The organism is Bariatricus sp. HCP28S3_D3, assembly GCF_052065755.1.
In the GTDB taxonomy this organism is placed as follows: Bacteria; Bacillota; Clostridia; order Lachnospirales; family Lachnospiraceae; genus Allocoprococcus.
Genome location: NZ_JBQHTK010000003.1, coordinates 1 through 221,808, shown reverse-complemented (window position 1 = coordinate 221,808; position 221,808 = coordinate 1). Strand labels below are relative to the sequence as shown.

Genomic DNA, 221,808 nt, shown 5'->3' with positions numbered 1-221,808 from the left:
AGAGTAATCAAACAATTCTTTGATGATGCATGCTCCGATGATTACGTTAACAGGAGTGTTTGGCCGTGAAGCTTTATCACTATATAAAACAGCAAAAGGTTTTTCATCAATTTTAGGGAACACTTCTTCTGCGAAAACCTTTGCCCAGGAATTTTCTAACGCTTTTTGCTCACGTGCAGTGAGGTTTAAAAAACTATCGAACAGAGATAACTGTTCTACATCATTTGTTTTAAAAGACATATGCAAACCACCTTTATTTGATAAGATGATTATACCATATGTTTTTCATCAATAGTAGTTATTTAATTAGTTGGAAATACCTTTTGACCCCAGCATCGTGGCAGAAGAAACGTCCCCACGGATTTTTGGACAAAATGTGTGGATAATTATGCAAGCGTAGCTAATGTATAAGGTCTATAATGAGTATGCCTACTGAAATCGGTGGGAATTTATGATGATAGGAAGATGGGGGTCTTCCTGGAGCAGGAGGTATGGAAATGGTAAGAGAGAACTTATGGAAGATTTATGATGAGAAGCATCTGGAGGAGCTGGAGAGGGTGAATAAGCAGTACCGGGAATGTCTGGATGCGGGAAAGACGGAGAGAGAATGTGTCAGAGAGACAATTCGTCTTGCAAAGGAAGCCGGATACCGGGACATGAAGGAACTCCGGAAAAATAAAGAATCGGTAAAAGCCGGTGATAAAGTTTATATGGATTATATGGGACGGGCAATCATCCTCTTCCAGGCAGGAACGCAGCCGATTGAGAATGGTATGAATATTCTGGGGGCTCATATTGATTCGCCGAGAATTGATATCAAGCAGAATCCGCTTTATGAGGAGCAGGAGGTTGCTTACCTGGATACCCATTATTATGGCGGTGTGAAGAAGTATCAGTGGGTTGCGATGCCGCTTGCAATCCATGGAGTTGTGATCCGCAAGGACGGAACGAAGACGGATATTGTGATTGGCGAAAAGGATGACGAACCGGGATTTATAATTACAGATCTTCTGCCACATCTCGGGCGCAAGCAGATGGAGCAGAATGCAGATAAATTTATTGACGGTGAAAAAATGGATCTGGTCATCGGAAACCGCCCGTTAAAAGGTGAAGAGAAGGATGCGGTAAAAGCAGAAATGCTCCGGCTTTTCCATGATTATTATGGAATCGAAGAGGAAGATTTTCTGTCGGCTGAGCTGGAAATCGTTCCGGCTGGGAAAGCGAAAGAGTGCGGACTGGATCGCAGCATGATCATGGCCTATGGACAGGACGACCGCGTGTGTGCATTTACATCCTTGATGGCAATGCTCGCAGAGAAAGAAGTTGAAAGAACTTCCTGCTGCATTCTGATCGATAAGGAGGAAATCGGAAGCGTCGGCGCAAGCGGGGCGACTTCCAGATTCTTTGAAAATACAGTCGCCGAACTGATTGCACTGATGGGAGAATACAATGAATTGACGTTGAGACGTGCACTTGCCAACTCGAAGATGCTTTCTTCTGATGTAAGTGCTGCTTACGATCCGATGTTTGAAGAAGCTTACGAGAAGAAGAATTGTGCTTATTTCGCACACGGGCCGGTATTCAACAAATACACAGGAAGCGGCGGAAAGAGCGGATCGAATGATTCAAATCCGGAATATATCGCACAGCTTCGAAGAGTCATGGAGGAAAATAACGTCAATTTCCAGACCTCTGAGATGGGAAGAGTTGATGTCGGTGGAGGCGGAACGATTGCGTATCTGATGGCGGTCTATGGAATGGAAGTGATTGACAGTGGTGTTGCTGTTATGTGTATGCATGCACCGTGGGAGCTGACCAGCAAGGCAGACATTTATGAAGCTGTGAGATGCTATGAGGCATTTTTAAAGGCGGACTTTAAATAGAATAATGAACTGCATTCCAAGCCGAAGGAAAATTTAATAAGGCTTTACACTGTTTCAAAAAATCCCTATAATATAGATATAGCAATAGCGGATAGAACTGAAGTGGGATCAGACAGCACGGGGAGCGATGTCGCAGATTAAGGAGAAGAAGTATCCGGAGACAGTTCAGAATTATACAGGTGATATTCTGCTTGTGGGAATCAATTATAATACAAAAGACAAGAAGCATGAATGCGTGATCGAGAGAGATCAGATCATCGGATGAAACATAAGAGCCCGGAGGGAGTAATCCTTCCGGGCTCGATTTTATTCTTCCGATTTCCGCAGTGCCTCTGTAATCCCTTTCACAGAATTAGAATACTGCAGTGGTGACATTCCGGTTTCTTTCTTGAACTGTTTGGAAAAATACGGCAGAGAACTGTAGGAAAGATAATAGGCAATCTCGGTCAGGTTCATATTGCCGTCGCGGATAATGTCTTTTGCACGGTCGATTTTCATCTTATTAAAATGTTCGATCACACCACATCCCAGCTTTTCGTGGAACAACGCCTGAAGGGCGGAGCGGCTGACGGAGAAGGAACTGCATATCTGGGGAACGGACAGGGACTCGCATATATGGAATTCCAGATATTGTATGACATGCTGAAACAGGATATTCTTACTGGAATCCTTTTCGTCGGAATTTTCGAGGCTTTCTGCGGCAACCGTATCCAGCTGGAAATGCTTTGTAGGTCTCAACCGTTCTGACGATGCTCCCAGAGCGTGTATACTTTGATGGTTTCGGTGAACAGTGATCAAAAAGAGCTCCAGATAAAGCAGAATCAGCTGCTGCGAAGCAAAAGGGGTTTTCTCGCGCAAAAGAACCTGTTCGACTGAAGGAATGTGAATCGGTGTGGAAAATGTGTCTTTGGCTTCCGTGATGATCTGTGAGATCAGATAACGTTCACTTTTATCCAGTGTACAGCTCATATTTTCAAAATATTTCATGCCTTCTGAATGGCTGGTAAAGGAAATGGCCACCAGATTCGGCGCATTTTTCCCTATGGATTTGATCGCGTGAAATTCATTCGGCTTGTGGAAAATCACATCTCCTGTATTCAGTGTCAGCCATCGGTCATCGGAGCGCACCGATACCGTCCCCTTATCTACATATAAAAACTCCCAAAAGTCATGTGCCTCTCCGCGAAATACGAAATCTTTCATATATTCAAAATAATGAAGCGTGATGATAGAATCAATGACGATTTCACGGTGCAGATTTGTCTTGATATAAGTCATTTTTACCATCTCCTGAGCTTTAAAATCCATTTCTTTGGTCAATATTATACCAGATTAAGGACAATAAGACAATAAGGATAGACAATCACGTAAGCAGAGTTGTGCAAAATAAATTATAATAAATTCATAGAAATGATGAATATAGGCATAATTGCCAAAGGAAAGGAACAATATGACAAGCGTAAATGTAAACAATCTGGAGATTCAAGTGAATGAGAGCGGACATGTCACATTTACCAGAGATGGTGTGACATGGAAATTCAGAGAAGGTTTTCAGCCCAGACTGGAATGCGAAGAGGGAATTCTGAATTTTGAAGACGCGCTTTCAATCAGCCGCGATGTCATTACATCCGGAGTTGGGGAAGGAATCCGGAGCCATTATGAGGGATTTAAAGTTGGGAATCAGACTGTGCCTTATTCCTTCGATACGATTGTATGGGTTGAAGCGGCAAGCAGTGATGTGTTCTTCGAATGGGTTCCGCTTAACGAGGAAGGACTTACGGTTCGGAAGATCTATTGGCCTGGTGAGATGGAGTTTGATGAAAAGAACGAGAAGTGGTATACGCTTCTGAATCATCAGCAGGGGCTCCTGATACCGAATACCTGGGAGACTGAGATGGCTCCTATCCCATTTGACGGATTTTTCGGGACAGCGGGCGGATATATGCCATGGTACGGGCAGGTCAAAGACCGCGCAGGATATATTGCGATTTGTGTAACACCGTGGAATGCAGGATATTATGCGGAACATCCGACAGGTGGACCGTATACACATGTGGGTACATGGCATGAGCCGAGTCTCGGGAAAATGGAGTATCGCCGAATCATGAGATACAGCTTCCTGAATGACTGTGACTACAACGATCTCTGCAAGGTGTACAGAACCTATGTGAAAGAACAGGGACGGCTTAAGACGCTGGCTGAAAAGGCGGCAAAGAATCCGTCGGTAGATGATTTGATTGGATGTGCATTTGTACATAAAGGAATCAAGACGGCTGTCCAGGAAAATTCCGATTTCTTCGATCCGGCAGATCCGGAGAAGAATAATCGTGTTGTCACGTTCGCGGAGCGTGAGAAGGAGATGCGCGAGCTTCATGAGCTGGGTGTGGAGAAGCTTTACCTGCATCTTGACGGATGGGCTCAGCCGGGGTATGATAATCAGCATCCGGATTACACGCCGGCATGCGCGGAAGCAGGTGGCTGGGAAGGAATGAAATCCCTAGCCGACACAATGCAGGAACTGGGATACATGTTTGGGATTCATGACCAGTACAGGGATTATTATCTGACCGCACCGAGCTATGACGAGCATTATGCGTGCGTGCTTGCAGACGGCACGGTACCGGGACATAAGAGATGGGCGGGCGGACCGCAGACATTTCTTTGCGGAACACAGGCACCTTACTATGTGAAACGGAATTTCAGCAGCCTGGAAGAGCATGACATTCATCTGGACTGTGCATATCTGGATGTATTTACCTGTAATGAAGGGGATGAATGTGCAAACCCATATCACAGAATGACACGGAAAGACTGCTATGATTACAGAAACCGATGCTTTGAATACCTGCTCTCCAAGAACATTCTTCCGAGTTCGGAAGAGGTGAGCGACTGGAGTGTACCGAGCCTGGTGTTCTGCCATTACGCACCGTATGATTTCATGATGCGTGCTCCGGGGACACCGAAGGAAGGGATTCCGGTTCCGCTATATAATCTGGTCTATCATGACTGTGTGATTGAACCGTGGATGATGGACAGAGTAAGTGAAAAGGAAGATTATATGCTGTATGCGCTTCTCAACGGCGGGGCGCCGTATCTGATCCGTGAAGGAGCATATCCGAATACAGACGGTTCTTTTGAGTCGGATGTGAAAGGAACGATTGAAGAAGATATTAGAAGATGTAAAGTAGTAAGTGATCTGCACGAGAAAGTGGCCAAGTGTGAAATGGTTCGTCATGAACTGGTAAACGGGGATGCTAATGTTCAGAAAACCACATTTGCCGATGGCACAACAGTCACGGTTGACTTTGAAAAACAGACTTATGAGATTGCATAGTAGAAATATGTAATTACACATAAAGGAGAGAATGATAATGGGAAGATGTATCACGGTTGCGATTGCGGGACTTGGCAGCAGGGGAAGAGATACATATGCCAAAGCTGCAAAGATTTTCCCGGAAAAGATGAAAATAGTCGCAATTGCCGATGTGGATCCGGAAAAGGTCAGACTTACAGCCGAAGAGTATGACATACCGGAGGAAAAATGTTTTTCCAGCGCAGAGGAAATGCTGAAACAAGAGAAACTTGCGGATGTTATGTTTATTGCAACGCAGGACAGACAGCATGTAGGACATGCAATACCGGCCCTCAGAAAAGGATACCATTTACTTCTTGAGAAGCCGATTTCGCCGGAGCTTGATGAGTGCAGAGAACTGGTGAGAGTAGCACGGGAATGTGACCGGAAAGTTGTGGTGTGCCATGTACTTCGTTACACACCGATCTACAGAAAAGTAAAGGAACTTCTGGATGCCGGAAAAATCGGGGCTGTGGTATCCATTATGGCTGTAGAAAATGTAGGATGGTACCACATGGCACACAGCTTTGTGAGAGGAAACTGGTCAAATTCCAATGAAACGAGTCCGATGATCCTGCAAAAGTGTTGCCACGATATGGATTTATATCTGTGGTTGGCAGGAAAGAAATGTGATTCGTTGAGTTCGTTCGGAAGCACCTATCTTTTCAAAAAGGAAAAGGCACCGGAAGGTTGTGCGATGCGGTGTATGGACGGATGCAAAGCGAAAGAAACATGTCCGTTCGATGCAGAGGCGATCTATCTGGATAATAAGGCCGCCGGATATCGCAAGGGAAACAGAAACTGGCCGCTAGATGTGCTGGTCCCGGATGGAGTGACAGAAGAGAAGCTGTACGATGCAATCCGGGAAGGACGTTACGGCAGATGTGTATATCATTGTGACAACGATGTAGTTGACCATCAGGTCGTGAACCTGAACATGACAGACGGAACGACGATGAGCTTTACGATGTGCGGCTTTACAGCAGAAATTGCCAGATACGCCAAATTCATGGGCACCGAAGGTGAGATGATCGTGAATATGGCAGGAAAAATAGAAGATAATGAAATTGTAATCCGCAGATTTAACGCAGATGTCACAGAAGAAAGAATTGATGTGGCAAGTCTTTCGGATGATTTCTCAGGACATGGCGGCGGAGATGTGAAGATGATCGAAGAATTCCTGGATGTACTTAGCGGAGAAAAGGAAGAAAGCCCGTATGTGACATCTCTGGAACAGTCGATGGAAAGTCATTATTGTGCGCTTGCAGCGGAAGAATCACGGTTGCATGGCGGAAGAGTGGTGGAACTGGATACGTTCCGTAATTAAGATATGCGGCTTCTCGGGGGAATGAGAAGCATCATATAAATCACTGTCTTCTGAACGGCCAGGTTCAGTAAGATAAAATCCAATAACCTAGAAGAAAAGGAGTGTGTAAATTATGAAAAAGAATTTCAAAAAACTGGCAGCAGCAGGACTGGTAGCAGTTATGAGCGTATCTCTTTTAGCAGGATGCGGCGGCAGCAAAGAAGAAGGCGGATCAGCAAGCTCCGGCGGAAAGACAGAATTGACATTCGGTATCTGGGACGAGAATCAGAGACCGGCTATGGAAGCTATGGTAGAAGCTTATGAGAAAGAACATGAAGATGTAACGATCGAGATCCAGCTTACACCATACAAAGGTGGAGAATACTGGACAAAACTGGAAGCAGCCGCAACCGGCGGAAAAGCTCCGGATGTATTCTGGCTCAACGTACTGCATCTTGACTCTTATGTAGAAGGCGGAATCCTTGCAGATCTGACAGATGCAGTTGCAGCTTCTGATATCAACGACAGCTTCCCAGAAGCTCTGGTAAATAACTACGTTCGTGATGGTGTAAACTACGCAGTACCGAAAGATTTCGATACCAATGCTTTATGGTATAACAAAGAAATCTTTGACAAAGCAAATGTGGAATATCCGACAGACGATATGACTTATGAAGATCTGCTTGCTAAGGCAGAAGAATTACAGGCAGCAGGACTGGATGACGGTGTATATCCATTCGCATGCCCAGTTGACTTCCAGACATGGTACTATCAGACCGTATACGCTAACGGCGGATACATTTTAAATGAAGACAAGACAGAAACAGGATACACAGATCCGAAGACAATGGAAGGTATCCAGTGCTGGATCGACTTCATCGACAAAGGACTTTCTCCGAGTGCAGCATCTCTTGCAGAAACTTCTGCTGATGCAATGTTCGAAGGAAATCAGCTTGCTATGAACTTTGCAGGTTCTTACATGGTTCCGGAATATGCAAGCAACGATGCAATCGCTGACAAGATCGACTGTGTAGAAATCCCGACCTTCAACGGTGTAGAAGACAACTGTATCAACGGTCTTGGATATGCAGTATATGAAGGCAGCAAGAATAAAGATGCAGCTATCGAATTCGCAATCTGGCTTGGAAGCTCTGAAGCTCAGAAGATCCAGGGCGAGACAGGTGTAGTTATTTCTGCAAGATCTGATGCTCAGGAATACTTTGCAAAAGCGAATGAAGCTTACAACCTTGCAGCATATACCAATCATTCAGAAGAAGCTTATCCGCTTCCGGTTTGCTCTGTAGCAGCAGAACTTTATGATATGGAAGCAAACTACCTGAAACAGGCTTACAGCGGAGAACTTACTCTGGCAGATGCTTGTGCCCAGCTTAAGGAAGAAGCAGACGCTCTCCTTGCAAAATAGTAGATGAAGTAGGTGAGAATATGACTGGTGGTAAAGTGAAAACGACCGTGCCGAAGAAAAAAGCAACGAGCCGCCAGAAAAAAGACTGGTTTGCGGCCTATGTATTTATTGCGCCGGTTACCATTGGACTTCTGGTGTTCTATATCTGGCCCTTTATTCAGAACGTGTGGTTCAGTTTTAATGATGTAAATAAATTTAATGTATCAACATTTGTCGGACTTCAGAATTATATTGAGATGTTCCAGGATAAAGAGGTGTGGAGAACCTTCGGTAATACGCTGAAATATGTAATCATCACTGTACCGGTTGGATTATTCCTGTCAATCTGCATTGCAGCACTTATGAATTCCAAAATTAAAGGAACGTCCATTTACAGAACATTGTATTTCCTTCCATCCGTAACAATGGCAGCGGCAGTTTCCATGGTATGGAAATGGATCTACAATGAAAAAATGGGTATTCTTAACAGCGCGATTCGTGCCCTTGGAGGAGAAGGGCACGGATGGCTGACAGACCCGAAGACAGCACTATATTGCATCATGATAGTTGGTCTGTGGATGACTGTCGGATATAATATGATTATTCTTCTGGCAGGTATGCAGGGAATTTCAAAATCTTATTATGAAGCGGCGGCAATTGACGGAGCTGGTCCTTTCGCTCAGTTCTTCAAGATTACGATTCCGATGCTGTCACCAACGATTTTCTTCGTTATGATTACTTCTATCATCAGTGGATTCCAGGTATTCGATGTAATCTACATGATGGTAGGAAAGACAAATCCGGCGTACGAATCTACCCAGACAGTAGTAATGCTGTTCTATCGGAAGGCATTCGACTACGGATATAAAGGATATGCAGCAGCTATTTCAATCTTTATCTTCGCGATCATCATGCTGATTACAGTATTCCAGCTGATTGGTCAGAAGAAATGGGTTAATTACGACTAGGAAGGAGAAAAAAGATGAAAAACAAAGCAAATGTAAGACATTTTTTCGTGCATCTGATTCTTCTTGCCGGAGTTGGAATTATGGTGTTCCCGTTCATCTGGATGGTGCTTACATCATTTAAGAGCGTTGGCGAAGCAATGCAGATTCCGCCGACGATCTTCCCGAAGCAGTTTTTGACTGATGCATATGCGCAGATCGTTTCGGCACTCCCGTTTGCAAGGGTGTACCTGAACACAATCATTTCAACGGTAGTCACAACTGTGGTACAGGTATCCTTCTGTTCCATGGCGGCATATGGATTTGCCAGAATCGACTTCCCGTTCAAAAACATTATTTTTGTCATTATTTTATCAGTACTTATGGTTCCGGGACAGATTTTCCTGATTCCTCAGTATCTGATCATCCAGAAGATGGGTCTTCTGGACACGATTCCGGCTCTGTTCATTCCGAACCTTTTCAGTGCGTTCGGTACATTCCTCCTGAGACAGTTCTTCATGTCTCTGCCGAAGGAACTGGAAGAGGCAGCGCTGCTTGACGGATGCAACCGTTTCCAGATTTTTGGAAAGATCATGCTTCCGCTCATAAAACCGGGTATTGTATCACTGGTAATCTTTACAGCGAAGTTTGCATGGAATGACTTTATGTGGCCGTTGATCGTAAATACATCACCGAAGATGATGACACTTGGTCCTGCCCTTTCTACATTGCAGGGACAGTACACAACCAAGTATCCGATGCAGATGGCCGGAGCAGTTATGGCGGTTATCCCGATCATCGTACTGTTCTTCATTTTCCAGAAGCAGTTCATCGAAGGTGTTGCGCAGTCCGGAATTAAAGGTTAAATAAAACAGTTCCAAAATAGAGGCGGTTTCCTTCAGGGGAAATCGCCTTTTTATCTTGAAAGAAGATATGACTCCCACCTCTATAGGTGGTGAGTTGCGACAAATATGTCTTGGTGGGAGTCCAATCTCCTTCCAAGATAAAGCCTCCGGCGGATTGCAGAGGTGCGCAGATGTATTGTGTCATGCAAAGCATGACGCGCACCTCGCAGCAAGTACGCCGAGGCGTACTTGAAAACAGGAGGAAAAACACAGATGGGAGAATTGGAGAATAATAAAAAAGTGGCGGAGATTCCCGAAGACGGAGAATTATACAACAGCACCGATCCAGCTCTGTACGAAAAACAATGGAAAATGAATGACCTGATGTATGAGTTCAATCATACCAGGCCTTCTGACCGCAAAAGATTAAAAGAAATACTAAAAGAGCTTTTGGGCTCTATCGGAGAAGATTGCGTAATCGAGCCGCCTCTGCGTGTAAACTGGGGCTGCAATTGTTATCTGGGGAGAAATGTTTATGCTAATTTTAACCTGACCATTGTAGATGACGCGGATGTGATCATTGGAGATGATGTGATGATCGGACCGAATGTCACCATCGCTACGGCGGAACATCCGCTTGACGCCGATCTTCGCCGACAGGGTATGCAGTATAACAGAGCAGTCCGCATTGGAAATGGAGTCTGGCTTGGCGCCGGTGTGATCGTATTGCCGGGAGTAACGATCGGAGACAATACAACCATTGGTGCAGGAAGTGTTGTGACGAAAGATATTCCGGCAAATGCTGTGGCATACGGGGTACCCTGCAGGGTACAGAAAATGCTGTAGGCCAGGTTGGAAAAGCGCGGTAATTTAATAATGAAAAGGAAAAGTCCATGCTGCGTTTTGCGCGACAAGGACTTTTTTATGGCTATGATCATGAATGCGTTCGATTCTATTATTCCATTATTCCATCATCAATCCATCCGGATTCTCGGGAGCGGGAGGAGTCTCCGGCTCATATTTTCTGAAGATCCGGTCGAAAATAATGCAGGCTGTAAAAGCAATCACGGAAAATCCGCAGACTCCGCTGAGTACGATCACAAGGGCAAATGTATTTGCGGAATACAGGCAGAGAAACAATACAATCCCGTGAAGCAGGAAAAGCAGAATGCTGTATGGAAGATGGCCGACCGTCATCAGTACGGCATTTTTGACTGCCTGTTTTGTCGTACATACAAAATGCGAGATGATCGGGAATACATAAATAAATATGCAGGCAAGAATCCCGCATACGATCCAGAGAGCAACGCGGACGATCGCAAAAAACACAGTATCCTGAGAATTAATAATGTAGAAATCCATTCCGAGGATCACAACAGCCGCAAGAAAGAGCAGCCACACAATCGTACTCTGTTTGAAATTCTGTCGGAATGCTTTCCAGTAGTTCTGCCATATATAAGGATCTTCTCCGCGGAGCATCTTCAGGCACACGTAGTAGAGGGCGCTGATCGAAGCACCGATTGTGATGACGGGAATGCAGCTCAAAATGAAAATGAGATTCAGCACGACCAAATCGAACATTTTTGACAGAAACTGCATCACCGGATTGTCGATGTTAAATAATCTGTTCATTGGGAATACCTCTTTTCTTACGTAAAATATCCTAAATACAGTATACTGAAAAGGCAGGGGAAAAGCAATGAAAAGCAGGAACATCAAATATGAAAAGTCTATGAAATAAACAAGAATGAGATGCATTTCATAGGAAATATGTTATACTTTCAAAAAGGGGATTACACGTTCCTTCGAAGGCATAGAAAGACGAAAAAAGAAACAGGAGAAATACCAATGGAGCATAAGTATGAATCGGATCTGACGAAAAAAGAGAAACGACAGATGGAAATTGAGAAGCTGAAATCCATGAACTTTCCGGAAAAACTGGATTACATATGGACATATTACAAATTATGGTTTGCCGTTGCACTTGGGGTTGTCGCCCTCATTTATCTGGGATTTACGATGTATCAGGGAATGCAGAGAAATGAGCTTGTAAGTGTGGCGATACTTGGTGCCAATATGGATGCGGATCAGATCGAAACGCTCCGTGATGATGTGAAAGACTGGATGGGGGCTGAGGGAAAAAACGATGTTGTTACGATCAATGCGAACCTCAGTGCGGACAACGAAGAGTCGAATTCGAAAATCGCGCTTACGACACTCATTGGAGCACAGTCGGTCGATGTGCTGATCTGTACGCAGGAAATCTATGAGGATTATGCAGAACAGGATGGATTTATATCCGGCAGTCTGATTTTTGCAAATACCGGATTTATAAAAGAAACGTTTGGTCTGAATTATGACGAGGTATATGTGGCCATCCTAGTAAATGCACCGCACAGCGACGGAGCAGAGAGGTTTGTGGAATATCTCACCGAAAATGCGGATCAGGAACCGACAGAAACAGAAAACTGAGTAAAAAGTAGAGAATTATAAAGTAATGGAGAGAAATATTCCAACATCAGGAAAAACGCTTGACGAATTTTACCAAAACCTTTACAATATTAGTGCGGAAAACCGCATGATTGGGGTTATAAGATAAGGGGAGCGACGGCTTTATTCAGTTTGTAAAGTCGTGCTTTTCATGTTTTATATACATCTATTTTTTCAATCAAATACGAGGAGGAAAAGTAAAATGGCAACAAAATGGGTTTACATGTTTACAGAAGGTAACGCTACCATGAGAAACCTGCTTGGTGGAAAAGGTGCCAACCTTGCTGAAATGACCGCTTTAGGACTTCCGGTACCTCAGGGCTTCACAATCACAACAGAAGCTTGTACACAGTACTATGAAGACGGAAGACAGATCAATGATGAAATCATGGCACAGATCATGGAAGCTATCACAAAGATGGAAGAAGTCACAGGAAAGAAATTCGGTGACAAAGAGAATCCTCTTCTTGTTTCAGTTCGTTCTGGTGCAAGAGCATCTATGCCAGGTATGATGGATACAATCCTGAACCTTGGTCTGAACGAAGAAGTTGTCGCTGTACTTGCTGAAAAGTCCGGCAATGCTCGTTGGGCTTGGGACTGCTACAGAAGATTTATCCAGATGTATTCAGATGTAGTTATGGAAGTAGGTAAGAAATACTTCGAAGAACTGATCGACAAGATGAAAGCTGAAAGAGGCGTTAAACAGGACGTTGAACTTACAGCAGACGATCTGAAAGAACTTGCTAATCAGTTCAAAGCTGAATATAAAGAAAAAATCGGTGCTGATTTCCCGTCTGATCCGAAGGAACAGTTAATGGGAGCAATCAAAGCCGTATTCCGTTCTTGGGACAACCCGAGAGCTAACGTATATCGTCGTGATAACGATATCCCGTATTCATGGGGAACTGCTGTTAACGTACAGATGATGGCATTCGGTAACATGGGTGATGACTGTGGTACAGGTGTTGCATTTACACGTGACCCGGCTACAGGAAATAACGGACTGTTCGGAGAATTCCTTACAAATGCTCAGGGTGAAGACGTTGTTGCCGGTGTTCGTACACCAATGCACATTTCTGAAATGGAAGAGAAATTCCCGGAAGCATTCAAACAGTTCAAAGAAGTATGCAAGACGCTGGAAACACACTACAGAGATATGCAGGATATGGAGTTTACTGTTGAACATGGTAAACTGTACATGCTTCAGACACGTAACGGTAAGAGAACCGCTCAGGCTGCTCTGAAGATCGCATGTGATCTTGTTGATGAAGGAATGAGAACAGAAGAAGAGGCAGTTGCAATGATCGATCCTCGTAACCTGGATACACTGCTTCATCCGCAGTTTGATGCTGCAGCACTTAAGGCTGCTACACCAATGGCAAAAGCACTTGGAGCTTCTCCTGGAGCTGCCTGCGGTAAGATCGTATTTACAGCTGATGACGCTGTTGAATGGGCTGCAAGAGGAGAAAAAGTTGTTCTTGTACGTCTTGAAACTTCACCGGAAGATATTACAGGTATGAAATCTGCTCAGGGTATCCTGACAGTTCGTGGTGGTATGACATCTCACGCTGCCGTAGTAGCTCGTGGTATGGGAACCTGCTGTGTATCCGGATGCGGCGATATCACAATGGATGAAGAAAACAAGAAATTCACATTAGGCGGAAAAGAATTCCATGAAGGAGATCCGATCTCTCTTGATGGATCTACAGGTAACATCTATGATGGAATCATCCCGACTGTTGATGCTACGATTGCAGGCGAATTCGGAAGAATCATGGGATGGGCTGACAAATACAGAACAATGAAAGTTCGTACAAATGCTGATACACCGGCAGATGCTAAGAAAGCTCGTGAACTTGGAGCAGAAGGTATCGGACTTTGCCGTACAGAGCATATGTTCTTCGAAGGAAACAGAATTGATGCATTCCGTGAAATGATCTGTGCTGAGACTGTAGAAGAAAGAGAAGTTGCACTTGAGAAAATCCTTCCGGAACAGCAGGGAGACTTCGAAGCACTTTACGAAGCACTGGAAGGAAATCCGGTTACTATCCGTTTCCTTGATCCGCCGCTTCATGAATTCGTTCCGACAGAAGAAGAAGATATCAAGAAACTTGCTGATGCTCAGGGTAAGACTGTAGAGCAGATCAAAGCTATTATCGATTCTCTGCATGAATTCAACCCAATGATGGGACATCGTGGATGCCGTCTTGCTGTAACTTATCCGGAAATCGCTAAGATGCAGACAAAGGCTGTTATCCGTGCAGCTATCAATGTTAAAAAAGCTCATCCGGATTGGGCAGTTAAACCGGAAATCATGATTCCGCTGGTTGGCGAGATCAAAGAGTTAAAATACGTTAAGAAATTCGTTGTTGAGACTGCAGACGCAGAAATCGCTGCTGCAGGCATCGACCTTGAATACGAAGTAGGTACTATGATCGAGATCCCAAGAGCTGCTCTTACAGCTGATGAGATCGCTAAAGAAGCTGACTTCTTCTGCTTCGGTACAAACGACTTGACACAGATGACATTCGGCTTCTCACGTGATGACGCTGGTAAGTTCCTGAACGCATACTATGATGCTAAGATCTTCGAGAATGATCCGTTTGCTAAACTTGATCAGAATGGCGTTGGTAAGTTAATGGAAATGGCTATTAACTTAGGAAAACCGGTTAATCCGAAGCTTCACATCGGTATCTGTGGAGAGCACGGTGGAGATCCGTCTTCTGTAGAATTCTGCAACAAGATCGGTCTTGACTATGTATCTTGCTCACCATTCCGTGTACCGATCGCACGTCTGGCTGCAGCACAGGCTGCTATCGCTCAGAAGTAATGCACCGCTGGTGACAGGTATAAAGAAATTAATTAGTTAATAAAAAAACTCCCATTTCACTTATCGTGTGATGGGAGTTTTTTTGTCATGCATACGTCAAAAAAGTCCAGGGGATCTTTTTAAGTGGTGCGCCGGGCGAGGAGTGGATTTATTATTAGAATAGATTTATTAGTATGGGATGGATTTTACAGCGCGGAACGGCTATAATATGAAAGAATAGGTATGTAACTGTAGAAATAAAGGAACAAAACGGCTCGAGATACAGAAATCTTGATTGTAGCCGTGGAATATAGGCAAATCAAACGGCTCAGAATACAAAAATTTGATTACAGCCGTAAATTTAAATGAATCAAACGGTTACAAATAACAAAAGGTGTATTGCAGCCGTAATTGATAATTAAAATTCACGGTTATATTCTGGAAAAGTTATTTTTCAGCCGTAATGGTGGAGAGGGTAAAATTACACTATATCACATTCAAGAATTTGATAAAGAGAGGAAGGTTTATGAATAAGGAAAAAGTCTGTGGTGTAAACTATGTCTTTCACGCAAGTGGAAATGCTGGTGGGATGACACCACTATTGGATAGAGAAGAGAAACCGGTTATTTCTTCGATAATCAATAGATAAATATAAGTCGGGAGGGTTCCTCGTATGAAGAAAAAGAAGATAGTTATTGTTACAATAATAGTCATAGGTGTACTGGTTTTATCCTTTTTTATTGGAGCGGGATTTAGAAGGAGAACAGATGTGGTATTAACTGAATATTCCGTATCAGAAGATGGAAAAAAGTTGAATTTCAATGTCGGGGTTATGTCGTCTATGGGATATATAAGAGGTTTTAAGGATGGTGGTGGTGGGGTAAAACCACATTACCTTACTTTTTTTTCAACTTTTGGAGGACTTAATAGTTCATTTGGTGCAAAAAGCGAATTTGAATTAGACTTGGATGAAAATGATGCAGAAATCTATTTTTGTCGTGCAGATGGTGGATATGAACTTGTGTTACAAAAGAATGTTGATACAGGTGAATGGACGAAACCTGCTTCCGCTCAAACAGAACCATCTGTAATCAAGACTTATGAGGTGACGAACTCAGAATTCGTTGAAGAATATTTTGAAAATGATAAGCTGGTTACTATGGTCAGGTATTATGAAATGAGTGACGAGACTTGGAAAACAGACGATTATACATACCAATATAGATTGGAAATTACAGGTAGAATGAATAATTCAACTAAAGACAGCACATTTGTCTTCTTGAGTAATATAAAAGATATTACATTTGAACAAGCTTGGAAGGCAAGCGGATTTAGCAGTAATATGGATGACTATTTCGATGAAGAAGATGCAAAATTTGTGGCTATGAAATAGATCTATCAGATGAGGGATGACTCCCGCCTATGTAGGCGAAAATGTGAAAGTGTTGCTCCTTGTAAATGATGAACGATATCAATGGAGAACCATCCCGCGTATACAGAAAACGTTTTTAAGTGCATTTCCTTCACCTACAAAGAAGCATATTAGAATGAAATCAGCATTTCGTTACAAACATATTTATCTGCACATTTATTGCTATCAAGAGAATTTAATTGATATTTTCTGTCATTTAGTATATACTATGTATATACTAAGCATAAGGAGGTATCTATATGCAAGCACAGGTAAAAGAATGGGGAAATAGTCAAGGAATTAGATTGCCAAAAGAAGTGTTGAGAAGTGCAGGAGTCACATTGAATGAGTTTTTGGATGTCACGGTATCAAATGGTGTAATCACTTTGGTGAAACCATTTCGTCATAAAACTTTGGAAGAGAGAGCCGCTGAGTTTGATGGAAAGCTAATGCTTGATGGCGAATATGATTGGGGTGAACCTGCCGGAAGAGAGGTATGGTAATGGAATTTTTACATCAAGGAGATATTCTCAAGATTGAAAAAATAAAACATCCCGTATTGGTGGTTAGTAAGGGTTTTTTTAATACTAGTGGTGAAATAATTGGATGTCCAATTATTAAAAATTCTACTCCGGGTCCTCTTCATATATGGATGGATACAGAAGAAAATGAAGGCTATATACAATGTGAAAAACTTGCGTTGTTAGATATGTCGCTTCGTGGTTACAAGAAAGTAGATAGATTGCCAATTTCAGAAATGATTAACGTATCTGATGCTATTCAGGGAATTTTTGAATACATTTGATGATGAGAAATCTAGTATGAGAAAGATTTGAATTGACCAGGGGATTGTGATAGGTGGTAGGTGCAGAGCAAATAAGATAAAATATCACGGAGGTACTTATGGCGGAAACAAAAAGCAGGCGTAGATGATACGGTCTGCAAATTGATTAAAGAGTGCTATCAGTTTGAGCAACCGAAAAAGGTCAACCTTGTCAAAAGTGAGGAGATTACAACTATAAGAGAAATAATAAGCAGAATTGATGGAGAAGGTATTCTGGTTTTATGTGAAAGATAAAGGAGAAAAATGCTAGTTAAGTTTTATGATAAGATTGATGATGATTTGTTGAAATTTGCTGTTATAATTTCCAAATCAAATAGTAAATGGGTGTTTTGTAAACATAGAGATAGAGATACTTATGAAGTACCAGGTGGTCATAGAGAAGCTGGAGAGTTAATTGAAGATACAGCCAGGAGAGAGCTGAAAGAAGAAACTGGGGCACTTGAGTTTTCAATAACCCCCATTTGCGTATATTCTGTTACAGGGAAAAATAGAGTAAATGATACAGGCGAAGAAACATATGGAATGCTGTATTTTGCAGATATAACAGAGTTTGAAGAAGAATTGCACAGTGAAATGGAAAAGGTGGTCTTGCTGGATGAATTACCAGATGAATGGACTTATCCGTTGATTCAGCCGTTACTGATTGCGGAGTATGAGAGAAGAAAGTAAATTCGAATTTATTTGGTTTTGCCGGATAGAGGTGACTTTTTATGAATTGATCGGAGATTTTCTTCTTCAGATGAAGCAGAAATAGGTGGTTGAAAGGAATTTGTTTTAAGTGTCCTTCTATCCACCTTAAACCCAACAGGCGGCTATCGCTCAGAAGTTGTACACTGTTGGTGATAGGAATAAGAAATTAAATAGTTAAAAAAGGAACTTCCATTGCACTTATTTTGCGTGGGAGTTTTTGACATACATATGGAGTTTGGCATATGCGCTTTTCCGATTGTATGAAATAATCGAAAAATATTTATTTGACTCAGTTCTTGCGTATTTGACAATGATATACTATTATAGAAAAGTAATATATTTACATAAGTAAGGAGAGAGTAAAGTGAATAACGTAGAAAACAAAGGAGCGGAGTATGATTTTTATGGGAAACTTCCTCTTAAAAAAGCAATTCCGTTGGGTCTTCAACATGTTTTGGCAATGTTTGTAGGTAACCTTACGCCGCTGCTTATTATTACGGGAGCATGTGGGCTGGTAGGTGCTGAATTTGCGGATCTTCAGGTAGAACTGCTGCAGAATGCAATGATCGTGGCTGGTATTGTCACGCTGGTTCAGCTTTATGCAATCGGACCAATCGGAGGGAAGGTGCCGATCATCATGGGTACCAGTTCCGGATTCATAGGAGTATTTAATAGTGTGGTAGGTGTCATGGGAGGCGGTGTAGCTACGTATGGTGCCATCATGGGAGCCTCTGTTCTGGGCGGTTTGTTTGAAAGTGTGCTTGGATTTTTGATCAAACCTTTGAGAAAATTCTTCCCGGCAGTCGTGACCGGAACGGTAGTACTTTCCATCGGATTGTCATTGATCGGAGTGGGTGTCAATTCATTTGGAGGAGGAAATAATGCGAACGACTTTGGTTCTGTAGAGAATCTGCTTCTGGGATTCCTTGTGCTGGTGGTGATTATTATCCTTAAACATGGAACGACCGGAATGACCAGCGCGTCCTCCATTTTAATTGGAATTATCGTAGGTTACATAGCAGCGGCCATCATGGGAGCTGTACTTCCGCACACCGCTGTCAATGCTGAGGGTGTGGAGTATACGAAGGCATGGGTGTTGAATTGGGATAAAGTAGCGCAGGCAGAATGGATCGCACTGCCGTCTTTGCTCCCGGTAAAGTTGAGATTTGATCTTCGTGCGATTATTCCTGTCCTGATCATGTTCGTTGTGACGGCCGTGGAGACGGTCGGCGATATTTCCGGTGTTATGGAAGGCGGAATGGGAAGAGAGGCGACAGACAGTGAGCTTTCCGGAGGTGTGGTATGTGACGGAGTCGGCTCCAGTTTCGCAGCGCTTTTTGGAGTGCTTCCGAATACTTCTTTCAGCCAGAATGTCGGTCTGGTAACGATGACGAAGATCGTAAACCGCGGTGCTCTTGCAATCGGTGCGTTATTTTTGATTCTTTGCGGACTGTTCCCGAAACTGGCAGCGCTGATCTCCATTATGCCGCAGAGTGTCCTGGGAGGTGCAGCTGTTATGATGTTCTCATCCATTGTCATTAGTGGTATTCAGCTTATAACAAAAGAGACGTTGACGATGCGGAATATTACTATCGTATCGGTTGCATTGGGATTGGGATATGGAATTGGTGTGAACAGCGGCATTTTATCGCAGCTGCCGCAGGCACTTCAGCTTGTGTTCGGCGGATCCGGAATTGTACCGGCTGCGATTATTGCGATTGTTTTGAATATTGCACTTCCAAAAGAAAAGGAAGTATAAAACAGAAGATGTGGCCTTTGGTAAAAGGACGTGAATACAGCATCCGCAGGTGCCTACCTCCGGATGCTGTATCCGCGTCCGCCCACATAATTTACCCCATTAATCACCGTAAAAGCATAGGGGTCTACCGTATAAATCATTTTCTTAACAGAACTGACTTTATTATAAGGCAGAATAGTCAGTATGACTTTTGCTTTCTCTTTTTGATATCCGCTTTCAGCATTTAATAATGTAACTCCGGTATCAAATGTCTTCAGCAGATGTTCACGGATCGTCTCGCGTTCTTTTGAGAAAATCAACAGCTGTACTTTGGATTCACCCTGTGTGATGATTTTGTTTACCATGATGCTGCTGCACAGAATGACGACAATTCCGTAAACCGTTGAAAGAAGCGGTTTGGATACGGATTGATACAAAATGATCACGAAATCACAGACGTACATGACTGAAGATACCGGAATCTGGAATTTTTTGTTGAGGACGACTCCTAAAATATCAAAACCGCCGCTGGAACCATTTGCACGGAGAATCAGACCGGAGCCGATACCTAAGAGACAGCCTGCGAGCAGACTGCTCAGGAAAGGGTCGGCGGACAGCGCGTCGAATATTGTGATTCTGCCGAATAGTTCAAGAAGAGTCGGGAACAGAAAGGTCATGATCAGAGTCTTGAAAATGAACTCTTTTCCGGCAAAGATCCATCCCAGTGCAAAAAGAATCAGGTTGATGGCGAGTACGATCCAGGATAAAGGCAGGTTCATAAAACCAGACAGTATGACGGAAAGACCGGTCACACCGCCTGCCACAAAGCCCTGTGGAAGGACGAAAAGGCCAAATGCGGCAGCGGTCAGGGTCCCGCCGAAAATGATCATAATATAAGAAATAAATTTATTTTTCATATTTTTTACCTCCGGGCACTATTATAAAAGTAATGTGTCCGGAAAACTGTAGCGTATGCTACAAATAAGCTCCGTTTTTGAGGATTTGATATAAACCGTTCCGATCGGTGATCATAATTTTACCATAGTGGCTTTTCAGAAGGCCCTGATCGGCAAAAGCGGAAAGAACCCTTGATACGGTTACCCGGTTCAGACCCAGAGTTTCTGCGATTTCGGCGTGTGTATAAGGAAGGACATTGTCCAGAATTCCTTTGTCCCGGTTGGGGGAAGCCGTCTCTTCCAACAGAAAACTTGCAATGCGTTTTCGGCTGTCGTAGTTGGTGAGGCGGTATATCTGTCTTGAAAGATGATTACACGTCTCGCTTAAATGCTGGAAAAGGAGAACCATCAATTCGGGCGTTTCGCGCAGCAGTGGGATCAGGTCGGAGACCAGACAAGTGGCAAGGCGTACCTCGGTAACTGCGGCAACACTGGTTGGGCGAACATGATCACTCAGAAAAGAGGATTCGCCGAATATACGGCCTTTTTCCAGAATCTCCAGAGTCGTTTCACGCCCGGAAGAAGAAAGGGTATATACGCGGACTCTGCCTGATAGAATCAGGTATAAATAGTCGGCGGAATCATTTTGAAGATAGATAAATTCGCCTTTTTGATAGGTCTTCTGTGAGCCGATCGTACAAAAGATATCAAAGTATTTCTCGAGTATTTTAATCATAAGCGTTTCCTTTCCGGTATCAATATAATAGAATAATATGTATTTATTATAACAGATGGCTGATAAGAAGTGTCCGGGAAAATAAAAGATATTTGGATGGTGACAAAGAACGCGTGAAAAGTGTGTGGAAGAAACATGTGAAAAAAAGATGATGAATGTTGACGTAATTGAAAAATATGGTGTATAATAATCGCATCAATTGATTGCCAAACCTGCTGAAAGGCAGGGACGGAAAGCTAAGCGTCTAAGCAAGAAATGATGTATGATAGGCTGGCTGCAACGAAATGGGTTGCAGCCGGCTTTTTGTTTTGAAAGAAGACAAGACTCCCACTACTACAGGTGGTGAGTTGCGTTTCAGGACAGGCTGAACAGGAGGATGCAATTGAATCGAGTATTTCGTGAAGAGAAGAAATTTCTTATTAATGTTGAAGAATTCATTAAAAAGAGCCACCAGTTGGAACAGGTGCTTATACAGGATGAACACAATGGAACAAATGGTTATATGATTCGTTCTCTATATTTTGACACAGTCTATGACGACGATTATTTTGAAAAGCAGGCGGGGTGGAATGTAGAAGGAAGATTCGGCTGCGGTGTTACGATCCGGACAGCAATTATGCAATGCTGGAGATGAAGCAGAAGCAGGGAAGCAGTCAGCTGAAACGGTCACTCAGAATGACAAGAGAAGATGCCATGAGAATGATACAGGGTTATTATTATTCCAGAGTCTTTCCGAAAGAATTTACAATGGAATATTATCAGAAATACATGGCTGATCTGGAGTAATTTCCAGATCGCCCATTTTATTGGTGGTCATGCGGAAGAAAATGTATTATACTAGATAGAAATGGGGCGGAAATCAGAAAAATGTTTTTCGGAATCATTTTAGAATTGTGATAATGAAAGAGAGAAGTTCATGGAAAAGAAACAATTTACCGGACATATCATGGCAGCAATTTCAGTCGTTATCTGGGGAACGACTTTTATCTCAAGCAAGATATTGCTTGAAGATTTTTCACCGATCGAATTGCTGCTTTTAAGATTTGTGATCGGATATATCATTTTGTGGATCATGAGTCCACGGAAAATGGAAGTGACGAATAGAAAGCATGAGCTGTATTTTGCAGGTGCCGGACTTACGGGAATCTGTCTGTATTATCTGTTTGAAAATGTAGCGCTTCTCTATACGCAGGCGTCAAATGTGGGAGTCATCACTTCAATCTCACCATTTTTTATCGGCATCAGTGCGCACCTGTTTTTGAAAGATGAGAAATTGAAGAAAAGCTTTTTTGTCGGATTTATTTTCGCAATCGTAGGAATTGCGATGATTAGTTTCAGTGGACAGGATGGTGTCCGGCTTAATTTTGCAGGGGACATGCTGAGTGTGGTGGCTGCGATGATGTGGGGACTTTATGCGATTCTGGCCAGAAAGGCGGGAGACTTCGGGTATCCGGTGATCCCTGCCACCAGAAGGATGTTCTTTTACGGCATCCTGATGATGCTTCCGCTGGCATTTGTTTTCGGATTTGATGTCAAGGCGGTGCAATTTGGAACTCCCGGAAATCTGCTGAATTTATTATATCTGAGTGTGGGCGCATGTGCAGTCTGCTTTGTGACATGGAACCGGGCAGTGGAAATTCTGGGAGCGATTAAGACCAGTGTTTATATTTATCTGATTCCGGTCATCACGATCATTACATCGATTGTTGTCCTGCATGAGAAGATCACATGGATGTCAGCAGCAGGAACGGTGCTCACAATGACTGGGGTGATCATATCGGAACGTATGGGAAATGCAGGTTAGCGAAGGAGGAGAAAATATGTTGAGTGAAGAGATGAGGGAGTTTATTCAGGATCATGAAGAAGAAGCACTTGAACTTCTGAAAGAACTGGCGCAGATTCCGGCATCTTCGAATCAGGAGGAGAAGCGTGCAAAGTTCTGCCGTGACTGGCTGGAAAGGCAGGGGGCACAAGGGGTGTATATGGATGAAGCGTTCAATGTGATATACCCGGTCGATATCCATCAAGCGGAAGAAATCGATGTGTATATGGCACACCTGGATGTGGTGTTTCCTGATACGGAAGCGCTTCCGTTAACAGAATGTGACGGGAAAATCTATTGTCCGGGAATCGGAGATGATACAGCCTGTGTGGTTTGTATTTTGATGGCGGCAAAATATATTGCAGGTAAGATCAGAAACGGTGAATGGGAAAAGGAACAGAAAGGATTCGGAGAGCAACAGAAGAAGAACGGAGCGGCGGGCATGCTGCTGGTATGCAATTCTGGAGAAGAGGGACTTGGAAATCTGAAAGGAGTTAAAGCAATCTGCCGGGGTTACGGAGAACGAATCCGGAATTTCTGTACATTTGACAGTGAACTTGACAAAATTGTAAACCGCGCGGTCGGCTCAAAACGGTACCGAATCCGGATAGCCACAGAAGGCGGACATTCTTTCGGAGATTTCGGAAAAGATAACGCAATCGAGAAAATGGCCGGAATCATCGAGAAGCTCTATCGCGTTCAAGTGCCGGAAGGCGGGAAGACAACCTATAATGTGGGATTGATCTCCGGGGGAACCGGGGTGAATGTGATTGCCCAGAATGCGGAGATACTGTATGAATTCCGTTCCGATACCAGTGAACATTTGCAGATGATGGAACAGCATTTTGAGAAGACGATACGGGAAGAGAAAGATAAAGGGCTGGATATAGAATATGAGGTGATCGGACTTCGCCCGTGTGGCAAAGGTGTGGATGCGGCCAGGCAGGAAAGGCTGACGGAAAAAGCAATGAAGGCAGTAAAAAACGTGATCGGAAAGAATCCGGAGCAGAACTGCGGTTCTACCGACTGTAATATTCCGCTTTCAATGGGAATCCCTTCGGTCTGTGTGGGATGTTACTATGGACATGGTGCACATACAAGAGAGGAATATATAGAGAAGGATTCGCTTATTTTGGGAATACAGGTGGCATTCGAAATGATCTTTGGAGAATAAAATAATCAATTATAAAAGCGGGGCATACCGGTCAGATATGCTCCGCTTTGTGTTCCCTTATTAAAGAGTATCTTCACGTTTGATATATCCCGGATGATCAGCCGGAGCAATGATTTCTTTTGCATGAATCACTTGTGCTCTCCGGTCAACAACCAAATTCTCAAGATGTACGTTTTCTGCGATTACAACACCTGGGAATACCACACAATTCTTTACAACAGCACCAGGTTTCACGACGCATCCACGTCCGAGAATTGAATTCTCGATCGTACCTTCGATCAGGCAGCCGTTGGAAACAACAGAGGATTTCACGCTTGCTGTTTCAAGATACTTCGTCGGGCAGGAGTCATTGGTACGTGTGTAGATCGGCCAGTCCTCATCAAAAAGGCTCATTGCTGATTTGTAGTCGATCAACGACATGTTAGCATCATAGTAGCTCTTGAAATCTGTGATGGAAGCAAAATAACCGCGATGAGAAATTCCGCGCACATCCAGTTCTTCACATTCTGCACTGACGATGTCAGCCAGTGTGTACATAGAAGAAAGTTTGTGAGCTTTCTGTACGAGCTCGATAAACAAATCTTTCTTCATAATATATGTATCCATGAAAATATTTCTGTTCTTAGCATTACCGTGATTTTTCTCGATAGAAAGAACACCTTTCTGACGGTTCAGGTTCAAAGTATTGCAGTTCAGGAATGCTTCTTTTGCATTATCAACTGAATGGTACAGAACTGTGATATCCGCACCGGAATCTATATGATTCTGAAGCAGAGTATCATAGTTTGCAGTGTATACCATGTAGTTCGGTGCGATGACTACATATGGATGATGCATTCTCTGAATGCATTCCAGGTTCTCCATAAACATGGCGATGTCCGTGTTATAGATACTGTGCTCAGCACCATCATCGGAAAACAGGATCTGCAGATTGCCGCGTTTTGAGTTGATATTGTATTGGCGTCCACTTCCGAGATGTTCGACAAGAGAACGAGGTTTTCTTCTGATATATACCTGGATGCGGTCAATGTCACTGTTACTCATATTAGAAATTGCAAAGTCTATTACTCGATATCTTCCGAGGAAAGAGAACGAACCGATTGGACGATAGTCCTGAAGTCCCTCTACCCAGATATCTCTGCCGGAAGAAGTGACGATTCCAAATGCGTTATACATATTATTCTACCCCCTTTACACGTTTTGCTACCAGTTCGATATGTTCGCTGTCAGCAGAACCGACAACAGCCTGTTTGCCGATCTTAATGCCGTCGGCAACCAGAGCGCGGGTAACAACGGCTCCGTCTTCCACTTCAACACCCGGCATCAGTACACTGTCGATAATCTTGGCGCCTTCACCAACTTTAACTCCGGTGAAAAGAACGGAGTTCGTGATTTCGCCGTTGATGGTACAGCCCTGTGTGATGAAAGCCTTGTTGATCTTAGCTTCAGCGCCTATGTAATGAGGAAGAGTTGTAACGTCTTCGGTATAAATCTTCCAGGTCGGATCGCTTAAATCAAGCTCGTTTCCATTTAAAAGATCCATATTTGCTTCCCAAAGGGAATCGATGGTTCCTACATCTTTCCAGTATCCCTGGAATTTATAAGCAACCAGTTTTCTTCCGTCATTCAGCATGGTCGGAATGATATCCTTACCAAAGTCGTGATTAGACTCCGTATTCTTCATATCTGCCAACAGCATTTTGCGAAGCAGCTTCCAGTTGAAAATGTAGATACCCATGGAAGCAAGATTGCTCTTCGGCTGTGGCGGTTTCTCTTCGAATTCTACGATCGTGCCTTCTTCGTCTGTATTCATGATGCCGAAACGGCTTGCTTCTTTCATCGGTACTTCGATAACGGCAATCGTAGCATCAGCATTACATGCTCTGTGATGGGCAAGCATCTTGGCGTAATTCATTTTGTAAATATGGTCTCCGGAAAGTACAAGAAGATATTCTGGAGAATAAGAATCGATGAAATCAATGTTCTGGGAAATGGCATCAGCAGTTCCACGGTAAACATCCAGATTGGAATCCGCTTTCTCACGTGGTGGAAGTACAAAAACACCGCTATCTTTTGCGTCAAGTCCCCATCTGCCGCCTGCAGCTACGTAGCTGTTCAGCAGAACGGATTCGTACTGTGTCAGAACACCGACAACATCGATTCCGCTGTTTGCACAGTTACTGAGGGGAAAATCAACGATACGGTACTTCCCACCATATGAGACGGCCGGTTTTGCCACTTTATTGGTCAGGTCATGAAGACGGGAACCACGTCCACCAGCCAAAATCATTGCTAACATATTATTTTGCTTCATAAGTGAACCCTCTCTTTCGCTTGATGCAATATATTATACAATTTTTTTGCTCATATTTCCATATTTTTGTGCAAAAAAATCATATTTCTTTGGAAAAAGCTGGCAAATTATAAATAATTACCAGAAATCATCGCTAATCACGCTTTGTTTAGTTTTGCGGCTTTGCAGAAAAGAACATATCCGATGATAAACATCACGGAAATGATTGCAACACCGGCATTTGCTACATTGGTAATCTGGGCAACCAGTCCGACCAGTGTGGTTCCCATGAAAGAGGCTCCTTTTCCGCAGATATCGTATATACCAAAGTATTCTCCGGATTTCTCCGCAGGGATGATCTTGGCGAAGTAAGAGCGGGAGAGTGCCTGAATCGCGCCTTGGAACATACCGACAAGAACAGCGAGCAGCCAGAACTCCCATTGCTTATCAAGCTGGATGGCGAAGAGTGCAATTCCGGTGTAAGCTGCGATGCAGATTTTGATCAGAAAATCGGTATCAAACTTCTTGGAGAGCACGGAAAAAATCAGGGCACATGGAAAAGCAACAAGCTGAGTGACCAAAAGGGCAAGTAACAATCCCTGTGAATCCAGGCCCAGTGCACTTCCGTAAGCGGTAGCCATTTCGATGATCGTATACACACCATCTATGAAAAAGAAAAATGAAAGCAGATACAAAAAAATGTTTTTATGTTTCTTTATATCCCTCAGAGTGACTGCAAGGCGTTTAAAACTGTTTTTGATCGGATGATCGGGCAGTTCCACATAATTTGTCTGATGATAATTTTTCAGCAATGGAATCGTGACAACAAGCCACCAGAGTGCATTAAGAAAAAAGGCAAGCATCATGGCAGTGGTCATGGAAATCCCGATTTTATCGTACATCAGAACAAAAACCAGAGATATAACAAATGGAATGCAGCTTCCGATGTATCCCCATGCATAGCCGTGTGATGAAACGGAGTCCATTTTCTCTTCTGTTGTGATATCGACCAGCATGGAATCATAGAAAATCAGGCTGGCATTGTATCCCACTTTTGCAATTACGAAGACAGCCAGAAACAGGACCCATGATTTAGGAAAAGAGAGTGCTGCGCAGCCAAGTACCCCGACCATCATGGAGATTGTAAACAAGGGCTTTTTGAAATTGCGGGTGTCTGCCAATGTGCCGAGAATTGGACCAATGATGGCTACCATGACTGTTGCGACAGAAGCAGCATATCCCCAATAGGCAAGATAATCCACTTCGGATATTCCTGCATTACCGGCCAGGAAGTTGAAATAGATCGGAATGATCGTGGATACCAGCATAATAAATGCAGAATTTCCTACATCGTACAGAATCCAGCATTTTTCCAGTTTTGTAAGTTTTGTATTATTCATTCAGATGCCTCCTTCTATTCAAATGTGCGTTCAAAACGCGAATGGAGTTCTGTGCCGGTACAAAGACTTTCGTCAAAGCTGTAAAGCATGGTTACAGCGATGTCAACAGCACCTTTGAACCGCAGGTAAAGACCCTCGTTGCTGACTGTGCATTTGGGGTTGTCTTTCCGCTGATGCATCAGCCCCTTCCAATAATCATATTTTCCGGTTAAATGCATTGCTCCGTTCAGAATGGCCTGTTTGACGATACATGGAGCCGTAAAGATTCTTTTTACCAGTTTTAGGTCTTTCAATGCCTCCCGGATAATGACCGGATTCATATTACGGTAGAAAGGATAAATTGTTTTTGCGGTTACGCTGTCTGTCGGGACAAGGTCAGCAAGTGGATAGGAAAGAGCATTCTTTCCGTCTTTGCGAAGAAGCATTTTTTCAAATTCTTCTTCAATTTCCAAATGTTCGACATCAAGAGCTTCCATCATTTCAGATACATAAGGATGACATTCACTGTCAAGAATGTAGTGGCAGATGAAACCCAGGAGATAGGCGTATTCCCGGCTGTCACGTCCTTTTTCTTTTACGACAGTCAGCGCATGTGTGAAGAAGGATGCTGCTGATACTTCGTGAAGGTGGTAACCATATTTGGATACACGATTACTTTTCCATGGCCGGTAAAAAAAGAAAATATCCGGTCCCTGGAGACCAATCTGAAATTGTACATAGTATTTGGAAATGATTTCGTTTAATTCTCCGTCTGTTTTTTGGGCTACTTTTTCCCCAAAACGGTTGTGTGCATAAAATGCAGGCATGTGTGTTTCCTCCCATCTGACTAAATCCTATTTTAACTATATAAGGTTAGCATAAAAATGTAAACGAAAAATTTGTTTGAAGTTAAAAGAAAATGAAGCTTCGCCGCTAATACTTGACATCTGTATGGAAAACCCGCAAAATGAATATTAGAAAACTGGAAGGAGATAATATGGATATCAATAAAGCAGCAAAGAAAATATTAAAAGCATTGTCTTTTGAAGAAATAGATGTGGAGAAATCCAGACAGCTGGCAGATTTGAAACGGCTGGATCCTATGAAGATCTTCTATCGGACGGTAGATACACGTATTTACAATGGGGATCATCTGGTGCCGGTCCGGTTGTTTTTCCCGGATGAGAAGACATTTCAGGAAGAGCAGGTGCCAAATGGAATGCGGGTGATGCTGTTCCTGCATGGCGGCGGGTGGTCCACCGAACATGTAGATAATTATGAGAGGATATGTGCCCGCCTTGCGAATGCCACAGGGCATATCGTGGCGGCGATTGAATACCGGCTTGCTCCGGAGCACAAGTTCCCGACCGGGCTTGAGGACTGCTATGCGGTGGCGAAGGCAATGTATGAAAAAGAGTTTCTTTTGAATGTGAATTCAGAGGATATTACACTGATAGGAGACAGCGCAGGAGGAAATCTGGCTGCAGCACTTTCACTAATGGCAAGAGACAGAGGAGAATTTCTCCCCAGAAGGCAGATTCTAATCTACCCAGCAACGAATAATGATTATTCGGAAAATTCATCATTTGATTCTGTTAGGGAAAATGGGACAGATTATCTTCTGACAGCAGGAAAACTAAGAGATTACCTTGATTTTTACGCGGGGAAAGAAGAGGATCGGATGAATCCCTATTTTGCACCGATTCTGGAAGAGAATCTGCAAAATCAGCCGGATACGCTGGTCATAACCGCGGAATATGATCCATTAAGAGATGAGGGAGAGGCATATGGAAGAAAACTGGAAGCGGCAGGAAACAGGGTAGAAATCTACCGGATCAAGAACGCACTTCACGGTTTTTTTGCCCTGGGAATCAAAAGCAATCACGTACAGGAAAGTTTTGATATTATAAATAATTTTTTGAGGAGGGAATAGCCGTCATGCAGTCGAGGGGTGCGTATTGGCGGAAACTGGACAACGCGGCAAAACTTTTTTCGGCAGCAAGTACGAAAAGGGATACCCGTGTATTCCGCTTTTATTGTGAATTAAGAGAGGAAATTGAGGAAGCAAAGCTTCAGCAGGCGCTGGACAGGACGCTGGTTAAATATCCGATGTTCTTGTCGGTGATGAGAAAAGGCTTGTTCTGGCATTATCTTGAACAGAGTAATCTGCGCCCGGTCGTTCGGAAAGAAACCCGGGAACCTTGCAGAAATCTGTACATCCGGGACAAGAAAGAGCTTTTGTTTGAAGTGACATATTATAAGAAGAGGATTAATTTTGAGGTCTTTCATGCACTGACAGATGGGACGGGAGCCAGTGAATTTATTCGGGAGCTGGTGAAGAATTATTTGTTCCTAGTACATGAAGGGGACGGGCTGGCGGATCTTGAATTAAACGAGAAGACGGTTACTGTTTCGGACCAGGAAGACGACGGATTTGCGAAGTACTATTCTCGTGATAATAAGGGCAGAAAAAAGAACCGGAGAAAAGCATATCAGATTAGAAGAAACAGTGATCTCGGAAGCCTTCAGGTGACGGAAGCAGAAGTGAAAGTGGCGGATCTTGCGAAAAAGGCGAAGGAATATGGTGTGTCGATGACGGTGTACTTAACAGCGGTTCTGATGTGCGCGATTCACGGGAAAATGTCCAGGCGTCAGGAGGAAAAACCGGTGGCGCTTATGGTGCCTGTCAATCTGCGGAAATTTTTCCCGACAGATTCCATGCTGAATTTTTTTAGCTGGCTGGAGGTGGAACACCGTTTCGGTCAGGGAAAAGATAGTCTGAACGAAGTGATCCGTGAGGTGAAGCAATATTTTGACGAGGGCCTCACAAAAGAGAAAATGAGGGAACGGATGAGTGAATATTTTGCACTTGAAGTGCATCCGATCCTGCGGCTCGCACCGCTTGGATTAAAGAATTTCTGCATCGGTTTTGGATCACGCAGTTCGGCAAAGGAGATAACGGCGATTTTTTCCAATATGGGAATCATTCGTATGCCGGAAGACTATGCGAAGTATATTGAGCGTTTCGGTGTATTTACCAGCACACCGAAAGTGGAACTATGTATGTGTTCATTTGAAGAGAATGTTTATTTGGGATTTACGTCAAGATTTGACAGTTCGGTGATCAAGAAGAACTTTTTTTGCATTCTTGAACAAGAGGGAATCAAGGTGACACTGCTTGAGACTGAATATCCGGAAGAGGCGACTGCTGATTCGATTGGAATGAAAGTATTTCGGATATTTACCTTCTTATGTATTGCGGCAGCGGTCATCGCACTGGGGAGTGATTATTGTGTGGATGGACATTTCGGATTATCACTGAAAATATGCGGGGGTGCATTCAGTATGTGGCTTGCACTTGCGGTTGCATTCTTTAAACGATACAATCTTTTGAAAAATGCTATGTGGCAGCTGGCTGTGGTGACGACCGTCTGTACAGTGTGGGATCTGCTGACAGGATGGCACGGATGGTCGGTGGATTTTGTTTTTCCGGTTGTCAGTATTGTGATTATCATTTCCATGATGATCATTTCCAAAATATACTACCGCCATCCAAAACAGTATATGATCTACTTTGTGATGGCGGCAGGGTATGGACTGTTTTTCCCGCTGGTTTTTATCCTGACAGGGCTGGTTAACGTGACGGCACCGTCGGTCATCAGTATTGCATTTTCATTCCTGACACTCACCGCGCTGATCCTTTTTAAAGGGCGCGAGTTCCGCGAGGAAATGGAAAAGACATTTCATGTATAGAATGATTGAAAACGAAATAGCTATGGTCTGGCGAGCAGGTAATCGATTGCACGAAGAAGGTCTTTTTTCTGGTCGGGAAGCATTCCGTAAATGGTATACTGGTCCAGAACGGTCGTGTCTTCGAACAGACAGTCCTTCACGTGCAGATTTTCAAGCATCAGGCGCTCTTCCAAAAGGATTTCTTCCGGAGTCATCATCTGGAAAAATCCTTTTTGTGCTTCTTTGCAGAGCTTTGTGTCTTCCCAGAGCTTCAGCTTCAGACACCATATGTTTTTTGGATGGAGCTGATTCAGAAGTCGGGCTGTTTCTAGTGCATGGAGATGGGAATACTCACGTCCGCCAAGTCCGGGGATAATGGTGACAAAGTAATCGATGCCTGTTTGCTCCAGACGATGCAGAGCATCCAGAATCTGTGCGGATGTCACGCCCTTGCACCGTTCTGCCAGAATCGGGTCGCTTCCGCTCTCCACTCCGATATGAAGAGCGGCAACGCCTCTGGATTTCAGCAGTCGCAATTCTTCATCTGTTTTCCGGAGTATGTCATCAGCACGGGAATACATGGCGATTCTATGTACATTGGGCATATATTTTGCGACAAGATCAATGATCTGACATAAGAATTCAGTGGAGAGGCAGAATGCGTTTTCACCGAGCAGAAACAGCCTTGTATTTTCTGGTTGAAGCATTCCGAGGATCTGCAGATTGTGTTCAATGCGGGAAAGCGGATGAATGCAGAATTCATCCCGGGCAAAATCACAGAAAGTACATTTGTGCCAGCTGCATCCAAGGGCAACTTCCAGAGCGGCACTTCCTTCCTCTTGGGGTGGAATATAAATGGTTTCATGTGTATAAATGGATTGATAAAGTTCTTCTCGCGTCATGTCTGTTTTCCTTTCATAAAAAATGTTTCTATTGCGGATACAATATGGTTTCGTATATTCTGTCTATAGTGTACCACAAAACAGAAAGAAGAAGAATCTTCATTTTTAGGCAGATATTCTTGTGTGAAAGTGAAGAGGTGTGCTATACTTGTGCAGAGTAAGAAAAACAGGGGAAACCTGCTGGGAGTGTATGGAATGGCAAAAAATAAAAAGAAAAAAAGCAATAAGCCGACAACGATACGATATTTTGATTATAGCCTTCTTGCTGTGATGGTATTCCTGATCTGCTTCGGACTTGTGATGCTCTATAGTACCAGTGCGTATGAGGCACAGAGCAAGTTTAATGATGGAATGTATTATTTAAAAAGACAGGGAATCATCAGTATGGGAGGCCTTGTAATTATGCTGTTTGTTACCCGGATCGATTACCATCGATATGCGAAATACTCGGCAGCACTTTATGGATTTGCGATGCTTCTGATGGCGCTGGTAAAGTATTCGCCACTGGGATATGAGGTGTATGGAGCAAGAAGATGGCTGCAGATCCCGGGAACGGGACAGACCATGCAGCCTGCCGAGGTGACGAAGATTGCAGTCATTTTGTTTATACCTTATTTAATATGTAAGATGGGAAGCAAGGTTCATAAGCTGAAAGGAAGCCTTATGGTACTGGCGTGGGGAGCAGTAGCCGCTTTTGGTGTGTTCTATCTGACGGATAACCTGAGTTCGGCAATCATTGTAATGGGAATTGCCTGCTTCATATTATTTGTTGTACATAAGAAAATGAGACCGTTCGTTATCATTGGCGGATGTGGAGTCGGAGCATTTGTGGCAATCGCGGCTGTCCTTGGTAAAGTGCTGGAGAACAGTGATAATTTTCGGCTGCGCCGCATTATCGCATGGCTGAATCCGGAAAAATATGCATCGTCACTTTCGTTCCAGACTCTGCAGGGAATGTACGCGATTGGTTCCGGAGGCTTTTTTGGAAAAGGATTAGGCAATAGTGCACAGAAAATGATTATACCTGAAGTGCAAAATGACTTCATCCTTACGGTTATTTGTGAGGAACTAGGGGTATTCGGTGCTATTATGGTATTTGTATTGTTTGGACTGCTTTTGTATAGACTTCTGTTTATTGCACAAAATGCCCCGGATCTTTATGGAGCTCTGATCGTAACCGGAATTTTTTCTCATATTGCAATTCAGGTTATTCTGAATGTGGCAGTTGTGGTGAATCTGATTCCTAATACGGGAATTACACTGCCGTTTATCAGTTATGGTGGTACGTCTGTACTATTTCTTATGATTGAAATGGGAATTGCATTGGGAGTATCACGTAAGATAAAAATTGAGGAGTAAAAAAGTCTTTTTTTTCATTAGAGAGTGTGTTATCATATACAAAGTGGTAATGAAAACTACATATTGCGGAAGCTGAAGACGGATTCGGGAGGAATGATATATGAGTTATAAAATAATCGTAGACAGCTGTGGAGAGTTAACAGAAGAGATGAGAGCGTCAGGAATATTTGAGACGGCATCACTTGCGATGGATGTGGACGATTATCATATTATAGATGATGAGACATTTGATCAGGCGGATTTCTTGAAAAAAGTAGCGGAGAGTCCGAACTGTCCAAAGTCATGCTGCCCTTCACCGGAACGGTATATGGAGGGATACCGGTGTGATGCGGATCGGGTATATGTTGTGACTTTGTCTGCGGAGTTAAGTGGCTCTTATAACAGTGCTGTGCTAGGGGCCAATCTCTATCATGAGGAATATGGGGATAAGGATATTTATGTATTTAACTCCCGTTCTGCATCAATCGGTGAGACATTGATCGCATGTAAGATCATAGAATGTGAAGAAAATGAACTGATGTTTCCGGAAGTGATCGAAAAAGTGGAAGAGTATATTGAAGGACAGAATACATTTTTCCTTCTTGAGTCACTGGAAACGCTTCGGAAAAATGGGAGACTTACGGGACTTAAGGCGATCGCGGCAAACGTGCTGAATATCAAGCCAGTGATGGGATCTACTCCGAAAGGAGAGATATGCCAGCTGGGACAGGCCCGTGGAATGAAGAAAGCACTTCAGAAACTGGTGGATTGTGTGGAGGAAGGCTCTGTAAATGTTGAAAATAAAGTTCTGGCAATCTCGCACTGTAATTGCCCGGAACGTGCAGAAGTTTTGAGACAAATGCTGGATGAAAGACTTCATCCGCAGCAGATTCTTGTTCTGGATACGAGAGGAATCAGCAGTATGTATGCGAATGACGGAGGAGTGATCGTCGCGGTATAGTTGTATAGAATAGAGGGAATGACTTTGACATTAGCTGAGAAATTAAAAAGTGCAAGAGAAAATGCGGGATATTCTCAGAGCCAAGTCGCTGAAAGACTCAATATATCACGGCAAGCGGTCTCCAGATGGGAAAATGGAAGAGCGTATCCGGATATTGATAATTTGGTAGTGCTCAGTGAGATATATAAGGTTTCTATCGATGAATTGTTAAAGGATAAGAGTGCTGATGAGCAAGAAGAAGTAAACACTGAGATAGAAGTTGAGCCGGAAGAAAGGAATAACAGACTTGCAGTATTGATGGTTGCAATTTCCGGCACTTTGTTTCCGGGTGGAGGATTAGTGATCATGTTGGCAGTTTTACTTTATTGTGGAATCAAAAGGATAGAACTGCCAAAGGTTTATAAAGTTATTATAGCAGTATGTTTCGTAATAAATCTTATAAATGTTGGAGTGTTGATAAAGTCTTTTGGATCTGTTTTTGCAGAGTGGCTATAACAAATAGGTACTAAATTGTTGGAAAAGGTGAACTCTAGTGGTGCATTTAGTAGTGTAAACGAATAATTTCTCCCTGGAAATTACTCATTACTTTGTTGCGATTTTATTTGTGCTATTATAAGTGTATAATATTTGCGCAAATAAACAGCCAGAATAGTGAGAAATTTGGAGACAGTGGACCATATATTTATACCTTAGGAGGATTTATGAAACCGAATAGCATTAGTAATAATAAAAAGTTAACATTGCTAGAATTTTTGTGCTTGATTATATTAACTTTATACGTCCTGGAACAATATGTCTTACCGGATCTATTACAGATTAATCCGGATTTTTATGTGATTTTTAATTGGTGGTTGTGGTTAGTGGATAAGACTGTAGGGAATGTTTGCAGATACTTAGCTGTTATTTTTTCTTTCCAGCTATTAAGAACAATCATTCCGGAAAAGCATATGACAAAAGATGAAAATCCAAAAGTCTAATGCTTGAATCTGTTAAAGAAATATGCTAATATTGTAGCATCTAATTTTAAAAGGAGCTACAGTAAGATGAGTCAGGAAAAAGTAGATTGTTATAAAAAAGAAAAAGCAAATAGAAAACAGATTATGAGGAAACAGAAGATTATGCACATCGTGCGCAGTGCCATCGTGGGAGTGATCGCAGTGGCGCTGGTTGGATGGCTTGGTTATTCTGCGTACGGCTTGTATGAGCAGAATCAGCCGAGAGATATGGCAGAAGTGGATTACACTGCTGTAGATGGGTATCTTCAGTCCCTCAATTTATCCGAATAATGAAAATAAAAAGTGTATAGTAAAGAGTCTGCCGGAGAGCAGGCTCTTTTTTAGTTCCGGGGATATGCCGGAAGTGTCAGCGCTCATTTTATTTGCTCCATTTCAATGAGTGAATTAATATAAAAACAGAAAAAAGTGGGAAAATTTCCCACAATGATATGAAAACGAAAAAATCCCCCACGATTCCCCACCACTTGATGCTAAATGGAGGGTGAAGAGGAATCGGAAGGGGATTTTTCTGCTTTTTGTGCAATTTGGGGAGAAAAAAGGAAAAATTACAGAAAAGTCTGGGAGAGCATAAAAAAATGAAAAAGGGGGTTGAAAAGGGAGATAAAGTGGTTTACAATGGTTTCAAGTGGTAGAAAGTGGTGAATAGTGGAGCGAAGTGGTGTAAAAGTGGCAGACCACTTTGAAAGAAGGTGATCCTTGATGTTGACTGGAGAGTTTAATCACAGTATTGACGCGAAAGGCAGGCTCATCATTCCGTCAAAATTGCGAGAAAGTCTGGGAGAACATTTCGTAATTACCAAGGGAATGGATGGCTGCTTATTTCTCTATCCGGAAAACGAATGGGAAGCCTTTGAAGACAAGCTAAGAACCTTACCACTCACGAACAAAAAGGCCAGAGACTTTAAACGTTTCTTTCTCGGAAGCGCCGTGGAAGGAGAACTTGATAAACAAGGGAGAGTTTTGATTTCTTCTTCGCTTCGTGCATATGCCAGTCTGGACAAAGAAGTTGTGCTTGCCGGTGTGCTGGACAAGGTGGAGATCTGGAGCAAGGATGCGTGGGAAGCTCGTACTGCTGATGTTGAGGAAAATATCGAAGATATTGCAAGTGACATGGAAGATTTGGGACTGAGCATTTAACCGGATCACAAAAGCGAAACGGATTGCAATGATTCGTTTCAATAGGAGGACACTATGGCATTTGAACACAAATCAGTATTACTGGAGGAGACAATCGAGGGCCTTGCCATCAAGCCGGACGGTATTTACGTCGATGGGACGCTTGGTGGAGGCGGACATGCTTATGAAGTATGTCGGCGTTTAAGTAACAAGGGGAGTTTTATAGGAATAGACCAGGACGCTGCTGCAATCGAGGCGGCAAGCGAACGATTACTCAGTTTCGGGGAGAGAGTTACAATAATCCGGAGCAATTATTGTGATATGAAACTGAGGCTCCATGAAATCGGCATTGACAAAGTAGATGGGATCGTACTTGATCTGGGCGTGTCATCTTATCAGCTGGATACGGCAGACCGAGGATTCTCCTATCGGGCAGATGCACCTTTGGATATGAGAATGGACACCAGACAGAGTGTAACGGCAAAGGACATCGTCAATGGCTACAGTGAGATGGACCTTTTTCGCATTATACGTGACTACGGAGAAGATAAGTTCGCGAAAAATATCGCGAAACATATCGTGGCCGAACGTGAGAAAGGTCCAATCGAAACGACTGGACAGCTTGCCGAGATCATCAAACAGTCTATACCGATGAAGGTTCAGAAGACATCAGGACATCCGGCAAAGAGAACATTCCAGGCAATTCGGATTGAATGCAACAGGGAACTGGAGGTGCTTCGGGATTCGCTGGATGATATGATTGATATATTGAATCCGGGCGGAAGGATCTGTATCATTACGTTCCATTCGCTGGAAGACAGAATTGTAAAAGGTATTTTTAAGAAAAATGAAAATCCCTGTACTTGTCCAAGTACATTTCCGGTGTGCGTGTGTGGTAAAGTATCCAAGGGACGTGTTGTTACGAAGAAGCCGGTTCTTCCGAGTGAAGAAGAGATGGAAGAAAACAGCCGCTCAAAAAGCGCAAAGCTTCGTATTTTTGAAAGAAGATAGAATACAAGGGATATATTTAATTTGAAAGGGTGGTGCCTTATGGCAGCAAGGCGGAATAATTATGTAGAGACAGCAAGACGCCCACAGGCACATAGTGGAATGTACATATATGGAAATACGGTTCGGCAAAATGAGGTGATGCCGCGAAGACGGGAACGAGTGGTTGAAGAGCCACGCCGTAAGAAGAGAGTCAGCCGTCAGGTGAGACAGAACCGGAAGAAAGCACTGCATATGAGTCCGGCATACGTAGCATTTCTTGCTTTTGCAGCAGTAATCGCACTGGTGGCATGCGTATGGTATCTTCAGATGCGTACAGAGCTTACGAATCGATCTGAACATATTTCAGAACTGCAGCAGGAGCTTGCCGATATACGGGAGGAAAATACGACAAGATACAATTCCATCACAGATTCTGTGAATTTGGAAGAAGTTAGAGAGAAAGCAATCAATGAACTGGGAATGGTCTATGCAAATTCTGATCAGGTTGTTACCTATCAGAATCCGGTAAGTGATTATATGAAGCAGTATCAGGATATCCCGAAAAGCGGAGTGCTGGCTCAGTCTGAACAGATGAAAAAATAGAACAGAAATGCAAGGTGAATCAAATGTCAAAAAGAAAGAAAAGAAAAGTTCCTGCTTTGAGGCAAAAATTCACGAAAGGGATGCAGAAAAAGCTGGTAATACTCTTTATGTTGATATTACTGGCTTTTGTTATTCTCATCGGAAGAATTACTTACATCAATGCCTCGGAAGGAGAAAATTATACGAAGATCGTACTGGATCAACAGCAGTACACAAGCAGAACGATCCCGTTTAAACGTGGTGATATCGTGGACAGCAACGGCACAAAGTTTGCGACCAGTGAACGTGTGTATAATGTGATTCTGGATGCCAAAGTACTTTTGAGTAATGAAAAAAAAGCAGAGACATATAAGCAGGCGACGACGGAAGCTCTTCAGACGTATTTCGGAATTGAAGCGGAAACGGTTCTCAATATTCTGGAGGAAGACCCGACCAGTCGCTATACTATTCTGAAAAAGGGAATAGACTATGATACTGCAAAAGCTTATGAAAAAGCTGTGGAAGGGAATACGGATATTCAGGGTATCTGGCTGGAGGAAGACTACGTCAGAAAATATCCTTATGATACGCTTGCATGCGATGTAATCGGATTCAGTGTAGATGGAAATGTGGGAGCTGCCGGCCTTGAGGCATATTATAACAGTACGCTGAATGGAACGGATGGACGAAAATACGGGTATCAAAACACGGAGGCGTCCACAACGCAGACGGTGAAAGAACCGGTCAATGGCAGTACGATCGTAACAACGCTGGATGCAAATCTTCAGTCAATCGTAGAGAAACATCTGTCTGCATTTTATGAAGAGCATAGAAATGAAGCAACACAGGGAGGCGGATTTAAAAACGGGGCGGTAATTATGATGAACCCGAATACAGGTGAGATTCTTGCCATGTCTTCGCTGCCGATTTTTGATCTGAACAATCCAAGAGATTTGTCAAATTATTATTCAGAAGAGCAGATTGCGGCAATGTCCAGTGAAGAGAAGCTGGATATTCTGAATGGACTCTGGAGAAATTTCTGTGTGTCCGATACTTATGAACCGGGGTCTACGATCAAACCATTTACCGTGGCAACAGGTCTGGAAATCGGAAAGCTGACCGGGGATGAGACCTATTACTGCGGAGGCTACCTTCATGTGGGTGATCATGATATCAAATGTATTTCTTATGATGAAGGAGGACATGGGTATCAGAATCTGACACAGGTTATGGAGAATTCCTGCAATGTGGCTTTGATGGAAATCGGCCTTGATATCGGAACAGAAGAATTCAGCAAATATCAACACATATTTGGATTTGGTGAGTATAGTGGGATTGATCTCCCGGGAGATGCGGCGACTTCGGCACTTTTGTATCAGCCCGACAATATGGGAAGCACAGATCTTGCAACGAACTCCTTCGGGCAGAACTTCAATGTGACTATGGTGCAGTTGATCTCAGGTTTCTGTTCCCTGATAAATGGGGGGAATTATTATGAACCGCATGTGGTTAAGGCGATTCGTGATGAAAATGGGAATGTCACAGAAACGATTGAACCGGTTCTGGAGAAAAGAACGATATCGAAGAAGACGTCTGAGATGTTGAAAAGCTATATGCACAGTGTTGTTGAAAACGGCAGTGGAAAATATGCGAAAGTGGAAGGCTATGATGTGGGAGGAAAAACAGGTACCGCAGAGAAACTCCCTCGTGGTGAGAATAAGAACGTAGATTCCTTTATCGGTTATGCGCCACAGGATAACCCGGAAATCGTCGTTTATGTTGTGATCGATGAACCGAATGTGCCGAATCAGGCAAGATGCAGTAATCAGATTTCACAGCTTGCCGCGGATATTATGAAGGAAGCGTTTCCATATCTGAATATTACAAAGGCTTCAGCTGAATAAATGAAGGGTATAACCCCGGGCAAAGAATAATATGTTATAGAAATGGAAGATAACATATTTGAAGGTCCGGGGTTTTTATGCGCAACAAAACATATAATAAAAAGAAAATGCTTGTCGTATTTCTGGCAGCGGCGGTGATGATACTGGGGCTGCTGGGAAGGCTTGTCTATCTGATGATCTTCGATGCAGAGTATTATCAGGAAAAGGCAAAAGCGCTGCATGAGCGTGAACGGGAAATTAAGGCTGCAAGAGGAGAAATTGTGGATAGAAACGGAGTTGTACTCGCTACGAACAGAACGGTGTGCACGATTTCGGTTATTCACAGCCAGATCAAGGAACCAGAGAGAGTCATTGAAGTACTTTCAAAAGAACTGGGGATTTCGTCCGGTGAAATACGTAAAAAAGCAGAGAAGATTTCCTCAAGAGAAAAGATAAAGACGAATGTTGATAAAGAGACAGGGGACAGAATCCGGGAATATGATCTTGACGGAGTGAAAATAGATGAAGATTTTAAACGGTATTATCCATATGACAGTCTCGCATCGAAAGTGATTGGGTTCACCGGAGGGGATAATCAGGGAATCATAGGACTGGAAGTGAAATATGAAAAATGGCTGAAAGGGACGAACGGGACGATTCTTACAACGACGGATGCAAGGGGAATCGAACTGGAAGGAATTGCGGAGGACCGGATAGAACCGGTAGCCGGAGAGACACTTCAAATCAGTCTGGATTATAATATTCAGATGTATGCACAGCAGGCTGCGTTGAAAGTCATGGAGGAGAAAGAGGCCGATGCAGTAGTTATCCTTGTGATGAATCCCCAAAATGGTGAAATCTATGCCTGCGTTAATATTCCGGAATTTAATCTGAATGATCCATTTACTTTGAATATGGAAGAGGATACTTCGGAACTGGATGATGAAGTCAAACAGGAACGCTTGAATCAGATGTGGAGAAATCGATGCATCAATGATACATATGAACCGGGATCCGTATTTAAAGTGTTCACGGCTTCTGCGGCATTGGAGGAGGGAGTGGTAAGCCTTACGGATCAGTTCTATTGTCCGGGATATAAAATTGTGGAAGACAGAAAGATCCGCTGCGCAAGAACGACCGGCCATGGTGCGGAAACGTTTGTGCAGGGAGTGCAGAACTCCTGTAATCCGGTTTTTATTGAAGTTGGATTGCGGCTGGGAGTAGATAATTTTTACAAGTATTTTGAAAAATTCGGTCTGTTGGAAAAAACAGGAGTGGATCTTCCGGGGGAGGCTGATACGATTATGCACAAGAAAGAAAATGTCGGTCAGGTGGAACTGGCTACGATGTCCTTTGGACAGTCTTTTCAGGTAACACCGATCCAGATGGCTGCGACGATCAGTTCCCTTATCAATGGCGGGGAAAGGATCACCCCGCATTTTGGAATGGCAACTTATCGGGCGGATGGGGAGAAGACGGAGACATTTGATTATGGGGAAGGCAAAAGAATTCTGTCGCAGGAGGTTTCTGAGACAATGCAGGCTGTACTGGAAACGGTTGTGTCAGAAGGTGGAGGAAAGAATGCCTATATTGAAGGGTATCGAATCGGCGGGAAAACGGCAACCAGTCAGACGCTGCCAAGGAGCGCGAGAAAATATATTGCTTCTTTTGTTGGCTTCGCGCCGGCAGATGATCCGGAAGTGCTGGCGATGGCAGTAATCTACAATCCACAGGGTGTCTATTATGGAGGGACGATCACTGCCCCGGTTGTGAGGGACATTTTCGATAATGTACTTCCATATCTGGGAATAGAAAAACAGTCATAGGAAAATGAGAAGGACGAAAGGTAAAAGGTCGGAAGTGTCCACTTTACAAATGGAAACAGATACATTATACTAAATGCGTAGAAAAAAACGAAAGAAATAAGAGGTGCGTTATGGATTATAAGATGGTAATTCCAGTGCTGATAGCATTTGGACTGAGTGTATTGACCGGACCTATTGTGATACCGATTCTCAGAAGGCTGAAGATGGGGCAGACAGAGCGTGAGGAAGGAGTGAAGTCTCATCTTAAGAAAGCAGGAACTCCGACAATGGGAGGCGTGATCATCCTGTTCGCGATTACGATGACATCCCTGATCTATGTCAGGGAATATCCAAAAGTGATCCCGGTCCTTTTTGTGACACTGGGGTTTGGAATGATTGGATTCCTGGATGATTATCTGAAGGTTGTACTAAAGCGTTCCGATGGCCTCATGCCGATGCAGAAAATGGCACTCCAGATTGTGGTGACTGCGATTTTTGCATTTTACATTGTTAAGGTTGCAAAGGTCCCGCTTACGATGCTGGTTCCTTTTACCGGCGGGAAATACTACTGGGATATCGGATGGCTTGCAATTCCGGTTCTGTTTTTTGCTGTTATCGGTACGGTGAACGGAGTGAATTTTACGGATGGTCTGGATGGCCTTGCATCTAGTGTGACGGTGCTTGTGGCTACATTTTTCACAGTCGTCGCGATGGGAAATAAGAGTGGAATCGAGCCGATTACCTGTGCGGTTGTCGGAGCGCTTCTTGGATTTCTACTGTTCAATGTATATCCGGCAAGTGTTTTCATGGGAGACACCGGTTCGCTGGCGCTGGGAGGTTTTGTGGCTTCGGCAGCCTATATGCTTCAGATGCCGCTGTTTATCATAATTGTCGGACTTATTTATCTGATCGAGGTGCTTTCTGTTATGATACAGGTTGCATATTTTAAGAAAACGGGTGGGAAGAGATTTTTTAAGATGGCTCCGATCCATCATCATTTTGAACTTTGCGGATGGAGTGAAACGAGAGTTGTCGCAGTATTTTCAATTGTTACGGCTATTTTATGCCTGATTGCCCTTCTGGCGCTTTAAGCGAAGAAGAAGAAAGGTAGGAGGAAGAAAGATGGATTTACAAGGGAAGAAAGTGCTTGTTTTTGGTGCAGGCATCAGTGGTACCGGCTCTTGCAGGCTGCTGGCAGATAAAGGGGCAGAAGTGATTCTTTATGATGGAAATGAGAAACTGGATGCGGCTGCTGTTGCAAATCAGACCGGTGCAAGGGTAATTCTCGGAACATTTCCCGAGGAGGAACTTGCGAGGCTTGATCTGGTGGTAATGAGTCCGGGAGTTCCGACGGATCTTCCAATCGTACTTCGGATGAAAGAAGAAGGAATTCCTGTCTGGGGAGAGATCGAACTCGCGTATGTGTGTGGAAAAGGTGAGATTCTCGGAATTACGGGAACCAATGGAAAGACGACGACGACCTCCCTCCTTGGCGAGATTATGAAGAATGCGTTTGAAAGTGTGTTTGTTGTCGGGAATATTGGCAATCCTTATACGACGGTTGCGAACGAAACGAGGGAGGATTCAGTGATCGTCGCGGAGCTGTCCAGTTTCCAGCTGGAGAGTATCCTTACATTCAGGCCGAAAGTCAGTGCGGTTCTGAACATCACGCCGGATCATCTGAACAGACACCACACGATGGAAGCTTATATTCAGGCGAAACAGGATATAGCGAAGAATCAGACCTCCGAGGATACCTGTATACTGAATTATGAAGATGAAGTTACACGTGGTATGGCGGATAAGATCGATGCTTCGGTTCTATTTTTCAGTAGTGCGCATAAATTGGAACAGGGGATTTATCTGGATGATGGTGCGATCATTTACAAACCGGATAAAGATAAGGAAGGTATTTTGATCTGCCGTACGGAGGAACTGCAGATTCTGGGCGTACACAATTATGAGAATGTAATGGCAGCTGTTGCAATGGCGGCTGTCTATGGAGTGGATCTGGATGTGATCCGCGATACAGTAAAGTCATTTAAAGGAGTAGAACACCGGATCGAGTTTGTGGCTGAGAAAGGCGGAGTTGTCTATTATAATGATTCAAAAGGAACCAATCCGGATGCGGCAATCAAGGGAATTCAGGCAATGAACCGGCCTACGGTCCTGATTGGAGGAGGTTACGATAAACAGTCTGACTTTCATGAATGGATCCGCAGCTTTGACGGAAAAGTACGTTATCTGGTTTTGATCGGCGCAACGAAGGAGCAGATACAGAGGGAAGCGGCAGAATGCGGATTTCATGACTGCATTCTGAGAGATACTTTTGAGGAGGCAATGGACACTTGTGTGGAACTTGCTAATCCCGGAGATGCAGTTCTGCTTTCTCCGGCATGTGCGAGCTGGGGAATGTTTCCGAATTATGAAGTACGCGGAGATGAATTTAAGAAATATGTGCTTGCATTATAAAAAGTGAGGAAGTGAGCCGGATTGGCGGAGAAAGAGAAAAAGAAGCGAATGGATTATACGCTTCTTGTCATAGTGTTTCTGCTGGTCGCAGTAGGCCTGGTGATTCTATACAGTACCAGCGCATACAATGGTGACGTGAAATTTCACGATTCTTTCTACTATCTGAAGAAGCAGGTGTTTGCAACGATCCTGGGGCTTGTTATGATGTTCTGGGTTGCCGGGATCGATTATCATGTATGGCAGCAGTTTGCAGCAGTCTGCTATCTGGCAGCGGTTGGGCTGTCAATTGCGGTTATGCTATTCGGAAAAGAGTATAACGGATCCAAAAGATGGTTATCTTTGGGTCCGTTTTCTTTTCAGCCTTCTGAATTTGCGAAAGTTGCGCTTATTATTTTCTTGTCATGGATCGTGACGAAACATGCAAAGACGATTGCGAAAACAGGGACTATGTTCAGAATTGTTCTCTGGATGCTCCCAATCGTGGGACTGGTCGGTACCAGTAATCTGAGTACGGCAATCATCATTCTGGGGATCGGCGTCGTACTGGTATTTGTTGCCAGCCCTCGATATGCACAGTTTGTCGGCATGGGGGTGTTGGGGTGCGCATTTATGGGAATCTTTCTGGCTCTCGAAAGCTACCGTCTGGAACGTCTTGCAATCTGGAGAAATCCTGAAAATTATAAGAAGGGATATCAGACCCTGCAGGGGCTTTATGCCATTGGATCGGGCGGACTTTTCGGAACCGGTCTTGGAAATAGTGTCCAGAAGCTCGGGTTTGTGCCCGAAGCGCAAAATGACATGATTTTTTCTATTATATGTGAAGAACTCGGACTGGTGGGGGCGGCTTTTATCGTCTTTTTGTTCCTGATTCTGATCTGGAGATTTTTTTTGATCGCAACGCACAGCCGAGATCTTTTTGGCGCACTGATCGCATCGGGAGCGATGGCGCATATGATGATACAAGTGATTCTGAATATTGCGGTCGTTACAAATACAATACCGAATACAGGGATTACTCTTCCGTTCATCAGTTACGGAGGGACGTCCGTTGTTTTCCTTTTGATTGAAATGGGGCTTGTGCTTAGTGTGTCAAGTCTGGTAGAATGAACCTTAGGGAGGAAAATGCTGCCTGAAAAGGACAGCTGATAAATAATAAGGAGGCATTTGGATGAGTGAAGAACAGAATCACAAAAAACGACGAATCAAGAAGCGGACGATTTATGCAATCATTCTGCTGGTTATGCTGATCTGCTTTGTTATGATTGGATTTCTCCTTTTATTTCAGGTTCGAAAAATAGAAGTGGAGGGGAATCAAATTCTATCTAAGCAGGAAATTGCAGACTGGCTGCAGCAGGATGAATTTTCAACGAATTCCGTATATTTGCTCTGCAAATATCATTTTACAGATTATGAGATGCTGCCTGCGTTGGAAGAGGCCAAGGTGGGGCTTGCCAATCCATGGACGATTCGAGTTCAAGTGACGGAAAAGAAAATTGTAGGTTATATTATAGTCGGAGATGATTTCGTATATTTTGATAAGGATGGCGTGGTGCTGGCGCGAACAAAAGAATGGTGGGATGATGTGCCGTGTATCGAAGGTCTTACCGTGAGTGAAGCAGAGCTTTTCGAGGAACTTCCGGTCGGGAAGGACAACAAGAAGGTTTTTGAGCATTTGCTGGATATGAGTAACACGCTGAAGAAATATGACCTGAAGCCGGATCGGATTTTGTGCAGAGGCTCGGATTTGTATTTGTATTTTGGAAATAAATGTGCGATCATCGGTGATGAGAATCTGGCAGACAGGATTGCACAGATTCCGCCGATCCTGGAGAAACTCGGGGATCAGAAAGGGACGCTTCATCTGGAGAGATATGACGAGGATCACACGACAATCAGCTTTGAAAAAGATGTCCTACCGGAAGAAAGTGAGTAAAAAATTAGAAAAATATACAAAATTCTATTGATATTTTGGAAAAAAAACTATATTATAGTTGATATATAGCTAATCGTATATTGGACATATTGGGTGTATAATATAATAAGGAGACAAAGGAGGAGAAACTCTTGTTAGAAATTAAGACAAACGAATCAGAAGCAGCAGCAAAAATAATCGTAATTGGTGTTGGCGGCGGTGGAAATAATGCTGTGAACCGTATGATCGACGAACAGATTGCAGGTGTTGAATTTATTGCAATCAATACAGATAAGCAGGCACTTCAGCTCTGTAAGGCACCGACTCTGATGCAGATTGGAGACAAGCTTACCAAAGGACTTGGCGCGGGAGCAAAACCGGAGATCGGTGAGAAGGCAGCAGAAGAAAGTGCGGAAGAGATTTCAGCAGCACTGAAGGGTGCAGATATGGTATTTGTAACCTGTGGTATGGGAGGCGGAACCGGAACCGGTGCAACGCCTGTTGTAGCACGTATTGCGAAAGAGCAGGGAGCGCTTACTGTAGGTGTTGTTACGAAACCATTCCGTTTCGAATCAAAAACAAGAATGAACAATGCGCTTGCAGGAATTGAAAAATTAAAAGAGAATGTTGATACATTGATTGTTATCCCGAATGATAAACTTCTTGAGATCGTTGATAGACGAACAACAATGCCGGAAGCACTGAAGAAAGCAGATGAAGTCCTTCAGCAGGGTATTCAGGGTATTACCGACTTGATCAACGTACCGTCACTTATCAACCTTGACTTTGCGGATGTTCAGACTGTCATGACAGACAAAGGAATTGCACATATCGGTATCGGTCAGGGCAAAGGCGATGACAAGGCATTGGAAGCTGTTAAACAGGCTGTTGCCAGCCCGTTGCTTGAGACGACAATTGCAGGGGCTTCTCATGTAATTATCAATATTTCCGGAGACATCACTCTTATGGATGCAAGTGATGCGGCTGAATATGTACAGGATCTCGCAGGAGAAGAAGCGAATATTATCTTTGGTGCTATGTACGATGATTCTAAGTCAGATGAAGCAACGATTACCGTAATTGCGACCGGACTTCACAGTGTGGGAGGAACTGCATCCAAATTGCAGTCCAGACTGGAACATAAATCCAGTATGCTTTCAGGCGCAGGTTCTATGGGAGGAACAACGCAGGCGATGCCGAAGAACGACTATGGTATGGAGAGACCGCTTTACAATACAAGAAATTACCAGCAAGGTACCGGTAACGGAACGATGCCTCAGTTTCAGACACCGAGAAAGCCGGCAAGCAATGTAAAAGAGCAGTCTATTAAGATTCCGGATTTCTTTAAGAAATAATTTTATATTTTTGTCGAAAGACGCAACATATTTTATGTTGCGTCTTTTTTTATGCTCATTTATACGACAGCCTTTTTTGTGAAAATTTGACAAAAGTCATTCCGAATTCCTGTGTTTAGTGGTGTCGAGTGAAAATAAGAACGCTCCTCACTGTTTGACAAAATCTGAGGGGACGATTGTCTATAATAAGGTTTGCTTGAGTACCAAATCGATTTGATTCAAAAGAAAGAGGGAAAAACGTGCAGTATGAAATATATTTAGATGTATTTTTTCTGGTCAATTTTTCGATGGATTATCTGATTCTCCTGGCGGTAAAAAGAGCATTGAAATGTACTGCCACACATGGATATGTGCTGTTGGGAGCATTTGCGGGAGCGTTTTCAGTCAGTGTTTTAATGTGTATTCCGATGTATCCGGCGGTCAAGATTCTGATTATGCATTTATTAGTGAATTCCTGTATGTTGATCGTTTCGCTGAGACCTGCATGCGTTTCGGAGTTTATCAGGGAATGGATCCTGCTTTACATTGTCAGTTTTCTGATGGGAGGAATTATGACATGGATCAGGCCGTACATGGGTGAATTCTTTCGGGAGGGAGTACTTTGCTTTTCGATTACAGTGTGCAGCTATTATCTGCTGTGCAGAGTGATGGATTTTCTTGAGATGATGTGGAAATTCCAGGAAAGCAGATGCAAAGTGACATTATATTTCCGGGAAAGGGTTTGTACATTCCGGGCAGTAATCGATAGTGGAAATAGTCTTTGTGATACGCTGAGCTGTAAGCCAGTACATATAATTGATAAAAAAGCAATGAAAGAATTGACGGAACAGGAAAAAATACAATATATCAGATACATTCCTTATTGCACGATCCAGGAAAATGAAAGTGTATTGCCAGTATTTACCATCGATAAAATGTGCATTCATGGAAAGCGCGAGAAAATCATAGAATATCCGCTGTTCGGAATTTCGGCACAGGAACGGTTTAATGATGGAAATTATGATGTGATATTGCATCCCGAGGATTGTTAGGAGGAGTAAAATTGATGATAAAAGTTGCAGTTCCAAACCAGTTTAAATTAAAAATGGTACCCACATTCCGGACATTTTTGTTTCCGGAGACAAAAGATGTACACTATATCGGCGGCTCGGATATTCTTCCGGCTCCGTTGGAAGCAGAGGAAGAAGCGAAGGCGATTGAAGCGCTGGGAACAGAGACGGAAGAAAAGGCGAGGAAGCTGCTGATCGAGCATAATCTGCGTCTGGTCGTCTACATTGCCAAGAAATTCGACAATACAGGAGTCGGTGTCGAGGATCTGATCTCGATCGGAACGATCGGACTTATTAAGGCAATCAACACGTTTAATCCGGATAAAAAGATCAAGCTGGCAACTTATGCCTCACGTTGCATAGAAAATGAGATTCTCATGTACCTGCGCAGAAATAATAAGACCAGGATGGAGGTTTCCATCGATGAGCCGCTGAATGTGGATTGGGATGGAAATGAGCTGCTGCTTTCCGATATTCTCGGAACAGAAGAAGATACGATCTACCGTGATATGGAAAATGAAGCGGAGAAAAAAGTGTTGTTTCGGGCCGTCAGCCGCCTTTCCAGCAGAGAGAGAACCATCGTGCAGATGAGGTTTGGTCTGGGAATGCCGGGAGGTGAGGAAAAAACGCAGAAGGAAGTGGCTGATATGCTTGGGATTTCTCAATCTTATATTTCGCGTCTGGAAAAGAAAATTATGCAGAGGCTGCGCAGAGAAATGGTGCGCTATGAATAAAAAAACAGAGATGATTAAACATCATCTCTGTCCCATTTATCTGCCAGATTTTGAATCTGAGTTTCAAATTTTGCAAGGTCTTTATTGGCGAGACCTTCGTTCTTAAGCACAACATTCATGAGACGTTTCGCTGCGGCAACCACTCGCTCGAATGCAGCAGATGCACGCTGCCTTGCAGGTTTTTCGACTGCCTTTTTGGGGATCTTGATTCCGGGGCTTAAGATGGTATCGGTTGCAAGATCTACAGCGCCTCCGGAATAAGGTGCAAATGCAGGTATGTGGAACCGGTCGGTAATAGTATGAGCAAAAGAATCCGTTACTGCATCTTCACCATGAACCACAAAAACGTGTGAAGGTTTTTTGGAGAATCCATCTAACCAGTTAAGGAGTCCGTTCATATCAGCATGACCGCTGATTCCCTGGAGAATTTCGATATGAGCATTTACTTCGATGTTCTCGCCGAACAGCTTCACGCAGTCGGCTCCTTCTACAAGCTTTCGCCCCAGAGTGCCTTCTGCCTGATATCCTACAAAAAGGACAGTGCATTCTCTTCGCCATAGATTATGCTTCAGATGGTGGCGAATACGACCTGCTTCACACATACCGGAAGCAGAGAGAATCACCTTTGGCTTATCATCAAAGTTGATTAATTTGGATTCCTCACTTGTAATGGTCGTTTTCAGCCCGGGGAAAAGGAGCGGGTTTATACCCTGATTGATGAGGGCCATAGCTTCCTCGTCGAAGCAGGAATGAGTATTCTTCTGGAATACAGTCGTGGCATCGATCGCAAGTGGGCTGTCTACATAGACCTCAAAGTTGCTGTATTCTGGAAGAAGATTTTTCTCCTTGATCTCCCGGAAGAAATACAGGAGCTCCTGAGTTCTTCCTACGGCAAATGAAGGAATCACGACATTGCCGCCACGTTCGAAGGTTTCACGGAGAATCCGTGTGAGTTCGCCAATGTAATCCGGCTTCTCGGCAGCGTGGATCCGATCACCATATGTAGACTCAATGACCAGATAATCTGCATCGCTGACGTTCTGGGGATCACGGATGAGAGGCTGGTCGATATTGCCGACATCGCCCGAAAAAACGATTTTCTTTTCTACGCCATTTTCATGGATCCATATCTCTATGCAGGCGGAACCCAGTAGATGACCTATGTCTGTAAAGCGGACATCGATTCCCTCACACAGCTGAATTCTCTGATTGTAATCTACAGGAGCAAGTAGCATGATCGTATTCTGGGCATCCTGCATATCGTAGAGTGGTTCGTACATAGGGCCGCCTGAACGGCGTGCTTTTCTGTTTCTCCACTCAGCTTCGGCAACCTGGATGTGTGCACTGTCACGGAGCATAATGCTGCACAGATCTGCGGAAGCAAATGTAGAGACAATGTCGCCCTTAAATCCATTTTTTACAAGGAGAGGAAGCTTTCCTGAATGATCGATATGCGCATGAGTCAGCAACACATAATCAATCGTGGAAGGTGAAACAGGAATGTCCTGGTTCTCATAAAGGTCAGGTCCCTGTTCCAGACCACAGTCGATCAGAATATGCTTACCACAGGCTTCAAGATAATGACAGCTTCCAGTGACTTCGTGGGCGGCACCGATAAATGTTAGCTTCATAAGCTCAACCTCATTTCGTTAGAATTATTATCTTAATTATACTATAAATTCAGAAAAAATAATAGTTATTATGTCAAGGACTAATATTTTTTATATTTTGTTTATAATTGTATAAATAAAATATGTTTTGAGAAAAATTCTACTAGCTGGAAAGAGTTAGGAGGATACTTGAAATGGCATTGAATAAGGTTGAAATCTGTGGAGTAAATACAGCAAAGCTTCCGCTTCTGAATGATGAGGAAAAAGATGCCTTGTTTGCAAGAATTAAGGAAGGTGACGAGACAGCAAAAGAAGAGTATATCAAGGGAAATCTCCGCCTCGTCCTCAGTGTGATCAAACGTTTCGGAAGCACGAACGAGAATCCGGACGATCTGTTCCAGATCGGTTGTATCGGGCTAATAAAGGCAATCAATAATTTTAATCCGGAATTGGAGGTGAAATTCTCAACATATGCAGTCCCAATGATCATTGGCGAGATCCGACGCTATATGAGGGATAATAATTCAATACGGGTCAGCAGATCCTTGCGTGATACCGCTTATAAAGCGATCTATGCGAAAGAAAATTACATGAAAAGAAATATGAAAGAACCTACAGTTCAGGAAATAGCGGATGAAATTGGAATATCAAAGGAAGAAATCGTCTATGCACTGGACGCGATCCAGGCGCCGGTAAGTTTGAATGAGCCGGTCTATAATGACAGTGGAGACGCGCTCTATGTAATGGATCAGATCAGTGACAAAAAGAACAGGGAGGAAAAATGGGTGGAGGATCTTTCCCTGCAGGCGGCAATGGAACATTTGGACGAGAGAGAAAGGTATATCATTCAGCTTCGTTTTTTTGAGGGAAAAACCCAGATGGAAGTGGCACGGGAAATCCGAATCTCTCAAGCGCAGGTCAGCCGTCTGGAAAAGAATGCACTGCGTCTGATGCGTCAATATTTGAAAACAGAATAGAAAATCGAATTTTATATTGAAATTTGACAGGGTTCATACTATTATAGTCATAGAAAAGGAGAGCAGCAATGTATAAGGCATGTATTTTTGATTTAGATGGAACCCTGACAGATACTTTGGATTCCCTGTGGTATTCGGTAAATGAGACTTTGAAGCAATTGGGAGTGAAGATGATTTCACGTGAGCAGTGTCGCGGCTTTGTGGGAGACGGTGCCAGATGTCTGGTGGAACGTGCCCTTCGGGCAACCGGAGATGTGGAACTTGAAAGGATCGAAGATGCAATGCAGATATTCGGCAGAGTGTTCAGTGAAAAGTGTACGTATCATGTTGCCCCGTATGAAGGGATTCTTTCTCTTCTTGAGGAACTGAAGAGCCGTGGGCTTGCGATTGCAGTATTTACGAACAAACCGCATCAGCAGGCTGTGGACGTAGTTGAAAGTATATTCGGCAGAGGGATGTTTGACGAGATACGCGGACAGCGTGACGGATTTCCGAAGAAGCCGGATCCGGCGGGACTTTTTGAAATTACAAAAGACCTTGGAATCAAGAAAGATGAAGTAATCTATGTGGGGGATTCAGAAGTGGACGTTCAGACCGGGAAGAACGCGCAGGTTTTTACGGTCGGTGTGAACTGGGGATTCCGATCAAAAGAGATATTGGAGAGGTCAGGGGTTGATGTGACCATAGACCACGCTGATGAGCTGCTTAGATTCCTGTAATACAAAGCGCAGAATATAAGCGCGATCGAGATAAAGGGAGGGTTATCGAAATGTATGAGTATGATGAGGAGTGCCTGAGAACGTTTTTGAAGATGCAGTCACAATTATTCGATGAACCGGTGGCTGATACACTGGAAGAAGCAGAGGCATTTCTGGAGGACTGTATGGCAGTGATTGTTGACTCTGTCAGAGAAGTAAGAGAATATTTTGAGGAAAGCGGAGCCGATGTGGAAGGCATGAGCGATGAAGAGCTGGAAGATGCTTCTGAGGTATTTGAACTTCCGAACGGACAGTATCTGATTGTAGAAGGATAGTCAGAAAATAGATGTTCTTGTTATTTTCAGGTGAAAAGCCGATAAAGCCGTAGTCATGAAACTACGGCTTTTTTGAGCGCTTCGTCGATGGCATTCAGGAGGAGCTGTGAGGTGTAAGGAGTGTCGGACGGCAGTTCAATGTTTTCAAGTGATTGTGTGTCACAGATCTGTTGGGCAATCTCTTCGATTGCCGGTTGAAGAAGAGGATACATGGCAGCAACAGATTCATCCAGATTGCTGATTCGTATGGACTGAATCCGGGTCTCATCCACAGCAACTTCTACATTCAAATCGGTATTGTTCAGATGAACAGAAGAGGTATAGACACCGGGATTATATGTTTTACGGACATCGCTATGCTTGCCATTCCCAGAAGAAAACATAAAGAAAAGCAGGCATAGGATCAAAATGCCGAAAACAGCAAATACTGCTGTATAAATAATTTCTTTCATGTGCAAGACGATGATTTTGGTTTTGGAACTCATGAAAACCCCCCAAATACATTTCTTTTTGAATATCCAGTTGCATGCTGTTTAACACAATATATGAATGAATGCAGGAAAATATGCATTCTATGGCGTGACAAAAAAGAAAGTGTCTGGTATCATAAAGCAAGAAAAATGCAGAGGTGATTAAAATGTTGGTTATAGTTGGACTTGGAAACCCGGATGATAAATATCAGGGAACACGACACAATGTTGGATTTGATGTGATAGATCTGCTTGCGGAAAAATATAATATAGCTGTAGATACAAAAAAACACAGAGCGTACATTGGAAAGGGAATCATTGGCGGGCAGAAAGTGATCCTGGCAAAACCACAGACCTATATGAATCTGAGTGGGGAAAGCGTAAGAAGCCTGGTCGAGTATTACAAAGTGGATCCGGAAACGGAACTGCTGATTATTTTTGATGATATCAGCCTGGATGTGGGACAGCTCCGAATCCGTAAGAAAGGAAGTGCGGGTGGGCATAATGGAATAAAGAACATTATAGCAAATCTGGGGACTTCTGTTTTCCAGCGGATTAAAGTCGGAGTCGGAGAAAAACCGAAAGGATACGATCTGGCAGATTATGTGCTCGGCCGTTTTTCAAAAGAAGATCGGGAATTGATAAAAGAAGGCTTTGAGTGTGCTGCGGAAGCGGTGGCTATGATCACAGCTGGAGAAATCGATCAGGCTATGAACAAGTATAACAGGAAACGTAAGGATAATGAATAAAATGATCCTTGCTTAGAAAGAATAAGGAGCAATTGGAAATGAAAGCATTTACAGCCCCGCTGAGAGAATTGGCAGAGTTTGAGGAAATATACAAAGAGAAACGGAAAAAACCGGGAATGCTGCTGCTATCAGGATGTGTGACTTCACAAAAAACTCATATGATTTATGCGCTTAGCGATGGCTGCCCTTGCACACTCATCGTTCTTTCTAATGAAGAAAAGGCAAAACAGATGTACGAGGAATACCGTTTCCTTGATGAGAATGTCTGTTATTATCCGGCAAAAGACCTGTTATTTTATCAGGCGGACATCCACGGGAAACTTCTGATCAAACAGCGTATGGAAGTCGTTCAGAGACTGATCGAATCGAATGAAGCGGGCAGTGAAGAAAAATCAGCCAGTATCATAACGACTTTTGATGCCTTGATGGATTTTCTGATGCCGATTGAAGAGATTGAAGCGTGTATTCTCACTGTAGAAAATGGAAGAGAATATAGGTTTGAAGAGCTTACCAGAAAAATTGCACAGCTGGGCTATGAGAGGGAAGTTCAGGTAGAAGGACCCGGACAGTTTGCAGTACGGGGAGGAATTCTGGATATCTATCCGTTGACGGAAGAACTGCCGATACGTATTGAATTCTGGGGAGATGAAGTGGATTCAATCCGGACTTTTGATGTGGACAGCCAGCGTTCAGTAGAGAATCTGGAACGGATTGTGATCTACCCATCTGAAGAATTGAAAAGTGACAATAATTCCGTTTCTTTCATAGATTATTTTAATGTTAAAAATACGAATTTGTTTCTTGATGAACCGGTTCGCCTAATCGAGGTGGGAACGAGAATTGAAGAAGAAGTTGTGAATGCACGAAAGATGCGCGCTCTGGCGGACAATGAGGACAGGGAAGGTACGCCGGAACCATTGTTTTATACGACAGAAGAAGTGGTTAAGAAATTAAATCATTTTTGCTCTGTCGGAATGTGTGCACTGGAGAATAAATGTAAGCCGTTTTTAGTAAAAGAACAATTCCATTTACAGACCCAGAGTGTGAATCCTTATAATAACAGTTTCGAGATGCTGACCCATGATTTAAAGCGGCTGAAGAGGAATGGATATCGAGTCATTCTGCTTTCCGGTTCGAGAACAAGGGCAAAACGTCTGGCGGAAGATCTGAGAGATTATGACCTCAGCAGTTATTATAATGAGGATCCCATGAGAGAAGTGCTTCCGGGAGAAATCATGGTATGCTATGGGCATGCCGCGGTCGGTTACGAATATTCGATGATTAAATTTGTGGTAATTTCTGAAACGGATATTTTTGGGAAAACAAAAAAGAAAAAGAAACGAAAAAGTTATGATGGACAGAAAATACAGAATTTTTCTGACCTAAAACCGGGGGATTATGTGGTTCATGAAAACCATGGACTTGGAATTTACCGGGGGATTGAGAAAATTGAAGTAGATAAAGTTACGAAAGATTATATGAAGATTTCTTATGCTGATGGAGGAAATCTTTATATTCTTGCTACACAGCTTGACCTGATTCAGAAATATGCAAGTGCGGACGCAAAGAAGCCGAAGCTGAATCGTCTTGGCGGACAGGAATGGAAGAAGACAAAGACAAGAGTAAAAGGGGCTGTACAGCAGATTGCAAAGGACCTTGTGGAACTGTATGCTGCACGTCAGGAGAAGGAAGGATTTGTCTACGAGAAGGACACGGTGTGGCAGAAAGAATTTGAGGAAATGTTCCCGTTTGAGGAGACAGAAGACCAGCTTATGGCTATTGAGGCCACGAAACGCGACATGGAAAGCCCGAAGATCATGGATCGCCTGATTTGCGGAGATGTCGGATTCGGGAAAACGGAGATCGCGATCCGGGCAGCTTTTAAGGCTGTGCAGGACGGAAAGCAGGTTGTTTACCTTGTCCCGACAACGATTCTGGCACAGCAGCATTATAATACTTTTGTGCAGAGAATGAAGGAATTCCCTGTTCGCGTAGATCTTCTCTGTCGTTTCCGTACACCGGCGGAACAGAAAAAAACTCTGACGGATCTGACGAAAGGCCAGGTCGATATCCTGATCGGAACACATCGTGTGCTGAGTAAGGATGTTCAGTTTAAGGATCTGGGGCTTCTGATTATTGATGAAGAACAGCGTTTTGGAGTACAGCACAAAGAAAAAATCAAAAAATTGAAAGAAAATGTGGATGTTCTGACACTGACTGCTACCCCGATTCCGCGAACACTTCATATGAGCCTGATCGGGATTCGTGATATGAGTGTTCTGGAAGAGGCCCCTATGGACCGGATGCCGATCCAGACCTATGTGATGGAATACAATGACGAGATGGTGCGGGAAGCCATCCAGAGAGAATTATCCAGACAGGGACAGGTGTATTATGTATATAATCGGGTCAAAGACATCGCCGATATGACAGCCAGAATCCAGGCATTGGTGCCGGAAGCAAATGTTGCGTTTGCACATGGACAGATGCGGGAACATCAGCTGGAACACATTATGTACGATTTCATTAATGGAGAGATTGACGTATTGATTTCTACAACCATCATTGAAACGGGACTGGATATTTCGAATGTAAATACCATCATTATCCACGATGCCGACCGGATGGGATTGTCCCAGCTTTATCAGCTTCGAGGGCGTGTTGGACGCTCGAATCGGATGGCATATGCTTTCCTTTTGTATAAACGGGATAAGCTTCTGAAAGAAGTGGCAGAAAAAAGGCTTGCAGCCATCCGGGAATTCACAGACCTGGGTTCCGGAGTGAAGATTGCCATGAGGGATCTGGAAATCCGAGGTGCCGGAAATCTCCTGGGTGAGGAGCAGCACGGGCACATGGAGGCAGTTGGATACGATCTCTACTGCAAAATGCTGAATGAGGCGGTTCGTCAGCAAAAAGGAGAAATTCCGGAAGATACGTATACAACGACGATCGATCTGAACATCGATGCATTTATTCCGCCGACTTATATCCCGAATGAATATCAGAAGCTGGATATTTATAAGCGAATCGCAGCCATCGAGACGGAGGAAGAACGGGAAGATATGCTGGAAGAACTGATTGACCGGTTCGGGGAACCGCCGAAAAAAGTACAGCAGCTTTTGACTATCGCACAGATCAAAGCTTTTGCGCACAGCTCTTATATTATTGCAATCGAGCAAAAAGGGGAAGATTATCAATTTACCATGTACGAGAAGGCAAAAGTATCGGCCCAGAAGATTCCGGTGCTTTTGGATAAGTATAAAGGTGCTCTCACTTTCAAAGTCGATGTAAATCCGTATTTCATATATAGGAAGCTTCGGAAGACAAAGAAGGAGAAAGATGAACAGGTTCTCGAAAATGTAAAACAGATTATTGCAGATATTCATGAATTGATTGAAGAATAAAGCGTTTTCATATAGCCGGATGTCAAATAACGGATGTCAAATTTTTGTGAAAAGGATTGCCAGCTAAGGAAAAACACGGTATACTATATAAATATGCACGACGATTCTGCCCGGGAGAACGGCAGGATACGGTTAAGGAGGAAATAGTTCAGATGAAGAAGAGAGTATTGACGCTTGTACTTGCATCTGCCCTGGTGGCAGCTACAGTAGCAGGCTGCGGTAAATTAGATGGAAGTGAAGTAGTTGCAGAGGTTGGAGATGCGAAGATCACGGCAGATGTGGCGAATTTCTATGCGAGATATCAGCAGGCACAATATGAGACGTATTATGCAAGCTTTTTAGGAGAGGATATGTGGTCTGGTGAGGCAGAAGAGGGTAAGACCTATGAAGAAAGTGTGAAGGAAGGCGTTCTGGAGTCACTTGAAACTATGTATACACTGGATGCACATAAGGATGACTATGGTGTTTCCTTGACGGATGAGGAGAATGAGGCTATAGAGAAAGCGGCGAAGAGCTTTACTGAATCGAACAATCTTGAAGATAAGGATATGGTTTCCGGAGATGAAGAAACTGTGAAGAAATTCCTGGAGCTTGTTACCATTCAGGAAAAAATGCATGAAGCAATGACTGCCGATGTGGATACCGAAGTGTCCGATGAAGAGGCTGCACAGAAGAGTATGCAGTATGTATATTTCTCATTTACCAAGACAGATGACGATGGAAATTCGACCCAGCTTTCAGAAGATGAAAAGGCAGAACTGAAAGAAACGGTTGAGGCATTCCGGGAGGGAGCGGTGAACGCGGAGGATTTTGCAGCTTATGCAGAGGAGGCCGGATATACAGCATCGACTCTGACTTTTGATACATCAACTACATCACCGTCTCAACTGCTTGTGGTTGCGGCAGATTCACTGAAGGAAGGCGAGGTTACTCCTGTGGTCGAAGATACCAGCGGATATTTTGTTGCAAAGCTGACCAGTCTCCTCGACCGGGACGCAACGGATGCAAAAAAAGAATCCATCGTTTCCGAACGGAAAGAAGAGCAGTTTGATAAGCTCTGCGAAGAATGGAAAGAAGCAGACGGTGTGAAGGTTCACAAAAATGTATGGGACAAGATCAGTTTTGTAAAACGGGGCGTGACAATTAAAGATACAGATGAATAGAATGTGGAATTATAGCAGTTCAGCCGTAAGGCTGAACTGTTGTGTTTTGGTCTGGCATTTTTTGTTTTGAATGGTGGCAAGCTTTCTGAATTTACGGGGGATTGTGTAAATTCCTTTTTACAATCTTGCAATTACCTTTTCAAAATCCATAATAAACTACTGTTCTTACGGATTATTCATCAATTCCACTCTAAGAGTTTGGAAAAATTTATGATATAATATATAATTTTGTAAAAATATAAATACATATTAAAAATGTATTGACAAATTGGGCGCAACGAGTTATTATATAGACATAAAAGATAGATGAGGTAATAAAAACAGATAAAAAGGTTTCGGACGCTATCTTTTTAAATTAAAGAATGGAGGTACAGACCACCGAAAACATAATTTCAAAAACGGGAATCTAAGAAAGGAAGGTACAGACCACCAGAAAGGTAAATAATAATGACAGATGAAGTGAATTAAAGAGGAGTATCAAAAAACGAAGGTTGATACTCCTCTTTAATATGTTTAAATTGTAATGAGGGTTAATATTGAGTTTGTGTTAAAACAGTGAAATAGTTGCGATTATGTCTGCTTGTGTGATATAATAATCCGGTGGGAGAACGTAAATAATGATATAGGAGGACTTGTTTTATGTTTAATGAACCAATGATAAATGAGATCATTACCCAGATGAATGCAGTCGTACAGAATGGGATAGAGATACCCTTTCCAGCTCTGGTTATTTCGGCAGTTATCGGATTGATTGTATGTCTGTTCGGACTGAAGCTGGTCAGATTTGTGAACGCGATTTGCGGACTGGCTGTTGGAGCTGTACTTGGAATTCTGGTGGCATATCTGATCCAGACCGATCTGAAGATCGGTCTCGCCATTGTTGCGGCGGCAGCACTGATTCTGACGATCATGTCAGCAGTGTTCAAGAAGTTTGGAGCATTTCTGCTTTGCCTGAGCGTGGCTCTGGAGGTTGTAGGTATGTTCCAGATGCAGAATTTTACAATGCTGGCTGTCACAGGAGTTGCCGGAATTATTATTGCAGTCCTGACAATGATCTGGTTTGAACCACTTGTTATCATTGTGACATCACTGAGCGGGGGAATGGGGCTTGGAAATGCAGTTGCGCAGATGGTCGGAATTAAGAATCCTTACATTACACTGGGAATCTGTGCGGCCGGTATCGCCATCGGACTTATCGTACAATTTATGATGAAGTCCCGGGAAATCGGAAGAAGAGAAGCGCGGCATTCCAGACAGGTGAAAGAAGAGATTTCGATTGAATCGGAGATTGATCGTGCACGTTCCATTCTGGATCTCGATGATGAGGAGGAAGACGAAGACGAGTACGAGGAATAAAATTTTAAAGAAAGTCTGGTGATGTGCTCATGAAGATCGATATGCATTGTCATGTACGGGAAGGGTCGATTGACAGTAAAGTCAGTTTGGAGAAGTATATTTTAAAGCTGAAGGAAAAGGGAATTGATGGTATGCTGGTGACCGATCATGATACGTATAATGGTTACCGGTACTGGAAGAACACTTTCAAAGGGAAAAAGTATAATGATTTCGTTGTGTTAAAAGGAATTGAATATGATACGCTGGAAGCGGGGCATATTCTGATCATCATGCCTCAAGGCGTTAAGATGCGGCTTCTGGAAATGCGCGGACTTCCGCTTTCCCTACTCATTGATTTTGTGCATCATCACGGTGGAATCTGCGGTCCGGCACATCCTTGTGGAGAAAAGTATTTAAGCTTTACCAATACAAAGAAATGGCAGACGTCGCCGGAACTTCTGGAGAAATTTGACTTTGTTGAAACATTTAACGCGTGTGAACCGCCCGAATCCAATGCCGGCGCGAAACTGCTGGCGGAAAAATACAACAAACCCGGAACGGGGGGAAGCGATGCGCACAAGCTGGATTGTGTGGGAATGGCATATACGGAGTTTCCACATTCAATCAAGACGGAGCTGGATCTGATTATGCAGATCCGGAACCGGGAACCGATCAAGGCGGTTGGTGACTTTTACACAAAGACCACGAAGGACAAGATCGGTAAAGCGAATAAGCTTTTGGTGTATTCATTCTGGTTCTACAACCGTGGAGGAGCACTTCTAAAGATGCACAAACGCAAGAATAAGATTCAGGATGAGCAGCCGATCGATCCGATTGATCCGATTGAGATCCCATATCTGAAACGAATTAAAAGAGACCATTAATTGAATAATAAAAGTCCGTATCACCGGCATCGTTTCTGATAGAAAATCAATGCTGATGATACGGACTTTTATGTATAAATGAAAATCTGATTCGGAACTGCAGGTCATCTAGCGTTTGCGCAGAGAATTCAGTTTCTCGCGCAGATCGTCTAAGGATTCACTGTATTTTTTGTTTTCCATTTTCGGGAACGCTTTTAGAAGACGTTTCTGAATACCGGTAAAGTCCTCACCAAGTTCACTGTAATGCTTACGCAAGGATGCAATACGTTCTTTCAATTCGTCTGAAACCGTATCCAATGTTTCGGAAATCTCTTCGCGGCGCTCTGTGAGATTGCCCAGAATCTCTTCCTGCTTTAAAGCAAAAGAATCTTTGAATTCCATCTGTTTTGCTGCAAGGGAATCTTTGAATTCCTCCTGTTTTGCAGTAAAAGAATCTTTGAGTTCTTCCTGCTTCTCCGTAACAGAATCCTTGATCGCATCCTGGGTTTCCATCGCTGCGATCGTATTTTTGTAAATATTTTCTCCAATTTTGTCTGATATTTCATGAAGCTCATCAGCAATCTCCTGCATAGCCGCAAGACGTTTGTTCATCTTCAAGATGCCGGAAGCAGTCACATAAAGGTCTGCAAACATGCCGATCCCCAGTATGATCAGAATGATCACTCCGACGATAACAGGAATATAGAGCAACAGTTTGTGAATAACCGGATGGATGAAATCCACGATCAAAACACAGGCAACGCCCCATATAAGAGAAAACAAGAGGCATACATAGCCATTGAGATTAAGCGGCACATTCGAATAATCCCACCATTTGTTATGAAAGACCCTCTCCAGAATGAACCCGGTCAGCCATTCGAGTGCGGTTACGAGAATCGTACTGGTTATGTAGAGAATGATGAGATTGGATCTGTAAGGACTAAGAAAATGGACGACCAGTGTGACTCCGATACCGTAGACCGGACAAATTGGGCCATTCAGAAATCCGCGGTTTACAAATCGATGCTCTTTCCAGGCGGCAAAAGCGACTTCCGTACACCAGCCAAGAAAGCCATAGACGAAAAAGTACAAAGCGATAAAATATAATTCCGTCATTTCAGTTTGCTCCTAACTATTTAATTTGTATGAATTACTATTATAACGCAATTATGGGGGAGATGTAAAGGAGGATTCTGTAAAGAAAAGGCTAAAATGTATTAATAGGATGATGTGAGGTGATAGGAAGATTCGGACTTTAAGAAAAAAATAAGAAGTCTAATAATTGACTTTTGGGTACCCGTATCTTATGATATGGGTACTCGTCTTATGTATCTCTTTTTCGTGCCGGATGGGCAGGAAGGAGAATACAAATATGTTTATCAAATCAAGAAGATGGCAGTATGCCATCACAGCGGTACTTACCGCTCTTTGTCTGACCGGAAGCAGTCAGAAGATCTGCGAAGTCAAAGCGACAGGAAATTCAACAGATACAATTGTAAAGCTGGATGAAAAGCTCGGAGTGGCTCCGGGAGCAGTTCTTACGGAGCTCCAGGCACACGAGAACGACGGTTATTACCTTGGCACACCCTATACCGGTTCCCCGTTAACACCGGGAAACTGTATGCGGCCGAACGGAGCAAATGGTGGAAATGGCGGTATGAACTGTACCGGTTTTGTGGCGTATGTTCTGGAAAAATGCGGAGCGGATCTTTCGGGGATCGCGAACCGTGGATACCGGGGCGGCAAGGTGAATGCAAGCAACTGGTATCACTGGATCACGGAAAATGCCGTGGAGTATTATCATTATGATACCGTTGAAGAGCTGCTGGCGGGCGGAAAGGCCCAGAAAGGGGATGTGATCTATTTTGAACCGCGCTCCTGGGAATCGGAGGATGCGGACTGTCATATCGGATTTTTTTGGGGAAATAACGGGAAAGATAATAAGTTCTGGCATTCTTCGACGCATCCCCAGCGAGGGAATCAGATTTCGGTGCTGGAGCCCAAATGCGAATCTACCGTATATTTATTTAAGATTTCACATACAGGCGGTCTGGAAGTGAAGAAATCCTCTTCGGATGCCGGATTGGTGGAAGGGAATTCCTGCTATTCACTTGCCGGGGCAGAATTTACGCTATTTTATCAAGGAACAGAAAATGTGGCGGCGGTGATCACGACTGATGAAAGGGGCTACGGGAAGGCCGATGCTCTGCAGGAAGGGAGCTATGATATCAGAGAAACGAAAGCTCCGCAGGGGTATACCTGTAACCCGGAGTCGCAAACGATCACCGTAAAAGCAGGTGAGACAGTCTATTATACCTGTGAAGATGCTCCTTTTTACAATCCGATCGAATGGCTGCTGGAAAAGAAGGACAAAGAGAGCGGAAGCGGAAAACCACAAGGAAGCGGAAGCCTGGAAGACGCAGAATTTACAGTGCAGTATTATGATATGATATCGCAGGAAGATCCTGCAAAAGAGGGACATTCGCCGCTTCGGACATGGGTATTCAGGACGGACGCACAGGGTAAAGTGAAGATGACCGGAGCATATCAGGTCGGAGGTGATGCGCTTTATCTGGTAAATGGAGCAGGCGTTCTGCCTGTCGGTACAGTTACGATCCGAGAGACGAAGGCTCCGGAGGGTTACCGGAAGACAGATGTGGTTTTTGCTCAGGCGATTCAGCCGGAAGAAGAAAGTGCATCGGAGGCTGCATTGCATGTCTATCAGGAAACCATTGTTCCGGAGGAGATCGTGCGGGGAGATCTGGAGCTGATCAAGGTGGCTGACAGCACAATGGAACGCCTCTCTGGAATTCCTTTCCGGATCACATCTAAGACCACGCAAGAAGCACATGTCATCATTACCGACAAAAACGGTTATGCGTCTACGGCGTCAAAATGGAACCGTCATACGGTAAATACGAACCGGGGAGAGTCTGCAGAGGATGGAATCTGGTTTGGCGAAGGAAAATCCGATGATAAGAAAGGCGCGCTCCCATATGACACGTATTGCATCGAAGAACTGGAGTGTGAGAATAACAGTGACAGGATTTTACTGCCGCCTTTTGAGGTGGAGATCACGAGAGATGCTCATACCGTGAATCTGGGAACGCTTACGAATGATAAAAGACCGGTTCCGGAGATCGCGACAACGGCACTTGACGAAGAAACCCGCACTCATGAGGCTAAACCGAGGGAGGAAATGGTGCTGATTGATACGGTGTCATGGAAGAACCTCACTCCCGGGAAGGAATATACACTGAAAGGTATTCTGATGGACGCCGAAAGTGGGGAAGAACTGAAAATCGGAGAAGAGCTGGTTACGGCTGAAGCGACATTTGCGCCGGAGAAAGAAGAAGGAAGCGAAGAAATGCGCTTTGTATTTAATGCGTCCGGATTGGGAGGGAAAACGACGGTCGTGTTTGAGTATTTATATTGCGAGGGAAAATTGGTTGCTGACCATACCAATCTGGGAGATGAAGGACAGTCTGTTCATTTTGAGGAAGAGCCGGAAATTCCGGAGGAACCGGAAAAACCCGAAATACCGCAAAAACCAGAAGATATGCAGCCGGGAAAGCCGCAGCTCCCAGTGAAAACAACATCGGTTGCGACCGGTGATTCGGCAAACTTGATAGTTCTTATCCTTTGTGCGCTTCTTTCTTGCGCTGTAGTGTTGAAATGTGTTAGAATATCACGGAGAAAGTAAGTAATTTCATCTTGAAATAAAGATGAGACTCCCACCTCCATAGGTGGCGAGTTGCGGTAAGCTAGTCTTGGTGGGAGTCAAATCTTCTTCCAAGATTAAGCCTCCGGCGGATTGCAGAGGTGCGCAGATGTATTGTGTCATGCAAAGCATGACGCGCACCTCGCAGCAAGTACGCCGAGGCGTACTTGAAGAATCAACTTAATAAATGATCAAAGGAGGAATATAATCATGGGAATGACGATGACGCAGAAGATTCTTGCGGACCATGCAGGACTGGATTTGGTTGTGGCGGGACAGCTCATTGAAGCAAAGCTGGATGTCGTGATGGCGAATGATATCACAGGCCCTATGGCGCTGCCGATTTTCAGGCAGATGGCAGATAAAGTATTTGACAAAGACAAGGTGGTTCTGGTACCGGATCACTTTACACCGAATAAGGATATCAAGTCAGCAGAGAACTCCAAAGCGATTCAGGATTTCGCAAAGGAGCAGGGACTGAAATGGTATCTGGTACAGGGGAAATGTGGTGTGGAACATGCGATTCTTCCGGAATATGGTATCGTTGCTGCCGGTGAGTGTATTATCGGAGCAGATTCACACACCTGTACATACGGAGCACTCGGAGCATTTTCAACGGGTGTGGGAACTACAGATATTTCAACCGGTATGGCGACCGGAGAACTCTGGTTCAAAGTTCCGTCAGCGATTAAGTTTGAGCTGACCGGCAAACCGGGACCGTATGTGACCGGTAAAGATGTGATCCTTCATATCATCGGCAGAATCGGGGTGGACGGAGCACTTTATAAATCCATGGAATTCATGGGTGACGGCCTGAAGTACCTGACAATGGATGACCGTTTTACGATGGCAAATATGGCGATTGAGGCCGGCGCAAAGAACGGAATCTTTATGGTTGATGAACAGACAGAAGCTTATTTGAAAGAGCATACAGATAAAGAATACAAGATTTATGCACCGGATGAGGATGCCGAATATGATGAAGTTGTTGAGGTGGATCTTTCTGAAGTTCGTCCGACGGTTGCGTTCCCGCATCTTCCGGGCAATGCGAAGACCATCGATGAGATCGAAGCGATGGAACCGATCGTGATCAACCAGGTAGTGATTGGATCCTGCACTAACGGAAGAATTTCCGATATGAGAAAAGCTGCTGCGATCCTGAAAGGACATACTGTTCATCCGGATGTGCGCGTGATGGTAGTTCCGGCTACACAGGCGGTTTATAAGCAGTGTATCAAGGAAGGACTGATCGACATCTTTATTGATGCTGGTTGCGCTGTGAACACACCGAGCTGCGGTCCTTGTATGGGAGGCCATATGGGAGTTATGGCTGCAGGGGAAAAATGTGTTTCAACTACGAACAGAAACTTTGTCGGACGTATGGGACATGTGGATTCTCTGATTTATCTGGCATCACCGGAAGTGGCAGCGGCAAGTGCGATTGCTGGTTATATTGCAAATCCGGAGAAAGTAGGTGACAAATAATGAATGCAAAAGGACATGTATTTAAATATGGTGATAATGTAGATACGGATGTAATCATTCCGGCGAGATATCTGAATTCTTATGACGCGAAAGAGCTTGCGACGCATGCGATGGTAGATATTGATCCGACTTTTGTGGAGAGAGTACAGCCGGGCGATCTGATCGTGGCAAATAAGAATTTTGGATGTGGCTCTTCGAGAGAGCATGCACCGCTTTGCCTGAAGACGGCAGGGGTAAGCTGTGTGATCGCAGAGACCTTTGCGAGGATTTTCTACCGCAATGCGATCAATATCGGGCTTCCGATCATTGAGTGCCCGGAAGCGGCAAGAAACATTGAGGCAGGCGATGAAGTGGAAGTGGATTTTGACTCCGGCAAGATCTATAACCGTACGAAAGGAACCGAGTTCCAGGGACAGCCGTTCCCGGAATTTATGCAGAAGCTGATCGCGGCAGGCGGACTTGTGAATTATACAAATGCAAAAAAGAATCAGTAATTGAAAAAGGTCCCGATGGACCTTTTTCTTACTTTATATGACGTAATCATTGCCATAGAGGGTCGTCTGTTGATCCAGAATATCCTGCAGCGTTACGCTGTCCAGATATTCGTTGACCGTTTTGTAAAGTCCCTGCCACATCGGAAGGGTGAGACATTCGCCGCAGCGCGGGCACATATTCGGTTCCTGTTCGAGACAGGAGATCGGTGCCAGGCTGCCTTCGGTGACGCGAAGAATGTCTCCCACAGTGATGGAAGAAGGTTCTTTCGCCAGCTCATATCCCCCCTGATAACCGCGGCCGGTGAGCAGAAATCCGGCACGGTTCAGCATGGGAACGATCTGTTCCAGATATTTTTTGGAGATATCCTGACGTTTGGCAATATCTTTTAATGCAACAAATCCGCAGTTCCGGTGCTGTGCCAGATCAAGGAGAAGCCGGAGTGCATAGCGTCCTTTGGTTGAGATTTTCATAGTGTTCACCTCGTCTTTATTTCTGATGTCGTGCTCCAGATAACCCGTTCTATACGGGAAAAATCATGGGAATCATGGCATCCTATATATTAACATAATACCACGTATTTACTAGGTATTCAAATGAAAAAAGCATATTGCAACTGTATTTACAAGAATAAGGAGAACGTATATAATAGTTATATGTGTTTAATTGGGTTCGGCAGGACAGAGCGTCAGATGGCGAAGTCTGTCAGAATACGGTGGAAGGTGGATCAGAATGAAAAAAGGGAGAAACGGAAATGTAGTGGATTTCGGCGCAACACTTCAGGAGTGGCCGAAAAGAATATGGGAATGGGACGAGGTGCGGGAGTGCTATCTGCCGCACCTTTCCAAGTGGAAAGAACAAGGAATGCCACTGGAGGCGATGGTATGGGTACCGGCCAAGGGATATGAGCGGGGAGCCTTTGAATATCTGGCGGCAAGATTTGACGGACAGATTATGCTTCTTTTTCCGCAGAAAGACGGAGAGGTAAAGGAGATATGTATTCCATGCAGGGATATCCTGGCTGTGCGGGAACTGCGGTATGTGTTGGACTGCAGATATCTGATCTATTATGAAATGGACGGTAAGATTGAATGCGTGGCGATGCCGTACAATGAGGCGACCCAGTATTTATTTACCCCGTTCTTAAACTGTGCATTGCAGTTGGATGAGAATTTTAATGCGGCAAGCCGGATCCGTTTGAATCCGCGGCCGGAGCATTTGCTCCATGAGGCGCATGAGCTTTACAGTTTCAGTGAGGCTGCATACAGGCTGGGAGACAAGATCGTTCATTATGAATGGGGCAGGAATTTCCAGATTACAAAGAATTTCATATTTAAAACGAAGAAAGAGTGTTCATGGATCCTCTGTGAGATGGAGGAGGGCTGGTGCATGATCGAATGCGGTGCCAACTATCATGAGACCACCTATTTATATAAGAAATATGGCAAAGTCCTGCTGGAAGAAGAAAAAAAGCTCTGGAAGATGGAGGTTGAGGAAAATGGACAGCCTTATCTGGTGCGTGATCTGAAGTATGAGACACGGAATGTGGGCAAAGAAAAATAAGGTGCAATTGTAACCTGAAAGAGAGAGACAGACGACATGAGAATTGCATTCAGAAGAAAAGAAGACGGAGCGGAGCTGGTTCGTGTGTGGAGCGAATCGGAGGTTGTCAAAGTTCCGGAAAATGTTGGAAAATATAGAATAAATTCCATTGCATCCTATGCATTTTCCAATCACAAACAGGTGGAAGATGAAGATGTGGAGTTCTTTGAAGAGGACAGCAGAGCGGAAGAATTCCAGATGCAGGATCTGCCGCTCAGATGCGGAGCCAATCTTCTGGAGATCCATCTTCCACCTACGGTGAAGGTGATCGGTAATTATGCATTTTACGGCTGCATGAATATGAAAGTCTTTCACGGAACAGACGAGATCGTGAGGATGGGAAGCGGTGTGTTCACCGGATGCCGTCTGTCGAATGTTCAAATTGATTTTTATGAGGGAGAGCGGTCCTGTCTGAAGGAAATTCTGACAGAGATCCGCTATGAGATCGTGGCGACTCTGGTTTATGGAAAAGGAAAAGAAGAACGGTTCACGAAGATCATTTTTCCGGAACATTACATGGACGCTGTGGAGAATACGCCTGCAAGGATCGTGGAGACTCATTATTACGGCTCGGGTGGAGAATACAGGGAATGTTTCTACCGCCGGGAGCTGGATTACCTGAAATACGACAGAATGTTCGCACTTTCCGGTGTGCGGGATGATGAGGCGGTTACGGTCCAGGTCGCACTTGCAAGACTGATGTATCCGGTGAAACTTGAGGATGCCGCACGCAGGCGGTATGAAACTTATATCCGGGAACATCTGACGAATCTGATAAAGGATTGTCTGAAAAAACTTGACGATCATGAGAATTATGCGCTCGGTTCACCGGTGGAGATCGTGGAATTTATCTGTCGGATGGAGTATTTTGAAAGGGATGTGCTGGAGCGGGCGATTGATCTGGCATCCCGGACCGGACAGACGGAAGTCTTAAGTATCCTGATGGATGAGAGACACCGGAGATTTCCGGTAAGAAAGAAGAAATTCGTTCTATAGAATGCAGAAGGAAAGAAGCGGAAGAATATGGAACTCAATTTGGAAGAGAATACGAAGCAGGAAGACCAGCTGGAGCAGATCGGCCGCCGGATCCTGGCGCTTTCAAGAAATGAACTGTATCTGCAGATGCGATTCCTGGATGTGGCATTGTCTTCCCTGGCGTATGTACAGGATTTTTCGGTATCGCTTGTTGCCACAGACGGGTGGAATCTGTATTTTCATCCGGGAGAGCTCGGAGGACTCTACCGGAAAAACAGGCTGGATGTAAACCGGGCTTATCTGCATGCCGTGATGCACTGCATTTTCCGTCATATGATTACGCGGAAGGGCAGGGAGAAGCTGTGGTGGAATCTGGCTTGTGACATCGTGACGGAATCCATCATTGACGGGTGGAACACACGGAATATCCGGCGTGCCAAGTCATGGCTCAGGCAGGAAACCTACCGGAAGATGCAAGGTGAGATGAAGGTGCTGACGGCGGAGAAGGTTTACGGAAGTCTGATGCGATGGGAGCTTTCAGAGAGAGAGATGCTTCGTCTTCAGGCGGAATTTACCGTTGATGATCATAAATACTGGGCTGAGGATGAGGAGAAGAACAGAAATAGTGAGCTGAATCAGAGATGGAAAGATATCAGTGAACAGATGCAGACGGAGATGGAAACATTTTCGCAGGAGACTGCCGGTGGAACGGGCCATTTTCTGGAACAGATCCGGGTGGAGAACAAGGAGCGGTATGATTACCGGAAATTTCTCAGAAAATTTGCCGTGCTGAAGGAAGAGATGACCATTGATGAGGATTCCTTTGATTATGGATTTTACAGCTATGGGCTGCGATTGTACGGAAATATGCCGCTGATTGAGCCGCAGGAGTGGAAAGAAGTCAGTAAGATCGAGGATTTTGTGATCGTGATCGATACGTCCATGTCCTGTTCCGGAGAACTGGTGAAAAAATTTCTGGAGGAGACGTATGGAATCTTAAGTGAGAACGACAGCTTCTTCCGGAAAGTCAATATCCATATTCTCCAGTGTGATGAGCAGGTGCAGACGGATCAGAAGATCACGAATAAAGAGGAACTGCGGGAGTACATGGAGCATCTGGACCTGGTCGGAGAAGGCGGTACGGATTTCAGGCCGGCATTTGAGTATATCAACCGTATGATAGAAAATCATCAGTTTGCTAGGCTGAAGGGTGTGATTTATTTTACAGACGGGCAGGGTATCTTTCCGAAACAGATGCCGCCCTATGAGACTGCATTTGTGTTTATGGAAAGGGAAGGCCCTGAGGTGGAGGTTCCGCCGTGGGCGATGAAGCTTACGATTGAGGAGGACGAATTGGAAAACTATGGACATTAAGCGAGCAAAACAGGAAATCAAGGACGCGATCGAAGCGTATTTAGTAAAGGATGAATGTGGAAAATACATGATCCCCGCTATTCATCAGCGGCCGATCCTTCTGATGGGGCCTCCGGGAATCGGAAAGACACAGATCATGGAGCAGGTGGCAAGAGAGTGCGGGATCGGCCTGGTGGCGTATACGATCACCCATCATACCCGCCAGAGCGCAGTGGGGCTGCCGTTTATTCAGAAAAAACAGTACGGAGGGAAAGAATATTCGGTGACGGAGTATACGATGAGCGAGATCATCGCGTCGGTGTATGACAAAATGGAAGTTACCGGACACAAAGAGGGAATTCTTTTCATTGATGAGATCAACTGTGTCTCTGAGACCCTAGCGCCAACGATGCTGCAGTTCCTGCAGTGCAAGACATTCGGAAATCAGAAAGTCCCGGAGGGATGGATCATCGTTGCGGCGGGCAACCCGCCTGAGTATAATAAATCGGTACGTGAATTTGATGTGGTGACCCTGGACCGTATCAAGAAAATCGATGTGGAAGAGAATTTTGACGTCTGGAAAGAATACGCCTATCAGGTGGGCGTTCATCCGGCGGTCATCGCCTATCTGGATGCAAGGCGGGAGAATTTCTACCGGATGGAGACGACGGTGGACGGAAGAATGTTCGCGACCGCCAGAGGGTGGGAGGATCTCTCCCGGCTGATCCAGGTGTATGAAAGACTGGGAAAAAGGGTGGACCGGGAAGTTGTGCATCAATATATCCAGCACTGGAAGATTGCAAAAGATTTCGCAAATTATCTGGAACTCTACGCGAAATACCGGAAGGATTACGGAATTGAAAAGATTCTGGAAGGCACCTATGGAGAGGATACGCTGGAGAAGCTGAAAGTTGCCGCGTTTGATGAGAAGCTGAGTGTGGTGAACCTTCTTTCCGGAAGATTGGCGGGCGCTTTTAAAGACACCTATGAAATGGATCGCTATGTATCTGCCCTGTATGAATGGCTGAAGAAATATCGTGCTTTGATCCGTGAAGTGGAGAAAGAAGGAATGTCAGAAGAACTCTATGCAAGCGGAGGAATCATCAAGACGATCTATTTTCGGGCGAAAAAGGAATTCGAAGATCAGAAAAAGGCTGAGAAGCTTGACCGGGACGGGGAGCGGTGCATGGCAAAAGTGGTAGATACACTGGAAGGCTACTGGAATTATGCCAAAGAAGAGCATCTGGCCGGCAATGAAGCGTTTGAACAGATCCGGGAGCTTTTTGCAGATGAGACCGAAAAGCGGGAGGAAATGGTCGACCATACGATGGAAATGCTGGAGCATGCGTTTGAATTCCTGGAAAAAGCATTCGGAGAGAGTCAGGAGATGGTCGTATTCGTGACGGAGCTGAATACTAATTACTACAGCATCTGGTTCCTGAAAGAGAATGACTGCGGATTGTATTATAAATACAATAAGGGACTGCTGTTCGATGAACGGCACCAGGAGATTCTGAAGCAGATGGACGAGGCGGAAGAGAGTATGGAACGAGGGATCCGGTAAGCGGAAAATCCGAGAGGATGGAATTGCCGGATCCTGTAAATGAGAAGACTGGAAGAATGGAACGTGATGCGGATTCCGGCATATAATGAAAAGGAAGGCAGATACAAGGGGCAGTTCCAAATTGCTGTGCAGAAATGAAACGAAAATCCTGAAACAGGAGAGATGGCTGCCGGACATAAGAACCGGTCGTTGGACGTTGAAATATGAGGAACGCTTTCGAAAAGGACCGGGACTTAATTATCCGGGAGAAGTGACGGCAGAAGCCGGAACAGAAGCCATGATCCTTGAGGTGCGCTGCCTGAGCGTTTCGGTCTGGGGAAGGGCACAGGATGGCTGGCTGTGCCTGTATATGAGCGGCACCTGGTATGTGGAATAAAATTGTGGGAATAGAATCATGGACATAGAAAAAAGGCGGTTCAGAAGAGGATTTGCGAAAACTCTTTCTGAACCGCCTTTTGGGATATTCTTAATAACTGCTATTTCTGGTTGTTCTTAGCTTCAGCCAGTTTCATCGCACGAACTTTCAGCGGAAGGCCGAACAAGGTAATGAAGCCGTCTGCATCGTGGTGGTCATAAAGATCACCGGTTGTAAAGCTTGCCAGAGATTCGCTGTAAAGTGAATACAGAGAAGTTGTACCTGCTTTGATGATGTTGCCTTTGTAAAGCTTGAATTTCACTTCACCTGTCACATATTCCTGAGTAGAGGTTACGAATGCCTGAATCGCTTCACGAAGCGGAGTGAACCATTTCCCTTCATATACAACTTGAGCAAGCTTGTTACCCATATCTTTCTTCACTTCCATGGTCGCACGATCAAGCACCAGTTCTTCCAGCTGTGCGTGTGCTTCCATCAGAATGGTTCCACCCGGAGTCTCATATACGCCACGGGACTTCATACCTACAACACGGTTTTCAACGATATCAACGATACCGATACCATGTTTGCCGCCAAGTGCGTTGAGCTTGCGGATGATGTCGGCTACCTTCATTTCTTCGCCGTTGATGCTTACCGGAACACCTTTTTCGAATTTCATAGTGACATACTCACCTTCGTCCGGGGCCTTTTCCGGTGTAACGCCGAGAACCAGAAGATGATCGTAGTTCGGTTCATTGGCCGGATTCTCCAGTTCAAGACCTTCGTGACTTAAGTGCCATAAGTTACGGTCACGGCTGTAGCTGTGGCTTGCGTCAAACGGAAGATCAATGCCGTGTGCTCTGCAGTACGCGATCTCATCTTCACGGGACTGCATGGTCCATACATCGGTCATACGCCATGGAGCGATGATCTTCAGATCCGGAGCGAGTGCCTTGATTCCAAGCTCGAAACGGATCTGGTCGTTTCCTTTACCGGTAGCACCGTGGCAGATTGCGGAAGCGTTCTCTTTTCTCGCAATCTCAACCAGTTTTGCGGCAATTCCCGGACGAGCCATAGCGGTTCCGAGTAAATATTTATTTTCATAAACGGCACCTGCCTGTACACATGGCATGATGTAGTTTTCGCAGAAATCATCGGTGATATCTTCAATATATAATTTGGAAGCTCCGGCAAGTTTTGCCCTTTCATCCAGTCCGTCCAGTTCTTCGCCCTGTCCGCAGTTGATGCAGCAGCAGATTACTTCGTAATCAAAGGTCTCTTTTAACCATGGGATAAGTGTGGTTGTATCAAGACCACCTGAATATGCTAAAACAACTTTCTCTTTCATTCTATATTCCTCCTGATAATAAGTTCGTCGATCAAGTACAAAACACACTATACACTATGTTTTATATTTATGCAAGAAAAAAATGCAAAATCTTGAAAAAATGTGTGTTTTTATGCATGAAAATGTATAAAAACAAGTTTATATGCATTTTTGAAATCAGAGAACCGCATGTGAAAGACCTGTGTGAAAATGAAAATGATAGAAAATATGAGGCAATTTTAAAAAAAGCTTGACATTTTCCGCGTGAACGATAGAATAGAATGAAAAGAAGCAGTGTATTGCAAACGAGTAATGGAGGAGTAAGGATCATGGATTATATGCATAAAATGAATTACAATTATACTCTCATCATTACCTTCCGACCGTGTCAGCCGTATCCCTTAGGGGGATACGTATATTAATTGAACATGGACGGGATGGCGTTGTTGTTGTGCTTCTCAATCAGAGAGATTCCCTTAGAGGGATGAGTTTGACTTATTTTGCCGTAAGGAAAAAGAGTGTCAGGAGAAAAGGTATAACTATATGCGTTTTCCCCTGATTTTTTTGTACTTTTTTTATTATTTTTACATGAGTTATTATGGCAGGATTAGGAGAACGAAATGGAACTGAGACAGGAATTAAAAGATAAAAAGAGAATTGTGATTAAAGTTGGGACTTCTACAGTGACATACGAGAAGACGGGACAGATCAATCTGGAAAAGCTGGAGAAGTTTGTCAGGATTCTGATCAATATGAGAAACCGCGGGAAGGAAGTGATCGTTGTTTCATCCGGAGCAGTCGGGATTGGAAGGAACGTTCTGGGGATTACGGAAAAACCGCAGGGAGATGTCAAGCAGGCCTGTGCAGCTGTCGGGCAGGGAAGACTGATGATGATATATGAAAAGCTTTTCGCGGAATACAGTCAGTTGACGGCCCAGGTGCTGCTTACAAAGGAATCTGTATATAATGTGACCTGCAGAAATCATGCAAAACAGACATTTGAAAGATTGCTTGCTATGAATGTGATTCCGATTGTCAATGCAAATGATGCGATTTCGGTGGATGAAGACAGTTACGGGAATTTCGGGGATAATGATACGATGTCGGCAGATGTGGCGGCGCTGGTGAATGCGGATCTTCTGATTATGATGTCTGATATCGAGGGACTTTATACGGATGATCCAAGGAAGAACCCGAACGCCAGATTCGTGCATACGGTGAACAAAATTGATGCCGCACTGGAAAAGATGGGGAAAGGTGCCGGAAGTGATCTTGGTACCGGAGGAATGGCGACAAAAATCGAAGCGGCGAAGATTGCAACGGAAGCCGGGGCGGATATGGTAATCGCTAACGGTGACAATATTTACGCTATCAATGATGTGATGGCAGGAAAGAAAGTAGGTACTCTTTTTTTATCAAAGGATAGAAGATATGACGGAGAGAACGAGCTGGCACCGGAGCGGGAAGGATATAGAAGACAGATGAAGCGCAGGAGGAAGATGTGATATGGAATATATGGAACAGTTGGGAAAAAGGGCGCAGGAAGCGAAGAAAGTGGTTCAGTTTCTTGGGACAAATGAGAGAAATAAAGGACTTCTGGCGGCGGCAGATGAGCTGGAAGGCAAAGCGGCATTTATAATAGAAGAAAATAAGAAAGATATTCTGGATGCCAGAAGCAGGAATCTTCCGGAACCGCTGATCGACCGGCTGATGCTGAATGAGGAGCGGATACGGCAAATGGCGGAAGGACTCAGGCAGATTGCGGCACTTCCGGATCATTTGGGGGAAATGATTTCTATGTCAGTCAGGCCAAACGGACTTCAGATCGGGAAAAGACGTGTACCGATCGGCGTTGTGGGAATTATTTACGAGGCCAGACCGAATGTGACCGCAGATGCTTTCGGGCTTTGCCTGAAGACGGGAAATGTTGTGATTTTACGTGGAGGAAGTGATGCGTACAGGTCAAGCAGCGCCATTGCGTCCTGTTTAAGAGGAGGGCTTCATGACGCGGGGATTCCGGAAGATGCCCTTCTTCTGGTAGAAGATACAAGCAGAGAAACGGTGCGTGAGATGATGCGTCTGAATCAGTATCTGGATGTTCTTATTCCAAGAGGCGGCGCGGGACTCATCGCTTCGGTGGTGGAAAACAGTACGGTACCGGTCATCGAGACCGGAACAGGAAACTGCCATATTTACGTGGATGAATATGCAGATATACAAATGGCAGCGGATATCATCGTGAATGCCAAAACGCAGAGACTTGGAGTGTGCAATGCCTGCGAGTCGCTGGTTATCCATGAAAAGATTGCCGGGGAAGCAGTGCCGGTCATTTGCAGAAGATTGTGGGAAAAGGGAGTGGAGATCCGCGGGGATAAAAGGGTCTGTGCTCTTGAAAAGCAGGTGAAGACAGCATCCGAAGATGACTGGGGACGGGAGTATCTGGATTCCGTTATTTCGGTGAAAATGGTAAATTCGATTGAAGAAGCCGTAGAACATATTAATCGGTATAATACCGGACATTCCGAATCGATCATTACCCGCAGCTATGAGCATGCTTTGTATTTCCAGGAAAGAGTCGATGCAGCGGCTGTCTATGTCAATGCGTCTACCAGATTTACGGATGGAAATGAATTTGGTTTTGGAGCGGAAATCGGAATCAGTACGCAGAAGCTGCATGCCAGAGGGCCGATGGGGCTGGAAGCACTGACAACAACAAAATACGTGATTTTCGGGAACGGTCAGGTGCGCTGTTAGATGATCCAAAGATTTATGATAAAAGTACTTGCATAATATGCACAAATTATGTATAATTATGCAAGTACTATTTTCTTGGCTTAAAATTAAGAGAGGATAAGAAGCGCATTTTGGAAGATACTCTATGGATTTTTATTAGAGAATACTTTACTTTGAAAAACAAATGGTTTATAGTGGTTATGACTTATGCCCGGAAAGGCCGGGGATTTCAAGGTGCCGCAAGGGCATGATGAAAGGAAGGATAACATGATTAGAGCAGGAATTATCGGTTCGACCGGATATGCCGGAGGAGAACTGGTCAGAATTTTGACAGGACATAAAGATGTGGAGATCAAGTGGTTTGGCTCCAGAAGCTATATTGATAAAAAGTATGCATCCATTTACCAGAACATGTTCCAGATCGTCGATGCGGTCTGCATGGATGATAATATGGAAGAACTGGCAGAGCAGGTGGATGTAATCTTTACCGCAACACCGCAGGGACTTTGTGCATCTCTGGTAAATGAAGATATCTTATCCAAGGTAAAGATTATTGACCTGAGCGCGGACTTCCGTATTAAAGATGTGAAGGTATACGAAAAATGGTACGGAATCGAGCATAAGAGTCCTCAGTTTATTGAAGAAGCGGTATATGGATTGTGCGAGATCAATCGTGAGGATATTAAGAAGGCGAGACTGGTGGCAAATCCGGGATGTTATACGACCTGTTCGATCCTGACGGCATATCCGCTTGCCAAAGAAGGGCTGATCGATATGGATACACTGATCATCGACGCGAAATCCGGAACTTCCGGAGCGGGAAGAGGGGCAAAGGTTCCGAATCTCTTCTGTGAAGTCAATGAGAACATGAAGGCCTATGGCGTTGCGTCCCATCGACATACGCCTGAGATCGAAGAGCAGCTTGGATATGCATATAATAAGGAAGTTGTTCTGAATTTTACGCCGCATCTCGTACCGATGAACCGCGGAATTCTGGCGACGGAATACGCAAAGCTTACAAGAGAAGTTTCCTATGAAGAAGTGAAGGCCATCTATGATAAATATTACGGCAGTGAGAAATTTATCCGTGTCCTTGATAAGGATGTGTGCCCGGAGACCAAATGGGTGGAGGGAAGCAACTACGTGGACATCGGATTTAAGATCGATCCGAGAACGAACCGGATCATCATGATGGGAGCCATTGATAATCTGGTGAAAGGAGCAGCGGGACAGGCAGTACAGAATATGAATCTTGTGTTCGGACTTCCGGAAGATGAGGGATTGAATCTGGTACCGATGTTCCCGTAAAGGAGTTACATATGACAATTCGAGAGATGACGATAGAAGATTATGACCAGGTCTACGCATTGTGGATGAAGATCAAAGGATTCGGGATCCGGAGCATTGATGATTCCCGTGAAGGAATCGAGCGTTTCCTGCGAAGAAATCCTACGACCAGTGTGGTTGCCGAGAAGGACGGGAAAATCGTAGGCGGAATCCTGTGCGGTCACGACGGACGGCGCGGATGTTTCTATCATGTCTGCGTGGATCCGGAGTACCGAAGGCATGGCATCGGCAAAAGCATGGTAATCTTTGCCATGGAAGCGCTGAAAAAAGAACAGATCAATAAAGTTTCCCTGATCGCATTTACGAAGAACGATATCGGAAATGCATTCTGGAATACGATCGGGTGGACGAAGAGAGAAGATCTGAATTATTATGATTTTACTTTGAATGAAAAGAATATTACGGCATTTATTGAAGATAAGTAGTGTGGAGGAATAAATTATGAAGATAATTACCGGCGGAGTTACCGCAGCAAAAGGATTTGAGGCAGCAGCAACAGCAGCAAAGATCAAATATCAGGATCGTACCGATATGGCGATGATCTACAGTCAGGTTCCATGTGTATGCGCAGGAACATTTACCACGAATGTGGTGAAGGCAGCTTGCGTGAAATGGGATCAGCAGATTGTGGCAGGTGGGCAGAAGGCACAGGCCGTGATCGTAAATTCTGGAATCGCCAATGCATGTACCGGCGCAGAAGGATTCGGATATTGCAAGGAGACCGCAGATGCGGCTGCAGAAGCACTGGGAATCAGTGCGGATGGTGTTCTGATCGGTTCGACCGGTGTGATCGGAAAACAGCTTCCGATCGACCGCATCAAAGCAGGCGTGAAAGCGCTGGCACAAAAGAAAAATACGTCTCTGGAAAATGGCACAGAGGCTGCCAAAGCGATCATGACCACCGACACCTGCGAGAAACAGATTGCAGTGGAAATTGAAGTGGGCGGCAAGACGGTCACGATCGGCGGTATGGCAAAGGGCTCCGGCATGATCCATCCGAATATGTGCACCATGCTCAGCTTTATCACGACCGATGCCGTGATCACGAAGGAAGCACTGCAGAAAGCGCTCAGTGACGATGTAAATGATACTTATAATATGATTTCCGTTGACGGGGATACTTCCACCAATGATACGGTGGTTCTTCTGGCAAACGGATTGGCTGAAAATGAAGAAATCACGGTGGATTCTCCGGACTATCCGGTATTTTACGAGGCGCTTCACACGATCAATGAATACCTTGCAAAGAAAATGGCCGGAGACGGAGAAGGCGCAACCGCATTGTTTGAAGTTCAGGTAGTAGGCGCTGACACGAAGGAAACTGCAAAAATACTTGCAAAATCCATTGTCTGCTCCAATCTGACGAAGACCGCAATCGCCGGACACGACGCGAACTGGGGACGTATTCTGTGTGCAATGGGATATTCGGGAGCACAGTTCGATCCGGAAAAAGTGGATCTGTTCTTTGAAAGCCAGGCGGGAAGAATTCAGATCATTGAAGACGGAACCGCAGTGGATTACAGTGAGGAGAAAGCAACCGAGATCCTCTCCCAGCCGGAAGTGAAGGCAATTGCCGATATTAAGATGGGAAATGAAAGTGCGACTGCCTGGGGATGCGATCTGACTTATGATTACATCAAAATCAACGCAGATTACAGAAGCTAAAGACGGAACAGTTCAAACGGAGGAATGAGTCATGAACCAGAATATGCAGAAATATCTGGACAAGGCAGAGGTGCTGATCGAGGCGCTGCCATATATCCAGCGTTTTAACCGTAAAATTATTGTTGTAAAATATGGTGGCAGTGCCATGATTGATGAAGAATTGCAGCAGAACGTGATCAAAGACGTTACTCTGCTGAAACTGACCGGATTCAAACCGATCATTGTCCACGGCGGAGGAAAAGAGATCAGCCGCTGGGTCGGAAAGGTCGGCATGGAACCGAAATTTATCAACGGACTCCGCGTGACGGATGAAGATACCATGGAAGTTGCGGAGATGGTCCTGAATAAAGTGAATAAGAATCTGGTGCGAATGGTAGAGGAACTGGGCGTTCGTGCAATCGGAATCAGCGGAAAAGACGGGGCGCTTCTGAAGGTGGAGAAGAAATATTCCAACGGTGAAGATATCGGGTTTGTAGGTGATATCAAATCCGTCAATGCAGACATTCTCTTTGATCTTCTGGAGAAGGATTTTCTTCCGATCGTCTGCCCGATCGGACTGGATGATGACTATAATACATACAACATCAATGCAGATGATGCGGCCTATGCGATCGCGAAGGCGGTTCATGCGGAAAAGCTGGCATTCCTCTCTGATATCGACGGAGTTTACCGGGATTTCGAGGATAAGACATCGCTCGTTTCGCATCTGACTGTAGACGAGGCGCGGGAACTGATCGAGAGCGGCGGCATCACGGGCGGTATGATCCCAAAGCTTCAGAACTGCATCGGTGCTATTGAAAATGGAGTTTCCAGGGTGCATATTCTGGACGGAAGGATTCCGCACTGTCTGCTTCTTGAGATTTTTACCAAGAAAGGTATCGGAACGGCAATCTTAAAAGACAACGATCCGGATTAATTCAACGATCCGGTGGGAAGGAAAGAAGGAGAATATATGGAGAATCAATATATACAGGATACAGAACAGGGACTTTTGAAGACCTATAATCGTTTCCCGGTCGTTCTGGATCATGGAGAAGGTATGTACCTCTATGACACAGACGGAAAGAAATATCTGGATTTTGCTGCAGGAATCGCAGTCTGTGGTCTGGGATACGGAAATCAGGAATTCGGGAACGCAATCAAATCACAGGTTGATAAACTGCTCCACACATCCAATCTTTATTATAATACTACATGCGGAGAGGCTGCCAGGGAACTGAAGAGAGTATCCCAGATGGATCGAGTCTTCTTCACCAACAGCGGAACAGAGGCTGTGGAAGGAGCACTGAAAGCGGCGCGGAAATATGCTTATGAGAAAAAAAGCGGACGTTATGAATTTATCGCAATGGAAGATGCATTCCACGGAAGAAGTATCGGGGCGGTTTCCGTAACCGGACACAAAGAATACCGGGAACCATTTGAACCGATGCTGCCGGGCGTTTCTTTTGCGACATTCAATGATCTGGACAGTGTGAAAGCACTGGTAAGTGAAAAGACATGTGCGATCATCATGGAGACGATCCAGGGAGAGGGCGGTATCAATCCGGCCACACCGGAATTCCTGAACGGGGTTCGTAAAATCTGTGATGAAAATGATATTCTGCTGATCCTGGATGAAATCCAGTGCGGAATGGGACGGAGTGGTTCGTATTTCGCATGGCAGCAGATAGGTGTGAAGCCGGATATCATGACGATGGCGAAAGCAATCGGAAATGGAATTCCGGTGGGAGCATTTGCCATGACGGAAAAAGTGGCACAGCATTCGCTGAAGCCTGGGGATCACGGGACAACATACGGCGGCAATCCGCTGGCATGTATGGCGGTCAAGACGGTCATTGATATATTTGAAAAGGAAGATCTGATTGGACACGTCAATGAAATCGCGCCGTATCTGACTGAGAAGCTGGAAGAAGTTGTATCGGAATTCGACTGTGCGGTCAAAGTAAAAGGAAAAGGTCTGATTCAGGGACTTCAGATTACGAAACCGACCGGGGAAGTGACGAAAAAAGCGCTGGAGGAAGGGCTCCTCATCATTTCGGCCGGACAGAATGTACTCCGTGTGATTCCGCCTCTGATCGTGGAGAAGGAACACATTGATGAGATGATCGAAAAACTGAAAAAAGCATTGGCTTAAGACGCATAATAACCCGGTCATCGGGCATACTCTTAGAAGAAAAAACTGGGAGGAAGAACGATGACCGGGTTTCTGATTGCCCTGATTTCCGGGGCGCTTATGAGTGTACAGGGAGTATTTAACACACAGGTGACAAAGACTACGGGGATGTGGGTCAGCAATGCATGGGTGCAGCTGAGCGCCTTTGCACTGTGTTTTGTGATGTGGCTGATCATGGGAAGGGACAGCGTTGCTTCGATTGCGAAGGTGGAGCCGAAATATGTACTGCTGGGAGGTGTGATCGGTGCCGGGATCACCTGGACGGTCATTAAGAGTATGGAACAGCTCGGGCCTGCAAAGGCGGCACTTTTGATCGTAGTTTCACAGCTTATTGTGGCGTATCTGATCGAGCTTCTGGGGCTGTTCGGAGTGGAAAAATCACCTTTGGACTGGAAAAAGGTGGGCGGAATGGCGCTGGCACTGATCGGGGTTGCGATTTTTCAACTGGCAGGAAAATGATAAAATGGAAATAGCGGTTGAGTTTTTCATGGAAATTCGTTACAATAATCTTGTCTTAGCTGCAGATACATTCTTCCCTCAGACCTGGAGGGAAGAAATGTATGGCGAGGGGTCGCGGCTCTGCATGGAAATGGAGAGAGAATGAGGCAGAAAAGACAAAGAGTGTATCGAAGATTTGCAATTATGATTCTATACTTCTGCTGTATATTTGCGGGATGCAGCAGGGAAGAAGCGTTTGCCGAAGTCGAGATTACAAAACAGGAAGCAGACGAGAAAGTCCCGGAAGAAAGCGAAGAGACGAAAGAGACGGAACAAGAACCGATCTGGGTCTATGTCTGTGGACAGGTAGTGTGTCCCGGAGTCTATGAACTGAAGAATGGTGACCGCGTGTATCAGGCCATAGATGCGGCGGGCGGTTTTACAGAAGCGGCGAGCCGGGAGTTCTGGAATCAGGCCGAGATTCTGTCGGACGGGCAGAAGATCTATGTACCGACGAAGGAAGAAACGGAACAATCCGGTTCTGCCACAGAAAAAGGGACAATGGATGCCGGGAAAAGCGAAGATGGAAGAGTGAATCTCAACACGGCATCGAAGCAGGAACTCACATCTCTGAGCGGGATTGGTGAATCGCGGGCAGAGGCCATCATCCGTTATCGCGAAGAAAACGGTGGATTTCAAAGCATAGAAGAGATCAAAAAAATAGAGGGAATAAAAGAAGGCATTTTTGAGAAGATCAAAAATGATATTACAGTAAATTAAGGGAGCAGCAGTATGGGCAGAAAAGTGTTGGTAGTGGATGACGAAAAATTAATCGTGAAAGGAATTCGTTACAGTCTGGAGCAGGATGATATGGAAGTGGATGCCGCCTACGACGGTGAAGAGGCGCTGGAGATGGCAAGAAGGAAAGCGTATGATATCATTTTGCTGGATGTCATGCTTCCCAAGTGTGACGGATTTGAAGTGTGCAGGCAGATCCGGGAGTTCTCGGATGTTCCGATCGTGATGCTCACTGCAAAAGGAGAGGATATGGACAAGATCCTCGGGCTGGAATACGGAGCTGACGATTACATAACGAAACCATTCAATATACTTGAGGTCAAGGCAAGGATCAAGGCAATCATGCGCCGTACGGGGAAAAGAGAAGGAAGCACGGTGGCATCGAAGATGATCGTGAAAGGGGATCTCAGGATCGATTGCGAGAGCCGGAGAGTATTTTCCGGAGAGAAGGAACTGAACCTGACTGCAAAAGAATTCGATCTTCTGGAACTTCTTGCGATGAATCCGAATAAGGTGTACAGCAGAGAGAATCTTTTGAATATTGTCTGGGGATATGAATACCCGGGAGATGCACGTACGGTGGATGTCCATATCCGGAGACTGCGCGAGAAGATTGAAGTGAATCCGAGTGACCCGAAATATGTCTATACGAAGTGGGGAGTTGGTTATTATTTCAGGGGTTAAATTAAAATTTGTACCAAAGTTTTTAAAAAGTCTGCGAGTGCGCATTGTACTGCTTATGGGCGTATGTACGATTCTGACGTGCCTGTTCTTAAAGAGCGCGATTCTGGAAAGATATGAACAGAGACTGGTATCTGTGCGCACTTCAGAGATTCAGAATCAGTGTACGATTCTGGGCAATCAGTTAATCAATTCTAATTATCTGGAACATACAGATTCCGAGGTTATCAATGCTGAGCTTACGCAGCTGTCCAATATTGTCAGCGGACGGGTCATGGTCATCAATGATGAATTCCGTATCGTAAAAGATACATATAATCTGGATGAAGGGAAGACGATCATATCTACGGATGTGGTGCGCTGTCTTCGCGGAGAGCAGAGCAACAATTATGATGAAAAGAACCGCTATATCGAGGTGGCGACGCCGATCGTGAGTTCCGGGGACAGGCGTGTTCCCGGCATGATGCTGGTCAGTGTGTCCACCGATTCGATCCGGGATGAACTGGCGGCTTTGGAGAGCAAGGCGTATCTTGCATCTCTGACGATCTTCCTGATCGTCCTTCTTGCCGCAGGATTATCGGCTTCTTTTCTGGTGCGTCCGCTTACAAGGATGTCAAAGACGATCGAGGAAATGGCATCCGGATACGGAGATAATTACCTTCATGAAGATGCATACAATGAGACGGAGAAGATCTCACTGGCATTTAACAGGCTGTGGGACCGCTATAAGCTGCTGGATGCTTCCAGGGAAGAATTTGTGGCCAATGTCTCTCACGAACTGAAGACACCGCTGACATCCATGAAGGTTCTGTCAGATTCACTTCTTGCACAGCCGGATGTGCCGGTGGAGCTGTATCAGGAGTTTATGGGAGACCTCTCAGAAGAGATTGAGCGGGAAAATAAAATCATCAATGATCTTTTGGAACTGGTTAAGATGGACAAAAAAGGCGCCGGCCTGAACGTGCAGAGCCAGAATATCAACGAGCTGGTGGAGCGGATTCTGAAAAGGCTGCGTCCTCTGGCGGCACGCCAGAATGTGGAACTGGTGTATGAGAGCTTTCGCTCTGTTACGGCAGAGGTGGATGAAGTGAAATTTTCGCTTGCGCTTTCCAATCTGGTTGAAAATGCAATCAAGTATAACAGGGAGAACGGCTGGGTTCATGTTGAGCTGAATGCGGATCACAAGTATTTCTATCTGAAAGTTGCGGATTCCGGAATCGGAATTCCGAAAGAGGATACCGAGCATATATTCGAACGGTTTTACCGGGTGGACAAGTCGCATTCCAGAGAAATCGGAGGGACCGGACTGGGCCTTTCTATAGCCCGCAACGCGGTGATCATGCACAGAGGAGCGATTAAGGTGCACAGCGAGCCGGGAGAGGGGACGACATTTACGGTCAGGATCCCGCTCACCTACATTGCCCAGTAGAGAGGCAGTGGGAAACAGAAAGAAGTGGATGGAAATGAGAAGAAGGAAGAAAATCATTTTGTATGTCGCCCTTGTCCTGGGTATTCTGGCATCGGCCGGGTGCAAAAGGAAGGATGAGGCGGATTCTCCGTATAAGCTGTACCGGATCAACCAGGATGGCACCGGTCTTGTGGAGACGGCGTACCAGGGAGAGACGGAAGATAGTGATAAAGCGGTGAACGAGATGATCGAAGATCTGAAGGCGGCAGATGACTCGATTGAAGAGCAGCCGGCGATCCCGAATGATGTTGATCTGGAGCGCTATGTCCTTGAAGACGAGAAGCTGCTGCTTTATTTTAACGAAGCGTATGCGGACATGGATCCGGTTCAGGAAGTGCTCTGTCGGGCGGCACTGGTACGTTCCCTTACGCAGATTGACGAGGTGGATCAGGTTGCGTTCTATGTGGATGAGAAACCGCTTGCGAACCGCTCGGGAGAAGAATACGGATTCCTCCAGGCCGAAGATTTTGTACAGAATACAGGATCGGCGATCAATTCTTTTCAGGACACGGTATTGACCCTGTACTTTGCAAACAGTGACGGCTCTGCGCTGGTGAAAGAAGAGATGGATGTCCGTTACAATTCGAATCAGGCGAAGGAAAGAGTCATTGTGGAGAAGCTGATCAAAGGTCCCACAGGCAATGATCTGCAGGCCACGATCCCGAAAGGGACAAAGCTCCTTGGCACTTCGATCAAAGACGGGATCTGTTATCTGAATTTTAATGAAGGTCTGAAGAATACGACGCCGGGCGTGCAGCCGGAGACGGTGATCTACTCGATCGTAAATTCCGTGACGGAGTGTAGTTCGGTAAGTCGTGTTCAGATTGCGATTAACGGTGACAGCAATGTCATGTTCCAGGAAAGTATCAAACTGAGTGAGCCTCTTAGCAGAAATCTGGATATTGTGGAGGAAAAATAACAGTTTGAGACATAGAAAAATATGCTGTGCGGCATGTGTGGCAGCAGGAGTGATCGCTCTTATGTTTTATCTGGGCGGGAGCCGGATTTTTCCGGTTCTGGGAGAATCGGAGTTTGAAAGGCTGTATTCAGACGGAGATAAGGTAAGGCTTTGCGGTCAGATTTATCGGAAAACAAAAAAAGAAGACATCTGGATTCTGTACCTTAAAGGGATCAGAATGCAGGAACAAGGCGAATCAGAAATTGAGGCAGAAGATAATCTGCTGGTCTATTTATCAAATGGGCAGGAGGAACGGGTTCCGGAATACGGGCAGTATATCCGGGTGTCTGGAACCATTTCTTTCTTTCAGAATGCCCCGAATCCGGGGAATTTTAACCAAAGATTTTATTATCGAAAACAGGGAATAACAGGAGCGCTGAAACAGGCAAGGCTTGAAGAAATCCGGGCATTTACGGGAAAAGCGGGATGGAAATACCGTCTTCTTGAATGGATGAGTGATATTCGGGAGAAAACGGCAGAGCAGATTCTTGCGTATCTCGGCGAAGAAAAGGGCGGAGTCTTGTGCTCCATGATGCTCGGAGACCGTGCGTATATGGATGAGGAGGTAAGGGAAAACTATCAGAAAAGCGGAATCGGGCATCTGCTGGCGATCTCGGGTCTTCATGTGTCTTTTGTCGGGATGGGAATATACGAAATCCTGAGACATGCCTCTTTTACAAGGACTTTTGCGGCGGGAGGAAGCTGTGCGGTTCTGATCCTGTACGCGGTGCTGACAGGAGGGAGTATATCGGCAGTCCGAGCTGCCGTGATGTTTCTGATCCGTATGGGGGCAGAGGTGACGGGAAGGGAATACGACGGACTGACGGCGGCGGGAACGGCCATGCTGCTGATGTTGTCGTTCAATCCTCTGCAGCTCTTTGACGCGGGATTCTTGTTGTCCTTCGGCGCCGTGCTCGGTGTCTACCTGATTCTGCCCTTCTGGCAGACAGAAGGGGAGGCGAAATGGAAACGCACCATAAAAATGTCGCTGTCGGTTCAGCTGGCAGTGCTTCCAATCATGCTGTATTATTATTATGAAATCAGTCCTTATTCCATATTCTGGAATTTGCTTGCGGTTCCGCTTGCGGGAATCGTGCTCGCATGCGGCTTCGCAGGGATCCTGACTGGAACGGTAGTTTCTGGGGGACTGTGGCCGGCACGCATCTCCTATGGAATAAGCGGTCTGATTCTTGGAATTTATGAAGAAGGAAGCAGGATCATGCTGGAGATCCCGGGTGCGAGATGGGTCGCAGGAAGACCGGGGACAGTGCAGATTCTGGCATACTATATGGTACTGGCCGTCATGTTGGCATGTTTTAGATTCGGGAAGAAGAAAGCCGCTTATACAGGAATTTTGGCAGCGGTTTTGCTCATGGGGTTCCCTCACGGCAGGGCGGGAGAGCTGGAAATCTATATGATGAATGTTGGACAGGGGGATGCATTTTTCCTCAGAGGACCGAAAGGTGGTACATACCTCATCGACGGAGGGAGCAGCACAGTGAGTGATGTGGGGAAATACCGGATCGAACCGTTTCTGAAATCCGAAGGTGTCGGGAAGCTGGATTATGTGTGGGTCTCCCACGGGGATATCGATCATCTTGGAGGAATTGAGGAAATGCTGAAACGACAGAAATACGGGATCCGAATCGAACGGATCGTACTTCCCGGGGAACGCTTCTGGGATGAAAAACTGTATGAATTTGCACAGACTGCCACAGAATACGGGGCAAAGGTCTACACGGTCGAAGCGGGGCAGATTCTTCGGGAAGGAGAAATGGAGCTTTTCTGTATCTGGCCGGGAGACGAGAAGGAGAAAGAAGAGATGCCGGAGCCGGGCAATGAAGCCTCCATGGTCCTTGCCCTTCGCTATCGCAGATTTGATATGCTATTTACCGGTGATCTGGAAAATGACGCAGAAGATACGGTGTCGGCAAGGATTGGGGAACTTCAGGAGCAAAAAAAGCTTTCGGACAGATTCGAAGTGCTGAAAGTCGGGCATCACGGATCGAGAAATGCGACATCGGAAAGACTTCTTGAAATAACAAGGCCGGATGCTGCCTGGGTGTCGGCCGGAGAGAAGAACCGCTATGGGCATCCGCACGAAGAAGTGCTGGAAAGACTTGCAAATTGGGGCGTCAGCTTATATAATACGAAAGACGGACATGCAGTGAAATTATGTACAGACGGGGAGAAATATAGTATACTGAGACCATGAAGAGTTTGAATGAAGATTTAAAAACCGGACAATTTAAACAGATCTATCTCCTATACGGGGAGGAGGCTTATCTGAAAAAACAGTACAGGGATCGTTTTGTAAAAGCGATGGTCTCCGAAGGAGATACCATGAATTATGCGTATTATGAAGGGAAAAACACGAATCCCCGGGAGGTGATCGACCTTGCCGAAACGATGCCGTTTTTTGCCGAGCGAAGACTGATCGTGATGGAAAATACCGGGTTCTTCAAGAGCTCGGTGCCGGAACTGGCAGAGTATCTGAAAGAGATTCCTCAGACTTCGTTTCTGATCTTTGTCGAGGAGGAGATCGATAAGAGAAGCAAGCTGTACAAGGCAGTAAAGGACAGAGGAAGGATCGTAGAATTGAAACGCCAGGATGAGAAGACTCTGGTGCGCTGGATTCTCGGTATGGTAAAAAAAGAGAATCAGAATATGACGGAATCTGCCGCCAGATATTTCCTGGACAAGGTGGGCAATGACATGGAGAACATCCAGAAAGAGCTGGAAAAGTTGTTCTGCTATTGCTTGAATCATACGGAGATCACGGTGGCGGACATAGACGCGATCTGTACGACCCAGATTACAAACCACATCTTCGACATGGTGGATGCGGTGGCGAACAAGGAACAGAAGAAAGCGCTGGATTATTACTATGATCTGCTGACGCTGAAAGAACCGCCGATGCGGATCCTGTATCTGCTGACCAGACAGTTCCGCATTCTGATGGAAATCAAGGAAATGGAAAATCAGGGAGTTCCATCCAAAGAGATGGCATCCAAAGCCGGGATCATGCCGTTCCTGGTGGGAAAATACCGGGCACAGGCACAGGCGTTTTCCGCAAAAGAGCTTCGGCAGATCGTCGAGGCGGGCGTGCAGACCGAGGAGAATGTCAAGACAGGAAGAATGGGAGATGTCCTGTCGGTCGAGCTCTTTCTGGTACAGTACAGCCGGAAAAAACCAAAGGTATCATAATATACAGACAGGATATGAGAAAGATAGGATAAGGAGACGAAAAAAGGGCTATGCATATGGATCAAAAGAAAATTCGGAATTTTTGTATAATTGCGCATATCGACCACGGGAAATCTACATTGGCAGACCGGATCATCGAGATGACCGGCCTTCTTACCAGCCGGGAAATGCAGGCACAGGTACTGGACAACATGGACCTGGAGCGGGAGAGAGGGATCACGATCAAGTCCCAGGCAGTCCGCACCGTCTACAAGGCAAAAGACGGGGAGGAATACATTTTCAATCTGATCGATACTCCGGGACATGTGGATTTTAATTATGAAGTTTCCCGTAGTCTCGCCGCGTGTGACGGTGCGATATTGGTTGTGGATGCCGCTCAGGGGGTTGAGGCACAGACGCTTGCAAATGTATATCTCGCACTGGATCATGATCTGGATGTCATGCCTGTTATCAATAAGGTGGATCTTCCGAGTGCAGAACCGGAACGTGTGATTGAAGAGATTGAGGACGTGATCGGGATTGAAGCACAGGATGCACCGAGAATCTCTGCAAAGACCGGTCTGAATGTGGAAGAAGTGCTGGAACAGATCGTGGAGAAGATCCCGGCACCGGAGGGAGATCCGGACGCCCCGCTTCAGGCACTGATCTTTGATTCACTCTACGATCCGTATAAAGGGGTCATCGTATTCTGCCGGATCAAGGAAGGCTGCATTGCAAAGGGAACACCAATCAAAATGATGGCGACCGGGGCAACGGCGGATGTCGTGGAAGTGGGATATTTCGGAGCGGGTCAGTTTATTCCTTGTGAAGAATTGTCAGCCGGGATGGTAGGATATTTTACAGCCAGTCTGAAAAACGTGAAGGATACGCGTGTCGGTGACACGGTGACGAATGCACAGAGCCCCTGCGATCAGCCGCTGCCGGGTTACAAGAAGGTCAATCCGATGGTGTACTGCGGAGTGTATCCTGCGGACAGCTCCAAATATCCGGATTTGAGGGATGCGCTAGAGAAACTGCAGTTAAATGATGCGGCGCTTCAGTTTGAGCCGGAGACTTCACTGGCGCTTGGATTCGGTTTCCGCTGCGGTTTTCTGGGACTTCTCCATCTGGAGATCATTCAGGAACGTCTGGAACGGGAATACAATCTGGACCTGGTTACGACGGCGCCCGGAGTTATCTACAAAGTACACAAGACAAACGGAGAGGTGATCGAGCTTACCAACCCGTCTAATCTGCCGGACCCTGCGGAGATTGAATATATGGAAGAACCTGTCGTCAAAGCGGAGATCATGGTAACATCGGAATTCATCGGCGCGATCATGGATCTGTGCCAGGAAAGACGGGGCGTGTACCAGGGAATGGAATATATCGAAGAGACAAGAGCGGTGCTTCACTATCACCTGCCTTTGAATGAAATCATCTATGATTTCTTCGATGCACTGAAATCCCGTTCACGCGGATACGCTTCTTTTGATTATGAACTTCTCGGGTATGAGAGGTCCGAGCTGGTCAAGCTGGATATTCTCATTAATAAAGAAGAAGTCGATGCACTTTCCTTCATTGTATTTGCAGGAAGCGCTTATGACCGGGGAAGAAAGATGTGTGAAAAGCTGAAGGAAGAGATCCCGAGACAGCTCTTCGAGATCCCGATCCAGGCAGCGATCGGAAGCAAGATCATTGCGCGTGAGACGGTCAAAGCTCTGCGTAAAGATGTTCTTGCGAAGTGTTACGGCGGTGATATCACACGTAAGAAGAAACTTCTGGAGAAGCAGAAAGAAGGAAAGAAACGTATGCGTCAGGTGGGAAATGTAGAAATTCCGCAGAAAGCATTTATGAGTGTTCTGAAATTGGATGATAAGAAATAATATGGAAAGAAAACAAATATCAGGTGGGGCGGGCAAGCCTTTGGAACTGTACATTCATATTCCGTTCTGCCTGAAGAAATGTGCCTACTGTGATTTCCTATCAGCGCCCGCAGGCGAGAAAGAGCGGGAAGAATATGTACAGATTCTGTGTGAGGAAATCAGGACAAATGCAGGAAAAGTGGAAGAGTATCAGGTCTCTTCCATTTTCTTTGGAGGAGGGACTCCCTCTCTTCTTACCGGAGACCAGTTCCGGATGATTCTTGATACGGTTCGGGATCAATATCACATTTCTGCGGATGCGGAGATTTCTATGGAGATGAATCCCGGTACGGTTACGGATGAAAAACTGAAAGCGTATAAAGATGCCGGTGTGAACCGGCTGAGCATCGGACTACAGTCTGTCCATGATGAAGAACTGCGGATGCTTGGAAGGATACACACTTATGAAGAATTCCTTGAGGCCTATAGGAGTGCGAGGATGTGCGGATTTGACAATATCAATATTGATCTGATTTCGGCGATCCCGGGTCAGACGGCGGAGAGCTGGACCGAAACACTGAGAACAGTCGCGGCTCTGGAGCCGGAGCACATTTCTGCATACAGTCTGATCATCGAACCCGGAACTTTATTCTATGACAGGTACGGGGAAGATGCAGGACGGGAAGAAAGGGCGGAGTCGGGATGTGAGAAAAGAAAGGGTGCAAATCTGCCGTGGCCTGCGCTTCCTACGGAGGAGGAAGAACGGGAGATGTATCATCAGACAGAGCAGATCCTCGTCGGTGCGGGATATCAGCGGTATGAGATTTCCAATTATGCAAAGCCCGGATACCGATGCAGGCACAACTGCGGGTATTGGAGAAGAGTGCCGTATCTGGGGTTCGGCGTGGGTGCCGCCACATTTTTTGAAGGGGCAAGATACAGTAATCCGGAAAAGATGACGGAATACAGGGATAATTTTGAAGAAAAATTTTCCGGAGAAAAACTCAGCCTGGAAGATGAGATGGAGGAATTCATGTTTCTCGGACTGCGCATGACGGAAGGCATATCGAAAACAGAATTTGAGGAAGCCTTTGGAACCGGGATCGAAGCGGTCTACGGAAAACCGATCCGGAAACTGAAAGGTATGCATCTTATAGAAGAACATGAGGACCGTATCGCGCTTACAGAACAGGGAATCGATGTGAGCAATACGGTATTTGTGGAGTTTATGTTTTGAGAAAAGGACTGTCATATGGCAGTCCTTTTGCGATAAAAAAGTGTAACTATGAAATATTTATAAAGTGGGTTGACAAAGCGTGTTGGGAGTGATACATTAATAAGCGAAGATGATGTTAGCACTCGAATATACCGAGTGCTAATAAAACAAAGGAGGGTGCAGATGGAGTCTATACAGGAACTTAGTGAGCGGAAAACGAAAATCCTTCATGCCATCATTAAGAATTATTTAGACATCGGAGAGCCGGTGGGATCGAGAACGATTTCCAAGTATACGGATCTGAACTTAAGCTCTGCAACGATCCGGAATGAAATGGCGGATCTGGAAGAACTGGGTTATATCATGCAGCCTCACACATCGGCGGGAAGGATTCCATCTGATAAAGGATATCGATGGTATGTAGATATGCTGATGAGCCAGAAAGAGCAGGAGGTCACAGAACTCAAGGAACAGATGCTGGAGAAGTCAGATAAGATGGATCAGCTCCTAAGGCAGGTCGCGAAAGTACTGGCAACGAACACCAATTACGCGACGATGATTTCCTCTCCGGTATATAACAGGAATAAGCTGAAGTTCATCCAGCTTTCACAGGTAGATGAGAACCAGTTGGTCGTCGTCATTGTGATGGATGGAAATATCGTAAAGAACCAGATTATTACACTGGAAGAGCCATTGGATAACGAAGCATTGCTGAAACTGAATATGCTGTTAAATACGGCACTGATCGGACTGTCGGTGGAAGAGATCAATCTCGGAATGATCGCCAGACTGAAGGAACAGGCAGGGATTCACAGTGAAGTGGTCAGTAATGTGCTGGATGCAGTGGCGAATGTGATACAGCTTGATGATGACATGGAGATTTACACCAGCGGCGCAACGAATATTTTTAAATATCCGGAGCTTAGCGATAAGCAGAGCGCTCAGGAGATTATCAGTGCTTTCGAAGAAAAGCAGCAGCTGGCAGCGCTGGTATCAAAGACGATGGCCAGCAGCGAGAATAAAGACATTCAGGTCTATATCGGAAATGAATCCAATGTGGAGAAGATGAAGGACTGCAGTGTTGTCACAGCGACCTATGAGCTTGGTGAGGGTATGCAGGGGACCATTGGAATCATTGGACCGAAGCGGATGGATTACGAACATGTAATGAAGACGTTAAAGACTCTGATGGCGGAACTGGATGAGATTTTCCACAGGGATGGTTAGAACATCCGGACTATGAAAGGAGAAAGGTGGCAGAACCGTTGGATAATCAGATGAGTAATGAAGAAATGGTAAAAGAAGCAGTGGAAGAGGCAAAGAAAGCCGCCATGGAAGCGGAAGCAGAAGAAGCTGCTGAAAAAGAAAATGATAAGGAAGAGGATTCCGAAGAAAGTCGGGAAGGTGAGAACAAAGAGGCCGGCGAAGCAGATGCGAAGGAAGAAGAAAAAACAGAAGAAACTGCGGAGCCGAAAAAATCAAAGCTTTTTGAAAAAAAGAATAAAAAAGACAAGAAGGATGAGCAGATTGCAGATCTGACAGATAAGCTTACCAGACAGATGGCAGAATTCGATAATTACAGAAAGCGGACTGAGAAAGAAAAATCAGCCATGTATGAGATCGGTGCAAAAGATATCGTGGAAAAGATTCTTCCGGTCGTTGATAATTTTGAACGCGGCCTGCAGTCTGTAGCTGAGGAAAACAAAGAAGATCCGTTTGTGCAGGGAATGGATAAGATCTACAAGCAGCTTATGACAACACTGGAAGGCATCGGTGTGAAACCGATTGAGGCGGTCGGACAGGAATTTAACCCGGATTTTCATAATGCAGTGATGCATATTGAAGATGAAGAGGCCGGAGAGAATGTCGTGGTCGAGGAATTCCAGAAAGGATATATGTATCGTGAAAGTGTTGTGAGACACAGCATGGTAAAGGTTGCTAATTAAAATAGCAGAATGAATGAAATAGTTTGTATATTTACACATGAAGATGCAGATATACTCTATATAAACAAAGTAAGTAAACAAATTTTTTAAAATATTAGGAGGTCTTCATAATGGGCAAAATCATTGGTATTGATTTAGGTACAACAAACAGTTGTGTAGCGGTTATGGAAGGTGGTCAGCCGGTTGTAATCGCAAATACAGAAGGTGCAAGAACAACACCGTCTATCGTAGCATTTACAAAAACAGGAGAACGTCTGGTAGGTGAACCTGCAAAACGTCAGGCAGTTACAAACGCAGAAAAGACAATTTCTTCTATCAAGAGAGAAATGGGAACAGACCATAAAGTTGACATTGACGGAAAGAAATATTCTCCGCAGGAAATTTCAGCTATGATTCTTCAGAAACTGAAAGCAGATGCAGAAGCATACCTTGGAGAAAAGGTTACAGAAGCAGTTATCACTGTTCCGGCATATTTCAACGATGCACAGCGTCAGGCTACCAAGGATGCCGGTAAGATCGCCGGTCTTGATGTAAAACGTATCATCAACGAGCCTACAGCGGCAGCACTTGCTTATGGTCTGGACAATGAAAAAGAACAGAAGATCATGGTTTATGACCTTGGCGGTGGTACATTCGATGTATCCGTTATTGAGATCGGTGACGGCGTTATCGAAGTATTATCTACAGCAGGTAACAACAGACTTGGCGGAGATGACTTCGATCAGAAGATCACAGACTATATGCTTGCAGATTTCAAGGCAAAAGAAGGTGTAGATCTTTCTACAGATAAGATGGCTCTTCAGAGATTGAAAGAAGCAGCTGAAAAAGCAAAGAAAGAGCTCTCGTCTGCAACAACAACTAATATTAACCTTCCGTTCATCACTGCAACAGCAGAAGGACCGAAGCATTTCGATATGAACCTGACAAGAGCTAAATTCGATGAATTAACTCATGAACTGGTTGAAAAGACAGCAGAACCGGTAAGACGTGCACTGTCTGATGCAGGTATCACAGCGTCTGACCTTGGCCAGGTACTTCTGGTAGGTGGATCTACCCGTATCCCGGCTGTACAGGAAGAAGTAAAACGTCTCACAGGCAAAGAACCGAGCAAATCTCTGAATCCGGATGAGTGTGTAGCCCTTGGTGCATCCGTTCAGGGCGGTAAACTGGCTGGAGATGCCGGCGCAGGCGACATCCTTCTTCTGGATGTAACTCCGCTGTCACTGTCCATCGAGACAATGGGTGGTGTTGCTACAAGATTGATCGAGAGAAATACAACAATCCCGACCAAGAAGAGCCAGATTTTCTCTACTGCTGCAGATAACCAGACAGCAGTTGATATCAACGTTGTTCAGGGTGAAAGACAGTTCGCAAGAGACAACAAGTCCCTCGGACAGTTCAGACTGGACGGAATTCCGCCGGCACCGCGTGGAATCCCGCAGATCGAAGTTACATTTGATATCGATGCAAACGGTATTGTAAATGTATCAGCAAAAGATCTGGGAACAGGAAAAGAACAGCATATTACGATCACAGCAGGTTCTAATATGTCCGATGCAGATATCGATCGTGCAGTAAAAGAAGCTGCTGAGTTCGAAGCACAGGATAAGAAGCGTAAAGAAGCAATTGACACCAAGAATGACGCAGACGCAATGGTATTCCAGACCGAGAAAGCAATGAAAGAAGTTGGTGACAAGATCGATGCTGCTGACAGAAGCGCAGTAGAAGCTGATGTTCAGACTCTGAAAGATTTGCTTGCAAAAGCAGGCGATGAAATGACAGATGCTCAGGTCGCTGAGATCAAGGCTGCAAAAGAAAAACTGATGGAAAGTGCACAGAAGCTGTTCACAAAGGTTTATGAGCAGGCTGGTGCTGCAGCCGGCGCAGCAGGAGCACAGGGTGGACCGGCTCCGGAAGCAGGACCGGCACCGGAAGGATACAACGGAGATGACGTTGTAGACGGAGATTATAGAGAAGTTTAAGTTCTTGTTTAACAAAATTATTTTCTGCAAGGCGGGTAAATCCGTCTTGCAGATTTGTTGCTATGCATACGAAAAAGTAGAAGTGATGAGGTAGGGTTATGGCAGAATCAAAAAGAGATTACTATGAAGTCCTTGGTGTCTCCAAAGATGCGGATGAGGCGACATTGAAGAAAGCATATCGGGCTTTGGCCAAGAAATACCATCCGGATATGAATCCGGGGGATGCCGAGGCCGAAAAAAAGTTTAAAGAAGCCTCTGAAGCATATGCAGTACTGAGTGATCCCGAAAAACGTCGTCAATATGACCAGTTTGGACATGCCGCCTTTGAAGGAGGTGCCGGCGGAGCCGGGGGATTCGGAGGATTCGATTTTAACAGCGCAGATTTCGGCGATATTTTCGGCGATATATTTGGTGATTTATTTGGCGGAGGCAGAAGAGGAGGCCGTGCCAATACCGGTCCTATGAAAGGGGCAAATATTCGAAAAGGTGTTAGAATTACATTTGAAGAGGCTGTGTTTGGCTGTGAGAAGGAACTGGAGGTTGTGTTGAAAGATCCGTGCAGTAAATGTAACGGTACCGGGGCAAAACCGGGAACAAGTCCGGAAACCTGCAGCCGATGCGGTGGAAAAGGACAGGTAGTCTATACATCCCAGTCGTTCTTCGGAACAGTACAGAATGTACAGACTTGTCCGGAGTGTCAGGGAACAGGTAAGGTTATTCGCGAAAAATGTCCGGATTGTGGCGGAACAGGATATACGTCCAGTCGAAAGAAGATTAAGGTTTCTATTCCGGCAGGTATTGATAATGGACAGAGCGTACGGATTCGCGAAAAGGGAGAACCTGGGGTGAATGGAGGTCCGAGAGGAGATCTTTTGGTCGAGGTTACTGTTTCACGGCATCCGATTTTCCAGAGACAGGATGTACATCTGTTTTCAACAGCACCGATTACATTTGCACAGGCAGCGCTCGGTGGTGACGTAAGAATTAAGACGATTGATGGCGATGTGCTTTATAATATAAAACCGGGAACAAAGACCGATACGAAAGTGCGTCTGAAAGGAAAAGGTGTTCCTTCACTCAGAAATCCGCAGGTACGTGGAGATCATTATGTCACGCTTGTGATTCAGACACCGGAAAAATTAAGTGCAGAGGCCAAAGAGGCACTTCGCAAATTTGATGAATTGACAGGGAATTCTTTGAATCAGGAAGAAGAACCCGAAGGAAAAACAAAGAATAAGAAAAAAGGCTTCATGGATAAGGTGAAGGAAAAGTTAGAAGAATTGGAAGAATAAAAAATATGCGTTTCGTGTGAACATCCCACATGAAACGCATATTTTTATTCTTCTTCTTCCAATTCGCTGCCGGCGATGCCACCAATTACTGAAGTAACACAGGCGGTAACGATAGCTGCGATGATTGCAACTGCGATAATGCCAACCAATAATACCATAATGTTACCTTCCTTTCTTTGCAATATAAATATTATAGCACAATTTGCATAATTAATACAGTAAAATTGAGAAAAATTTCTACATTAAAAAAGGCTGAAAGTCAAATATATCTTGGGAATCAATGTGACTTTTTGAAATTTCTGTGGTATAATATCGCGGTAAGCAAATTCCGAGGAAAATTTTTTCGGTTTTTGTACTTTGTTATGTGGCAACATGCAGTAACTTAGAATCGAGGAGGATATTTAAATATGGCAAGAGTAAGCAAACGTTCTAAAGCAGTAATTGATAAGAATGTAAAAGCAGCAGAAGCAAAAGCCCCGGTTAATGCAGCAGAAGTAAAAGAAGCTGTAGAAGTTAAGACAGAAGAAGTAAAAGAAGCTGCAGCAGCTATGGCAGAAGAAGCGGTAAAAATGGCAGAAGAGAAGGTAGAAGACGTGAAAGAAGCTGTAGAGAAGACTGTGAAAGATGTAAAGAAAGCAGCAGCTAAGACAAGAAAAGAGGCAACTAAGAAAGAAATCAAGACAGAAATTGTTTTGCAGTATGGTGAAAAAGAAGTAAATACGAAAGATATGGTTGCGGCAGTTAAGAAAGAATGGACAAAGGCAAAACACAAAGTATCAGACATCAAGTCCATGGAACTCTATATCAAACCGGAAGATTACGCTGTATATTATGTAATCAACGGTGAAACAACCGGTAAGATCTGGCTGTAGAATTATATAGTAGTTAGTGAATGTATATTGCCATTGTTCGTTTTCCGGAAAGAAGAGAAGCAATTCTTTTCTCCGGAAAAATCGAACAGAATCATTTCTTTTTTCTAATAGAAGTATGAACTGGAATCGGTCCTGATTTTCCCATGATTGTATAAAACAACAGAATATAGGTAAGATCTGCGACGATCTTAGAACGGAGGAGAATAATGCAGAATTTTACACAATATACACCTACTGAAATTGTGTTTGGAAGCAAGACGCATCTTCAGGCGGGAATAGAAGTGAAAAAATGGAACGGACACAGAGTGCTGATCGTTTATGGAGGAGGAAGTGTCGTGAAAAGCGGTCTTCTGGAAACGATTGAAAATGCTCTGCGAGAAGAGAAAATTACATATGAAGAATTTGGCGGAGTGAAACCGAATCCGAGACTCGCATATGCGGAACGGGGAGTTCAGAAGGCGTTGGAGTTCGGGGCGGATTTTATCCTGGCCGTTGGTGGAGGCAGTTCGATCGACACGGCGAAAGCAATTGCACATGGGGCAGCGAATCCGGGAACAAAGCTATGGGATATCTGGACGCAGAAAGTGCCACTTACCCGGTCTCTTCCGATGGGATGTGTACTTACGATTGCGGCAGCCGGCAGTGAGATGAGCTCATCTTCTGTTCTGACAAATGAAGAGACCGGGGAAAAAAGTGGAATTACCACGGTATTTAACCGCCCCAAATTTGCGATTATGAATCCGGAACTGACATTTACTCTGCCACCATATCAGATTGCATGTGGAGTTGTGGATATTATGATGCATACGTTGGAACGATACTTCATTCCTAATCAGAAAAACCAGATGACAGATGAAATCGCAGAAGGGCTTCTCAGGGTCATGATCGAAAATGGAATAAAAGGATTTAAGAATCCAGAGGATTATGATGCGATGAGTGAGATTATGTGGTGCGGAAGTCTGTCGCATAATGATCTGACGGGGCTTGGCAGAGAAAAAGATTTCTGTGTGCATAAATTCGGACATGCTCTCGGAGCGAAATATGATCTGGCACATGGGGCGACTTTGTCTGCAATGTGGGGATCCTGGGCAGAGTATGTATATCGATATGATGTGGATCGTTTCTGCCATTACGGTCAGAAAGTGTGGGGAATTCAGGGAAAAGATGCTGTGGAGACAGCGCGGGAGGCAATCCGGAAAACGGTGGATTACTTCCGCAGCCTGGAAATGCCGGTGAATTTGAAAGAGCTTGAAATCGGGACACTCAGTGATGATACTTTGATGGAACTGGCAATGAACGCAACCAAAGGCGGAACGGTAAAATTATCGAAAATAAAGGAGTTAGATGTAAACGATGTTTATCAAATCTTTCAGTCGGCAAACGGAAGATAAGATGGATATTAACTGGAAAAATTTCTATAAACAGGTATGTCTGCTTATCATTCCGATGGCGCTGCAGAACCTGATCAATGTCGGGGTTCAGGCAGCCGATGTATTTATGCTGGGACGGGTTGGGGAGAAGGTCCTTTCCGGAGCATCGCTTGCCGGACAGATTCAGTTCATCATGACGCTGATCCTGTTCGGAACTACGTCAGGAGCTACGGTGCTGACTGCGCAGTATTGGGGGAAAAAGGATACCCGGACGATTGAAAAAATCCTGGGGATGGGCATGCTGATCGGTATTGGCGGAGCATTGGCTTTCGCTTTGGCAGCCGAACTGATCCCTGAGACACTACTCCGGATCTATACAAATGACCCGGAAGTCATTGCGGAAGGCGTGAAATATCTGAGGATTGTTGCGCTTTCTTATGTAATCATGGCGGCAACTCAGGTCTATCTGTATATTATGCGCAGCATTGAGAGGGTCGTAATCGCGACGGTCGTATACGGTGCTTCACTTATAGTGAATATTATAGTCAACGCAGTGTTGATCTTCGGGCTTATGGGATTCCCAAAGATGGGAATTGAAGGAGCGGCGATCGGAACTTTGATTTCAAGAATCCTTGGACTTATGATTGTAATATGGTATGCAAAATTCAGAAATAAAGTGGTCCGTTTTCATTTGAGCGACATGTGGAACATTGATAAAGTGCTGTTGAAAGACTTTTTGTTCTACGCGACTCCGGTTATTTTGAACGAGCTGGTATGGGGAATGGGGAGCTCTGCCAATACGGCGGTGATCGGACATCTCGGCAGTGCAGCAGTCGCGGCAAATTCTGTTGTGCAGGTGGTAAGAGAACTTTCCACAGTGGTTGTTTTCGGTGTCTCGAATGCGACGGCAATCTATCTGGGGAAAACGATCGGAGAGCGACAGTATGAGCTCGCGAAAGCATATGGCAGAAGATTTGCGGTTCTGAGTGTCATCACTGGATTCATTGCCGCGGGGATCATATTGGTTTCGGCTCCGGCAGTGAGCAGATTTATGACACTTTCTCCGGAAGCAAAGAGTTACCTGATGTTTATGTTTTTTGTTATGTCTTATTTCGCGCTGTGTCAGGCTATTAATACAACACTTGTGGTGGGGGTGTTCCGCTCGGGGGGAGACACCAGATTCGGACTTCGTCTGGATGCAACTACGATGTGGTGCTGTTCCATCCTGCTCGGAGCGATCGCAGCGTTCGTTTTTCGGGCCAGTGTTCCGGTGGTTTATGTATTACTGATGAGTGACGAAGTGATCAAGGTGCCGATCACTGTCAAGCGTTTCCTGGGGTATAAATGGATCAAAAATGTAACGAGGGAGCAGGAAGAACTGGCAATGGATTAGTTACAGATTATTTGGAAAAAGGATTGGATTTTCCCGAAAGCTATGGTATTCTAGTACTATGGTTCCGGGGGCTTGACGAGAGCTCAAAAACTATAGTATAAAACGGCATTTTCATAGAAAATACCAGGAAAAGGAGAGACGAGATTATGAAACCAGTAGCAACTGAGAAAGCACCAAAAGCATTAGGACCTTATTCACAGGGATATGTACACAATGGCATCCTTTATTCTGCAGGTCAGATCGCTATCAATCCGGAGACAAATACGGTCGAGGCTGTTACCATTGAAGAGCAGACAGAACAGGTTTGTAAGAATCTTGGAGAGGTATTAAGAGCAGCAGGAAGTTCATTTGACAAAGTTTTAAAGACGACTTGTTTCTTAAGTGATATGGGAGACTTCGCTGCCTTTAATGAAGTATATGGCAAATACTTTACATCAAAACCGGCAAGAAGCTGTGTTGCAGTAAAGACGCTTCCGAAGAACCTTCTCTGCGAAGTTGAAGTCATTGCTGTGGTAGAAGAATAATATATATTTTGGAGGTTGAGAATTATGGCAGAAGAGCAGAACAGCGGATGTTCACCGGAGGCGTGTTCTTCCTGTGCGCACGCAGGCTCGTGTAAAAGCAAGAAAGAAGATATGAAAGCACCGGCTAATCCGTATTCACAGGTGAAAAAAGTAATCGGCGTGGTGAGCGGAAAAGGCGGAGTCGGTAAATCTATGGTGACTGCATCTCTTGCACGGCTTGCCATCAGCCAGGGATACACGGTCGGAATCCTGGATGCCGATATCACAGGACCGTCTATACCGAAAATGTATGGAGTGCACGAAAGTGCAGTCGGAAATGAAGAAGGTATGTTCCCATGTATTGCTAAAGACGGAACTAAGATTATGTCCGTCAACCTGCTCCTTGAGAGAGAGTCTGATCCTGTGATCTGGCGAGGACCGATCATTGCGGGGGTTGTAACTCAGTTCTGGACAGATGTAATGTGGGGAGATCTGGATTTCCTTTTTGTCGATATGCCGCCGGGAACCGGTGATGTACCGCTGACCGTTTTCCAGTCTTTGCCTGTCGATGGAGTTGTGATCGTCACATCACCGCAGGATCTGGTACAGATGATTGTGGAGAAAGCATACAATATGGCAAAACAGATGAATATTCCGGTTCTTGGAATTGTAGAAAACTACAGTTATCTGGAATGCCCGGAATGCGGAAAGCGGATTTCCGTCTTCGGAGAGAGCCACATTGATGAGATCGCGGAAAATCTTGGAACAGAAGTGCTTGGAAAAATGCCGATTGATCCTCAGCTGGCTGAAATCGTAGAACAGGAGAAGTTCTATGAGGCTGAAAATAAATATCTGACAAATATTATTGAAAGATTCCAGTAGGAGTCCGGCAATGATAAAAATGGGGCGTTTCACAGTAATGTGGAGCGTCTTTTTTTTAGTTGCTTCGCATATGAGAAAAATATGGTTCAGATATTGATAAATCGACTTGAATATGTTACTATATAAAAGAACAAATGTTCGGAACGTAAGTTTGCAAATGCTCAAAGATCGAAGAACGGAGAATAAGGAGGAATGAAAAGTGCGGATCCAGACGGAGATGAACCTGTATGAGAAGCTGAATATACTGTCGGATGCAGCAAAGTATGATGTGGCGTGTACTTCCAGCGGTGTGGACAGGAAAGGAGACGGAACCGGTATGGGGAATTGTGAGAAAGCAGGAATCTGCCACAGTTTTTCGGCAGACGGACGGTGTATTTCACTGCTTAAGATCCTTTTCACCAACGAGTGCATTTTTGATTGCAAATACTGTGTGAACCGTTCATCCAATGATGTGATCCGTACTTCCTTTACTCCCGATGAAGTTTGTAAGCTGACGATGGAGTTTTATCGACGTAATTATATAGAGGGATTGTTTTTGAGCTCCGGTATTTTAAAGAGTCCGGATTATACAATGGAATTGATCTATGCGACGCTGTATAAGCTGAGAAAAGAGTGTAATTTTCAGGGCTATATCCATGTGAAAGCCATTCCGGGGGCGAGTCAGGAACTGATTCAGAAGGTGGGATATCTTACAGACAGAATGAGTGTGAACCTGGAACTCCCAACGCAAGAAAGTCTTCGCCTTCTTGCACCGCACAAGAGTCGGAAGAATATCCTGACTCCCATGAGGCTGGTGCAGGAAAAGCGAAAAGAAAATAGGCAGGAATTGACAGTATACCGGCATGCTCCGCAGTTTGTGCCGGCAGGGCAGAGTACGCAGATGATTATCGGAGCAACTCCAGAAACTGACTTTCAGATTATGCAGGTGACGGAGGCACTTTATCAGAAGTTTGAACTGAAGAGAGTGTTTTATTCGGCGTTTGTTCCCGTGAACGAAGATAAAGCGCTTCCGGTCAAAACAGATAGTGGCCCGCCGCTTCTGAGAGAACACAGGTTATATCAGGCGGACTGGCTGCTGCGTTACTATCAGTTTCATGTGGATGAATTGTTGGATGAAGAGAATCCGAATTTTAATGTATTGATGGATCCTAAATGTGACTGGGCAGTCCGCCATCTGGAGGAGTTCCCGATTGAGGTGAACAGGGCGGACTACCACATGCTGCTTCGAGTTCCGGGGATTGGATACCGGTCGGCGTCCCGGATCGTAAAGGCAAGAAGGCTTGGGACGGTTGATTTTGCGGATCTTAAGAAAATGGGAGTCGTGCTGAAAAGAGCACTGTATTTTATTACGTGCAGTGGCAAGATGATGTATCCGGTGCGTATGGATCAGGATTATATAACAAGGAATATTCTGGACGGTAAAGAACGGTTGCCGGATTCTGTGATTGGGATGAATTACAGGCAGCTGTCGTTATTTGATGATGTGAGATTCTCAGGAGATTCGTTTGCTGTGGAAGGAAGTGGGAAATGTGCAGAAAATCTATGTCTGTCATGATGATATCACCGGGATTTTTTCGGCGGTGTATGATGCCTGGAAGGAGAGAAGAGAAACTGGGGATGCAGGAATTGCTTTTAAAGGCAGTGTTGAACAAAAGCTGTTTTGTGAATACACGGAGTGTGAGGAAAGGGAAGAAAAGGTGATCGCGGTTGAGAAGATGATCAAGAACCACCTTGGGATGGATGCATATTGGAAACTGTATCATGCGGCTCTTTCGTCTGATCCAGCCAAAGGAGATGCGATACTGGGGACGATGTTTGCGGCCAGAAGGCTGAAGGATAGTACCAGGATCATGGAAAATCTAACCAGTCCTTCCGTAGAGAAAGTATTTGCGCTTAGCAGAAAGGTTTCCAATGAAGCACATTATTTCAAAGAATTTCTGCGTTTTAAGGAATTGGAAAGCGGAATACTATTTGCCAGAATCGATCCGAAAAGTCAGATACTTGCGTGTATCGCACCGCATTTTGCAGATCGGCTGCCACTTGAAAACTGGTTAATCTTTGACGGTACACATGAGGTTTTTGCGGTACATGAGGCAAGAAAGAGCTGGTTCCTGATCTCTGGAATCGAGGCGGATATGGAGATACTGGAACGTTTGTCCGAATCGGAGATGGAAATCCAGAAGTTATGGAAAGGGTTTTTTGAGAGTATCTCGATCAATGAGCGCGAGAGTTATGTGCGCCAGAGACAGCATCTGCCGATCTGGTACAGAAAAAATATCGTGGAGTTCCAGAATTAATGGAGTGAAAATATCACGTAATGCTTTTTCTCGATTCTGTTTCGTGTTAAGATATAGAAAGAATGTAAGAATCGGGAGATAATGAGATGGAACAGGAAATGCCGGTGATCAGAATATCGGTCCGGAATCTGGTAGAATTCATTTTACGGGAAGGCGATATTGACAATCGAACAGGAGGAATTCTGGATGCCGAAGCCATGCAGATGGGTGGAAAGATCCATAGAAAGATTCAGCGAAGCATGGGTGCGGGATATCACGCGGAGGTGTCGATGAAAAAGGAGATCCCATGTGACGGTTTCTGCTTGAAAGTGGAGGGACGCGCAGACGGGATTCTGGAAGAGGCGGACGTAGTGACAATTGATGAGATTAAAGGAGTACTCTGTGAGCTGGATGAAATCAAAGAGCCGGTGGGAGTACATCTTGCTCAGGCGAAATGCTATGCCTGGATGTATGCAGAGCAGAGAGACCTTTCTTTTATCGGTGTGCAGATGACGTACTGCCAGATGGATACAGAGGAGATCAAGAGATTCTGTTATACCTATGACTGCAAAGAATTGAAACTGTGGTTTGATGAACTGATCATGAAATATGAAAAATGGGCGAAATTCCAAGTGGAATGGCGCAGAAAGCGGAACGCATCTGCAAAAGGAGTCCAGTTTCCTTTTTCGTACCGGAAAGGACAGAAAGAGCTGGCGGCATCCGTTTATCGTACGATCCTGAGAAAGAAAAAACTGTTTATTCAGGCACCGACCGGTGTCGGAAAGACGTTATCGGCAGTGTTTCCGGCTGTGAAAGCAGTCGGGGAGGAGCTGGGGGAAAAGATCTTTTATCTGACGGCGAAGACGATCACAAGAACGGTTGCCGAGCAGGCGTTTCAAATCCTGAAAGAGCAGGGACTGAAAATGAAGGTGATCACGCTGACGGCGAAGGAGAAGATCTGTTTTTGCGATGAGACGGAATGCAATCCGGAATACTGTCCGTACGCAAAAGGACATTTTGACCGTGTAAATGACGCGGTGTACGAACTGCTTACTTCCACGGACGAGATGAGCAGAGCAGCGCTGGAAGAACAGGCGAAAAAGCACTGTGTGTGTCCGTTTGAGATGGGACTCGATGTATCCACATGGGCAGATGCTGTGATCTGTGATTATAATTATGTATTTGATCCAAATGCACATTTGAAGCGGTTTTTCTCCGAAGGAGTATCGGGGGAGTATATTTTTCTGATTGATGAAGCGCATAATCTTGTCGAGCGCGGAAGACAGATGTACAGTGCAGAGATCTACAAAGAAGATTTTCTGAATGTGAAAAAACTGGTGAAGACGCTTGATTATAAACTTGCGAAAAGGTTGGATGAGTGTAATAAGCTTCTACTGGCAATGAAGAAGGAATGTGAAGATTATCGGGTGGTGAGCAGTGCTTCCCATATTTACCTGAAATTAATGAATCTCATGCCGAGGATTGAAACGTTCCTGGAGAACTGTCAGGACAGGAACGTGGCGGATGTTGTCCGGGATTTTTATTTTTCGATTCGTTCCTTCATCAGTATTTATGAGGCATTGGATGAAAATTATGTGATCTATTCGCAAATGCAGAAGGATCAGAGATTTATGTTGAAGCTTTTCTGTGTCAATCCGGCGGCAAATCTCCAGAAATATCTGGATATGGGGAATAGTACGATCTTTTTTTCGGCAACGCTTTTGCCAATACAGTATTATAAAAAGCTGCTGAGCACGGACAAGGATAATTATGCGGTCTATGCGGAATCTACATTTGACCAGAGCAGACGTTTGATACTAAACGGAACGGATGTCAGTACACGATATAAGAAGCGAACGGAAGATATGTATAAGCGATATGCGGAATATATCTGGCGGACTGTTCGCGCGAAGCAGGGAAACTATATGGCGTTTTGTCCATCCTATCAATTTATGGAAGCTGTATATGATGCTTTTGAGAAAATGCGGTGCGAGATGGGAGATGGTCAGACGGAGTGTATTCTGCAATCTCACTATATGAACGAAGAAGCAAGAGAGATTTTTCTGGAAACATTTGAGGAAGTGCGCGAAGGAAGTCTGGTCGGTTTTTGCGTGATGGGAGGAATCTTTTCGGAAGGCATTGATCTTGCGGAAGAAAAACTGATCGGTGCCTTTATTATTGGTACCGGCCTTCCCCAGGTGTGCAGTGAACGAGCGATTCTCAAGGATTATTTTGACAAAGACGGCGGACAGGGATTTGACTATGCATATCTGTACCCGGGAATGAATAAGGTGCTGCAGGCAGCAGGAAGAGTAATCCGGACGGAAGAGGACAGAGGTGTGATTCTCCTTTTGGATGAACGGTTTCGGGAGCGCCGGTGCCGGGAGATATTTCCAAGAGAATGGGAGGATTGTGGAGCCTGCGTTTTAGAAGATGTGGAGGAGAAAGTGAAGGCATTCTGGGATAGCCAGAATGCCTAAAAGTCAGATCGTATCAGGATTTTGGGAGATGACAGGTTCGTCAAAATAATTAAGAAAAGCCTGAGCCGCTCTTGAGATGGGAACATGTTCGTTATAGGCGGCAATAAGCTGTCTTTTTGGAAGTTTTTCGGTAGTCTCAACGATGAAGAGATCGTCGGACTTTAACGGAAAACAATAATCCGGGATAAAGGCGATCCCCAGACCGATGCTTGCAAGATCAATCAACAGGTCGTTGCTGCTGAGTTCAATCTCCGGGACGAGATCGAGCTGATGCTTCTGAAACAGAGAGTGAAGGAATTCGCTTGTCGTGCTTTTTTTGTCCAGCATGATGATTGGGTAATCCAGAAGCTGCTTTAAGGATAAGGGATGTCCTTTCAATTCGCGAAATGCGTGATTGGCGATAAATACATCCTGAAATTCTTTTATTTTTTTTATGGAGACCAGATTGCCGAGGTATGCGTTTGGATAGTTTGCTACGATCAAATCCACTTGACCTGTCTCCAAAAGTTCGGTACATTTAATAGATGTAGCATTGGTCACTTTTATGTGGGCATTTGGAAAAGCTCTGTGAAAGCGTTCCAGATAGGGAACCAGAAAGTATCGGCAGATGGTGTCACTTGCACCGATTCGGATCTGTCCGCCGGTGGTGGCGGATTCCAGAATCTGAGCCTCGCCGCGCTTGATCAGGTGGATCGCCGGTTCAATGTGGCGAAGAAGAATCTCGCCTTCCGGGGTGAGCTGTACTTTTTTCGTACTTCTTATAAAAAGAGTCTGATCCAGCTTCTTCTCCAGGGCTTTGATGGACTGGCTGACGGCAGATTGAGAGATATAGAGCTGCTTGGATGCTTCTGAGAAGCTCAGAGTATCGGCCACATAATAAAACACTTTATATAATTCGTAATTAATATCCATTATTAGTCCTCCTTATAAAACTCATTTGTATTATAAGAGATGTGGAAGAAAAAAACAAGAGAGATCGAAAGGAAAGATGGAATCATGAAGAAAGCGACAGGAAGAAAAGACAACGGGAAAATTATAGGTGAAACATGGCTTCATAAATTTCTGGGTGGTGTAATTGCTCTGAGCTTGATTTTTATATTTTTGATTAGCAGTTTTGAAATCGGTATTTACAGTGATTTTGATTTTTATGAAAAAGAATACAGTAAATACGGAGTTGAGGAGCAGCTGGATATGGAAATGGAGGACATCATGGAAGTCACAGAATATATGATGTCTTATCTAAGAGGAAAGGAAGAGGTCTTAAGTATCGAGACAATGGTAGAAGGGGAACGACAGGATTTTTTTAATGAACAGGATAGACTGCATATGGAAGATGTGCAGGGACTGTTTCTGGGTGGACTATCCCTGAGGAGAGCAACGTTTATTATTCTTATTGCAGGAGTTATTGCATTGTTTGCGCTCAAAGGAAATTGGAAAAAAATCATACCGTATATGTATGAGCGGATACTCGCGGTTTTTGCAGTTGTTATTGTGGCTCTGGGCGTTCTGATCTCGCAAAACTTTACGAAATGCTTCGTGATTTTTCATGAATTGTTTTTTGACAATGATCTGTGGATGTTCGATCCGGAATATGACTATATGATACGAATGCTCCCGGAAGGATTCTTCTTTGACATGGTTATCCGGATTGCTGTTATCTTTATTGTTATGCTTTTGGGATCTCTTATTGTTTGTGTGATAAGTAAACGATTGGACAGAAAAGAAGAGAATGTTAATTAGAAAAACTTATAAAACAGTTTAGATATATTGACTATACTTATAAAAATGAATGTGATAGAATAAGATTATGCAGTAACTTATGCTGCCTCACGCAGTTTAAAATATGATTAACTAATGGAGGAAATTATGAACAGTGTAAAACGAGTGTATGTGGAGAAAAAACCTGAATTTGCCGTTCAGGCGAAGGAACTTGGACATGAAGTGAAGAGTTACCTCGGAATCAAATCGGTTACAAATGTAAGGGTGTTGATTCGTTATGATGTGGAGAATCTCTCGGATGCCACATTTGACAGAGCATGTAATGGCGTTTTTGCAGAACCACCGGTAGATGTTCTTTATCATGAAGATTTTCCACATGGAGAGAATGACCGTATTTTTTCTGTGGAATTCCTTCCGGGACAGTTCGACCAGAGAGCGGATTCGGCAGTCCAGTGTGTGCAGTTTATTAAGGAAGATGAGCTTCCGGTTATCAAAACTGCTACAACTTATGTGATTGAAGGTGAGATCAGTGATGCTGAATTTGATGCAATCAAAGCTCATTGTATCAACCCTGTTGATTCAAGAGAAACGAGTCTTGATAAGCCGGAAACACTGGTGACCAAGTTCGATGAGCCGGCAGATGTTAAGATTTTCGAGGGATTCAAGGATATGCCGGAAGAGGAACTGAAGGCATTATATGATTCTCTGGGGCTTGCAATGACTTTTAAAGATTTTCTGCATATTCAGAATTATTTCCGGGGAGAAGAGAAGAGAGATCCTTCTATGACAGAAATCCGTGTCCTTGACACATACTGGTCTGATCACTGTCGCCATACGACGTTCTCTACGGAACTTACAGATGTAAGCTTTGGGGAGGGGGATTATCGTGCTCCGATCGAAGATACTTATAAAGAATACTTACAGACACACAGTGAGATCTTTAAAGGGCGTGAAGACAAATTTGTCTGCCTGATGGATCTTGCTCTGATGGCGATGAGAAAACTCAAAAGGGAAGGAAAACTGGAAGATCAGGAAGAGTCTGATGAGATCAATGCCTGCAGTATCGTTGTGCCGGTTGAAGTAGATGGTGTTGAAGAAGAATGGCTTGTGAACTTCAAGAATGAAACCCATAACCATCCGACAGAGATTGAACCGTTTGGTGGAGCGGCTACCTGCCTTGGAGGAGCGATCCGCGACCCACTGTCAGGACGTACTTATGTATATCAGGCTATGCGTGTGACAGGAGCGGCAGATCCAACCGTTTCAGTAAAAGAGACGATCAAAGGAAAGCTTCCGCAGAAGAAACTTGTCCGCAGTGCCGCACATGGATATAGTTCTTATGGTAATCAGATCGGTCTTGCAACCGGCCTTGTAAAAGAAATCTATCATCCGGATTACGTGGCAAAACGTATGGAAATCGGAGCAGTTATGGCTGCGGCTCCGAGACGTGCTGTTATTCGTGAGACTTCCGATCCGGGAGATATCATTATCCTGCTTGGCGGACGCACCGGCCGTGACGGCTGCGGCGGAGCAACCGGATCTTCCAAAGTTCATACAGAAGAATCGATTGAGACCTGTGGCGCTGAGGTTCAGAAGGGTAACCCGCCGACAGAGCGTAAGATTCAGAGACTGTTCCGCAGAGAAGAAGTCAGCAGACTGATCAAGAAATGTAACGACTTCGGAGCAGGCGGTGTTTCTGTAGCAATCGGAGAACTTGCAGACGGACTTCGTGTTGATCTGGATAAAGTACCGAAGAAATATGCCGGTCTGGACGGAACAGAAATTGCGATATCAGAATCGCAGGAACGTATGGCTGTGGTTGTTGATCCGAAGGATGCCGAGCAGTTCCTTGCATATGCAAAGGAAGAGAATCTGGAAGCGACAAAAGTTGCTGTTGTAACGGAAGAGCCGCGACTGGTATTGTCCTGGAGAGGAAAGGAAATTGTAAATATTTCCCGTGCATTCCTTGATACAAATGGTGCACATCAGGAGACAACTGTAAAAGTTGACATTCCTAACAGAGCAGACAGCCCGCTTGTACAGCAGGTAGAAGTAAATGATGTAAAAGAAAAATGGCTTGATACACTGAAGGACCTGAATGTATGCTCACAGAAAGGACTTGTTGAGATGTTCGACGGTTCGATTGGAGCAGGTTCTGTCTTCATGCCACATGGTGGAAAATATCAGATGACAGAGACGCAGAGCATGGTTGCGAAGCTTCCGGTTCTGAAAGGAAAATGCGATACCGTAACCATGATGAGTTATGGATTTGATCCGTACCTGTCAAGCTGGAGCCCATACCATGGAGCTGTATATGCAGTGACGGAATCCATTGCAAAGATTGTTGCATGCGGAGGAGATTACAGGAAGATTCGCTTTACATTCCAGGAGTATTTCCGCCGTATGACCGAAGATCCGTCCAGATGGAGTCAGCCGTTTGCAGCGCTTCTCGGAGCATATAAAGCGCAGCTTGGATTCGGTCTTCCGTCCATCGGAGGTAAAGACAGTATGTCCGGTACGTTCGAACACATTGATGTACCGCCAACACTGGTTTCCTTTGCGGTAGATGTTGCAAAAGAACAGGATATCATCTCTCCTGAATTGAAAAAAGCAGGTAACAAGCTTGTATGGCTTCGTATTGAAAAGGATGAATATGAGCTTCCGGCATATGATAAGGTGATGGAGCAGTATGGTAAGTTCACGGAAGATATTCACAATGGAAGAATCGTTTCAGCATATGCGCTTGACCGTCACGGTGTGATCGCCGCTGTCAGCAAGATGGCATTTGGTAACGGAATGGGCGTTAAGATCGAGCATAACATGGATGCCAGAGAATTATTTGCTCCTGCATTTGGAGATATTATTGCGGAAGTTCCGGCGGACAAGGTTGGAGAACTTGGCATTACTTACACCGTGATTGGTGAAGTGACCGATGATGCGGCATTCTCTTATGCAGATGTCAGAATTACACTTGCAGAGGCAGAAGGCGCATGGACTGAGACTCTGGAGAAAGTATTCCGTACTGTATCCGATGAGGCATCCGAGGAGAAGGTAGAATCACCGCTTTATGATACAAAGGATATCTATATCTGCAAAAACAAGATCGCTCAGCCGCATGTATTTATTCCGGTATTCCCGGGCACAAACTGTGAATACGACAGTGCGAAGGCGTTTGAACGTGCAGGTGCGACTGTAACGACAAGAGTATTTAAGAACATGGATGCGGCGGACATTCTTGATTCCGTTGCCGAATTTGAAAAAGAGATTGCGAAAGCCCAGATCATTATGTTCCCGGGCGGATTCTCAGCAGGTGATGAACCGGATGGCTCAGCGAAATTCTTTGCAACTGCATTCCAGAATGCAAAATTAAAAGAAGCTGTTGAGAAGCTGCTGAATGAGCGTGACGGACTTGTACTCGGAATCTGTAACGGTTTCCAGACACTTGTCAAACTGGGATTGGTTCCTTATGGTGAGATCGTAGGCCAGACAGCAGATTCACCGACACTGACATACAATACCATCGGACGTCATATTTCCAAGATGGTATATACCAAAGTTGTGACGAACAAATCTCCATGGCTGCAGGGTGCTGAACTTGGCGGCGTATATACCAATCCGGCTTCTCATGGTGAAGGACGTTTCGTAGCAAGCAAGGAGTGGCTTGACAAGCTGTTCGCAAACGGACAGGTTGCGACCCAGTATTGCGATCTTGATGGCAATGTTTCTATGGATGAAGAGTGGAATGTCAATGGTTCATATTGTGCGATCGAAGGTATTACAAGCCCGGATGGACGAGTACTTGGCAAGATGGCACATTCAGAGCGTCGCGGCGACAGTGTAGCTGTCAATATTTACGGCGAGCAGGATATGAAGATTTTTGAATCCGGAGTGAAGTATTTTAAATAAGTCACAAGTCTGTTTGATGTAATATAAATAAAATGAGAACCGTTTTCATACAATACATATGATATGGCAAATTGCTAAGAATATGGATGTGTGAAAATGGTTCTTTTTTGTAAAAATACAGAATGGTAGCAATGCACGTGCAGGAAATACAAAGAATACTTGCAGGAAAAATAATATAAATCAATAATATAATCAGAAATATTATATAAAGTGAAACAGAATGCGCTCTGATATTCAAATACAGGCAAAAAATAGCAAAAAAAACTTGACATTGTATAGAGGATGTTTTAAAGTGGAAAAAGGTTATTCAGTGGTTTTCATAATGAAATTGATTTGGTAAATATGAAAAGCATTTGAAAAAATGAACAGGAGGTATTGAGTAGTATGTCATATGTTGATGAGGTAATTGAATCAGTAGTTAAAAAGAATCCGGCAGAACCGGAATTTCATCAGGCAGTCAAAGAGGTTTTGGAATCTCTTCGTGTTGTAGTAGAGGCGGATGAAGAAAAATTCAGAAAAGATGCGCTTCTGGAAAGATTAGTAGAACCGGAGAGACAGATTAAGTTCCGTGTACCGTGGGTAGACGATAAGGGACAGGTTCATGTTAACACAGGATACCGTGTACAGTTCAACAGCGCAATCGGACCATATAAAGGAGGGCTTCGTCTCCATCCGTCCGTAAACCTCGGTATTATCAAGTTCCTTGGATTCGAGCAGATCTTTAAGAATTCTCTTACCGGTCTTCCGATCGGTGGAGGTAAAGGTGGTTCTGACTTTGATCCGAAGGGAAAATCAGACAGAGAAGTAATGGCATTCTGTCAGAGCTTTATGACAGAGCTTTGCAAATATATCGGTGCAGACACGGATGTGCCGGCTGGAGATATCGGTACAGGAGCAAGAGAAATCGGCTACATGTTCGGACAGTATAAGAGAATCCGCGGACTCTACGAAGGTGTTCTTACAGGTAAAGGATTAAGCTACGGCGGATCTCTTGCACGTACAGAAGCAACCGGATACGGACTTCTGTATCTGACAGAAGAGATGCTGAAACTCAACGGAATTGAGCTTGCAGGCAAGACAGTGGCAGTATCCGGATCTGGAAATGTTGCTATTTATGCTACACAGAAAGCTCAGCAGCTCGGAGCAAAGGTTGTTACCGTAAGTGATTCTACAGGATGGGTATACGATCCGGAAGGAATCGATGTGGCAGCACTGAAAGAGATCAAAGAAGTAAATCGTGCAAGATTGACAGAGTACAAGAAGTATCGTCCGAACTCAGAATACCATGAAGGACGCGGTGTATGGTCTGTAAAAGTAGATATTGCACTTCCGTGTGCAACACAGAATGAACTTCTTCTTGATGATGCGAAACAGCTTGTCGCAAACGGATGTATTGCAGTAGCAGAAGGAGCAAATATGCCGACAACCATCGAAGCAACACAATATCTTCAGGAGAACGGCGTATTATTTGCACCTGGTAAAGCAGCGAATGCAGGCGGTGTTGCAACATCTGCTCTGGAAATGTCTCAGAATAGCGAACGTCTGAGCTGGACATTCGAAGAAGTTGATGCGAAACTGAAAAACATCATGGTAAATATCTGCCATAACATGGCTGATGCAGCAGAACGTTACGGAGCAAAAGGCAATTATGTAGTGGGTGCAAACATTGCAGGATTTGAAAAAGTTGTAGATGCTATGACTGCTCAGGGAATTGTGTAATAGAAATATACTGTAATAGATAGAACAATAATCAATAGATAAGCCGGGATGATCGCAGAAATGAGATGATCCCGGCTTTTTATTTCGTAACTGAAATAACACGTTGTTTTGAACAAGAAAAAAGTCTGGAAAACCAGACTTTTTAGTAGCGGGAACTGGATTTGAACCAGCGACACCACGGGTATGAACCGTGTGCTCTAGCCAACTGAGCTATCCCGCCATATTCACTTTTCAGTGAAGTGGGACCAATAGGGCTCGAACCTATGACCCTCTGCTTGTAAGGCAGATGCTCTCCCAGCTGAGCTATGATCCCATTTCTGTAAGTTGCTTTCCCGCAACCGACTTCTATAGTATATCTCGAAGATCTCAAAATGTCAACACTTTTTTTGAAAAAAATTATTTTTTTTGAGAATGCCATTTGACGTGTTTGGGATAGGAATAAAGAGGCATGGATTACAGAAGCCGTAATCGAAAAAACATGGAAATTTCAATTCAAGTATGGTAGAATGAATAACAGTTCAGTTACATGAGGATACTGTAATTGTTGTGATGATGTAGAATACGGAGGAAGAAAAAATGCAAGGAAAAACGAGAAGGACGTTGATGATTCTTGTAGGTGCATACCTGATATATAATGGTGTCAAACTGATTATGGATGTTATGCAGGGCAACCCGAACTACAAGACAGTTTTGATCATTTTCGGAGTCATCTTTATTGTATTTGGTGCTGCTACAGTGATTTTGAATATCCGTGAACTTCTGAAGGATATGAAAGCAGAAAAGGAAGCATCCGGTGACGCGGTAAACGGAGACGATGATGAGAGCGTTGACGAGGTCACAGTTGAGGCAGAAGGAACCGGGAATCCGGCGCGTACTGACAATACGGAACGTGTGTGGAAAGCTCCGACCGTTGCTGATGAAAAGAATGAATCTGCAAATTCAGGCGATGGAAAGGACAGCGATGATGGTGAAGTGATGATGGACGAAGACGCAGAGCCTCTGGATGAGGATCCCGATTTTTCTGAAATGGATGAGGAAGGATGGGGAACTGCTTCCGGAGAAGAAACAGATGAAGAGGCAGAAGAAGAGCCGTAAAAAGAAGAATCAGGTACATATCGGGAAGGAGAAGACGGGATATGCGGGTTGGAATGGGATATGATGTACACAGACTAACGGAAGGAAGAGATTTGATTCTCGGAGGAGTGAAGATTCCTTATGAGAAGGGGCTTTTGGGACATTCCGATGCAGATGTTCTTCTGCATGCGATTATGGATGCTCTTCTGGGAGCTGCGGCTCTCGGCGATATAGGGAAGCACTTCCCGGATACGGATGAAAAATACAGTGGTATTTCCAGCATGAAGCTGCTTAAACATGTGGCAGGCCTTTTGGAGGAAAATCTGTATATTGTAGAAAATATTGATGCCACTATCATTGCGCAGAAACCGAAGATGCGTCCGCATATTGCGCAGATGGAGGAAAATATAGCGAGTGCTTTGGGGATTGAGAGAGACAGAGTGAACGTGAAAGCGACAACAGAAGAAGGGCTTGGATTTACCGGAAGCGGAGAAGGAATTTCCGCTCAGGCAATTTGCGCTCTTGAGAAGATTACGAATTTCAGCAGTACGGATGTGATGCAGACTGAGGGGAGAAGCTGCGCCGGCTGCCGGGGATGTATGAGGTCAGAAGAATGATACTAAGAAAACTAAAGGCAAACGAGCATGTGCTTACGAGACCACTCTGGGAACGGGTGTTTGACGAAGATACGACAGAATTTTTAGATTATTATTATACTTCCAAAACGGAAGACAATGAAATCTACGTAATCGAGAAGGATGGAGAGATTCATTCCATGCTGCATTTAAATCCTTATGTGCTTCAAATTGGTAAAAAGGAAGAAGGCAGCCGATATATTGTGGGAGTTGCTACCGACAGAATGTATCGCGGGCAGGGGCAGATGACAGAATTGCTCCGAAAAGCGGTGAGGGATATGTATACGAAGAAACTGCCGTTTACATTTTTGATGCCGGCAGATGAAAAGATTTATTATCCGCATGATTTTCGCTTTGTGTATGCGGCGGAGCAGTGGGAAGCTTTCATGGCAAATGGGGAAGTACCGTCGCTGGATGCAATTCTTCACAGCGGCAATGGAAAACGGATACTGCTCAGACCTGCGCTTGCGTCTGATTGTAAGAAAATAGCGGCTTTTGCGGAACATATTCTGGAAGAAAAATACCAGATTTATGTCAAAAGAGACTGGCTGTATTATGAAACTTTGCTCAGGGAGCAGAAAAGTCAGAAAGGCGGAATCCTCCTTGCGGAGACAGATGATGAAATCAAAGGGATTCTGGTATTTGATGAAGAAAAGGGTTTTTCGGTACGGGAACCGCTGGTAGAACCGGGATATGAGGATATTTTTGAAAAAGGCGGTCTGATCCTTAAGAAACAGGAAAAGAAAAAACCAATGATTATGGCCAGGATCCTGCATGTAGAATCTCTGATGTCGTGCATGGCCTGCGATGAGGATACGGAGTTCCAGTTCATTCTTGTGGATCCGGTTATCCGGGAGAATAATAAGATATTCAGCATTAAGGGAAACAAAGAGCATCTGGTGGTTCGAACGAAACCCATTGCAAAAGGAAAGAGTGACGGCATCCAGATGATTAGTGTGGATGCGCTGACAACGATTTTATTCGGCTATAAGAGTCTGGAAAAAGTGGAGGAAGAGGAGCAGGAGAAATTCTCTGCGGAATTCAAGGAGAGTATTTCCAAGCTACAGCCTTTGAATCGGATTCTTTTGAATGAAATCGTATAATGTGATAATTTTTGCTTTGCGGTTGACAAATTAATCAATTTCGCATAGTATATAGAAGAATAGACAAATAGTTTGAAAGACGAAGAACGAAAAGAGTAACTTTCCGGAATCTGACAGAGAGGGTTTGTCAGCGGCTGTAAGCAGACCCGAGAAGAAGGATTGTGAAGTGCATTCGGGAGTCGATTCGGTGAAAGGATTAACGTGGCATTCAAAGTGTTTAATCATATAGCCGGATACGGAGTGCATCCGTTATATGCATTGAGGAGAAAGGTCGAAAAGCCTTTTAATAGAGTGGAACCGCGGAAAACTTCGTCTCTTATCGGGACGGAGTTTTTTTGTTGCCATGCATGCGCCAACAAGGTCCGGTGGACCATTTGCGAGTTTTATTGCGTTTTCACTGAAAGAAAGGAGTAATAATATGGGTATCGTTTCTTTTGTGAAGGAAGAAATAGAAGTGATCCGAGAACGTGATCCGGCAATTAAGTCTACGATGGAAGTATTTCTGTATCCCAGTTTTAAAGTAATGTTACATTATAGAGTGGCACATAAGTTATATTTAAAGAAGCACTATTTTCTTGCGAGGTGGATTTCGCAGAGAGCAGTCCGAAAAACGGGGATCGAGATCCATCCGGGAGCTACCATCGGGAAGGGCCTTTTTATTGACCACGGAAGTGGTGTGATCATTGGTGAGACGGCGATACTTGGAAATAATGTGACGTTGTATCAGGGAGTGACCCTTGGAGGAACCGGAAAAGAAAAGGGAAAACGGCATCCGACGCTGGAAGATAATGTTATGGTGAGCGCCGGAGCAAAAGTAATCGGATCATTTACCGTAGGAAAGAATTCCAAGATCGGCGCCGGTTCTGTCGTAATCGAGGAAGTGCCGCCGAACTGTACGGTTGTCGGTGTCCCGGGACGAATTGTGCGCATGGGAAATCAGAAGATTCCGAGAACAGATATGGATCAGATTCATCTTCCGGATCCGGTCAAAGCGGATATTCAGAAACTGCAGGAAGAAAATATGTGGATGATGAAGAAAATGGAAGAACTGGAAAAAAGAATTGAATTATATGAAATGATGGAATAAGATGACAGATCAGAAAGGGAAGACACATGAAAGTATTTAACACACTGACAAGAAGAAAAGAAGAATTTGTACCTCTGGAGCCGGGGAAAGTGAAAATGTATGTCTGCGGTCCGACCGTGTATAATTTTATTCATATCGGAAATGCAAGACCGATGATCGTATTTGACACCGTAAGAAGATATTTTGAATATAAGGGATACGATGTCAATTACGTTTCCAATTTTACGGATGTGGATGACAAGATCATTAAGAAAGCAATTGAAGAAGGCGTTTCTGCGCAGGAAATTTCTCAGAGATACATCGCAGAATGTAAGAAGGATATGGAAGGGATGAATGTGAAGCCGGCAACCAAACATCCGCTTGCAACCGAGGAAATCTGCGGTATGGTGGAAATGATCGCGGATCTGATCGAGAAAGGTTATGCCTATGAGAAAAACGGAACCGTTTATTTCCGCACCAGACGGTTCAAAGACTATGGAAAATTATCCCATAAGAATCTGGATGATCTCCGCTCGGGCGGACGTTCCCTGCTGGTGACCGGTGAGGATGAGAAAGAAGATCCGCTTGATTTCGTACTCTGGAAGCCGAAAAAAGAAGGCGAACCCGCGTGGGAGTCTCCGTGGTGTGAAGGACGTCCGGGATGGCATATTGAATGCTCTGTGATGTCTAAGAAATATCTCGGTGAGCAGATCGACATTCATGCGGGCGGTGAGGATCTGGTATTCCCACACCATGAGAATGAGATCGCTCAGAGTGAAGCGGCTAACGGAAAAGAATTTGCCAGATACTGGATGCACAATGCATTTTTAAATATTGATAACCGTAAAATGTCCAAATCTCTCGGAAATTTCCGTACCGTCCGTGAGATCAGCGAGCAGTATGATCTGCAGGTGCTCCGCTTCTTTATGTTGAGCGCTCATTACAGAAGCCCGTTGAATTTCAGTGCTGATTTAATGGAGGCGTCCGCAAATGGTCTGGAAAGAATTGTGAATGCGGTGGATAATCTGAAACATCTGATGGGAGCTGCCCAGACGGAAGCGATGAACGAAGCGGAAAATGCGACGTTTGCCCAGACGGAAGAGTTCGTAAAGGAATTCGAAGCTGCCATGGATGATGACTTTAATACGGCAGATGCAATCGCTGCGATCTTTGATCTGGTGAAATTTGCAAATACTACGGCTTCAGCGGAAAGTTCAAAAGAATATCTGAAGAAGCTGTTTGATCTGATCGTGAAGCTTGGAGATGTGCTCGGATTGATCCTTGACAAGGAAGAAGAGCTTCTGGATGCAGACATTGAGAAACTGATTGAAGAACGCCAGGCAGCAAGAAAGGCAAAGGATTTCGCAAGAGCTGACGCAATCCGTGACGAACTTCTGGCGAAAGGAATTATACTGAAGGATACCAGAGAAGGAGTACAATGGAAAAAAGCATAGGATTTGACTGGAAATCCTGTATGTGCGACGTTTTGAAACTGAATGAGGTGGATATCGCAGGATATTCACCTCTTACTTTAGCATATATAGGAGATAGTGTATACGATTTGATTATCAAGACTATGGTGGTCAGCGAAGGCAATAAACAGGTGAAAAAGCTGCACCAGGAAACCAGCAGTATGGTACAGGCTTCGGCGCAGTCGGAGATGATGCGTGTGATTCAGGAGCATTTGACTGAGGAGGAACATGCTGTATACAAGCGGGGGAGAAATGCGAAAACGGTATCCCCTGCAAAGAATCAGACCCTAACGGATTATCGGCGCGCGACCGGTTTTGAGGCGTTGATGGGATGGCTGTATCTGAAAAACGAATGGCCGAGAATGCTGGAACTGATTAAAATCGGACTGGAACATTTGAATAAAAAAGAAGAAAAAATGCAGGAGACAGGTTCTGCAGTCAGGGAGAATGAGTGATGATAGAAGAAAATGGAGTAAAAAGCCAGTTGATCGAGGGGAGAAATGCGGTTATGGAAGCATTTCGTTCCGGAAAACCGATTGACAAAGTGTATGTTCTGGACGGATGTCAGGACGGCCCGATCCGCAGTATTGTGCGTGAAGCGAAGAAGCATGACACGATTCTCAATTTTGTGACAAAAGAACGTCTTGCTCAGATTTCCGAGACAGGGAAACATCAGGGTGTCATTGCGATGGCGGCTGCGTACGAATATGCTCAGGTGGAAGATATGTTGGAACTTGCAAAAGAAAAAGGCGAGGATCCATTTCTGATCCTGCTGGATAATATTGAGGATCCGCACAATCTTGGGGCGATTATCCGAACCGCAAATCTGGCGGGGGCACACGGTGTGATCATTCCGAAGCGGCGTGCGGCAGGACTCACTGCGACAGTGGCAAAGACTTCGGCCGGTGCGCTGAACTATACGCCGGTAGCTAAGGTCACCAATCTGGTGAAAACGATGGAAGAACTGAAGGAAAAAGGACTCTGGTTCGTCTGCGCCGACATGGGCGGGGATATCATGTATCATGTGAATCTGAAAGGGCCGATCGGGCTTGTGATCGGAAACGAAGGAGAAGGAGTGAGCAGGCTGGTTCGCGAGACCTGCGATATGACAGCTTCCATTCCGATGAAGGGGGATATTGATTCTCTGAATGCTTCGGTGGCGGCGGGTGTGCTTGCTTATGAGATTGTACGTCAAAGGCTGGGTTAATTAAATGGAATATGAAAAAATGACGGACGAGCAGCTGATCAGCCGCCTGCGAGGCGGCGAAAAGCCGATCATGGATTTTCTGATGGAGAAATATAAGGGATTGGTGCGTCAGAAGGCAAAAGCAATGTATCTCTGGGGAGGGGAAAATGACGATCTGATCCAGGAAGGGATGATCGGTCTTTTCAAAGCAGTAGAGGATTATGAGCCGGATGCGGGTGCATCTTTTTATAGCTTTGCTGAACTTTGCATTTCCAGGCAGATGTACACCGCCATCAAAGCGTCCCAGAGAAAAAAGCACTTACCCTTAAATTCCTACGTCTCACTCTATACATCGGGAAAACGGGAAGATGGAAAAGAAGCGCTTCCGCTGGCAGAGACGATCGAGGCGGGGGCAGAAAGCAATCCGGAAGAATTGCTTCTGAACACAGAGTATGCCAATGCATTTGAGGAAGAACTGAAGGATCAGCTCAGCAAGCTGGAAAACCGGGTTTTGTATCTGCATCTGATGGGAATGGATTATTTGAAAATCGCAGAAGTAATGGATAAGAGTCCAAAAGCCATTGACAATGCCCTGCAGAGAATCAAAGGAAAGGCAAGGCATATTCTGGAAGAAAAGAGAAAATAAAAACCTCAGGAAATCTTCCTGAGGTTTTTTAAAAGCTGCCTAGCGGAATCGAACCGCCGACCTCCGCCTTACCAAGGCGACGCTCTACCGACTGAGCCAAGGCAGCAGACGCATATCAGCGACTTAATTAATATAACACACCTTCGTGAAATTTGTCAATATGACTTTTGATTTTTTTGAAAAAGTATTATGTTGCGAATTTCTTAGAATGAAGAATCCTGGATTGCGCATCCGCCATCAGGTATGATATTCTATAAGAAGTGAAAATACGTGGGATGCCATGTGTGGCAGCTTACAGGAGGAGAATAGGGGAGAAACATATGGGAAAGGATTCAAAAGATACATTTGCGGTCGATACGCGTAACAGGAGTCTGAAACAATGGGGAGAAGGTCTGTTTGCTTTATTTGTGGGTCTAACAATCGCCCATTTGGGCGTCAGCCTTTTTCTCGTGTCGGAACTTGGCTCGGATGCGTTTACGGTGATGATTCAGGGAATTGCAAGAACTCTCGGGCTTAGCATTGGCACGGTTCATGTGATTGCATTGATCCTGCTGATGATTGTGATGGTTTTGACGACGAAGGGATATGTCAAGCCGGGGACGGTCGTCTGTGCATTCTGCGGAGGATGGATCATAGATCTGTTCCTGTGGATGATCGGGGATAAAATATCTTCCGGATCGCCGATGTGGATCCGGATCCTTGTTATGTTGGCAGGATGTGTGATATTGAGCTTTGGTATGTCCATCGTCATTGAGAGCAACAGCGGTACAGGGCCGAACGATCTGATTGCCATCATATTAACGGATAAACTGAATCAGAAATGGAATGTACAGTTTCAGTATGTGAGGATTACCTGTGATACTTGTTTTGCAGTGATTGGATTCCTGCTTGGCGGGCGCCTTGGAATCGGAACGATCGCAGCGGCTTTTCTGGTAGGGCCGGCTGCACAGTTTTTTTTGCCGAGGAGCCGCAAATTAATCAAAACATGTTTTCCGGATCTGTAAAAGAAAACCTGCCAATGCGTTTGGAAATGCAATGGCAGGTTTTCTTCTTGAAACTATTTACAAGTATAAGCTTTCAGAAGCAGAAGTGTATTTTTGACTCCGTCCAGATGAGAACGTTCATAATTATGTGATGCATAAACACCCGGTCCGATCAGACCGTGCAGAATGTCGTAACCGCTTCTTAAAGTAGCTTCTACGTCCGAACCGTAATGCGGATATACATCGATGGCATAGTCGAGTCCGTTTGCTTTCGCAGTGTCGATCAGGGCGCTTGTCACCTCATAATTGTAAGGACCGCCGGAGTCTTTTGCGCAGATGGAAACCATGCGCTCTGTGCAGCCCAGGTCGGCACCAACACATCCCATATCAACCGAAATCATTTCTTCGGTATCTTCCGGCACACTGCTTCCGCCGTGACCGACTTCTTCGTAAACGGTGAAGACGAGAGAAACCTTGCGATTCAGGGAAAGGTGTTCGTCTTTGACCCATTTTGCAAGGGCTAGCAAGATGGCAGCGGAGAGCTTGTCATCAAGGAAGCGACTCTTGATATATCCGCTTTCAGTCACTACAGTACGAGGATCCATGGCAATGATATCGCCGACCTGAATGCCGAGAGCGGCTACGTCTTCTTTCGTATTTACATTCTCATCCAGAAGAATCTCCATGTTTTTCTCTTCATGATCCGGCTTATCGTCTGCTACATGGACGGAGGGCTCGGTATTGAGAACAACACCGGTATAAACCTTTCCGTCGCGTGTGTGGATGGTGCAGTTTTCACCGTCGGCAGTTGACCACTGATGTCCGCCGAGTGTGGTGGGACGCAGACGTCCGTTGTCTTTGATGGAACGAACCATAGCGCCAAGGGTATCGACATGAGCGGCAAGAAGAAGCGGATTTCCCTCTCCACCCAGTGTCACCAGTACATTTCCTTTTCTGGAGCTCCATGGCTCATACCCCATCTCTTTGAGTGTGGAAAGAAGGTATTCTTTCACTTCCCGGGTATATCCGGATGGGCTGGCAATCGAAGTCAGCGATTTGAGCTGCTTTGCAGCATATTCAGTATAATTCTCCATAATGATTCCCCCTAAATGTTAAATGATAGTATGCTCTGTTATTTTAATCGTTGTAAAACGAAAAAGCAATCCTGTTATGCAGAGAATTTCTGCTTTTCCAATCCGTGTATCCAGTCGGATTTGAAATAATATATTGTAAATACAATAGAACTTAAGCTCCAGGTGATCGGATACGCCCAGAACACAACGTTGATCACCGGAATAAAATGAACCGCAATGCTGATGTAGCTGACACGGATCAGGCACCAGCAGATCATCATGACCAGCATCGGAACCGTAGAACGGCCTGCGCCGCGCATGATTCCGGCCATACAGTGGGAGTAGGCGAGCAGACAATAAAACAGAGAAATGGTTCTTGCCTGTGTCACACCGAATGCGATGGCTTCTTCGCTTCCACCGAATAAGGAGAGCAGTGTCGGCGCAAATGTATAGACAAGCAAACCAATCAGTTCTGCCAGAGTAATGGAGCATATGACTCCGAAAACGGATCCTTTCTTTGCACGGTCATACTCTCTTGCCCCCAGGTTCTGACTGATAAAGGTTGTGAGAGCCATTGAAAAACAGGTCACCGGAAGAAAACCGAAGCCCTCAATTTTGGCATAAGAACCGCAGCCTGCCACCGCAAGAGCACCGAATTTATTGATGTTTGACTGTACAAATACATTTGCCAGAGAGATGATCGAATTCTGGACTCCGGTTGGAAGTCCGTTCGTAACGATCTGAGGCAGCATCATACGGTCAAGACGGATCTCTTTCAGAGAAACACGGATCTCTTCCGGATTATGAAGAAGCTGACGCAGACACAGGAAGGCACTCAGAAATTGTGAGATCGTTGTTGCGAGTGCGGCGGCTCCGACGCCGAATCGGAATCCCGCGATCAGTATCAGGTCAAGTGTAATATTTGTGGCAGAAGAAATCATCAGGTAAATCAGCGGATGCCTGCTGTCCCCAAGAGCCTGAAGAATTCCCATGAAGAAGTTGTACATAACAAAGCCAAGAGCACCCATGAAATAAACTCGGAAGTATACTAAAGAATTCACAAGTACTTCATCGGGTGTGCCCATGAGGTGCAAAATCTGCGGCGCGGCTATTTCCCCGATCAGGGTGACTGCGACTCCGCAGCAGAGACCGAATCCGATCGTTGTGTGAATGGCCCGCCTCAGTGCCTTCATATTGCCGGCACCGAAGTATTTTCCGATGATCACACTTGCACCGATGGAGATACCGTTGAAGAGTCCGACAAGAAGCATGATCAGACTTCCGGAAGAACTGACGGCGGCAAGTGCGTTACTGCCCAGAAAATTACCCACGATCAAAGTGTCGGCCGTGTTGTAAAATTGTTGGAACAGATGTCCCCAGAAAAGCGGAATTGCAAAAAGTACGATTCGCTTCCAGATAGGGCCCTCTGTCATGCGTGTTGAAGAAGAAATATTAGACATACCAAAAACCCCCGATAGTTATGTTGACTGTACATAGTTATAAACTGGTTACAGACTAAAGTACACTTTTTAATTATAAGAATGTATTTTGAAAAAGTCAATGAAGTGAGAGGAACAATGATAAAATTGTTGTTCTCTGTCATAAATTGTGGTAAACTAATGAACAAAGTTTCAGGAATCGGCCTTCTGCGGCGGATTCCACAGATTGAGAACCTGAGGAGGATTTACCATGGCAGAAGAAATGGTATCAAAGAATTTTATTGAACAGGAAATTGACAAAGATTTGAGAGAAGGTGTTTATGACCATGTCTGTACACGTTTTCCGCCGGAACCGAACGGATATCTTCATATCGGACATGCCAAATCTATTCTTTTAAATTATGGACTGGCCCAGAAATATAACGGAACATTCCATATGCGTTTTGATGATACGAACCCGACGAAAGAGAAGATGGAATTCGTGGATTCCATCAAAGAGGATATTCAGTGGCTGGGAGCTGACTGGGGGGAGCATCTTTATTTTGCATCAGATTATTTTGATACAATGTATGAATGTGCGGTCAAATTGATCAAGAAGGGCAAAGCGTTCGTATGTGATCTGACAGCGGATGAGATCCGGGAATACCGCGGGACTCTGACCGAACCGGGGAAGAACAGTCCTTATCGAGACCGGTCGGTGGAAGAGAATCTGGAGTTATTTGAGAATATGAGAGCCGGTGTCTATAAAGACGGTGAGAAGGTACTCCGTGCAAAGATCGATATGGCTTCTCCGAATATCAATATGCGGGATCCGGTCATTTACCGGGTGGCACACATGTCACATCATAATACAGGGGATAAGTGGTGCATTTATCCGATGTATGATTTTGCGCATCCGATTGAGGACGCAGTCGAAGGAATCACCCACTCCATCTGCACGTTGGAATTTGAAGATCATCGCCCGCTTTATGACTGGGTAGTGAGAGAGTGTGAATTCGAGAATCCGCCGCGTCAGATTGAATTTGGTAAATTATATTTGAATAATGTGGTTACAGGCAAGAGATATATTAAAAAGCTGGTTGAGGACAAGGTCGTTGATGGATGGGATGATCCGCGTCTGGTTTCGATCGCGGCACTCCGCCGTCGTGGCTTTACACCGGAATCCATTAAGATGTTTGTGGATCTCTGCGGGGTATCCAAGACTCAGGGAGCTGTGGATTACGCGATGCTGGAGTATTGTATCCGCGAAGATCTGAAGTTAAAAAGGCCGCGTATGATGGCGGTGCTGGATCCGGTGAAACTCGTGATTGACAATTATCCGGAAGGAGAAACCGAATGGCTTGATGCACCGAATAATCTGGAAAATGAAGAGCTGGGAAGCAGAAAGGTTCCGTTTAGCCGTGAACTTTATATTGAAAGGGATGACTTTATGGAAGAACCACCGAAGAAATATTTCCGCCTTTTCCCGGGCAATGAAGTCCGTCTGATGAATGCATATTTTGTGAAGTGTGTGGATTATGAGAAAGATGAAAATGGAAATGTGACCGTGATCCATTGTACCTATGATCCGGAGACGAAATCAGGCAGTGGATTTACCGGAAGAAAAGTAAAAGGCACGATTCACTGGGTATCAGCGGAACATGCTGTGAAGGCAACGGCACGCTTATATGAGAACCTGATCGATGAGGAGAAGGGCGTTTATAACAAAGAAGACGGTTCCATGAATCTGAATCCGAATTCACTTACCGAAAAGGAAATTCTTGTAGAACCGAACTTCTCAGAGGCAAAGGCCTATGACAGTTTCCAGTTTGTGCGCCAGGGATATTTCTGTGTGGATTCGCACGATTCCAAACCGAATGCGTTGGTGTTTAATAGGATTGTATCGTTGAAAAGTTCATTTAAACTACCGAAATAAAAAAGAATTTTCGAAAATTTAAGAATAAAAATGCAGCATTTGAATCAATGCTGCATTTTCTATTCCGGTATAACGGCTGTAATCTATTCGTTTTTTTCTTCGGAAGCATCAGCCGGCTTCCCTGCTTCTTCAGGAGCGTCAATTTTCTGCTCGGAATCTGCTTCTTCGACTGTAGTTTCATCAGGTTGTCCCGGTGCTTCTGCTTCGGATGGCTCTACGGGTTCGGCTGGTTTTTCCGCTTCAGCCGATGCTTCGGATTCAGGCTGTTCTTCAGTGGCACTGGAAGTATCGGATGTCTGAGCGGAAGATGGATTGAGATGAACATAACCGCGTTCCTTGACTTCGCCGAGGTCATCATCTAATTCAAAATCATCATCATCGAAATCATCATCAAAATCATCTTCTGATTCGATGTCATTCTTTTTCTTCATCCAATAATAGATACCTGCTCCGGCAGCTCCGGCGGCGGTCAGGCCAAGCAGGAGTTTTCTGAAATTTTTTGCCATAATAATACTCCTTTCTTAGACGAAATGCATAATAAGATGCATATAAACAAATTCATTGTAATACTTTTTCCGTAAAAGGAAAAGTAAAATATTTATAAACACTGGTTTTTGTGATAAGATATGTGATACGATATAGGATATTGATTTAAGAAAGGAACATCAATTAGGAATGGATGAAAAAGAGACTTTGATGTATGAAAAAGGTCAGACAATTAGGAAAAGGGCGAAAAATAAAATTTTTGGTGTAATCTACAGCCGTACCGCAGTTGTGATTATTTTGCTTCTTTTACAGATTGAGCTGATGTTATTTTCGCTCACTTATCTGGAGAATTATACAAACTATTTATATGGAGTTTTTGTCATACTTTCTGTTGTGTCAGTCATTTATATTATGAATGAGAAAGGGACGCCTGAATTCAAGATGACATGGCTTCTGTTTATTCTGCTTGTACCGGTCGTGGGAGTGGGATTCTATATTTTTACGAAGACCGAATTTGGAACCCATTTTCTGGGAAAGAGGCTGGAAGATCTTCGGCATGAAACAGAACCGTATATGGAGCAGAATGAAGGAATTGTCCAGACGATGCGAAGCAGCAGACTTGCGAATGTGAATTTGTCACATTTCCTGTATCAGCAGGTGGGATTCCCGACATACGGAAATACGGAGGCTACGTATTTCCCACTGGGAGATGATAAATTCCCGGCGCTTTTAGCGGAACTGGAGAAGGCAGAAAAATTTATTTTTATGGAATACTTCATAGTTGAAGAAGGGTATATGTGGAATTCAGTTCTGGATATTTTGCAGAAGAAGGTACAGGAAGGTGTGGAAGTCCGTTTCATGTATGACGGTATGTGCAGTGTTGCCCTGCTTCCATATGAGTATCCGGAAAAGCTCAGGAAAATGGGAATCCAGTGCAAGCAGTTCGCGCCGATTAAACCGGTTATGTCCACCAGTCAGAATAACCGGGATCACAGAAAGATCTGTGTGATTGATGGAAAAGTTGCGTTTACCGGTGGGGTCAATCTGGCTGATGAATATATCAATCAGAAGCTGCGGTTTGGTCATTGGAAAGATACCGCGATTATGCTGAAAGGAGATGCGGTACAAAGCTTCACCATGATGTTCCTGCAGATGTGGAATCTCTGGGAACGCCGCCCGGAGGATTATAAAAAATATCTGACGGTCAAGAAAAGCGGATTCCGGAGAGAGACCGGTTATATGATTCCATACGGGGACAGTCCGTTTGATCATGAGAATGTGGGAGAAGAGGTTTATTTTCACATATTGAATCATGCGAAGAAATATGTCCATATTATGACACCGTATCTGATCCTTGACAGTGAGATGATCACGGCTCTTACACGAGCTGCCAAATGCGGGATCGAAGTGATCATCATCATGCCGGGGATTCCGGATAAGCCGTATGCGTTTTATCTGGCCAAGACATATTATGCTGAGCTTTTGGAAAAAGGAGTTCAGATTTATGAATATACACCGGGATTTGTACATGCAAAGGTATTTACTTCGGATGACGATACGGCTACAGTAGGAACCATCAATCTGGATTACCGCAGTCTGTACCTGCATTTTGAATGTGGTGTCTTTATTTATCATAATCCGGTGGTTTATGATATTGAAAAGGATTTCCAGGAGACGCTGAAGAAATGCCATAAAGTTACGCTTACGGAAGTCAGAAACCGAAGCCTTTTTACGAAACTGTATGGGCAGATCCTCCGTCTGATTGCCCCTCTTATGTAGGAGTAAACCGGCAGATTTCGTGTCTGATCGGCTTAGGATTTGCGAAAAAACCAGGAAAAAACAGTTTTCAAAAAATAAGAATGTACATATGAGAAAAAATGTTGTATAATTTTTAAAGGTGTTTCTTATAGTACAAAAGTTACATGGGATACATATATGAATATAAGCAGGAGGATATATCATGGTTAAAGCAGTAGTAGGTGCGAACTGGGGAGACGAAGGCAAGGGCAAGATTACAGACATGCTTGCAGAAAAGGCTGATATCATTATCCGTTTCCAGGGCGGTGCGAATGCAGGACATACAATTATCAACGATTATGGTAAATTTGCTCTTCACACACTGCCGTCGGGCGTGTTCTATGGACATACTACAAGTATTATCGGAAATGGTGTTGCAGTCGATATTCCGGTGTTGTTCAATGAGATTCAGTCCATCATCGACAGAGGAGTGCCGATGCCGAAGATTCTGGTTTCTGACAGAGCACAGATGGTAATGTCATACCATAAAAATTTTGATGCATATGAAGAGGAGAGACTGGGAGGAAAGTCATTTGGCTCTACAAAGTCAGGAATTGCTCCGTTCTATTCTGACAAGTATGCAAAGATCGGTTTCCAGATCAGCGAACTTTTTGATGATGATCTGCTGAAAGAAAAGGTTGTTCGGGTGGCGGAGCAGAAGAACGTGCTGCTTGAGCATCTGTATCACAAACCATTAATCGATCCTGAGGAATTATATAAAGAATTAGTAAGCTACAGAGAGATGGTAGAACCTTATGTATGTAATGTTTCCGCTTATCTTGATCAGGCGATCAAAGAGGGCAAAGAGATCCTGCTGGAGGGACAGCTTGGAACATTGAAGGATCCGGATCATGGCATTTATCCGATGGTTACTTCTTCTTCCACACTTGCGGCTTATGGTGCGATCGGCGCAGGTATTCCGCCATATGAGATCAAGCAGATCGTAACAGTATGTAAGGCATACTCCAGCGCGGTCGGAGCAGGTGCATTTGTAAGCGAGATCTTCGGAGAAGAGGCAGATGAACTGAGAAGACGCGGCGGAGACGGCGGCGAATTCGGTGCAACGACAGGACGTCCGAGACGTATGGGATGGTTTGACTGTGTGGCTTCCAAATACGGATGCCGTCTGCAGGGAACAACAGACGTTGCATTTACGGTAGTTGACGTTCTGGGATATCTGGATGAGATCCCGGTATGTGTAGGATATGAGATCGACGGCGAAGTGACGACGGAATTCCCGACCACACATCTGCTTGAAAAAGCAAAACCGGTTCTTAAGACTCTTCCGGGATGGAAATGTGATATCCGTGGAATCAAGAAGTATGAAGATCTGCCGGAGAACTGCAGAAATTATATTGAATTTATCGAGAAAGAGATTGGATACCCGATTACCATGGTTTCAAACGGACCGGGAAGACATGATATTATTTTCAGATAATGGATGAATAGAATAAATGAAAAAAGAGGACATGGCATATCAGTATGCTGTGTCCTCTTTCGTTGTGTGCAACTGCCTTAAAATCCGCAGAATTGCGGCAGTGTTTTAAAGCAGATAGAGTCCGTTCTCCGATGCATGCTGTACGATCTCGTCCGGCCATACGGAGGACTGTACTTCTCCGATGTGCGCTTTCCTGAGATAGAACATACAGATACGAGACTGCCCGATTCCGCCGCCGACTGTATAGGGAAGTTCTCCGGCCAGAAGAGATTTCTGGAAGTCCAGTCCCGCGCGCTCTTCGCATCCGGCAGCTTTGAGCTGACGTTTCAATGCTTCTTCATCGACACGGATTCCCATGGAAGAGAGTTCCAGTGCAATGTCCAGAACTGGATAGTATACAATAATGTCCCCGTTCAGTTCCCAGTCATCATAGTCCGGAGCACGTCCGTCATGTTTCGTTCCGGAAGCAAGCGTTTTACCGATCTGTTTGATAAAAATGGCTCCTTTGGCTTTGGCAAAACGGTATTCGCGTTCCTTTGGTGTCTTATCCGGATACATGGTTTCCAGTTCCTGAGAAGTAATAAATGTGATCTCATCCGGCAGATAAGCCTCTATGTAATTATAGCGGCGTGCCATAAACTGTTCTGTTTCTTTTAATGCGCTGTAGACTTTATTTACGGTATACTCCAGCGTTTCCATATTCCGTTCTTCTTTTGAGATTACTTTCTCCCAATCCCACTGGTCTACATAGATCGAATGGATATTGTCCGTTTCTTCATCCCGGCGGATTGCACTCATATCCGTATAAAGTCCCTCCCCTGAGTGGAATCCGTAGCGCTTCAGCGCGTAACGTTTCCATTTTGCAAGAGAATGGACGATTTCGACCTCTTTGTCATTCTGTTCCTTCACACCGAAAGAGACCGGACGTTCTATACCATTCAGGTTATCATTCAGACCGGATTCCGGGCGTACAAAAAGCGGAGCAGATACACGGGTCAGGTGCAGAGACTTGGCAAGTGAACGCTCAAAATGGTCTTTGACCTCTTTGATAGCAACCTCAGTCTCACGAATCGTAAGCGGAGAATGGTAATTCTCCGGTATTATCAAGTGTTCCATGTTCATCTTCCTTTCCTACTCATTAGTACAAGTGTAGTAGAAAGAGGTGTTGATTGTCAATCCATTTTTTTGGCAGAAAAATATTTAGTCAGAAAATATGTGCTTCCGGTCATAAATGGCTGTCCGGTCTCATATAATAAAAAGGTCGGGGAAGGAGGGGACTTATGATTCAGAAAGAGAAAATGAGAAATGAACAGGAAACGATCTCGATCGAAGAATATTTGAACAGACGCAGAAAGTTGCGTGAAAAAGAGAGAAGGAACAGAAAAGAGCAGACATACGAAAAAGAAAGCTCTCCCTGGATGCTGGCAGAGCTTTCCATGACGTAAGCTATTCGGCTTTGTTTTCATCGTTCGAATCATCCGAATCATCTTTGCGAAGCAGCCTGTAGAACAATGTATAGGCATAGAGAAGAACCGGAACGAGGATCGTACAGGCAATGGAAGCTTTAAAGAGCCCATGTGTCTGTGAATGATCCGTGAGTGCAAAAATCAATGTACTTGCATACAAAAGAATCAGTAAAACAGCACCGATCAGTGCGAGAATCCGTTTTGTTTTTTTCATTTAAATCACCTGTTTTCATCTTTTCTATCTATTATAATAACAAAATTGCATTTCCACAAGAAAATGTTTTGCAAACGGATAAGAAATGCTGTATGATATATGGAGTGAAAAGAACAAAAAGGAGAATTTACAAATATGAGTACTTTATTAGAACAGTGGAGAGATACCGCATATTCAAAAGAAATGGATCAGAATTCCCTGCAGAAGTTCTGGGGAACCTATTTTCAGATTGAAAAGGAAATCTATGAAAAGCTTCTTACCAATCCGGATGAAGAGGTTAAGGGAACGGTGAAAGAACTTGCAGAAAAATATGGTGTAGAAGTATTTACCATGACCGGATTCCTGGATGGTATCAACGACAGCCTGAAAGAACCAAATCCGATCGAGACCATGGATGAAGATACCGTTGTGAGCCTTGCGTTTGACAAAGAACTGCTTTACAAAAATATGGTAGACGCAAAAGCGGACTGGCTTTATGAACTCCCGCAGTGGGAAAATATTTTCACGGAAGAAAAGAGAAAAGAACTGTATAAAGAACAGAAGAATTCCCGTACTGTACACGTAGAAAAGAAAGTTTATCCGAACGACCCATGTCCGTGCGGAAGCGGAAAGAAATATAAAAAATGTTGTGGGAAGAATAAATAGATTTCATAATTGACAAATACTTTCCACATGTCTATAATAATAGCAAATGTGTTGATGAGAAGAGTAGAACGCGGAAGAATCACAGAGAGAAAAGCCATGGCTGGAAGCTTTTTATTGCAGAAGCGTTTGAAGACCATCTCGGAGCGGCTGTGAGGAGCAGCACGGCAGGATACCGTTATCATCCGAATGAAGTGGCTTTGGCATGACGCCGGAGCAAGCGGGGTGGAACCGCGAGTAATGATGTTGACTCGTCCCTTGCAGTAGATGTTTATACTGCAGGGGATTTTTTGTTGCCATGCATATATGAGCGGAAGGAGTGAGAAGTAGATGGAAGCATACAGACACAAAGTGCAGTATTACGAGACGGATCAGATGAAGATCGTTCACCACTCCAATTACATCCGTTGGTTTGAAGAGGCGAGAATCGATTATCTGGAACAGCTTGGAATGCCTTATGAAGAGATGGAAGCCCGGGAGATCATAAGCCCGGTGCTGGCAGTCGAGGCGGAGTATCTGCGGATGGTACATTTTGGAGATACGGTCACGATTTATCCGAAAGTGAAAGAGTATAACGGGATCAAGCTTACAATCAGTTACGATGTAATGGATGAGAAAACACAGATGGTTCATTGCCGGGGACTGACAAGGCATTGTTTCCTGAATCTTAAGGGGAGGCCGATCTCGCTCAAACGGGAATACCCGGATTATCATGAAAAATTTATAGAAGCACTGGAAAACGACCAGGATTGACAAAGGAAGTTTCAAGTTAAAAGAAACATAGAAAGAGAGGAAAAAATATGAAAATCACATTGAAAGACGGATCTGTTAAAGAGTATGCCCAAAGCAAATCCGTAATCGAAATTGCGGAAGACATCAGCGAAGGACTGGCGAGAGCAGCAACAGCCGGGGAAGTAAACGGTGAGGTGGTTGACCTCAGAACGGTGGTCAGTGAAGACTGTACACTGAGTATCCTGACATTTAATGACGAAGAAGGAAAGGGCGCGTTCCGTCATACGGCTTCTCATATTATGGCACAGGCGATCAAGAGACTTTACCCGGATACAAAGCTTGCAATCGGACCTTCCGTTGCAGACGGTTTCTATTATGACATTGACCGCGAGACACCGCTTGTGGCAGAAGATCTGGAAAAAATCGAAGCAGAGATGAAGAAAATCGTCAAAGAAGGACTTCCGCTTGAACGTTCTACCAAGCCGAGAAATGAAGCAATAGAATACTTTAAAGAAAAGGGAGAACCTTATAAAGTGGAACTGATCGAAGACCTTCCGGAAGATGCCGAAATCAGTTTCTATACTCAGGGAGAATTTACAGATCTCTGTGCGGGACCACATTTGATGAATACAAAACAGGTAAAAGCATTTAAGCTGACAAGCCTTGCGGGGGCTTACTGGCGCGGAAGCGAAAAGAATAAAATGCTTCAGAGAGTTTATGGTACAGCTTATCCGAAGAAAGCAGATTTGGATGCGTATCTGACAATGATGGAAGAGGCAAAGAAACGTGATCATAGAAAACTTGGAAAGGAACTGGGACTTTTTATGATGAAAGAAGAAGGACCGGGCTTCCCGTTCTTCCTTCCGAAGGGAATGGTTCTTAAAAACCAGCTTCTGGATTACTGGAGAGAGATCCATCACAAAGCAGGTTATGTGGAAATATCCACTCCGATCATGTTGAACCGTCAGCTGTGGGAAACGTCCGGACACTGGGATCATTATAAAGACAATATGTACACAACGGTCATTGATGAAGAAGATTTTGCAATCAAGCCGATGAACTGTCCGGGTGGAATTCTGGTTTACCAGTCTGAACCACGTTCTTATCGTGATCTGCCGCTTCGTATGGGAGAGCTTGGACTGGTTCACCGCCATGAGAAATCCGGACAGCTCCATGGTCTCATGCGTGTAAGATGTTTTACACAGGATGATGCACATATTTTCATGATGCCTGAGCAGATCCGTGATGAGATCAAGGGGGTTGCCAAACTGATCGATGAAGTGTACAGTCTGTTTGGATTTAAATATCATGTAGAACTTTCCACTCGTCCGGAGGACAGCATGGGAAGTGATGAAGACTGGGAGATGGCGACCGATGCTCTGCGCGGTGCGTTGGATGATCTTGGCCTTGACTATGTAGTAAATGAAGGGGACGGCGCATTCTACGGACCGAAGATCGACTTCCATCTGGAAGACTCAATCGGAAGAACCTGGCAGTGCGGAACGATTCAGTTAGACTTCCAGCTTCCGCTTCGTTTTGGATGTGAATATACAGGAGCTGACGGAGAAAAGCATCAGCCGATCATGATCCACCGTGTAGTGTTCGGATCCATTGAACGTTTCATCGGAATCCTGATCGAGCATTTTGCAGGTGCCTTCCCGACATGGCTTGCACCGGTTCAGGTTAAAGTGCTGCCGATTTCTGACAAATATATGGATTATGCGAACAAAGTTCTGGAAGAACTGAACAATGCAGGAATCCGTGCAGAAGTAGACACACGTGCTGAAAAGATCGGTTACAAGATCCGTGAGGCTCAGATGCAGAAGATTCCGTATATGCTTGTTGTAGGAGCGAAGGAAGAGGAAGAGGGTCTGGTATCTGTCAGAAGCCGTTTCGAAGGAGACGAGGGGCAGAAAATGCTCTCTGACTTTATTGCGGCGATCAAAATGGAGATCAAGGCAAGAACGGTAAGAGAAGTAAAAACGAAAGAATAAGAAGTCAGAATAAGGGCATAATATAATTTGATTTCTGATAAGAGAAGGAGGGTGTATTATGCCGGAATTAAAATGTACCGTGCAGACATGCATGCATAACAAGGATTTTTATTGTGATCTGAATGCGATTACTGTGGGAGGAAATTCCGCAAAAACGGCAGAAGAGACTTGCTGTGACAGCTTCGAAGAGCGCAAAAGCGGAACCTACAGTAATGTGATGGGAGAGGCGTCCCCGACCAGCCAGATCGACTGCAAGGCAACGGATTGTAAGTATAATGATGAATGTCAGTGCCATGCCGGAAAGATCAGTGTCGAAGGAAGTCAGGCCTGCCAGTGCGAAGAGACAGAATGTGCGACGTTTACCTGTAAATAGCAGATAAACAGCTGGAAGAAAAATGAGAAGACCACCATTGGGAACGTATATCAAATTAGGTATCCGATCAACCTGAAGGTGGTCTTTTTATGCATTCAGCTATTCGGAAAAGGAATGAGACTTGTATGAAAAACTTGAATTATTAGAAAAGGATTTTGGAGATTGCCACGGAAAATCTATTGCATAGAGTAAATTTTGACGGTATAATGCTGATGTATGAGAAAAAGAAATCGTGTCTTAAAGAAGACGGATTTAAGAGAAAAGGTGAAGAATGAATGGAAAATGATGAGAAGCTGCAGGAAAGAAAAAGTGATGATCCTGCTTCTGCTCCGTATTATGTGAAAAGGCCGCAATTCGGTAAAGAAGGCCCGTCTAAACTCCGGCAGGAATTTAGCAGGGGAATGACCATGTTTCTGGTCATTATGGCATGTGTGGTCCTGTATTTTGCATTACTGCGTCTGGATTCAATCACGAACGCTGTTTCCATGGTGATTGATGTATTGAAACCGATTCTTTATGGAATGGTCATTGCGTATCTTCTGAATCCGATTGTCAATCAGGTAGATCGTATCCTGGTTCCAAGACTGGAGAAATACATGCAAAAGAATCGAGCAAAGAAATGCTCCAGAGGAATCGGAGTGATCCTGTCACTGGTGTTTTTATTTGCTTTGATCACAGCACTCTGTAATATGTTGATACCGGAGCTGGTAAAAAGCATCCGGGACCTGATCATCACGCTGCCGGGACAGTTGAATAATGTAGTCGACTGGTTTAATCATTTGCAGGCGTCCGATACGGCAATGGGAATCCTGATGAGAAATGCTCTGGAAGAGGGAACAACAACCCTGCAGAACTGGCTGCGTACGGATCTGATGCCGCAGGTAAATACGATCATGTCAAATCTCACGGTGGGAGTGTTGAATATCCTGAATGAGGTATTGAATTTCCTGATCGGACTGATCGTGTCCGTATACCTCCTGTTCAGCAAGGAACAGTATTCTGCCCAGTGCAAGAAAATGACCTACGCTTTTTTAAAAACGAATCATGCCAATATGTTGCTGCATCTTACGAAAAAAAGTAACGAAATTTTTGGCGGTTTTATTATCGGGAAAATTATCGATTCCGCAATTATTGGTGTACTCTGTTTTATCGGTCTTTCGCTGATTAAGATGCCATATACGCTTCTTGTCAGTGTAATTGTTGGAGTGACAAATGTGATTCCTTTCTTCGGACCGTACATCGGTGCGATTCCGAGTGCATTTCTGATCCTGCTCAGCGATCCGAAAAAGGGCCTTTATTTTATTATTTTTATACTGGTACTACAGCAGATCGACGGAAATGTGATCGGTCCGAAGATACTCGGTAATTCAACAGGACTTTCCCCATTCTGGGTCGTATTTTCCATCCTGATCGGAGGGGGAATGTTCGGGTTCGTTGGTATGATCATGGGAGTGCCTACTTTTGCGGTGATTTATTATATTATTAGTATGATTACCAGCCAGAGGCTAGAGCGTAAGAATCTCCCGTTGACCACAGTTCACTACGGAGTAAAGAGTTATGTGAACGAAAAAGGAGAGTTTATCAGTGACGATATAACGATTGTGGATGAAGATGAAAAGAACAATGAATAGTAGAAAAGGGGAATTTTATTATGCCAATTCGTGTACAGAATGATCTTCCGGTAAAAGAGATACTGGAAAAAGAAAATATATTTGTGATGGATGAGTTCCGGGCGACTCATCAGGATATCCGTCCGATCAGGATCGGGCTTTTGAACCTCATGCCGCTCAAGGAAGATACAGAACTTCAGCTTCTGCGGTCGCTTTCCAATACTCCGCTGCAGGTGGATATTGTGTTTGTCACGGTGAAGAGTCATGAGTCGAAGAATACTTCGGCAAACCATTTGAACCGGTTTTACGAAACTTTTGATAAAGTGAAAAACCAGAAATTTGACGGTTTTATCATCACCGGAGCGCCGGTCGAGCAGATGCCGTTTGAAGAAGTGGATTACTGGGAAGAATTGAAGGAAATCATGGAATGGACCAAGACGAATGTGACATCTACGATCCATCTTTGCTGGGGGGCACAGGCGGCACTTTATTACCATTATGGAATTGATAAAGTACAGCTTCCGTCCAAGCTTTTCGGTGTATTTGAACATAAAGTGATGAACCGGAAAATACCGCTTGTACGTGGATTTGACGATGTGTTCCTGGCACCGCATTCCCGCCACACAGATGTTCCGATCGAAAAGATCAGGGAGGATGACCGCCTAATGATACTGGCAGAATCTGATGTTGCCGGAGCATTTCTTGTCATGGCAGAGGACGGCAGACAGATCTTCGTGATGGGACATCCGGAATATGACAGAATTACACTGGATCAGGAATATAAACGTGACAAGAGCAAGAATCTTCCGATTGAACTTCCGGTTAACTATTATCCAAATGATGACTGCGAACAGAAGCCGCTTCTTACGTGGAGGGCACACGGGAATACGTTGTATGGGAATTGGCTGAACTACTATGTCTATCAGGCAACGCCGTATGACATGATTGGGACACCGCAGTTTTAGGCTGATCGGTGGGATAAGTAAGCAATCTATATAAAAGCACCAAGGGAAGAGATAATCTTCCTGCGGTGCTTTTTTATATGGAAACAGATGTATGGTACTGGAATATTTCATTTGCTGACAACGGGACGGCTGACAGTAAAGAAACTATTTACAGATTCTGAATCATCACATATAATGAGGGTCAAAGTAATAAGTTAGAGAATGCGGCAGGAGTGCCCGGGCATTCTTGAATCTGGGAGGAATTATATATGATGCTTGAAAAGAAAACGACAGAGTTCCTGGAAGAACTTTCTTCATCGGCACCGGTTCCGGGAGGAGGCGGCGCATCGGCGGCAGCAGGTGCTTATGCAGCAGCGCTTGGATTGATGGTAGGCAATCTGACGACCGGTAAGAAGAAATATGCCGATGTGGAAGAAGAAATATGTGAAAGCATGAAAAAGCTGGAACAGCTGCGCGATAAACTGACACGTCTGGTTGATGAGGATGCGAAGGCATTTGAGCCGCTTTCAAAGGCATATGGAATGCCAAAAGAAACGGAAGAACAGAAGAAGTTAAAAGAACAGGTGATGGAGACGGCGCTTCGCGAAGCCTGCCGGGTGCCGCTTGAGATTATGGAGGTCTCTATTGAAGTGATGGAACTTCTGCAGGTACTCGAAGAGAAAGGAAGTCGCCTTGCAGTAAGCGACGCAGGAGTCGGTATTTTGTTTGCCAAGACGTCTCTGGAAGGTGCGTCTTTGAATGTATTTATCAATACCAGACTGATGAAAGACAGGAAGTATGCGGAAGAACTGAATCAACGTGCGGAGGCATGGATTGCCCGTGGAAGAACACTGGAGCAGCAGGTATATCATGGCGTTCTGGAAAAAATAAGGTAAACGAGAAGGAAGGAAAAGAGAAAATGGCAATAGAAATGTTAGGGGCAGAAGTGGCAAAGGCGATGAAAGAAAGAATTATCAGCAGAGGGGACAGACTGAAGCAGGAAGGGATTATACCTTGTCTCACGATTATTCGAATCGGAGAGCGCCCGGATGACCTGTCATATGAGCGGGGAGCAAAAAAAAGGATGGAGCTTACCGGAATTGAATGCCGCGTAAAAGAACTCCCGGAAGATATTTCTCAGGAGGAGTTTGAAGGGGAATTTCGCAAAGTCAACGCGGATGAAACGGTGCATGGCATTTTGCTTTTCCGTCCGCTTCCGGCGCATCTGGATGAGAAACCGGTGAGAAAAATGATCAATCCGTATAAGGATGTGGACTGTATGAGTGATGTGAATCTGGCAAAGGTATTTGCAGGAGATCAATCCGGTTTCGCGCCCTGTACGGCAGAAGCTGTCATGGAAATGCTGGAACACTACGGCATCGATGTCTGTGGAAAAAAGGTGACGGTTGTAGGCAGAAGCATGGTTGTTGGAAGACCGCTTGCCATGCTGATGCTTCAGAAAAACGCAACGGTAACGGTATGTCATACCAGAACGGCCGAGTTGGCGGAAACGTGCAGAAATGCGGATATTCTGGTGGCAGCAGCAGGGAGAGCAAAGATGATTACTTCCGATATGATCGGGGAAGGAGCAATTGTCGCAGACGTGGGAATCAATGCAGACGCAGAGGGGAAAATGTGTGGAGATGTAGATTATGAAGGAGCACTTGAAAAAGCGTCCTTCATAAGTCCGGTACCACGTGGCGTCGGAAGTGTGACGACTTCCGTACTGGCATTGCATGTCATAAAAGCAGCAGAATATCTTGCCCATCTGGAATAGAACAATGGTTAAATCTTATCTTCAGAATCCGGCGTTGCAGGGAATTCCCGGATAAGACTTTGGATATTGTCGCGGATATAACGTTTATAATGCTCTGGAAGAGGACGTAACAGATCCAGTATTTCCAGTTCAAGCGGATCGGAAATGGATGGCTTCTCTTCCAGGTAATCACAGATCAGATACTCAAAACGGACGTTAAGTACTTTGGAAAAATTCAGCATAGAAGAAAATGATGTGGAAAGATTTCCATTTTCGATCCGGCTGATTGTCGTTGTATCAAGATTCATTTTTTCTGCTAATTCAGCCTGAGTCATACCTGCGTTTTTACGCGCTTGACGTACGCGGCTACCAAATTCTTTGCTCATAACCATTACCTCTCTAAAAAATAGTTTAGCATTGGAATATGAAAAATAAATGGCGTATAAAACAAACAATATTTACAAATATGCAAAATGACTGTTAAGATGTAAACAAAAGGAGGGAAAAAAGAATGGATTTTGAAGTATACAGGGAGGAGATCGAAGCGATAAAACTGGCAGTAAGTACCGCATCCAGACGTGGTGTGCCAAGAGAACATACCCTTACGGGCAGTATAGAACGTTTGCTTGATTATTATGCGGAAGAACCGAAAAACGAATATCTGACTGGCGCTTTGCTCAATATACAGGCATATTTGGAACTGGGGATGGAATATAGTAAATACGAAGATTTGTTTGAGCGTGTGCTGAGAAAAGGTAATCTGGATAAAAGAGAAGTGTTCCCGAAACCGTTTTATTCTGCCAGAAAAGTGAAATTAAATAAAAGCCAGGTGAGAGGGATGATCCGGAAATGGTCTACTTCTTCTAAAAATACCATGCCTATCCCCGAGGTGGTTGAGGACATTATCACGAAAGTCAAGAACCGGGAAAAGGGTGTGTATTATTATCATAATCATGTGACGGGATCCGGTATGGAAGATGATATATACGAATTGGTCATCCAGGGGGAAGAATGCTATTTTCATGATATTAAATGGGGAAGATACTATGTCTTTAAGGAATAAAAGCGTTGTTAATTCTTCAATAATTTTGTATAATTAAATATCTTTATACGTTAGCAGGAGGAGAGAACATGCTTGATGTAATTAACACAGTCGTGAAAGCAGTCAACAAGGTTGTCTGGGGATGGCCTATGATTGTATTGCTGTTTGGAACCCATATTTTTATGACCGTACGAACCGGAGGAATTCAGAGATATATATTCAGGGGGATTCGTCTGTCTGTTGCGAAGGATCCGGATGGAGAAGGGGAGGTCAGCCAGTTCGGAGCGTTGACTACGGCGCTTGCATCAACCATCGGAACAGGTAATATTATCGGGGTAGGAACTGCAGTGGCGCTCGGAGGGCCGGGAGCGGTATTATGGTGCTGGCTTACCGGGGTATTTGGAATTGCCACGAAATACAGTGAAGCACTGATCGCCGTGAAATACCGCGTAAAGACTGAGGATGGGAGAATGCAAGGAGGGGCAATGTATGCCCTGGAATATGGATTGAAGAACAAAAAACTAGGAAAAGCTCTTGGATTGATGTTTGCTTTTTTTGCGGCATTTGCATCATTTGGAATCGGTTGTGCCACACAGGTCAATGCAATTGCTACTGTATGTAAAGAAAATCTGGGGATTCAGCCCTGGATCATTGGGATTGTTGTGGCGTTTTGTACTGCGATCGTGATTTTCGGGGGAATTAAAACAATTGCAAATGTATGCGAGAAACTGGTGCCGTTTATGGCGTTGTTTTATGTTGTGGGATGCGTCATTATTCTTGGAATGAATTATGATTATATTATTCCGGCACTTGTGACGATCGTGAAGATGGCTTTTACTCCCGGAGCGGTGGCCGGAGGTCTTGTGGGAAGAGGAATCATGCTTGCCATGAGATATGGTATTGCGCGTGGACTGTTTTCAAATGAATCCGGTATGGGATCTGCACCGATCGCGGCAGCGGCCGCGCAGACACGAAATCCGGTGCGACAGGCTCTGGTTTCGGCAACAGGTACTTTCTGGGATACGGTTGTGGTATGTATGCTTACCGGGCTGGTACTGGTATCAACGATTATGAAGAATCCGGCGATCAATGCGAATGAGGTGAGTGACGGAGGTGTGCTTACTTCTATGGCGTTCAGCCAGATCCCGGTTATCGGTCCGATTATTCTGGTTGTGGGGATTATTTCATTTGCATATTCAACAGTACTTGGATGGGCATATTATGGGGAGCGTTGTGTGGAATATTTCGGCGGGAAGCGCGCGCTGGTTCCTTATCGTATTCTCTACATCATTGTAGCGGCAATCGCTCCAGTGGCTGCACTGGATCTGGTATGGCTGATTGCGGACACGTTAAATGCATTTATGGCGATTCCGAACTTGATCGCTGTTCTTGCCCTTTCTTCAGTCATCGTGGCAGAGACCCGAAAGTATATTAACAATATTGATGCAAGAGACACAACGCCGGTTCCAGTCGTAAAAAAATACTGTTGACAAATGAAAAAGAATGTATTAGGATATTTTCTATAGAATAGAAACCGTTGAGAAAGAGTAGTAGATTATCAAAGCAAGATCACAGAGAGCGGCAGGGGGTGTGATTGCCGTATGGAGCTGATAGTTGAATGGACTTTTGAGGGCAGCCTGAAATCTTTGGAGAGTATGGTATGTCGGGAACCCGACCCGTTATCAATGTGGAGTGTATGTTAGTACATGGAAGAGGACAGTCAGACTGTTGAAGTTGAGTGGTACCGCGTTAATATGAATTTATTACCGCCTCAATCCGGATAGGGTTGGGGCGCTTTTTATTATCGTGGCAGACATGAAAGTCGTACTTCTTACTAACGAAAGCAGAATTCCGGGCATATGGAATGAAGCAAAAAGGTCAATCATTATGAAAAGAGAAGGAGACAAAAATTATGAAAAAGAGAACAGTAGCAGTAATTTTGAGCATGGCAATGGCAGTTACAATGGTGGCAGGATGTGGCGCTAAGAAAGAAAGCAGTGGCGAGAAGAGTTATACAATCGGTATTTCACAGTTCGCCGAACACGGATCTCTGGATAATTGCCGTGAAGGATTTATTGAGGGACTAAAAGAAGAGGGGATTGAAGAAGGCAAGAACCTGACGATTGAATATAAGAATGCGGCAGCGGATATGGGAACGGCTTCCCAGATCGCGAGCAGTTTTGTTTCTGACAAGGTGGATATGATCTGTGGCATTGCGACACCAAGTGCGCAGAGCGCATACAATGCAGCAATGGATTCCGACATTCCGGTTATCTTTACAGCAGTAACGGACCCGGTTGCAGCAGAGCTTGCGGATGCAGACGGTAAACCGGTCGGTGAAGTGACAGGAACAAGCGATAAGCTGCCGGTTGAAGAGCAGCTTCGAATGATCCGAGAGGTTCTCCCGGATGCAAAGACGATCGGTATCATTTATACAACCAGTGAAGCAAACAGTGTTTCGGCGATTGAAGAATACAAAGAAAAAGTCGGTGATTATGGTTTTGAACTGGTAGAAAAGGGAATCACGAATACATCAGAAATCGCACTGGCAGCAGATGATCTTCTGACAAAAGTAGATTGCATTTCCAATCTGACAGATAATACCGTTGTAAATTCGCTTGCAACTATTCTGGATAAAGCAAACGCAGCGAAGGTTCCGGTATTCGGAAGTGAAATCGAGCAGGTTAAGATCGGTTGTCTTGCAGCAGAAGGTCTGGATTATGTAGCGCTTGGAAAGCAGACTGGTAAGATGGCAGCTAAAGTGCTGAAAGGTGAGGCGGCAGCTTCTGAGATTAACTTTGAGACCATCACGGAAGCAGGACTTTATCTGAATACAAAGGTTGCTGCAGATCTTGGAATTACACTTTCCGATGATCTGGTTTCCGGTGCAGTGGAAGTTTATGACAGTATTGCTGAGTAATATATTAGTATCAAGTAAAACGTTTATTGGATTAGAATTATACGATTTTGAAGAAAAGCGGGGTTTAATGGCATGAGTTTTGCAGTGTCTATTCTGGAGCAGGGGCTGATCTACGGTATCCTTTCTCTGGGAATCTATATCACATATAAAATACTGGATTTTCCGGATTTGACCGTAGATGGAAGTTTTCCTCTCGGAGCGGCGGTGACAGCACTTTTGATTACGAGAGGTGTGAATCCGTACCTGACACTTGTTGCGGCATTTCTGGTTGGAGTGATCGCGGGAATCTGTACGGGACTGATTCATGTGAAATGTAAAGTGCGGGATCTGTTGTCCGGCATTATTATGATGACAGCACTCTGGAGCATCAATCTGAGAGTTGCCGGAACTGCAAATGTGCCGTTATTTTCGCAGAAAACAATTTTTAAAAATGATGTAATTGATAAAGTGGTTCCGGAAGCATTATCAAAATACAGTACTCTGATCATGATTTTGATCATTGCAATATTCTGCAAAATTCTTTTGGATCTTTATATGAAAACTCAGTCAGGTTATCTGCTCCGTGCCGTCGGTGACAACGATAAGCTGGTGACTTCTCTGGCGAAAGATCAGGGAAATGTGAAAATCCTCGGCCTTGCGATTGCAAATGGACTTGTAGCGCTGGCGGGATGTGTGTTTTGTCAGGAGGAGAGAGTGTTCGAAATTTCCAGTGGTACCGGTGCTATGGTCATCGGACTTGCAAGTGTTATTATTGGTACGAGCATTTTCAAGAATCTGACATTTATGAAGACGACAACGGCAGTACTTGTAGGCTCTGTGATCTACAAGGCATGTGTGGCAATTGCGCTGAGAAGCTTTGAACCGCAGGATATGAAACTGATTACGGCAGTATTGTTCCTTGTGATTCTGGTGTTGAGTATGGAGAGAAAGAAGAAGGTGAAGAAGAATGCTGGAGCTTAGAGATATTCATAAGTATTATAATCCGGGAACCGTCAATGAAATGTGTCTTTTTCAGGATTTTAACCTGACGATTCGCGATGGAGAATTTGTTTCGGTGGTAGGAAGCAACGGCTCAGGCAAAACTTCTATGCTGAATATTATCTGCGGAAGCATTCCGGTGGAAGCGGGAAGCATTCTGATCGACGGAAAGGATATTACCAGGGAAAAGGAATATAAAAGAAACCGGAAGATTGGAAGGGTTTATCAGAATCCGGCGATGGGAACCTGCCCGTCCATGACGATTCTTGAAAATATGTCACTGGCGGATAATAAAGGAAAGTTCTTTGGACTGGGAAGAGGAACGAATAAAGCCAGAATCGAGTATTATCGGGAATCTCTGGCGCAGCTTGGCCTTGGACTTGAGGATAAGATGGATGTGAAAGTGGGGTCTCTTTCTGGAGGCCAGAGACAGGCGATGGCACTTTTGATGTCTACCATGACGCCGATTGAATTCCTGATTCTGGATGAGCATACGGCAGCGCTGGATCCGAAGACGGCGGAACTGATCATGGAACTGACGGATAAGATCGTGAAGGAGAAGAAACTGACTACAATTATGGTGACACATAATCTCAGATATGCGGTGGAGTATGGAAACCGGCTTATTATGATGCACCAGGGTGAGTGCGTGATTGATAAGAGCGGGGAAGAGAAGGCGAAGATGCCGGTGGATGAGATATTGAAGATGTTTAATGAAATAAGTATTGAGTGTGGGAATTAGGGACGCCCGCGCAGATGCTCGGTAGGGATTACTCCGAGGCTGCGCTGCGGTGGAACTAGTGCACAAAACTGTAAGGGTCCGAGATGGTTGACCAATGGGTCGCCCACCTCGGGCCCTAACATTTTTGGCACGGATTTCCACCGCGCTTCGCTTAACCTCCGTAATCCCTACCGAACATCTGCGCGGGCTGGTACTTCCCAAGGACTCTACGTACGGTTGTTTGGGGGACGCGCGTGCGGGGCGAGGGCCCCTGGCGCTGGTGGGATGAGGGAGGGGAGGTTGAGGGAGAGTTTGTTGGGGCGAGGGCCCCTGGCGCTGGTGGGATGAGGGAGGGGAGGTTGAGGGAGAGTTTGTTGGGGCGAGGTCCCCTGGTGCTGGTGGGATGAGGGAGGGGAGGTTGAGGGAGAGTTTGTTGGGGCGAGGGCCCCTGGCGCTGGTGGGATGAAGGAGGGGAGGTTGAGGTGGAGTTTGTTGTTGGGATTGCGGTTGGGGGTGGGGTTTGGTAGAATGGTTAAGAGAATATAGTTTTGTTGGGGATGGTGAGGATAGGAAAGTGAATTTGAGAGAGAAGGCAAAAGAACTGAAGGCAGATATTCCGGTTATTTATCTGGTGTTGTGTGTGATTGTTAAAATCTTTAGATGAACTATTGGAGTGAAGGAGGAAGAAGAGATGAGTATTAAAAATGAACCAAAGATTAAGAATCCTCTTATTGTTGCGATCAGGGAGCAGTTGGAGCACCGGGCGCTTTGGATGTATTTGCTTTGTGATGAGGCGAAGAAGAAAGGGCTGGATTCGAAGGAGTATGCGCCGGATGCGATCCGCAGATGTGGTCTTTATCAGGGAGCAAATCTGCGAAAGAAGGCAGGCGGCAGGGATTCGCTGAAGGGGCTGAAGAAAACGTTGTTTTCGAAGTTTGCACAGTGGGTTTTTGAGATGGATATCAAGCAGTGTACGGATGATCATCTGGATATTGATTTTAATTATTGTCCGCTGGTGAAAGCGTGGCAGAAGCAGGGATGTACGGATGAGGAAATCCGGGTGCTCTGTGATCATGCGATGTGTGGTGACAGGGGAATTGCGGAGAGTTTCGGATGCGAGCTGGATCTGCCCGCGACGATTGCGAATGGGGATGAGGTGTGTAAGATCCGGTTCGTGAGGAGAAAGAAATAGAAGGAAGTCTCATGGTTGCCTAGCACACAGTTGCTCTACGCTTCGTAGGTTGCTGTTTTTTTTAAATGGAAGATACAATAAAGCTATGAAAAAACAGCAAAGAGAGGTAAATGTAAATGGGATATGTAATCGGAAAAACAAGAAAAGAACTGAGAGAAAAGAAAAAACTAACGCAGAAGGAATATGTCCGGTCTGTGGAAATATTATTGCATCCGCAGGATTCGGGTCATTCACCTGCTGTGGAATCGTGCTACCTGAACAGGAGGCCGAGCAGCCGGAATAGGATCATCAGATTATGGTCGAAACTGTGGATAATTTAAAGGATAGGGGGATTTAGAAAAAGCAGATGTTTCGTGTTCATACGTGGAATGTCTGTTTTTTTCATGTTACTTTTCACACAGTAACCAGCATTTACTGCGGGCTACGTGCCAAGAGCGTACATCAACTTTTTCATGTTTATATTTGGAGCAGTAAATACAAGAACATTGACTTAATCCGGGAGAAATGGTAAAATAGAAAAGCAAAATAAAGCACATAATATTGTTTTAAAATAATACAACAAACACAATATATAGTAGAAAGGAGACGATTTATGGATCTGAAAGATGTCAGAGTGATCAAGAAGGACGGAACGAAAGAAGAATTTAATGTACAGAAAGTCGTTGTGGCTGTCAATAAATCTGCCTATCGTGCCCTGATTCAGTTTACGGAGGAAGACATTCAGTTCATCTGCCGGTTTGTGGAAGAGAAGGTCCTTGAGCTGGGAGTGAAGGAGATTCAGATTGCCCAGATGCACAATGTGGTGGAAGGCGCTCTGGAGAAAGTGAATCCGATCGTGGCAAAGAGTTACCGGGATTACCGGAATTATAAGCAGGATTTTGTGCACATGCTGGATGAGGTTTACCGGAAGAGCCAGTCGATCATGTACATCGGGGATAAGGAGAACAGTAATACGGACAGTGCGCTGGTGTCTACGAAGAGAAGTCTGATTTTCAATGAATTGAACAAAGAGCTTTATAAGAAATTTTTCCTGACTGTGGAGGAGCTTCAGGCGATCCGGGAAGGGTATATTTATATTCACGATATGTCAGCGCGCAGGGATACGATGAACTGCTGCCTGTTTGATGTGAAAAATGTTCTGACCGGAGGGTTCGAGATGGGAAATCTGTGGTATAATGAACCCAAGACACTGGACACAGCCTTTGATGTGATCGGAGATATTGTGCTGAGCGCTGCAAGCCAGCAGTACGGAGGATTTACGGTGCCGAGTGTGGATGAGATCCTGGAGCCATATGCCGAGAAGTCACATAAATTACATCTTGAAAAATATCGTTCACTGGGGCTTCCGGAAGAGGCCGCACAGGAAGTAGCGTGGAAGGATCTTGAAAAAGAGATGGAGCAGGGCTTCCAGGGATGGGAATATAAATTCAACTCTGTTTCATCAAGCCGCGGGGACTATCCGTTCATCACCGTGACGAGTGGAACGAATATCAGTAAATATGGAAAGCTGATTACGAAAACTATGCTGGAGGTTCGCAAGAACGGTCAGGGTAAGGCCGGACATAAAAAGCCGGTATTATTCCCGAAACTTGTATTTCTGTATGATGAGAAGCTTCATGGACCGGGAGCTCCGGCGGAGGATCTGTTTGAAGCCGGGATTGAATGTTCGAGAAAAACGATGTATCCTGATTGGCTGAGCCTTACCGGAAAAGGGTATGTTCCAAGTATGTACAAGAAATATGGGAAGATCGTAAGCCCTATGGGATGCAGGGCGTTCCTTTCACCGTGGTATGAAAGAGGCGGAATGAATCCGGCAGATGATGATGACAAACCGGTCTTTGTCGGGCGGTTTAATATCGGGGCAGTCAGTCTGCATCTTCCGATGATCCTTGCAAAATCAAGGCAGGAGAACCGGGATTTCTTTGAAGTGCTGGATTATTATCTGGAATTGATTCGGAAGCTGCATATTCGTACCTATGATTATCTCGGCGAGCTGCGTGCGTCAACCAATCCGCTGGCATACTGTGAGGGTGGATTTTATGGCGGTCATCTGAAACCGCATGATAAGATCAAGCCACTTCTCAAATCGGCGACAGCATCCTTTGGAATCACGGCGCTGAATGAGCTGCAACAGCTGTATAATAAAAAGTCTCTGGTGGAAGACGGGGAGTTTGCACTGGAAACATTGGAATATATCAATAAAAAGGTGCAGGAGTTCAAGAAAGAGGATGGGCATCTGTATGCGATCTACGGCACTCCGGCAGAAAATCTTTGCGGCGTTCAGGTACAGCAGTTCCGTAAGAAATACGGTATTGTGGAAAATGTTTCGGATCGTGCGTATGTGAGCAACAGTTTCCATTGCCATGTGACCGAAGATATCACTCCGATCCAGAAGCAGGATCTGGAGAATAGATTTTGGGATCTGTGCAACGGTGGAAAGATCCAGTATGTGAAATATCCAATCAATTATAACGTGGAAGCAATCAAGTCACTGGTACGCCGTGCGATGGATATGGGATTTTATGAAGGTGTAAATCTATCGCTTGCATATTGTGATGACTGCGGTCATGAAGAACTTGCGATGGATGTCTGCCCGGTATGCGGAAGTAATAATCTGACCAAGATCGATCGGATGAATGGATATCTTTCTTATTCAAGAGTCAAAGGAGATACGCGTCTGAACGATGCGAAGATGGCGGAAATTGCGGAAAGGAAAAGTATGTAGATGCGTTACCACAATATAACAAAAGATGATATGCTCAACGGGGACGGACTTCGGGTCGTATTGTGGGTGGCAGGCTGCAGTCACTGCTGTAAGGACTGTCACAATCCGGTCACATGGGATCCGAACGGCGGACTTTACTTTGACGAGTCTGCAAAGGCGGAACTGTTTGAAGAATTGAAAAAGGATTATGTGAGCGGTATCACCTTCAGCGGAGGCGATCCGCTTCATATTGCAAATGTAAATGATGTGACAGAACTGTCAAAAGAAATCCGGGAGACATTTCCGGAGAAAACAATCTGGCTGTATACGGGTTCTACGTGGGAAGAGGTACGCCGCATGAAAATCGTGAGGTATCTGGATGTGTTGGTGGACGGTGAATTTGTATTTGCCAAAAAGGATCCGCTTCTTTGTTGGAAAGGAAGCAGTAATCAAAGAGTGATCGATGTACAGAGAACACTGGCGGCAGAAACGGATACAGTGCCGGTTCTGCATTGTCCTGATTATGATGAGAATTAGCAGGTTTGAAACTTGACGGGTATAGGTCGTAATAATGTGAAACAGGAGAAGAGACAGATGAGAAGAATTGCAAAATTTCACAAAGTAAGTGCGGAACAGTTTGCCGAAAGCTGGAAGGACACATTTGGAGAAGATATTTCAGGAGAAGAGATACAGAAACTCTATGAAGAGATCCGCCTTCCAAAGAGAGCAACATCAGGGAGTGCAGGATATGATTTTTATGCACCGGATACGTTTGTTTTGGAACCGGGAAAGACGGTCAAGATTCCTACCGGCATCCGGGTTGAAATGGAAGACGGATGGGTGCTGAAATGCTATCCGAGAAGTGGGCTTGGATTTAAATACAGGCTGCAGCTCAATAATACGGTAGGAATCATTGACAGTGATTATTTTTATTCCGATAATGAAGGGCATATTTTTGCAAAACTGACGAATGATTCCAATGAAGGAAAAACGTTGGAAATAGCGAAGGGAACCGGCTTTATGCAGGGAATCTTCGTGGAGTATGGGATCACGGTGGATGATGACACCGATGAAGTGAGAAACGGTGGATTCGGAAGTACGACGAAGGGTGTTTAAAAGCTTCGGATGCGGAAGTATACCAAAGAATGTTCACGATATTCGTATATAAAAGGATGAGAAAAGGTTAGGGAAAGGACTTGAAAAAATGGATAAGACGAGAGTAAAGATTTTCCGGATGATTATGCTGGCAATGATGGTGGCGATCGGGGTTGTGATTTCTCCGATTCTCAGGATTGAGGGGATGTGTCCGACGGCGCATCTGGTAAATATTGTATGTTCGGTTCTGATGGGACCGTGGTATTCTCTGCTCTGTGCGACACTGATCGGAGTCATCCGTATGATGTTTATGGGAATTCCGCCTCTTGCGCTGACGGGTGCAGTGTTTGGTGCGTTTCTGTCCGGTGTGTTTTATCGGCTTTCCGGAGGGAAAATCATCTGCGCAGTGATTGGAGAGGTATTTGGAACCGGGATCATCGGTTCGATTGTATCTTATCCGGTGATGGCATTTCTGATGGGAAGAGAAGGACTGAACGCATTCTTCTATACGCCCATGTTTCTGGGAGCTACACTGATGGGCGGAACGGTTGCATATTTCTTCCTGAAAACCTTAAGTAAAGCCGGATTGCTTGCAAAATTCCAAATGAGTCTGGGAGAGAAAGTTTATGACAGAAAGCATACAAAATCTTCAAAAAATGATGGCGCTTCAGAAGCTCGTTAAAAAAATACGGCCGTTGATCCACTGCATTACAAACCCGATTTCAATTCATGACTGTGCAAATGTGGTTCTTGCCGCAGGCGGAAGACCGATCATGGCAGAACATCCGCGGGAAGTGGAGCAGATTACAGAGACAGCACAGGCGCTGATGCTGAATTTGGGAAATATCACAGATGTAAGAATGGAATCCATGAAGAGATCACTCGCAACAGCTAATAAGAAAGGGATTCCCGTGCTCCTCGATCTGGTCGGGGTTGCCTGCAGTGATCTGCGCAGAGAATATGCAAGCGAGCTGTTGCAAACGGGAACCATTTCTGTTTTGAAAGGAAATATGTCTGAGATACTGGAAATGGCGGGGGAAGAGTCTCACAGTATCGGTATCGATGCAGGAATACAGGATACACTGACACCGGAGAATCTGGAAAAGGTAATAGAGTGTTTTCAAAGTATGGCTAAAAGAACCGGAGCGGTTATCCTTGCAAGTGGTAAGACTGATCTGATCGTAGATGCAGCGGAAGTATATGCGGTGGAAAATGGAGATGCGATGATGTCGGAGATTACCGGTACCGGCTGTATGCTGGGAGCAGTGTGCAGCACTTATCTGGGTGGAGTTCACGTAAGCACGGCGCAGAATACCTGCGAAATTAAGATGATCCACGCGGTTCTCTTGGGAGCTGCGGTAATGGGGATTGCGGGAGAATTGGCGGCAGAAGACAGCCACGGACCAGGAAGCTTTCAAATACGTTTTCTTGATTTTTTATATCAGATAGATGGAAAATTGCTTGGAATCAAGGGGAAGATTAACAGAGTATTATAAATACGAGTATCCCGTGAAAATCAGTACTTTTACAGTACAGATTCCTCATGGGATACTCGTTTCATTTGTTGGTCTTTGTCGAAAAATGTTTTGCAAAGTAACAACTTCTTTAAAATTATTAAAGTTTCAGATTTTTAAATAAGTCTCCGAGGCTGGTTCCGATTGCTTCAGATTTCGGAAGTTCGATCTTTTCTTCCGGCTCTTCTTCAGATTCCTTTTCTTCCATAAGAGCTTTGATGCTCAGGCTGATCTTGCCTTCCTTGATACCGATTACTTTTACGTCTACTTCATCGTCAACTTTGAGTACCTGGTCAGGAGATTTGATTCTCTGGGTACTGATTTGTGAGATGTGTACCAGACCGGAGAGACCGTTTTCAAGACGGATGAATGCTCCGTAAGTCTGAAGAGATTCTACTTTACCTTTCAGAACGCTTCCGACTTTTACAGAAGCAAGCAGTTCTTCTTTGGCTTTCTTTTCCTGTTCTCTCAGAATCTCGCGGGCTGACAGGATCAGACGTCCCTGTGCCTGGTCAGCTTCGATGACTTTGACATCAACTTCTTTTAACAGATAGGATTCCAAATCTTCAATATAAGAAAGAGAAAGTCTGGAAGCCGGGATGAATCCGCGGATGCCTTCTACCATAGCGATCGCTCCGCCGTTTACGATTCCTTCAATTGTTACATGGAGTACTGTACCCTTCTCGAGATAATCCTTTACGATGTTCCATGGATTTGCATCATCGAAATGTTCCTCATAATCTGCCATGCTCTCTGTGTTTTCCATTAACTGTTCGTTATCCATAATTCCACCTCTACCTCAGTTCGTTTACTCTTTTGTTGTACAAAAGGTCGCTTTATGTTTTAGTATACCATGTTTTTGGTAGAATCGGAACAAAAAATTATCAAAATATGGAAGAACGTTTTATGAGAATGTATTATTTTGGAAAATATGGTTGACGAAATGAGCAAAAAATGGCATTCTGACAATAGTAAGTAGTATGAAAACAAGGAAGTGGTAGAAATGGAAAATAGAAAAGTGAAAAAAACGTATGTTATCGGACATAAGAATCCGGACACGGATTCCATTTGTTCTGCGATTGCATATGCGAATTTAAAAAGAGAAATGACCGGGGAGGAGTATGTGGCAAAACGTGCCGGTGAGCTGAACGGGGAAACGGCTTACGTACTCGATCGATTTGGCGTAGAAGTCCCGGGATATCTTGGAGATGTGCATTTACAGGTTAAGGATATGGATATCCGTCAGATTGAAGGTGTCCGGTCCAATGCATCGATCCGTGAGGCGTGGACGCGGATGAAGCAGGAGAATATCCGCACCCTTCCGGTTACCAGAAATGACCGGCTGGAAGGATTGATTACGATCGGAGATATTGCGACATCCTACATGGAGGTGTATGACAGTCATATTCTGTCGACCGCGAGAACGCAGTATCGCAATATCGTGAATACGCTGGACGGAACGATTGTGACAGGGAATGAACACGGTTATTTTCTGAAGGGGAAAGTGATTATTGCAGCGTCCAGTCCGGATATGATGGAAAATATTATTGAGAAAGACGATCTGGTCATTCTCGGAAATCGTTATGAATCCCAGCTCTGCGCGATCGAGATGGATGCCAGCTGTCTGGTCATCTGTCAGGGAGCGGAAATATCGAGAACAATTAAGAAGATGGCAATGGAGAGAGATATTGTGGTGATTCAGACACCGCACGATACATTTACAGCGGCAAGGCTGATCAACCAGAGTATTCCGGTTAAGTATTTCATGAGTAAGGATAATCTGGAGACATTTCACATGTCGGATTATGTAGACGATGTCAAGGAAGTTATGGCGAAGAAGAAATACCGTGATTTTCCGATTCTTGATAACCAGGGACATTTTCGCGGTTTCCTTTCCAGACGTCGGTTGATGAGTTCCAGAAAGAAACAGGTGATTCTGGTGGATCACAATGAAAAATCTCAGGCGGTGGACGGAATTGAAGAGGCGGATATCCTGGAGATCATTGATCACCACAGACTGGGAAGTATGGAGACAATCGGGCCGGTATTCTTCCGCAATCAGCCGGTGGGATGTACGGCGACCATTGTTTATCAGATGTATCAGGAGAATGGTGTTACGGTAGATAAGACGATCGCAGCACTGCTTTGTTCGGCGATCTTATCGGATACATTACTGTTCCGTTCTCCGACATGTACGATGGTGGATCAGGCGGCGGCTGCTGCTCTGGCACAGATTGCGGGAATTAATATGGAAGAGCATGCAAAGGCGATGTTCAATGCAGGCAGCAATCTGCGTGAGAAGACAGAAGAAGAGATCTGTTTCCAGGATTTCAAAGTATTCAATGCCAACGGAGTATCATTTGGTGTCGGCCAGATCACTTCGATGAATCAGGAAGAGCTGGATGATGTAAGAGAACGTCTTACCGATTATCTGGAAGTAGCCAGAGTCGATCAGCATCTGGATATGGTATTCTTGATGCTGACAAATATTCTCGAGGAATCAACGGAACTGATGTGCTGTGGCGAAGGGGCAAAAGCAAGGATCCTGGAGGCCTGGGAGATGCCGGAGGATACCGAACGGGTACTTCTTAAGGATGTTGTGTCCCGCAAGAAACAGTTTATTCCGACATTGGTAGGTTATCTGCAGCAGAAATAGGACAGCAGGGGAGAAAATTATGGCGAAGCAGACTTGGAAGGCAGGAAATATGCTGTATCCGTTACCGGCGGTCATGGTCAGTGTATCGGACAAGGACGGGAAGAATAATATCATTACGGTTGCATGGGCAGGAACGATTTGTACGAACCCTCCGATGGTATCGATTTCCGTGCGGCCGGAACGGTATTCTTATCATATGATAGATGAGACAGGAGAATTTGTTATCAATCTGACGAATGAGGATCTTGCAAAGGCCAGCGATTATTGCGGTGTGCGTTCCGGAAGAGATGTGGACAAATTTAAAGAAATGCATTTGACTCCGGATGAAGCGCAGTATGTAAAAGCACCGTTGATCAAGGAAAGTCCGGTCAATATTGAATGCAGAGTGGTAAAAAAAGAAGAACTTGGTTCACATCATATGTTTTTGGCAGAGGTCCTTGCGGTTCATGTGGATGATGCCTACATGGACGAGTCGAACCGGTTCGCGCTTGAGAAGACAAAGCCGCTGGTTTACGTCCACGGGCAGTATTTCAGTCTTGGAAGACTACTGGGAACTTTTGGCTATAGTGTGAGAAAAAAGATCAAGAAGAAAAAGAAAGAGAATAAAAGGAAATAGCTTGACAAAGAAAGGCGTCAGGGTATATGCTGTTTGAGTAAATCTCAAGGGCGAGACTGTGAAGGAGCAGTTTCGCCCTTTTTTTAGAAAAGGAGCGGAAAAAATGAAGAATTTTACGTTTACAGTACCACAGGATATTATTTTTGGAATGGGAAGTTTAAAGAGACTTCCGGAATTGCTGAAAAAAAACGGATCGGCTAAAATGCTGCTGGTTTCTGACAGGGGACTTGAGAAGCTGGGAGTGGTTGAAAAGGTGCGGAGTATTGTTACGGCATCCGGAACTGAGGTGGCAGAATTTCTGGATGTAGAGCCGAATCCTTCCGTGGATACCGTGAATGCGGCAGTAAAAGCATATCAGGAAGCGGAAGCGACAAGTATTGTGGCACTTGGCGGAGGAAGCCCGATGGACGTTGCAAAAGCAGTCGGTGTACTTGCAAAATTCGGCGGACAGATCACAGAATATGAAGGAGCGCACAAGGTACCGGGCAAGATTGTGCCGATCATTGCGATCCCGACTACAGCAGGAACAGGAAGTGAAGTGACCGCTTTCTCTGTTATCACAGATACATCAAGGAACTACAAACTGACGGTATTCAGTTATGAACTGATTCCGAGTTATGCACTTCTCGATCCGGAACTTATTATGACAGCGCCGGCATCCATCGCGGCGTCCTGTGGTGTGGATGCACTGATCCACGCATGGGAAGCATATACATCCCGCGATGCATCTCCATTTTCCGATGCAATGGCAGAAAAAGCGATGGAACTGATTGGAGCAAATATCCGCCGTTTTGTCGCAAACAGACAGGATGAAGAAGCAGCCTGCGCAATGATGTCAGGAAGTATGTTCGCAGGAATTGCATTTGCATGGGCACGTCTGGGTAATGTACATGCGATGAGTCATCCGGTCAGCGCATTTTTCCATGTGCCGCACGGAGTGGCAAATTCCATCCTGCTTCCGACGATTGTAGAATACAACGCACTTGCAGATCACGGACGTTATGAGAAGATCTACAATTACATCAGCAAGGAAAGCGAACCGGTTGTCGATTTTGTGCCGGAGATGCTGGTTGACGAAGCGCGCGAGCTTCTGAAGGATCTTGGTATTCCTTCCAGACTTTCCGATGTAGGGGTGACAGAAGACAAGATCCCGCAGATGGCAGCAGATGCAATGAAGAGCGGAAATATTCTGGCAAATCCGAGACAATCTACACAGAAAGATATTGAGATGCTGTACCACAAAGCACTTTAGGAGTATAAAAAATGATATCCCAGAAACCAAGTTGTTTTTGGAATATAATTTTTTTATATATCGTACTACAACGGGTTGACTTTTTGGAGATAAATGCGCCTCAGGAACCAGGCGGAAAGTACGACCGACACAAGTTCAGCGATCGGAATTGCCCACCACACCTGATTTAACCCGAAAAGCCGGGCAAATAAATAGGCAACAGGCAGTATAACACATAACTGCCTTGCAACAGAGACGATCAGACTGTACATGCCGTTCCCGAGGGCCTGAAATACCGAACCTGATACGATACAGAATCCGGCGAAAATAAAACTGAGGCTGATGATCCGCAGAGCAGGGATGCCGATTTCAAGCATCCGGTCAGAAGCATCGAACATGCGGAGCATGACATCCGGAAAGCACTGAAAGAGTACCAGCCCAAAGAGCATAATCGTAACAGCAGTGCAGATACTGAGCCATATCGTGTGCAGAATTCTTTTTTTCTGACGCGCACCGTAATTAAACGCGATGATCGGTATCATTCCGTTATTCAGACCGAAGATCGGCATGAAGATAAAGCTTTGAAGTTTAAAATAAACTCCGAATACAGCGGCTGCTGTTGAAGAGAACATCAATAAAATCTTATTCATGCCAAACGTCATGACAGAACCGATGGACATCATAATAATCGAAGGTATCCCGACTGTATAAATATTTAGAATGACAGTACGGTTTGGACGAAAGCCTTTCAAATGAATATGAATATCTTTGTTTTTCGTAATGTTAAAAAGCAGAGCCATTGCCGCTGCAATCATCTGACCAATAATCGTGGCAACTGCGGCACCTGCCACCTCAAGTCTTGGAAAACCGAACAACCCGAAGATCAGAATCGGATCTAAAATGATGTTGATAATGGCACCGGTTCCCTGAGTGATCATAGCATAGAACGTTTTCCCGGTGGCTTGAAGCAGCCTCTCACAAGTAACCTGCAGGAAAATGCCGATGGAACAGATCGTAATGATTCGCATATACTGTGTGCCGTAGCGGACGATCTGCAGATCGGTTGTCTGAATATGAAAAAAAACACCTGAGCAAAGGCCGCCAAGAACAGCAAACGCCAGGGAACTCATAAATCCAAGAAATAAGCCGTTGGATGCAGCACGGTCAGCCGCCTCGTAGTTCTTCTCGCCCAGATTCCTGGAGAGAAGTGAGTTGATCCCGACGCCGGTACCCGATGCGACCGCGATTATCAGGTTCTGTATGGGAAATGTGAGTGAAACGGCGGTAAGTGCATTTTCATTCAGCCGGGCAACAAACATGCTGTCAACAATATTGTAAAGTGCCTGTACCAGCATGGAAAGTATGATAGGAAGTGACATTGTGAACAGTAGTTTCGGTATGGGCATGACCCCCATTTTATTCTCTTTTCCTGTCGAATCTGACATGATTTTCCTCCTTTGTATCGATAACCTATCTGATATTATAACATTGAATATGTATATTGCAATAAGAGAAATGCCCGAGGTATAGGAAATCAGAGATTTTCATATATTAGAGAGAATATGGAAAACGGGGTGGGAGCTTGAAATACCGGTTATGGAAGTCTGTTTGCACCATTTGTTATATGATTTTGCTGTTTACGGCACTGGGAATCTGGGAGGGCAGATCGCAGGAAACCGGCAGCAGGGAAGATGCAGTACAGGAAATGAAAGAAGAAAAAATGAAAATCGCACTGACATTTGATGACGGACCCCACCCGTCGTGTACGCCGCTTTTGCTGGACGGTCTGAAAGAAAGAGGGGTAAAAGTAACTTTTTTCGTGATCGGCCTCAATGTAGAACGCTATCCGGAACTGGTGAAAAGGGAGTATGAAGAAGGTCATATTGTCGGGAATCATACGTATAATCATGTGGAGATCACGAGGATCGACAGTGTAAAAGCAAAAGAAGAGATCGAGAAGACGAGTCAGGCTGTGGAAAGAATTACCGGCCGTCCCACGGAATACATGCGGCCTCCGTTTGGTGCCTGGCAGAAGGATCTGGAAAAGGAGATGAATGTCATTCCCGTTCTGTGGACTGTAGATCCGTTGGACTGGACGACGGAGAATGAGGATGAAATTGTAAATAAAGTAGTGACGGATGTGCGGGAAAATGATATGATTCTCTTACATGACTGTTACAAATCTTCGGTACATGCCGCGCTTCGGATCATAGACCTGCTCCGGAAGGAAGGCTATGAATTTGTGACGGTGGATGAACTGATATTAAATTAGGAAAGATGAAAGAGTATGATAAATGAATTTTCAAGAACAGAACTTTTGTTGGGGACGGATGGCATGGAACGATTGAAAAAGGCTTCGGTTATGGTATTCGGAATCGGAGGCGTCGGTTCACACTGTGTGGAGGCGCTGGCGAGATCCGGGGTCGGAACATTGATTTTGATCGATAATGACACTGTATCGCTTACGAATATCAATCGCCAGTCGATTGCACTGCACAGCACGGAAGGACGATATAAAACAGAGGTCATGAAAGAGAAAATCGCGGATATTTGCCCGGAGATTCGGGTCAGAACCTATGAGCGATTTGTATTGACCGATAATCTGGGGGACATATTGGATGAACGACCGGATTATATCATAGATGCGATCGATACAGTGACGGCAAAACTGACACTGGTATGTGAGGCAAGAAAGCGTGGAATACCGATCATCAGCAGTATGGGGACCGGGAATAAACTTCATCCGGAGATGTTTGAGATAACGGATATCACAAAGACCAGTGTCTGTCCGCTCTGTAAAGTGATGAGAAAGGAACTGAAGAATCGTGGTATCGGCCATTTAAAAGTGGTATACTCGAAAGAGAAGCCGATTGATACTTCGGGTAGGGATACAGGGGAAGATGCCGGAGTACGAAGAAGCATACCGGGGAGCATTTCCTTTACCCCTCCGGTGGCAGGGCTTCTGATTGCAGGGGAAGTAATACGTGAGTTGGCAGGACTTGTGTAGAATACAAAGGAGAGATGGAAAATGGATCTGTTTGAATATATGAGAGAGACAAATAAAGAGAAAGAATCTCCGCTCGCATCCAGACTGCGGCCGACGACGCTGGAAGAAGTGGTTGGACAGCAGCATATTATCGGGAAGGACAAACTGTTATACCGTGCGATCAAGGCGGACAAACTGAGCTCGGTGATTTTCTACGGCCCGCCCGGAACGGGGAAAACGACGCTCGCGAAAGTGATTGCAAATACGACAAGCGCCGAATTTACGCAGATCAATGCCACAGTGGCCGGGAAAAAGGATATGGAAGAAGTTGTAAATAAAGCGAAACAGATCTACGGCATGTATCAGAGAAAGACGATTCTGTTTGTGGATGAGATCCACCGGTTTAACAAAAGCCAGCAGGATTATCTGCTTCCTTTTGTAGAAGACGGAACGCTGATTCTGATCGGTGCCACGACCGAAAATCCATATTTTGAAGTCAACAGTGCGCTGATCTCCCGTTCCAGCATCTTCGAATTAAAGCCACTTTCCAAAGAGGATGTTGAGAGGCTGATCATGAGAGCGGTGAATGACACCAGGAAGGGAATGGGAAGCTATCATGCAAAGATTGACGAGGATGCGCTGCACTTTCTGGCCGATCTGTCGGGAGGAGATGCAAGGCTTGCATTAAATGCGGTGGAACTGGGGATTCTGACTACAAGCCGGAGTGATGACGGATGGATCCATCTTACGCTGGATGTGGTCTCTGAGTGCATTCAAAAACGGGTCGTGCGGTATGATAAGACCGGCGATAACCACTATGACACGATCTCGGCATTTATCAAAAGCATGCGAGGGTCTGATCCGGATGCGGCAGTTTATTATCTGGCCAAAATGCTGTATGCGGGAGAAGATATCAAGTTTATTGCCCGCCGGATCATGATCTGTGCGTCGGAAGATGTGGGAAATGCAGACCCCATGGCTCTTACGGTTGCCGTTTCTGCGGCTCAGGCTGCAGAGCGGATCGGAATGCCGGAGGCACAGATTATCTTGTCACAGGCGGTGCTGTATGTGGCGACTGCACCAAAGAGTAATTCGGCATGCAATGCCATTTCTGCCGCCATGGATAATGTAAAACGAGTGAAAACGACTGTTCCGCCTCATCTGCAGGATGCACATTATAAGGGTTCCCAAAATCTGGGACATGGTGTGGGATATCGATATGCGCATGATTATCCGAAGCACTATGTAGAACAGCAGTATCTTCCGGATGAGATCAAAGGAGAGGTATTCTATGAACCCGGAGATAACGGTTATGAAGCAAAGATCAAGGAACATATGCGCTGGCTTCATGAAAAATAGCCAGGATACTTCATTGAAACAGGAAATCGCCCGATTCACGCAATATCAGTTGAACATCGGGGGAAACTCTGATACGATGTATGCAACAGGAAGGAAGTGATGAGATGGTACTGGAAGACAGTTATATTACCATTGCATGGCTGGTTCTTCTGATCATCCTTCTGGTAGTCGAGATCATTACGGTGGGACTGACCAGTATCTGGGCTGCCGGAGGCGCGCTTGTGGCGCTGATTCTGAACATTCTGAAATTTCCGTTTCTTGTTCAGGTCATCGCGTTTTTTGCAGTCACGTTTCTGTTGTTGTTTTTCACGAGACCGTTCGCGGTGAAATGCATCAACAGCAGGAGAGAGAAGACCAACTATGAAGGAATCATCGGCAAGACGATCCGGATTGCCGAAAGAGTGGACAACATGAGCCAGACCGGAATGGCGGTGGTCAACGGGCAGGAATGGACGGTGCGATCGGAGAAGGATGAAGAGATCCTGGAAGCCGGAACCATTGCAAAAGTGATCAATATTTCCGGAGTCAAGTTAATAGTCAGACGATACGAGGAGGGTTAATATGGGATTCATTATTTTAGCAACGATTTTTGTGATTATTTTACTGGTATTGATCTCTTGTGTGAAGATCGTTCCGCAGGCAAAGGCGCTGGTCGTAGAACGGCTTGGTGCGTATCAGGCGACCTGGAGTGTAGGGCTTCATTTTAAACTTCCGTTGATCGACCGCGTTGCAAGAAGAGTCGATCTGAAGGAACAGGTCGTTGATTTTGATCCACAGCCGGTTATCACGAAAGATAATGTAACGATGCGAATTGATACCGTTGTATTCTATCAGGTTACAGATCCGAAGCTGTACTGCTATGGTGTGGCAAATCCAATTATGGCAATTGAGAATCTGACGGCAACAACACTTCGAAATATCATCGGTGAACTGGAACTGGACCAGACACTGACATCCCGAGAGACGATCAATACAAAGATGCGAGCATCTCTTGATGTGGCAACGGATCCGTGGGGAATCAAGGTCAATCGCGTGGAGCTGAAGAACATTATTCCACCGGCAGCGATCCAGGATGCGATGGAGAAGCAGATGAAGGCGGAACGTGAACGTCGTGAAGCAATCCTGAGAGCAGAAGGAGAGAAGAAATCTACCGTCCTTGTTGCAGAAGGTGAGAAGGAATCTGTAATTCTGAAAGCGGAGGCTGAGAAGCAGGCGGCGATCCTTCAGGCGGAAGCAGAGAAGGAAAAGAGGATCAAGGAAGCCGAAGGTGAAGCAGAAGCAATCCTCAAAGTGCAGCAGGCAAATGCAGACGGTATTCGTTTCCTCCGTGAAGCGGGGGCCGATGAGGCAGTTCTTCGGATCAAGAGTCTGGAGGCTTTCGAGAAGGCAGCGGACGGAAAAGCGACCAAAATCATCATTCCGTCAGAGATCCAGGGACTTGCAGGTCTGGTTAAGAGCGCGAAGGAAATTATTTCCGAATAGAGCAGACAGTTGAATAGAGAAGAGTGGGAGGTGCTGGATATGATACATGTGCTGATTCTGGAAGATGAACACGCTTCGATGGAAGCGCTCATCCGTATTCTGAATGAGTATTCGGCCGAGATTCAGGTCCATGCCGCCTCCTCATATAAGGAAGCGAAAGACCTGTTGGAAGAAAATATCCGATATGGTCTTTTTCTTCTGGATGTAAACTTAAGCGGAAGCCGGAAAGAGGATATCGGAGGAATTATCTTCGCCAGAGAGGTAAGAGAAAAATTCCAGTATATGTTTACACCGATCGTGATGGTGACTTCCGTGGGAGCAATGGAGATGCAGGCGTATCGAGAACTGCATTGCTATCAATATATTATGAAGCCTTTTGATCGTACACAGGTGGAGGAAGTCGTAAGAAAAGTACTTGTGAATAAAAAACAGGAGGAGCCGAGGACAGTCATCGTAAAAAAGGATGGAATTAACTATCAGGTGAAATGTCAGGACATTCGCTATATTGAAGCAGTTCCGCGCGGAATCTGCATTCACATGAGGGGTGAAAACTGGAAAGTACCATATGTAACGCTGAAGCAGATGATGCAGAAGCTGCCGAAAGAAATGTTTGTGCAGTCGCACCGGATGTTTGCCGTGAACCGGCAGGAGATTGAGTACATTGATACCGTGAATCGGGTGATTAAATTGAGAAACTGCAGTGATACAGTTGAAATCGGCGTGACATATAAAGCGGAAATGGGGAGAATAATAAATGATTGATTGGGTGAGAAAGTTTTTATACCGTATTTTCTGTGTGATCGCATTGCTTGTATCGGTCTATCTGGTCGTGGATTTCCTGTACAGCGGGACCTTTGACTATCGGGTATTTGTCATGTTCGTTCTGATGGTGGTGGTCATCATATGGGGAATCGTTGACTGGAGAAAGAATTATCTGATTATGCAGCAAAAAGAGCAGGAACTGCGCCTGTATCAACTCTACATTCAGCCGCTTGAGGAACTGGTGAAAGAGATCCGGGCGAGACAGCACGAATTCGACAACCAGATCAATGCCATTTTAAACATGCATCTTACGGTGGACAATTATGATGAGCTTGTGGAACGGCAGTCACAATATATCATGGAAGCAGTGAAGGATGATGAGAACCGGATGTATCTTCCGCTCCTCAAGATCAGTGATAAAGTGCTTGCAGGCTTTTTATACAGCAAAATCGTGCGGGCACCATCTTATGTGAAGACGGAAATCGTGGTGAAGAATCTGGAAATCCTCTCCGGGATATCCGAACATCATCTGATCGAGATCATCGGAACGCTGGTTGATAATGCTTATGAAGCATGCACGGAGGAACTGAACCGGGTTATCATGGAACTGGATTCCGAAAATGACCGGGTTGTCTTCACTATCAAAAACCGTATGAGGAATGTCAAGCTGGAGAATATCGGACGTTTCTTTGAAAAAGGGTTTTCTACAAAAAGTGAAGACGGGAAGCGGGGACTTGGTCTTTATAATGCAAAGCTGCTCAGTGAGCGGTACGGCGGTGAGATTACGGTGAGTACGGATTTTATCGATGAACGGAATTATATCTGTTTTCGTGTAGTCGTGTAAATGAATAAAAAAAGCGGTGTCCGAAAAGGAGGACAATGGATCAAAACCTCCGGATTCGGGCACCGTTTTTTTGTGTATTATATTGGCTTACAGCAGATTTGCCATGAGCCAGGCATAGATTTCCTGATTCTTTTTCTGCCAGTTTGTGACGATGGCTTCGGCTTCGGCTTCGCTTGGAACAGAGAGCGTCAGGTCGATCAGAGGAAGTTCGTCTTCCAGAACCTGGCATCTGACTGAGAATTCCCGGGATGTGTTTCGGTAATAATCGGCCTTTACAGCAACCTCATTTTTGAGATCATATTTTTTCTCGCGTAAATAATTGTCGATATCTTCTCGTATAGAGCGGGAGATATTGTTTTTGAAATACTGGATGGACTGGGCACCGTCTTCTGTCAGATGATAAAGGGTACGGTTGTGGGAAGTCTCTTCCCGGATCAGTTCCGCTTCCGTAAGTTCGGAAAGTGCCTGCTGAAGCTTGAAATAGGTCGTATATCCTTTGTTCAGTATGAATTCTGAAATCTGTGCGTTGGTAAGCGGAAAATCCACCTTGTCCAGCATATACAGAATGATCAGTTTATATAGTGTGAAAGTTTCAGACATGATGTCGTCCTCCTTATAAATCAATATACTCTTTTCCCTGCCAGATATCGTTGTCTTTCAGGTATTTCTGCATGGAGTTCAGAACCAGCCTTTTATTCCCGGTCCAGAGCGGCTCGATCAGAAGTGATTTGGGGCCGTCTCCGGTGAGCCGGTGTATTACAATATCCGGACGAAGATTGGAGATGCACATACCAAGAACGTCAAAGTATTCTTCCATGGAAGGAACGGAGAAGGGATGTTCCTGATAATAATCTGCCAGATCCGTATGTTTTAATATGTGAAGGAGCTGCAGTTTAATACCCTGAATGGGGATCCGGTTCAAGTATCGGATGGTATCCAGCATCTGCGCAGGAGATTCTCCGGGAAGAAACAGGATCACATGTACGATAACCGAAATGTTAAGTCGTATCAATGCCTCTGCGGTATTTTCAAATACTTTCAGATCGTAACCACGACGTATGAAACGCGCGCTCTCGGGATGGATGGTCTGCAGCCCAAGCTCGATCCATACCGGTTTGATCCGATTCAGTTCATCGAGAAGTGCAAGAATCTCGTCGCTTAAACAATCTGGTCTGGTGGCGATGGAAAGGATCCTTACGTCCGGTTCCAGAATCGCCTCGTAAAAGATCTTTCGGAGATGTTCCAGCGGAGCATAGGTGTTCGTGTATGCCTGGAAATAGGCGATGTATCCGTTACCGGTCTGTTTGCGCCGAATAAGTGCTTTCCCTTCTTCGAGCTGTTCCCGAATCGTCAGGGCAGGCGAGGCGGCAAAATCTCCGGACCCCCCTTCACTGCAGAAGATGCAGCCCCGTTCACCGCAGGTCCCGTCACGGTTCGGACAGGTACAGCCGCCGTTTAATGAAACCTTATAGAGCTTCTCGCCATAGGTTGTCTTCAGATAGTAATCCAGGGAGAAATATCGTTTTTCTCCCCAGAATCTCCGCTCCGTCATCGATTAGATCAGTGCCTTGACCGCTTTGCTGACAACATCTGCCACCCGCGGGTCAAATGCTTCCGGAAGAATATTATTCTCGTTCAGTTCTTCGTCTGAAACAAGACCGGCGATTGCTTTTGCAGTTGCAAGCTTCATTTCTTCCGTGATCTGTGTGGCACGTCCTTCCAGAGCACCTTTGAAAATGCCTGGGAATGCGATGACGTTATTCACCTGATTCGGGAAATCAGAACGTCCTGTTCCGACTACCTTTGCACCGGCTTCCTTGGCAAGATCCGGCATGATTTCCGGAACCGGATTGGCCATTGCGAAAAGAATGGCATCCGGATTCATGGATGCAACCATTTCTTTTGTGACAATGTTCGGTGCGGAAACTCCGACGAAGATATCGGCGCCTTTGAGGGCATCTGCAAGTGTTCCGGCTGCACCGGAAAGGTTGGTGAGCTTCGCCATTTCCTGCTGCATCCAGTTCAGATTCGGAGAATTCTCGGAAATGATTCCGTTGATGTCGCACATGGTGATATCCGGGAAACCATAGGTGAGAAGGAGCTTTGTGATCGCCACACCGGCGCTGCCGGCACCGTTTACCACAACCTTGCATTCTTCCATCTTCTTGCCGGTTACTTTGAGTGCGTTGATGATTCCGGCGAGCACAACGATGGCTGTACCGTGCTGGTCATCATGGAAGACCGGGATATCAAGAAGTTCTTTCAGTCGGCTTTCAATCTCAAAACAACGCGGTGCAGAGATATCTTCCAGATTGATACCGCCAAATGCAGGCGCAATATTTACCACTGTTTTAATGATCTCTTCGGTGTCCTGGGTATCCAGACAGATCGGAACTGCGTTGACACCGCCGAATTCTTTGAAGAGAACCGCTTTTCCTTCCATAACCGGCATAGCGGCATGGGCTCCGATATTTCCGAGACCGAGGACAGCACTTCCGTCAGAAACTACGGCGATCGTATTTGCCTTTATCGTATATTTGTAAGCTGCTTCCTTATCTTTGGCGATCACTTTACAAGGTTCAGCTACACCCGGAGTGTAGGCGATTGCCAGATCTTCGCGCGAATTCACGTGTGATTTAGCAGTTGTTTCAATCTTACCGTTCCATTTTTCATGCATTTCCAATGCTTTTTCACTTATTGACATGTCATTATCCTCCTCGACTGGGCAGTAAAATTCTGCTCAGATATTTGTTTTTGAAACTTACTTCTTATGATAACATTCTTGAGAGAGTAAAGCAATTGAAAATAATGCTTTTCAATTTGTAAAAAATAAGGTATACTATATTCAATCATCCTTTTGGCTATATACCGTGTAATAGCTGATTCAGTGAACGATTTGAAGTCATATCCACAGATTTTCCCTTGAGAGAAGAATAGGTTACTTAATAATTTTGATATATGAATGATAAATATTTTTAGAGGAGGTAATATAGAACATGACGCGAGAAAAGTATGAATCTTTGCCGCTTGCTACGTTAAAAGAGCTTGCCAAGGCAAGAGGTTTAAAAGGAATTTCTACATTAAAGAAGGCGGAGCTCATCGAAGCGATGCTGAATGAAGATGATAAAGAAAATGCAAAAGAGGTCAAGGAAGAGATCAAGAATGAGAAGCAGGGCAGTAACGTGGATATTGAACAACTTGACAGCGGACGCACCGTAAATGGAATTCTGGAAGTAATGCCGGACGGGTATGGCTTTATACGTTCCAAGAATTATCTTCCCGGTGAGGATGATGTTTATGTGTCTCCGTCTCAGATCCGCAGGTTCGGACTTAAGACGGGCGATATCCTGACCGGTAACACCAGAGTGAAGACAATGCAGGAAAAGTTCAGTGCACTCCTGTATCTGACACAGATCAACGGCGTTTCTCCGGCAGAAGCTGCAAAACGGAGAAATTTTGAGGATATGACACCGATTTTCCCGAATAAGAGGCTGAGCCTTGAGACAGGGCGGACAAGCACCTCCATGCGTGTTATGGATCTGCTGTCCCCGATTGGAAAAGGACAGAGAGGTATGATCGTGTCGCCGCCGAAAGCCGGTAAGACAACGCTTCTGAAACAGGTTGCACTGTCTGTCAGAAAGAACAATCCGGAGGTTCATCTTCTGATTCTTCTGATCGATGAGAGACCGGAAGAAGTAACCGATATTAAGGAAGCGATTGAAGGCGATAATGTGGAGGTGATCTATTCTACATTTGATGAATTGCCGGAACATCACAAGAGAGTCTCAGAGATGGTAATCGAGCGTGCGAAGAGACTGGTAGAGCATAAGAAAGATGTTATGATCCTTCTGGACAGTATTACAAGACTGGCTCGAGCGTACAATCTGGTTGTTCCGCCAAGCGGGCGAACACTGTCCGGTGGTCTGGATCCGGCTGCACTCCATATGCCGAAGCGTTTCTTCGGTGCGGCCAGAAATATGAGGGAAGGCGGAAGCCTTACAATTCTTGCCACAGCGCTCGTTGATACCGGAAGTAAGATGGATGATGTGATTTACGAGGAATTCAAAGGAACCGGTAATATGGAGCTTGTTCTCGACAGAAAGCTGTCTGAGAAGAGAATCTTCCCGGCAATCGACATTCCGAAATCCGGAACCAGAAGAGATGACCTGCTCCTCAGCACAGAAGAGCAGGAGGCGGTTGATATTATGCGCCGCGCACTGAACGGCATGAAGCCGGATGAAGCTGCGGACAATATCCTGAATCTGTTTGACCGGACAAAGAACAATGCCGAGTTTGTTCAGATGGTCAAGAAAATGAAATGCATTTAAGAATTTGGTTAATAATTTTAAATGAAAAAACTTGCATTTGCACATGAAGTGTGCTACAATAAGAAAGCTGTTTATAGACAATTAGCCGCGTTGAACGCGTAAAACGAATAAACTAAGAAGAGGTGAAAATCATGAAAGAAGGAATCCATCCAGCATATCATCAGGCAACTGTAACCTGCAACTGCGGAAATACATTTGTAACAGGATCTACAAGCAAAGATATCCACGTAGAAATCTGCTCTAAGTGTCATCCGTTCTACACAGGACAGCAGAAAGCAACTCAGGCTCGTGGCCGTGTTGATAAGTTCAATAAGAAATACGGAATTAAATAATATCCGGAATAGGAAGAAAGCTTATCGAAGCTTTCATACTGTAAGATATCAGCAGGCTGAGGTTTTCAGAATCTCAGCCTGTTTTCTCTATAAGGTTTATATGGATTTGTATGATGGAAAGGAAATAAGATGAAATCATCCAATATTGGAGGGCAGGCAGTTCTGGAAGGTGTCATGATGAAGAATCGTGATACTTACGCAGTTGCGGTAAGGAAGCCTGACGGAGAAATAGAGATCAAAAAAGACAACTACAGAAGTGTCACCGGTAAATGGTCGGCACTTACGAAGATTCCGTTCATACGCGGTGTGTTTAATTTTGTGGATTCCATGGTACTCGGAATGAGCACGCTGAACTGGTCCGCAGGATTCTATGAAGAGGAAGAAGAAGCGCGGGAACGGACAGAAGCGGAGGAGAAGAAGGCCAAAAAGCAGGAGGATCTTCTGATGGCTTTGACAATGGTGGTATCGTTTGTTCTGGCGATCGGCATCTTCATGGTGCTCCCTTATTTTATATCTGATTTTCTGAAAAAATGGGTGCCATCTTATACGGTACGGCTGATTCTGGAAGGTGTGGTCCGAATTGCAATTTTTGTCGGGTATGTAGCAGCCATTTCTTTGATGAAGGATATCCGGAGACTGTATCAGTATCATGGCGCAGAACACAAATGTATCAATTGTATTGAGCATGGGCTTCCGCTTACCGTGGAAAATGTCCGCAAGAGTTCCAAGGAACATAAAAGATGTGGAACCAGTTTCATGCTGTTTGTCATGATTGTCGGAATCGTACTACTGTTTTTTGTAAGGGTTGATTCTGTTGTCATGCGGGTGATCGTGAGAATTGTGCTGCTTCCGATCATTGCCGGTATTTCGTATGAGCTGATCAAATGGGCCGGGAACAGTAATAACCCGATTGTCTGTATCTTGAGTAAACCGGGACTCATGCTGCAGCATCTGACAACTAAGGAGCCGAATGATGAGATGATTCAGGTGGGAATCGCTTCCGTTGAAGCGGTATTTGACTGGAAAGAGTATCTGCGTAAGAATTTCGGATGGCAGGATGGAGAAGAGACAAGTGACGTATCAGGAAGCATATAAAAAAGCAGTACGGAATCTAAATGAAAATCAGATTTCAGATGCAGAGAGTGATGCCTGGATCCTGATGGAACATGTGACGGGAATGAACCGCACCCGATATTATGTGGACGGATTCGATGAAATGGATCCTGAAGATGAAAAGCAGTATTTTGAATTGATCGGGAAACGGCTTCAGAGAATACCGGTTCAGCATCTGACCGGGATTCAGGAATTTATGGGAATGGCATTTATGGTCAATGAGCATGTGCTGATTCCCAGGCAGGATACCGAGATCCTGGTGGAAGAGGCGGAGAACTCTCCGCGGATCAGAGGCGAGGAATTTGGCGATGAGGCGAGAGAAGAATTTCCAGAAGAGCTGATTCGAAGAGAGATTCCGGGGAATATAGAAGTGCTGGATATGTGCACAGGATCCGGCTGTATTATTATCAGTATGAAGAAAAGAAATCCGGAACTGGTCTGCACTGCAGTGGATGTCTCGGAAGAGGCGCTTGCAGTTGCAAGAGAAAATGCCCGCAGACTGGGAGCTGATGTGGAATTTATTAAGAGCGATATGTTTTCCGAAATACAGGGGCAATTCGACATCATCGTTTCTAATCCGCCTTATATACCGACCGCAGTAATCGGGGGATTGGAAGAAGAAGTGCAGAAATATGATCCGTTTATCGCGTTGGACGGACGGGAAGACGGACTTTATTTCTATCGGATTCTGGCGGAAGAGAGCAGAAAGTATCTGAAAGATGGCGGGTATTTGTATCTGGAGATCGGCCATGATCAGAAGGAAGCGGTCGAAGAGCTGCTTCGTGAGGCCGGATTTGAGAAAATACATACACAAAAGGATTTGGCAGGTCTTGACCGGGTCGTTTCCGGCGTGTACAATATTTCAGGAGAGAATAGTAAAATAGAATCATAAAGGCTGAGACTAAGCTGATAGCAGGAGGAGAATAATATGTTTGACAAATTAGAGGATTTGCTGATCCGCTATGAAGAGATTATGGGCGAACTGCAGGAACCGGATGTGGTGAATGACCAGAATCGTTTCCGCAAGCTCATGAAGGAACAGAATGATCTGACCCCGATTGTTGAGGCATATAAGGAATATAAGAGTTGTAAGCAGAATATAGAGGACAGCCTTCTTATGCTGGAAGAAGAAAGCGACGAAGAGATGAAGGAACTGGCAAAAGAAGAGCTGAATGACTCCAAAAAGAGAATCGAAGAATTAGAGCAGGAACTGAAAATCCTGCTGTTACCGAAAGATCCGAACGATGACAAAAACGTTATCGTGGAGATTCGTGCAGGAGCGGGCGGAGATGAAGCAGCACTTTTCGCTGCAGAGATCTACCGCATGTATATCCATTACGCGGACAACCGACGCTGGAAAAGTGAGATCATTTCCTTAAGTGAAAATGGGATCGGCGGTTTTAAGGAAGTTGTGTTCATGTTAACCGGGCAGGGAGCATATTCCCGTATGAAATACGAAAGCGGTGTACATCGAGTACAGCGTGTACCGGAGACGGAAAGCGGCGGACGTATCCATACATCAACGATCACGGTAGCAGTTATGCCGGAAGCGGAAGAAGTGGATGTTGTGATCGATGAGAAAGATATCCGTATTGACGTTATGCGTGCTTCCGGAAATGGTGGACAGTGTGTCAACACAACGGACTCTGCGGTTCGTCTGACCCACTACCCGACAGGAATTGTCATTTACAGCCAGACCGAGAAATCACAGCTTCAGAATAAGGAAAAGGCTTTCCGTCTTCTGCGTTCTAAACTGTATGAGCTGGAACTGGAGAAGCAGCAGTCGGCAGAAGCCGAGGCAAGAAGAAGCCAGATCGGAACCGGTGACCGTTCCGAGAAGATCCGTACCTATAACTTCCCGCAGGGACGCGTGACGGATCACAGAATTAAGCTCACGTTGCATAAACTTGATACGATTATGAACGGAGATCTGGATGAAATCATTGACAGTCTGATTGCGGCTGACCAGGCAGCGAAGCTGACGAAGATGAATGAGAATTAAGTATAGAGCAAATCCTATATATTAAAACGTGAACGTGAAATAACGAGAGACCACATAGACTGTATGCGATACGGCTATGTGGTTTTTTATCTTCTTCCAAGATAAAGCCTCCGGCGGATTGCAGAGGTGCGCAGATGTATTGTGTCATGCAGAGCATGACGCGCACCTCGCAGCAAGTACGCCTCGGCGTACTTGAATTACCCTATTGGAATAGTAAAGGGAAAATAGTATAATGAAAACGAACGTTTGATTTACTAATCAACATAAAACTACCGTAAAGGAGCGGTACGAGATAATAATTGATTGGAGGTATTTCGAGATGAAAAAAATCAAGAAGCTTATGCCGGTGCTTTTAAGCTTTGTATTTGTTGTATCTACATTTATGACAATTACAGTTTTTGCAGCCGAAGCAGAACAGAACGGTTTAGTGGCTACGCTTACTTTCGACAAGTCGGAATATGCGGCAAATGAAGATGTCAATGTAACGCTTACCGTAAAAAATAACAATTCGTATGCCGTTAAAGATATTCAGACAGAGATAACTCTGTCTGACGGTGTCACGCTGAAAGACGGCAGCTTAACACAGGAAGCTTTTGAACTGAACAGTACCGAAAGCAAGACTTGCGAGCTTATCAAAATTGTAAAGGCAACCGAGCCTACAACTGATACAACCAGTCAGTAGACGGGAGATAATTCCCATACAGGTTTTTTTGTTGGTTTGATGATTTTGTCGGGCGGTGCGCTGCTCTTTATCGGGATTAAACAGAAGAAATTACACGCAAAAGGGACAATGTCTCTTATCCTCTGCTTTGCAATGGCGGGAGCAATGCTGCCTATACGGCAAATGAAATACCCGAAGCTGAAGATCTTGCCAATCAAATGAAGGATTATTACTTGAACGACACTGAACCGGAAGGAAATACATTTTATAATTATAATATTTCAAAAATGTCGTTGCCTGAAACGGATGAAACAGGAAAATATAAATTTTTAAAATTACCGTTATATAGACAAAGCCATAATTTTACCTGTGGAGTGGCTTGCGTCGCATCTGTTTTACGCTATGCAGGGTATGATTTTGACACCAGAGAAGATCGATTACTTTGGGAACTTGCAACAACTCCGGAAAATGGGACGAACTATGTGAATATAACAGAATAACAGAAGACGACGGTCACTATGTTGTGTTAATTGGATATAAGAAGGATACGGAAAAAGATACATATATTTATTATTTTATGGATCCATCTACTGCCGGTAGTTACACATATCTTACAGAAGAAGAATTTAGCTTGCGATGGCACGATAGTTTAGAAGGAAAATCAAAACGGATTGGAATTATAGTTTCGTATTTAAATTCAATACAGGAAGTCCCAATTGATGTTGTATATCATTTAGATTAACGAATAAAATGATAGCGTAAATGAATAAGAGTGAATAAGCCAAAGGCGATCAACCGTAAAAAGTTGGTCGCTTTTGTTACTTGTTAAACATATATAACCTATTGACTAAATAGGTTTATGATGGTAGTATTCATAGAGGATAAAGGAAGACATTTCTGGCAGGATTGGCAGTGGTGCTGATTTCTATTATGTTGGGAATGATATGTAACATATTATTATTGCGTTTGATATAGGAGCAGAAATGAAGACGATTACAGTAGAAGAATTGGAAAAAATAGAATGGAATCAAAGTATGGTGGTGGATATCCGCCCCAATGATCAGTATCAGCGGGGAACCTTCCCGGGAGCGGTGAATATTCCGATGGCTGAACTGGAAGAACGCAGGAAAGAACTGGATGAGGCAAAAACCATCTATATGCTCTGTCATACCGGAGACAGAAGCCAGGAATATGTGGAAGAACTGGAAGATGAAGGGTACGATGCAGTCAATGTGGAGGGTGGCTATCGAGCTTACTTACGTTTGTCTTTGTCGAGGTTTATGCAGGGGGATTGTCAAAAAGAAAAAGAGGAGAAAAAAGAAGAGATCGAGCGAAGCATCATTAAGAAATACCGCAGAGCGATCTGGCGGCCATTTACCAAAGCACTGAATGAATATCAGCTGATCCAGGAAGGAGACCGTGTGGCAGTGTGCATATCCGGGGGAAAGGATTCCATGCTTCTTGCAAAATTAATACAGGAATTGAAGAAGCATGGTAAGGTTCATTTTGAGGTAGTATTTCTGATTATGAATCCAGGATACAATGAAGATAACTGGAAAATTATTCAGGATAATGCCAATCTCCTTGGTATACCGCTTACTGTATTTGAGACTGATATTTTTGATACCGTGGCGGCAATTGATAAGAATCCCTGCTATCTCTGTGCGAGAATGCGACGGGGATATCTGTATTCCAAGGCAAAGGAACTGGGATGTAATAAGATTGCGTTAGGGCATCATTTTGATGATGTCATCGAAACCATTCTCATGGGCATGTTATACAGCGGTAAAGTGGAAACGATGATGCCGAAGCTTCACAGTCAGAATTTTGAAGGAATGGAGTTGATACGGCCGCTGTATCTGGTAAAAGAAGAGGCAATCAAAGCTTGGAGGGACTCTAATGGACTTCATTTTATCCAATGTGCCTGCCGGTTTACGGAAAATTGTGTGAGCTGCGGTGGAGGAAGAGGATCGAAAAGAGATGAAATGAAGGAATTGATTGCACAGTTCAGAAAAACAAGTGATGTCATTGATACAAATATATTTAACAGTGTTAGGAAAATCAATTTACGAAAGGTGATCGGATACTGCAAAGATGATATTGAGTATAACTTTCTGGATGATTATGAATTAACAAGATGAACTCTATTCTGTATGTGAAAAAGCGAATGAATTGCTTAACTAAAATCAGCAGAAAGACAGGAGGGCTTTAACAATTCTGAAACAATTATTAAGGAAAGACGTGATGGCAATTATGACAAGTGGAAAATGGGATCTGGAATCTATTATCACTCAGGAATTCCCGCTGGAGCAGATCTCGGAGGCGATTCAGAATGCGACTGAACCGGAAAAGGCGTTTAATGTGACGATTTAATTTGAGTAGATTTTTATGCTTAAATGGTAACTTAGATGATACACAGAAAGTGTTAAAAGGCATGATAAAAAGTACAGAACAAATGTTCATTTTGTTCTGTACTTTTTTGGCCTTTGATGCTATACTGTACTGTACATAGAATGGGTACTGGAAATGTGCAAGAAGTAGAGTTCCAGATGTTATAAAAATATGAAAATTGATGAAAAAGTTTATTCCAACTATCGAGTTTTCCTCGAGGGTTCAAACATAGGAGGACTACATGGATCATTTTGAATTAGTATCAGAATATGCCCCGACCGGTGACCAGCCGCAGGCGGTTGAACAGTTAGTAAAAGGCTTTAAGGAAGGTAACCAGTGCCAGACACTTCTTGGTGTCACCGGTTCCGGTAAGACCTTTACGATGGCGAATGTCATCCAACAATTAAATAAACCAACGCTGATTATAGCGCACAACAAGACTCTTGCAGCGCAGCTTTACGGTGAATTCAAGGAATTCTTCCCTAACAACGCAGTCGAGTATTTTGTGTCCTACTACGACTACTACCAGCCCGAAGCATATGTCCCGTCATCAGACACTTACATTGCCAAGGATTCCGCAATCAACGATGAGATTGATAAACTCCGTCATTCTGCGACAGCAGCGCTGTCCGAGCGCAATGACGTGATCATTGTGGCCAGCGTATCCTGCATTTACGGACTGGGTTCGCCGATCGATTATAAAGAAATGGTAATCTCTCTGCGCCCCGGAATGATAAAGGACAGAGATGAGATGCTGAAGAAGCTGATCGAGATTCAGTATGACAGAAATGATATGGATTTCAAACGGGGCACATTCCGGGTCCGGGGAGACGTTGTGGAAATATTTCCGGCGTATTCGGAGAAAATAGCATATAGAGTGGAATTCTTCGGAGATGAGATTGACCGGATCACGGAGATTGATACGCTTACAGGAGAAATCCTGAATGTGATCGGACATGTCGCAATTTTCCCGGCATCTCATTATGTAGTTTCCAAAGATAAAATGGAGGCGGCGATTGCGGAGATTGAAAAGGAACTGGAGGGACAGATCCGGTTTTTTAAGGGAGAAGACAAGCTTCTGGAGGCGCAGCGCATTTCCGAACGAACTAATTTTGATATTGAAATGATGCGTGAAACAGGATTCTGTTCGGGTATTGAGAACTATTCCCGACATTTGACAGGACTTGCACCGGGACAGCCGCCGCAGACTTTGATCGACTATTTCCCGGATGATTTTCTGATGATCATCGATGAGTCCCATAAGACGGTTCCGCAAATCGGAGCGATGTATCATGGGGACCAGTCGAGAAAAACAACGCTGGTGGATTATGGGTTCCGTCTCCCGTCGGCTAAGGACAACAGGCCGCTTAGTTTTGAGGAATTTGAAAGCAAGATCGACCAGGTCATGTTCGTCTCCGCGACTCCGGGTGAATATGAAGAGCAGCATGAACTGCTGCGGGCTGAGCAGGTGATCCGTCCGACCGGGCTTCTGGATCCGGAGGTGGAAGTGCGTCCGATTGAGGGACAGATTGATGATCTGGTAGCCGAGGTGAATAAAGAGACAGCAAGGAAGAATAAAGTCCTGATCACTACTCTGACGAAACGCATGGCAGAAGATCTGACAGACTATATGAGAGAACTGGGAATAAGGGTGAAATATCTGCATTCCGATATTGATACACTGGAACGGACGGAGATCATTCGTGATATGCGTCTGGACGTGTTTGATGTACTTGTGGGTATCAATCTTCTGAGAGAGGGACTGGATATTCCGGAGATTACGCTTGTCGCTATTCTGGATGCTGACAAAGAAGGCTTCCTGCGTTCGGAGACTTCCTTGATACAGACGATAGGACGTGCGGCGCGAAATGCGGACGGTCATGTCATTATGTATGCGGATCATATCACGGACTCTATGCGCGTAGCGATTGATGAGACGAAACGTCGGCGTGCAATTCAGATGGCTTATAACGAAGAACACGGAATTACTCCACAGACGATCCGAAAATCCGTGCGTGACCTGATCAGTATTTCCAAGAAAATGGCGGCCGAAGAGATGCGTCTTGAAAAAGATCCGGAATCCATGAGTAAAGGAGAGCTTGAAAAGCTGATCGGCAGTCTGACAAAGCAGATGAAGAAGGCTGCGGCGGAACTGAATTTCGAAGCCGCGGCGGAATTGCGTGATAAGCTGGTTGAGTTGAAGAGAAATTTAAATGAACTTGAATAGATTGAGATAAGACAGAGGTAGACTAAGATGGCAGAAGAAAAGAAGCAATTTATTAAGATCAGAGGAGCAAATGAGCATAATTTAAAGAATATTGATGTGGATATCCCGAGAAATGAACTGGTGGTTCTGACTGGCCTTAGTGGATCGGGGAAATCATCTCTGGCTTTTGATACCATTTATGCGGAAGGGCAAAGAAGATATATGGAATCCTTGTCTTCTTATGCAAGACAGTTTTTGGGACAGATGGAGAAACCAGATGTGGAAAGCATTGAAGGATTATCTCCGGCAATCTCCATTGATCAGAAATCGACAAACCGGAATCCCCGTTCTACCGTGGGAACTGTGACAGAAATTTATGATTATTTCCGTCTGCTGTATGCGAGAATCGGAATTCCGCATTGCCCGAAATGCGGGAGAGAGATTAAGAAGCAGACGGTGGATCAGATGACGGATCAGATCATGGCACTGCCGGAGGGAAGTAAGATTCAGCTCATGGCGCCGGTGGTGCGCGGAAGAAAGGGAACGCACGCGAAGCTTCTTGAACGTGCAAAAAAGAGTGGATATGTGCGCGTGCGGATTGATGGGAACATGTATGAACTTTCCGAAGAGATTGCTTTGGATAAGAACATTAAGCATAATATTGAAATTATTGTAGACCGTCTCGTTGTGAGGCCGGGGATCGAAAAGAGACTGGCGGATTCCGTGGAAAGTGTTCTGAATTTGGCGGAGGGCCTCCTTCTGGTTGATGTGATTGGGGGAGAACCCATGAATTTCAGCCAGAGTTTTTCCTGCCCGGACTGCGGAATCAGTATTGATGAGATCGAACCGAGAAGCTTTTCGTTCAACAATCCGTTTGGTGCATGCCCGGAGTGTTTCGGACTCGGCTACAAGATGGAATTTGATGAAGATCTGATCATACCGGATAAATCCCTCAGTATCAGTCAGGGAGCGATCGCCGTGACGGGATGGCAGTCTTGTACGGATAAATCAAGCTTTACTTATGCGATTCTGGATGCACTTCAGAAAGAATATCATTTCAGTCTGGAGACGCCATTCGAAGAGTATCCTAAGGAGATCCATGATTTGCTGATTTACGGAACAAAAGGCAAAGAGGTAAAGGTTCATTATAAAGGTCAGCGCGGAGAGGGGATTTATGATGTGGCTTTTGAAGGGATTATTAAGAATGTAGAACGCCGTTATCGGGAAACAGGTTCGGAGACGATGAAGGCAGAGTATGAGAGCTTTATGCAGATCACACCTTGTCGGGAGTGTAAAGGACAGCGGTTGAAGAAATCGGCACTTGCTGTGACGGTTGGTGGTAGAAATATTCATGAAGTGACAGCTATGTCTATTGAGAACCTTCAGCAATTTTTAGAAGCGCTTGAACTGACAAAAACCCAGCAGATGATCGGAGGACAGATCCTGAAGGAGATCCGCGCAAGAATTCAGTTTCTGATGGATGTGGGATTGGAATATCTGACCTTATCGAGAGCAACGGCAAGCCTTTCAGGTGGAGAAGCACAGCGTATCCGACTTGCAACACAGATCGGGTCCGGGCTCGTTGGAGTGGCGTATATACTGGATGAACCGAGTATCGGACTTCATCAGAGGGATAATGACAAACTTCTTGCTACGTTGAAGCACCTCCGCGATCTGGGAAATACGTTGATTGTGGTGGAGCATGATGAAGATACTATGTTTGCGGCGGATCATATCATTGATATCGGGCCGGGAGCCGGTGAGCACGGCGGGAAGCTGGTGGCTCAGGGAACGGCGGAAGAGATCATGAAGGTGGAGGAATCGATTACAGGGGCTTATCTGAGCGGAAGAGTGAAGATACCTGTCCCGGAAAAACGTGCAGAACCAAACGGATGGATCAAAGTGGTCGGTGCCGCCGAGAATAATCTGAAAAATATTGACGTGGAATTCCCACTGGGAGTGATGACCTGTGTGACGGGGGTATCCGGATCAGGCAAAAGCTCTCTGGTAAATGAAATCCTTTATAAGAGTATGGCGCGGAAACTGAACCATGCAAGAGTGATACCCGGCAAACATACCAGGATTGAGGGATTGGAACAACTGGATAAAGTGATTGCGATTGACCAGTCCCCGATCGGCAGGACTCCCCGGTCGAATCCGGCTACTTATACGGGAGTCTTTGATCTGATTCGTGATCTTTTTGCGTCTACATCGGATGCGAAGGCAAAAGGCTATAAAAAGGGGAGATTTAGTTTCAATGTAAAAGGCGGACGATGTGAGGCTTGCAGCGGTGACGGGATTATCAAAATTGAAATGCATTTTCTTCCGGATGTCTATGTCCCTTGCGAAGTCTGCGGCGGGAAGCGGTATAACCGGGAGACTCTTGAGGTGAAATATAAAGGGAAGAGTATTTACGATGTGCTGGATATGACAGTGGAAGAGGCTCTGCATTTCTTTGAAAATGTGCCGAGCATCCGTAGAAAAATGGAGACATTGTACGATGTGGGATTGTCTTACATCCGACTGGGACAGCCGTCCACGACGCTTTCGGGAGGAGAAGCACAGCGAATCAAGCTGGCAACGGAACTCAGCCGGCGTAGTACCGGGAAGACGGTATATATTCTGGATGAACCGACCACAGGACTTCATTTTGCAGATGTACACAAGTTGACAGAAATTCTGAAAAGACTGACAGAAGATGGAAATACGGTGATTGTAATCGAGCATAATCTGGATGTGATCAAGACGGCGGACTACATCATTGATATCGGTCCGGAAGGCGGTGATAAGGGAGGAACGATCGTAGCTCACGGCACGCCGGAAGAAATTGCTGCAAATCCGAATTCATATACCGGCAAGTATATTGACATGATGCTGAAAAAATGATAAACCTTAAGAAAATCTAAAAAATGAAAAAACTCTTTCCATTTATTAGAATTTTTATTATAATAGAATATGTATGTGTCTCATACAAGTTTGTAATGATATAACGAAAGATAGTGGAAATAGATAGAAGAATGAAAGGGGAATCAGCATGTCAGTAGATTTGGGAATTGATTTGGGAACAGCGAGCATTCTCGTTTATGTAAAAGGAAAAGGGGTTGTTTTAAAGGAACCATCTGTGGTGGCTTTTGACAGAGATACAAATGTAATCAAAGCAATCGGAGAAGAAGCACGTCTGATGCTGGGGAGAACTCCGGGCAATATTGTAGCAGTAAGACCGCTTCGGCAGGGTGTTATTTCCGATTATATAGTAACCGAAAAGATGATTAAGTATTTTGTGCAAAAAGCACTTGGAAAGCGTACATTTAAGAAACCGAATATCAGTATTTGTGTTCCGAGCGGTGTTACCGAAGTTGAGAAGAAAGCGGTTGAGGAAGCTGCATTTGCAGCCGGAGCCAGGGAAGTGCATCTGATCGAGGAACCTGTAGCTGCGGCGATTGGGGCCGGAATTGATATTGCTAAGCCGTGTGGCAATATGATCGTGGATATCGGTGGAGGTACATCTGATATTGCTGTTATTTCTCTTGGAGGAACGGTAGTAAATACATCACTCAAGATTGCCGGTGATGATTTTGATGAGGCAATTGTGCGTTTTATGCGTAAGAAGCATAATCTTTTGATTGGAGAGCGTACCGCAGAGGATATTAAGATTAAAATAGGGACAACCTATCCGTTGGTTGAGGAAGAGACGATGGAGGTGCGCGGAAGGAACCTTGTCACAGGACTTCCAAAGATCGTGACTGTTACATCTTCTGAAACAGAGGAAGCACTTCGTGAAACGACAAGTCAGATTGTTGAGGCGGTCATTGCAGTGCTGGAGCGCACACCACCGGAACTTTCAGCCGACATCCTGGATCGTGGAATCGTATTGACCGGAGGTGGGGCGATGCTTCGTGGACTGGAGGAATTGATCGAAGAGAAGACAGGAATCAACACCATGACAGCGGAAGATCCGATGAAGGTTGTTGCGATCGGTACAGGACAGTTTGTAGAATTTATGAATGGAAGAAAAGATTTATAAAGGATCGATAATTGTGCGTGTATAATAAAAGTCAGGCTGTTTCGTGATGAGACAGCCTTTTTACTCTATACGAAAGTTCGGGTATACTTATTATTTCTATAAGGAGAAGATATGGAAGTAATTCAAGGTTATGTGGAACATATCGTATTCCGGAATGAAGATAATGGGTATACGGTGTTTCACTTAAACAATGATGATGGAGATTTGACTTGTGTCGGAAATTTTAACTATATAGCTGAGGGAGAACTTGTAGAGGTCAAGGGTGAGTATACTGTACACAGTATGTACGGAACACAGCTCAAAGTAAGCGAGTATGAAATAAAAGCGCCGGAAGATCTTATTTCTATTGAACGTTATCTCGGTTCCGGTGCAATCAAAGGGGTAGGAGCATCTCTTGCGGGACGAATTGTAAAAAAGTTCAGGGAAGATACATTCCGAATCATGGAAGAAGAGCCGGAAAGACTGGCGGAAGTGCGAGGAATCAGTGAGCGAATGGCTCGTGACATTGCACTTCAGGTAGAAGAAAAAAAAGATATGCGGAAAGCAATGATTTATCTGCAGAAATACGGAGTCTCTACGACCCTTGCGGCGAAAATATATAAATATTATGGTCAGAATACATTTCGTGTATTGGAAGAGAATCCTTATCAAATGGCAGATCATATACAGGGGATCGGGTTTAAGACGGCGGATGAGATTGCGATGCACATTGGGATTCATACGGATTCTGATTACAGAATAAGAAGCGGAATTTTCTATACGCTGCAACAAAGTGTAGCGGATGGCCATGTCTATCTGATTCGTGAAGTGTTGATGCAAAGAGCCTCTGCGCTTCTGGAAGTAGGAATTCAGAATATGGAAAAGCATCTGATGGATCTGGCTATGGAGAGAAAGGTGATTCTGAAAGAAGGTGAGGACGGTCTCAGAGTATATCCGGCTCATTTTTATTATCTGGAGCTTAATGCGGCGAAAATGCTGCATGATCTGAATGTGGAATACGATGAAACTGACGTTGTAGTTACAAAGAGGCTGCATCAAATTGAAAAAGAAACCGGAATGGAGCTGGATGAAAAGCAGCAGATGGCAGTAATTGCGGCAGTGCGGCATGGTATCACGATTCTGACGGGAGGCCCCGGAACAGGAAAAACGACTACGATTAAAGCGATGATACATTATTTCCGGAATGAAGAACTGGAATTGCGCCTGGCAGCACCGACGGGCAGGGCTGCGAAGCGGATGACTGAGGCAACCGGATATGAGGCACAGACGATTCACCGTTTGCTGGAAGTAACCGGAAATCCGGAAGAAGAGAATGTCAGAAACGGATTTGCACGAAATGAAGAGAACCCACTGGAAGCAGATGTGATCATCATTGATGAGATGTCTATGGTAGATCTCTCGCTGATGCATGCGCTGCTTGTTGCTGTTACGCCTGGAACGAGACTTGTCCTGGTAGGAGACTGCAATCAGCTTCCGTCGGTGGGGCCCGGAAGTGTTTTAAAAGATCTGATTGCGTCAGAACAATTTCAGGTCGTGATGCTTACCAAGATTTTTCGTCAGGCTCAAGAAAGTGATATTGTTGTAAATGCACATAAGATCAACCGTGGGGAAATGGTTAAGCTGGATAATAAGAGCCGGGATTTCTTTTTCCTGAAGAGAAATGATGCAAATGTGATCATCAGTGTGCTTTTGACTCTGATCCAGAAGAAACTTCCGAAATATGTGGATGCGAAACCATATGATATTCAAGTACTGACTCCGATGCGTAAAGGGCTGCTCGGGGTGGAACGGCTGAATAATATTCTCCAGCAATATTTGAATCCGCCGGCAAAAAATAAAGAAGAGAAAGAGTACGGTGATAAAAAATTCCGTGTCGGCGATAAAGTGATGCAGATTAAGAATAATTATCAGTTGGAATGGGAAATTACGACAAAATATGGACTTGTTGTTGATAAAGGAACCGGTATTTTTAACGGAGATATGGGTGTGATAACAGAGATCAATAACTATACAGAAACTCTGGAAGTGGAGTATGATGAAAAAAGAAAGGTAAAGTACCCGTTTGAGCTCCTTGAGGAATTGGAACTGGCATATGCGATAACGATCCATAAATCACAGGGAAGTGAATATCCGGCTGTCTTGATTCCTTTATTGACAGGACCGCGTCAGCTGTTTCACAGAAATCTTTTATATACTGCGATTACACGGGCAAAAAAATGTGTAACAATCGTGGGCAGTGATGTAACGTTTCAGGAAATGATACAGAATACAGATGAACAGAACAGAAATACCAGCCTTGATGAACGCATCAGGGAAATATATGGTTTGAGTGAAGAGAGCTAAAAGAAACCGAATCCGTTCATAATATTGAGAGAAAAGGCAAAAATCCTATGGAATAGAAAATGGATAGAGGAGAGGTGCCTCGATATTTTGTATCCACAGAAATGTCCGTTTTGCGGAAAAATAGAAAAACAGCGGATCTGCAAGGAGTGCCGTAAAAAAATCCTGCCGGTGGAGGAACCACGATGTAAAAAATGTGGAAAGCCTATCCGGGAGGCGGAAAAGGAATATTGTTATGATTGCACTATGATCAGGCATGTATTCGAGGAAGGAAGAAGTATCTGGATTCATAAAGAGCCTGTAAGCCGGGCAGTTTATGCGTTGAAATATCAAAACAGAAGAATTTATGCAAAAGCATTTGGAGAAGAAATGGCAGACCAGTATGGTTATTATTTGAGAGAAAAAAAGGTGGAACTGATTGTTCCGGTTCCGCTGCATCGAAAGAAGATGCGCATCAGAGGCTATAACCAGGCGGCGCTTGTCGCAGAAGTTCTTGGAGAAATCACTGGCATTTCGGTCGATGAAGATATTCTTGTCAGGGTGAAAAATACAAAACCTTTGAAGCAGTTAAATGATAAAGAACGAAGAAGGAGTATCAGAGGTGCATTTTCTGTGAGAAAAAGTGTCTGGGCGAAAACGATAGTTCTGATTGATGATATCTATACAACCGGAAGCACACTGGATGAGGCGGCGCGGGTACTGCTGAAAGCAGGGGCAGAAAAAGTCTATTTTTTGACTATTAGTATTGGACAAGGATACTGATATTTGTTATACTAAAAATAGCGCAAATACGAGGAGAAAACGTATCGAGGTGACTATATGTTAAATGAAGACAAAGTGAAGCTGATGACAAGAATGGCAATGTACGAAAGCAAGGAAGGTGCGGAAGATTTCAAGATCAGCTCATATTACAGAAAAGATTATTCGAGCTTTCATACCATTGTTACGATCATCTTGGTTACGATTGGATACATGATCGCAGTGGGAGTCGGCGCGGTTGCATTTATGGATGTAATTCTGGAGAACCTTAATTTTGCTTTTATTATAATGATAGGGCTCTGTATATTGACCGGATATATTGTTCTGGTTGTGCTTTATGGCATTGTGGCATCACAGTTTTATCAGAAGAAGCATAATGATGCCCGTCAGAGAGTGAAAAAATTTAACCATGATCTGACCAGACTGAACAGAATGTATGAAAGGGAGAAGAAGTAATGAGCGAGTTGTTGGTTTTAAGAGAAAGAATACAGAAAATATATACCAGTTATTCCATTTATGTGGATAAGGCAGCTCAGTTCATTCTGAGCTTCGTTTCCTTTTATCTGATCAATCAGAATATTGGTGTGATGAAGACACTTACAACTCCGGTTGTTACGGTTGCCTTGGCGGTGATCTGTACGTTTCTTCCGCCTGTTACAGTAGCATTGGTGGCAGCTGCGCTGATTCTTGCGCATTTGTTTAAACTATCTCTGGGTGTTATGGCAGTGAGCGCCATGATTTTTGTAATGATGTTTATTTTTTACTGTCGGTTCACTCCGAAAAAGGCATTGGTGCTTTTGATTACTCCGATTGCGTTTATGCTGCATATTCCGTATGTGGTTCCAGTGGTATGTGGACTTGCGATGACGCCGGTTACGGCAGTTCCGATTGCTTTTGGAACAATTATCTATTATATGATTCTCTGTGTGAAGAATTCTGCGGCAGCGATTTCCGCAACGGAAGGGATCACCGGTCAAATCTCATTTTTTGTCAGGACAGTATTTCAGAATAAAGAACTTTGGATTACAGTGATTGCCTTTACAATCTGTATTTTTACTGTATATGTTGTTCGCAGACTTTCCATTGATCATGCCTGGAAAGCGGCTGTTGCGGCTGGCGCGGTCGCCAGTATTCTGGTTATTGTTATTGGAGATATTGCGTTTGACATACATACTTCTTATGGTGTTCTGATCGGTGGCAATATTTTGGCGATTCTTATCGGTCTTGTGTTGGAATTTTTTCTGTTTTCTGTGGATTATTCAAGGACTGAGCATATACAGTATGAAGATGATGAATATTATTATTATGTAAAAGCAGTTCCGAAGATGTCGGTTGCAGCTCCGGAAAAAATGGTAAAACGTATTAATGAACGCCGCAATCCGGATGAAAAGGAATCTGAAGAAATCAGACGCAGGGCACCAAAACGCACAGATGAAAGAAAAAATATGAAAAAGCGTCAGACGGAAAAAGAGACAAAGAAAAATTCCGGAACTCCTAGAAATACCCGTGTTCCGGCGAATACAGATGAACTGTTGCTGGCAAAAAGTCTGCAGGATGAATTGGATATTCAGGATATTGTGAAGAGAGAATTAGAAGAGCATTAATTTGGATAATAAGTTGGCATACTATATGGGAAAGGAGGTACAGGAGTGAGAGAGGCTGTTGCACGTTTCTTTGGAAGTAATCTTCCGGAAGGTTTCTATTTTCCGGAGATACGGTTTGTAGATATTATTGAAATTATTATTATAGCGTTTTTGATTTATCAGATTATTCTCTGGATTAAAAATACGAAAGCGTGGATGCTGCTGAAAGGTATCATGGTACTTGTCGGTTTCATTCTTGTGGCTGCAATTTTCCGGATGTATGTGATTTTATGGATTGCAGACACACTTCTTCCGGTGATGGCAACGGCGGTCGTTATTATTTTCCAGCCGGAACTCAGACGTGCCCTGGAACGGCTGGGTGAGAAGCAGTTTCTGGCGTCTATGGTTCCGTTCGATAAGAAGGGACGTGAAAGCGTACGTTTTAGTGAACGGACGATCGATGAGATCGTAAAGGCATCTTTTGATATGGGTGCAGTGAAGACGGGGGCATTGATCGTTGTGGAACAGGCTACAAAACTGACAGAATACGAGAGGACAGGGATTGAATTGGACTGTTTGATATCTCGTCAGGTTCTGATCAATATTTTTGAACACAATACGCCGCTTCATGATGGAGCAGTGATTGTGCGTGGAGACAGAATTGTATCAGCAACCTGCTATCTTCCGCTTTCGGACAATATGGGGATTAGCAAAGATCTCGGTACTCGTCACAGAGCGGCAATCGGTATGAGTGAAGTAAGCGATGCGCTTGTAATTTCTGTTTCGGAAGAGACGGGTTATGTTTCGGTTGCTTTGGGGGGACAATTGGTTCGCAATGTAACACCGGAATATTTGAAAGAAAGACTGGAAGTCATTCGAAGCAAACATACGGAGACGGGGAAAGTAAAGAAAATATGGAAAGGATGGAGAAAGCATGAAAAAGACGCTGACTAAAAATCTGGGACTTAAAGTGCTGGCGGTTGCCTTCTCCATTCTGCTCTGGGTTATCGTTATGAATAATGAGAGACCTATTACATCAAAGACGTATGTAGGAGTTCCGGTAACGTTGCTTCATACGGAACTTATTACTAATCAGGGGAATACTTATCAGGTAGCAGAGGAGTATAAGAAGGTAAATGTTACTGTTCGCGCAAGAAAGGATGTTCTGAAAGAAATCAAAGCAAGTGATATTAAAGTTACAGCAGATGTTAAAAAGCTGAATACAGAGACACGAGCATTGATACCGTATGAGGTTATGATCCCTGCCTATCAGGGACAGTTTGTGGAAGCTTCGACAAGTGAGCCGAATCTGGTGATTTCAATCGAACTTGCAACTTCCAAAACATTCCCGATTATACCGAAATCATCCGGAGATCCGAGAGACGGATACCAAATCGGCAGTCTTGAGGCAGATCCGCAGCAAGTGAAGATCAGTGGACCGGAATCAGTTGTGAATTCGATTGCTAAAGTCATTGCTCAGGTGAATACATCGGGTATTTCGAGAGATGAGGTAAAGGAAGCGGATCTGGTTCTCTATAATGCGGCAGGTATTGTAATAGATTCAACTTTGGTAGAGACAAACCTTGGAGAGGAAGGACTGAGTGTAAAAGTAAAGGTGCTTCATACAAAGACGGTTCCGGTTAAATTCGATGAATCTGGCATTGCTCCGGCAGTTGGATATGTATTAGAAGGTGTTTCTGTCCAGCCGGAGAATGTTGATATTGTTGGAACAGAGCAGCAACTGAAAACCTTGACGGAGATTGAAATTCCGGCAGAGGTGCTGGCGGTGGATGGCCTGACTAAGTCTGTAGAGAAGACAGTTGATATTACGGATTATCTTCCTGAATGGGCGAAAGCGAAGGATGAGAGTGCGGGAATATCTGTTCTTGTGAAAATATCTGTTACACAAATAGGCACGCGAACGTTGGAATATCCGGTTGGATCAATTTCACTTCTGAATGCGCCGAAAAATTATTCGGTGAAATATGAATCAGAAGGAAGCATCGAAATTGTGATCACGGCTGAAGATTCAGAGAGCCTTGATGACTTTACTTTAGAACAGGGAAGTGTGTCTATCAATCTGGTAGATATAAAGGAAGCAGGAACATATACGGTACCGGTTCAGGTGACACTTCCGGAAGGAATAGAACTGGTTCAGGATGTTGTGGTTCAGATTACATTAGAAAAGAATGACGGAGGAAATGATGGTTAGCAAAAAAGTGGTTATTACAAATCCCACAGGTTTGCATTTGCGGCCGGCAGGACTGTTTTGTCAGACCGCTCTGGAATTTGCGTGTAAGATTACGTTTCGCCATAATAATTCAGAAGGTAATGCGAAAAGTGTACTGAGTGTTCTCGGAGCATGCATTAAAAAAGGCGATGAGATTGAAATCTTATGTGACGGAGAAGACGAGAAAGATGCGCTTAAGACGATGATAGAGATTGTGGAAAGTGGGTTGGGAGAATAATGGAGCTTGCAGTATGCAAAGTACTTCATAATCTCGGTATGCTTCCGAAATATACCGGATACAAATACCTGGTAGAGGCTGTTCTCATGGGGGTAGAAAAAGAGGGGAATCTGGAACATATTACAAAAGATGTTTATCCGGTGATAGCCGGGCAGCATCAGGTGTCTGTGTGGATGGTAGAGTCTGATATTCGAAGCATGATAGAACGGTGCTGGAAGAATGTAAATCCGGAGTGGCTTTCTACGTATTTCCCCCAAATGAAGGAGAAAAATCGTCCTACAAATACACAACTGATTGAAGGAATAGTCCTATATCTGAGAGAGAATAAGGAAAACGTTTCAGAAGAATAAATGAGAATCCCGGAAGAAAGTACAATGAAAGCTTTCTCCCGGGATTCTTTTAGTGATGATGCTACAAGAACAGATTTATGAAAGATTTTTTTGCAATATTCAGCAAGTGCGTCGATTCGTTCACCTGTACTAGGTCTGATTGACAGAGGATAAGAAAAAAGTAATAGTAAACAGTAGATATTTGTCTTGTAATGTAAAATAATAAAGATTATAATAAAAATATATGTGCATTTTTAAGCATATAAAAACAATGTGAAATTTGGTATAATAGACTTAAATAAGAATCAGTTCTGATTACGAAAGAGAGGTCAAAATCATGTATGATTATTTAGTTGTTGGTGCAGGTTTATTTGGCGCAGTATTTGCACATGAGGCAAAGAAGGCAGGTAAAAAGGTCCTTGTTATTGATAAGAGGGAACATGTGGCAGGGAATATTTATACAAAAGAAGTAGATGGAATTCAGGTGCATGAATACGGTGCTCATATTTTCCATACCAGTAATAAAGAAGTATGGGATTACATCCAGCAGTTTGCGGAATTCAATCGCTACACAAATTCTCCGATTGCAAAGTACAAAGATGAATTGTACAACATGCCGTTTAATATGAATACCTTCAGTAAGATGTGGGGCGTTACTACACCACAAGAAGCTAAGCAGAAAATAGAAGAACAGATCAAAGAAGCAGGAATAACGGAACCACACAATCTGGAAGAACAGGCAATCTCACTTGTAGGACGAGATATTTATGAGAAGCTGGTAAAAGGTTACACAGAAAAACAGTGGGGGAGACGCGCAACAGAGCTTCCTGCATTTATTATCAAACGTCTTCCGGTAAGATTTGTATATGACAATAATTATTTCAATGATAAATATCAGGGAATTCCGATTGGCGGATATACACAGATTGTCGAAAAGATGCTTGACGGTATTGAAGTAAGGCTGGAAACAGATTTTTTTGCAAATAAAGAAGAACTGCAGAAGCAGGCTGATAAGATTGTTTTTACCGGAATGATTGATGAATACTTTGACTATTGCTATGGTGAGCTCGAATATCGCAGCCTTCGCTTTGAAACAGAAGAACTGGATGTAGAGAATTATCAGGGAAATGCTGTCGTTAATTATACAGAATATGAAATTCCATTTACAAGAATTATCGAACACAAGCATTTTGAATTTGGATGCCAGAATGGAACACATAATCCGAAAACGATCGTCACACGTGAGTATCCGGCTACATGGGAAAAGGGTGATGAGCCTTATTATCCGATGAATGACGAAAAGAATAATATGCTTTATTCTAAATATAAAGAACTTGCTTCCAAAGAAAAGAATGTTATTTTCGGAGGAAGATTAGGTATGTATAAGTATTTTGATATGCATAATGTGGTTGCTGAAGCACTTCAGTGCGTGAGAAACGAGCTTTAGTGTTCTCCTGACATAAGACACAATATGTTGTAAAGAGTAGTAGATTATGGTATAATTTGCTTAATTGGAAGGTGCTGTAAATGGTTAAAAAACAGCGGAAACAGTTGTTGTTTTGAAAAAAGGAGATACTGTGCAGGAGGAAATAGGATGAATAAAGCGACATTGGTTATTATGGCAGCTGGGATTGGCAGCAGATTTGGTGGTGGAATCAAGCAGTTAGAGCCGGTTGGACCAAATGGCGAGATTATAATGGATTATTCGATAGCCGATGCAATGGACGCAGGATTTGATAAAGTCGTATTTGTAATAAGGAAGGATCTGGAAAAGGATTTTAAAGAGGTAATAGGAAATCGGATCGAAGAAAAGGTTCAGGTGGAATATGCGTTTCAGGAATTGGACGATATTCCGGAACAATACCGGGAGGTTTTTAGAGAAAGAAAAAAACCTTGGGGAACCGGACAGGCAATTTTGTGTTGTAGGGATGTGGTTCATGAACCGTTTCTGGTTATTAATGCGGATGATTATTATGGAAAAGAAGCATACCGTGAAGCTTATAAGGAACTTACAAGCGATAAAGAAGACAGTGATGTCATGAACATCAGCATGGTGGGCTTTATTCTTAAGAATACGCTCAGCGAAAACGGGGGAGTTACTCGAGGTGTTTGCAAAGTGGATGAAAAGCGGATGCTTAGAGAAATTGTTGAGACACATAATATCATAAAGACAGATAAAGGTGCAGCAGTGAAGCTGGACAAAAAAGAAGAAGAAATCGATATTGAATCTCCGGTTTCTATGAATATGTGGGGACTACAGCCGGGATTTTTTGAAATCCTCGAAAAAGGATTTAGTGAGTTCCTTAGTCAGCTTAATGAGGAAGATCTAAAATCGGAATATTTGCTCCCGACGATTATCGGAGCACTTTTAAAACAGGGAAAGGTACAGGTTAAAGTTTTAGAATCGAAGGATAAATGGTTCGGAGTGACTTATAAAGAAGACAAAGAAGGAGTAGTTGCAGCGATTCGAGATCTGATTGATAAAGGAGAATATTAAATGAAAAAGAAAATGAGAGTAATCTGTGCGTTGTTATTATGTTGCAGCCTTGGTTTATCGAGCGGTTTATCGGTTACTGCATCCGATCAGCCGGCGCTTATGTCTGAGGATGCGGAATCGGATGAAGTTTTAGATGCTGTGGAAAATACGGATGAGACGGAGATCGAAGAGGCAGAAAAGAAAGAAGAGGAAGAAAATCAAGGAGAAGAGCCGGGGGAAACCGAAGAGCCGGAGACACCGGAAACAGAACCTGGTGAGTCGGAAAATCCGGGAACAGAAACCGAAGAACCGGAGAATCCGGAAGAACCTGGAAAAGACGAAGAAGCGACAGGAAAACCAGTACTTACATATCAGGCTCATATACAGCGGATTGGATGGCAGGAATGGAAGAATGCAGGAGAAGAAGCCGGCACGGTCGGAGAATCTTTGCGCATGGAAGCAATCAGGATCCAGATGGAAGATCCTATGTATGAGGGAAATGTAGAATATCGTGTACATGTTCAGAGCAAAGGCTGGATGGATTGGGTAAAGAATGGCGAGATCGCCGGAACAGTCGGAGAATCTTTGCGTATCGAAGCGGTGCAGATTCGTCTGACTGGGGAATTGGCTGAGCATTATGATGTCGTGTATCAGTCCCACGTAGCAGACTTTGGATGGCTTGGAAAAGTACATTCAGATGAACTTTCTGGTACGGAAGGGCTGGGAAAGAGAATGGAATGTTTACGTATAGAAATATCTGCCGGTGGAGAAAGATTTGATGAATCAGAACGCGGATATATAAGAGACTATTATGACAGTGAATTAGCTTACAAAGGTCATGTGCAGAATGTGGGTGATACAGAAGAAGTAACAGGTGGAAATATACTCGGAACGACTGGAGAGGCGCTTCGGGTAGAAGGATTTCAGATTACTCTCGATGACAGCAGTAATGAGGTACTGAAGGCAGATATTGAGTATTGTGCGCATATTCAGGATATTGGTTGGCAGGAATGGAAAAAGGAAGGCGAATATGCCGGAACAAAAGGACAGAGTAAGCGGGTAGAAGCTGTTAAGATTAAGCTCACAGGTGAGGCTGAAAAGTATTTCAATATTTACTATCGATGCCATGTTCAGAATATTGGATGGATGGGATGGGCTTCGAATGGTGCTGCGGCAGGTACTTCCAAACTAGGTTGGAGGATGGAAGCAATTCAGATTACGATTGTTCCCAAAGATTTTACGGCACCGGGTAGTACAGATGAATGCTATAAAGAAGGAAAGAACGGATGGTTCTATGAAGGCGGTTACAAGCTTTATTATGTGAACGGCAAGCTGAAGAAGGATGTCAGAAGTATTGTCGGCAAACAGTCCAGCTATGAGATCCGTATCAACAAACAGAAAAGCTGTGTGACGGTCTACGCGAAAGACGGAACACGAGGATACATTATTCCGGTCATTGCATTTGCATGTTCGCCGGGGAAAGCAACTCCGACAGGAACATTCTACACATCCGATAAATACAGATGGCACGAGCTTTACGGAGCTATGGGACAATGGTGTACCAGAATAACCGGTCATATACTTTTCCATTCACCTCCGTATACGAAGTTTGATAACCATACTCTGTGGGCCAAAGAATACAACAAAATCGGAACATGGGCATCACAGGGATGCGTAAGACTCCGCAGCGGAGACGCAAAATGGATTTATGATAACTGCGCGTCAAGTACAAAAGTAATTATTTACAATAACAGCAACCCGGGACCGCTCGGAAAACCGGTTTATGCGAAAATACCGTTATCACAGAACTGGGATCCGACAGACCCAACAGTATAAAACAAGATTTAGGAGGACATTATGAGAACTTATTTAGTTACAGGAGGAGCCGGTTTTATCGGTTCAAATTATATTCATTACATGTTTAAAAAATATGATAATGAAATCCGGATCATAAACGTAGATAAATTGACCTACGCAGGAAATCTGGAAAATCTGAAAGATGTGGAAAACAGAGATAATTATACATTTATCAAGGCAGACATCTGTGATGCGGACGCGATCAATCAGATATTTGAAGAAAATGAGATCGACCGGGTGGTACATTTCGCGGCAGAAAGCCATGTAGACAGAAGCATCAAGAACCCGGACATATTTGTGAAGACAAACGTTCTCGGAACACTGGTTATGTTAAATGCGGCAAAGGCGGCATGGGAGATCGGAGATAATGTATATAAAGAAGATAAGAAGTTTCTCCATGTTTCTACGGATGAAGTATATGGATCGCTGGACGATGACGGCGGATACTTCTATGAGACTACACCGTATGATCCGCACAGTCCGTATTCGGCAAGTAAGGCTTCTTCCGATATGCTGGTGAAATCCTATATGGATACTTACAGATTTCCGGCGAATATTACCAACTGCAGTAATAATTACGGACCATATCAATTTCCGGAGAAGCTGATTCCGCTCATTATCAACAATGCGCTTCAGGGGAAAAAACTCCCGGTATATGGGGACGGTAAGAATGTCCGGGACTGGCTCTATGTTGAGGATCATGCGAAAGGAATTGACATGGTTCAGGAAAAGGGACGTCTGTTTGAGACTTACAATATAGGCGGACATAATGAAAAACAGAATATAGAGATTATTCATATTATACTGGATACGCTTCAGGAAATGCTGCCTGACGGCGATCCTAGGAAAGCGCTTGTCAGCGAAGATCTGATCACTTATGTTACGGATCGCAAGGGACATGACAGAAGATATGCAATCGCTCCGGATAAGATTAAAGAAGAGGTTGGCTGGGTACCGGATACCATGTTTGAGGAAGGGATCCGGCGTACCATTCAGTGGTTCTTTGAGAATGAAGAATGGATGAAGAATGTGACCAGCGGCGATTATCAGAAATATTATGAAGAAATGTACAAATAAGCGGACAGGCAGTATCTATTATGGATACTGCTGGTTTGCGTTTGGAAGAATGGAGGAAAAAAGATGAAAGGTATTATTTTAGCAGGCGGTTCGGGAACAAGATTATATCCACTGACCAAGGCTGTATCAAAGCAGATTATGCCGGTTTATGATAAACCGATGATATACTATCCGTTGTCAATACTGATGCTGGCGGGCATTCGGGAAATTTTGATCATTTCCACTCCGCGTGATCTTCCGGTTTTCAGAGAAATATTTGGAACCGGAGAGGAACTTGGACTTAAGATGTCCTATGCGGTTCAGAAAAGTCCAAGAGGACTGGCGGATGCGTTTATCATTGGAGAAGAATTTATTGGCGCTGATAATGTGGCCCTGATTTTGGGAGATAATATTTTCTATGGACAAAGCTTTTCAAAGGTATTGCAGAAAGTGGCATCTATGGAAAAGGGAGCAACAATCTTCGGATATTATGTAAGAGATCCGAGAGAATACGGAGTGGTGGAATTTGATGAAAACGGAACAGCCATTTCTATAGAAGAAAAGCCGGAGCATCCGAAATCAAATTATGCGGTTCCGGGATTGTATTTCTATGACAATGATGTTGTGGAGATCGCGAAGAAAGTGAAACCTTCAGCCCGCGGTGAGATTGAGATCACGAGTGTCAATAATGCATATCTGGAACGAGGTGATCTGCATGTGGAGACGCTAGGACGCGGATTTGCATGGCTGGATACGGGGAATCATGATGCACTTCTTGATGCGGCGGATTTTGTGGCTGCTTTCCAAAAACGCCAGGGACTCTATATTTCCTGTATCGAGGAGATTGCATATAAACGGGGATTCATTGATAAAGAGCAACTTTTGAAGTTGGCGCAGCCACTGCTTAAGACAGCATATGGAAAATATCTGGTAGAAGTGGCAAATGGCTTATAGAAAAGGGGATTATCATGGGAAAAATAACAGTTGAAACATGTGAGATTGAAGGATTAAAGGTGATCACACCGACCGTATTTGGCGATGAACGCGGGTATTTTATGGAGACATATAATTATAACGATTACAAGGCGGCAGGTATTGATATGGAATTCGTACAGGATAATCAGTCAAGCTCGAAAAGAGGTGTTCTGCGCGGACTGCATTTTCAGATCAATTATCCTCAGGATAAACTGGTCAGAGTGGTAAGCGGAGAAGTGTTTGATGTCGCAGTAGATTTGAGAGAGGGGTCACCGACCTTTGGAAAATGGCACGGTGTGATTCTTTCGGCAGAGAATAAAAAACAGTTTTTCATTCCAAAGAATTTTGCACATGGATTTCTGGTGCTTTCCGATTCAGCAGAATTTGCCTATAAATGTACCGACTTCTATCATCCGAATGATGAAGGCGGGCTTGCATGGAATGACAGTGAGATCGGTGTGAAATGGCCGCTTCAGGAAGGTGTTGAACTTACGATATCCGAAAAAGACCAGAAATGGGGCGGACTTAAGGAATTTATGAGACAGAAAGGATTATAATCATGAAAGTGTTGGTGACCGGTGTCAAAGGACAGTTGGGATATGATGTTGTAAATGAACTTGAAAAACGTGGACACATTGCAGTCGGAACCGATGTTGATGATATGGATATTACAAATCCGGAGCTGGTTGAGAAAACCTTGAATGAAGTAAGGCCGGATGCGGTGATCCACTGTGCAGCCTATACAGCAGTTGATGCTGCAGAGGACAATGTGGAACTTTGCAGAAAGATCAACGCAGAGGGAACGAAAAACATTGCAGTCGTCTGCGAAAAAATGGATATTAAGATGATGTATATCAGTACCGATTACGTATTTAACGGAGAAGGAGAGAATTTCTGGGAACCGGATGATGCAAGAGAACCACTCAATGTATACGGTCAGACAAAATATGAGGGGGAACTGGAAGTTGAAGAGCATGTGAAGAAGTTTTTCATCGTAAGGATCGCATGGGTATTTGGAGTGAATGGAAAAAACTTTATTAAAACGATGCTGAGACTTGGAGAGAACAATAAGACAATCAAGGTGGTTAACGATCAGGTAGGATCACCTACCTATACTTATGATCTCGCAAGGCTTCTTGTTGATATGATTGAAACAGATAAGTATGGAAGATACCATGCGACAAACGAAGGACTCTGTACCTGGTATGAATTTGCAAAAGAAATCTTCCGTCAGGCAGGAATGGATGTGGAGGTCGTACCGGTAACCAGTGAAGAATTTCCGGCCAGAGCCAGAAGACCTCATAACAGCAGGATCAGTAAAGAAAAGCTGGCTGAAGCGGGGTTTGAGAGACTGCCGGCATGGCAGAACGCTTTGGAACGTTATTTGGCTGTTATATGCGAAAAGAATTAAAAAATTAATTGTTTTGTAATGCTTATAATCTAAATGTTACAGGAATGTAAAGAAAGTAAAAGAATAATTCATATTATTTTGACAAAAAAGGCATTTTGAGATATAATAACACAATTAGCAAGTATCAAGAATAATCAAAATGACAATATGGGAGATATTATGGAAAGAGAAAATAATTTACTTAAGAAAAATATTGTTAAGCAATCATATAAGATTGTATCTTTATTTATCATGTTTCTTTCAGCATCGGCATTATGGTATTACAATATTAGTCCTTATTGGGAAAATGGCTATACTGGGTATTTGACTTTAGCATTAGTAGGTATAATGTTTTGCATTATTTATTGGTTTTTTGCGAAAATGTATCAGGCATTGAAAATTGGAATTTACAGATTGACAGAACTGATGTATTTTCAAGTACTGGCAATTGTATTAGCAGACGCAGCACTCCTATTTGAATCTATAATGTGGTTTCATGGATTCCAAAAATTGAAAATATGGTCGTATTTTCTAGGGATGGTCTTTCAGGTTGTGGCGATGGGGGGTAATATATTTGTTCACAATCGCCTTTTCGCACTATATGATGAGCGCAGAAAGATTCTAATTGTTTATGGTAATGATGGATATAAGACATTGATTAAGAAAATGCAGTCTAAAAAGTACAGATACGAGATTGTTGGGTGCTATTCAGATGAAACGTCGTTAGAGGTTCTAGAAGATAATATAGGAAAAGCTGAGGGAATATATCTTTATGAAGTTGACGATCAATTAAAAAGAAAGCTGGTTTTATTCTGTGATAGCATTTCTAAGGATATTTATCTTACACAAAGCGTAGAAGATTTGCTGACAATGGGATTTGATGTTTCTCATACATTTGATACTCCATTTATTCGGACAAAACGTATGCCAGAAAAATGGTATTATGCTTTTATAAAGAGAACTATAGATATTTTGTTTTCCAGCATGGGATTAATAATATTATCCCCAATGCTTCTTATAGTAGCAGCGTGTATTAAATTATATGATGGTGGGCCTGTTTTTTATAAACAAATTCGTCTTACAAAAGGACATAAAGAATTTGAAATATATAAATTTCGCAGTATGATCGTTGATGCGGAAAAAAATGGAGCAAGGCTTGCAGCGCAGAATGATAATCGAATTACACCAATTGGAAAAGTAATACGTGCAACACGAGTTGACGAATTACCACAGTTGATTAATATTCTAAAAGGTGATATGACTTTAGTAGGACCAAGGCCGGAAAGACCAGAGATTGAGGACGTATATTTAAAAGAAATTCCGGAATTTGGTATGAGACTGAAAGTGAAAGCAGGTCTTACTGGTTACGCTCAGGTTTTTGGAAAGTATAATACGAGTCCGGAAGATAAGCTCAAGCTTGATTTATTATATATTAATCAGCGCTCGCTTTTGCTGGATTTTAAACTGATTTTTTATACAATAAAAATCATATTTATACCAGAAGCTACGGAAGGAATTGAAGAGAATAAAACGACTGCAGGAAGCAAGTAAGTTAGGAGAATAAAATATGGAACATAATGGAATTAAAGTAAGTGTTATTATGCCCGTATATAAAGTGGAAGAATATGTGGGGAAAGCTATTGAAAGTATTCAAGCACAGACACTGAATGAATGGGAGTTTTTAATAGTAGATGATGGAACACCCGACAGAAGTGGTGAAATTTGTGACGAATATGCTGCAAAGGATGATCGAATACATGTCATTCATAAAGAGAATGGCGGGGCACCAAGTGCGAGAAATATAGCGATCGATATGGCAAAAGGAGAATATATGTATTTTCTGGATTCGGATGATTGGGCTGAACCGACGATGCTTGAAGACATGTATAACCTTGCAAAACGAGATAATGCTCAGCTTGTTGTGGCAGGGTTTTATATTGATACATATTATGAAAAAGATAAATATATGACAGATATTTATTCCATTGAAGATGCTGTATATTCTGATAAAAAAATGTTCCGTAAGAATGCATATAAATTGTTTGATAAAAACTTATTGTATACTCCTTGGAACAAATTATATGAGTCTAAATACATTTTGGAGAACAATCTGAGATTTCCGAAAACACTTTGGGATGATTTCCCGTTTAATATAAGTGTTGTTAGAAACGTGGAAAGAGTGACGGTTACTTCTGGTTTGTATTATCATTTTCTTAGAGCGAGAGCAGAATCAGAAACGGCAGCGTATCGCCCCGGAATGTATGAGAAAAGAGAAGAGGAGCATGGCTGGTTGGTTGATCTTTATAAGGAATGGCATGTTGGAGATGTTGACAGCGTTGAAATGATTGCAAGAAGATATGTCGAGCGCTTTATTGGATGTGTCGAAAACCTTACCAATCCGAAATGTGATATGACAACAAAAGAAAAAAAGCAGGAAATCAAAAAAATGCTTGCGAATCCGAGAGTGGGTAAAATGCTAAGAATAGCGAAACCACGTTCATTGTATATGAAAATTATGCTTCTTCCAATTAAATGGAACAGTACATTACTTACATATTGGGAGGCAAAAGTAATCACGTATGTGAAAACGAAGAATACAAAACTGTTTACAAAGTTGAAAGTGGGAAGATAATGGAAAGCAAACCTTTTATAAGTGTAGTAATGCCTGTATATAATGTGGAAAAATATTTAGAAAAAGCAGTTTTAAGTGTTATGAAGCAGACAATGAAGGATTTTGAGATTATTCTTGTCGATGACTGTTCTCCTGATAAGTGTCCAGAGATATGTAATAGATTAAGTCAGGAGTATCCAAAAATTCGGGTTATTCATCATCAGAAAAATAAAGGATTAAGTGAAGCGAGAAATAGCGGAATGGAGATAGCTCGTGGAAAATATATATGGTTTATGGATTCGGATGATTATGTAGAAAATGGTTTGTTTGAGAGGGCATATGACTCTGTGAAATCAAATCCTGCAAAAGTAATATTGTTTGGGCTGACGGAGGATTACTACACGGCACAAGATCAATTACATCATAGTGTACAGATCAAAGACAAGGCATACAATTATTGTAATGTTGATGAACTACGAAAAAAAGTAATTGAATTAGAGCAGAAAACATTATATGGGTATGCGTGGAATAAATTCTATGATCTGAATTATCTGAGAAGCATTCAATTAAAATATGAGAAAATCACTTTAATTGAGGACATTCTTTTTAATGTTCAATATTTTATGGATATAGATACAATGAATGTATTGGATTATTGTGGTTACCATTATAATAAAAGAATGGATCAAAGTCTGACCTCAAAATTTGTACCGGAATACTATAAGCTGCATCATAAGAGAATTGAGATGATTTATCATCAGTATCAGTATTGGAATTTGTGTACAGATGAGATAAGAGGTATTCTTGCGGCATTATATACGAGATATATATTTTCGGCTCTTCAAAGGAATTGTGATAAAAGAGCAAAGTTGAATTATAAGAATCGAAAAGACTGGGTAAAAAGATTATACAAAGATAAATTGTTTAATGAATTAATTCCATATGGTAAAACAGATGCAAAATTACTTAAAGTTTTATTAGTTATATTACAAAAGAAACAGGTGACCGGAGCATTAATTTTAGGAAGATGCATTTTCATATGTAAAGAAAAACTTCCAATGATTTTTTCTATTGCCAAGCAGAAGAGGTAGGAGAATGAAATATTGTAAATTAGCGATTATTTATTTCTGTAGAACAGTTTTAAAAGTGTTCTGGATTGTTCCAGTGAAAAAAAATAGAATATTTTTATCTGCCGACAGAGGCAGTGGAATACGTTGCAACCCATTGTATATTTTCAAATATATGCAGAAAGAATATTCTGGTGAATTTGAATATATCTGGGAATACGATGGTGAATATGATGCTGCAGATACTAGATGTGTAAAACCCAAAAGCTTAACAGGAATATATTATCAGCTGACGTCTAAAGTGCTTATCAGCAATGATGGATTTGGGAGCTTTTTGCCGAAAAGAAAACAGCAAATTTTTATAAATACTTGGCATGGAGGCGGCGCATATAAAAAAAGCGGGGTTGATTTTGTTACAGATCAGCATCCGGTTGATTTGAAAATTAATAAAATCTGTGGTCAGAGAACGGATATTTTTATTTCTGGGTGTGAAAAGTTTTCGGAAGTGATGTCCACTGCAAAGATGGTTCCAAGGGAAAGATTTTTGGAATGTGGAATGCCAAGAAACGATATCCTTATTCGAGGTGCAGATTACGATGTTACAGAAAAAGTGAAGAAGTTTTTTGGAGTGGATAAAGATGTTAAATTAGTATTGTTTGCGCCTACTTATCGTGGCGAAGAGAATGAGGCAAGCTTTCATTCCCAGTTAGATGTTTCTAAGTGTGTGAATGCTTTAGAAAATAGGTTTGGCGGGAGATGGGTAATGCTCATGAGAAAACATCATTTTGTGAAAGATCTTAAAATACAAAATTGCATTGATGCAAGTGGATATCCAGATATGCAGGAATTACTGTATGCATGTGATGCTTTTATAACAGATTATTCTTCGACAATTTGGGATTTTTCTCTGACATATAAGCCGGGATTTCTTTTTGTGCCAGATTTGGATGAATATCAAAAAGAAAGAAGTTTTTATACAGATCCTATGACTTGGGCATTTCCTTTGGCCTTGTCAAATGATGAATTATGCGAAAGAATAAAACAATTTGATGAGGCTAAAAACGAATTAAAAATTGATGAGCATCATGAGTTACTGGGAAATAAAGAAACTGGACGAGCTTGTGAGATAATTGCGGAGAAGATATATAAATTGACATTACAATAAGAGAACACCTTAGTGTCAAGTTAAAAAAGAACTATGATGATGCTGGCTTGGACAAATGGTGCAAGTTAGGAAAACAGCATATAGAAGCCATCATAGATATTTTTAAAGGAGTCAAGATATAGAACAGAATTAAAAATTCACAGTATCTGAATGTATTAAATAACAAATAAACGAAAGGATATGTTGTTTTTGCTTCTATAACCATCGCACATGAAAAGTATGGATAATTTTTATGATATAAATGATTTCATCGTCTTTTTGATGAGAAAGTGGAAAAGCTTTTTAATAATTGTAATATTATTGGCTGTTGGGTATGCCGGGAATCGTGGTATTGGATTGTTTAGGGAGTTTCTGAATCAATCAGGAGAGGTGGAAGAGAAAGTATATAGTGAGGATGAACCAGTTTGGAGTAAAGTTCTTGTCAATATTCAGATTGAGCCGGTTTATCAAAATGTAAATGGTGTTGTTGTAGATGAGACACAACGATATATTGAGGGATATCGAAAACTTGGTATTAACGAAAATGTTTTGGAAGAAATGTATGAGAACTGGTACGATGAAGAAGCGCAAGAAGTTCAGATAAGAAAGAAAAAACTACATGAATATGGCTATATACTTGATAAAGAATTGAAATATCCATATAAGAAAGTGGATTTTTGGGGACAGTTTCTTGTGGATGGTGTGGAATTAAATACTATTGCAAAAACGATAGGTGCAGATAACTCTTCAGAGCATATTATTACAATGGGATTCAAATCTTCAGACGAAGAGCTTGCAAAAAAAATTGCATATGATTATGCAAACAAAACAACTGAGTTAGTTAAGGATGAAATAGGAGAATTTGAGTATTCCATCTTAGGAGAAACAGTACTGTATGAATTGCCTGCAGCAAGTGCAGGAGCACAAACTACTCGTGTTGTTAACAATATAAGTTCAAATAGTAAGATTACTATGAAATATGTAATCATTCAGACTCTCAAAGGTCTTGTATGGGGAGGGGTGATTGGAGTTTTTGCTTCTATAATAGTGTTATTCTTTGCATATATGATGTCAAGAAAACTATATACAGTGAGTGATATAAAAAAATACAATTTGCCAATGTTAGGATTTGGTTTTTCATCTCGAAAAAAATGTAAGAAGTTCTGGGGAAAAGTTTATTGTATTTTAGAAGGGTATAAATGGGATTGCACTGGTACTTCTCAGCTTATAACAAGAATAGATAGTTATTTCGGTGATACCCAAAATGTTATTGTGGTTGGAACGAGTGGGGATCCGGAAATAAATGAGTTTGTAGAAAAATTGAATTTAAATACAAAAAAATACATTGTTTTTGAAAATGAATCGGATGTGTGCAAAATAATGCAGCAGACAGATAACGTAAAAGTGCTATTCCTTGAAAAATTTGGTAAATCACTAAAGTATGAAATAGAACAAAACATTAATTATTGGAATGAAAAAAATATTCCAATTTCTGGGATTATAGCAATAGATTAAAAAAGGATGATGACTTATTAAAACATATAATCTAATGATAGCTTTTACTGTCTTTTTTGCTTGGCTTTGGTGCGAAAGACAAAAGCAGATGACGAGTAATATGACAACAAAAAGCAGACGTAGTGTGCAAATACAGTGTTTGGTTTTTGCAATTTTAACGTTTCTTCCTATGTTTTTAATTAATTCTTTAATGAAAAACGTAGGTACGGATTATACGAATTATTATGTGTATTTTCAAAGAATAATATCTGGGCAAAACCAAGAAGTTGATTTTACATATAAATTAATATGTTTGATCTTGAACAAATTAGGACTTGGCTTTCAATGGGTATTTGTTATTTATTCTGCAATTTCTTATTCCTTACTAATTGCTTGTATAAAAAAGTATTCAAGTAACTATGCAGTAAGCTACTTAATGTTTTATTTAAACGGTTACTTTGCAACACTTGGATTACATCAGATTAGACAATTTGTCGCAGTTATGTTAGTGTTTTTGGGGTATTCTTATATATCATCAAAAGAACCGTTAAAGTATTTTGTATGTATAGGTTTGGCTTCAGCATTTCATTTTACAGCATTGATAATGATTCCATTTTATTGGATACTTGGTAAAAAATGGAGAAGTTCAGCTTATGTTATAGGTATAATTATATTATTGCCATTTAATCTATTTTATTCAGAAATAATGACGTGGTTATTTGCTACATTTTTACCTCGTTATTTGAATACGAATTTTGTGACTCGAGGCTTTCAAGTTACAGCTATGTATTTAGGATTGATATTGTTTCCACTGGTGATTAGTATTTTGTATGAAAAAATGGGCAATAGTAATATGGTTTTTAAGAACTGTATGTATATCAGTAGTATGATAGTTTTGGTTGGGAGCTGGCTTCCTGAGTATAAAAGATTTGTATATTATTTTTTTATTCCGAGTATTGTGTATGTTCCTCAATTATTGGAAGAAGATCAAAATCGAATCAGAAAGTGGATTTTTTACTCATTATTATTAGCATTTTACCTGTGGTATTTTGTGATGACATTTGATGTATGGTCTATTTCGCCATACCAAAGTATATTTAGCTAATTGATAAAAACAAAAATTATAGGAAGGAAGCATAATGCAAATTGCTTTAGTTAAATGAAGATGAAAAAGATTATTGTAGAGTATTTAAAAACATATAAAGAAAAGAAACTAACACAACAGATTGAGAATCTGATAAAAAATGAAACATTCGAAAATGTGGATAACGTTTTACCGGATAAAGTCGACAAAGTGGCTATTGTTACGAGTTATGTTGCAGCTCATGCGGGGGGGATGACTTCTATATTAAGAATAGGTACTGCATTGTGCAATGAGAACTTTGATGTGAAATATATTTCATTAAGTAGTCAAAGCAAAAAAGAGATCGAGGAAAATGCCCATATTAATTTAGAAAATTACAAAGGAATAATGGTCACAAAAGAAGCTGTAAATGATTGCTATGATGTAATAATTGCGACAGATTGGAAGTCGGTATATACAGTTACACGTATGAATGGATATAAGATGTATTTTGTTCAAGACTATGAACCATATTTTTGCGAAGATGGTGAAAGGTATATATTGGCAAAAAAGACTTATGAGCTTGGATTGCATATGGTAAGTCTTGGAAATTGGAATAAGCGAGAAATAGAGAGAAATGTCAATGTAGAAACTTTAATTGATTATATTGATTTTCCATATGAAAAAAGTGAGTATCATCTTGTGGAAAGAAATTATATGGAATATAACAAGAAAAAAGTGATTCATCTAGTAGTATATTTGAAAAAAGCTGGACGTAGATTGCCAACGCTTATTCCCTTGATGTTAAAAAAAGTGAAAGAAAAGCTGAAGAGAGATGGAATTAATCTCAAAATCTCTTTTTATGGCGGAATAGAAAAAATTCCAGCTGAGTTAGGAGAAAATCTAGGTAAATTATCAAAAGCTGAATTAATGGAATTATATAGTAAAGCAGATTTTGGAATGGTATCATCTATGACAAATATATCATTGGTTCCTTTTGAAATGTTGGCAACAGGGCTTCCGGTTATTGAATTTGCAGACGGAACTTTTCCATATTTCTTTGAAAAGGAATCTGCTATATTAACAACTTTTTCGGCTGATGATTTATATCACAAGATCAAGAAAAATATTGAACATCCAGACAACCTTAGAATTTTGCATGAAAATGCAATGGATTGTATGAAAGATCTTAGCTGGGAGAATACCGGAAAACAATTTGCTTATATTTTGAAACGACTTGTTTAGGAAGTGATTGGATACGATAATGAAAAAAAAGTCAATAGCTGTAAATGCATTGTTTAATATTTTTAAAACTTGTGCTTCAATTATATTTCCACTGATTACGTATCCATATGTGGTTAGAATCCTTGAAGTAAAAGATATGGGAAATATTGAGTTCTCGAGATCAATTATTAATTATGTGAATTTAATTGCGGGGCTGGGAATAGCAAATTATGCAATACGAGAAGGGGCGAAAATACGAGATAATAAAGTGAAGTTTTCAAATTTTGCAAATCAAATGTTTTCACTTAATCTGATAATGACATTCGTAGCGTTATTAGGGTTGACTATGGTGTATTATTTTACTCCGTATTTGCATAGTTATGGTAAAATTTTATCCATATTTAGCATAATTACTGTGGGAACAACCTTTGTTGTGGATTGGATTAATTCCATTTATGAGGATTTTGTATATATTACAATAAGAAACATCATTATTCAGTTTATCGCGCTTGTATTAATGTTAACACTGATTAAGAATAAAAATGATTATTTAGTATATGTAGGTATTTTAACATTTTCAAGTGTAGGTGCAGCCATTCCTAATTGGTTTTATATAAAGAAATACTGTAAGCTGAAATTTACATTTCATATTGAGTGGAAGAAACATATTAAACCGATTATGATGTTGTTTGCTATTAGCGTAGCCACAGTTATATATGTTAATGTTGATTCTACAATGTTAAATATTATGAAGGGGGCATATGATAATGGCCTTTATAGTGCGGCAGTAAAAATATATAACATTTTTAAAAATGTTGTTGCTGCAATAATAATAGTAACCGTACCGCGTCTTTCAGCATTAAGTGGAAAAGAAGACGCAAAAGAATCGAAAAGACTTATGAAATTAATATTTAATGTTGTATTGTCGATGGTTCTTCCTTTGTGTCTATTAAGTGGATTGTTGTCTAAGGAGATCATTATATTTATAGCAGGTGAGAAATATGTTTTAGCTGCTGGAGCTCTTAGAATTTTAAGTCTTTCCCTGGTCTTTTCCTCTATGGCTTCATTTATGACTACATCAGTTTTGCTCCCGAATGGAAAAGAGAAAGAGATTTTGAAAGCATCGATAACATCTGCTGTAGTAAATCTTTTGCTAAATTTTGTGATGATTCCTAAAATGAGTTTTATAGGCGCATCACTAACGACAATGATTGCTGAATTGGTTATGTTTCTAGTATCGTCTAAAGCAGCAAAGAAATACATTGATTTATCGGAAATGAAAAGAGATATCATGAAATATGTAATTAGTTGTAACGGAATTGTAATAGTATGGTTTCTAATCAGGTATTATTTCAATTTGAATGGTATTGTATATATTTTAACTGTTGGTATAATTGGCATGGTTATTTATGGCTTGGTTAATCTATATCTTTGGGATATTGATATAAAGAAAATTATTAGTAAATGCATAGTGGGAAGGAAGAAGAATGGTTAAAGTAAGCGTGATAATGCCAGTATATAATTCAGAAAAATACATACATACAGCTATTGAAAGCATTCTAAAACAAACTCTTTCGGACTGGGAATTATTGCTGATTGATGATGGATCTACTGACAGTAGTTTGCATATTTGCGAAAAATATGCTGGAGAAGACCCAAGAATTAAAGTGTTTCATCATGAGAATCATGGGATATCTTATACAAGAAATGTTGGAATTAGGCACGCTATCGGTGAATATGTGGCATTTATTGACAATGATGATGAATACTTGGAGGATTTACTGGATAGTGCTTATAGGAATGCAAAAGAGAATTCGTGTAAAGTTGTAAAATATGGATACAGAGTTGTTGAGGATTGGCATAACAATATTCAGGAAGGAAGAGTACGAACTTTTAGGAAGAGTGGAAAATTTGATTTAAATAGGTCATTTGAAGCAAAACAGTTTTATATGTTAAAAGAAGATGGCTTTTTTAATATGATATGGAATGGATTATATGAAAACAAATTCTTGAAATCGTCAGAATTATTGTTTGATGAAGAAGTGGTTAAGGGTTATGAAGACTGGATTTTTAATTATCAATTACTTGATATGTGTGAAAATATTTATGTCATGTCAGATGTAAAATATATTCATTATCAGAGAACATCTCATAGTACTTCGAGCAATTTTCATGTTAATCAGATTATTGGTGTTACAAAAGCAATGAAATCTGAAAAAAAGATGTTTGAAAAACTTAAAGGAAAAGTTAAGGGAGAACTTGATTGGAATAATCGAGCTATGGAATATTTGATTGAATTCTTGTTGCTATTTGAACGTCCGAAATGTGAATATAGTCTAAAAGAAGAATGTGAATATGTTAGAACTTTTCTTGAAGAAGAAGAAATGAAGGAATTAGGAAATAAAGTAGTTCGAAAAAAATTTCGAATGACTCAGAAAATGCTTTCTGTTTTAATTCATTTGAAATGGATCAGTACTATAGTGTATTTATCTAGAATTTATAATCATTATATAGTATATAAAAAGAAAAAAAGGTGATTGGGCTATGAATATTGCGGTGATTTTTGCAGGTGGAATAGGTAAGCGTATGAATAGTAGAGCATTACCTAAACAATTTTTGAAATTATATGGGAAAGAAATTATAATTTATACTCTAGAACATTTTGAAGATCATGAGCAGATTGATAAAATTGTTATAGCTTGTGTCGAAGAATGGATTCCATTTTTGAAAGAATTGGTTGAAAAATATTGTTTGAAGAAAGTGGCAAAAATCGTACCTGGCGGAATAACAGGACAGGATTCTATTTATGCTGGTTTAAAGGCGGCAGAAGAAATCGGTGATTCTGAAAACAATATTGTTTTAATACATGATGGTGTAAGACCGCTGATTAACGAAAAAATCATTACAGAATGTATTGAATGTGTTAGAGCAAATAAGAATGCAATTACAGTTGCACCTGCAATTGAAACCATCATTACTCTAAATGAAGATAAAATGATTCAAAATGTGTTAGAGCGTTCACAATGTTTGATGGCAAGAGCACCTCAATGTTTTTATCTTGAAGATATTATGAGGGCGCACGAAAACGCAATTAAGGCGGGGAAACATGATTTTATTGATTCAGCATCGATGATGCGCTATTATGGTCATAATCTATCGGTTGTTGAAGGACCTATGGAGAATATAAAGATAACAACTCCAATGGATTTTTATACGTTTAAGGGACTGTTTGAAGCAAGAGAACAGTCACAGCTTTTTGGTGATTAGAGCGAGGAGAAGTATGATGAACTGTGGATATACTATCATATTAGATGATATGCGTTTGCTAAAACAAGAAAATATTCCTTATGAAAAAATGCGTAATAAAACAATACTTGTTACGGGGGCAACAGGAATGCTTGCGGCATATGTCGTGCATTTTTGTATGTATTTGAATGAAACTGAGGGATATGGAATACGTGTGTTGGCATTGGTAAGAAATAAGGAAAAGGCGTTAGAAAAATTCTCAAAATATGAGAATGATTCAAATTTTGAATTTTTGGTACAGGATGTTTGTGATGAAATCAGATATGATGGTAGAATTGATTATATTATACATGCTGCAGGGAATGCAAGTCCGAGATATATTTTAGATGATCCGGTTGGGATTATTAAAGCGAATACAATTGGAACAATGAATGTAATGGAATTAGCCAGAAAGAATTCAGGAGTTCGTGTTGTGTATACTTCAACTAGAGAAGTATATGGAAAAATGCTAGATAACGTAGAGGCGATAGAAGAAGACATATTTGGCTGTCTTGACCCTATGGAACGTAGAGCATGTTATCCTGAAAGCAAAAGAATTGCTGAGAGCATTTTAAAGAGTTACTATTATCAGTTTGGAGTTGAGTCTGTAGTTCTTAGAATTGCTCATTCTTATGGACCGGGAATGATAATTAATAATGATGGACGCGTAATGGCAGATTTTATTTCAGATGTAGTGAACGAAAGAAATATTGTTTTGAAAAGTACTGGGGATGCAGTGAGAGCTTTTTGTTATATTACGGATGCAGTAAGTGCGATGTTTCTCACCATGCTGAATTCTCCATCAGGGGAAGCATATAATGTGGCAAATGAAAGAGAACCAAAGCCAATACGTGAAGTTGCACAAATGTTGGTTAGATTATTCCCAGAAAGAAAATTAAAAGTAATATTTGATATTCCAGAACAAATGAGTCTTGGCTATAGTAAAATGGGAAGAACTGTATTGTCAACTAAAAAGATAGAAGATTTAGGTTGGACGCCAAAAGTTTGTTTGGCTGAAGGTATGAAGAAAACCGTTTTAAGCTTTGCAAATTAAAAATGAGCATGTATTTTCATTGTAGGAGAAATACATTAAACATTTGAGTGATTGGGAAAAAGGTAAAATGAGAAAGAAGAATCATGAACAGATAAGTAAAAATATATTATATAGACTGGAAACTAGAAAAAGCATAATATATGCAAGTATTATTTATCTTGTGTTATCTGCTGTATTACTTGCGGGTTTAGTTCGTGTTGTATTGCCAAACAGTAAAGGGGAGAAGCTTCTGTTGACAAATTTTTCAACGGATAATTCTATTTCAATTGAATCATTGGGTAATAGTATCCATCAAGATATCACAGGGATTGAGGGGGAAATATATCGTATACAAATACCTATTAAGTGCAAGAACGCAAATCCAGATAGTAAGATTTTGATTAGCATAAAAATAAACGACGAAATAATACAGGAAGAAGAAATAGTATTTGAAAATTCGGATCAAGAGGCTGTTACGATTATTTTTACAACGCCTGTGACTGTAGAGAGAGATGACGTTATTTCGATTTGCATTAATCATAATGAAGAGTATATAGACGGAACGGCTTCATTTATATTATCACAATGGAATATAGATCAAATAAAGCTGTATGAAGATGATTCGAAAATGGAGTATGAGATTGCAACATATATTAGTGGCATTGCTTCAAGTAATATGGTATATATTTACCTTCTTGTTTATTTGATCCTCTCTATTGTGTATGCCATAATATGTTATGGAATAATGAAAAAAAAGTGGAAAATAGAAACATTGTTTGTTATTATTTGTACTGTTTTTGGGGTATTGTATACTGTTTTTTGGAGTCCGTATGCATGTCCTGATGAACATTTTCATGTAGGGACTGCATATTATTATGCAAGTGAGTTGTTAGGAGAGCCTACCGTAGATGAAGAGGGAAATATTCTTGTGCGTGAATGCGATTTATACTTTACACCGAATGAAATCACTACAAGACAGTATTCATATAATTTGATATTTAGTTCACCATTTTTCAATGAAGATACAAATAAAGAGTTTGTTTCATTAAGATGTTCATTATTGGGTGGAGTACCACCTTTTGCCTATATACCACAAATAATTGGTATATGTATTGCTAGAATCTTAAGATTTAGTAATGTTAGTTTGTTATTGCTGGGACGATTGCTAGCGCTAATCAGTTATATGGTTTTTGGGTATTACTCGATAAAACTGATACCTTTTGGTAAGAGAGCATTAATGATTTTAATGTTGGGACCGACAGCAATTCAAGCCGCAGCTTCTTTTTCATATGACAGCATGTTAAATAGTTGTGCTTTTTTGTTTATTGCGTATACTCTATATCTGGCTTATGAAAAGAAACAGACTAAAATAGGGGATTGGGTAGTACTTGCCTTAACGAGTATTTGCTTTACCCCGATAAAAGTGGTATATATCTTATTGGTATTTTTGATTATATTAATTCCTAATAATAAAATATCTCAAAATTCGATGAAGGCATATGGAGTAAAAATTGCATTGTTATTAATGAACGTTTTAACATTAATTTGGGGCAGGCAAGAAACGGTACAAAGCATGGCTAATAGCTACGTTAATGAAGATGGAGTTGCTGGATATACATTGAGTACTATAGTGAGTAATCCTTTAAAGACTATTGTTTTATGGGCGAATACTATTCGTGAGAGGAGTGTATTTTATTTAGAACAGGTTTTTGGGGGATATAAATCTTATAGTAAAATTGAGATATCGCTATTAGTGATTGTAGGTTTTTATATTTTATTAACATTAGCATTAGTAATAAAGGAAAATGAAACCATTCCTAGTTTTAAAGAAAAAGCTTTGTTCAGTGTAATAAGTTTAGGCATATTCTGTTTGATTTTATTAGGATTTAATTTGGCAAAAGATTGCACGAATATTTTATCACCATGTATATATGGAGTGCAGGGACGGTATTTTTTACCATTTCTTCCACTAGTATTTATTTGCTTGCAGACTCGAAGTATTGTTGTAAAAAAAGATATTACCGGTCAATTGGCAATAGGTGTATTTTGCTTACAATTCTTAACTGTCTGTACGATATTTGAAACTGTTATAGCAAGATAATCGCACTAAAAAATTCAGAAATTGTGTGATAAAATGAATAACTTATAAAATAAAATCCGTAATAAATATTTCTGATATAATAAAAAGGGTGAAGAGGTGCAAAAAATGAATACAGGTGAAAAGCATACATTTGTAATATGTGCTTATAAAAAAAGTAATTATTTGGAAAAGTGTATTCAGTCCTTGAAAAATCAGACTGTAAAAAGTCAGATTATTATGATTACGTCAACTCCGAACGAGTTTATCAGTAATCTGGCACAGAAATATAGTATTCCATTGTATATTAATGAAGGACAAGGTGGTATTGTGCAGGATTGGAATTTTGGATACCATCTGGCAACAACGACGTATATAACTCTAGCACATCAGGACGATGTGTATTTTGAAAACTATACTGAAGAAATGTTAAGATGTATGGCAAAGAAGAAAAGACCGTTAATATACTTTACAAATTATGCTGAAATAAGAAATGGAGTCAAAGTTACACAAAATCAGTTGTTAAATATAAAAAGATTCATGTTGAGTCCATTGCAAGTGCGATTCTTTCAGAATAGTAGATTTGTAAGAAGAAGAATTTTATCATTAGGATGTCCTATCTGTTGCCCGTCAGTGACATTCGTACGTAATAATCTTCCTGAAACAGTTTTTCAAACCGGATTTCGTTCTTGTGAAGATTGGGAAGCATGGGAGATGCTTTCTAGAGTGAAAGGCTCTTTTATTTACAATAAAAGGATTCTGATGGGACATCGTATTCATGAAGATTCAGAGACAAGCCATATCATTCAAGATAATGAAAGGGTAAAAGAAGATTTTGTTATGTATTGCAAATTCTGGCCAAAGTGGCTGGCGAAGATATTAGTTAAATTATATTCAAGTGGTGAGAAATCTAATGAGTTATAACAAGAGTACGATGAAAAAGCTGATTATTATACCAGCTTTTAATGAAGAAGTTAATATTGAAAGAACTGTTGAAAATATAAAGAAAGATGCGCCGGGATTTGACTATGTCATTATTAATGACTGCTCTACTGATTCAACAAGAAAGATATGCGAAGAAAAAGGATATCGTGTTGTAAATCTCCCAATTAACTTAGGAATAGGGGGAGCTGTTCAGACAGGGTATAAATATGCACTACGTCATGATTACGATGTGGTTGTGCAAGTTGATGGTGATGGGCAACATGATCCGAAATATTTAGAAATGATGTTTGATGAATTGTGCGATAAGGAACTTGATATGGTAATTGGATCAAGATTTATTGCCAAAGAAGGATTTCAGTCATCAATGATACGTAGAGTCGGAATTATTTATTTTACAAAACTTATAAAACTTTTGACGGGAGTAACTATAACTGATCCGACATCTGGACTTAGAATGGTAAATCGAAAGGTCATTGAGATGTTCGTAAAGGATTATCCAAAGGATTATCCAGAACCAGAAAGCGTTGTTGCAATAATAAAAAGAGGATGTGATGTCAGAGAAATACCAGTAATTATGAAACAAAGACAAGGTGGTGTGTCTTCGATATCTCCATTCAAATCAGTATATTATATGATTAAAGTAACACTTGCAATTGTTATAGAAAAGATACGTTAGAGGGAATGAAAAATGATGACGATAAGACTTCAGATAATAGTAGTTGTGTTAATGATTTTGAGTTTTGTGTTTATTATTAATTTAGTTAGAAAAAAACAAATTGAATTGAAATATGCATTGATGTGGCTGATAGTTGGAGGAATCGTGTTGGTGATGGACTGCGTCCCGAAGTTAATGGACGTTCTCGCTGCGCAGTTAGGAATTGCATCACCGGTTAATATGCTCTTTTTTCTGGGATTTTGTTTTTCGTTAGTTATTATATTTATTCTGACGATTGTAGTATCACGATTATCAGTTCGTATTAAAAATCTTGCACAGGAGATTGCTTTATATGAAAAAGATGAATAGTATAGCACGCCAGTTTCAAAAGAATTTCCTGTGGAATTTGGCGGGAAGTACGTTAAATTCTTTAACCTCAATATGATCGTTGTGACCAGAATAAACGGGCTAGAAATGGCTGGAGTTTGTATTTTTATGGCTAAGAAAGTTGCATTTGCTTGGGCTTTTTGCAAAAATTTACTGTAAAGGAAATTAGTGAGGATATGAAGAACAGTAGTAGAATTTTTTATTATGATTTATTAAATATTACTGCGAGTTTTTGTGTTGTGGCAATGCATTGCAATGGAATCGTACATTATTATTCCGATTCGATGGCATGGAAACAGGCCTTAATGGTAGAAGTACTGGCTTATTGGGCAGTACCAATCTTTTTTATGATATCTGGCGCAACTTTGATGAACTATCGCAGCAAGTATTCAACATATGTTTTTATAAAAAAGAGAGTATTAAAAACTTTGATACCGTTTTGTATATGGAGTATGATTGCATGTTTTTATAAGTGTATAACAGGAGTTATAGATATTGGTAGTCTTTCAGTGAATGAATTCCTTTCAATGTTTTTAACAAGTAAATTTGAGAATATATACTGGTTTTTTTTGCCACTATTTGCGGTATATATGTGTATACCGGTTTTGACATGTCTGATTGAGAAATCAGAGAAATATTTATGGTATATGTTTGGAGCTGGAATTATTACAATATCGATTTTACCGTTTTTGTGTAAAGTTTTTAGTGTTGAGTTTAATTCGGCACTAAGTTTTCCTTTGACGGGAGGATATATAATTTTTGTAATAGAAGGTTATCTACTGTCTAAAGTTGAGTTTTCGAAACGAACGAGATTAGTAATTTATGTGTTGGGGATCATAGGAATATTGGCAAGGTATGGAGGGACATTGTATTTATCCCAACGATATAATGAAATAAACAGAATATTCTGGGGATATTTGAATTGGCCTTCTGTGGCATTGGCAACTGCAGTCTTTGTATTTTTTAAATATAATAATTGGGATTCATTGAAACGTAATGAAAAAATGTATAATGTGATAGTACAGATTGCTAGTGCTAGTTTTGGAATATATCTTACGCATATTTTTGTTTTACATATGTTAAGTGATTTTTGTGGTATAAATACTAATGTGTGGCAGTGGAGAACTATTGGTGTTTTAATAGTATATGTAGTGTCATTATTAATCGTAAAAGTTTTGCAAAGAATACCGATTATAAAAATTATTATTCCATAAAAGCTTTCGGTATGTTGTACCAGTGTGCTGGCATGTTGATATTTAGCTAAATATTTTTGGCTATTATTGTCGTTCTCTGGTATAATATATAAAAGGCGGTGATTTCCTATGGCAAGACCCCCAAAGTTTAAAATAGAATTTATGGATGAGCAATTAAAAAGCTTAAAATCTGTCATCCGAAATAATAAAACATCGTTTGACACGAAGAATCGAAAATATTGCGAAGCTTCATGAAGTGTTAGCTGCGTGGGAGGCCGAGCACAATACAATCGCAGCAAAAGTTAATTGGCAGTTTTACTTGCCTATTTTCTTGATAGCACTACTTTCCAAGCCTCAACGTAGCCATCACTACATCTGTGTTTGGGAAGCAACACTCTCAGAATTATTCTGCGTCAAACTATCAAAAACTTAATTTTCGTTATACTAGTGCGTTGACAAGTTGTAAATTATGGCAATATGTTATGATAAAAGAAAAGGCAAGGTGATTCTATGTCCAGAAAAAAACCATATAATTCTTTTATCAGATGAGGATAAAAAGATACATAATGCTACTATTCATAATAAAATACATGCAAAACGACAATTTAGTGTTGCTAAATAGTATTAGTACTTGATGACAATGCCTCGAATCATTTTACACAAATGTAGATCGCTAAAACCTTTGGTGTCAGCAAAGCCTCATGGATGGTATTGCGAGAACTGTGGACACTTGATGCGATATCGAGATTAGAATAGTTGAGACTCTTAGACTCTTAAACCTTAGAATTTCGCGATAATCTACCATGGTTATCGTCCTCCTGTAAATGATAGTCACACAAAATGTGTGATATTCTCATTATAGAAGTAAAAAACCGGAGTGTTCAACAGACCGGAATAGATGCACTGAGCGGGCGGAAGCAGTGCACTAAATGACCGTGCAGCATGTTCACATTAAGCGGTATATACAGTGCGAAACAGAGCTATGTAGGGTTCAAACAGAGATTTTGATGAGGTTTTGATACGAATTATCTTGCATAACAGTAAGTTTTTTCTTATCATAAGAGTTGCATAACAATGCGGAGTGAATGTTTAAAGGACAGGCAACCATATATTAGGGTGAGACCCTGCACTAGCGTTGTTTCGCAACACTTGGGTATGAGAGAGAAAGAACGAACTGTGGTCAAGGGTGTTCTGTCTCTTTTCCTATTGGTAACGAAAAGACTATATGGTAAAGGAAGAGAATGGTCAATAGGGCAGATAAAAATGTGCTGTAAAAAACATCATGTTAGGATAGATGATATGAAGGAGATGCCGGATTAACCTGCGGTAAAGCCGCCGTAGGTGGGAACTATAATTCGACACGTGACAATAAAAACCTCCTGTGAATTTGTAGTTATTAAACTGACATTGATCTGTCATCTGGAAAAATCGAGTCGACTTGGGGAGAGATAAGTTTATGGGCTACTGTAATTCGCCATTCATTGATGCCCTAACGGCTGACCGACAACATATAGATATGCGAGGTTGTCGCTATATAGTCCCGCCACTTACCTCCATGTATTCTGTAGTATGTTAATCTTATAAAAGAATTATATCAGAAGTAAATAGAATAAAAAGCGAAAAGCAGGACAGGATTTCATAACCGCATTGGTGCCTTTCGCAGAAAGGTGAAAATAGATATGAAAGAGAGTCTTATGAAAAAGAATTTTATCTGGAATATTTTAGGCGTGACATGTAATGCATTTCTGTCTTTTTTCCTTATGATTATTGTTACAAGAGTAAATGGCATAGAAGATGCAGGTGTTTTTACGTTTGCATTTTCTTTTGCATGTCTGCTATTTACAATCGGTATTTTTGCGGGAAGAACATTTCAAGTAACAGATAATCAAAATTATTCAAATAAAGATTATATTTTTCATAGATTTTTATGTGTGTTGCTTATGCTGTTAGCGGCCTTGATCTATGTTTTTACACAGAATTATAGTAGTTATAAATTGCAGATAGTTTTACTTCTTTGTATATTGAAAGCGCAGGAGGCATTCTGTGATACTATATACGGAATTTTTCAAATTAAAGGTAATTTATATAAAGCCGGTATATCTATGTTTTTAAAAGCAGTAATTAGTATTATTGGATTTTTATTTGTGGATTTATTCAGTAGAAATATGGTGCTTTCGTGTGTTGTAATGAATGTAATCTGGGCTATTATTTTTGCTTTTTATGATATCAAGAATTTAAATTCAGAGAAACAGAATGAAGTTCTTCAGATAATACATGGATTCAAACTGTTTGATCGTGGAAAGTATGCGTTCTTTTTTAATTTTTTGTCGATTTATATTGTGAATGCACCGAAATATACAATGGATGGATGTGTATCAAGTGAAGTACAAGCTGTTTTTGGGATTATTCTAATGCCTGCGACATTAGTTAGTTTATGTGGACAATATATATTGAATCCTTTTTTAAAAATGATGAAAGATGCATATTATCAAAAGAATAAGAATGCATTCAGAAGAATAGTTAGAAAAATGGTTTTTGCGTTGGTGGTATTAGGCGGAATGGCAGTTTTGGTAATGATAGTTTTTGGAATTGATCTGTTATCTATGGTATATAGTGTAGAGCTGCGAGAGTATTTGCAGAATTCGATTTGGATTTTGGTAGGGGGCACGCTATATGCAGTTACTATAATTTTCTCAACGGCGCTTACAACTTTGCGAAAGACTTTTATACAATTTGCAATTAATCTCATTGTAGCTGCTATAGGGTTGCTAGGCTCTGAATTTATGATAAAAACATGGGGACTAAATGGAGCAACTGGAATTTATTGTTTAATTATGCTTTCTCAGTGTGTTATGTACATAGGTGTGTATAGATATTATTTAAAAAGAGAATTTTGTTTATAATCATAAGGAGAAGTAGACGATGGCAATCAACAAAAATACAGATTTTTCGAAATGGAATTCTAAAGAGAGTTGTTTCAAAAAATATGATAATGTTTCAACGAAACTTATATATGGCAAACATAATAATCGGGCAAAAGTATCCATTATTATTCTGTCATACAGAAGGGTTGAAGGGCTGATTAATGCATTGGAGAGTGCGCTAGATCAAGATTATGATGATATATATGAAATATTGGTCATGGATGATTCTGGAATGAAAACCGAGATAGATAGTGTTATGAAAGAATATTGTTCTAAGTACGATAACATTATTTATTATCGACATGTTGAAAATATTGGAGAACCGGGTAATTGGAATAGATCTTGTGAAATCTGCAAAACCCCATGGTATTGTTTATTACATGATGATGACAGAATGAAAAGAAATTATCTTTCTGAAATGATGAAGGTCGTAAACAGAACGAAGAATGAATATGGATTAATTGGAGTATATGTGGATTTTGATGATCAAAGAAAGGCTAAACCGGAAAAAGGGAGAATTCGAAAAATATTTGAAGGCTTGATCAATTTATTTTTGATTTTACGTAAAGGAAGAATTATACCAATTACTCTGAAAGATAATATGAGAGATATATATGCTATATCAACATGTTTATTTTTAAATAAAGAAAAGGTTATGAAAGTTGGTGGTTCAGAAGATGCATATTTCCCAAATTCAGATTCTGTTTTTAATTCGAAAATGAATTATTATTATAAAATCGGGTTTTTACCTCAAGTACTTGCTACAAGAGGTGTGTATGATAATCAATCATTGAAACAGGAAGTGTGTAATAATGCAATAAGAGCTTCTTACTATCATACATATGAGATGGCCAAAACTTTGAACTTTAAAGATGGTAAGGCGAGGAGAAAAGCTTCTGTATGTGCCGTTATTCATGAAATAATGGTTAGAGGATATAATAATATTAATTATGGGTTTATAAAACAAGAACTGGGAATGAAGAAAATATATAATAATAAGCTGATTATTTTTCTGATAAATTTGTATAGTAAGTTCTGTTGGGGGAAATTGTTGTTTAGGAAAGGATAGATAAATGAAAAAAGTATTAAACGTTTTGTATCAGAGTAATGATAATTATGCTGATTTAACGGGAGTGTCAATGACCTCTCTTTTCATCAATAATAAACATCTGGATGAAATAAATGTGTACATTTTAAATGATAATATTTCCAAAATAAACTTAAAAAAAATGCAAGTACTTGCAAATCAATATCAAAGAAAGTTAATAATAGTTGGTACGGATCATATTATGAAAAAATTGAAACAGTTAAATGTTGAACCATATAAAAATACCTATACCACATATTTTAAACTTTTTGGGGTCGGTGAGATACATAACAACACAGATAGAATTTTGCAGTTGGATGGTGATACCATTATAAATGGACCATTGGATGAATTGTTGAAAATGGATCTGGAGGGGACTGTTTGTGCAGCAACGTACGATTGTATTTTGAATGAATATAAAAGCTTGGTTGATATACCACAGAATGACAAATATTATAATTGTGGTGTGCTTTTGATTAATACAGAGTTTTGGAGAGAGTATAAATGTGAAGAAAAAATAATATATCATTTATCTCATGTGAGAAATAAGTATTTTACTGTTGATCAGGATATTATCAATGTGTTATTTAGAAATAAGATAAAGTATTTACATTTGAAATATAATTTTAATAGTGGATTTTATATATACGGTATTGAAGGATCAATTAAAATATATAATCTTAAGGATGAATACTTTAGTACTAGAAAACAAATTGAAGAAGCATATAAATCGCCGATTATTTATCATTGTATGGGGGCAATGACCGGAAGACCGTGGGAAAAAGGTAGTATTCATCCTCAAAATGATATATATAACCGCTATTTGAAGCAATCGCCGTGGAAAGATGATGAAAAAAAAGTTGTTCATCGCGGGATGATTTTTAAAATACAAAGGATTCTATACTTGTTTTTGCCAAGATGCATATATAATCCCATTCATAGATTTATTTTAAAAAGATATTTAACTAATATGAATAGACAATTATTGAATAGAATGAATGAATAATTGGGAAAACATGGACGACAAAATCAGCAATTATGGTAGAAAAGCGTGTCAAATATATAGAAATATTAAAATTATTTGGGATGCATTTTATATACGTTGGCAATTATGAAAACGCAGCAGAGTTCTTGCACAAATTTGTTTTTGTTAAAGGTCTGCAGAGTATAAAAAGTGTCGGAGTCATATGAGATTAGCATAAACGCTGGTATTTCGAATGTATGCTGACAATCCATTCACCGTTACATTAGTGGCATTTGTACATACTGTTTTCTCATTCATCATTTTCTCTTCAAGCTTGCTTACATATGGGAGACATTTCTTGAAAAAAGTATTTACAGAACTCTTATATGTTTCCTTTAGAAAGTAAGCGCCAAATATTCCTGCGGATTTCCTGATCCTCAAGTTTTGCCTATAATTGTAGTCGATAGATATTTAGACTATTTCACTACAATTATGGAGGATAGGTTATGGCAGGTACTAGCAGAGCCCGTGTCCCGATGGCGGAACAGATCAGGCTTATCAATGAATGCCGCCAGAGCGGCATGACAGATGCTGACTGGTGTCGTGAGAACGACATTGCAGTAAGCACTTTTTACAACTGGGTCAGCCGCTGTCGGAAAGCAGCAGCGGATCAGATCCCACCACCGAATTATGGTCATCTTGAGGTTCCCCGCCCGAAACAGGACGTGGTTCCCATTGGCATTGTTCCGGATCACATTTCGGAACAGCATACAGCATCACAGATGCAAAACTCGTACCTTGACAATTCACATACGATTGAAGTTGCTATGAAGGATATCACAGTCCGCATCAGCAATGATGCAGATCCGGTCCTGCTCACCAGGACATTCCGCCTGCTTCAGGAGCTCTCATGTTAGGTGACATCTCCGGACTTGAGAAGATCTACATTGTCTGCGGCTTATCCTCACGATATTTTTATCCTCATCTTTTCTGGATATAAAGATATTTACTC

The 221,808-nt window shown here is 43.2% G+C and carries 202 protein-coding genes, 3 tRNA genes, 2 pseudogenes, 1 riboswitch and 3 other annotated features; of the genes and pseudogenes, 177 read left to right on the top strand and 30 right to left on the bottom strand.

Annotated elements, in window-relative coordinates:
• A pseudogene (locus ACTNB3_RS04580) lies at positions 1-240 on the bottom strand (transposase); the annotation flags it as partial.
• Positions 241-497: 257 nt separating this feature from the next.
• On the opposite strand from ACTNB3_RS04580, the gene ACTNB3_RS04575 reads away from it, so the two are divergent.
• Together ACTNB3_RS04575 and ACTNB3_RS04570 are read left to right on the top strand one after the other, a co-directional pair.
• The gene (locus tag ACTNB3_RS04575) at positions 498-1,883 is read left to right on the top strand and encodes an aminopeptidase (protein WP_427805420.1); all 1,386 of its coding nucleotides are present in this window, start codon (positions 498-500) and stop codon (positions 1,881-1,883) included.
• Positions 1,884-2,010: 127 nt separating this feature from the next.
• Complete coding sequence (locus ACTNB3_RS04570) at positions 2,011-2,148, top strand: hypothetical protein (protein WP_427819099.1); 138 nt, start codon at positions 2,011-2,013, stop codon at positions 2,146-2,148.
• Between the two features lie 41 nt (positions 2,149-2,189).
• On the opposite strand, the gene ACTNB3_RS04565 is transcribed toward ACTNB3_RS04570, so the two are convergent.
• Positions 2,190-3,161: an AraC family transcriptional regulator gene (locus ACTNB3_RS04565; RefSeq protein ID WP_427805423.1), complete on the bottom strand. Its 972-nt coding sequence runs from the start codon at positions 3,159-3,161 to the stop codon at positions 2,190-2,192.
• 172 nt (positions 3,162-3,333) lie between these two features.
• On the opposite strand from ACTNB3_RS04565, the gene ACTNB3_RS04560 reads away from it, so the two are divergent.
• From ACTNB3_RS04560 to ACTNB3_RS04535, 6 genes are all read left to right on the top strand, one after another.
• Positions 3,334-5,217: a DUF5696 domain-containing protein gene (locus ACTNB3_RS04560; protein WP_427819098.1), complete on the top strand. Its 1,884-nt coding sequence runs from the start codon at positions 3,334-3,336 to the stop codon at positions 5,215-5,217.
• A 37-nt stretch (positions 5,218-5,254) separates the two neighbouring features.
• Positions 5,255-6,562, top strand: a complete 1,308-nt coding sequence (locus ACTNB3_RS04555; RefSeq protein ID WP_427819097.1) for a Gfo/Idh/MocA family protein — start codon at positions 5,255-5,257, stop codon at positions 6,560-6,562.
• Between the two features lie 112 nt (positions 6,563-6,674).
• Positions 6,675-7,964, top strand: coding sequence for an ABC transporter substrate-binding protein (locus tag ACTNB3_RS04550; RefSeq protein ID WP_427805427.1), 1,290 nt, complete (start codon positions 6,675-6,677; stop codon positions 7,962-7,964).
• Between the two features lie 20 nt (positions 7,965-7,984).
• A complete protein-coding gene (locus ACTNB3_RS04545) occupies positions 7,985-8,911 on the top strand; it encodes a carbohydrate ABC transporter permease (RefSeq protein ID WP_427805429.1) in 927 nt (308 codons plus the stop codon).
• 14 nt (positions 8,912-8,925) lie between these two features.
• Positions 8,926-9,753: a carbohydrate ABC transporter permease gene (locus ACTNB3_RS04540; protein ID WP_427805431.1), complete on the top strand. Its 828-nt coding sequence runs from the start codon at positions 8,926-8,928 to the stop codon at positions 9,751-9,753.
• Between the two features lie 252 nt (positions 9,754-10,005).
• The gene (locus ACTNB3_RS04535; protein ID WP_427819096.1) at positions 10,006-10,578 is read left to right on the top strand and encodes a sugar O-acetyltransferase; all 573 of its coding nucleotides are present in this window, start codon (positions 10,006-10,008) and stop codon (positions 10,576-10,578) included.
• Positions 10,579-10,695: 117 nt separating this feature from the next.
• Here ACTNB3_RS04535 and ACTNB3_RS04530 read toward each other — a convergent pair whose 3' ends face one another.
• Positions 10,696-11,364 carry a YesL family protein gene (locus ACTNB3_RS04530; RefSeq protein ID WP_441024621.1) on the bottom strand — a complete coding sequence of 223 codons (669 nt, stop codon included), beginning with the start codon at positions 11,362-11,364 and terminating at the stop codon, positions 10,696-10,698.
• Positions 11,365-11,580: 216 nt separating this feature from the next.
• On the opposite strand from ACTNB3_RS04530, the gene ACTNB3_RS04525 reads away from it, so the two are divergent.
• The 8 genes from ACTNB3_RS04525 (at position 11,581) to ACTNB3_RS04490 (ending at position 19,735) form a co-directional block, all read left to right on the top strand.
• A complete protein-coding gene (locus ACTNB3_RS04525) occupies positions 11,581-12,204 on the top strand; it encodes a hypothetical protein (RefSeq protein ID WP_441024620.1) in 624 nt (207 codons plus the stop codon).
• 220 nt (positions 12,205-12,424) lie between these two features.
• Positions 12,425-15,052 carry a pyruvate, phosphate dikinase gene (gene ppdK / locus ACTNB3_RS04520; protein WP_441024619.1) on the top strand — a complete coding sequence of 876 codons (2,628 nt, stop codon included), beginning with the start codon at positions 12,425-12,427 and terminating at the stop codon, positions 15,050-15,052.
• Positions 15,053-15,557: 505 nt separating this feature from the next.
• Complete coding sequence (locus ACTNB3_RS04515; RefSeq protein WP_427805437.1) at positions 15,558-15,680, top strand: DUF6440 family protein; 123 nt, start codon at positions 15,558-15,560, stop codon at positions 15,678-15,680.
• 24 nt (positions 15,681-15,704) lie between these two features.
• The gene (locus tag ACTNB3_RS04510; RefSeq protein WP_427805438.1) at positions 15,705-16,424 is read left to right on the top strand and encodes a hypothetical protein; all 720 of its coding nucleotides are present in this window, start codon (positions 15,705-15,707) and stop codon (positions 16,422-16,424) included.
• 278 nt (positions 16,425-16,702) lie between these two features.
• Entirely contained in the window at positions 16,703-16,945 is a 243-nt protein-coding gene (locus ACTNB3_RS04505) for an AbrB/MazE/SpoVT family DNA-binding domain-containing protein (RefSeq protein ID WP_427819092.1), read from the top strand.
• Positions 16,939-17,247, top strand: coding sequence for a type II toxin-antitoxin system PemK/MazF family toxin (locus ACTNB3_RS04500; protein WP_441024618.1), 309 nt, complete (start codon positions 16,939-16,941; stop codon positions 17,245-17,247). The genes ACTNB3_RS04505 and ACTNB3_RS04500 overlap by 7 nt, the downstream gene beginning before the upstream one ends.
• A 282-nt stretch (positions 17,248-17,529) precedes the next feature.
• A complete protein-coding gene (locus tag ACTNB3_RS04495; protein WP_441024616.1) occupies positions 17,530-17,955 on the top strand; it encodes an NUDIX hydrolase in 426 nt (141 codons plus the stop codon).
• A 385-nt stretch (positions 17,956-18,340) separates the two neighbouring features.
• Positions 18,341-19,735 (top strand): uracil-xanthine permease family protein, encoded by a 1,395-nt coding sequence (locus ACTNB3_RS04490; RefSeq protein ID WP_441024615.1) that lies wholly within the window; start codon positions 18,341-18,343, stop codon positions 19,733-19,735.
• A gap of 53 nt (positions 19,736-19,788) precedes the next feature.
• Here ACTNB3_RS04490 and ACTNB3_RS04485 read toward each other — a convergent pair whose 3' ends face one another.
• Positions 19,789-20,631 carry a YitT family protein gene (locus ACTNB3_RS04485; RefSeq protein WP_427805448.1) on the bottom strand — a complete coding sequence of 281 codons (843 nt, stop codon included), beginning with the start codon at positions 20,629-20,631 and terminating at the stop codon, positions 19,789-19,791.
• Positions 20,632-20,689: 58 nt separating this feature from the next.
• Positions 20,690-21,346, bottom strand: a complete 657-nt coding sequence (locus ACTNB3_RS04480) for a Crp/Fnr family transcriptional regulator (RefSeq protein ID WP_441024614.1) — start codon at positions 21,344-21,346, stop codon at positions 20,690-20,692.
• A 195-nt stretch (positions 21,347-21,541) separates the two neighbouring features.
• Positions 21,542-21,628: riboswitch (cyclic di-GMP riboswitch) on the top strand.
• 94 nt (positions 21,629-21,722) lie between these two features.
• Here ACTNB3_RS04480 and ACTNB3_RS04475 point away from each other — a divergent pair.
• From ACTNB3_RS04475 to ACTNB3_RS04465, 3 genes and pseudogenes are all read left to right on the top strand, one after another.
• Positions 21,723-22,132: pseudogene (locus ACTNB3_RS04475) on the top strand (VTC domain-containing protein).
• A 130-nt stretch (positions 22,133-22,262) separates the two neighbouring features.
• Complete coding sequence (locus tag ACTNB3_RS04470; protein WP_441024613.1) at positions 22,263-23,150, top strand: DMT family transporter; 888 nt, start codon at positions 22,263-22,265, stop codon at positions 23,148-23,150.
• A gap of 16 nt (positions 23,151-23,166) precedes the next feature.
• The gene (locus ACTNB3_RS04465; protein ID WP_441024612.1) at positions 23,167-24,342 is read left to right on the top strand and encodes a M20/M25/M40 family metallo-hydrolase; all 1,176 of its coding nucleotides are present in this window, start codon (positions 23,167-23,169) and stop codon (positions 24,340-24,342) included.
• A 60-nt stretch (positions 24,343-24,402) separates the two neighbouring features.
• Here the strand turns inward: ACTNB3_RS04465 and glgD are convergent, their stop codons facing one another.
• The 4 genes from glgD to ACTNB3_RS04445 form a co-directional block, all read right to left on the bottom strand.
• Positions 24,403-25,518 carry a glucose-1-phosphate adenylyltransferase subunit GlgD gene (gene glgD / locus ACTNB3_RS04460; RefSeq protein ID WP_441024610.1) on the bottom strand — a complete coding sequence of 372 codons (1,116 nt, stop codon included), beginning with the start codon at positions 25,516-25,518 and terminating at the stop codon, positions 24,403-24,405.
• 1 nt (position 25,519) lies between these two features.
• On the bottom strand, positions 25,520-26,656 hold the full coding sequence (locus ACTNB3_RS04455; RefSeq protein WP_427805457.1) for a glucose-1-phosphate adenylyltransferase: 1,137 nt from the start codon (positions 26,654-26,656) through the stop codon (positions 25,520-25,522).
• 137 nt (positions 26,657-26,793) lie between these two features.
• Entirely contained in the window at positions 26,794-28,035 is a 1,242-nt protein-coding gene (locus ACTNB3_RS04450) for an MFS transporter (RefSeq protein ID WP_427805458.1), read from the bottom strand.
• Positions 28,036-28,049: 14 nt separating this feature from the next.
• Entirely contained in the window at positions 28,050-28,841 is a 792-nt protein-coding gene (locus ACTNB3_RS04445) for a zinc dependent phospholipase C family protein (RefSeq protein ID WP_427805460.1), read from the bottom strand.
• A 170-nt stretch (positions 28,842-29,011) separates the two neighbouring features.
• On the opposite strand from ACTNB3_RS04445, the gene ACTNB3_RS04440 reads away from it, so the two are divergent.
• Positions 29,012-29,947 (top strand): alpha/beta hydrolase, encoded by a 936-nt coding sequence (locus tag ACTNB3_RS04440; RefSeq protein ID WP_441024626.1) that lies wholly within the window; start codon positions 29,012-29,014, stop codon positions 29,945-29,947.
• A 5-nt stretch (positions 29,948-29,952) separates the two neighbouring features.
• On the top strand, positions 29,953-31,767 hold the full coding sequence (locus ACTNB3_RS04435; protein ID WP_441018539.1) for a DUF6320 domain-containing protein: 1,815 nt from the start codon (positions 29,953-29,955) through the stop codon (positions 31,765-31,767).
• Positions 31,768-31,787: 20 nt separating this feature from the next.
• Here ACTNB3_RS04435 and ACTNB3_RS04430 read toward each other — a convergent pair whose 3' ends face one another.
• Positions 31,788-32,648, bottom strand: a complete 861-nt coding sequence (locus ACTNB3_RS04430) for a radical SAM protein (RefSeq protein ID WP_427805463.1) — start codon at positions 32,646-32,648, stop codon at positions 31,788-31,790.
• A 195-nt stretch (positions 32,649-32,843) separates the two neighbouring features.
• Between ACTNB3_RS04430 and ACTNB3_RS04425 the strand changes: the two genes are divergently transcribed.
• The 17 genes from ACTNB3_RS04425 to sigE all read left to right on the top strand — a co-directional run bounded on the left by ACTNB3_RS04425 (position 32,844) and on the right by sigE (position 49,861).
• Positions 32,844-34,007, top strand: coding sequence for an FtsW/RodA/SpoVE family cell cycle protein (locus tag ACTNB3_RS04425; RefSeq protein WP_427805464.1), 1,164 nt, complete (start codon positions 32,844-32,846; stop codon positions 34,005-34,007).
• A 100-nt stretch (positions 34,008-34,107) separates the two neighbouring features.
• On the top strand, positions 34,108-34,947 hold the full coding sequence (locus ACTNB3_RS04420; protein WP_441024609.1) for a DegV family protein: 840 nt from the start codon (positions 34,108-34,110) through the stop codon (positions 34,945-34,947).
• Positions 34,948-34,971: 24 nt separating this feature from the next.
• The gene (locus tag ACTNB3_RS04415; protein ID WP_441024607.1) at positions 34,972-35,442 is read left to right on the top strand and encodes a helix-turn-helix domain-containing protein; all 471 of its coding nucleotides are present in this window, start codon (positions 34,972-34,974) and stop codon (positions 35,440-35,442) included.
• Between the two features lie 206 nt (positions 35,443-35,648).
• Positions 35,649-35,924, top strand: a complete 276-nt coding sequence (locus ACTNB3_RS04410) for a hypothetical protein (RefSeq protein WP_441024606.1) — start codon at positions 35,649-35,651, stop codon at positions 35,922-35,924.
• Positions 35,925-35,990: 66 nt separating this feature from the next.
• Positions 35,991-36,233 carry a hypothetical protein gene (locus ACTNB3_RS04405; protein ID WP_427805470.1) on the top strand — a complete coding sequence of 81 codons (243 nt, stop codon included), beginning with the start codon at positions 35,991-35,993 and terminating at the stop codon, positions 36,231-36,233.
• A 429-nt stretch (positions 36,234-36,662) separates the two neighbouring features.
• Positions 36,663-37,100 (top strand): division/cell wall cluster transcriptional repressor MraZ, encoded by a 438-nt coding sequence (gene mraZ / locus ACTNB3_RS04400; protein WP_427805471.1) that lies wholly within the window; start codon positions 36,663-36,665, stop codon positions 37,098-37,100.
• A 54-nt stretch (positions 37,101-37,154) separates the two neighbouring features.
• Positions 37,155-38,090: a 16S rRNA (cytosine(1402)-N(4))-methyltransferase RsmH gene (rsmH, locus tag ACTNB3_RS04395; RefSeq protein WP_427819080.1), complete on the top strand. Its 936-nt coding sequence runs from the start codon at positions 37,155-37,157 to the stop codon at positions 38,088-38,090.
• Between the two features lie 39 nt (positions 38,091-38,129).
• A complete protein-coding gene (locus ACTNB3_RS04390; protein ID WP_427819079.1) occupies positions 38,130-38,672 on the top strand; it encodes a hypothetical protein in 543 nt (180 codons plus the stop codon).
• 23 nt (positions 38,673-38,695) lie between these two features.
• Complete coding sequence (locus ACTNB3_RS04385) at positions 38,696-40,555, top strand: peptidoglycan D,D-transpeptidase FtsI family protein (RefSeq protein WP_441024605.1); 1,860 nt, start codon at positions 38,696-38,698, stop codon at positions 40,553-40,555.
• A 77-nt stretch (positions 40,556-40,632) separates the two neighbouring features.
• On the top strand, positions 40,633-42,360 hold the full coding sequence (locus ACTNB3_RS04380) for a peptidoglycan D,D-transpeptidase FtsI family protein (protein WP_441024603.1): 1,728 nt from the start codon (positions 40,633-40,635) through the stop codon (positions 42,358-42,360).
• Positions 42,361-42,470: 110 nt separating this feature from the next.
• Positions 42,471-43,430 (top strand): phospho-N-acetylmuramoyl-pentapeptide-transferase, encoded by a 960-nt coding sequence (gene mraY / locus ACTNB3_RS04375; RefSeq protein WP_427805476.1) that lies wholly within the window; start codon positions 42,471-42,473, stop codon positions 43,428-43,430.
• A gap of 31 nt (positions 43,431-43,461) precedes the next feature.
• Complete coding sequence (gene murD, locus ACTNB3_RS04370) at positions 43,462-44,811, top strand: UDP-N-acetylmuramoyl-L-alanine--D-glutamate ligase (RefSeq protein WP_427805477.1); 1,350 nt, start codon at positions 43,462-43,464, stop codon at positions 44,809-44,811.
• A 48-nt stretch (positions 44,812-44,859) separates the two neighbouring features.
• Positions 44,860-45,918 carry an FtsW/RodA/SpoVE family cell cycle protein gene (locus ACTNB3_RS04365; RefSeq protein WP_441024624.1) on the top strand — a complete coding sequence of 353 codons (1,059 nt, stop codon included), beginning with the start codon at positions 44,860-44,862 and terminating at the stop codon, positions 45,916-45,918.
• Between the two features lie 61 nt (positions 45,919-45,979).
• Entirely contained in the window at positions 45,980-46,744 is a 765-nt protein-coding gene (locus ACTNB3_RS04360) for a cell division protein FtsQ/DivIB (protein WP_427805478.1), read from the top strand.
• 131 nt (positions 46,745-46,875) lie between these two features.
• Positions 46,876-48,078 carry a cell division protein FtsZ gene (gene ftsZ, locus ACTNB3_RS04355; RefSeq protein WP_427805479.1) on the top strand — a complete coding sequence of 401 codons (1,203 nt, stop codon included), beginning with the start codon at positions 46,876-46,878 and terminating at the stop codon, positions 48,076-48,078.
• 239 nt (positions 48,079-48,317) lie between these two features.
• Positions 48,318-49,109, top strand: coding sequence for a sigma-E processing peptidase SpoIIGA (locus ACTNB3_RS04350; protein ID WP_441024601.1), 792 nt, complete (start codon positions 48,318-48,320; stop codon positions 49,107-49,109).
• 11 nt (positions 49,110-49,120) lie between these two features.
• Positions 49,121-49,861, top strand: coding sequence for an RNA polymerase sporulation sigma factor SigE (sigE, locus tag ACTNB3_RS04345; protein ID WP_427805481.1), 741 nt, complete (start codon positions 49,121-49,123; stop codon positions 49,859-49,861).
• 14 nt (positions 49,862-49,875) lie between these two features.
• Here the strand turns inward: sigE and ACTNB3_RS04340 are convergent, their stop codons facing one another.
• On the bottom strand, positions 49,876-51,492 hold the full coding sequence (locus ACTNB3_RS04340) for an MBL fold metallo-hydrolase RNA specificity domain-containing protein (protein WP_441024600.1): 1,617 nt from the start codon (positions 51,490-51,492) through the stop codon (positions 49,876-49,878).
• 173 nt (positions 51,493-51,665) lie between these two features.
• Here ACTNB3_RS04340 and sigG point away from each other — a divergent pair, with 173 nt between their 5' ends.
• The 3 genes from sigG to ACTNB3_RS04325 all read left to right on the top strand — a co-directional run bounded on the left by sigG (position 51,666) and on the right by ACTNB3_RS04325 (position 53,481).
• A complete protein-coding gene (gene sigG, locus ACTNB3_RS04335) occupies positions 51,666-52,448 on the top strand; it encodes an RNA polymerase sporulation sigma factor SigG (protein WP_427805483.1) in 783 nt (260 codons plus the stop codon).
• A 68-nt stretch (positions 52,449-52,516) separates the two neighbouring features.
• Positions 52,517-53,167, top strand: coding sequence for an HAD family hydrolase (locus ACTNB3_RS04330; RefSeq protein WP_427805484.1), 651 nt, complete (start codon positions 52,517-52,519; stop codon positions 53,165-53,167).
• Between the two features lie 50 nt (positions 53,168-53,217).
• Positions 53,218-53,481: a glyoxalase gene (locus ACTNB3_RS04325; protein WP_427805485.1), complete on the top strand. Its 264-nt coding sequence runs from the start codon at positions 53,218-53,220 to the stop codon at positions 53,479-53,481.
• Between the two features lie 53 nt (positions 53,482-53,534).
• On the opposite strand, the gene ACTNB3_RS04320 is transcribed toward ACTNB3_RS04325, so the two are convergent.
• On the bottom strand, positions 53,535-53,966 hold the full coding sequence (locus tag ACTNB3_RS04320; protein WP_427805486.1) for an FMN-binding protein: 432 nt from the start codon (positions 53,964-53,966) through the stop codon (positions 53,535-53,537).
• Between the two features lie 152 nt (positions 53,967-54,118).
• On the opposite strand from ACTNB3_RS04320, the gene pth reads away from it, so the two are divergent.
• From pth to ACTNB3_RS04295, 5 genes are all read left to right on the top strand, one after another.
• A complete protein-coding gene (gene pth, locus ACTNB3_RS04315) occupies positions 54,119-54,700 on the top strand; it encodes an aminoacyl-tRNA hydrolase (RefSeq protein ID WP_427819074.1) in 582 nt (193 codons plus the stop codon).
• Between the two features lie 38 nt (positions 54,701-54,738).
• Positions 54,739-58,104, top strand: a complete 3,366-nt coding sequence (gene mfd / locus ACTNB3_RS04310) for a transcription-repair coupling factor (protein ID WP_441024598.1) — start codon at positions 54,739-54,741, stop codon at positions 58,102-58,104.
• Positions 58,105-58,256: 152 nt separating this feature from the next.
• Positions 58,257-59,267 carry a SurA N-terminal domain-containing protein gene (locus tag ACTNB3_RS04305; RefSeq protein WP_441024597.1) on the top strand — a complete coding sequence of 337 codons (1,011 nt, stop codon included), beginning with the start codon at positions 58,257-58,259 and terminating at the stop codon, positions 59,265-59,267.
• 639 nt (positions 59,268-59,906) lie between these two features.
• Positions 59,907-60,623: a hypothetical protein gene (locus tag ACTNB3_RS04300; protein WP_441024595.1), complete on the top strand. Its 717-nt coding sequence runs from the start codon at positions 59,907-59,909 to the stop codon at positions 60,621-60,623.
• Between the two features lie 29 nt (positions 60,624-60,652).
• Complete coding sequence (locus ACTNB3_RS04295; RefSeq protein WP_441024594.1) at positions 60,653-61,486, top strand: PHP domain-containing protein; 834 nt, start codon at positions 60,653-60,655, stop codon at positions 61,484-61,486.
• Between the two features lie 108 nt (positions 61,487-61,594).
• On the opposite strand, the gene ACTNB3_RS04290 is transcribed toward ACTNB3_RS04295, so the two are convergent.
• Positions 61,595-62,581: a putative ABC transporter permease gene (locus tag ACTNB3_RS04290; RefSeq protein WP_441024593.1), complete on the bottom strand. Its 987-nt coding sequence runs from the start codon at positions 62,579-62,581 to the stop codon at positions 61,595-61,597.
• A 256-nt stretch (positions 62,582-62,837) separates the two neighbouring features.
• Between ACTNB3_RS04290 and ACTNB3_RS04285 the strand changes: the two genes are divergently transcribed.
• The 3 genes from ACTNB3_RS04285 to ACTNB3_RS04275 all read left to right on the top strand — a co-directional run bounded on the left by ACTNB3_RS04285 (position 62,838) and on the right by ACTNB3_RS04275 (position 67,165).
• Positions 62,838-65,168: a VaFE repeat-containing surface-anchored protein gene (locus tag ACTNB3_RS04285; RefSeq protein ID WP_441024592.1), complete on the top strand. Its 2,331-nt coding sequence runs from the start codon at positions 62,838-62,840 to the stop codon at positions 65,166-65,168.
• A gap of 228 nt (positions 65,169-65,396) precedes the next feature.
• Positions 65,397-66,671 (top strand): 3-isopropylmalate dehydratase large subunit, encoded by a 1,275-nt coding sequence (leuC, locus tag ACTNB3_RS04280; protein WP_441024591.1) that lies wholly within the window; start codon positions 65,397-65,399, stop codon positions 66,669-66,671.
• The gene (locus tag ACTNB3_RS04275; protein ID WP_427805495.1) at positions 66,671-67,165 is read left to right on the top strand and encodes a 3-isopropylmalate dehydratase small subunit; all 495 of its coding nucleotides are present in this window, start codon (positions 66,671-66,673) and stop codon (positions 67,163-67,165) included. Before leuC ends, ACTNB3_RS04275 begins: the two co-directional genes overlap by 1 nt.
• Positions 67,166-67,198: 33 nt before the next feature.
• On the opposite strand, the gene ACTNB3_RS04270 is transcribed toward ACTNB3_RS04275, so the two are convergent.
• Positions 67,199-67,636 carry an RrF2 family transcriptional regulator gene (locus ACTNB3_RS04270; RefSeq protein ID WP_427805496.1) on the bottom strand — a complete coding sequence of 146 codons (438 nt, stop codon included), beginning with the start codon at positions 67,634-67,636 and terminating at the stop codon, positions 67,199-67,201.
• A gap of 259 nt (positions 67,637-67,895) precedes the next feature.
• Here ACTNB3_RS04270 and ACTNB3_RS04265 point away from each other — a divergent pair, with 259 nt between their 5' ends.
• From ACTNB3_RS04265 to ACTNB3_RS04245, 5 genes are all read left to right on the top strand, one after another.
• A complete protein-coding gene (locus ACTNB3_RS04265) occupies positions 67,896-68,726 on the top strand; it encodes a hypothetical protein (protein WP_441024590.1) in 831 nt (276 codons plus the stop codon).
• A gap of 36 nt (positions 68,727-68,762) precedes the next feature.
• Positions 68,763-69,761 carry a leucine-rich repeat protein gene (locus tag ACTNB3_RS04260; RefSeq protein ID WP_427805498.1) on the top strand — a complete coding sequence of 333 codons (999 nt, stop codon included), beginning with the start codon at positions 68,763-68,765 and terminating at the stop codon, positions 69,759-69,761.
• A gap of 27 nt (positions 69,762-69,788) precedes the next feature.
• On the top strand, positions 69,789-71,114 hold the full coding sequence (locus ACTNB3_RS04255; RefSeq protein ID WP_441024589.1) for a vWA domain-containing protein: 1,326 nt from the start codon (positions 69,789-69,791) through the stop codon (positions 71,112-71,114).
• Positions 71,104-72,657 carry an ATP-binding protein gene (locus ACTNB3_RS04250; protein WP_441024588.1) on the top strand — a complete coding sequence of 518 codons (1,554 nt, stop codon included), beginning with the start codon at positions 71,104-71,106 and terminating at the stop codon, positions 72,655-72,657. The genes ACTNB3_RS04255 and ACTNB3_RS04250 overlap by 11 nt, the downstream gene beginning before the upstream one ends.
• A 121-nt stretch (positions 72,658-72,778) precedes the next feature.
• Positions 72,779-73,033, top strand: coding sequence for a hypothetical protein (locus ACTNB3_RS04245; protein ID WP_427819066.1), 255 nt, complete (start codon positions 72,779-72,781; stop codon positions 73,031-73,033).
• Positions 73,034-73,133: 100 nt separating this feature from the next.
• Here ACTNB3_RS04245 and ACTNB3_RS04240 read toward each other — a convergent pair whose 3' ends face one another.
• Positions 73,134-74,360, bottom strand: coding sequence for an argininosuccinate synthase (locus ACTNB3_RS04240; RefSeq protein WP_441024586.1), 1,227 nt, complete (start codon positions 74,358-74,360; stop codon positions 73,134-73,136).
• A 599-nt stretch (positions 74,361-74,959) separates the two neighbouring features.
• Between ACTNB3_RS04240 and proB the strand changes: the two genes are divergently transcribed.
• From proB to ACTNB3_RS04095, 29 genes are all read left to right on the top strand, one after another.
• Positions 74,960-75,844, top strand: coding sequence for a glutamate 5-kinase (gene proB, locus ACTNB3_RS04235; RefSeq protein WP_427805503.1), 885 nt, complete (start codon positions 74,960-74,962; stop codon positions 75,842-75,844).
• 1 nt (position 75,845) lies between these two features.
• On the top strand, positions 75,846-77,093 hold the full coding sequence (locus ACTNB3_RS04230) for a glutamate-5-semialdehyde dehydrogenase (RefSeq protein WP_441024585.1): 1,248 nt from the start codon (positions 75,846-75,848) through the stop codon (positions 77,091-77,093).
• A 246-nt stretch (positions 77,094-77,339) separates the two neighbouring features.
• Positions 77,340-78,380 (top strand): N-acetyl-gamma-glutamyl-phosphate reductase, encoded by a 1,041-nt coding sequence (gene argC, locus ACTNB3_RS04225; RefSeq protein ID WP_441024583.1) that lies wholly within the window; start codon positions 77,340-77,342, stop codon positions 78,378-78,380.
• An 11-nt stretch (positions 78,381-78,391) separates the two neighbouring features.
• Positions 78,392-78,844 carry a GNAT family N-acetyltransferase gene (locus ACTNB3_RS04220; protein WP_427819064.1) on the top strand — a complete coding sequence of 151 codons (453 nt, stop codon included), beginning with the start codon at positions 78,392-78,394 and terminating at the stop codon, positions 78,842-78,844.
• Positions 78,845-78,860: 16 nt separating this feature from the next.
• The gene (gene argJ, locus ACTNB3_RS04215) at positions 78,861-80,084 is read left to right on the top strand and encodes a bifunctional glutamate N-acetyltransferase/amino-acid acetyltransferase ArgJ (protein WP_427819063.1); all 1,224 of its coding nucleotides are present in this window, start codon (positions 78,861-78,863) and stop codon (positions 80,082-80,084) included.
• A 31-nt stretch (positions 80,085-80,115) separates the two neighbouring features.
• Complete coding sequence (argB, locus tag ACTNB3_RS04210; RefSeq protein WP_427805507.1) at positions 80,116-81,000, top strand: acetylglutamate kinase; 885 nt, start codon at positions 80,116-80,118, stop codon at positions 80,998-81,000.
• A 36-nt stretch (positions 81,001-81,036) separates the two neighbouring features.
• Positions 81,037-82,218, top strand: a complete 1,182-nt coding sequence (locus ACTNB3_RS04205) for an aspartate aminotransferase family protein (RefSeq protein WP_441024582.1) — start codon at positions 81,037-81,039, stop codon at positions 82,216-82,218.
• 60 nt (positions 82,219-82,278) lie between these two features.
• A complete protein-coding gene (locus ACTNB3_RS04200; protein ID WP_427805509.1) occupies positions 82,279-82,716 on the top strand; it encodes a DMT family transporter in 438 nt (145 codons plus the stop codon).
• 4 nt (positions 82,717-82,720) lie between these two features.
• Entirely contained in the window at positions 82,721-82,861 is a 141-nt protein-coding gene (locus ACTNB3_RS04195; RefSeq protein ID WP_427819062.1) for a hypothetical protein, read from the top strand.
• On the top strand, positions 82,858-83,475 hold the full coding sequence (locus ACTNB3_RS04190) for a helix-hairpin-helix domain-containing protein (RefSeq protein WP_427819061.1): 618 nt from the start codon (positions 82,858-82,860) through the stop codon (positions 83,473-83,475). The genes ACTNB3_RS04195 and ACTNB3_RS04190 overlap by 4 nt, the downstream gene beginning before the upstream one ends.
• Positions 83,476-83,487: 12 nt before the next feature.
• The gene (locus ACTNB3_RS04185; protein ID WP_427805511.1) at positions 83,488-84,177 is read left to right on the top strand and encodes a response regulator transcription factor; all 690 of its coding nucleotides are present in this window, start codon (positions 83,488-83,490) and stop codon (positions 84,175-84,177) included.
• A complete protein-coding gene (locus tag ACTNB3_RS04180) occupies positions 84,134-85,603 on the top strand; it encodes a sensor histidine kinase (RefSeq protein ID WP_427819060.1) in 1,470 nt (489 codons plus the stop codon). The genes ACTNB3_RS04185 and ACTNB3_RS04180 overlap by 44 nt, the downstream gene beginning before the upstream one ends.
• A gap of 34 nt (positions 85,604-85,637) precedes the next feature.
• Positions 85,638-86,561, top strand: a complete 924-nt coding sequence (locus tag ACTNB3_RS04175; RefSeq protein ID WP_427805513.1) for a GerMN domain-containing protein — start codon at positions 85,638-85,640, stop codon at positions 86,559-86,561.
• A 4-nt stretch (positions 86,562-86,565) separates the two neighbouring features.
• A complete protein-coding gene (locus tag ACTNB3_RS04170; RefSeq protein WP_427805514.1) occupies positions 86,566-88,815 on the top strand; it encodes a DNA internalization-related competence protein ComEC/Rec2 in 2,250 nt (749 codons plus the stop codon).
• Entirely contained in the window at positions 88,812-89,807 is a 996-nt protein-coding gene (holA, locus tag ACTNB3_RS04165) for a DNA polymerase III subunit delta (RefSeq protein WP_441016924.1), read from the top strand. The genes ACTNB3_RS04170 and holA overlap by 4 nt, the downstream gene beginning before the upstream one ends.
• Positions 89,808-89,857: 50 nt before the next feature.
• Positions 89,858-91,672: a translation elongation factor 4 gene (lepA, locus tag ACTNB3_RS04160; protein ID WP_427819020.1), complete on the top strand. Its 1,815-nt coding sequence runs from the start codon at positions 89,858-89,860 to the stop codon at positions 91,670-91,672.
• 1 nt (position 91,673) lies between these two features.
• On the top strand, positions 91,674-92,888 hold the full coding sequence (hemW, locus tag ACTNB3_RS04155) for a radical SAM family heme chaperone HemW (RefSeq protein ID WP_427819019.1): 1,215 nt from the start codon (positions 91,674-91,676) through the stop codon (positions 92,886-92,888).
• A 162-nt stretch (positions 92,889-93,050) separates the two neighbouring features.
• On the top strand, positions 93,051-94,094 hold the full coding sequence (gene hrcA, locus ACTNB3_RS04150; RefSeq protein ID WP_441024580.1) for a heat-inducible transcriptional repressor HrcA: 1,044 nt from the start codon (positions 93,051-93,053) through the stop codon (positions 94,092-94,094).
• 26 nt (positions 94,095-94,120) lie between these two features.
• A complete protein-coding gene (grpE, locus tag ACTNB3_RS04145; RefSeq protein ID WP_441024579.1) occupies positions 94,121-94,813 on the top strand; it encodes a nucleotide exchange factor GrpE in 693 nt (230 codons plus the stop codon).
• Positions 94,814-94,923: 110 nt separating this feature from the next.
• Positions 94,924-96,795 carry a molecular chaperone DnaK gene (gene dnaK / locus ACTNB3_RS04140; protein ID WP_427805520.1) on the top strand — a complete coding sequence of 624 codons (1,872 nt, stop codon included), beginning with the start codon at positions 94,924-94,926 and terminating at the stop codon, positions 96,793-96,795.
• A gap of 98 nt (positions 96,796-96,893) precedes the next feature.
• On the top strand, positions 96,894-98,087 hold the full coding sequence (gene dnaJ, locus ACTNB3_RS04135) for a molecular chaperone DnaJ (RefSeq protein WP_427805521.1): 1,194 nt from the start codon (positions 96,894-96,896) through the stop codon (positions 98,085-98,087).
• 407 nt (positions 98,088-98,494) lie between these two features.
• Positions 98,495-98,959 carry a DUF6465 family protein gene (locus ACTNB3_RS04130; RefSeq protein WP_427805522.1) on the top strand — a complete coding sequence of 155 codons (465 nt, stop codon included), beginning with the start codon at positions 98,495-98,497 and terminating at the stop codon, positions 98,957-98,959.
• A gap of 206 nt (positions 98,960-99,165) precedes the next feature.
• Complete coding sequence (locus ACTNB3_RS04125) at positions 99,166-100,350, top strand: iron-containing alcohol dehydrogenase (protein WP_427819018.1); 1,185 nt, start codon at positions 99,166-99,168, stop codon at positions 100,348-100,350.
• Positions 100,313-101,722 carry an MATE family efflux transporter gene (locus tag ACTNB3_RS04120; protein ID WP_427805524.1) on the top strand — a complete coding sequence of 470 codons (1,410 nt, stop codon included), beginning with the start codon at positions 100,313-100,315 and terminating at the stop codon, positions 101,720-101,722. Before ACTNB3_RS04125 ends, ACTNB3_RS04120 begins: the two co-directional genes overlap by 38 nt.
• A gap of 146 nt (positions 101,723-101,868) precedes the next feature.
• Entirely contained in the window at positions 101,869-102,246 is a 378-nt protein-coding gene (locus ACTNB3_RS04115; RefSeq protein ID WP_427805525.1) for a Rid family detoxifying hydrolase, read from the top strand.
• A 24-nt stretch (positions 102,247-102,270) separates the two neighbouring features.
• Positions 102,271-103,107, top strand: a complete 837-nt coding sequence (locus tag ACTNB3_RS04110; protein WP_441016912.1) for a P-loop NTPase — start codon at positions 102,271-102,273, stop codon at positions 103,105-103,107.
• A gap of 217 nt (positions 103,108-103,324) precedes the next feature.
• Positions 103,325-104,662: a putative DNA modification/repair radical SAM protein gene (locus ACTNB3_RS04105; RefSeq protein ID WP_427805677.1), complete on the top strand. Its 1,338-nt coding sequence runs from the start codon at positions 103,325-103,327 to the stop codon at positions 104,660-104,662.
• A complete protein-coding gene (locus ACTNB3_RS04100) occupies positions 104,637-105,404 on the top strand; it encodes a TIGR03915 family putative DNA repair protein (protein WP_427805527.1) in 768 nt (255 codons plus the stop codon). Before ACTNB3_RS04105 ends, ACTNB3_RS04100 begins: the two co-directional genes overlap by 26 nt.
• A gap of 86 nt (positions 105,405-105,490) precedes the next feature.
• On the top strand, positions 105,491-107,863 hold the full coding sequence (locus ACTNB3_RS04095; protein ID WP_427805528.1) for an ATP-dependent DNA helicase: 2,373 nt from the start codon (positions 105,491-105,493) through the stop codon (positions 107,861-107,863).
• A gap of 3 nt (positions 107,864-107,866) precedes the next feature.
• Here the strand turns inward: ACTNB3_RS04095 and ACTNB3_RS04090 are convergent, their stop codons facing one another.
• Positions 107,867-108,775 (bottom strand): LysR family transcriptional regulator, encoded by a 909-nt coding sequence (locus ACTNB3_RS04090; protein WP_427805529.1) that lies wholly within the window; start codon positions 108,773-108,775, stop codon positions 107,867-107,869.
• 84 nt (positions 108,776-108,859) lie between these two features.
• On the opposite strand from ACTNB3_RS04090, the gene ACTNB3_RS04085 reads away from it, so the two are divergent.
• From ACTNB3_RS04085 to gdhA, 3 genes are all read left to right on the top strand, one after another.
• The gene (locus ACTNB3_RS04085; protein ID WP_441016909.1) at positions 108,860-109,603 is read left to right on the top strand and encodes a TIGR01906 family membrane protein; all 744 of its coding nucleotides are present in this window, start codon (positions 108,860-108,862) and stop codon (positions 109,601-109,603) included.
• 126 nt (positions 109,604-109,729) lie between these two features.
• Positions 109,730-113,488 carry a phosphoribosylformylglycinamidine synthase gene (locus ACTNB3_RS04080; protein ID WP_441024578.1) on the top strand — a complete coding sequence of 1,253 codons (3,759 nt, stop codon included), beginning with the start codon at positions 109,730-109,732 and terminating at the stop codon, positions 113,486-113,488.
• A 384-nt stretch (positions 113,489-113,872) separates the two neighbouring features.
• Positions 113,873-115,207, top strand: a complete 1,335-nt coding sequence (gene gdhA / locus ACTNB3_RS04075; RefSeq protein ID WP_441024577.1) for an NADP-specific glutamate dehydrogenase — start codon at positions 113,873-113,875, stop codon at positions 115,205-115,207.
• Positions 115,208-115,353: 146 nt separating this feature from the next.
• Here gdhA and ACTNB3_RS04070 read toward each other — a convergent pair.
• A tRNA-Met gene (locus tag ACTNB3_RS04070) sits at positions 115,354-115,427 on the bottom strand.
• Between the two features lie 20 nt (positions 115,428-115,447).
• A tRNA-Val gene (locus tag ACTNB3_RS04065) sits at positions 115,448-115,520 on the bottom strand.
• A 263-nt stretch (positions 115,521-115,783) separates the two neighbouring features.
• Here ACTNB3_RS04065 and ACTNB3_RS04060 point away from each other — a divergent pair.
• From ACTNB3_RS04060 to ACTNB3_RS04025, 8 genes are all read left to right on the top strand, one after another.
• A complete protein-coding gene (locus tag ACTNB3_RS04060; protein WP_441024576.1) occupies positions 115,784-116,302 on the top strand; it encodes a hypothetical protein in 519 nt (172 codons plus the stop codon).
• Positions 116,303-116,343: 41 nt separating this feature from the next.
• Entirely contained in the window at positions 116,344-116,898 is a 555-nt protein-coding gene (gene ispF, locus ACTNB3_RS04055) for a 2-C-methyl-D-erythritol 2,4-cyclodiphosphate synthase (RefSeq protein WP_427805534.1), read from the top strand.
• Entirely contained in the window at positions 116,895-118,019 is a 1,125-nt protein-coding gene (locus ACTNB3_RS04050; RefSeq protein WP_427805535.1) for a GNAT family N-acetyltransferase, read from the top strand. Before ispF ends, ACTNB3_RS04050 begins: the two co-directional genes overlap by 4 nt.
• A 73-nt stretch (positions 118,020-118,092) precedes the next feature.
• Positions 118,093-118,339 (top strand) — a binding site (T-box leader).
• Positions 118,340-118,437: 98 nt separating this feature from the next.
• A complete protein-coding gene (epsC, locus tag ACTNB3_RS04045; RefSeq protein WP_427805536.1) occupies positions 118,438-119,106 on the top strand; it encodes a serine O-acetyltransferase EpsC in 669 nt (222 codons plus the stop codon).
• Between the two features lie 26 nt (positions 119,107-119,132).
• Positions 119,133-120,539, top strand: a complete 1,407-nt coding sequence (gene cysS, locus ACTNB3_RS04040; protein ID WP_427805537.1) for a cysteine--tRNA ligase — start codon at positions 119,133-119,135, stop codon at positions 120,537-120,539.
• A complete protein-coding gene (locus ACTNB3_RS04035) occupies positions 120,524-121,012 on the top strand; it encodes a Mini-ribonuclease 3 (RefSeq protein WP_427805538.1) in 489 nt (162 codons plus the stop codon). Before cysS ends, ACTNB3_RS04035 begins: the two co-directional genes overlap by 16 nt.
• Positions 121,012-121,764, top strand: coding sequence for a 23S rRNA (guanosine(2251)-2'-O)-methyltransferase RlmB (rlmB, locus tag ACTNB3_RS04030; RefSeq protein ID WP_427805539.1), 753 nt, complete (start codon positions 121,012-121,014; stop codon positions 121,762-121,764). Before ACTNB3_RS04035 ends, rlmB begins: the two co-directional genes overlap by 1 nt.
• A 4-nt stretch (positions 121,765-121,768) precedes the next feature.
• On the top strand, positions 121,769-122,389 hold the full coding sequence (locus ACTNB3_RS04025) for a sigma-70 family RNA polymerase sigma factor (RefSeq protein WP_427805540.1): 621 nt from the start codon (positions 121,769-121,771) through the stop codon (positions 122,387-122,389).
• 33 nt (positions 122,390-122,422) lie between these two features.
• On the opposite strand, the gene ACTNB3_RS04020 is transcribed toward ACTNB3_RS04025, so the two are convergent.
• Positions 122,423-122,495, bottom strand: a tRNA-Thr gene (locus ACTNB3_RS04020).
• A 214-nt stretch (positions 122,496-122,709) separates the two neighbouring features.
• Here ACTNB3_RS04020 and ACTNB3_RS04015 point away from each other — a divergent pair.
• Complete coding sequence (locus ACTNB3_RS04015; protein WP_441024574.1) at positions 122,710-123,393, top strand: YczE/YyaS/YitT family protein; 684 nt, start codon at positions 122,710-122,712, stop codon at positions 123,391-123,393.
• Positions 123,394-123,446: 53 nt separating this feature from the next.
• Here the strand turns inward: ACTNB3_RS04015 and ACTNB3_RS04010 are convergent, their stop codons facing one another.
• Both ACTNB3_RS04010 and ACTNB3_RS04005 read right to left on the bottom strand, forming a co-directional pair.
• Positions 123,447-124,466 carry a M42 family metallopeptidase gene (locus ACTNB3_RS04010; protein WP_441024573.1) on the bottom strand — a complete coding sequence of 340 codons (1,020 nt, stop codon included), beginning with the start codon at positions 124,464-124,466 and terminating at the stop codon, positions 123,447-123,449.
• A 74-nt stretch (positions 124,467-124,540) separates the two neighbouring features.
• A complete protein-coding gene (locus ACTNB3_RS04005) occupies positions 124,541-125,905 on the bottom strand; it encodes an MATE family efflux transporter (protein ID WP_441024572.1) in 1,365 nt (454 codons plus the stop codon).
• Positions 125,906-126,134: 229 nt separating this feature from the next.
• Between ACTNB3_RS04005 and ACTNB3_RS04000 the strand changes: the two genes are divergently transcribed.
• Positions 126,135-127,799, top strand: a complete 1,665-nt coding sequence (locus ACTNB3_RS04000) for a glutamine--tRNA ligase/YqeY domain fusion protein (RefSeq protein ID WP_427805544.1) — start codon at positions 126,135-126,137, stop codon at positions 127,797-127,799.
• 83 nt (positions 127,800-127,882) lie between these two features.
• On the opposite strand, the gene ACTNB3_RS03995 is transcribed toward ACTNB3_RS04000, so the two are convergent.
• Positions 127,883-128,305, bottom strand: coding sequence for a hypothetical protein (locus tag ACTNB3_RS03995; protein ID WP_427805545.1), 423 nt, complete (start codon positions 128,303-128,305; stop codon positions 127,883-127,885).
• Positions 128,306-128,474: 169 nt separating this feature from the next.
• On the opposite strand from ACTNB3_RS03995, the gene cls reads away from it, so the two are divergent.
• Together cls and ACTNB3_RS03985 are read left to right on the top strand one after the other, a co-directional pair.
• Positions 128,475-130,064, top strand: coding sequence for a cardiolipin synthase (gene cls, locus ACTNB3_RS03990; protein WP_427819008.1), 1,590 nt, complete (start codon positions 128,475-128,477; stop codon positions 130,062-130,064).
• Between the two features lie 181 nt (positions 130,065-130,245).
• Positions 130,246-131,520, top strand: a complete 1,275-nt coding sequence (locus tag ACTNB3_RS03985; RefSeq protein WP_427805547.1) for an adenylosuccinate synthase — start codon at positions 130,246-130,248, stop codon at positions 131,518-131,520.
• Between the two features lie 105 nt (positions 131,521-131,625).
• On the opposite strand, the gene asnA is transcribed toward ACTNB3_RS03985, so the two are convergent.
• The gene (gene asnA / locus ACTNB3_RS03980; RefSeq protein WP_427805548.1) at positions 131,626-132,636 is read right to left on the bottom strand and encodes an aspartate--ammonia ligase; all 1,011 of its coding nucleotides are present in this window, start codon (positions 132,634-132,636) and stop codon (positions 131,626-131,628) included.
• A 164-nt stretch (positions 132,637-132,800) separates the two neighbouring features.
• Between asnA and ACTNB3_RS03975 the strand changes: the two genes are divergently transcribed.
• The gene (locus ACTNB3_RS03975) at positions 132,801-132,965 is read left to right on the top strand and encodes a hypothetical protein (protein ID WP_427805549.1); all 165 of its coding nucleotides are present in this window, start codon (positions 132,801-132,803) and stop codon (positions 132,963-132,965) included.
• 1 nt (position 132,966) lies between these two features.
• Here ACTNB3_RS03975 and ACTNB3_RS03970 read toward each other — a convergent pair whose 3' ends face one another.
• Complete coding sequence (locus tag ACTNB3_RS03970) at positions 132,967-133,200, bottom strand: hypothetical protein (protein ID WP_441016882.1); 234 nt, start codon at positions 133,198-133,200, stop codon at positions 132,967-132,969.
• A gap of 135 nt (positions 133,201-133,335) precedes the next feature.
• Between ACTNB3_RS03970 and ACTNB3_RS03965 the strand changes: the two genes are divergently transcribed.
• From ACTNB3_RS03965 to ACTNB3_RS03930, 8 genes are all read left to right on the top strand, one after another.
• A complete protein-coding gene (locus ACTNB3_RS03965; protein WP_427805551.1) occupies positions 133,336-133,845 on the top strand; it encodes an SEC-C metal-binding domain-containing protein in 510 nt (169 codons plus the stop codon).
• Positions 133,846-133,887: 42 nt separating this feature from the next.
• Positions 133,888-134,104: a binding site (T-box leader), on the top strand.
• A 68-nt stretch (positions 134,105-134,172) separates the two neighbouring features.
• Positions 134,173-134,595, top strand: a complete 423-nt coding sequence (locus ACTNB3_RS03960) for an acyl-CoA thioesterase (protein ID WP_427805552.1) — start codon at positions 134,173-134,175, stop codon at positions 134,593-134,595.
• Between the two features lie 47 nt (positions 134,596-134,642).
• Positions 134,643-136,568: a threonine--tRNA ligase gene (gene thrS / locus ACTNB3_RS03955; protein ID WP_441024570.1), complete on the top strand. Its 1,926-nt coding sequence runs from the start codon at positions 134,643-134,645 to the stop codon at positions 136,566-136,568.
• Positions 136,569-136,626: 58 nt separating this feature from the next.
• Positions 136,627-136,941: a DUF1540 domain-containing protein gene (locus tag ACTNB3_RS03950; RefSeq protein ID WP_427805554.1), complete on the top strand. Its 315-nt coding sequence runs from the start codon at positions 136,627-136,629 to the stop codon at positions 136,939-136,941.
• A 275-nt stretch (positions 136,942-137,216) separates the two neighbouring features.
• Positions 137,217-138,572 (top strand): AI-2E family transporter, encoded by a 1,356-nt coding sequence (locus ACTNB3_RS03945; RefSeq protein ID WP_441024569.1) that lies wholly within the window; start codon positions 137,217-137,219, stop codon positions 138,570-138,572.
• Positions 138,573-138,592: 20 nt separating this feature from the next.
• Positions 138,593-139,516: a homoserine O-acetyltransferase MetA gene (metA, locus tag ACTNB3_RS03940; protein ID WP_427805556.1), complete on the top strand. Its 924-nt coding sequence runs from the start codon at positions 138,593-138,595 to the stop codon at positions 139,514-139,516.
• A gap of 248 nt (positions 139,517-139,764) precedes the next feature.
• Entirely contained in the window at positions 139,765-140,391 is a 627-nt protein-coding gene (locus tag ACTNB3_RS03935) for a cyclodeaminase/cyclohydrolase family protein (RefSeq protein ID WP_441024567.1), read from the top strand.
• Positions 140,392-140,414: 23 nt separating this feature from the next.
• Positions 140,415-141,272 carry a bifunctional 5,10-methylenetetrahydrofolate dehydrogenase/5,10-methenyltetrahydrofolate cyclohydrolase gene (locus ACTNB3_RS03930; RefSeq protein WP_441024566.1) on the top strand — a complete coding sequence of 286 codons (858 nt, stop codon included), beginning with the start codon at positions 140,415-140,417 and terminating at the stop codon, positions 141,270-141,272.
• An 8-nt stretch (positions 141,273-141,280) separates the two neighbouring features.
• Here ACTNB3_RS03930 and ACTNB3_RS03925 read toward each other — a convergent pair whose 3' ends face one another.
• A complete protein-coding gene (locus tag ACTNB3_RS03925) occupies positions 141,281-141,637 on the bottom strand; it encodes a helix-turn-helix domain-containing protein (RefSeq protein ID WP_427805559.1) in 357 nt (118 codons plus the stop codon).
• Positions 141,638-141,762: 125 nt separating this feature from the next.
• On the opposite strand from ACTNB3_RS03925, the gene ACTNB3_RS03920 reads away from it, so the two are divergent.
• The 13 genes from ACTNB3_RS03920 to thiM all read left to right on the top strand — a co-directional run bounded on the left by ACTNB3_RS03920 (position 141,763) and on the right by thiM (position 153,399).
• Complete coding sequence (locus tag ACTNB3_RS03920) at positions 141,763-142,314, top strand: hypothetical protein (protein WP_427820789.1); 552 nt, start codon at positions 141,763-141,765, stop codon at positions 142,312-142,314.
• 68 nt (positions 142,315-142,382) lie between these two features.
• Complete coding sequence (locus ACTNB3_RS03915; RefSeq protein ID WP_427805561.1) at positions 142,383-143,783, top strand: alanine/glycine:cation symporter family protein; 1,401 nt, start codon at positions 142,383-142,385, stop codon at positions 143,781-143,783.
• 38 nt (positions 143,784-143,821) lie between these two features.
• Positions 143,822-144,070, top strand: a binding site (T-box leader).
• A 135-nt stretch (positions 144,071-144,205) separates the two neighbouring features.
• A complete protein-coding gene (locus tag ACTNB3_RS03910; RefSeq protein WP_427820494.1) occupies positions 144,206-145,213 on the top strand; it encodes an ABC transporter substrate-binding protein in 1,008 nt (335 codons plus the stop codon).
• Between the two features lie 72 nt (positions 145,214-145,285).
• Complete coding sequence (locus ACTNB3_RS03905; RefSeq protein ID WP_427805563.1) at positions 145,286-146,173, top strand: ABC transporter permease; 888 nt, start codon at positions 145,286-145,288, stop codon at positions 146,171-146,173.
• Positions 146,160-146,933 (top strand): ABC transporter ATP-binding protein, encoded by a 774-nt coding sequence (locus ACTNB3_RS03900; protein ID WP_427805564.1) that lies wholly within the window; start codon positions 146,160-146,162, stop codon positions 146,931-146,933. The genes ACTNB3_RS03905 and ACTNB3_RS03900 overlap by 14 nt, the downstream gene beginning before the upstream one ends.
• A 499-nt stretch (positions 146,934-147,432) precedes the next feature.
• Positions 147,433-147,576 (top strand): hypothetical protein, encoded by a 144-nt coding sequence (locus tag ACTNB3_RS03895; RefSeq protein WP_427820496.1) that lies wholly within the window; start codon positions 147,433-147,435, stop codon positions 147,574-147,576.
• Positions 147,577-147,603: 27 nt separating this feature from the next.
• Positions 147,604-148,104: an L-2-amino-thiazoline-4-carboxylic acid hydrolase gene (locus ACTNB3_RS03890; protein WP_441024564.1), complete on the top strand. Its 501-nt coding sequence runs from the start codon at positions 147,604-147,606 to the stop codon at positions 148,102-148,104.
• Positions 148,105-148,189: 85 nt separating this feature from the next.
• On the top strand, positions 148,190-148,387 hold the full coding sequence (locus tag ACTNB3_RS03885; protein ID WP_441024563.1) for a hypothetical protein: 198 nt from the start codon (positions 148,190-148,192) through the stop codon (positions 148,385-148,387).
• Between the two features lie 309 nt (positions 148,388-148,696).
• Positions 148,697-150,829 carry an anaerobic ribonucleoside-triphosphate reductase gene (nrdD, locus tag ACTNB3_RS03880; protein WP_427805567.1) on the top strand — a complete coding sequence of 711 codons (2,133 nt, stop codon included), beginning with the start codon at positions 148,697-148,699 and terminating at the stop codon, positions 150,827-150,829.
• Entirely contained in the window at positions 150,830-151,345 is a 516-nt protein-coding gene (gene nrdG / locus ACTNB3_RS03875) for an anaerobic ribonucleoside-triphosphate reductase activating protein (RefSeq protein WP_441024562.1), read from the top strand. It abuts the gene before it with no gap.
• 57 nt (positions 151,346-151,402) lie between these two features.
• Positions 151,403-151,924 (top strand): dUTP diphosphatase, encoded by a 522-nt coding sequence (locus tag ACTNB3_RS03870; protein WP_427805569.1) that lies wholly within the window; start codon positions 151,403-151,405, stop codon positions 151,922-151,924.
• Positions 151,925-152,012: 88 nt separating this feature from the next.
• Positions 152,013-152,585 (top strand): energy coupling factor transporter S component ThiW, encoded by a 573-nt coding sequence (gene thiW / locus ACTNB3_RS03865; protein ID WP_427805570.1) that lies wholly within the window; start codon positions 152,013-152,015, stop codon positions 152,583-152,585.
• Positions 152,530-153,399, top strand: a complete 870-nt coding sequence (gene thiM / locus ACTNB3_RS03860) for a hydroxyethylthiazole kinase (RefSeq protein WP_441024561.1) — start codon at positions 152,530-152,532, stop codon at positions 153,397-153,399. The genes thiW and thiM overlap by 56 nt, the downstream gene beginning before the upstream one ends.
• A gap of 118 nt (positions 153,400-153,517) precedes the next feature.
• On the opposite strand, the gene ACTNB3_RS03855 is transcribed toward thiM, so the two are convergent.
• Positions 153,518-154,201: a S1 RNA-binding domain-containing protein gene (locus tag ACTNB3_RS03855; RefSeq protein ID WP_427805572.1), complete on the bottom strand. Its 684-nt coding sequence runs from the start codon at positions 154,199-154,201 to the stop codon at positions 153,518-153,520.
• Positions 154,202-154,420: 219 nt separating this feature from the next.
• Here ACTNB3_RS03855 and ACTNB3_RS03850 point away from each other — a divergent pair, with 219 nt between their 5' ends.
• From ACTNB3_RS03850 to ACTNB3_RS03840, 3 genes are all read left to right on the top strand, one after another.
• The gene (locus ACTNB3_RS03850; protein WP_427805573.1) at positions 154,421-156,073 is read left to right on the top strand and encodes a putative manganese-dependent inorganic diphosphatase; all 1,653 of its coding nucleotides are present in this window, start codon (positions 154,421-154,423) and stop codon (positions 156,071-156,073) included.
• A gap of 19 nt (positions 156,074-156,092) precedes the next feature.
• Positions 156,093-156,689: a flavin reductase family protein gene (locus tag ACTNB3_RS03845; protein ID WP_427805574.1), complete on the top strand. Its 597-nt coding sequence runs from the start codon at positions 156,093-156,095 to the stop codon at positions 156,687-156,689.
• A 103-nt stretch (positions 156,690-156,792) separates the two neighbouring features.
• On the top strand, positions 156,793-157,941 hold the full coding sequence (locus ACTNB3_RS03840; protein WP_427805575.1) for an iron-containing alcohol dehydrogenase: 1,149 nt from the start codon (positions 156,793-156,795) through the stop codon (positions 157,939-157,941).
• Between the two features lie 65 nt (positions 157,942-158,006).
• Here ACTNB3_RS03840 and ACTNB3_RS03835 read toward each other — a convergent pair whose 3' ends face one another.
• Positions 158,007-159,365, bottom strand: a complete 1,359-nt coding sequence (locus ACTNB3_RS03835; protein ID WP_427805576.1) for an MATE family efflux transporter — start codon at positions 159,363-159,365, stop codon at positions 158,007-158,009.
• A 179-nt stretch (positions 159,366-159,544) separates the two neighbouring features.
• Here ACTNB3_RS03835 and ACTNB3_RS03830 point away from each other — a divergent pair, with 179 nt between their 5' ends.
• From ACTNB3_RS03830 to ACTNB3_RS03800, 7 genes are all read left to right on the top strand, one after another.
• Positions 159,545-160,192, top strand: a complete 648-nt coding sequence (locus ACTNB3_RS03830) for a polysaccharide deacetylase family protein (RefSeq protein WP_427820509.1) — start codon at positions 159,545-159,547, stop codon at positions 160,190-160,192.
• A gap of 15 nt (positions 160,193-160,207) precedes the next feature.
• Entirely contained in the window at positions 160,208-160,927 is a 720-nt protein-coding gene (locus ACTNB3_RS03825; RefSeq protein WP_427805578.1) for a tRNA threonylcarbamoyladenosine dehydratase, read from the top strand.
• A 21-nt stretch (positions 160,928-160,948) separates the two neighbouring features.
• Complete coding sequence (locus tag ACTNB3_RS03820) at positions 160,949-162,265, top strand: replication-associated recombination protein A (protein WP_441024559.1); 1,317 nt, start codon at positions 160,949-160,951, stop codon at positions 162,263-162,265.
• A gap of 80 nt (positions 162,266-162,345) precedes the next feature.
• Positions 162,346-162,825, top strand: a complete 480-nt coding sequence (locus ACTNB3_RS03815; RefSeq protein ID WP_441016177.1) for an NfeD family protein — start codon at positions 162,346-162,348, stop codon at positions 162,823-162,825.
• 1 nt (position 162,826) lies between these two features.
• The gene (locus ACTNB3_RS03810) at positions 162,827-163,747 is read left to right on the top strand and encodes an SPFH domain-containing protein (RefSeq protein WP_427805581.1); all 921 of its coding nucleotides are present in this window, start codon (positions 162,827-162,829) and stop codon (positions 163,745-163,747) included.
• Positions 163,748-163,786: 39 nt separating this feature from the next.
• On the top strand, positions 163,787-164,509 hold the full coding sequence (locus tag ACTNB3_RS03805; RefSeq protein ID WP_441024558.1) for a LytR/AlgR family response regulator transcription factor: 723 nt from the start codon (positions 163,787-163,789) through the stop codon (positions 164,507-164,509).
• On the top strand, positions 164,502-165,353 hold the full coding sequence (locus ACTNB3_RS03800) for a sensor histidine kinase (protein WP_441024557.1): 852 nt from the start codon (positions 164,502-164,504) through the stop codon (positions 165,351-165,353). The genes ACTNB3_RS03805 and ACTNB3_RS03800 overlap by 8 nt, the downstream gene beginning before the upstream one ends.
• An 87-nt stretch (positions 165,354-165,440) precedes the next feature.
• On the opposite strand, the gene ACTNB3_RS03795 is transcribed toward ACTNB3_RS03800, so the two are convergent.
• From ACTNB3_RS03795 to ACTNB3_RS03785, 3 genes are read right to left on the bottom strand one after another with little or no spacing between them, the layout of a single operon-like run.
• Positions 165,441-165,953, bottom strand: coding sequence for a DUF4364 family protein (locus ACTNB3_RS03795; RefSeq protein WP_427820504.1), 513 nt, complete (start codon positions 165,951-165,953; stop codon positions 165,441-165,443).
• 13 nt (positions 165,954-165,966) lie between these two features.
• Positions 165,967-166,905 carry a TIGR01212 family radical SAM protein gene (locus tag ACTNB3_RS03790; RefSeq protein ID WP_427820505.1) on the bottom strand — a complete coding sequence of 313 codons (939 nt, stop codon included), beginning with the start codon at positions 166,903-166,905 and terminating at the stop codon, positions 165,967-165,969.
• A 3-nt stretch (positions 166,906-166,908) separates the two neighbouring features.
• A complete protein-coding gene (locus tag ACTNB3_RS03785; protein WP_427805586.1) occupies positions 166,909-168,057 on the bottom strand; it encodes an NAD(P)-dependent malic enzyme in 1,149 nt (382 codons plus the stop codon).
• Positions 168,058-168,349: 292 nt separating this feature from the next.
• Here ACTNB3_RS03785 and rho point away from each other — a divergent pair, with 292 nt between their 5' ends.
• The 47 genes from rho (at position 168,350) to tnpA (ending at position 221,713) form a co-directional block, all read left to right on the top strand.
• Positions 168,350-169,681 carry a transcription termination factor Rho gene (gene rho / locus ACTNB3_RS03780; protein WP_441024555.1) on the top strand — a complete coding sequence of 444 codons (1,332 nt, stop codon included), beginning with the start codon at positions 168,350-168,352 and terminating at the stop codon, positions 169,679-169,681.
• Between the two features lie 131 nt (positions 169,682-169,812).
• Positions 169,813-170,013, top strand: a complete 201-nt coding sequence (gene rpmE, locus ACTNB3_RS03775; protein ID WP_427805588.1) for a 50S ribosomal protein L31 — start codon at positions 169,813-169,815, stop codon at positions 170,011-170,013.
• 129 nt (positions 170,014-170,142) lie between these two features.
• Positions 170,143-171,108 carry a DUF1385 domain-containing protein gene (locus ACTNB3_RS03770; protein WP_441024553.1) on the top strand — a complete coding sequence of 322 codons (966 nt, stop codon included), beginning with the start codon at positions 170,143-170,145 and terminating at the stop codon, positions 171,106-171,108.
• On the top strand, positions 171,071-172,018 hold the full coding sequence (gene prmC, locus ACTNB3_RS03765; RefSeq protein WP_427805590.1) for a peptide chain release factor N(5)-glutamine methyltransferase: 948 nt from the start codon (positions 171,071-171,073) through the stop codon (positions 172,016-172,018). Before ACTNB3_RS03770 ends, prmC begins: the two co-directional genes overlap by 38 nt.
• A 36-nt stretch (positions 172,019-172,054) precedes the next feature.
• Positions 172,055-173,128 carry a peptide chain release factor 1 gene (gene prfA / locus ACTNB3_RS03760; protein ID WP_441016172.1) on the top strand — a complete coding sequence of 358 codons (1,074 nt, stop codon included), beginning with the start codon at positions 172,055-172,057 and terminating at the stop codon, positions 173,126-173,128.
• 319 nt (positions 173,129-173,447) lie between these two features.
• A complete protein-coding gene (locus ACTNB3_RS03755; RefSeq protein WP_441024552.1) occupies positions 173,448-173,810 on the top strand; it encodes a hypothetical protein in 363 nt (120 codons plus the stop codon).
• 197 nt (positions 173,811-174,007) lie between these two features.
• Positions 174,008-174,289: a C39 family peptidase gene (locus ACTNB3_RS03750; RefSeq protein ID WP_441024551.1), complete on the top strand. Its 282-nt coding sequence runs from the start codon at positions 174,008-174,010 to the stop codon at positions 174,287-174,289.
• 483 nt (positions 174,290-174,772) lie between these two features.
• Complete coding sequence (locus ACTNB3_RS03745; RefSeq protein WP_441024550.1) at positions 174,773-175,930, top strand: ATP-binding protein; 1,158 nt, start codon at positions 174,773-174,775, stop codon at positions 175,928-175,930.
• Between the two features lie 103 nt (positions 175,931-176,033).
• Positions 176,034-176,162, top strand: coding sequence for a hypothetical protein (locus ACTNB3_RS03740; protein WP_427805594.1), 129 nt, complete (start codon positions 176,034-176,036; stop codon positions 176,160-176,162).
• Positions 176,163-176,421: 259 nt separating this feature from the next.
• Positions 176,422-178,407 (top strand): excinuclease ABC subunit UvrB, encoded by a 1,986-nt coding sequence (gene uvrB, locus ACTNB3_RS03735; protein WP_441024549.1) that lies wholly within the window; start codon positions 176,422-176,424, stop codon positions 178,405-178,407.
• Between the two features lie 27 nt (positions 178,408-178,434).
• Entirely contained in the window at positions 178,435-181,272 is a 2,838-nt protein-coding gene (uvrA, locus tag ACTNB3_RS03730) for an excinuclease ABC subunit UvrA (protein ID WP_427805596.1), read from the top strand.
• A gap of 148 nt (positions 181,273-181,420) precedes the next feature.
• Complete coding sequence (locus tag ACTNB3_RS03725) at positions 181,421-182,410, top strand: rod shape-determining protein (RefSeq protein ID WP_427805597.1); 990 nt, start codon at positions 181,421-181,423, stop codon at positions 182,408-182,410.
• A 111-nt stretch (positions 182,411-182,521) separates the two neighbouring features.
• Positions 182,522-184,753 (top strand): SF1B family DNA helicase RecD2, encoded by a 2,232-nt coding sequence (recD2, locus tag ACTNB3_RS03720; RefSeq protein ID WP_441024548.1) that lies wholly within the window; start codon positions 182,522-182,524, stop codon positions 184,751-184,753.
• An 87-nt stretch (positions 184,754-184,840) separates the two neighbouring features.
• Positions 184,841-185,512 (top strand): double zinc ribbon domain-containing protein, encoded by a 672-nt coding sequence (locus tag ACTNB3_RS03715; protein WP_427805599.1) that lies wholly within the window; start codon positions 184,841-184,843, stop codon positions 185,510-185,512.
• Between the two features lie 57 nt (positions 185,513-185,569).
• On the top strand, positions 185,570-185,965 hold the full coding sequence (locus ACTNB3_RS03710; protein WP_427819749.1) for a hypothetical protein: 396 nt from the start codon (positions 185,570-185,572) through the stop codon (positions 185,963-185,965).
• On the top strand, positions 185,965-187,113 hold the full coding sequence (locus ACTNB3_RS03705; RefSeq protein WP_441016153.1) for a hypothetical protein: 1,149 nt from the start codon (positions 185,965-185,967) through the stop codon (positions 187,111-187,113). Before ACTNB3_RS03710 ends, ACTNB3_RS03705 begins: the two co-directional genes overlap by 1 nt.
• A 45-nt stretch (positions 187,114-187,158) precedes the next feature.
• Positions 187,159-188,046, top strand: coding sequence for a diadenylate cyclase CdaA (gene cdaA / locus ACTNB3_RS03700; protein WP_427805602.1), 888 nt, complete (start codon positions 187,159-187,161; stop codon positions 188,044-188,046).
• A complete protein-coding gene (locus ACTNB3_RS03695; protein WP_427819746.1) occupies positions 188,027-189,304 on the top strand; it encodes a CdaR family protein in 1,278 nt (425 codons plus the stop codon). Before cdaA ends, ACTNB3_RS03695 begins: the two co-directional genes overlap by 20 nt.
• Complete coding sequence (locus ACTNB3_RS03690) at positions 189,297-189,560, top strand: HPr family phosphocarrier protein (protein ID WP_427805678.1); 264 nt, start codon at positions 189,297-189,299, stop codon at positions 189,558-189,560. The genes ACTNB3_RS03695 and ACTNB3_RS03690 overlap by 8 nt, the downstream gene beginning before the upstream one ends.
• The gene (locus ACTNB3_RS03685) at positions 189,560-189,910 is read left to right on the top strand and encodes a sporulation initiation factor Spo0A C-terminal domain-containing protein (protein ID WP_427805604.1); all 351 of its coding nucleotides are present in this window, start codon (positions 189,560-189,562) and stop codon (positions 189,908-189,910) included. The genes ACTNB3_RS03690 and ACTNB3_RS03685 overlap by 1 nt, the downstream gene beginning before the upstream one ends.
• 313 nt (positions 189,911-190,223) lie before the next feature.
• The gene (glf, locus tag ACTNB3_RS03680) at positions 190,224-191,336 is read left to right on the top strand and encodes a UDP-galactopyranose mutase (RefSeq protein ID WP_427819757.1); all 1,113 of its coding nucleotides are present in this window, start codon (positions 190,224-190,226) and stop codon (positions 191,334-191,336) included.
• A 147-nt stretch (positions 191,337-191,483) separates the two neighbouring features.
• The gene (locus ACTNB3_RS03675) at positions 191,484-192,386 is read left to right on the top strand and encodes a nucleotidyltransferase family protein (RefSeq protein ID WP_427819745.1); all 903 of its coding nucleotides are present in this window, start codon (positions 191,484-191,486) and stop codon (positions 192,384-192,386) included.
• Entirely contained in the window at positions 192,387-194,201 is a 1,815-nt protein-coding gene (locus ACTNB3_RS03670) for a L,D-transpeptidase family protein (RefSeq protein WP_427819744.1), read from the top strand.
• Positions 194,202-194,222: 21 nt separating this feature from the next.
• Entirely contained in the window at positions 194,223-195,299 is a 1,077-nt protein-coding gene (rfbB, locus tag ACTNB3_RS03665) for a dTDP-glucose 4,6-dehydratase (RefSeq protein ID WP_427819743.1), read from the top strand.
• 63 nt (positions 195,300-195,362) lie between these two features.
• Positions 195,363-196,232, top strand: coding sequence for a glucose-1-phosphate thymidylyltransferase RfbA (rfbA, locus tag ACTNB3_RS03660; protein WP_427819742.1), 870 nt, complete (start codon positions 195,363-195,365; stop codon positions 196,230-196,232).
• 14 nt (positions 196,233-196,246) lie between these two features.
• Positions 196,247-196,810, top strand: coding sequence for a dTDP-4-dehydrorhamnose 3,5-epimerase (rfbC, locus tag ACTNB3_RS03655; protein WP_427819741.1), 564 nt, complete (start codon positions 196,247-196,249; stop codon positions 196,808-196,810).
• Positions 196,811-196,812: 2 nt separating this feature from the next.
• Positions 196,813-197,664 (top strand): dTDP-4-dehydrorhamnose reductase, encoded by an 852-nt coding sequence (gene rfbD, locus ACTNB3_RS03650; protein ID WP_441024546.1) that lies wholly within the window; start codon positions 196,813-196,815, stop codon positions 197,662-197,664.
• A gap of 159 nt (positions 197,665-197,823) precedes the next feature.
• Entirely contained in the window at positions 197,824-199,194 is a 1,371-nt protein-coding gene (locus ACTNB3_RS03645; protein ID WP_427819739.1) for an exopolysaccharide biosynthesis polyprenyl glycosylphosphotransferase, read from the top strand.
• Between the two features lie 16 nt (positions 199,195-199,210).
• On the top strand, positions 199,211-200,275 hold the full coding sequence (locus ACTNB3_RS03640; protein WP_427819738.1) for a glycosyltransferase family 2 protein: 1,065 nt from the start codon (positions 199,211-199,213) through the stop codon (positions 200,273-200,275).
• Positions 200,275-201,345: a glycosyltransferase family 2 protein gene (locus ACTNB3_RS03635; protein WP_441024545.1), complete on the top strand. Its 1,071-nt coding sequence runs from the start codon at positions 200,275-200,277 to the stop codon at positions 201,343-201,345. The genes ACTNB3_RS03640 and ACTNB3_RS03635 overlap by 1 nt, the downstream gene beginning before the upstream one ends.
• Before the next feature lie 4 nt (positions 201,346-201,349).
• Positions 201,350-202,486, top strand: coding sequence for a CDP-glycerol glycerophosphotransferase family protein (locus ACTNB3_RS03630; RefSeq protein ID WP_441024544.1), 1,137 nt, complete (start codon positions 201,350-201,352; stop codon positions 202,484-202,486).
• A 219-nt stretch (positions 202,487-202,705) separates the two neighbouring features.
• Entirely contained in the window at positions 202,706-203,980 is a 1,275-nt protein-coding gene (locus ACTNB3_RS03625) for a hypothetical protein (protein ID WP_427819735.1), read from the top strand.
• 100 nt (positions 203,981-204,080) lie between these two features.
• Entirely contained in the window at positions 204,081-205,064 is a 984-nt protein-coding gene (locus ACTNB3_RS03620) for an EpsG family protein (RefSeq protein WP_427819734.1), read from the top strand.
• Positions 205,065-205,124: 60 nt separating this feature from the next.
• Positions 205,125-206,267: a glycosyltransferase family protein gene (locus ACTNB3_RS03615; protein ID WP_427819733.1), complete on the top strand. Its 1,143-nt coding sequence runs from the start codon at positions 205,125-205,127 to the stop codon at positions 206,265-206,267.
• 19 nt (positions 206,268-206,286) lie between these two features.
• Positions 206,287-207,741, top strand: coding sequence for a flippase (locus ACTNB3_RS03610; protein ID WP_441024542.1), 1,455 nt, complete (start codon positions 206,287-206,289; stop codon positions 207,739-207,741).
• Positions 207,734-208,783, top strand: coding sequence for a glycosyltransferase family 2 protein (locus ACTNB3_RS03605; RefSeq protein ID WP_427819731.1), 1,050 nt, complete (start codon positions 207,734-207,736; stop codon positions 208,781-208,783). Before ACTNB3_RS03610 ends, ACTNB3_RS03605 begins: the two co-directional genes overlap by 8 nt.
• A 7-nt stretch (positions 208,784-208,790) precedes the next feature.
• Positions 208,791-209,513 carry a 2-C-methyl-D-erythritol 4-phosphate cytidylyltransferase gene (gene ispD, locus ACTNB3_RS03600; protein WP_441024541.1) on the top strand — a complete coding sequence of 241 codons (723 nt, stop codon included), beginning with the start codon at positions 208,791-208,793 and terminating at the stop codon, positions 209,511-209,513.
• A 13-nt stretch (positions 209,514-209,526) separates the two neighbouring features.
• The gene (locus ACTNB3_RS03595; protein ID WP_427819729.1) at positions 209,527-210,585 is read left to right on the top strand and encodes an NAD-dependent epimerase/dehydratase family protein; all 1,059 of its coding nucleotides are present in this window, start codon (positions 209,527-209,529) and stop codon (positions 210,583-210,585) included.
• A 67-nt stretch (positions 210,586-210,652) separates the two neighbouring features.
• Positions 210,653-212,665, top strand: a complete 2,013-nt coding sequence (locus ACTNB3_RS03590; RefSeq protein WP_441024540.1) for a DUF2142 domain-containing protein — start codon at positions 210,653-210,655, stop codon at positions 212,663-212,665.
• A 105-nt stretch (positions 212,666-212,770) separates the two neighbouring features.
• Positions 212,771-213,565, top strand: coding sequence for a glycosyltransferase (locus ACTNB3_RS03585; protein ID WP_427819727.1), 795 nt, complete (start codon positions 212,771-212,773; stop codon positions 213,563-213,565).
• 10 nt (positions 213,566-213,575) lie between these two features.
• The gene (locus tag ACTNB3_RS03580; protein WP_427819726.1) at positions 213,576-214,262 is read left to right on the top strand and encodes a glycosyltransferase family 2 protein; all 687 of its coding nucleotides are present in this window, start codon (positions 213,576-213,578) and stop codon (positions 214,260-214,262) included.
• A gap of 12 nt (positions 214,263-214,274) precedes the next feature.
• Positions 214,275-214,610, top strand: coding sequence for a DUF2304 domain-containing protein (locus ACTNB3_RS03575; RefSeq protein WP_427819725.1), 336 nt, complete (start codon positions 214,275-214,277; stop codon positions 214,608-214,610).
• A 194-nt stretch (positions 214,611-214,804) separates the two neighbouring features.
• Entirely contained in the window at positions 214,805-215,842 is a 1,038-nt protein-coding gene (locus ACTNB3_RS03570) for an acyltransferase (protein ID WP_441024538.1), read from the top strand.
• A gap of 1,658 nt (positions 215,843-217,500) precedes the next feature.
• The gene (locus ACTNB3_RS03565) at positions 217,501-218,724 is read left to right on the top strand and encodes a lipopolysaccharide biosynthesis protein (RefSeq protein ID WP_427819723.1); all 1,224 of its coding nucleotides are present in this window, start codon (positions 217,501-217,503) and stop codon (positions 218,722-218,724) included.
• 19 nt (positions 218,725-218,743) lie between these two features.
• Positions 218,744-219,814 carry a glycosyltransferase family 2 protein gene (locus ACTNB3_RS03560; protein ID WP_427819722.1) on the top strand — a complete coding sequence of 357 codons (1,071 nt, stop codon included), beginning with the start codon at positions 218,744-218,746 and terminating at the stop codon, positions 219,812-219,814.
• A 4-nt stretch (positions 219,815-219,818) separates the two neighbouring features.
• Positions 219,819-220,838 carry a glycosyltransferase family 8 protein gene (locus ACTNB3_RS03555; protein WP_427819721.1) on the top strand — a complete coding sequence of 340 codons (1,020 nt, stop codon included), beginning with the start codon at positions 219,819-219,821 and terminating at the stop codon, positions 220,836-220,838.
• Between the two features lie 464 nt (positions 220,839-221,302).
• Complete coding sequence (gene tnpA / locus ACTNB3_RS03550) at positions 221,303-221,713, top strand: IS66 family insertion sequence element accessory protein TnpA (protein WP_415940200.1); 411 nt, start codon at positions 221,303-221,305, stop codon at positions 221,711-221,713.
• Positions 221,714-221,808: the final 95 nt, after the last annotated feature.

Bases quoted from the DNA above. Each gene is read 5' to 3' on its own strand.
- ACTNB3_RS04575 (WP_427805420.1), top strand. From the start codon at position 498: ATGGTAAGAGAGAACTTATGGAAGATTTATGATGAGAAGCATCTGGAG.
- ACTNB3_RS04570 (WP_427819099.1), top strand. From the start codon at position 2,011: ATGTCGCAGATTAAGGAGAAGAAGTATCCGGAGACAGTTCAGAATTAT.
- ACTNB3_RS04565 (WP_427805423.1), bottom strand. From the start codon at position 3,161: ATGACTTATATCAAGACAAATCTGCACCGTGAAATCGTCATTGATTCT.
- ACTNB3_RS04560 (WP_427819098.1), top strand. From the start codon at position 3,334: ATGACAAGCGTAAATGTAAACAATCTGGAGATTCAAGTGAATGAGAGC.
- ACTNB3_RS04555 (WP_427819097.1), top strand. From the start codon at position 5,255: ATGGGAAGATGTATCACGGTTGCGATTGCGGGACTTGGCAGCAGGGGA.
- ACTNB3_RS04550 (WP_427805427.1), top strand. From the start codon at position 6,675: ATGAAAAAGAATTTCAAAAAACTGGCAGCAGCAGGACTGGTAGCAGTT.
- ACTNB3_RS04545 (WP_427805429.1), top strand. From the start codon at position 7,985: ATGACTGGTGGTAAAGTGAAAACGACCGTGCCGAAGAAAAAAGCAACG.
- ACTNB3_RS04540 (WP_427805431.1), top strand. From the start codon at position 8,926: ATGAAAAACAAAGCAAATGTAAGACATTTTTTCGTGCATCTGATTCTT.
- ACTNB3_RS04535 (WP_427819096.1), top strand. From the start codon at position 10,006: ATGGGAGAATTGGAGAATAATAAAAAAGTGGCGGAGATTCCCGAAGAC.
- ACTNB3_RS04530 (WP_441024621.1), bottom strand. From the start codon at position 11,364: ATGAACAGATTATTTAACATCGACAATCCGGTGATGCAGTTTCTGTCA.
- ACTNB3_RS04525 (WP_441024620.1), top strand. From the start codon at position 11,581: ATGGAGCATAAGTATGAATCGGATCTGACGAAAAAAGAGAAACGACAG.
- ppdK (WP_441024619.1), top strand. From the start codon at position 12,425: ATGGCAACAAAATGGGTTTACATGTTTACAGAAGGTAACGCTACCATG.
- ACTNB3_RS04515 (WP_427805437.1), top strand. From the start codon at position 15,558: ATGAATAAGGAAAAAGTCTGTGGTGTAAACTATGTCTTTCACGCAAGT.
- ACTNB3_RS04510 (WP_427805438.1), top strand. From the start codon at position 15,705: ATGAAGAAAAAGAAGATAGTTATTGTTACAATAATAGTCATAGGTGTA.
- ACTNB3_RS04505 (WP_427819092.1), top strand. From the start codon at position 16,703: ATGCAAGCACAGGTAAAAGAATGGGGAAATAGTCAAGGAATTAGATTG.
- ACTNB3_RS04500 (WP_441024618.1), top strand. From the start codon at position 16,939: ATGGTAATGGAATTTTTACATCAAGGAGATATTCTCAAGATTGAAAAA.
- ACTNB3_RS04495 (WP_441024616.1), top strand. From the start codon at position 17,530: ATGCTAGTTAAGTTTTATGATAAGATTGATGATGATTTGTTGAAATTT.
- ACTNB3_RS04485 (WP_427805448.1), bottom strand. From the start codon at position 20,631: ATGAAAAATAAATTTATTTCTTATATTATGATCATTTTCGGCGGGACC.
- ACTNB3_RS04480 (WP_441024614.1), bottom strand. From the start codon at position 21,346: ATGATTAAAATACTCGAGAAATACTTTGATATCTTTTGTACGATCGGC.
- ACTNB3_RS04470 (WP_441024613.1), top strand. From the start codon at position 22,263: ATGGAAAAGAAACAATTTACCGGACATATCATGGCAGCAATTTCAGTC.
- ACTNB3_RS04465 (WP_441024612.1), top strand. From the start codon at position 23,167: ATGTTGAGTGAAGAGATGAGGGAGTTTATTCAGGATCATGAAGAAGAA.
- glgD (WP_441024610.1), bottom strand. From the start codon at position 25,518: ATGTATAACGCATTTGGAATCGTCACTTCTTCCGGCAGAGATATCTGG.
- ACTNB3_RS04455 (WP_427805457.1), bottom strand. From the start codon at position 26,656: ATGAAGCAAAATAATATGTTAGCAATGATTTTGGCTGGTGGACGTGGT.
- ACTNB3_RS04450 (WP_427805458.1), bottom strand. From the start codon at position 28,035: ATGAATAATACAAAACTTACAAAACTGGAAAAATGCTGGATTCTGTAC.
- ACTNB3_RS04445 (WP_427805460.1), bottom strand. From the start codon at position 28,841: ATGCCTGCATTTTATGCACACAACCGTTTTGGGGAAAAAGTAGCCCAA.
- ACTNB3_RS04440 (WP_441024626.1), top strand. From the start codon at position 29,012: ATGGATATCAATAAAGCAGCAAAGAAAATATTAAAAGCATTGTCTTTT.
- ACTNB3_RS04435 (WP_441018539.1), top strand. From the start codon at position 29,953: ATGCAGTCGAGGGGTGCGTATTGGCGGAAACTGGACAACGCGGCAAAA.
- ACTNB3_RS04430 (WP_427805463.1), bottom strand. From the start codon at position 32,648: ATGACGCGAGAAGAACTTTATCAATCCATTTATACACATGAAACCATT.
- ACTNB3_RS04425 (WP_427805464.1), top strand. From the start codon at position 32,844: ATGGCAAAAAATAAAAAGAAAAAAAGCAATAAGCCGACAACGATACGA.
- ACTNB3_RS04420 (WP_441024609.1), top strand. From the start codon at position 34,108: ATGAGTTATAAAATAATCGTAGACAGCTGTGGAGAGTTAACAGAAGAG.
- ACTNB3_RS04410 (WP_441024606.1), top strand. From the start codon at position 35,649: ATGAAACCGAATAGCATTAGTAATAATAAAAAGTTAACATTGCTAGAA.
- ACTNB3_RS04405 (WP_427805470.1), top strand. From the start codon at position 35,991: ATGAGTCAGGAAAAAGTAGATTGTTATAAAAAAGAAAAAGCAAATAGA.
- mraZ (WP_427805471.1), top strand. From the start codon at position 36,663: ATGTTGACTGGAGAGTTTAATCACAGTATTGACGCGAAAGGCAGGCTC.
- rsmH (WP_427819080.1), top strand. From the start codon at position 37,155: ATGGCATTTGAACACAAATCAGTATTACTGGAGGAGACAATCGAGGGC.
- ACTNB3_RS04390 (WP_427819079.1), top strand. From the start codon at position 38,130: ATGGCAGCAAGGCGGAATAATTATGTAGAGACAGCAAGACGCCCACAG.
- ACTNB3_RS04385 (WP_441024605.1), top strand. From the start codon at position 38,696: ATGTCAAAAAGAAAGAAAAGAAAAGTTCCTGCTTTGAGGCAAAAATTC.
- ACTNB3_RS04380 (WP_441024603.1), top strand. From the start codon at position 40,633: ATGCGCAACAAAACATATAATAAAAAGAAAATGCTTGTCGTATTTCTG.
- mraY (WP_427805476.1), top strand. From the start codon at position 42,471: ATGGATTATAAGATGGTAATTCCAGTGCTGATAGCATTTGGACTGAGT.
- murD (WP_427805477.1), top strand. From the start codon at position 43,462: ATGGATTTACAAGGGAAGAAAGTGCTTGTTTTTGGTGCAGGCATCAGT.
- ACTNB3_RS04365 (WP_441024624.1), top strand. From the start codon at position 44,860: ATGGATTATACGCTTCTTGTCATAGTGTTTCTGCTGGTCGCAGTAGGC.
- ACTNB3_RS04360 (WP_427805478.1), top strand. From the start codon at position 45,980: ATGAGTGAAGAACAGAATCACAAAAAACGACGAATCAAGAAGCGGACG.
- ACTNB3_RS04340 (WP_441024600.1), bottom strand. From the start codon at position 51,492: ATGAAGCTAACATTTATCGGTGCCGCCCACGAAGTCACTGGAAGCTGT.
- sigG (WP_427805483.1), top strand. From the start codon at position 51,666: ATGGCATTGAATAAGGTTGAAATCTGTGGAGTAAATACAGCAAAGCTT.
- ACTNB3_RS04330 (WP_427805484.1), top strand. From the start codon at position 52,517: ATGTATAAGGCATGTATTTTTGATTTAGATGGAACCCTGACAGATACT.
- ACTNB3_RS04325 (WP_427805485.1), top strand. From the start codon at position 53,218: ATGTATGAGTATGATGAGGAGTGCCTGAGAACGTTTTTGAAGATGCAG.
- ACTNB3_RS04320 (WP_427805486.1), bottom strand. From the start codon at position 53,966: ATGAGTTCCAAAACCAAAATCATCGTCTTGCACATGAAAGAAATTATT.
- pth (WP_427819074.1), top strand. From the start codon at position 54,119: ATGTTGGTTATAGTTGGACTTGGAAACCCGGATGATAAATATCAGGGA.
- mfd (WP_441024598.1), top strand. From the start codon at position 54,739: ATGAAAGCATTTACAGCCCCGCTGAGAGAATTGGCAGAGTTTGAGGAA.
- ACTNB3_RS04305 (WP_441024597.1), top strand. From the start codon at position 58,257: ATGAAGAAGAGAGTATTGACGCTTGTACTTGCATCTGCCCTGGTGGCA.
- ACTNB3_RS04300 (WP_441024595.1), top strand. From the start codon at position 59,907: ATGTTTAATGAACCAATGATAAATGAGATCATTACCCAGATGAATGCA.
- ACTNB3_RS04295 (WP_441024594.1), top strand. From the start codon at position 60,653: ATGAAGATCGATATGCATTGTCATGTACGGGAAGGGTCGATTGACAGT.
- ACTNB3_RS04290 (WP_441024593.1), bottom strand. From the start codon at position 62,581: ATGACGGAATTATATTTTATCGCTTTGTACTTTTTCGTCTATGGCTTT.
- ACTNB3_RS04285 (WP_441024592.1), top strand. From the start codon at position 62,838: ATGTTTATCAAATCAAGAAGATGGCAGTATGCCATCACAGCGGTACTT.
- leuC (WP_441024591.1), top strand. From the start codon at position 65,397: ATGGGAATGACGATGACGCAGAAGATTCTTGCGGACCATGCAGGACTG.
- ACTNB3_RS04275 (WP_427805495.1), top strand. From the start codon at position 66,671: ATGAATGCAAAAGGACATGTATTTAAATATGGTGATAATGTAGATACG.
- ACTNB3_RS04270 (WP_427805496.1), bottom strand. From the start codon at position 67,636: ATGAAAATCTCAACCAAAGGACGCTATGCACTCCGGCTTCTCCTTGAT.
- ACTNB3_RS04265 (WP_441024590.1), top strand. From the start codon at position 67,896: ATGAAAAAAGGGAGAAACGGAAATGTAGTGGATTTCGGCGCAACACTT.
- ACTNB3_RS04260 (WP_427805498.1), top strand. From the start codon at position 68,763: ATGAGAATTGCATTCAGAAGAAAAGAAGACGGAGCGGAGCTGGTTCGT.
- ACTNB3_RS04255 (WP_441024589.1), top strand. From the start codon at position 69,789: ATGGAACTCAATTTGGAAGAGAATACGAAGCAGGAAGACCAGCTGGAG.
- ACTNB3_RS04250 (WP_441024588.1), top strand. From the start codon at position 71,104: ATGGACATTAAGCGAGCAAAACAGGAAATCAAGGACGCGATCGAAGCG.
- ACTNB3_RS04240 (WP_441024586.1), bottom strand. From the start codon at position 74,360: ATGAAAGAGAAAGTTGTTTTAGCATATTCAGGTGGTCTTGATACAACC.
- proB (WP_427805503.1), top strand. From the start codon at position 74,960: ATGGAACTGAGACAGGAATTAAAAGATAAAAAGAGAATTGTGATTAAA.
- ACTNB3_RS04230 (WP_441024585.1), top strand. From the start codon at position 75,846: ATGGAATATATGGAACAGTTGGGAAAAAGGGCGCAGGAAGCGAAGAAA.
- argC (WP_441024583.1), top strand. From the start codon at position 77,340: ATGATTAGAGCAGGAATTATCGGTTCGACCGGATATGCCGGAGGAGAA.
- ACTNB3_RS04220 (WP_427819064.1), top strand. From the start codon at position 78,392: ATGACAATTCGAGAGATGACGATAGAAGATTATGACCAGGTCTACGCA.
- argJ (WP_427819063.1), top strand. From the start codon at position 78,861: ATGAAGATAATTACCGGCGGAGTTACCGCAGCAAAAGGATTTGAGGCA.
- argB (WP_427805507.1), top strand. From the start codon at position 80,116: ATGAACCAGAATATGCAGAAATATCTGGACAAGGCAGAGGTGCTGATC.
- ACTNB3_RS04205 (WP_441024582.1), top strand. From the start codon at position 81,037: ATGGAGAATCAATATATACAGGATACAGAACAGGGACTTTTGAAGACC.
- ACTNB3_RS04200 (WP_427805509.1), top strand. From the start codon at position 82,279: ATGACCGGGTTTCTGATTGCCCTGATTTCCGGGGCGCTTATGAGTGTA.
- ACTNB3_RS04195 (WP_427819062.1), top strand. From the start codon at position 82,721: ATGGAAATAGCGGTTGAGTTTTTCATGGAAATTCGTTACAATAATCTT.
- ACTNB3_RS04190 (WP_427819061.1), top strand. From the start codon at position 82,858: ATGAGGCAGAAAAGACAAAGAGTGTATCGAAGATTTGCAATTATGATT.
- ACTNB3_RS04185 (WP_427805511.1), top strand. From the start codon at position 83,488: ATGGGCAGAAAAGTGTTGGTAGTGGATGACGAAAAATTAATCGTGAAA.
- ACTNB3_RS04180 (WP_427819060.1), top strand. From the start codon at position 84,134: ATGTCTATACGAAGTGGGGAGTTGGTTATTATTTCAGGGGTTAAATTA.
- ACTNB3_RS04175 (WP_427805513.1), top strand. From the start codon at position 85,638: ATGAGAAGAAGGAAGAAAATCATTTTGTATGTCGCCCTTGTCCTGGGT.
- holA (WP_441016924.1), top strand. From the start codon at position 88,812: ATGAAGAGTTTGAATGAAGATTTAAAAACCGGACAATTTAAACAGATC.
- lepA (WP_427819020.1), top strand. From the start codon at position 89,858: ATGCATATGGATCAAAAGAAAATTCGGAATTTTTGTATAATTGCGCAT.
- hemW (WP_427819019.1), top strand. From the start codon at position 91,674: ATGGAAAGAAAACAAATATCAGGTGGGGCGGGCAAGCCTTTGGAACTG.
- hrcA (WP_441024580.1), top strand. From the start codon at position 93,051: ATGGAGTCTATACAGGAACTTAGTGAGCGGAAAACGAAAATCCTTCAT.
- dnaK (WP_427805520.1), top strand. From the start codon at position 94,924: ATGGGCAAAATCATTGGTATTGATTTAGGTACAACAAACAGTTGTGTA.
- dnaJ (WP_427805521.1), top strand. From the start codon at position 96,894: ATGGCAGAATCAAAAAGAGATTACTATGAAGTCCTTGGTGTCTCCAAA.
- ACTNB3_RS04130 (WP_427805522.1), top strand. From the start codon at position 98,495: ATGGCAAGAGTAAGCAAACGTTCTAAAGCAGTAATTGATAAGAATGTA.
- ACTNB3_RS04125 (WP_427819018.1), top strand. From the start codon at position 99,166: ATGCAGAATTTTACACAATATACACCTACTGAAATTGTGTTTGGAAGC.
- ACTNB3_RS04120 (WP_427805524.1), top strand. From the start codon at position 100,313: ATGTTTATCAAATCTTTCAGTCGGCAAACGGAAGATAAGATGGATATT.
- ACTNB3_RS04115 (WP_427805525.1), top strand. From the start codon at position 101,869: ATGAAACCAGTAGCAACTGAGAAAGCACCAAAAGCATTAGGACCTTAT.
- ACTNB3_RS04110 (WP_441016912.1), top strand. From the start codon at position 102,271: ATGGCAGAAGAGCAGAACAGCGGATGTTCACCGGAGGCGTGTTCTTCC.
- ACTNB3_RS04105 (WP_427805677.1), top strand. From the start codon at position 103,325: ATGAACCTGTATGAGAAGCTGAATATACTGTCGGATGCAGCAAAGTAT.
- ACTNB3_RS04095 (WP_427805528.1), top strand. From the start codon at position 105,491: ATGGAACAGGAAATGCCGGTGATCAGAATATCGGTCCGGAATCTGGTA.
- ACTNB3_RS04090 (WP_427805529.1), bottom strand. From the start codon at position 108,775: ATGGATATTAATTACGAATTATATAAAGTGTTTTATTATGTGGCCGAT.
- ACTNB3_RS04085 (WP_441016909.1), top strand. From the start codon at position 108,860: ATGAAGAAAGCGACAGGAAGAAAAGACAACGGGAAAATTATAGGTGAA.
- ACTNB3_RS04080 (WP_441024578.1), top strand. From the start codon at position 109,730: ATGAACAGTGTAAAACGAGTGTATGTGGAGAAAAAACCTGAATTTGCC.
- gdhA (WP_441024577.1), top strand. From the start codon at position 113,873: ATGTCATATGTTGATGAGGTAATTGAATCAGTAGTTAAAAAGAATCCG.
- ACTNB3_RS04060 (WP_441024576.1), top strand. From the start codon at position 115,784: ATGCAAGGAAAAACGAGAAGGACGTTGATGATTCTTGTAGGTGCATAC.
- ispF (WP_427805534.1), top strand. From the start codon at position 116,344: ATGCGGGTTGGAATGGGATATGATGTACACAGACTAACGGAAGGAAGA.
- ACTNB3_RS04050 (WP_427805535.1), top strand. From the start codon at position 116,895: ATGATACTAAGAAAACTAAAGGCAAACGAGCATGTGCTTACGAGACCA.
- epsC (WP_427805536.1), top strand. From the start codon at position 118,438: ATGGGTATCGTTTCTTTTGTGAAGGAAGAAATAGAAGTGATCCGAGAA.
- cysS (WP_427805537.1), top strand. From the start codon at position 119,133: ATGAAAGTATTTAACACACTGACAAGAAGAAAAGAAGAATTTGTACCT.
- ACTNB3_RS04035 (WP_427805538.1), top strand. From the start codon at position 120,524: ATGGAAAAAAGCATAGGATTTGACTGGAAATCCTGTATGTGCGACGTT.
- rlmB (WP_427805539.1), top strand. From the start codon at position 121,012: ATGATAGAAGAAAATGGAGTAAAAAGCCAGTTGATCGAGGGGAGAAAT.
- ACTNB3_RS04025 (WP_427805540.1), top strand. From the start codon at position 121,769: ATGGAATATGAAAAAATGACGGACGAGCAGCTGATCAGCCGCCTGCGA.
- ACTNB3_RS04015 (WP_441024574.1), top strand. From the start codon at position 122,710: ATGGGAAAGGATTCAAAAGATACATTTGCGGTCGATACGCGTAACAGG.
- ACTNB3_RS04010 (WP_441024573.1), bottom strand. From the start codon at position 124,466: ATGGAGAATTATACTGAATATGCTGCAAAGCAGCTCAAATCGCTGACT.
- ACTNB3_RS04005 (WP_441024572.1), bottom strand. From the start codon at position 125,905: ATGTCTAATATTTCTTCTTCAACACGCATGACAGAGGGCCCTATCTGG.
- ACTNB3_RS04000 (WP_427805544.1), top strand. From the start codon at position 126,135: ATGGCAGAAGAAATGGTATCAAAGAATTTTATTGAACAGGAAATTGAC.
- ACTNB3_RS03995 (WP_427805545.1), bottom strand. From the start codon at position 128,305: ATGGCAAAAAATTTCAGAAAACTCCTGCTTGGCCTGACCGCCGCCGGA.
- cls (WP_427819008.1), top strand. From the start codon at position 128,475: ATGGATGAAAAAGAGACTTTGATGTATGAAAAAGGTCAGACAATTAGG.
- ACTNB3_RS03985 (WP_427805547.1), top strand. From the start codon at position 130,246: ATGGTTAAAGCAGTAGTAGGTGCGAACTGGGGAGACGAAGGCAAGGGC.
- asnA (WP_427805548.1), bottom strand. From the start codon at position 132,636: ATGGAACACTTGATAATACCGGAGAATTACCATTCTCCGCTTACGATT.
- ACTNB3_RS03975 (WP_427805549.1), top strand. From the start codon at position 132,801: ATGATTCAGAAAGAGAAAATGAGAAATGAACAGGAAACGATCTCGATC.
- ACTNB3_RS03970 (WP_441016882.1), bottom strand. From the start codon at position 133,200: ATGAAAAAAACAAAACGGATTCTCGCACTGATCGGTGCTGTTTTACTG.
- ACTNB3_RS03965 (WP_427805551.1), top strand. From the start codon at position 133,336: ATGAGTACTTTATTAGAACAGTGGAGAGATACCGCATATTCAAAAGAA.
- ACTNB3_RS03960 (WP_427805552.1), top strand. From the start codon at position 134,173: ATGGAAGCATACAGACACAAAGTGCAGTATTACGAGACGGATCAGATG.
- thrS (WP_441024570.1), top strand. From the start codon at position 134,643: ATGAAAATCACATTGAAAGACGGATCTGTTAAAGAGTATGCCCAAAGC.
- ACTNB3_RS03950 (WP_427805554.1), top strand. From the start codon at position 136,627: ATGCCGGAATTAAAATGTACCGTGCAGACATGCATGCATAACAAGGAT.
- ACTNB3_RS03945 (WP_441024569.1), top strand. From the start codon at position 137,217: ATGGAAAATGATGAGAAGCTGCAGGAAAGAAAAAGTGATGATCCTGCT.
- metA (WP_427805556.1), top strand. From the start codon at position 138,593: ATGCCAATTCGTGTACAGAATGATCTTCCGGTAAAAGAGATACTGGAA.
- ACTNB3_RS03935 (WP_441024567.1), top strand. From the start codon at position 139,765: ATGATGCTTGAAAAGAAAACGACAGAGTTCCTGGAAGAACTTTCTTCA.
- ACTNB3_RS03930 (WP_441024566.1), top strand. From the start codon at position 140,415: ATGGCAATAGAAATGTTAGGGGCAGAAGTGGCAAAGGCGATGAAAGAA.
- ACTNB3_RS03925 (WP_427805559.1), bottom strand. From the start codon at position 141,637: ATGAGCAAAGAATTTGGTAGCCGCGTACGTCAAGCGCGTAAAAACGCA.
- ACTNB3_RS03920 (WP_427820789.1), top strand. From the start codon at position 141,763: ATGGATTTTGAAGTATACAGGGAGGAGATCGAAGCGATAAAACTGGCA.
- ACTNB3_RS03915 (WP_427805561.1), top strand. From the start codon at position 142,383: ATGCTTGATGTAATTAACACAGTCGTGAAAGCAGTCAACAAGGTTGTC.
- ACTNB3_RS03910 (WP_427820494.1), top strand. From the start codon at position 144,206: ATGAAAAAGAGAACAGTAGCAGTAATTTTGAGCATGGCAATGGCAGTT.
- ACTNB3_RS03905 (WP_427805563.1), top strand. From the start codon at position 145,286: ATGAGTTTTGCAGTGTCTATTCTGGAGCAGGGGCTGATCTACGGTATC.
- ACTNB3_RS03900 (WP_427805564.1), top strand. From the start codon at position 146,160: ATGCTGGAGCTTAGAGATATTCATAAGTATTATAATCCGGGAACCGTC.
- ACTNB3_RS03890 (WP_441024564.1), top strand. From the start codon at position 147,604: ATGAGTATTAAAAATGAACCAAAGATTAAGAATCCTCTTATTGTTGCG.
- ACTNB3_RS03885 (WP_441024563.1), top strand. From the start codon at position 148,190: ATGAAAAAACAGCAAAGAGAGGTAAATGTAAATGGGATATGTAATCGG.
- nrdD (WP_427805567.1), top strand. From the start codon at position 148,697: ATGGATCTGAAAGATGTCAGAGTGATCAAGAAGGACGGAACGAAAGAA.
- nrdG (WP_441024562.1), top strand. From the start codon at position 150,830: ATGCGTTACCACAATATAACAAAAGATGATATGCTCAACGGGGACGGA.
- ACTNB3_RS03870 (WP_427805569.1), top strand. From the start codon at position 151,403: ATGAGAAGAATTGCAAAATTTCACAAAGTAAGTGCGGAACAGTTTGCC.
- thiW (WP_427805570.1), top strand. From the start codon at position 152,013: ATGGATAAGACGAGAGTAAAGATTTTCCGGATGATTATGCTGGCAATG.
- thiM (WP_441024561.1), top strand. From the start codon at position 152,530: ATGACAGAAAGCATACAAAATCTTCAAAAAATGATGGCGCTTCAGAAG.
- ACTNB3_RS03855 (WP_427805572.1), bottom strand. From the start codon at position 154,201: ATGGATAACGAACAGTTAATGGAAAACACAGAGAGCATGGCAGATTAT.
- ACTNB3_RS03850 (WP_427805573.1), top strand. From the start codon at position 154,421: ATGGAAAATAGAAAAGTGAAAAAAACGTATGTTATCGGACATAAGAAT.
- ACTNB3_RS03845 (WP_427805574.1), top strand. From the start codon at position 156,093: ATGGCGAAGCAGACTTGGAAGGCAGGAAATATGCTGTATCCGTTACCG.
- ACTNB3_RS03840 (WP_427805575.1), top strand. From the start codon at position 156,793: ATGAAGAATTTTACGTTTACAGTACCACAGGATATTATTTTTGGAATG.
- ACTNB3_RS03835 (WP_427805576.1), bottom strand. From the start codon at position 159,365: ATGTCAGATTCGACAGGAAAAGAGAATAAAATGGGGGTCATGCCCATA.
- ACTNB3_RS03830 (WP_427820509.1), top strand. From the start codon at position 159,545: ATGATTTTGCTGTTTACGGCACTGGGAATCTGGGAGGGCAGATCGCAG.
- ACTNB3_RS03825 (WP_427805578.1), top strand. From the start codon at position 160,208: ATGATAAATGAATTTTCAAGAACAGAACTTTTGTTGGGGACGGATGGC.
- ACTNB3_RS03820 (WP_441024559.1), top strand. From the start codon at position 160,949: ATGGATCTGTTTGAATATATGAGAGAGACAAATAAAGAGAAAGAATCT.
- ACTNB3_RS03815 (WP_441016177.1), top strand. From the start codon at position 162,346: ATGCAACAGGAAGGAAGTGATGAGATGGTACTGGAAGACAGTTATATT.
- ACTNB3_RS03810 (WP_427805581.1), top strand. From the start codon at position 162,827: ATGGGATTCATTATTTTAGCAACGATTTTTGTGATTATTTTACTGGTA.
- ACTNB3_RS03805 (WP_441024558.1), top strand. From the start codon at position 163,787: ATGATACATGTGCTGATTCTGGAAGATGAACACGCTTCGATGGAAGCG.
- ACTNB3_RS03800 (WP_441024557.1), top strand. From the start codon at position 164,502: ATGATTGATTGGGTGAGAAAGTTTTTATACCGTATTTTCTGTGTGATC.
- ACTNB3_RS03795 (WP_427820504.1), bottom strand. From the start codon at position 165,953: ATGTCTGAAACTTTCACACTATATAAACTGATCATTCTGTATATGCTG.
- ACTNB3_RS03790 (WP_427820505.1), bottom strand. From the start codon at position 166,905: ATGACGGAGCGGAGATTCTGGGGAGAAAAACGATATTTCTCCCTGGAT.
- ACTNB3_RS03785 (WP_427805586.1), bottom strand. From the start codon at position 168,057: ATGTCAATAAGTGAAAAAGCATTGGAAATGCATGAAAAATGGAACGGT.
- rho (WP_441024555.1), top strand. From the start codon at position 168,350: ATGACGCGAGAAAAGTATGAATCTTTGCCGCTTGCTACGTTAAAAGAG.
- rpmE (WP_427805588.1), top strand. From the start codon at position 169,813: ATGAAAGAAGGAATCCATCCAGCATATCATCAGGCAACTGTAACCTGC.
- ACTNB3_RS03770 (WP_441024553.1), top strand. From the start codon at position 170,143: ATGAAATCATCCAATATTGGAGGGCAGGCAGTTCTGGAAGGTGTCATG.
- prmC (WP_427805590.1), top strand. From the start codon at position 171,071: ATGGAGAAGAGACAAGTGACGTATCAGGAAGCATATAAAAAAGCAGTA.
- prfA (WP_441016172.1), top strand. From the start codon at position 172,055: ATGTTTGACAAATTAGAGGATTTGCTGATCCGCTATGAAGAGATTATG.
- ACTNB3_RS03755 (WP_441024552.1), top strand. From the start codon at position 173,448: ATGAAAAAAATCAAGAAGCTTATGCCGGTGCTTTTAAGCTTTGTATTT.
- ACTNB3_RS03750 (WP_441024551.1), top strand. From the start codon at position 174,008: ATGAAGGATTATTACTTGAACGACACTGAACCGGAAGGAAATACATTT.
- ACTNB3_RS03745 (WP_441024550.1), top strand. From the start codon at position 174,773: ATGAAGACGATTACAGTAGAAGAATTGGAAAAAATAGAATGGAATCAA.
- ACTNB3_RS03740 (WP_427805594.1), top strand. From the start codon at position 176,034: ATGGCAATTATGACAAGTGGAAAATGGGATCTGGAATCTATTATCACT.
- uvrB (WP_441024549.1), top strand. From the start codon at position 176,422: ATGGATCATTTTGAATTAGTATCAGAATATGCCCCGACCGGTGACCAG.
- uvrA (WP_427805596.1), top strand. From the start codon at position 178,435: ATGGCAGAAGAAAAGAAGCAATTTATTAAGATCAGAGGAGCAAATGAG.
- ACTNB3_RS03725 (WP_427805597.1), top strand. From the start codon at position 181,421: ATGTCAGTAGATTTGGGAATTGATTTGGGAACAGCGAGCATTCTCGTT.
- recD2 (WP_441024548.1), top strand. From the start codon at position 182,522: ATGGAAGTAATTCAAGGTTATGTGGAACATATCGTATTCCGGAATGAA.
- ACTNB3_RS03710 (WP_427819749.1), top strand. From the start codon at position 185,570: ATGTTAAATGAAGACAAAGTGAAGCTGATGACAAGAATGGCAATGTAC.
- ACTNB3_RS03705 (WP_441016153.1), top strand. From the start codon at position 185,965: ATGAGCGAGTTGTTGGTTTTAAGAGAAAGAATACAGAAAATATATACC.
- ACTNB3_RS03695 (WP_427819746.1), top strand. From the start codon at position 188,027: ATGAAAAAGACGCTGACTAAAAATCTGGGACTTAAAGTGCTGGCGGTT.
- ACTNB3_RS03690 (WP_427805678.1), top strand. From the start codon at position 189,297: ATGGTTAGCAAAAAAGTGGTTATTACAAATCCCACAGGTTTGCATTTG.
- ACTNB3_RS03685 (WP_427805604.1), top strand. From the start codon at position 189,560: ATGGAGCTTGCAGTATGCAAAGTACTTCATAATCTCGGTATGCTTCCG.
- ACTNB3_RS03675 (WP_427819745.1), top strand. From the start codon at position 191,484: ATGAATAAAGCGACATTGGTTATTATGGCAGCTGGGATTGGCAGCAGA.
- ACTNB3_RS03670 (WP_427819744.1), top strand. From the start codon at position 192,387: ATGAAAAAGAAAATGAGAGTAATCTGTGCGTTGTTATTATGTTGCAGC.
- rfbB (WP_427819743.1), top strand. From the start codon at position 194,223: ATGAGAACTTATTTAGTTACAGGAGGAGCCGGTTTTATCGGTTCAAAT.
- rfbA (WP_427819742.1), top strand. From the start codon at position 195,363: ATGAAAGGTATTATTTTAGCAGGCGGTTCGGGAACAAGATTATATCCA.
- rfbC (WP_427819741.1), top strand. From the start codon at position 196,247: ATGGGAAAAATAACAGTTGAAACATGTGAGATTGAAGGATTAAAGGTG.
- rfbD (WP_441024546.1), top strand. From the start codon at position 196,813: ATGAAAGTGTTGGTGACCGGTGTCAAAGGACAGTTGGGATATGATGTT.
- ACTNB3_RS03645 (WP_427819739.1), top strand. From the start codon at position 197,824: ATGGAAAGAGAAAATAATTTACTTAAGAAAAATATTGTTAAGCAATCA.
- ACTNB3_RS03640 (WP_427819738.1), top strand. From the start codon at position 199,211: ATGGAACATAATGGAATTAAAGTAAGTGTTATTATGCCCGTATATAAA.
- ACTNB3_RS03635 (WP_441024545.1), top strand. From the start codon at position 200,275: ATGGAAAGCAAACCTTTTATAAGTGTAGTAATGCCTGTATATAATGTG.
- ACTNB3_RS03630 (WP_441024544.1), top strand. From the start codon at position 201,350: ATGAAATATTGTAAATTAGCGATTATTTATTTCTGTAGAACAGTTTTA.
- ACTNB3_RS03625 (WP_427819735.1), top strand. From the start codon at position 202,706: ATGGATAATTTTTATGATATAAATGATTTCATCGTCTTTTTGATGAGA.
- ACTNB3_RS03620 (WP_427819734.1), top strand. From the start codon at position 204,081: ATGACAACAAAAAGCAGACGTAGTGTGCAAATACAGTGTTTGGTTTTT.
- ACTNB3_RS03615 (WP_427819733.1), top strand. From the start codon at position 205,125: ATGAAAAAGATTATTGTAGAGTATTTAAAAACATATAAAGAAAAGAAA.
- ACTNB3_RS03610 (WP_441024542.1), top strand. From the start codon at position 206,287: ATGAAAAAAAAGTCAATAGCTGTAAATGCATTGTTTAATATTTTTAAA.
- ACTNB3_RS03605 (WP_427819731.1), top strand. From the start codon at position 207,734: ATGGTTAAAGTAAGCGTGATAATGCCAGTATATAATTCAGAAAAATAC.
- ispD (WP_441024541.1), top strand. From the start codon at position 208,791: ATGAATATTGCGGTGATTTTTGCAGGTGGAATAGGTAAGCGTATGAAT.
- ACTNB3_RS03595 (WP_427819729.1), top strand. From the start codon at position 209,527: ATGATGAACTGTGGATATACTATCATATTAGATGATATGCGTTTGCTA.
- ACTNB3_RS03590 (WP_441024540.1), top strand. From the start codon at position 210,653: ATGAGAAAGAAGAATCATGAACAGATAAGTAAAAATATATTATATAGA.
- ACTNB3_RS03585 (WP_427819727.1), top strand. From the start codon at position 212,771: ATGAATACAGGTGAAAAGCATACATTTGTAATATGTGCTTATAAAAAA.
- ACTNB3_RS03580 (WP_427819726.1), top strand. From the start codon at position 213,576: ATGAAAAAGCTGATTATTATACCAGCTTTTAATGAAGAAGTTAATATT.
- ACTNB3_RS03575 (WP_427819725.1), top strand. From the start codon at position 214,275: ATGATGACGATAAGACTTCAGATAATAGTAGTTGTGTTAATGATTTTG.
- ACTNB3_RS03570 (WP_441024538.1), top strand. From the start codon at position 214,805: ATGAAGAACAGTAGTAGAATTTTTTATTATGATTTATTAAATATTACT.
- ACTNB3_RS03565 (WP_427819723.1), top strand. From the start codon at position 217,501: ATGAAAGAGAGTCTTATGAAAAAGAATTTTATCTGGAATATTTTAGGC.
- ACTNB3_RS03560 (WP_427819722.1), top strand. From the start codon at position 218,744: ATGGCAATCAACAAAAATACAGATTTTTCGAAATGGAATTCTAAAGAG.
- ACTNB3_RS03555 (WP_427819721.1), top strand. From the start codon at position 219,819: ATGAAAAAAGTATTAAACGTTTTGTATCAGAGTAATGATAATTATGCT.
- tnpA (WP_415940200.1), top strand. From the start codon at position 221,303: ATGGCAGGTACTAGCAGAGCCCGTGTCCCGATGGCGGAACAGATCAGG.